Source organism: Hyphomicrobium sulfonivorans, from assembly GCF_013306565.1.
Classification (GTDB): Bacteria; Pseudomonadota; Alphaproteobacteria; order Rhizobiales; family Hyphomicrobiaceae; genus Hyphomicrobium_A; species Hyphomicrobium_A sulfonivorans.
Genome location: NZ_PZPO01000006.1, coordinates 1 through 230,686, shown reverse-complemented (window position 1 = coordinate 230,686; position 230,686 = coordinate 1). Strand labels below are relative to the sequence as shown.

200 protein-coding genes, 1 pseudogene and 1 riboswitch are annotated in these 230,686 nt (G+C 61.1%); of the genes and pseudogenes, 100 read left to right on the top strand and 101 right to left on the bottom strand.

Annotated features, from left to right (window positions below; translation table 11 throughout):
• Window positions 1–34 precede the first annotated feature (34 nt).
• Window positions 35–838, top strand: a complete 804-nt coding sequence (locus C6Y62_RS14465; RefSeq protein ID WP_173954512.1) for a class I SAM-dependent methyltransferase — start codon at window positions 35–37, stop codon at window positions 836–838.
• Window positions 839–862: 24 nt separating this feature from the next.
• Here the strand turns inward: C6Y62_RS14465 and C6Y62_RS14460 are convergent, their stop codons facing one another.
• A complete protein-coding gene (locus tag C6Y62_RS14460) occupies window positions 863–1,612 on the bottom strand; it encodes a class I SAM-dependent methyltransferase (protein WP_173954511.1) in 750 nt (249 codons plus the stop codon).
• 187 nt (window positions 1,613–1,799) lie between these two features.
• On the opposite strand from C6Y62_RS14460, the gene C6Y62_RS14455 reads away from it, so the two are divergent.
• Entirely contained in the window at window positions 1,800–2,027 is a 228-nt protein-coding gene (locus tag C6Y62_RS14455; protein WP_068461722.1) for a hypothetical protein, read from the top strand.
• Between the two features lie 33 nt (window positions 2,028–2,060).
• On the opposite strand, the gene C6Y62_RS14450 is transcribed toward C6Y62_RS14455, so the two are convergent.
• The 12 genes from C6Y62_RS14450 to C6Y62_RS16775 all read right to left on the bottom strand — a co-directional run bounded on the left by C6Y62_RS14450 (window position 2,061) and on the right by C6Y62_RS16775 (window position 15,932).
• Window positions 2,061–4,436, bottom strand: coding sequence for an EAL domain-containing protein (locus C6Y62_RS14450; RefSeq protein ID WP_173954510.1), 2,376 nt, complete (start codon window positions 4,434–4,436; stop codon window positions 2,061–2,063).
• Between the two features lie 318 nt (window positions 4,437–4,754).
• Window positions 4,755–5,327, bottom strand: a complete 573-nt coding sequence (locus C6Y62_RS14445; RefSeq protein ID WP_068461726.1) for a YceI family protein — start codon at window positions 5,325–5,327, stop codon at window positions 4,755–4,757.
• Between the two features lie 39 nt (window positions 5,328–5,366).
• Window positions 5,367–5,948, bottom strand: a complete 582-nt coding sequence (locus tag C6Y62_RS14440; protein WP_246274801.1) for a cytochrome b — start codon at window positions 5,946–5,948, stop codon at window positions 5,367–5,369.
• Between the two features lie 325 nt (window positions 5,949–6,273).
• The gene (locus C6Y62_RS14435; RefSeq protein ID WP_173954509.1) at window positions 6,274–7,041 is read right to left on the bottom strand and encodes an alpha/beta hydrolase; all 768 of its coding nucleotides are present in this window, start codon (window positions 7,039–7,041) and stop codon (window positions 6,274–6,276) included.
• A gap of 85 nt (window positions 7,042–7,126) precedes the next feature.
• A complete protein-coding gene (locus C6Y62_RS14430) occupies window positions 7,127–8,464 on the bottom strand; it encodes an APC family permease (RefSeq protein WP_173954508.1) in 1,338 nt (445 codons plus the stop codon).
• Window positions 8,465–8,664: 200 nt separating this feature from the next.
• Entirely contained in the window at window positions 8,665–10,143 is a 1,479-nt protein-coding gene (gene gatB, locus C6Y62_RS14425) for an Asp-tRNA(Asn)/Glu-tRNA(Gln) amidotransferase subunit GatB (protein ID WP_173954507.1), read from the bottom strand.
• Between the two features lie 25 nt (window positions 10,144–10,168).
• Entirely contained in the window at window positions 10,169–10,609 is a 441-nt protein-coding gene (locus C6Y62_RS14420) for a bactofilin family protein (protein WP_245281887.1), read from the bottom strand.
• A 259-nt stretch (window positions 10,610–10,868) separates the two neighbouring features.
• Complete coding sequence (locus C6Y62_RS14415) at window positions 10,869–11,159, bottom strand: hypothetical protein (RefSeq protein WP_068461730.1); 291 nt, start codon at window positions 11,157–11,159, stop codon at window positions 10,869–10,871.
• Window positions 11,160–11,378: 219 nt separating this feature from the next.
• The gene (locus C6Y62_RS14410; protein WP_068460251.1) at window positions 11,379–11,720 is read right to left on the bottom strand and encodes a chorismate mutase; all 342 of its coding nucleotides are present in this window, start codon (window positions 11,718–11,720) and stop codon (window positions 11,379–11,381) included.
• A 38-nt stretch (window positions 11,721–11,758) separates the two neighbouring features.
• The gene (gene gatA, locus C6Y62_RS14405; protein WP_068460249.1) at window positions 11,759–13,261 is read right to left on the bottom strand and encodes an Asp-tRNA(Asn)/Glu-tRNA(Gln) amidotransferase subunit GatA; all 1,503 of its coding nucleotides are present in this window, start codon (window positions 13,259–13,261) and stop codon (window positions 11,759–11,761) included.
• 8 nt (window positions 13,262–13,269) lie between these two features.
• Window positions 13,270–13,557: an Asp-tRNA(Asn)/Glu-tRNA(Gln) amidotransferase subunit GatC gene (gene gatC / locus C6Y62_RS14400; RefSeq protein WP_068460247.1), complete on the bottom strand. Its 288-nt coding sequence runs from the start codon at window positions 13,555–13,557 to the stop codon at window positions 13,270–13,272.
• 107 nt (window positions 13,558–13,664) lie between these two features.
• Window positions 13,665–15,932 carry a fused MFS/spermidine synthase gene (locus tag C6Y62_RS16775; protein WP_173954506.1) on the bottom strand — a complete coding sequence of 756 codons (2,268 nt, stop codon included), beginning with the start codon at window positions 15,930–15,932 and terminating at the stop codon, window positions 13,665–13,667.
• A 158-nt stretch (window positions 15,933–16,090) separates the two neighbouring features.
• Here C6Y62_RS16775 and ruvX point away from each other — a divergent pair, with 158 nt between their 5' ends.
• Together ruvX and C6Y62_RS14385 are read left to right on the top strand one after the other, a co-directional pair.
• The gene (ruvX, locus tag C6Y62_RS14390) at window positions 16,091–16,594 is read left to right on the top strand and encodes a Holliday junction resolvase RuvX (protein WP_173954505.1); all 504 of its coding nucleotides are present in this window, start codon (window positions 16,091–16,093) and stop codon (window positions 16,592–16,594) included.
• Window positions 16,595–16,784: 190 nt separating this feature from the next.
• The gene (locus tag C6Y62_RS14385; RefSeq protein WP_173954504.1) at window positions 16,785–17,996 is read left to right on the top strand and encodes a PcfJ domain-containing protein; all 1,212 of its coding nucleotides are present in this window, start codon (window positions 16,785–16,787) and stop codon (window positions 17,994–17,996) included.
• A 126-nt stretch (window positions 17,997–18,122) separates the two neighbouring features.
• On the opposite strand, the gene C6Y62_RS14380 is transcribed toward C6Y62_RS14385, so the two are convergent.
• On the bottom strand, window positions 18,123–19,817 hold the full coding sequence (locus C6Y62_RS14380; protein WP_173954503.1) for an isovaleryl-CoA dehydrogenase: 1,695 nt from the start codon (window positions 19,815–19,817) through the stop codon (window positions 18,123–18,125).
• Between the two features lie 128 nt (window positions 19,818–19,945).
• On the opposite strand from C6Y62_RS14380, the gene C6Y62_RS14375 reads away from it, so the two are divergent.
• The 3 genes from C6Y62_RS14375 (at window position 19,946) to asnB (ending at window position 24,293) form a co-directional block, all read left to right on the top strand.
• Window positions 19,946–20,905, top strand: coding sequence for an aspartate carbamoyltransferase catalytic subunit (locus tag C6Y62_RS14375; protein ID WP_068460237.1), 960 nt, complete (start codon window positions 19,946–19,948; stop codon window positions 20,903–20,905).
• Complete coding sequence (locus tag C6Y62_RS14370) at window positions 20,902–22,236, top strand: dihydroorotase (RefSeq protein WP_173954502.1); 1,335 nt, start codon at window positions 20,902–20,904, stop codon at window positions 22,234–22,236. The genes C6Y62_RS14375 and C6Y62_RS14370 overlap by 4 nt, the downstream gene beginning before the upstream one ends.
• A 227-nt stretch (window positions 22,237–22,463) precedes the next feature.
• On the top strand, window positions 22,464–24,293 hold the full coding sequence (gene asnB, locus C6Y62_RS14365) for an asparagine synthase (glutamine-hydrolyzing) (protein WP_173954501.1): 1,830 nt from the start codon (window positions 22,464–22,466) through the stop codon (window positions 24,291–24,293).
• A gap of 76 nt (window positions 24,294–24,369) precedes the next feature.
• On the opposite strand, the gene C6Y62_RS14360 is transcribed toward asnB, so the two are convergent.
• Window positions 24,370–24,945, bottom strand: coding sequence for an N-acetyltransferase (locus tag C6Y62_RS14360; protein WP_173954500.1), 576 nt, complete (start codon window positions 24,943–24,945; stop codon window positions 24,370–24,372).
• Between the two features lie 385 nt (window positions 24,946–25,330).
• On the opposite strand from C6Y62_RS14360, the gene C6Y62_RS14355 reads away from it, so the two are divergent.
• The 3 genes from C6Y62_RS14355 (at window position 25,331) to C6Y62_RS14345 (ending at window position 28,954) form a co-directional block, all read left to right on the top strand.
• On the top strand, window positions 25,331–26,626 hold the full coding sequence (locus C6Y62_RS14355) for a nucleotide sugar dehydrogenase (protein ID WP_173954499.1): 1,296 nt from the start codon (window positions 25,331–25,333) through the stop codon (window positions 26,624–26,626).
• Between the two features lie 23 nt (window positions 26,627–26,649).
• Window positions 26,650–27,699 (top strand): Gfo/Idh/MocA family protein, encoded by a 1,050-nt coding sequence (locus tag C6Y62_RS14350; RefSeq protein WP_173954498.1) that lies wholly within the window; start codon window positions 26,650–26,652, stop codon window positions 27,697–27,699.
• Between the two features lie 103 nt (window positions 27,700–27,802).
• On the top strand, window positions 27,803–28,954 hold the full coding sequence (locus C6Y62_RS14345; protein ID WP_173954497.1) for a DegT/DnrJ/EryC1/StrS family aminotransferase: 1,152 nt from the start codon (window positions 27,803–27,805) through the stop codon (window positions 28,952–28,954).
• A 151-nt stretch (window positions 28,955–29,105) separates the two neighbouring features.
• On the opposite strand, the gene wecB is transcribed toward C6Y62_RS14345, so the two are convergent.
• Complete coding sequence (gene wecB, locus C6Y62_RS14340) at window positions 29,106–30,185, bottom strand: non-hydrolyzing UDP-N-acetylglucosamine 2-epimerase (protein WP_173954496.1); 1,080 nt, start codon at window positions 30,183–30,185, stop codon at window positions 29,106–29,108.
• A gap of 330 nt (window positions 30,186–30,515) precedes the next feature.
• Between wecB and plsY the strand changes: the two genes are divergently transcribed.
• The 6 genes from plsY to rpmG all read left to right on the top strand — a co-directional run bounded on the left by plsY (window position 30,516) and on the right by rpmG (window position 39,091).
• Window positions 30,516–31,142, top strand: coding sequence for a glycerol-3-phosphate 1-O-acyltransferase PlsY (plsY, locus tag C6Y62_RS14335; protein WP_173954495.1), 627 nt, complete (start codon window positions 30,516–30,518; stop codon window positions 31,140–31,142).
• Window positions 31,129–32,466, top strand: a complete 1,338-nt coding sequence (gene dprA / locus C6Y62_RS14330) for a DNA-processing protein DprA (RefSeq protein ID WP_338074350.1) — start codon at window positions 31,129–31,131, stop codon at window positions 32,464–32,466. Before plsY ends, dprA begins: the two co-directional genes overlap by 14 nt.
• 583 nt (window positions 32,467–33,049) lie before the next feature.
• Window positions 33,050–35,851 (top strand): type I DNA topoisomerase, encoded by a 2,802-nt coding sequence (topA, locus tag C6Y62_RS14320; RefSeq protein WP_173954494.1) that lies wholly within the window; start codon window positions 33,050–33,052, stop codon window positions 35,849–35,851.
• Window positions 35,852–35,881: 30 nt separating this feature from the next.
• Complete coding sequence (gene rnr, locus C6Y62_RS14315; RefSeq protein WP_173954493.1) at window positions 35,882–38,209, top strand: ribonuclease R; 2,328 nt, start codon at window positions 35,882–35,884, stop codon at window positions 38,207–38,209.
• Window positions 38,210–38,339: 130 nt separating this feature from the next.
• A complete protein-coding gene (locus tag C6Y62_RS14310) occupies window positions 38,340–38,813 on the top strand; it encodes a DUF983 domain-containing protein (RefSeq protein WP_068460213.1) in 474 nt (157 codons plus the stop codon).
• 110 nt (window positions 38,814–38,923) lie between these two features.
• Window positions 38,924–39,091 carry a 50S ribosomal protein L33 gene (gene rpmG, locus C6Y62_RS14305; protein ID WP_068460210.1) on the top strand — a complete coding sequence of 56 codons (168 nt, stop codon included), beginning with the start codon at window positions 38,924–38,926 and terminating at the stop codon, window positions 39,089–39,091.
• Between the two features lie 631 nt (window positions 39,092–39,722).
• Here the strand turns inward: rpmG and C6Y62_RS14300 are convergent.
• Both C6Y62_RS14300 and C6Y62_RS14295 read right to left on the bottom strand, forming a co-directional pair.
• A complete protein-coding gene (locus C6Y62_RS14300) occupies window positions 39,723–41,093 on the bottom strand; it encodes a PleD family two-component system response regulator (protein ID WP_068460208.1) in 1,371 nt (456 codons plus the stop codon).
• Window positions 41,094–41,151: 58 nt separating this feature from the next.
• Window positions 41,152–41,580 (bottom strand): response regulator, encoded by a 429-nt coding sequence (locus C6Y62_RS14295; protein WP_068460206.1) that lies wholly within the window; start codon window positions 41,578–41,580, stop codon window positions 41,152–41,154.
• A 173-nt stretch (window positions 41,581–41,753) separates the two neighbouring features.
• Here C6Y62_RS14295 and C6Y62_RS14290 point away from each other — a divergent pair, with 173 nt between their 5' ends.
• A complete protein-coding gene (locus C6Y62_RS14290; RefSeq protein WP_173954492.1) occupies window positions 41,754–42,047 on the top strand; it encodes a DUF3572 domain-containing protein in 294 nt (97 codons plus the stop codon).
• Here C6Y62_RS14290 and C6Y62_RS14285 read toward each other — a convergent pair.
• Entirely contained in the window at window positions 42,037–42,927 is an 891-nt protein-coding gene (locus C6Y62_RS14285; protein ID WP_173954491.1) for a cell envelope integrity EipB family protein, read from the bottom strand. The two genes, C6Y62_RS14290 and C6Y62_RS14285, sit on opposite strands and share 11 nt — an antisense overlap.
• Window positions 42,928–43,098: 171 nt before the next feature.
• Here C6Y62_RS14285 and C6Y62_RS14280 point away from each other — a divergent pair, with 171 nt between their 5' ends.
• The 4 genes from C6Y62_RS14280 to C6Y62_RS14265 all read left to right on the top strand — a co-directional run bounded on the left by C6Y62_RS14280 (window position 43,099) and on the right by C6Y62_RS14265 (window position 46,280).
• Entirely contained in the window at window positions 43,099–43,566 is a 468-nt protein-coding gene (locus tag C6Y62_RS14280) for a RidA family protein (protein ID WP_173954490.1), read from the top strand.
• 84 nt (window positions 43,567–43,650) lie between these two features.
• A complete protein-coding gene (locus C6Y62_RS14275; protein ID WP_173954489.1) occupies window positions 43,651–44,406 on the top strand; it encodes a glycerophosphodiester phosphodiesterase family protein in 756 nt (251 codons plus the stop codon).
• Window positions 44,407–44,449: 43 nt separating this feature from the next.
• Window positions 44,450–45,754: a GNAT family N-acetyltransferase gene (locus tag C6Y62_RS14270; protein ID WP_173954488.1), complete on the top strand. Its 1,305-nt coding sequence runs from the start codon at window positions 44,450–44,452 to the stop codon at window positions 45,752–45,754.
• Window positions 45,755–45,857: 103 nt separating this feature from the next.
• Window positions 45,858–46,280: an HIT family protein gene (locus C6Y62_RS14265; protein ID WP_173954487.1), complete on the top strand. Its 423-nt coding sequence runs from the start codon at window positions 45,858–45,860 to the stop codon at window positions 46,278–46,280.
• 85 nt (window positions 46,281–46,365) lie between these two features.
• Here C6Y62_RS14265 and C6Y62_RS14260 read toward each other — a convergent pair whose 3' ends face one another.
• The gene (locus C6Y62_RS14260; RefSeq protein ID WP_173954486.1) at window positions 46,366–46,698 is read right to left on the bottom strand and encodes a hypothetical protein; all 333 of its coding nucleotides are present in this window, start codon (window positions 46,696–46,698) and stop codon (window positions 46,366–46,368) included.
• Between the two features lie 156 nt (window positions 46,699–46,854).
• Entirely contained in the window at window positions 46,855–48,585 is a 1,731-nt protein-coding gene (locus C6Y62_RS14255; RefSeq protein ID WP_173954485.1) for an MFS transporter, read from the bottom strand.
• Between the two features lie 329 nt (window positions 48,586–48,914).
• Between C6Y62_RS14255 and C6Y62_RS14250 the strand changes: the two genes are divergently transcribed.
• Genes C6Y62_RS14250 through C6Y62_RS14235 form a run of 4 tightly spaced genes read left to right on the top strand, consistent with a single transcriptional unit; the run spans window position 48,915 to window position 51,866 of the window.
• Window positions 48,915–49,496: a TetR/AcrR family transcriptional regulator gene (locus tag C6Y62_RS14250; protein WP_173954484.1), complete on the top strand. Its 582-nt coding sequence runs from the start codon at window positions 48,915–48,917 to the stop codon at window positions 49,494–49,496.
• 30 nt (window positions 49,497–49,526) lie between these two features.
• Window positions 49,527–50,564, top strand: coding sequence for a quinoprotein relay system zinc metallohydrolase 2 (locus C6Y62_RS14245; RefSeq protein ID WP_173954483.1), 1,038 nt, complete (start codon window positions 49,527–49,529; stop codon window positions 50,562–50,564).
• A 55-nt stretch (window positions 50,565–50,619) separates the two neighbouring features.
• The gene (locus tag C6Y62_RS14240; protein WP_173954482.1) at window positions 50,620–51,462 is read left to right on the top strand and encodes a quinoprotein dehydrogenase-associated SoxYZ-like carrier; all 843 of its coding nucleotides are present in this window, start codon (window positions 50,620–50,622) and stop codon (window positions 51,460–51,462) included.
• A 50-nt stretch (window positions 51,463–51,512) separates the two neighbouring features.
• The gene (locus C6Y62_RS14235; RefSeq protein WP_173954481.1) at window positions 51,513–51,866 is read left to right on the top strand and encodes a carboxymuconolactone decarboxylase family protein; all 354 of its coding nucleotides are present in this window, start codon (window positions 51,513–51,515) and stop codon (window positions 51,864–51,866) included.
• Window positions 51,867–51,941: 75 nt separating this feature from the next.
• On the opposite strand, the gene C6Y62_RS14230 is transcribed toward C6Y62_RS14235, so the two are convergent.
• From C6Y62_RS14230 to C6Y62_RS14215, 4 genes are all read right to left on the bottom strand, one after another.
• Window positions 51,942–52,790, bottom strand: coding sequence for a DUF7946 domain-containing protein (locus tag C6Y62_RS14230; RefSeq protein ID WP_173954480.1), 849 nt, complete (start codon window positions 52,788–52,790; stop codon window positions 51,942–51,944).
• Between the two features lie 158 nt (window positions 52,791–52,948).
• Window positions 52,949–55,402 (bottom strand): ATP-dependent Clp protease ATP-binding subunit ClpA, encoded by a 2,454-nt coding sequence (gene clpA / locus C6Y62_RS14225; protein ID WP_173954479.1) that lies wholly within the window; start codon window positions 55,400–55,402, stop codon window positions 52,949–52,951.
• Window positions 55,403–55,409: 7 nt separating this feature from the next.
• Window positions 55,410–55,799 carry an ATP-dependent Clp protease adapter ClpS gene (clpS, locus tag C6Y62_RS14220; protein ID WP_083509489.1) on the bottom strand — a complete coding sequence of 130 codons (390 nt, stop codon included), beginning with the start codon at window positions 55,797–55,799 and terminating at the stop codon, window positions 55,410–55,412.
• 301 nt (window positions 55,800–56,100) lie between these two features.
• Window positions 56,101–56,430: a phasin family protein gene (locus tag C6Y62_RS14215; RefSeq protein WP_068460183.1), complete on the bottom strand. Its 330-nt coding sequence runs from the start codon at window positions 56,428–56,430 to the stop codon at window positions 56,101–56,103.
• 487 nt (window positions 56,431–56,917) lie between these two features.
• On the opposite strand from C6Y62_RS14215, the gene C6Y62_RS14210 reads away from it, so the two are divergent.
• Window positions 56,918–58,423, top strand: a complete 1,506-nt coding sequence (locus C6Y62_RS14210; protein WP_173954478.1) for a D-alanyl-D-alanine carboxypeptidase — start codon at window positions 56,918–56,920, stop codon at window positions 58,421–58,423.
• Between the two features lie 13 nt (window positions 58,424–58,436).
• Here the strand turns inward: C6Y62_RS14210 and C6Y62_RS14205 are convergent, their stop codons facing one another.
• From C6Y62_RS14205 to putA, 3 genes are all read right to left on the bottom strand, one after another.
• On the bottom strand, window positions 58,437–59,156 hold the full coding sequence (locus tag C6Y62_RS14205) for a DnaJ domain-containing protein (RefSeq protein WP_198491361.1): 720 nt from the start codon (window positions 59,154–59,156) through the stop codon (window positions 58,437–58,439).
• On the bottom strand, window positions 59,156–59,992 hold the full coding sequence (locus tag C6Y62_RS14200; RefSeq protein WP_198491360.1) for a vWA domain-containing protein: 837 nt from the start codon (window positions 59,990–59,992) through the stop codon (window positions 59,156–59,158). Before C6Y62_RS14200 ends, C6Y62_RS14205 begins: the two co-directional genes overlap by 1 nt.
• Window positions 59,993–60,141: 149 nt before the next feature.
• The gene (gene putA / locus C6Y62_RS14195; protein ID WP_338074479.1) at window positions 60,142–63,348 is read right to left on the bottom strand and encodes a bifunctional proline dehydrogenase/L-glutamate gamma-semialdehyde dehydrogenase PutA; all 3,207 of its coding nucleotides are present in this window, start codon (window positions 63,346–63,348) and stop codon (window positions 60,142–60,144) included.
• 374 nt (window positions 63,349–63,722) lie between these two features.
• Here putA and panC point away from each other — a divergent pair, with 374 nt between their 5' ends.
• Entirely contained in the window at window positions 63,723–64,661 is a 939-nt protein-coding gene (gene panC, locus C6Y62_RS14190) for a pantoate--beta-alanine ligase (RefSeq protein ID WP_338074349.1), read from the top strand.
• 24 nt (window positions 64,662–64,685) lie between these two features.
• On the opposite strand, the gene C6Y62_RS14185 is transcribed toward panC, so the two are convergent.
• A complete protein-coding gene (locus tag C6Y62_RS14185) occupies window positions 64,686–65,630 on the bottom strand; it encodes a DMT family transporter (RefSeq protein ID WP_246274749.1) in 945 nt (314 codons plus the stop codon).
• Between the two features lie 204 nt (window positions 65,631–65,834).
• A complete protein-coding gene (locus C6Y62_RS14180) occupies window positions 65,835–66,473 on the bottom strand; it encodes a hypothetical protein (protein ID WP_068460174.1) in 639 nt (212 codons plus the stop codon).
• Between the two features lie 336 nt (window positions 66,474–66,809).
• Here C6Y62_RS14180 and parE point away from each other — a divergent pair, with 336 nt between their 5' ends.
• Together parE and C6Y62_RS14170 are read left to right on the top strand one after the other, a co-directional pair.
• Window positions 66,810–68,825: a DNA topoisomerase IV subunit B gene (parE, locus tag C6Y62_RS14175; protein ID WP_173954475.1), complete on the top strand. Its 2,016-nt coding sequence runs from the start codon at window positions 66,810–66,812 to the stop codon at window positions 68,823–68,825.
• A gap of 363 nt (window positions 68,826–69,188) precedes the next feature.
• Complete coding sequence (locus C6Y62_RS14170) at window positions 69,189–70,880, top strand: L,D-transpeptidase family protein (protein WP_173954474.1); 1,692 nt, start codon at window positions 69,189–69,191, stop codon at window positions 70,878–70,880.
• A gap of 202 nt (window positions 70,881–71,082) precedes the next feature.
• Here C6Y62_RS14170 and C6Y62_RS14165 read toward each other — a convergent pair whose 3' ends face one another.
• On the bottom strand, window positions 71,083–72,468 hold the full coding sequence (locus tag C6Y62_RS14165) for a fatty acid desaturase family protein (RefSeq protein WP_173954473.1): 1,386 nt from the start codon (window positions 72,466–72,468) through the stop codon (window positions 71,083–71,085).
• 282 nt (window positions 72,469–72,750) lie between these two features.
• On the opposite strand from C6Y62_RS14165, the gene C6Y62_RS14160 reads away from it, so the two are divergent.
• The gene (locus C6Y62_RS14160) at window positions 72,751–73,419 is read left to right on the top strand and encodes an aquaporin (RefSeq protein ID WP_173954472.1); all 669 of its coding nucleotides are present in this window, start codon (window positions 72,751–72,753) and stop codon (window positions 73,417–73,419) included.
• A gap of 283 nt (window positions 73,420–73,702) precedes the next feature.
• Entirely contained in the window at window positions 73,703–75,469 is a 1,767-nt protein-coding gene (locus tag C6Y62_RS14155) for a DEAD/DEAH box helicase (RefSeq protein WP_246274747.1), read from the top strand.
• A 121-nt stretch (window positions 75,470–75,590) separates the two neighbouring features.
• On the opposite strand, the gene C6Y62_RS14150 is transcribed toward C6Y62_RS14155, so the two are convergent.
• Window positions 75,591–76,157 (bottom strand): DUF924 family protein, encoded by a 567-nt coding sequence (locus tag C6Y62_RS14150; protein WP_173954470.1) that lies wholly within the window; start codon window positions 76,155–76,157, stop codon window positions 75,591–75,593.
• Window positions 76,158–76,470: 313 nt separating this feature from the next.
• Here C6Y62_RS14150 and C6Y62_RS14145 point away from each other — a divergent pair, with 313 nt between their 5' ends.
• The gene (locus C6Y62_RS14145; RefSeq protein ID WP_338074348.1) at window positions 76,471–77,487 is read left to right on the top strand and encodes an outer membrane protein; all 1,017 of its coding nucleotides are present in this window, start codon (window positions 76,471–76,473) and stop codon (window positions 77,485–77,487) included.
• Between the two features lie 209 nt (window positions 77,488–77,696).
• Here the strand turns inward: C6Y62_RS14145 and sufA are convergent, their stop codons facing one another.
• From sufA to C6Y62_RS16515, 8 genes are all read right to left on the bottom strand, one after another.
• Window positions 77,697–78,077: a Fe-S cluster assembly scaffold SufA gene (gene sufA / locus C6Y62_RS14140; protein ID WP_068460152.1), complete on the bottom strand. Its 381-nt coding sequence runs from the start codon at window positions 78,075–78,077 to the stop codon at window positions 77,697–77,699.
• Between the two features lie 74 nt (window positions 78,078–78,151).
• Entirely contained in the window at window positions 78,152–78,586 is a 435-nt protein-coding gene (locus C6Y62_RS14135) for an SUF system Fe-S cluster assembly protein (RefSeq protein ID WP_338074354.1), read from the bottom strand.
• Between the two features lie 192 nt (window positions 78,587–78,778).
• Complete coding sequence (locus C6Y62_RS14130; protein WP_198491359.1) at window positions 78,779–80,050, bottom strand: aminotransferase class V-fold PLP-dependent enzyme; 1,272 nt, start codon at window positions 80,048–80,050, stop codon at window positions 78,779–78,781.
• A gap of 196 nt (window positions 80,051–80,246) precedes the next feature.
• Entirely contained in the window at window positions 80,247–81,578 is a 1,332-nt protein-coding gene (gene sufD / locus C6Y62_RS14125; RefSeq protein ID WP_246274745.1) for a Fe-S cluster assembly protein SufD, read from the bottom strand.
• Between the two features lie 16 nt (window positions 81,579–81,594).
• Window positions 81,595–82,350, bottom strand: a complete 756-nt coding sequence (gene sufC / locus C6Y62_RS14120) for a Fe-S cluster assembly ATPase SufC (RefSeq protein ID WP_068460149.1) — start codon at window positions 82,348–82,350, stop codon at window positions 81,595–81,597.
• Between the two features lie 111 nt (window positions 82,351–82,461).
• Entirely contained in the window at window positions 82,462–83,931 is a 1,470-nt protein-coding gene (gene sufB / locus C6Y62_RS14115; RefSeq protein WP_173954467.1) for a Fe-S cluster assembly protein SufB, read from the bottom strand.
• A gap of 33 nt (window positions 83,932–83,964) precedes the next feature.
• Window positions 83,965–85,107, bottom strand: a complete 1,143-nt coding sequence (locus C6Y62_RS14110; protein WP_246274743.1) for a cysteine desulfurase family protein — start codon at window positions 85,105–85,107, stop codon at window positions 83,965–83,967.
• Window positions 85,104–85,601: an Rrf2 family transcriptional regulator gene (locus C6Y62_RS16515; RefSeq protein WP_338074347.1), complete on the bottom strand. Its 498-nt coding sequence runs from the start codon at window positions 85,599–85,601 to the stop codon at window positions 85,104–85,106. Before C6Y62_RS16515 ends, C6Y62_RS14110 begins: the two co-directional genes overlap by 4 nt.
• A gap of 308 nt (window positions 85,602–85,909) precedes the next feature.
• Here C6Y62_RS16515 and C6Y62_RS14105 point away from each other — a divergent pair, with 308 nt between their 5' ends.
• Both C6Y62_RS14105 and C6Y62_RS16680 read left to right on the top strand, forming a co-directional pair.
• Window positions 85,910–86,692: an alpha/beta hydrolase gene (locus C6Y62_RS14105; protein WP_173954466.1), complete on the top strand. Its 783-nt coding sequence runs from the start codon at window positions 85,910–85,912 to the stop codon at window positions 86,690–86,692.
• 19 nt (window positions 86,693–86,711) lie between these two features.
• On the top strand, window positions 86,712–87,713 hold the full coding sequence (locus tag C6Y62_RS16680) for a M28 family peptidase (protein WP_173954465.1): 1,002 nt from the start codon (window positions 86,712–86,714) through the stop codon (window positions 87,711–87,713).
• Window positions 87,714–87,751: 38 nt separating this feature from the next.
• Here the strand turns inward: C6Y62_RS16680 and C6Y62_RS14095 are convergent, their stop codons facing one another.
• Window positions 87,752–88,858, bottom strand: a complete 1,107-nt coding sequence (locus C6Y62_RS14095; protein WP_173954612.1) for an anhydro-N-acetylmuramic acid kinase — start codon at window positions 88,856–88,858, stop codon at window positions 87,752–87,754.
• A gap of 67 nt (window positions 88,859–88,925) precedes the next feature.
• Between C6Y62_RS14095 and tyrS the strand changes: the two genes are divergently transcribed.
• A complete protein-coding gene (gene tyrS / locus C6Y62_RS14090; RefSeq protein ID WP_173954464.1) occupies window positions 88,926–90,179 on the top strand; it encodes a tyrosine--tRNA ligase in 1,254 nt (417 codons plus the stop codon).
• A gap of 112 nt (window positions 90,180–90,291) precedes the next feature.
• Here the strand turns inward: tyrS and C6Y62_RS16770 are convergent, their stop codons facing one another.
• Complete coding sequence (locus C6Y62_RS16770) at window positions 90,292–94,011, bottom strand: YhdP family protein (RefSeq protein WP_198491358.1); 3,720 nt, start codon at window positions 94,009–94,011, stop codon at window positions 90,292–90,294.
• A gap of 367 nt (window positions 94,012–94,378) precedes the next feature.
• On the opposite strand from C6Y62_RS16770, the gene bcp reads away from it, so the two are divergent.
• Both bcp and C6Y62_RS14075 read left to right on the top strand, forming a co-directional pair.
• Complete coding sequence (bcp, locus tag C6Y62_RS14080) at window positions 94,379–94,849, top strand: thioredoxin-dependent thiol peroxidase (protein ID WP_173954462.1); 471 nt, start codon at window positions 94,379–94,381, stop codon at window positions 94,847–94,849.
• Window positions 94,850–95,188: 339 nt separating this feature from the next.
• On the top strand, window positions 95,189–95,614 hold the full coding sequence (locus tag C6Y62_RS14075) for a bactofilin family protein (protein ID WP_246274741.1): 426 nt from the start codon (window positions 95,189–95,191) through the stop codon (window positions 95,612–95,614).
• A gap of 588 nt (window positions 95,615–96,202) precedes the next feature.
• On the opposite strand, the gene C6Y62_RS14070 is transcribed toward C6Y62_RS14075, so the two are convergent.
• Window positions 96,203–96,451: a hypothetical protein gene (locus C6Y62_RS14070; RefSeq protein ID WP_173954460.1), complete on the bottom strand. Its 249-nt coding sequence runs from the start codon at window positions 96,449–96,451 to the stop codon at window positions 96,203–96,205.
• A gap of 153 nt (window positions 96,452–96,604) precedes the next feature.
• Here C6Y62_RS14070 and C6Y62_RS14065 point away from each other — a divergent pair, with 153 nt between their 5' ends.
• The 4 genes from C6Y62_RS14065 to C6Y62_RS14050 all read left to right on the top strand — a co-directional run bounded on the left by C6Y62_RS14065 (window position 96,605) and on the right by C6Y62_RS14050 (window position 101,620).
• On the top strand, window positions 96,605–97,741 hold the full coding sequence (locus C6Y62_RS14065) for an FAD-dependent oxidoreductase (protein ID WP_173954459.1): 1,137 nt from the start codon (window positions 96,605–96,607) through the stop codon (window positions 97,739–97,741).
• Window positions 97,742–97,832: 91 nt separating this feature from the next.
• Entirely contained in the window at window positions 97,833–99,494 is a 1,662-nt protein-coding gene (locus C6Y62_RS14060; RefSeq protein WP_173954458.1) for a zinc metalloprotease HtpX, read from the top strand.
• 159 nt (window positions 99,495–99,653) lie between these two features.
• Window positions 99,654–100,184 (top strand): DUF2147 domain-containing protein, encoded by a 531-nt coding sequence (locus C6Y62_RS14055; protein ID WP_173954457.1) that lies wholly within the window; start codon window positions 99,654–99,656, stop codon window positions 100,182–100,184.
• Window positions 100,185–100,525: 341 nt separating this feature from the next.
• Window positions 100,526–101,620: a DUF2147 domain-containing protein gene (locus tag C6Y62_RS14050; RefSeq protein WP_173954456.1), complete on the top strand. Its 1,095-nt coding sequence runs from the start codon at window positions 100,526–100,528 to the stop codon at window positions 101,618–101,620.
• A gap of 111 nt (window positions 101,621–101,731) precedes the next feature.
• Here C6Y62_RS14050 and C6Y62_RS14045 read toward each other — a convergent pair whose 3' ends face one another.
• The 5 genes from C6Y62_RS14045 to C6Y62_RS14025 form a co-directional block, all read right to left on the bottom strand.
• On the bottom strand, window positions 101,732–102,256 hold the full coding sequence (locus C6Y62_RS14045) for a GNAT family N-acetyltransferase (protein ID WP_173954455.1): 525 nt from the start codon (window positions 102,254–102,256) through the stop codon (window positions 101,732–101,734).
• A gap of 92 nt (window positions 102,257–102,348) precedes the next feature.
• Window positions 102,349–102,648 (bottom strand): hypothetical protein, encoded by a 300-nt coding sequence (locus tag C6Y62_RS16240; RefSeq protein ID WP_198491357.1) that lies wholly within the window; start codon window positions 102,646–102,648, stop codon window positions 102,349–102,351.
• Window positions 102,649–103,055: 407 nt separating this feature from the next.
• Window positions 103,056–103,406, bottom strand: a complete 351-nt coding sequence (locus C6Y62_RS14035) for a hypothetical protein (protein ID WP_173954454.1) — start codon at window positions 103,404–103,406, stop codon at window positions 103,056–103,058.
• Window positions 103,407–103,551: 145 nt separating this feature from the next.
• Complete coding sequence (locus tag C6Y62_RS14030) at window positions 103,552–103,857, bottom strand: hypothetical protein (RefSeq protein WP_173954453.1); 306 nt, start codon at window positions 103,855–103,857, stop codon at window positions 103,552–103,554.
• Window positions 103,858–104,083: 226 nt separating this feature from the next.
• Window positions 104,084–104,722 (bottom strand): MarC family protein, encoded by a 639-nt coding sequence (locus C6Y62_RS14025; RefSeq protein ID WP_068464972.1) that lies wholly within the window; start codon window positions 104,720–104,722, stop codon window positions 104,084–104,086.
• Window positions 104,723–104,908: 186 nt separating this feature from the next.
• Between C6Y62_RS14025 and C6Y62_RS14020 the strand changes: the two genes are divergently transcribed.
• Window positions 104,909–105,178, top strand: a complete 270-nt coding sequence (locus C6Y62_RS14020; RefSeq protein ID WP_068464975.1) for an usg protein — start codon at window positions 104,909–104,911, stop codon at window positions 105,176–105,178.
• 77 nt (window positions 105,179–105,255) lie between these two features.
• On the opposite strand, the gene C6Y62_RS14015 is transcribed toward C6Y62_RS14020, so the two are convergent.
• The gene (locus tag C6Y62_RS14015) at window positions 105,256–105,840 is read right to left on the bottom strand and encodes a DUF1285 domain-containing protein (RefSeq protein WP_420844169.1); all 585 of its coding nucleotides are present in this window, start codon (window positions 105,838–105,840) and stop codon (window positions 105,256–105,258) included.
• Between the two features lie 303 nt (window positions 105,841–106,143).
• Between C6Y62_RS14015 and C6Y62_RS14010 the strand changes: the two genes are divergently transcribed.
• The 4 genes from C6Y62_RS14010 to C6Y62_RS13995 are packed head-to-tail and all read left to right on the top strand — an operon-like array spanning window position 106,144 to window position 113,187.
• Window positions 106,144–107,142, top strand: a complete 999-nt coding sequence (locus C6Y62_RS14010) for an AAA family ATPase (RefSeq protein WP_068464982.1) — start codon at window positions 106,144–106,146, stop codon at window positions 107,140–107,142.
• A 3-nt stretch (window positions 107,143–107,145) separates the two neighbouring features.
• Window positions 107,146–108,135, top strand: coding sequence for a DUF58 domain-containing protein (locus C6Y62_RS14005; RefSeq protein ID WP_173954452.1), 990 nt, complete (start codon window positions 107,146–107,148; stop codon window positions 108,133–108,135).
• On the top strand, window positions 108,132–111,056 hold the full coding sequence (locus C6Y62_RS14000) for a DUF4159 domain-containing protein (RefSeq protein ID WP_173954451.1): 2,925 nt from the start codon (window positions 108,132–108,134) through the stop codon (window positions 111,054–111,056). Before C6Y62_RS14005 ends, C6Y62_RS14000 begins: the two co-directional genes overlap by 4 nt.
• A 7-nt stretch (window positions 111,057–111,063) precedes the next feature.
• Complete coding sequence (locus tag C6Y62_RS13995; RefSeq protein ID WP_173954450.1) at window positions 111,064–113,187, top strand: hypothetical protein; 2,124 nt, start codon at window positions 111,064–111,066, stop codon at window positions 113,185–113,187.
• Window positions 113,188–113,307: 120 nt separating this feature from the next.
• On the opposite strand, the gene C6Y62_RS13990 is transcribed toward C6Y62_RS13995, so the two are convergent.
• Complete coding sequence (locus C6Y62_RS13990; protein ID WP_173954449.1) at window positions 113,308–113,715, bottom strand: DUF3592 domain-containing protein; 408 nt, start codon at window positions 113,713–113,715, stop codon at window positions 113,308–113,310.
• A 165-nt stretch (window positions 113,716–113,880) separates the two neighbouring features.
• Here C6Y62_RS13990 and C6Y62_RS13985 point away from each other — a divergent pair, with 165 nt between their 5' ends.
• From C6Y62_RS13985 to thiC, 3 genes are all read left to right on the top strand, one after another.
• Window positions 113,881–115,794, top strand: a complete 1,914-nt coding sequence (locus tag C6Y62_RS13985; RefSeq protein WP_173954448.1) for a DUF4332 domain-containing protein — start codon at window positions 113,881–113,883, stop codon at window positions 115,792–115,794.
• A 59-nt stretch (window positions 115,795–115,853) separates the two neighbouring features.
• Window positions 115,854–115,964: riboswitch (TPP riboswitch) on the top strand.
• Window positions 115,965–116,001: 37 nt separating this feature from the next.
• Entirely contained in the window at window positions 116,002–116,718 is a 717-nt protein-coding gene (locus C6Y62_RS13980; protein WP_068465000.1) for a phosphodiester glycosidase family protein, read from the top strand.
• A 4-nt stretch (window positions 116,719–116,722) separates the two neighbouring features.
• Window positions 116,723–118,606, top strand: a complete 1,884-nt coding sequence (gene thiC, locus C6Y62_RS13975; protein ID WP_173954446.1) for a phosphomethylpyrimidine synthase ThiC — start codon at window positions 116,723–116,725, stop codon at window positions 118,604–118,606.
• A gap of 109 nt (window positions 118,607–118,715) precedes the next feature.
• Here the strand turns inward: thiC and C6Y62_RS13970 are convergent, their stop codons facing one another.
• From C6Y62_RS13970 to C6Y62_RS13955, 4 genes are all read right to left on the bottom strand, one after another.
• The gene (locus C6Y62_RS13970) at window positions 118,716–119,660 is read right to left on the bottom strand and encodes a VHL beta domain-containing protein (RefSeq protein ID WP_173954445.1); all 945 of its coding nucleotides are present in this window, start codon (window positions 119,658–119,660) and stop codon (window positions 118,716–118,718) included.
• 236 nt (window positions 119,661–119,896) lie between these two features.
• The gene (locus C6Y62_RS13965; protein ID WP_173954444.1) at window positions 119,897–120,391 is read right to left on the bottom strand and encodes a PIN domain-containing protein; all 495 of its coding nucleotides are present in this window, start codon (window positions 120,389–120,391) and stop codon (window positions 119,897–119,899) included.
• A 56-nt stretch (window positions 120,392–120,447) separates the two neighbouring features.
• On the bottom strand, window positions 120,448–120,663 hold the full coding sequence (locus tag C6Y62_RS13960) for a toxin-antitoxin system YwqK family antitoxin (RefSeq protein ID WP_068465011.1): 216 nt from the start codon (window positions 120,661–120,663) through the stop codon (window positions 120,448–120,450).
• Window positions 120,664–120,672: 9 nt separating this feature from the next.
• Window positions 120,673–122,295: an ABC-F family ATP-binding cassette domain-containing protein gene (locus C6Y62_RS13955; RefSeq protein WP_173954443.1), complete on the bottom strand. Its 1,623-nt coding sequence runs from the start codon at window positions 122,293–122,295 to the stop codon at window positions 120,673–120,675.
• Between the two features lie 197 nt (window positions 122,296–122,492).
• Here C6Y62_RS13955 and C6Y62_RS13950 point away from each other — a divergent pair, with 197 nt between their 5' ends.
• The 4 genes from C6Y62_RS13950 to C6Y62_RS13935 all read left to right on the top strand — a co-directional run bounded on the left by C6Y62_RS13950 (window position 122,493) and on the right by C6Y62_RS13935 (window position 126,044).
• Window positions 122,493–122,915, top strand: coding sequence for a hypothetical protein (locus C6Y62_RS13950; RefSeq protein ID WP_173954442.1), 423 nt, complete (start codon window positions 122,493–122,495; stop codon window positions 122,913–122,915).
• Between the two features lie 119 nt (window positions 122,916–123,034).
• Complete coding sequence (locus tag C6Y62_RS13945) at window positions 123,035–123,589, top strand: BPSL1445 family SYLF domain-containing lipoprotein (protein WP_083509882.1); 555 nt, start codon at window positions 123,035–123,037, stop codon at window positions 123,587–123,589.
• A 156-nt stretch (window positions 123,590–123,745) separates the two neighbouring features.
• Complete coding sequence (locus tag C6Y62_RS13940; protein WP_173954441.1) at window positions 123,746–124,339, top strand: mismatch-specific DNA-glycosylase; 594 nt, start codon at window positions 123,746–123,748, stop codon at window positions 124,337–124,339.
• A 589-nt stretch (window positions 124,340–124,928) separates the two neighbouring features.
• The gene (locus tag C6Y62_RS13935) at window positions 124,929–126,044 is read left to right on the top strand and encodes an alkene reductase (RefSeq protein ID WP_173954440.1); all 1,116 of its coding nucleotides are present in this window, start codon (window positions 124,929–124,931) and stop codon (window positions 126,042–126,044) included.
• A gap of 61 nt (window positions 126,045–126,105) precedes the next feature.
• Here C6Y62_RS13935 and C6Y62_RS16765 read toward each other — a convergent pair whose 3' ends face one another.
• The gene (locus C6Y62_RS16765; RefSeq protein ID WP_173954439.1) at window positions 126,106–127,428 is read right to left on the bottom strand and encodes an O-antigen ligase family protein; all 1,323 of its coding nucleotides are present in this window, start codon (window positions 127,426–127,428) and stop codon (window positions 126,106–126,108) included.
• A 236-nt stretch (window positions 127,429–127,664) separates the two neighbouring features.
• Here C6Y62_RS16765 and C6Y62_RS13925 point away from each other — a divergent pair, with 236 nt between their 5' ends.
• From C6Y62_RS13925 to C6Y62_RS13905, 5 genes are all read left to right on the top strand, one after another.
• Window positions 127,665–129,035 (top strand): efflux RND transporter periplasmic adaptor subunit, encoded by a 1,371-nt coding sequence (locus C6Y62_RS13925; protein WP_246274739.1) that lies wholly within the window; start codon window positions 127,665–127,667, stop codon window positions 129,033–129,035.
• Window positions 129,032–132,187, top strand: a complete 3,156-nt coding sequence (locus C6Y62_RS13920) for an efflux RND transporter permease subunit (RefSeq protein ID WP_173954437.1) — start codon at window positions 129,032–129,034, stop codon at window positions 132,185–132,187. Before C6Y62_RS13925 ends, C6Y62_RS13920 begins: the two co-directional genes overlap by 4 nt.
• Window positions 132,188–132,369: 182 nt before the next feature.
• Window positions 132,370–132,678 (top strand): hypothetical protein, encoded by a 309-nt coding sequence (locus C6Y62_RS13915; protein WP_173954436.1) that lies wholly within the window; start codon window positions 132,370–132,372, stop codon window positions 132,676–132,678.
• A gap of 425 nt (window positions 132,679–133,103) precedes the next feature.
• The gene (locus tag C6Y62_RS13910; RefSeq protein ID WP_338074346.1) at window positions 133,104–133,634 is read left to right on the top strand and encodes a GNAT family N-acetyltransferase; all 531 of its coding nucleotides are present in this window, start codon (window positions 133,104–133,106) and stop codon (window positions 133,632–133,634) included.
• Between the two features lie 264 nt (window positions 133,635–133,898).
• Entirely contained in the window at window positions 133,899–134,351 is a 453-nt protein-coding gene (locus C6Y62_RS13905) for a nucleoside deaminase (RefSeq protein ID WP_246274737.1), read from the top strand.
• A gap of 16 nt (window positions 134,352–134,367) precedes the next feature.
• On the opposite strand, the gene C6Y62_RS13900 is transcribed toward C6Y62_RS13905, so the two are convergent.
• On the bottom strand, window positions 134,368–134,529 hold the full coding sequence (locus C6Y62_RS13900; RefSeq protein ID WP_173954435.1) for a hypothetical protein: 162 nt from the start codon (window positions 134,527–134,529) through the stop codon (window positions 134,368–134,370).
• A gap of 286 nt (window positions 134,530–134,815) precedes the next feature.
• Here C6Y62_RS13900 and C6Y62_RS13895 point away from each other — a divergent pair, with 286 nt between their 5' ends.
• A complete protein-coding gene (locus tag C6Y62_RS13895; protein ID WP_173954434.1) occupies window positions 134,816–135,235 on the top strand; it encodes a GFA family protein in 420 nt (139 codons plus the stop codon).
• Window positions 135,236–135,257: 22 nt separating this feature from the next.
• On the opposite strand, the gene C6Y62_RS13890 is transcribed toward C6Y62_RS13895, so the two are convergent.
• The 19 genes from C6Y62_RS13890 to C6Y62_RS13805 form a co-directional block, all read right to left on the bottom strand.
• Window positions 135,258–136,550 carry an adenylosuccinate synthase gene (locus tag C6Y62_RS13890; RefSeq protein WP_173954433.1) on the bottom strand — a complete coding sequence of 431 codons (1,293 nt, stop codon included), beginning with the start codon at window positions 136,548–136,550 and terminating at the stop codon, window positions 135,258–135,260.
• 227 nt (window positions 136,551–136,777) lie between these two features.
• Window positions 136,778–138,496: a mucoidy inhibitor MuiA family protein gene (locus C6Y62_RS13885; RefSeq protein ID WP_246274735.1), complete on the bottom strand. Its 1,719-nt coding sequence runs from the start codon at window positions 138,494–138,496 to the stop codon at window positions 136,778–136,780.
• Between the two features lie 193 nt (window positions 138,497–138,689).
• Window positions 138,690–139,844, bottom strand: coding sequence for a phosphoserine transaminase (locus tag C6Y62_RS13880; protein WP_173954431.1), 1,155 nt, complete (start codon window positions 139,842–139,844; stop codon window positions 138,690–138,692).
• 161 nt (window positions 139,845–140,005) lie between these two features.
• On the bottom strand, window positions 140,006–140,824 hold the full coding sequence (locus C6Y62_RS13875) for an outer membrane protein (RefSeq protein ID WP_173954430.1): 819 nt from the start codon (window positions 140,822–140,824) through the stop codon (window positions 140,006–140,008).
• Between the two features lie 240 nt (window positions 140,825–141,064).
• The gene (locus C6Y62_RS13870; RefSeq protein ID WP_173954429.1) at window positions 141,065–141,889 is read right to left on the bottom strand and encodes an outer membrane protein; all 825 of its coding nucleotides are present in this window, start codon (window positions 141,887–141,889) and stop codon (window positions 141,065–141,067) included.
• 270 nt (window positions 141,890–142,159) lie between these two features.
• Window positions 142,160–143,515 (bottom strand): phosphoglucosamine mutase, encoded by a 1,356-nt coding sequence (gene glmM, locus C6Y62_RS13865; RefSeq protein WP_173954428.1) that lies wholly within the window; start codon window positions 143,513–143,515, stop codon window positions 142,160–142,162.
• Between the two features lie 224 nt (window positions 143,516–143,739).
• Window positions 143,740–144,825: a dihydropteroate synthase gene (gene folP / locus C6Y62_RS13860; protein ID WP_173954427.1), complete on the bottom strand. Its 1,086-nt coding sequence runs from the start codon at window positions 144,823–144,825 to the stop codon at window positions 143,740–143,742.
• Window positions 144,826–144,927: 102 nt separating this feature from the next.
• Window positions 144,928–146,847 carry an ATP-dependent zinc metalloprotease FtsH gene (ftsH, locus tag C6Y62_RS13855; protein WP_068465075.1) on the bottom strand — a complete coding sequence of 640 codons (1,920 nt, stop codon included), beginning with the start codon at window positions 146,845–146,847 and terminating at the stop codon, window positions 144,928–144,930.
• Window positions 146,848–147,190: 343 nt separating this feature from the next.
• Window positions 147,191–148,606: a tRNA lysidine(34) synthetase TilS gene (gene tilS, locus C6Y62_RS13850; protein ID WP_173954426.1), complete on the bottom strand. Its 1,416-nt coding sequence runs from the start codon at window positions 148,604–148,606 to the stop codon at window positions 147,191–147,193.
• On the bottom strand, window positions 148,593–149,723 hold the full coding sequence (gene ybgF, locus C6Y62_RS13845; RefSeq protein ID WP_173954425.1) for a tol-pal system protein YbgF: 1,131 nt from the start codon (window positions 149,721–149,723) through the stop codon (window positions 148,593–148,595). Before ybgF ends, tilS begins: the two co-directional genes overlap by 14 nt.
• A 244-nt stretch (window positions 149,724–149,967) precedes the next feature.
• Window positions 149,968–151,158 (bottom strand): OmpA family protein, encoded by a 1,191-nt coding sequence (locus tag C6Y62_RS13840; protein ID WP_198491356.1) that lies wholly within the window; start codon window positions 151,156–151,158, stop codon window positions 149,968–149,970.
• A 250-nt stretch (window positions 151,159–151,408) separates the two neighbouring features.
• Complete coding sequence (gene pal / locus C6Y62_RS13835; RefSeq protein WP_068465088.1) at window positions 151,409–151,918, bottom strand: peptidoglycan-associated lipoprotein Pal; 510 nt, start codon at window positions 151,916–151,918, stop codon at window positions 151,409–151,411.
• 1,286 nt (window positions 151,919–153,204) lie between these two features.
• A complete protein-coding gene (locus C6Y62_RS16675; RefSeq protein ID WP_272481831.1) occupies window positions 153,205–153,330 on the bottom strand; it encodes a hypothetical protein in 126 nt (41 codons plus the stop codon).
• A gap of 58 nt (window positions 153,331–153,388) precedes the next feature.
• A complete protein-coding gene (locus tag C6Y62_RS16670; RefSeq protein WP_272481832.1) occupies window positions 153,389–153,514 on the bottom strand; it encodes a hypothetical protein in 126 nt (41 codons plus the stop codon).
• Window positions 153,515–153,957: 443 nt separating this feature from the next.
• Window positions 153,958–155,244, bottom strand: a complete 1,287-nt coding sequence (gene tolB / locus C6Y62_RS13825) for a Tol-Pal system beta propeller repeat protein TolB (RefSeq protein ID WP_246274774.1) — start codon at window positions 155,242–155,244, stop codon at window positions 153,958–153,960.
• A 372-nt stretch (window positions 155,245–155,616) separates the two neighbouring features.
• Window positions 155,617–156,696 carry a protein TolA gene (locus C6Y62_RS13820; protein WP_173954423.1) on the bottom strand — a complete coding sequence of 360 codons (1,080 nt, stop codon included), beginning with the start codon at window positions 156,694–156,696 and terminating at the stop codon, window positions 155,617–155,619.
• Between the two features lie 165 nt (window positions 156,697–156,861).
• Complete coding sequence (gene tolR, locus C6Y62_RS13815; RefSeq protein ID WP_173954422.1) at window positions 156,862–157,311, bottom strand: protein TolR; 450 nt, start codon at window positions 157,309–157,311, stop codon at window positions 156,862–156,864.
• Between the two features lie 44 nt (window positions 157,312–157,355).
• Window positions 157,356–158,072: a protein TolQ gene (tolQ, locus tag C6Y62_RS13810; protein WP_068465098.1), complete on the bottom strand. Its 717-nt coding sequence runs from the start codon at window positions 158,070–158,072 to the stop codon at window positions 157,356–157,358.
• Between the two features lie 290 nt (window positions 158,073–158,362).
• Window positions 158,363–158,644 (bottom strand): hypothetical protein, encoded by a 282-nt coding sequence (locus tag C6Y62_RS13805; RefSeq protein WP_173954421.1) that lies wholly within the window; start codon window positions 158,642–158,644, stop codon window positions 158,363–158,365.
• 424 nt (window positions 158,645–159,068) lie between these two features.
• On the opposite strand from C6Y62_RS13805, the gene C6Y62_RS13800 reads away from it, so the two are divergent.
• Window positions 159,069–159,512, top strand: coding sequence for a hypothetical protein (locus tag C6Y62_RS13800; protein WP_173954420.1), 444 nt, complete (start codon window positions 159,069–159,071; stop codon window positions 159,510–159,512).
• Window positions 159,513–159,655: 143 nt separating this feature from the next.
• Here C6Y62_RS13800 and C6Y62_RS13795 read toward each other — a convergent pair whose 3' ends face one another.
• The 3 genes from C6Y62_RS13795 to C6Y62_RS13785 form a co-directional block, all read right to left on the bottom strand.
• Window positions 159,656–160,075 (bottom strand): DUF2147 domain-containing protein, encoded by a 420-nt coding sequence (locus tag C6Y62_RS13795; RefSeq protein ID WP_173954419.1) that lies wholly within the window; start codon window positions 160,073–160,075, stop codon window positions 159,656–159,658.
• A gap of 393 nt (window positions 160,076–160,468) precedes the next feature.
• On the bottom strand, window positions 160,469–160,894 hold the full coding sequence (gene arfB, locus C6Y62_RS13790; RefSeq protein ID WP_173954418.1) for an alternative ribosome rescue aminoacyl-tRNA hydrolase ArfB: 426 nt from the start codon (window positions 160,892–160,894) through the stop codon (window positions 160,469–160,471).
• 3 nt (window positions 160,895–160,897) lie between these two features.
• On the bottom strand, window positions 160,898–162,580 hold the full coding sequence (locus C6Y62_RS13785) for a phytoene desaturase family protein (RefSeq protein ID WP_173954417.1): 1,683 nt from the start codon (window positions 162,578–162,580) through the stop codon (window positions 160,898–160,900).
• A 199-nt stretch (window positions 162,581–162,779) separates the two neighbouring features.
• On the opposite strand from C6Y62_RS13785, the gene C6Y62_RS13780 reads away from it, so the two are divergent.
• A complete protein-coding gene (locus C6Y62_RS13780; protein ID WP_173954416.1) occupies window positions 162,780–163,028 on the top strand; it encodes a hypothetical protein in 249 nt (82 codons plus the stop codon).
• A 161-nt stretch (window positions 163,029–163,189) separates the two neighbouring features.
• Here C6Y62_RS13780 and C6Y62_RS13775 read toward each other — a convergent pair whose 3' ends face one another.
• The gene (locus tag C6Y62_RS13775) at window positions 163,190–164,083 is read right to left on the bottom strand and encodes a branched-chain amino acid aminotransferase (protein ID WP_173954415.1); all 894 of its coding nucleotides are present in this window, start codon (window positions 164,081–164,083) and stop codon (window positions 163,190–163,192) included.
• A 467-nt stretch (window positions 164,084–164,550) separates the two neighbouring features.
• Between C6Y62_RS13775 and C6Y62_RS13770 the strand changes: the two genes are divergently transcribed.
• From C6Y62_RS13770 to C6Y62_RS13760, 3 genes are all read left to right on the top strand, one after another.
• Window positions 164,551–165,042, top strand: a complete 492-nt coding sequence (locus tag C6Y62_RS13770) for a MarR family winged helix-turn-helix transcriptional regulator (protein WP_245281984.1) — start codon at window positions 164,551–164,553, stop codon at window positions 165,040–165,042.
• A gap of 31 nt (window positions 165,043–165,073) precedes the next feature.
• Window positions 165,074–165,790 (top strand): response regulator transcription factor, encoded by a 717-nt coding sequence (locus tag C6Y62_RS13765; protein ID WP_068465124.1) that lies wholly within the window; start codon window positions 165,074–165,076, stop codon window positions 165,788–165,790.
• Window positions 165,791–166,106: 316 nt separating this feature from the next.
• Window positions 166,107–167,441, top strand: coding sequence for an ATP-binding protein (locus tag C6Y62_RS13760; protein ID WP_173954607.1), 1,335 nt, complete (start codon window positions 166,107–166,109; stop codon window positions 167,439–167,441).
• Between the two features lie 236 nt (window positions 167,442–167,677).
• Here C6Y62_RS13760 and C6Y62_RS13755 read toward each other — a convergent pair whose 3' ends face one another.
• The 4 genes from C6Y62_RS13755 to C6Y62_RS13740 all read right to left on the bottom strand — a co-directional run bounded on the left by C6Y62_RS13755 (window position 167,678) and on the right by C6Y62_RS13740 (window position 170,707).
• Complete coding sequence (locus C6Y62_RS13755) at window positions 167,678–168,418, bottom strand: TetR/AcrR family transcriptional regulator (protein WP_173954414.1); 741 nt, start codon at window positions 168,416–168,418, stop codon at window positions 167,678–167,680.
• Window positions 168,419–168,856: 438 nt separating this feature from the next.
• Window positions 168,857–169,687, bottom strand: coding sequence for a pyrroline-5-carboxylate reductase (gene proC, locus C6Y62_RS13750; protein WP_173954413.1), 831 nt, complete (start codon window positions 169,685–169,687; stop codon window positions 168,857–168,859).
• Between the two features lie 42 nt (window positions 169,688–169,729).
• The gene (locus C6Y62_RS13745; protein ID WP_068465134.1) at window positions 169,730–170,227 is read right to left on the bottom strand and encodes a type III secretion system chaperone family protein; all 498 of its coding nucleotides are present in this window, start codon (window positions 170,225–170,227) and stop codon (window positions 169,730–169,732) included.
• A gap of 222 nt (window positions 170,228–170,449) precedes the next feature.
• Window positions 170,450–170,707 carry an accessory factor UbiK family protein gene (locus tag C6Y62_RS13740; RefSeq protein WP_068465137.1) on the bottom strand — a complete coding sequence of 86 codons (258 nt, stop codon included), beginning with the start codon at window positions 170,705–170,707 and terminating at the stop codon, window positions 170,450–170,452.
• A gap of 229 nt (window positions 170,708–170,936) precedes the next feature.
• Between C6Y62_RS13740 and lgt the strand changes: the two genes are divergently transcribed.
• The 5 genes from lgt to C6Y62_RS13715 all read left to right on the top strand — a co-directional run bounded on the left by lgt (window position 170,937) and on the right by C6Y62_RS13715 (window position 176,074).
• A complete protein-coding gene (gene lgt / locus C6Y62_RS13735; protein WP_173954412.1) occupies window positions 170,937–171,791 on the top strand; it encodes a prolipoprotein diacylglyceryl transferase in 855 nt (284 codons plus the stop codon).
• Window positions 171,788–172,933: an SAM-dependent methyltransferase gene (locus C6Y62_RS13730; RefSeq protein WP_173954411.1), complete on the top strand. Its 1,146-nt coding sequence runs from the start codon at window positions 171,788–171,790 to the stop codon at window positions 172,931–172,933. Before lgt ends, C6Y62_RS13730 begins: the two co-directional genes overlap by 4 nt.
• Window positions 172,934–172,943: 10 nt before the next feature.
• Window positions 172,944–173,750, top strand: coding sequence for a peptidoglycan editing factor PgeF (pgeF, locus tag C6Y62_RS13725; protein ID WP_173954410.1), 807 nt, complete (start codon window positions 172,944–172,946; stop codon window positions 173,748–173,750).
• A gap of 386 nt (window positions 173,751–174,136) precedes the next feature.
• Entirely contained in the window at window positions 174,137–174,988 is an 852-nt protein-coding gene (locus C6Y62_RS13720; protein WP_246274733.1) for a hypothetical protein, read from the top strand.
• A 153-nt stretch (window positions 174,989–175,141) separates the two neighbouring features.
• A complete protein-coding gene (locus C6Y62_RS13715; RefSeq protein ID WP_173954606.1) occupies window positions 175,142–176,074 on the top strand; it encodes a ribose-phosphate pyrophosphokinase in 933 nt (310 codons plus the stop codon).
• A 148-nt stretch (window positions 176,075–176,222) separates the two neighbouring features.
• Here the strand turns inward: C6Y62_RS13715 and C6Y62_RS13710 are convergent, their stop codons facing one another.
• Entirely contained in the window at window positions 176,223–178,529 is a 2,307-nt protein-coding gene (locus C6Y62_RS13710; protein WP_338074345.1) for a TonB-dependent receptor, read from the bottom strand.
• A 438-nt stretch (window positions 178,530–178,967) separates the two neighbouring features.
• The gene (locus tag C6Y62_RS13705; RefSeq protein WP_173954407.1) at window positions 178,968–179,381 is read right to left on the bottom strand and encodes a Fur family transcriptional regulator; all 414 of its coding nucleotides are present in this window, start codon (window positions 179,379–179,381) and stop codon (window positions 178,968–178,970) included.
• A gap of 486 nt (window positions 179,382–179,867) precedes the next feature.
• Here C6Y62_RS13705 and C6Y62_RS13700 point away from each other — a divergent pair, with 486 nt between their 5' ends.
• The 6 genes from C6Y62_RS13700 (at window position 179,868) to C6Y62_RS13675 (ending at window position 184,503) form a co-directional block, all read left to right on the top strand.
• Window positions 179,868–180,509: a 50S ribosomal protein L25/general stress protein Ctc gene (locus C6Y62_RS13700; protein WP_068465157.1), complete on the top strand. Its 642-nt coding sequence runs from the start codon at window positions 179,868–179,870 to the stop codon at window positions 180,507–180,509.
• Between the two features lie 68 nt (window positions 180,510–180,577).
• Entirely contained in the window at window positions 180,578–181,318 is a 741-nt protein-coding gene (pth, locus tag C6Y62_RS13695) for an aminoacyl-tRNA hydrolase (protein ID WP_173954406.1), read from the top strand.
• A 48-nt stretch (window positions 181,319–181,366) separates the two neighbouring features.
• The gene (locus C6Y62_RS13690) at window positions 181,367–182,293 is read left to right on the top strand and encodes an ABC transporter ATP-binding protein (RefSeq protein WP_173954405.1); all 927 of its coding nucleotides are present in this window, start codon (window positions 181,367–181,369) and stop codon (window positions 182,291–182,293) included.
• Entirely contained in the window at window positions 182,290–183,051 is a 762-nt protein-coding gene (locus tag C6Y62_RS13685) for an ABC transporter permease (RefSeq protein ID WP_068465166.1), read from the top strand. Before C6Y62_RS13690 ends, C6Y62_RS13685 begins: the two co-directional genes overlap by 4 nt.
• Window positions 183,052–183,154: 103 nt before the next feature.
• Complete coding sequence (locus C6Y62_RS13680) at window positions 183,155–183,502, top strand: hypothetical protein (RefSeq protein ID WP_157066886.1); 348 nt, start codon at window positions 183,155–183,157, stop codon at window positions 183,500–183,502.
• Window positions 183,503–183,573: 71 nt separating this feature from the next.
• Entirely contained in the window at window positions 183,574–184,503 is a 930-nt protein-coding gene (locus tag C6Y62_RS13675; RefSeq protein WP_068465172.1) for a hypothetical protein, read from the top strand.
• Window positions 184,504–184,648: 145 nt separating this feature from the next.
• Here the strand turns inward: C6Y62_RS13675 and C6Y62_RS13670 are convergent, their stop codons facing one another.
• Window positions 184,649–185,101, bottom strand: coding sequence for a MarR family winged helix-turn-helix transcriptional regulator (locus tag C6Y62_RS13670; RefSeq protein WP_173954404.1), 453 nt, complete (start codon window positions 185,099–185,101; stop codon window positions 184,649–184,651).
• 64 nt (window positions 185,102–185,165) lie between these two features.
• Here C6Y62_RS13670 and C6Y62_RS13665 point away from each other — a divergent pair, with 64 nt between their 5' ends.
• The 3 genes from C6Y62_RS13665 to C6Y62_RS13655 all read left to right on the top strand — a co-directional run bounded on the left by C6Y62_RS13665 (window position 185,166) and on the right by C6Y62_RS13655 (window position 186,802).
• Entirely contained in the window at window positions 185,166–185,702 is a 537-nt protein-coding gene (locus tag C6Y62_RS13665; protein WP_173954403.1) for an SRPBCC family protein, read from the top strand.
• 18 nt (window positions 185,703–185,720) lie between these two features.
• The gene (locus tag C6Y62_RS13660; RefSeq protein WP_173954402.1) at window positions 185,721–186,206 is read left to right on the top strand and encodes a VOC family protein; all 486 of its coding nucleotides are present in this window, start codon (window positions 185,721–185,723) and stop codon (window positions 186,204–186,206) included.
• 155 nt (window positions 186,207–186,361) lie between these two features.
• The gene (locus C6Y62_RS13655) at window positions 186,362–186,802 is read left to right on the top strand and encodes a GAF domain-containing protein (RefSeq protein WP_068465189.1); all 441 of its coding nucleotides are present in this window, start codon (window positions 186,362–186,364) and stop codon (window positions 186,800–186,802) included.
• 236 nt (window positions 186,803–187,038) lie between these two features.
• On the opposite strand, the pseudogene C6Y62_RS16850 reads toward C6Y62_RS13655, so the two are convergent.
• Window positions 187,039–187,191 (bottom strand): annotated as a pseudogene (locus tag C6Y62_RS16850) (dicarboxylate/amino acid:cation symporter); the annotation flags it as partial.
• Window positions 187,192–187,194: 3 nt separating this feature from the next.
• On the opposite strand from C6Y62_RS16850, the gene C6Y62_RS16230 reads away from it, so the two are divergent.
• From C6Y62_RS16230 to C6Y62_RS13600, 11 genes are all read left to right on the top strand, one after another.
• Window positions 187,195–187,383: a LuxR C-terminal-related transcriptional regulator gene (locus tag C6Y62_RS16230; RefSeq protein WP_198491354.1), complete on the top strand. Its 189-nt coding sequence runs from the start codon at window positions 187,195–187,197 to the stop codon at window positions 187,381–187,383.
• A gap of 372 nt (window positions 187,384–187,755) precedes the next feature.
• Window positions 187,756–191,007 (top strand): autotransporter family protein, encoded by a 3,252-nt coding sequence (locus C6Y62_RS13645; RefSeq protein ID WP_173954400.1) that lies wholly within the window; start codon window positions 187,756–187,758, stop codon window positions 191,005–191,007.
• A gap of 499 nt (window positions 191,008–191,506) precedes the next feature.
• Complete coding sequence (locus tag C6Y62_RS13640) at window positions 191,507–192,910, top strand: LLM class flavin-dependent oxidoreductase (RefSeq protein WP_173954399.1); 1,404 nt, start codon at window positions 191,507–191,509, stop codon at window positions 192,908–192,910.
• Window positions 192,911–192,914: 4 nt separating this feature from the next.
• Window positions 192,915–193,889 carry a hypothetical protein gene (locus C6Y62_RS13635; RefSeq protein WP_173954398.1) on the top strand — a complete coding sequence of 325 codons (975 nt, stop codon included), beginning with the start codon at window positions 192,915–192,917 and terminating at the stop codon, window positions 193,887–193,889.
• Window positions 193,886–194,683 (top strand): ABC transporter ATP-binding protein, encoded by a 798-nt coding sequence (locus C6Y62_RS13630; RefSeq protein WP_173954397.1) that lies wholly within the window; start codon window positions 193,886–193,888, stop codon window positions 194,681–194,683. Before C6Y62_RS13635 ends, C6Y62_RS13630 begins: the two co-directional genes overlap by 4 nt.
• A gap of 14 nt (window positions 194,684–194,697) precedes the next feature.
• Window positions 194,698–195,579, top strand: coding sequence for an ABC transporter permease subunit (locus tag C6Y62_RS13625; protein ID WP_173954396.1), 882 nt, complete (start codon window positions 194,698–194,700; stop codon window positions 195,577–195,579).
• Window positions 195,580–195,590: 11 nt separating this feature from the next.
• On the top strand, window positions 195,591–196,652 hold the full coding sequence (locus C6Y62_RS13620) for a branched-chain amino acid ABC transporter permease (protein WP_173954395.1): 1,062 nt from the start codon (window positions 195,591–195,593) through the stop codon (window positions 196,650–196,652).
• Window positions 196,653–196,747: 95 nt separating this feature from the next.
• Window positions 196,748–198,034, top strand: coding sequence for an ABC transporter substrate-binding protein (locus tag C6Y62_RS13615; RefSeq protein ID WP_198491374.1), 1,287 nt, complete (start codon window positions 196,748–196,750; stop codon window positions 198,032–198,034).
• Window positions 198,031–199,398, top strand: a complete 1,368-nt coding sequence (locus C6Y62_RS13610) for an ABC transporter substrate-binding protein (RefSeq protein WP_173954393.1) — start codon at window positions 198,031–198,033, stop codon at window positions 199,396–199,398. Before C6Y62_RS13615 ends, C6Y62_RS13610 begins: the two co-directional genes overlap by 4 nt.
• Before the next feature lie 2 nt (window positions 199,399–199,400).
• On the top strand, window positions 199,401–200,204 hold the full coding sequence (locus C6Y62_RS13605) for an ABC transporter ATP-binding protein (protein WP_173954392.1): 804 nt from the start codon (window positions 199,401–199,403) through the stop codon (window positions 200,202–200,204).
• Window positions 200,205–200,223: 19 nt separating this feature from the next.
• On the top strand, window positions 200,224–201,453 hold the full coding sequence (locus C6Y62_RS13600) for an acyl-CoA dehydrogenase family protein (RefSeq protein WP_173954391.1): 1,230 nt from the start codon (window positions 200,224–200,226) through the stop codon (window positions 201,451–201,453).
• Window positions 201,454–201,613: 160 nt separating this feature from the next.
• On the opposite strand, the gene C6Y62_RS13595 is transcribed toward C6Y62_RS13600, so the two are convergent.
• Window positions 201,614–203,563 carry an acyl CoA:acetate/3-ketoacid CoA transferase gene (locus C6Y62_RS13595; RefSeq protein ID WP_173954390.1) on the bottom strand — a complete coding sequence of 650 codons (1,950 nt, stop codon included), beginning with the start codon at window positions 203,561–203,563 and terminating at the stop codon, window positions 201,614–201,616.
• Window positions 203,564–204,195: 632 nt separating this feature from the next.
• On the opposite strand from C6Y62_RS13595, the gene ychF reads away from it, so the two are divergent.
• The 3 genes from ychF to C6Y62_RS13580 all read left to right on the top strand — a co-directional run bounded on the left by ychF (window position 204,196) and on the right by C6Y62_RS13580 (window position 206,189).
• The gene (gene ychF, locus C6Y62_RS13590) at window positions 204,196–205,296 is read left to right on the top strand and encodes a redox-regulated ATPase YchF (protein WP_173954389.1); all 1,101 of its coding nucleotides are present in this window, start codon (window positions 204,196–204,198) and stop codon (window positions 205,294–205,296) included.
• Between the two features lie 137 nt (window positions 205,297–205,433).
• The gene (locus tag C6Y62_RS13585; protein WP_246274729.1) at window positions 205,434–205,631 is read left to right on the top strand and encodes a hypothetical protein; all 198 of its coding nucleotides are present in this window, start codon (window positions 205,434–205,436) and stop codon (window positions 205,629–205,631) included.
• A gap of 252 nt (window positions 205,632–205,883) precedes the next feature.
• Complete coding sequence (locus tag C6Y62_RS13580; RefSeq protein ID WP_173954388.1) at window positions 205,884–206,189, top strand: hypothetical protein; 306 nt, start codon at window positions 205,884–205,886, stop codon at window positions 206,187–206,189.
• Between the two features lie 93 nt (window positions 206,190–206,282).
• Here C6Y62_RS13580 and C6Y62_RS13575 read toward each other — a convergent pair whose 3' ends face one another.
• Window positions 206,283–207,206 carry a C40 family peptidase gene (locus C6Y62_RS13575; protein WP_173954387.1) on the bottom strand — a complete coding sequence of 308 codons (924 nt, stop codon included), beginning with the start codon at window positions 207,204–207,206 and terminating at the stop codon, window positions 206,283–206,285.
• Window positions 207,203–208,663, bottom strand: coding sequence for a leucyl aminopeptidase family protein (locus C6Y62_RS13570; RefSeq protein WP_173954386.1), 1,461 nt, complete (start codon window positions 208,661–208,663; stop codon window positions 207,203–207,205). Before C6Y62_RS13570 ends, C6Y62_RS13575 begins: the two co-directional genes overlap by 4 nt.
• A gap of 109 nt (window positions 208,664–208,772) precedes the next feature.
• Here C6Y62_RS13570 and C6Y62_RS13565 point away from each other — a divergent pair, with 109 nt between their 5' ends.
• Complete coding sequence (locus tag C6Y62_RS13565) at window positions 208,773–209,438, top strand: glutathione S-transferase family protein (RefSeq protein WP_173954385.1); 666 nt, start codon at window positions 208,773–208,775, stop codon at window positions 209,436–209,438.
• Between the two features lie 246 nt (window positions 209,439–209,684).
• Window positions 209,685–210,791: a tetratricopeptide repeat protein gene (locus C6Y62_RS13560; RefSeq protein ID WP_173954384.1), complete on the top strand. Its 1,107-nt coding sequence runs from the start codon at window positions 209,685–209,687 to the stop codon at window positions 210,789–210,791.
• A gap of 227 nt (window positions 210,792–211,018) precedes the next feature.
• On the opposite strand, the gene C6Y62_RS13555 is transcribed toward C6Y62_RS13560, so the two are convergent.
• The 9 genes from C6Y62_RS13555 to C6Y62_RS13515 all read right to left on the bottom strand — a co-directional run bounded on the left by C6Y62_RS13555 (window position 211,019) and on the right by C6Y62_RS13515 (window position 220,179).
• The gene (locus C6Y62_RS13555; protein ID WP_173954383.1) at window positions 211,019–211,990 is read right to left on the bottom strand and encodes a type II secretion system F family protein; all 972 of its coding nucleotides are present in this window, start codon (window positions 211,988–211,990) and stop codon (window positions 211,019–211,021) included.
• 51 nt (window positions 211,991–212,041) lie between these two features.
• Window positions 212,042–213,040: a type II secretion system F family protein gene (locus tag C6Y62_RS13550; protein WP_173954382.1), complete on the bottom strand. Its 999-nt coding sequence runs from the start codon at window positions 213,038–213,040 to the stop codon at window positions 212,042–212,044.
• Complete coding sequence (locus tag C6Y62_RS13545; RefSeq protein WP_173954381.1) at window positions 213,033–214,538, bottom strand: TadA family conjugal transfer-associated ATPase; 1,506 nt, start codon at window positions 214,536–214,538, stop codon at window positions 213,033–213,035. Before C6Y62_RS13545 ends, C6Y62_RS13550 begins: the two co-directional genes overlap by 8 nt.
• Window positions 214,539–214,548: 10 nt before the next feature.
• Window positions 214,549–215,862 carry a CpaE/TadZ family protein gene (locus tag C6Y62_RS13540; RefSeq protein ID WP_173954380.1) on the bottom strand — a complete coding sequence of 438 codons (1,314 nt, stop codon included), beginning with the start codon at window positions 215,860–215,862 and terminating at the stop codon, window positions 214,549–214,551.
• A gap of 34 nt (window positions 215,863–215,896) precedes the next feature.
• Window positions 215,897–216,634 (bottom strand): CpaD family pilus assembly protein, encoded by a 738-nt coding sequence (locus tag C6Y62_RS13535; RefSeq protein ID WP_246274727.1) that lies wholly within the window; start codon window positions 216,632–216,634, stop codon window positions 215,897–215,899.
• 21 nt (window positions 216,635–216,655) lie between these two features.
• Window positions 216,656–218,353 (bottom strand): type II and III secretion system protein family protein, encoded by a 1,698-nt coding sequence (locus C6Y62_RS13530; RefSeq protein ID WP_173954379.1) that lies wholly within the window; start codon window positions 218,351–218,353, stop codon window positions 216,656–216,658.
• 67 nt (window positions 218,354–218,420) lie between these two features.
• Entirely contained in the window at window positions 218,421–219,221 is an 801-nt protein-coding gene (cpaB, locus tag C6Y62_RS13525) for a Flp pilus assembly protein CpaB (RefSeq protein ID WP_068465250.1), read from the bottom strand.
• Window positions 219,222–219,406: 185 nt separating this feature from the next.
• Window positions 219,407–219,907, bottom strand: coding sequence for an A24 family peptidase (locus tag C6Y62_RS13520; protein WP_173954378.1), 501 nt, complete (start codon window positions 219,905–219,907; stop codon window positions 219,407–219,409).
• Window positions 219,908–220,011: 104 nt separating this feature from the next.
• The gene (locus C6Y62_RS13515) at window positions 220,012–220,179 is read right to left on the bottom strand and encodes a Flp family type IVb pilin (protein WP_173954377.1); all 168 of its coding nucleotides are present in this window, start codon (window positions 220,177–220,179) and stop codon (window positions 220,012–220,014) included.
• 481 nt (window positions 220,180–220,660) lie between these two features.
• On the opposite strand from C6Y62_RS13515, the gene C6Y62_RS13510 reads away from it, so the two are divergent.
• From C6Y62_RS13510 to C6Y62_RS13495, 4 genes are all read left to right on the top strand, one after another.
• The gene (locus tag C6Y62_RS13510) at window positions 220,661–221,152 is read left to right on the top strand and encodes a pilus assembly protein N-terminal domain-containing protein (RefSeq protein WP_173954376.1); all 492 of its coding nucleotides are present in this window, start codon (window positions 220,661–220,663) and stop codon (window positions 221,150–221,152) included.
• Window positions 221,153–221,331: 179 nt separating this feature from the next.
• Complete coding sequence (locus tag C6Y62_RS13505; RefSeq protein ID WP_173954375.1) at window positions 221,332–221,904, top strand: TadE/TadG family type IV pilus assembly protein; 573 nt, start codon at window positions 221,332–221,334, stop codon at window positions 221,902–221,904.
• Window positions 221,901–222,560: a TadE/TadG family type IV pilus assembly protein gene (locus C6Y62_RS13500; RefSeq protein WP_338074344.1), complete on the top strand. Its 660-nt coding sequence runs from the start codon at window positions 221,901–221,903 to the stop codon at window positions 222,558–222,560. The genes C6Y62_RS13505 and C6Y62_RS13500 overlap by 4 nt, the downstream gene beginning before the upstream one ends.
• Window positions 222,561–222,685: 125 nt before the next feature.
• Window positions 222,686–223,330, top strand: coding sequence for a TetR/AcrR family transcriptional regulator (locus C6Y62_RS13495; RefSeq protein WP_068465265.1), 645 nt, complete (start codon window positions 222,686–222,688; stop codon window positions 223,328–223,330).
• A 235-nt stretch (window positions 223,331–223,565) separates the two neighbouring features.
• On the opposite strand, the gene C6Y62_RS13490 is transcribed toward C6Y62_RS13495, so the two are convergent.
• Window positions 223,566–224,354 (bottom strand): hypothetical protein, encoded by a 789-nt coding sequence (locus tag C6Y62_RS13490; protein ID WP_173954373.1) that lies wholly within the window; start codon window positions 224,352–224,354, stop codon window positions 223,566–223,568.
• 695 nt (window positions 224,355–225,049) lie between these two features.
• Window positions 225,050–225,463, bottom strand: coding sequence for a hypothetical protein (locus C6Y62_RS13485; RefSeq protein WP_173954372.1), 414 nt, complete (start codon window positions 225,461–225,463; stop codon window positions 225,050–225,052).
• Window positions 225,464–225,466: 3 nt separating this feature from the next.
• Between C6Y62_RS13485 and C6Y62_RS13480 the strand changes: the two genes are divergently transcribed.
• Window positions 225,467–227,503 carry an autotransporter family protein gene (locus C6Y62_RS13480; RefSeq protein ID WP_173954371.1) on the top strand — a complete coding sequence of 679 codons (2,037 nt, stop codon included), beginning with the start codon at window positions 225,467–225,469 and terminating at the stop codon, window positions 227,501–227,503.
• 148 nt (window positions 227,504–227,651) lie between these two features.
• The coding region (locus tag C6Y62_RS13475) for an autotransporter outer membrane beta-barrel domain-containing protein (RefSeq protein WP_173954370.1) at window positions 227,652–230,686 on the top strand (3,035 nt) is incomplete at its 3' end.

The window sequence follows — 230,686 nt, the reverse complement described above, 5'->3', positions numbered from 1 at the left end:
CCTGTTCCTCTCGCTCGCAATCGGGATGCAACGGATGACACGCATTGCCCCATACGATCCTGAGCGTTTCACCTCGGCGATAACGCACTACATCGCCGGACGCCCCCAATATTCGCCACGCCTGCTCGCAAAACTCGCCGCGGAAGCGCACCTTGGGCCGCAATCGCGCGTGCTGGATTTGGGATGCGGCCCCGGAACGCTGGCCATTCCCTTCCGCCGCTACTGCGGCACGCTCATCGCCATGGATATCGATCCTGCGATGATCGCCGCTGCCCGGCGCGCGGCCCACGATAGCGGTGTAACCATCGACCTCCGTGTCGGCTCGTCGTTCGATCTCGACACCTCGCTGGCGCCGCTTGACCTCGTCATCATGGGACGATCGTTTCACTGGATGGATCGTGCGGCAACGCTTGAGCGTTTGAACGAGTTGCTAGCACCCGGTGGCGCAATCGCGCTGCTCGAAACTGCGCTGCACAGCTACGGCGAAAATCACTGGCACACAATCTTCGAAGACATTCGCACACGCTACAGCAGGCTCGATGACTTCAATCGCTGGCGCAAGGGCGAAGCATTCGAGCGGCACACCAGCGTTCTGTTACGCAGCCAGTTCAGCGACGTTGAAAGCATGTCCACGTTTGATGTGCGCACGCCGGACATCGACGCGCTTGTTGCGCGGGCGCTGTCATTCTCGGCCAACTCTCCCGCAATTCTAGGCGATGACGCAGCTGCCTACGCAGCCGAGATGCGCGCCGGTCTGCTGGCGGCGTGTCCGGATGGTGTGTTTCCCGAAATTGTCGAGAGCACCGCGATAATTGCCCGCCGCCCCGCGACACCTTAAAGGGCGATCACAAGTCGGGGCGGCCTAGTGTCGATAGAGGAACAACCGGAACAGATCGTCAGGCGAGCAATAAAGCTCCTCAGCCGATGTAAAGCCCGCTTCCCGTCCCAGCTCCAGCCATTGCGTGGCCGTCTCCTGCAGATCGCAGGTCCGCACATGATGTATCGCCTCGGCGTACTCATGCGCGGTGAGAGCAGTCCATTCCCGCCGGCAAATCTCGTCGAAGCGTTCAAGGTAAGCGGGCCGCGTCTCGCCATCGCGGCAGGTCGGCTCGTAAGCCAGAAACGCACCCTGCGGCGCCAGCGCGCGTTTTACGCCGCGCATGAATTCAAGCTTTCCATCCGTTTCCAGATGGTGCAGCGAAAGACTGATCCAGACGATGTCTGCCGGCTGCTCCAGACCCTGCAGCACCGTTGAGAAGTCCGCCTCCGTCAGCGTCACCGGCGCATTGACCGCTGCAAGATTGTCAGCAGCCAAAGCAAGCGCGGGTGCAGACAGATCAACGCCGAGATAGCTCTCAACCGGCGCATCGCGCATCACTTTGGCAATGCCGCTGGCGTCACCACAGGCGAGATCGATGAAATGAAACGGACGCGCTATGTCGTCGGCAAGGAAGCGTTGCAACACGCTGCATGCAACGCCGTTTGACAGATAATCGTGCTGCAGGAACTTGCGATAAACGTCCCACTGGTTCTGAAAGATCACCAGAGCTTCTTCGTCCGGCACAGCCGTGCCCCGTTGCGCCGCTTCCGCCATCGTCTCCTCACCGATCATTCATTCGCCACGGCCTGACGCGGCCGCACGGCGCATTCCGTTACCGACTGTAAAGCGCTTCGCGATCCAGCGGAACGATACTGTTCGCTATTTGCTTCAACTCGAACATATGGCGCCGAGCCTTCCTTAAGCGCTGACATACACTATGCATCTCGTCCATCCTGGAGATGATCCCCGGAGCTGATCCATGTCTCGCGTCGGCGTATTGGCGCTTATCTTTGTCCCACTTCTGGCCGCCACCTCGCATGGCGAAACCCTCTATCGATCACCACCATCGGATAACAGCGAGCAGCAGACGGTGCGCCCTGTCGGCGATCCTGAAGTGCTGCCGATCGGCATCGACTTCTTCTTTCTGGAACCTGAGGGCGGCTATGAAGAAGCGTGGCCCTGGCCACCGGCGTCGCTCGATCAATAGCCTCGGTCGTCCGCCTGAAGATCAGGCCAAGCCTTATGAAACCATCTTGCGGCCCGGTCGCTCCTTTGCCAGCAAGGCTGCAACCTGCTGCGCCGGCATCGGGCGGCCGACATAGAAGCCCTGCGCCTCTGTGCAGCCTTCGCTCTTCACCATGGCAAGCTGCTCAGCGGTCTCCACACCCTCGACCACAGTCTTGATCTGCAGACTTTGAGAGAGCGCCACGACCGAGCGCAGGATGGCCAGTGCGCTGTCGAGCTCCTGCCCGGCGCCGCTTATGAAGTGCTTGTCGATCTTGATTTTGTCGAAGCGCATACGCGTCAAATAGCTGAGCGACGAATAGCCGGTGCCAAAGTCATCCAGCGCGATGTCGATGCCGATATCCTGCAGCTTGCCCAGCACAGCCGGCACCTCGGTGCCTTCCTGCATCAACACTGATTCAGTGATTTCCAGTTCCAGCCGGTTCGGCGACAGGCCCGATGCACCGAGCGCGGAAATAACCGACTGGCGCACACAGCCCGAACGGAACTGTGCCACGGACAGGTTCACGGCAACGCGTTTGGGCTGCGCCCAGCTTGCGGCCTCTTCACACGCGCGCCGCAACGCCCAATCACCAAGTTGTACAATCAGGCCGCAATCTTCGGCCACGGCAATAAACTCCGATGGCGAGATGAACCCGCGCTCGGGATGCTGCCAGCGCAGCAACGCTTCAAAGCCTGCGATGCTGCCATCGGCCAGATTTATCTGCGGCTGATAATAGAGCTCGAACTGGCCTTCACGCAGGGCAATGCGCATATCCTGCTCAAGCTTATGGCGCGCGCGCATGCGCCCATCCAGCTCGTGCTCGAAGAAGCGGATGTTGCCGAGCCCGTCTTCCTTCGCGCGCCCCAGCGCCAGTTCAGCACGCTTCAGCAGATCATCGGCAGTCTCGCCATCAGACGGCGCCACGGCAACACCGGCGCTCACAGTGATCGTCAGCGAATGCCCTTCGATGTCGAACGAAGTGCCGAGCACTGACTGCGCCTGCGTGGCGATGTTGTCGACTTCATTCGGATCGTCAACGCACTGCAGGATGACAAACTCATCCGCGCCGATACGCGCGACGATCTCTGACGCTTCCATGCGGCGAAGCAGTCGTTGCGCTACACTCTGCAGCAGCACATCGCCGACCGATGGGCCGAGCGTTTCGTTGATCTCCTTGAAGCGGTCGACTTCGACGACAGCCACAACGAGATTGCGTCCGTCGACAACAGGCAGAAGCTGCTCCAGACGTTCCTTCAGCTGTGTACGGTTGGGAAGATCCGTCAGCGCATCGTGACGCGCCATATACGAAAGCTTGGCCTCGATGCGCCGCAGCTGCGTAACGTCATCGTGCGTTGCAAGCCAGCCGCCGCCTTCCATGGGCTGGTGCGTGATGGCGATGATCCGCCCATCCTGCAACTCGTGCAGCTGCGTGTTGCGCACCGGCTCGCGTACCGACGACAGCCGCTCGACGAGATACGCGTCAGCATTTCCGCCCGGGAAATTGCCGGCTTTTATGCGGCTTTCGATGATGTCACGGAAACTGGTGCCGCGACGCGCCAGTCGTTTCGGCAGATCATAAATCTCAAGATAGCGATGATTGCAGACGAGCAGCTTCTGCTCGCTATCAAACATGCAAAGGCCCTGGGACATGTTGTCCAAGGCCGTCGTGAACATCCGGTTCTGTTCGCTGATCTCGACATCCCGCGTCGCCAGCGCGTCGAACGCTGCCTCTGCTTCCTCGCGGGCCTGCACGGATTCACGCAAATGATGGCGCGCAGATTCCAGCGCTTCGCCATAGTCGGTCATATGCGCTGAACGGCCCAACAATCCGCGTGCTGCACAGGCGCCAAGCGCCAGCACGAACGTCAGTGCGGCCAGCGCTACGATACGCTCGACTTCCGCTGCCGGAAGCACTTCGAACGATGTCAGATGATAACGGTAATCGCCGGTGACGGACGGCAATCCGTCGGCCATCACCACGCCAAGCACAAGCGCGCTCCAGCCAACGACCGCCGACGCGCCTGCGACAGCAATCGGGCGCGGATGGAACCGCAGCGCGCGCACACCGATGAGAACCAGCAGCATCACGAAGGTCGGCGCCTTCAAGATTCCGCTGGCCGGGTGATCAAATACAAACTGATAGCTCCAGATCGCCGCCAGCACGATAACGACGTCGATCATGGTGAGAATATCGAGACGGCGTTCGGGCAGGCGTCCGGAGCGAACCAGGTACCAGCGCGCCGCGGATGTGGCGACTAGCGCACCCAACGCCAGCGCAAGCCATCCGTTGAGATCCGGCAGACCGTTACGCAGGCCAAATGTATTCAGCAGAAGGATGAAGACAGCTAGGCCACCCTGCGCACAGGCAATTGCCTTCTCGCTGCGCACGTCCTGCTCAAGCAAACTCTGTGTCAGACGGCGCGAGCTACCGTTGACGCCGTTGGCTATACCAACACCGTCCCCCCACCCGTCTGATTTGGACGTCGGCGCACCTACCAACGTACCCTCCCACAGCAGTACACCTCCGCGCGACGACGCCTGTCCCGCCCTCCTCAGAGGCAAGCGGGGCAGACATCACGCGTTCGGAGGTGCACGCTGCCAGAGGGCGGGTTACCATCCGTTTGTTCGTTGGGCAGTTGATGCACGCATTTGCATCAATGAATGCAAGCGCAGTTAACGACCTATGACATCACTGCCCGTTGTGTCCTATTGGCGGACACCTTCGACCTCAAGACCCAGCTCGACCACTTCCGATGCCGGCCCAAGGTCGAAGTTGATGCCGAAGTCCTTCAGGCGCAGGGTGGTGGTGCCGGTGAAGCCCTCGCGGTGATTGCCCCACGGATCCGGGCCGCCGGCGATACGCGTGGCGTCAATCGTTACTTCCTTGGTAACGCCATGCAGCGTCAGGTTGCCGGTAATTTTCGCCTTGTCGCCATCCAGCTTCACCGAGGTGCTCTCGAACGACGCTTTCGGGAATGCGGATGTATCGAGGAAGTCCTTGCCGCGCAGATGATTGTCGCGCTCGGCGTGGTTGGTGTTGATGCTGCTCGGGTCGATCTCGACCTTCACGCTCGAAGCCTCCGGCTTGGCTTCATCAAAAGTGAACGTGCCGTTAAACTTGTCGAAGCGGCCGGTCAGCCAGCTGAAGCCGAGATGCTTGATGCGGAAGTTGATCGAGGCGTGAGCGCGGGCGGTGTCGATCACGTAGTCGGCGGCCTGCACGGCCGGGGCTGCAAGCACAGCGGCTACCAGCGCCAGGGTGGCGGTCGTCAGTCTCATACTAAGCTCCTCAGGATTTGGATGAATAATGGGTGGGGATCAGCGATTGCTGGATGAACCAGACCACATGCGGCCGAGAACGCCGCTGCGGTCGTAGAACTGGTGTTTCAACGCCGCCAGGGCGTGAACGATAACGAGCAGGATGGTGAGGTGCGCCAGCAGCGCGTGCGCGGCGCCGGCCGGCTTCTCCATACCCTTGTTCTCAATGATGGCCGGAACGCTGAACCAGTCGAACACCTCGATCGCGCGGCCATCGGCAGTCGACATCAGGTAGCCGCTGATCATCAGCGCCAGCAGCAACGGATAAAAGCCCCAGTGCACGACGCGGGCGGCGGTGCGCTCCATCTTCGACAGGTCACTGTCGTCGGGCTTGTCGTTGACGATCCGCCACAGGAAACGTCCGAGCAGCAGTGTCAGCAGAATTATGCCGATGCTGCGGTGGATGTCCGGAGCGAGCTGGTAGTAGGGGCTGTAGTAGGTGAGATCGACCATCCACAGGCCGAGCCAGTACATTCCCAGGATGGCAACCGCCATGCCCCAGTGGAGCACCCGTGTAGGCACGCCGTAGCCTGCGCTCGTATCGCGGATCATCATGCCGTTCGCCTCGCCCCCTGCGGTCATCAGCACGGGTGATGTAGGCATCCTGGCGTGAAGATCAAGCCGGATCAGCTCACGGTGATGGCGTTTCAAAAGGCGAAAAAGATCATACGATAGAACGAGTTGGCAAAACGACGGAAACAGTCCGCGCGTTACGTTTAGTGCCAAGGTTGAGTTTGCCTGTGGGCCTGAAATCGGGCTTGTCCTGACGCTGATCAATACCGATCTCCACCCGCATCAACTGACATGCTTCATGCGGCCGCAGCGCTTGCACAACATGCATGACTGCCCTGCACGCGCGCACCGCCCGCGATTCAACGAAACGCTGAAAGGCTCTAGGCCAACGCCATCACTTGACGGCGGCATCAATCCAGTCGGCGCAGCGGCCTGCCAGCTCAGCAGCGCCATCCTCCATCACCAGGAAGTGTCCCCGGCCCTGCTCCTCGCGGAATGTGGAATTGGCATAAAGACCTGAAACCGCGCGGCATGTTTCCGGCGATATGACCAGATCGTCGGCACCCGCGACCACCAGCACCGGGCACTGCACCTTGTGCGTTTCAACCGTCGTTGCCCGCGCGGCATCGAACATCCAGAAGAACAGTTCGAACAGCGCTTTGCCGGACTCCGGGCTGAACATGTCGAACACGCGGCGCTGCGCTTCCGGCGGCAGGCTGGCAAGCGAGTCGCCCTTCGCAACCTCAAATGAAGGATTGAGCGCCTTGTTCCAGAACGGCGACGCCTGCATCAGCCCCTTGGCCAGCGCCATCTCTCGCGTTGTAGATGGCAGAACGCCCCATGGCGCTGCGGGCGTCAGCAGCACGATGGCTTTGGCCAGCCCCTGCGCTGCAAGCTGCTGGGCGATCAGTCCGCCCATCGAATGACCGAAGATCACCGGCGGTTCCGAGAACTGCTTCACGAAGGCAGCCATGTCGCGCGTGTAGTCAGCGACACTCTGCTCGGCGAGTCTGGGATCGGCTGGCTGAGCGGGACCCGGCACATGATACGGCAGATCAGGCGCGTGGCATTCCCAACCGTGCTGCTGCAGCACCGGCATCATGTCCGCGAAGCACCAGCCGCCGCAAAAAGCGCCGTGAATAAGCACTGCCGTGTTGGTCATACCCAGTTCCCCCTGTGACCGGAGCAGCATGCCAACAGAGGGTTACCATTTTTTGCGCGCGCCTCCACACCGTCGAAAGAAGCAATCAGGGCAGATTGATGCGGCGGCCGGTGAAGTGGCGGTAGATCGCTTCGAAGGCAAAGGCTGCCAGCGCGATGCCCACCAGAGCGATGATGGCGGCCGGCTCCTTCTGATAGGTGTAGACCGCAAGGATGCAGAACATCGCCAGACAGGTGAGCATCGCCAGCCAGACGAAGAAGGGATTGGCACCGGTCTGCTTCAGTATCCGCAGATGGCCGCCATTGACCGCCGCATAGAGCAGCAGGAACGCGGCGCTGCCCATCATCGCGATGCCGGCGAGATCGAACATCAGCATCACCACGATCACCAGAGCCGCCGTCAGCAGAAGTCCGCCAGTCGCCTGCCGCCATTCGATTTGCGACAGCCGCTTCGGCAGTTCGCCATCGCGTGCGATCATGTAGCAGATGTTGGCCGAGCCGAAGAGCGTGGCGTTGATGGCCGATGCGGTCGACAGCAGCGCCGCGATGGCAATCAACCGGAAGCCGGTTTCACCCAGAAACGGCTTGGCGGCTTCGGCCAGCGCATAGTCGCGCGTGCGTTCAATCTCCGCGTTGGTGAGATTGCCTGAAACGGTGAGCGACACCGCCAGATACAGAATGATGACGAGGATCACAGCGGTGTAGAGCGCGCGCGGCAGCATCTTCTTGGGGTCGCGCATATCGGCCGCCGTGTTGGTGATGAGGCCGAAGCCCTCATAGCCGATGAACAGCAGCCCCGCGCCGAACAGCACCGATTCCGGCCCCGGCCATTGCGACGGCGAAAGGTTCTCGCCCTTTACGAAGTAAAGCCCGATGACGGAGAACAGAATGAGGATCGCCAGCTTGATGCCGACGATGATGGTCTCGCCCCGCCCCATCACCTTGGCACCGAACGCATTGAGCAGCGTCACCAGCAACACCGAAGCGATCGCGAGACCTTTGATCAGTACGGGATCGGGCGTTGTTGAGATGAAAGTGGCGGCGTAATTGCCGAACGCCATCGCATAGAGCGCCAACGAGATAATGTATCCGGCCCACATGAACATGTTGAGGCCGCCGACGAACACGCCGTCGCCATATCCGACAACCAGAAAACTGACTGCGCCGCCGGCTGACGGATAACGCGTGCCGAGCTTGGCGTAAGAGTAAGTGGAGAGCAGCGCCACGACGCCGCCGATTGCGAACGCCGCCCACATCGCGTTGCCAGCGGCTTCCGCAACCACGCCGAGAATGGAAAATATGCCGGCACCGACCATGCCGCCGATGCCGATCGAAACAGCGGCGGCCATGCCGATCTGTCCGGTGCCTGAGCGTGTACCGGACGATGAACCGGATGCGACGGACTTTACGGTGCTGTGCTGCATGGCGCCTCGCTCGCGTGAATGGCACGCGCGAACACACCGATGCTGATCCAGTTGATCGGGATGCCCATCAAGCGGCGCGCGCTAGCAAAACGCTACGGCGGCGAGACGTAACAAAACCTTCTATGCAGCAGGAAGAAGCGATGGCATCGGCGTATAAGCCTTGCCATCGCTAATCAGCCTCAACCCTTCAGGGGTGAGATTTATTCAATACCGAGCTTCTGCTTCAGGATCTCGTTGACGGCCTGCGGATTGGCCTTGCCGCCGGAGACCTTCATCACCTGCCCAACAAACCAGCCGATCATCGTCGGCTTGGCCTTGGCTTGCTCCACCTTGTCGGGGTTGGCCGCGATGATTTCATCGACAGCCTTCTCGATCGCGCCGGTGTCCGTCACCTGCTTCATGCCGCGCGCTTCGACGATCTCGGCCGGATCACCGCCCTCTGACCACACGATCTCGAACAGATCCTTGGCGATCTTGCCCGAGATGGTGTTGGACGAAATGAGATCGACGATCGCGCCGAGCTGGGAAGCGGAAACCGGCGAGTCGGCGATGTCCTTGCCTTCCTTATTCAGGCGGCCGAACAACTCGTTGATGACCCAGTTCGCAGCAACCTTGCCATCGCGACCCGAGGCAACGGCTTCGAAGTAGTCAGCCGAAGCGCGCTCGGCGACCAGAACGGTGGCGTCGTAGTCGCTGAGGCCGAACTCCTGCGTGAAGCGCTCTTTCTTTGCGTCCGGCAGTTCCGGCAGCGACGCCTCAAGCTCGCCGACGAAATCCATCGTCAGCTCAAGCGGCAGCAGATCGGGATCGGGGAAGTAACGATAGTCGTGCGCTTCTTCCTTGGAGCGCATCGAACGCGTCTCGCCCTTGCCCGGATCGAACAGGCGCGTTTCCTGATCGATCTTGCCGCCTGCTTCCAGAATATCGATCTGGCGCCGCGCTTCCGTTTCAATCGCCTGACCGATGAAGCGGATCGAGTTGACGTTCTTGATCTCGCAGCGGGTGCCGAGCTGATCGCCGGGCTTGCGCACCGACACGTTCACGTCCGCGCGCAGATTGCCCTTCTCCATGTCGCCGTCGGAGGTGCCGAGGTAACGCAGGATGGTGCGCAGCTTGGTGACGTAAGCCTGCGCCTGCCTGGACGAGCGCATCTCGGGCTTCGACACGATCTCCATCAGCGCAACGCCGGAACGGTTGAGATCGACGTAGGAATAATCCGGGTGCTGATCGTGCACGGACTTGCCGGCGTCCTGCTCAAGGTGCAGGCGCTCGATGCCGATTGTCAGCGTCTCGCCGTCAGCATCGATCTCGATCTCGCCCTCGCCGACGATCGGCTGCTTGAACTGGCTGATCTGATAGCCCTGCGGCAGATCCGGATAGAAATAGTTCTTGCGGTCAAAAACGCTCTTCAGATTGATCTTCGCGTTGAGACCAAGCCCCGTGCGCACCGCCTGTGCGATGCACTCCGCATTGATCACCGGCAGCATGCCCGGCATGGCCGCATCCACCAGCGACACATGGCTGTTGGGCTCGGCGCCGAAGGCGGTTGCTGCACCTGAGAACAGTTTCGATTTCGACGCCACCTGGGCATGCACTTCGAGGCCGATAACGACCTCCCACTTGCCCGTGGCGCCCTCGATCAAATTCTTTGGATTGCTGGCGGTAGCCGATTCCTGCATGGGTAACTCCTTGCCAGCGCCCTCGTTATCCCACCGCGTCGCGCGGGGCAAGCGGCTGCGGGCCGGTCAGAAAGGCGCGATCGTCCTCAACGATCTCCAGCGGCTCGGGCGCCAGCGAGAACGGATCGGGATGGCGACGCGATTTGCCCTCGAAATAGCACCCTTCCTCAAGCACCAGCTTGCGGTGATAGATGTGCCCTTCGACATGACAGCCTGCGCACAGCACCAGTTCGTTAGTGTAGATGGTGCCCGAGCATTCGCCGCGCACAACAACGCGATCGGCCACGACAATGCCGCCGACATCGCCACGCTCGATGATGATGAGTTCCCGGCAGCGCACTTCGCCGTCGACAGTGCCTTCGATTGTGATCTGGCCATCGAGCGTCAGCGACCCGATGATGGTCACAGCCCGCTGAATGAGCAGCGAGCCGGCAGAGCGACCCCGCCCCGCAGTCAGGTTCATCATGACGCAATACCCCGAATGAACACTCGTCCCCAACGCTGCCCAAGCTTTGTCACGCCGGTGCACCGTTTTTAGGCGGCACCTTAAATGGCTTCCGGAAAAGTGGGAACCGCTTTTCCAGCTGCGGCGATCATTCAAGCTAGTCGGAGTGGCGTGGCGCTTTTCGGGCAGCTCCGCAGCTGCGGGCTTAGGCGCTCTGACGAACGTCAGCGCTGGTTAACACCGGCAGATATAGAGGACAGCGGAGCTGCCAGAGGCCACCTTAGGCTTTGCGCCGGGCGATCCAGTAGCCCAGCGCCGCCCAGGCGAGACCGGCCACAAACTGCACCGTCAGCAGCGCCGCTTCACCACCCAGCGCGTGGATGGGCAGCAGGCCCACCGCTGCTGCCAGCCAATAAACCGCGAAACCGGCGATGGCAGCCACAAACCCGGCCAGGATCAGCTTTTGCCACTGGTCACAGCGGCGGCCCATCATCACCGCGACGACAATCACCACCGGATTCAGCAACGCCAGCTTGAGCAAGGTGACCGGATCGAACGCAACGATTTCCATTTTTTATTTCCTGCCGGACTCAAGTGGAAAGAGGCTTAGTACGACCGGCGTGGTGCCGGTGGATGGCCGGCGCTCGCGCCGGGGCGCCTTGCGCCCTGTTAGCACAAATCGGTGCTACCGCCACACGCGGTGAGAGGCTTAGTACGACCGGCGTGGTGCCGATGGATGGCCGGCGCTCGCGCCGGGGCGCCTTGCGCCGGGTACCATCCCGCCCGGACGTCACGCATTACCGGCGTCAGCACTGCCCCCGCCGTTGCCTTCCATCTGCCGTCGCAGCTTCTCTTCTTCGTACTGCACGAACCAGCCGATCATCTGCCGCCACAGCGCCTCAGTCAGCTCCGGCGGCAGCCCCTTGTCGTTGGCGTGCGCGCGCACTTTGTCGATCACCTGCTGAATGCGCCACGGCACATAGGCTTCAGCCGGATTGGCCTTCAACTGCCAAGCGCGATCGACAAAGCCGAACCGCTGCGAGATCAGGTCCACAAGTTCGCGATCGAGGCGGTCGATCTCATCGCGCACCTCGGCCATCGACGTGCATTCCTGCGGCTGACGCCCACCCATGTCACCTGCTCCCGCTGCTGTCGCGTTGTCGTTTGCCGTTAGCGCGCCGTTTCCCACCAGCGCTGCGGCACCTTGAAGTGCCCGGCAGCATCCTCGATCACCTGCGCGGCGCGGAACAGCGTCGCTTCATCGAAAGGTTTACCGATAAGCTGCAGGCCGAGTGGCAGACCATCGACCGAAATACCGGCCGGCACCGAAATGCCAGGCAGGCCAGCCATGTTCACCGTGACGGTGAAGATGTCCTGCGCATACATCGCCATCGGATCATCCAGCTTTTCGCCGATCTTGAAGGCCGGCGTCGGCGTGGTCGGGGTCAGCAGCACGTCTACCGACTGCCACGCGTCGTCGAAGTCGCGCTTGATCAGCGTACGTACTTTCTGTGCCTTGAGGTAATAGGCGTCATAATAGCCGGCCGACAGCACATAGGTGCCGATCAGCACGCGCCGCTGCACTTCCTTGCCGAAGCCCGCAGCGCGCGAGTTCTCATACATGTCGATGAGGTCTTTGCCCTCGACACGCAGGCCATAGCGCACGCCATCGTAACGGGCGAGGTTTGAAGAAGCCTCAGCCGGCGCTACGACATAATAGGTTGGCAGCGCGAATTTCGTATGCGGCAGCGACACCTCATGGATGGTGGCGCCAGCGGCCTTCAGCCACTCGATGCCTTCCTGCCAGAGACGCTCGATATCCGGCGACATGCCTTCAACGCGATATTCCTTCGGCACGCCGACGCGCAGCCCCTTTACGCCCTGCGCAAGCGCAAGCTCATAGTCGGGCACCGGCGTTTCAACCGAGGTGGAATCCTTCGGGTCGTGACTGGCCATCGAGCGCAGCATGATCGCAGCGTCGCGCACCGTCTTGGCCAGCGGTCCGGCCTGATCCAGCGATGACGCAAACGCGACGATGCCCCAGCGCGAGCAACGCCCGTAGGTGGGCTTGATGCCGACAGTGCCGGTCAGCGCTGCAGGCTGGCGGATGGAGCCGCCGGTATCGGTTGCCGTTGCACCAAGGCACAGGTCGGCGGCGACGGCAGCGGACGAACCGCCCGACGAACCACCCGGCACCAGATTTTCCGAGGTCAGCTGGCCATCGGCACCGGCACGACGCCACGGCGAAACCACGGGCCCGTAAGCGCTGGTCTCGTTCGAGGAGCCCATCGCAAACTCATCGCAGTTGAGCTTGCCGAGCATCACCGCGCCTGCGTTCCACAGATTGGAACCGACCGTCGATTCGTATGTCGGAGTGAAGCCCTCAAGAATCTTCGAGCACGCCGTTGTCTCGACATCCTTGGTGCAGAACAGATCCTTGTTGCCGAGCGGCAGCCCTTCAAGCGGGCGCGCATCGCCGGACTTCAACCGCCGGTCGCTTTCCTCAGCCTGCTTCAGCGCCAGCTCGGGCGTGGTCCGCACGTACGCGTTGAGTTGCGGATTCGCGACTTCAATGGCGTCGATGAACGCCTGCGTCAGTTCTGTTGCCGACACTTCTTTTTTGCGCAGCTTGTCGCGCGCTTCGGCGATGGTGAGCTTGGTAAGATCCGTCACGGTTATCGCTACTCCACCACCTTGGGCACCACGAAATAATGGTCTTCGACCATCGGCGCATTCTTCACGATGTCATCGGCGATGTTGCCGTCGGTGATTTCGTCCACGCGCTTTTTCAGCTCGATAGGCACAACGCGCGTCATCGGCTCGACAGTGGTTGTGTCGGCCCCATTCAGTTCTTCGGCCCAATCCAGGATGCCGGAGAGTTCACCCTCCAGAGATTTGGCATCCTCATCGGAAATCTTGATGCGCGCCAGGCGCGCAATGCGCCGGACCGTCGTCTCGTCGACCCGCATGGCTCCTCGCCGGTATGTTGAACGTCGCTCGGGTTGCAAGCGCCCGCACTCTTAGCCCCGCGCGCGGAGACGCGCAACTTAACCGTCACGCCTGCCCCCGATTGCGGTCAGAAACGTTTCCGCTGCGACAGAAACGGCCCCAGGATGTCCGAAGCATCGTCGGTCCAGGCCGAAACGTTGCCGTCGTGGAAATCCTGCGCCCCCGGCAGCGCCCGATAGGGATCAAGTGCCAGCATATCTTTGGCAAAAACGGCAACCGTGGATGAATTTTGCGCATAGGTGCCATCAGCGTCGTCATCCGAAACGATCAGCCCCTTTAATTCGGGCACCAGCGGCAAAGTGGCCCCCAGCACCGCTTCCAGATCAAGATAGCGGTTGGAGATGTGCAGGACGACCACGCCGTTATCGGTCAGCTTGCGGGCATAGAGTTGCAGCGCCTCCGCCGTCATCAGGTGAACCGGCACCGCGTCGGACGTGAATGCATCGATGATCAGAAGATCGAAGCTGTGGTCGGGCTCCTTCTCCAGCGTCAGGCGGGCATCGCCCACCACGCCGTCGAAGTGCGGCTGACAGTTGGACAGAAACGTGAAGTGCCCCGATTTCGACGCGATATCGACCACCAGCGGATCAATTTCGAAGAAGCGCCACTGCTCATGCTTGCGCGAATAGCAGGCCAGTGAACCGGCCCCGAGGCCAACCACGCCGAAGCGGCCGGTCTCTCCCAGCTCATCCATCTTGGCCTGGGCAATCTGAACCGACTTGGCCATGGGGCTGCCCGGATAATAATACGTTCCAGGCGTCACATCGGCGACGGTATTGCCCTTGAAATCGCGGATGCGTTGCGCGCCATGCAGCGTCGTTCCGTGGGTAAACACATTGAACTCTGAATCTGCCGACTGCGCGACGCGGTAGACACCATAATAGCTGCGCTGCGCGTTGCCGCGCTTCACCGCCGACGGTAGAATCGCGACGACTGCAAACAGCAGCAGCACGGTAACGAGCTGGCGTGCCCGATAGCGCCAGAACAGAATCGCGACGGCCGCAAACAGCAGCCCAACCACAGGCGTCACACCCCACTCGCCAAATTCGTATCCGTTCACTACGAGCCACATCGGCACGTTGTTGATGATCAAAGCGCCGACGATGAAGATCCCCAGCAGCCAGATCAGCTCCCGCACCGGTGTCGTGCGCGTCGTGAAAACGCCGGGACGACACGCCAGCGAAAGCGCGATCAGCAACGGATATTCAAGCACCTCGGAAAAAAGCTGCGGCGCTATGAGGGCTGCGAACAGGCCGCCGAGCACGCCACCGAACGACATCCAGAGATAGAACTCGGTGAGGAAGTGCGCTTTCGGACGGTTGAGAAACAGCGTGCGATGCGCGACCAGTGCGGCAAGGAAAAACGCGGCCAGCCCCGCCACGCTCGTCAGGGTCCATGTGTCGTGCTTGGTCTGCGACAGCTCCAGCAGGGCAAAGACAACCACACCGAACTGCAACGGCAGTAGCAGCCACATCGGCAACGGCAGGCGCGTCTGAAACGCGAGCACATAGGTGAGCAGGTAGAGCGACAGCGGCAGCACCCACAGCAGCGGTGCCGATGCGACGTCGGTGGTGATATGCGTGGTGAATGCGGTAAGCAGCGCGGCGGGAATCATCGCCAACCCGCACCACGCCGCTCGCTCCCGCCAGCCCGGCGTAGGTCCCGCATCTTCTGCAGCGAGCTGCTGCTTCACTTCCAGACTACCGGCGCGGCGGCGCACCAGCAGAAAACAGAAGCCAATGGCAACGATCAGAACGCAATATAGGATGGTCCAGTATTCGCTCAGCGCCGTCAGCCCGAAGGTTGGCTCAAGCAGAAACGGATATCCCAGCAGCGCAATCAGGCTGCCGAGATTTGAAGCGCCATAAAGAAAATAGGGATCGGTGGCGTGCGGATGACCGGAGCGCGCAAACCATGCCTGCAGCAACGGCGCATTTGCCGCGACGGCAAAGAACGGCAGTCCGACAGCAACAGTGAACAATCCGAGCTGCCAGAGATATGGATTTCCGGGCGGCGGCTCGTTCCAGCCTTCCGGCAAGCCGATCGGCAGCACCAGCAGTGCCAGCAGCGCGACCGCCAGATGCACGAAGCCGGTTGAGGCCGAAGGCACATTGCGGATCAGCAGGTGCGCATAGAGATAACCCGCGAGCAGCGCCGACTGGAAGAACAGCAGCGCCACCGCCCAAACGGAAGATGATCCGCCCAAAACCGGCAGCACCATTTTCGCGAATACCGGCTGGATGGCAAACAGCAAAAATGCGGAGAGAAAAGTCGTCGCGGCAAAGACTACCAGAGTACTCAGGCCCGCGTTCACGGCTTCGTTATCTTGCTGCACCACCATCCCTCGTTGTGTGGCCCTATCCCTAGCGGCCGCTTTGATCGCATTAGAATCTGAACAAAGCTGCCCTATGCACGTTCGGCGGTAAATACGTTTACCAAGCCCAATGTGGAGTATATGAAGCCCCAATCCGCAACAATCCTCAGGGCGCCTTTATGGAAAATTTATCGGGCGACCCCGATCGCGGCATTACCACCGACGACATCGAAGCTTTCGCAGCGGTCATTCCGGCGCGTGCGCCGCTGATCGGAATAGATGCCGGCACGAAAACGCTCGGCCTTGCCCTGTCCGACATCACACACACGATCGCTTCCGGGCTGACAGTCATCCGGCGCACCAAATTCAAGGAGGATGCCGCCGAGCTGCTTCGCCTCACCTCGCTGCATAAGGTGGGCGGATTGGTGCTGGGCCTGCCGACGAACCTCGATGGCACCTCAGGCCCGCGCGTGCAGGCCACCCGCGCCTTCGCCCGCAACGTGAATGCGCTGACGCCGCTGCCGATATTGCTGTGGGATGAACGGCTTTCAACCGCAGAAGCCGAGCGCATGCTGCTGGAAGCGGACACCAGCCGCAAGCGCCGGGCGCAGGTGATCGACAAACTGGCAGCCACCATCATTCTGCAGGGTGCGCTGGACCGAATGCGCTTCATGCACCGTTAGGCCGCTTTGGCTCGGTTAAGGATTGCGCCGTGCGCATACGTACGGCACGCGCCCCGTTAACTCTCAACATATTTTGGCCCGCGACTTGCCGCGCCGGGGCACGCTTCTGTCCCATGCGCGCCGCAATGGCTTGCAAGGCTTTCAGCCCGCTACCCTGTTGAGGTGGGTCGGTAGCTGAGTGGGTCAGTACATGTCGCAGGCAACACAACTTCTCCGTCGGCGTTCGGACGCCCGCCGCGTTGCTCCGTTGCCGCCGCTTTCCGACGATCACGCAAATTATGCTGCCCGCTTTACCTATCCGGCCCGGCGCGATGTGCGGCGCCTGATGCGCTCCTCTTCGCGCCTTGCCGATCTTGCCATCGTCTTTCCCGGTGCGGCGTATGCCATCGCCAGCCGCCACACACCGCTTGAATTGCGTAAGGCCGCCATCGCCCAGGTTGAAGCGGGCGAAGCGCTGAAGACAGTCGCAGCCACACTCGGCCTGCCGCTCTGGCTGCGCCGTCTTCCCCCGGAAGCGTTTGACCAGCCGATCAGGGCGCTGCCGCATAGCGAAACTTTCACCCGTCGCATCGCCAGCCGGATGCCCGCCGACCCTGCCCACAGCGCTTCGTGGTTGCAGGCGGTGACATTCGGTACACGCGCGTGCAGTGACGACTTCACGCTCTGGCTGGCCGATCAAAGCATTTACGCAGAGCCCGGCGACCCGGAACGGATGTTTGGCGTGCTGGCCAGCTATGCGTGGCACTCCCGTGCGCCGCAGACGCGCGCACACAGCCTCATCGTTGTGCCCTGGCGTCCTGAAATTGCGTTCGACACGGCTCTTTGCGCGGCAAAAAGCTGGTTCAGCCGCATTCGCCTCACGCTTCAGCTCAGCCATGGCGCCGTTTCCGATCCGTGGCTGTCAGGCGGCCTTGTGCGTGGTTACACGTTCGTGCCGCTGCTCGATCAGCACGAGATCCTCACCGAGGCGCGGGCAATGCAGAATTGCGCCGATCAGTATGCCGATCGTCTGGCCAGCGACCGCTGCCGCCTGTTTTCCATCCGCCGCCACGGCGACCACATCGCGACGCTGGAAATCGGCCCGCACGCGCGCGAAGCCGGCATGCTGACAATCACGCAGCTCAAAGGCCGGCATAATCTCGCCGCACCGCTGGAGGTCTGGCAGGCCGCCTATGCGTGGCTGGCTGGCCAAACCAATCTGCGCCGCATGCCGCCGCGCACATTCCCAGATCGCCAGTTCGACAACGCTGCGTGGACCGATATGCTCGCGGATTATCGCGCCGCGACTGAAGGCGCGCCCTGGTTGCCACATGCGGCCAACCCCGTCGTTTTCGATGAACTTGAAAACGAAATGGGCGAGCTTGCACGCCGCGCCGGCGTTTCATCCTGGCTATTCACTTGACGTCAAGCAGCCACGCTCGGCGGCCGGTGCCGCGCAGCGGTGTCGCCGAGCACAGTCGCCAGCGCTAACTTAAAATGCGCTCGGCGGCCGGCGCCGCGCAGCGGTGTCGCCGAGCGCCACAAAGAGCTAGCTCTCGTTGGGTGACGCCCGCGCTATGATGGCACGAACGTCGGCGTGCTCCAGACCCTGCCCGTATGTCTGTCGCGGATCGCCAAACAGGCGTGTGGCAATGAAGGCATCCGCCACTGCGGGTGGCGCATGAACGCGCAGAATGGTAGCGGCAGCCAGAACGGCAAAGCTTTCCACCAGCGTGCGGCCACGTGCATCCAGGAATTTCGGCTCCTGCAACATGCCTTCGATGCGCGCGTGGGCGCGGCGCAGATGCTGATCGTCGCCAGCGCCGGCCAGCAATTCTTCCATCACCGATTCAACCGCCATCGGCTCGCGTTGCAACACCCGCGCGACATCCAGCGCCATGACGTTACCGGAACCTTCCCAGATCGAGTTGACCGGCACCTCGCGATACAGGCGCGCCAGCGGTGCTTCCTCGACGTATCCGTTGCCGCCAAGGCATTCCATCGCCTCGGCCACCATCGGCGGCGCGATCTTGCAAACCCAGTATTTGGTGACAGGCGTCATCAGTCGCCGCCATGCCGAAGCACGTGGATCATTCGAGCGATCGAACGCGCGCGCCAAACGGAACGCCAGCGCTGTCGCCGCTTCCACATCAAGCGCCAGATCGGCCAGCACCTGCTGCATCAGCGGTTGATCGACCAGCGTGCGACCGAAAACGGATCGGTGTTCGGCGTGGTGAATTGCGTTGGCCAGCGCCGAACGCATCAGCCCCGCCGACGAAACCGCGCAATCGAGCCGCGTGTGCGTCACCATCTCGATGATCGTCGCAACACCGCGACCGATCTCACCCACCGCGCGCGCATAGGCGCCGTGAAACTCCACCTCCGACGACGCATTCGAACGGTTGCCCAGCTTGTCCTTCAGGCGCAGGAAGTGCAGCGCGTTGACGGAGCCATCGGGCAGAAAGCGCGGCACCAGAAAGCACGTCAGCCCGCCGTTGCTGCCATCAGATGATTGTGCCTGCGACAGCACCAGAAATGCATCCGACATCGGCGCCGACAAAAACCACTTGTGGCCCGTGAGCCGATATTCGCGCCCCGGACCGCCCTTGCCGCCGATGGGCTCGGCCACGGTGGTCGCGGCCCGAACATCCGTACCGCCCTGCCGCTCTGTCATGCCCATGCCGAGCGTGATGGCCGTCTTGGCGCCCGGCGGAGCAAAACTCGGATCGTATTCAAACGGCAGAACGCGCGGCACCCACTCGGCGGCGATTTCGGGTTGCTGCAGCAGCACGGGCACGGCGGCGCTGGTCATGGTTACGGGGCAGCAGTGCCCTGCCTCCATCTGCGCCGCCATGTAGAAGGCCCCCGCGCGGGCGACATATGCTCCTGTGCGCCGCACGCCGTTTCGATCCGCCAGGTGGCTCCAGACCGAGCTATGCAGGCCCTCGGCGCAGCTTGTGCGCATCAGCGTGTGATAGGCGGGATGGAACGTCACCGTGTCGCGGCGGTTGCCATAGCGATCGTGCGTGGCCAGGCGCGGCACGTGCTCATTCGCCAGCCGCGCGCGTTCCTGAGCCTCGGCGCTCCCCGTGATCACGCCGAAAGCGCCCAGCGCCCGCGCGGCATAGCCTCCGCCCTCCCGGTCAATCGCCTCGGCCAATGCGGCATCGGACGTGAACAGGTTCACGTCCTCGAACGGGGGCGACTGGTTGAATTCGCCGGATTTGTCGGTTGGTGCGACCATTACAGCAGTTTATTGCGCTTCTGGCTGTGGCACGGCTACCCGCCCTTAACGTATTCCCCAGCTCATATGCCCGGGGCGCTTGGGCGCAGTTGCCGAGCCCTATGAGTCTACCTATACAAACGGCTTTGATGACCAATGCTGTAGCCAAAGTCGAGACGCTCCATTTTCCGCACCGCCACCTCCTCACCGTGGAGGGGCTGGGCGTTCAGGAGATCCATTTCCTGCTGGACCTTGCCGATCGCTTCGCCGACGAGAACCGTCAGGCGGGCAAACGGCATGATGTGCTGCGCGGGCGCACCCTCATCAACCTGTTCTTCGAGAACTCGACCCGCACGCAGGCCTCGTTCGAGATGGCCGGCAAGCGCCTTGGCGCCGACGTGATGAACATGAGCGTCGCGACGTCATCAGTGCAGAAGGGCGAGACGCTCATCGATACCGCCGTCACCCTCAACGCCATGCGGCCCGACCTTATCGTCGTGCGCCACCATGCGGCGGGCGCGGTGGAACTGCTGTCGCAGAAGGTCGACTGCTCCGTCATCAACGCCGGCGACGGCTCACACCAGCATCCGACGCAGGCGCTGCTCGACGCGCTCACCATCCGCCGTGCCAAGGGCCGCATTGAGGGGCTGACGGTAGCGATCTGCGGCGACATCCTGCACAGCCGCGTCGCGCGCTCGAACATCATTCTGCTGAACACGCTCGGCGCCCGGGTGCGTCTGGCGGCCCCCTCGACGCTGCTGCCAGCTGCGCCGGAACGGCTGGGCGCGGAAGTTTTCACCGACATGTGGAAGGCCGTTGAAGGCGCCGACGTGGTAATGATGCTGCGCCTGCAGCGCGAGCGCATGGAAGGCTCCTACGTGCCATCGGTGCGTGAATACTTCCACTTCTTTGGCCTCGATCATGAAAAGCTGGCCCGGGCCAAGCCCGACGCCATCGTCATGCACCCCGGCCCGATGAATCGCGGCGTCGAAATCGCCTCCGCAGTCGCCGACCATTCCTCCAGCGTGATCCGGGAGCAGGTTGAAATGGGCGTTGCGGCGCGCATGGCTGTACTCGATGCCCTGGCCCGAAACCTGACGAAGCGATGAACACAACACCAAGTCCGCTCTCCAAACGCCCGCAGCGCGCGCACTCCGACGCGGCTACGGCATTCATCAACGCGCGCATCATCGATCCCGCCACCGACCGGGACGAAGCGGGCGGACTGATCGTGAGGAACGGGCTGATCGAAGATCTGGGCCCTCACCTGCGCCGCAATGCACCGGAAGGCGCGACCGTCGTTGACTGCAAGGGGCATGTTCTGGCGCCGGGCCTCATCGACGCCCAGGTATTCGCTGGCGAACCGGGCTTTGAGCATCGCGAAACACTGAAAACCGCCAGCCACGCCGCCGCCGCCGGTGGCGTCACCACCATGGTCGTGATGCCGGACACCAATCCGGTTATTGATCAGGTTGCGCTGGTCGACTTCATCCAGCGCCGCGCGCGCGACAATGCCATCGTGCACGTTCACACCATGGCGGCGATGACCAAGGGCCTTAACGGCGAAGAGATGACCGAGATCGGCCTGCTGAAACGGGCCGGCGCAATCGCCTTTTCCAACGGCAAGCGCTCGATCGCCAACACGCGCGTGATGCGCAATGTGCTGCTCTACAGCCGCGACTTCGGCGCGCTGATCGTGCACCACACGGAAGACCCTTATCTTTCGGCCACCGGGTCGATGAACTCAGGCGAGGTTGCGGCGCGGCTTGGCCTTTCCGGCATCCCGAGGGCCTCAGAGACGATCATCCTCGAACGCGACGTGCGCCTCGTCGAGATGACGTCCGGCCGTTATCACGCAGCAACAATTTCAACCGCTGACAGCCTTGCGGTTGTACGCGCCGCCAAGGCCAAGAGCCTGCCTGTGACATGCGGCGTCACCATCAATCATCTGACACTGAACGAAAACGACATCGGCCCCTACCGCACCTTCTTCAAGATGCGCCCGCCGCTGCGTGCCGATGCCGATCGCGCCGCGATGGTTGAAGGGCTGGCATCGGGCGACATCGACATCATCGTGTCGAGCCATGATCCGCAGGACGCCGACGACAAGCGTCGCCCGTTCGCCGAAGCGACCGATGGCGCTGTAGGCCTGGAAACGCTGCTGCCCGCAGCGCTACGGCTGCACCATTCCGGCGAGCTGCCGTTGATGACCATTCTGCGCGCGCTCACAATCAATCCGGCCAAGCTGCTTGGCCTGCACTCGGGGCGCCTGGCCAAGGGCAGCATCGCCGACCTCATCATCTTCGATCCGGATGAGCCGTGGGTGCTGAACAAAGACCAGCTCCGTTCGCGCTCGAAGAACTCACCTTTTGATGAAAGCAAGATGCAGGGCCGCGTGATGCGTACAGTGGTCGCCGGCGAAACTGTTTATCAGCGCTAGTCAAAGCACCTCGCAGTCGGCGATCTTTCAATCCCGCGCCGCGTAGTGCAAAATTTGGCATCGTTGACGTTCACGATAGACTTTATAGCCGCTTGCCTGTTACCGGGCAGCTTTAAGCGTTTGATCGGATAGGCGGCCAAACGCCATGCAGCTTTATAATTCAAAATGCGTGCTGGATAACTGAAACGCGCAGCAGCAATTACGGGTCGGCAGGGGGCAGTATTTGCATGTGTGGGATTGCTGGCTTCGTTCGCACTGATGGCGGCCCGGCTGAACGCGCAATCATCGAGCGGATGACGGATGCCGTTCGGCATCGCGGCCCGGATGGCAGCGGACATTTTGTCGATGGCCCGTTGGCGTTAGGGCACCGCCGGCTTTCAATTCTCGATCTGAGCGAGCACGGCGCACAGCCGATGCACGACGCGCGTGACGCGCTTGTGCTGACCTTCAACGGCGAGATCTACAATTACCTAGAAATCCGCGATGAACTGCGCGCCGAGGGATACACGTTCCGTTCCGACACCGATTCCGAAGTTATTCTGGCCGCGTATGACCGCTGGGGCGAAGCATGCGTGAACCGTTTCAACGGCATGTGGGCGTTTGCCATCTTTGATCGGCAGCGGCATCGGCTTTTTCTGTCGCGTGATCGCTTCGGAATAAAGCCGCTCTATTACTGCGAAAACAGCAGCGTTTTTGCGTTTGGCTCTGAGATCCGCCAGCTGCTGCCGTTCTGCGATCGCGTCGGCGCTAACATGGATGTGGTGCAGACGTTCCTTGTCACCAGCTTCAGCGATCTCGACGACCAGACCTTCTTCAAGGACATCCGCTGTCTGCCGGCTGGACACAGCGCAACCTTCGATCTTGAGCGGAATTACTTCACGATCCAGCGCTACTACGAGGTCAGCCGTCGCGAAGAGATCGGCAAGTTGTCGATCTCCGATGCCACCGAACAGTTTCTGGGCCTGTTTGAGGACGCGGTGCGCTTGCGCCTGCGGTCAGATGTCAAGGTTGGAACCTGTCTGAGTGGCGGACTTGACTCCTCATCGGTTGCGGCAACGGCATCTGGCATTTACCGACAGGCTGCCGAGGGCCGCTTCGGCGCCATTACGGCAGTCAGCGAGCAATCCTCAAACAATGAGGAACACTTCGCGGAGATGGTCGTTCGCTCCAGCGATCTCGACTGGCATCGCGCGCAACCGAGCTACGAAGACTTCGTCTCGTCACTGCCCCGCGTCGTGGAGGCTCAGGAGGAGCCGTTTGGCAGTCCTTCGCTGACCATGCAGCACTTCGTCATGAAGACGGCGCGCGACAACGGCATCGTCGTGCTTCTTGACGGTCAGGGCGGCGACGAAACACTGCTCGGTTACGAAAAATATTACGCGGCGTATATCGCCACCGCTTTCCGGCGGGATGGCGTCGGCGCAACGATCTCGGCGCTACGGGCGTCAGCGCGCAACAACGCCAAGATGCATCCCCTCAACATGGCAAAATATGTTGTCGGAGCGCTGGTCGCGCCGGCGCGCTATGCCTTCTACAAGCGCCGTCATCGCCACTTCAGTCAGCATGCCCCGATGCCCACCGCACTGTCGGCATTCTCCAAAAGCTGCCTCGACAGTTTCCGGCTGCAGAAGCTGGAGATCGAATCCACAAATCTTCCTGTGCTGCTGCGCTACGAAGACAAGAACTCGATGGCCCATAGCGTCGAGGCGCGCTTGCCGTTCCTGGATTATCGCCTGCTGGAGATGAGCCTGTCGCTGCCTGACCGCTACAAAATTCGCGACGGCTGGTCCAAATGGATTCTGCGCAAGGCCATGACCGATAGACTTCCTGAAAAAGTCGTATGGCGCAAAAACAAGTTTGGGTTCGAAGCCCCGGAAGATATCTGGCTCAGCAAACATGCTGACGAAATGCACCGGACTGTCATGGCGTCGCCGTTGCTGCGCGAAATGACATCAGCAGCCGCGCTTGAGAAAGCCATGCAGCGGCTGGATAAGCGGAGCCGCTGGCGACTTTACAGCGTTGCAATGTGGGAGCGCCAGTTCAGCGTGACAGCCTGAGCTGTTGAGATCGCCGAAGCGAATTGAAGGCCCATCACTTGTGGCCCTCAATCGGCTTTCGGCAAACGTGCCTTCTCTACGGCTGCGTTTCGACCAGTTGCAGCACGTCGCCGACCATTTCATAGCGCTCGCCAGTGCGCGGGCAGATCAGCTTCTCATCAAGTATCTCACCCGACCGTGACACCCAACCCATCCGACGCGCGGGAACACCGGCCATCAATGCAAACGCCGGCACCGATTTTGTGACAACCGCGCCCGCTGCGATCAGGCAGTATTCGCCCAGTTCATTGCCGCAGACGATGGTCGCGTTGGCACCGATCGTGGCGCCGCGCCGGACGCGGGTGATGCGAAACTCGTCCTTGCGCTCAACCTCAGCGCGCGGATTTATGACATTGGTGAAAACTGAAGATGGGCCGCAGAACACGCCATCCTCCAGCTCCACACCTTTATAAAGCGAGACGTTGTTCTGAATTTTGCAGTTGTCGCCGACAGGAACATTGGGCCCAATCATGACATTCTGCCCGATCGAGCAATTGCGACCGATACGACACCCCGAGAGGATATGGCTGAAATGCCAGACCTTCGACCCCTCGCCCAGTTCGACGCCATCATCTACGTAGGCACTTTCGTGCACAAAGGGTTGGCTGCTCATTCGTCCTTGCTTTCGTATTGGCGTTTGGGCGCACAGATTGCTTGGCTGCCATCGAATGGAAGCCTGTTCCCGCGTGGGTGACAACCGACAATCGGCTCGCCAAGCACAAAATCCTGCGACGGCCAGATCAGTATGCCCCTTACGCCGAATGATCGCAGAGACTAGCGACAGGTACCATTTTGCGCGGGAACAAAACCTCTTATCCCCAGCAAATAAGTTGCAAAACAAGCAGTCCCTGAGCTATCCACTCATGCTGGTGGAAGGGCGTTTTCACGGTGCTACATGACGTCCCTCGGGCTGGTCCTTCGTGACTGCGACACATTTTTCTCCCGGCGGGGGTATCCCAGACCTAATCTCTTCATTGCAGCAATTGCAGGACTTTTCCGTGGACAGAGTTGAAGGAAATATTGCGCTTATCGGACTGGGTTATGTCGGATTGCCGCTGGCCGTAGAGTTCGGAAAAAAGCGCCGCGTGGTCGGGTTCGATATCAATGCCGAACGCGTTGCAGAATTGCGCAAGGGCGTCGACCGCACCCTCGAAGTGGAGCCCGATGAGCTTGCCAGCGCAAAGCATCTCAGCTTCACCAACAATCCCGACGATCTCAAAGACTGCCGCTTTTTCATCATCACCGTTCCCACACCGATCGATAATGCCAACCGGCCGGATTTGAATCCGCTGATCAAGGCCTCCAACACAGTCGGCAGCGTGATGCCGAAGGGCGCGATCGTTATTTACGAATCGACTGTCTATCCCGGCGCAACCGAAGAAGTGTGCGTTCCGGCGCTGGCGGCGGCGTCCGGCATGGTCTTCAACCAAGACTTTTTCTGCGGCTACAGCCCCGAACGCATCAACCCCGCCGACAAGCAGCACAAGCTGCCAACGATCGTGAAGGTGACCAGCGGCTCAACGCCGGAGATCGCCGACATCGTTGATGCGCTTTATGCCTCGATCATCACCGCCGGCACACACAAGGCCAGCAGCATACAGGTGGCCGAAGCATCGAAGGTCATCGAGAACACACAGCGCGATCTCAATATCGCACTCATGAACGAGCTGTCCGTCGTGTTCGCCCGCGCAGGGATCGATACCGCCGAGGTGCTGGCTGCGGCCGGCACGAAATGGAACTTTCTCAATTTCCGGCCCGGTCTCGTTGGCGGTCACTGCATCGGCGTTGATCCCTACTATCTGACGCATAAGGCCGAGCAGATGGGCTATATCCCGCAGGTGATCCTGGCCGGGCGGCGTATCAACGACAACATGGGCCGCTATGTGGCGCGCAACACCGTCAAGCGCATGCTGAAAAGTGGCATCGACGTGCCGCGCAGCCGCATCGGTGTCATGGGCATCACCTTCAAGGAAAACTGCCCTGATGTGCGCAATTCCAAGGTCGTCGACCTCGTGCGCGAACTCAAGGAGCACGGCGCCGAGGTGATCGTCGAAGATCCGCTGGCCGATGCTGCAGAAGTTCGCGAGGAATACGGCATCCAGCTTTCGAAGATATCGGCCGACACTCCCGTCGACGCTCTCGTGGTCGCTGTCGGTCACGACAGTTATCGCAAGATGACATCCGATGAGATCAAGGCGCGCGTACGGGGCGCCGCGCCCATTCTTGTCGATGTCAAATCGCTATACGACCGCCGCGAATTCCAGAACCTGGGGTTCACCGTTTTCCGGCTTTAGCTCTCGCCGCAGGAGTGCCCACCATGACGGGGGTCAAAGACAGGAAAGTCCGTTTCGCGCTGGTCGGGTGCGGACGCATCGCCAAAAATCACTTCGGCGCCATCGCAACCCACAACGACCGTTGTGAGCTTGTCGATGTGTGCGACGTCGTTCCCGATGTCGTGCAGGCTGCGGCCAAGGAAACGGGCGCCAGGCCGCACACGTCGCTGGAAGCGATGCTGGCTTCGACCGATGCCGATTGCGTCGTGCTGACGACGCCGAGCGGTCTGCATCCGCAGCAGGCGATGCAAACGGCCGCTGCTGGCTTCCACGTCATGACCGAAAAGCCTATGGCGACACGCTGGAACGACGGCCTCGCCATGGTTGAGGCCTGCGATCGCGCGGGCGTTAAACTGTTCGTCGTCAAGCAGAACCGCCGCAACGCAACGCTGCAATTGCTGAAGCGCGCCGTTGAGGCCAAGCGTTTCGGGCGCATCTACTCGGTGGCGATCAACGTCTTCTGGACGCGCCCGCAGGAATATTACGACAGCGCGAAGTGGCGCGGCACGTGGGAGTTTGATGGCGGCGCCTATATGAATCAGGCCAGCCATTACATTGATTTGCTGGATTGGCTGATTGGCCCGCTTGAAAGCGTCATGGCCTACACCGCCACGTTGGCGCGCGATATCGAGGTCGAGGATACCGGTGTCGCTGCCCTGCGCTGGCGCAGCGGCGCGCTTGGTACGCTCAACGTTACCATGCTCACGCACCCCAAGAACTTCGAAGGCTCGATTACCATTCTCGGCGAGAACGGAACGGTGCGGATTGGCGGCGTTGCCGTCAACGAAATCCAGCATTGGGAGTTCGCGGAGAAGCTGCCCGAAGATGACGAGATCGCGCAGGCCAACTACGCCACGACCAGCGTTTATGGCTTCGGGCATCCGCTCTACTATGACAACGTCATCAATGTTCTCACCGGCAACGCCGAGCCGGAAACCGACGGGCGTGAGGGCCTCAAGTCACTTGAGCTGCTGATCGCGCTTTACATGTCCGCCCGTGACGGCCGTCGCGTTGCGCTGCCACTCCACTACTGACAAGCCGCGCGCGCACTCTCGCAAACAGTCTAAGTTTTGCGTGGACGGCATTCGTGACGGCCGACGTTCGAGACAGATTGCAAAAGGCTGATTGAGAGACACCATGCAATTCATCGATCTCAAGACGCAGCAAGCCGCGATCAAGGACGAGCTTGATCGGCGTATCGCAACGGTGCTGGCCCACGGCCAATACATCATGGGGCCGGAAGTTGCCGAGCTTGAGGCGGCGCTGGCGACCTATGTCGGCGTCAAGCATTGCATAAGTGTTTCCAGCGGAACCGAGGCGCTGCTCATCGCGCTGATGGCGCTCGGCGTTGGGCACGGCGACGAAGTTATCACCACGCCTTTCACCTTCGTCGCAACGGCTGAAGTGATCGTGTTGCTGGGTGCCAAGCCTGTTTTTGTCGATGTTGATCCGCGCACCGCCAACATCGACCCGACACTGATTGCCGCCAAAATCACGCCGCGCACCAAAGCCATCATCCCAGTCAGCCTTTATGGTCAGGTAGCGGAGATGGATGCCATCAACGCCATCGCCGACGCGCACGGCATTCCCGTCATCGAGGATGGCTGTCAGAGCTTCGGCTCCGACTACTACGGCCGCAAGAGTTGCGGGCTATCGACATTCGGCGCCACGAGCTTCTTTCCGTCCAAGCCGCTGGGATGCTACGGCGACGGCGGCGCTCTGTTCACAAACGATGACGCGCTCGCGCAGGCTGCTCGCGAGATCCGCGTACACGGCCAGAGCAAACGCTACGTGCACACCCGTATCGGCGTCGGTGGCCGGATGGACACGCTACAATGCGCAATCGTGCTCGCAAAGTTGCCCCGGTTCGACTGGGAAGTTGCCGAGCGCATCCGCATTGGCGCGCGTTACGATGTGCTGCTCCGCGAAAGGGTGCCCGGTTTCCGCACCGTCGATGTCGCTGATCCAAGCGCACTACTTACCGGCGCCCGCTCGCTGGCGATGCTGCAGGACCGCACCAGCGTGCACGCGCAATACACGGTTCTCGTTCCCAACCGTGCCGACGTGCAAAACCGCCTGCAAGCGGCCGGCGTGCCGACCGCGGTGCACTATCCGATTCCACTCAATGCTCAGGATGCATATCGTAGCCTTGGCAACAACGATCCCACTCCGGCCAGCGCATGGCTCGGTGCGCATGTGATGTCGTTGCCTATGGGGCCGGACCTGACCGCCGCCGATCAGGATCATGTTGTCGGCGCTCTCGCCAACGCACTGGCTGCCGCCGCGTAACGTAGCGGCCCTGCCATGATCATGATTTTGCTGGCGCGGGCGCTCGCCGACGCAATCTTTTCCGCTGTGGTTGCAGGTGCGTCGCCGACGCATGCAAAGTTTGCGGCATGGCGTGAGGCGCAACAAAATGCGGCACACGCCCGCCTCTGACCTAACCCGCCAATTTTTCAGCGATCAGGCGCGCGGCATCGCCATTGCCGTAGGGAAACGCCTCGGTTCCCTTGCGGCCTACAGCGGAGAGGATCTGCTCCGAAATCGCGGGGCCGTCCGGTGCAGCAAGCTGGTTCCAGCCAAGCTCGATCAGCTCCGTCCATTCCGTTTCGTCGCGCAGCGTGACGCAGGGAACGGCGTAAAAGAATGCTTCTTTCTGCACGCCGCCGGAGTCGGTGGCAATCACCGCCGCATTGGATTCCAGTGCGATCATGTCGAGATAGCCGACCGGATCGATCGTCTTCACACGCTCAAAGCGCAGACCCTGCCGTTCCATAGCTCCACGCGTGCGCGGATGCAGTGGCAGCACCACCGGTATCTGCTGCGCCACCCGATCGAGGGCCGCCACCAACGCGCCGAGACGCTGCGGGCTGTCGGTGTTCTCCGCGCGGTGCAATGTCGAGAGAACATAGCGCCCCGGTTCCAGGCCGAGATCGGCAAGCAGCGTGCGCTCCTTCGCGCGGTCTGCAAACAGCAGCGCAGCGTCGTACATCACGTCACCGACATGATGCACCTTGGCGGCATCGACGCCTTCGTGCAGCAGGTTCGCCACCGCCACATCGGTTGAAGCAAACAGCAGTTCCGAAAGGTGATCGGCAACTACGCGGTTGATCTCCTCCGGCATCGCGCGATTGAACGAGCGCAGACCAGCTTCGATATGGGCCACCGGAATATGCAGCTTGGCCGCCGTCAATGCGCCGGCCAGCGTCGAGTTGGTGTCGCCGTAAATCAGCACAACATCGGGGCGAATGTCCTGCAGCAGCGGCTCAATGCGTTGCAGCATCAGCCCTGTCATCGCACCGTGACCGCCGCCACCGACATCGAGATTATAGTCCGGCCGCGCGATGCCCAGTTCGTCGAAAAACACATCCGACATGTTGGCGTCGAAGTGCTGACCTGTGTGCACGAGGATTTCAGTGATCGAACCGGTGTCGCGCAACGCGCGGCTTACCGGAGCAACCTTGATGAACTGCGGCCTGGCGCCAACGATCGTGACAATGGTCTTCGCCGGTTTGCTCATCGCTATGTCCAGTTCTCAGCTCACAAAATCAGGCTGGGTCACACCTGGGCGCGACCTTCAATTTCCACCCGACATCAGATGACGGCGGAATCAACGTGACGACAGATGGCAAATATCGGGGCCACACTGCAATCTTTTCACGCGCAAATGACGGCATAACGCATCTGATGGCGCGGCCTCCGGAATGGGCACGCTCGCTGGCGGCTGTCGGTCTAATCCCGATCAAACGATGCTGACCAGTTGCAGGGGCTATGTTCAAGAAGTACTTTGCCCAACTGCGGAAGCCGCATATAGGCGACGTTCCGTCGGGACAGGATACGACGCTTCACCATGGACGTTATCACCAGCCCCTTCACGCTCGCGGCCGTGGCGCTTGGCTATCTGCTCGGGTCCATCCCATTTGGCCTGCTGCTGACCCGCGCGGCAGGCCTTGGCGACGTGCGCAAGATTGGCTCCGGCAACATCGGAGCGACCAATGTGCTGCGCACGGGCAACAAGCGCCTGGCCGCCCTCACGCTGGTGCTCGATGCGCTGAAGGGCACCGCTGCGGTGCTGATCGGGCGTTGGCTTGCGGAAAAGAGCGGCAACGCCAACGTCGCTGAAATCGCGCCGCTGCTGGCGGGTCTCGCTGCATTTCTCGGACATATTTTTCCGGTCTGGCTCGGCTTTCGCGGCGGCAAGGGTGTCGCCACTTTTATCGGCGTGCTGCTGGGCGTCGATTGGCGCGCCGCCCTGGCGTTCTGCGCCATCTGGCTGCTGGTCGCGGCTTTGACGCGCTATTCCTCTCTTTCAGCCCTGGTCGCAGCCGTTGCCGTGCCCGTCAGCATGTTCATCATGGGCCAGCACTCGGCGGCAATACTCGCGGGGCTCCTTTCCTTGATGCTGATCGCAAAGCATCACGCCAACATCCGGCGGTTGCTTGCGGGAGAGGAGCCACGGATCGGTGCCCGGGAGTGAGGCAGATCAGGCGCGAGGCTTCGCTGCGGCGCCGTTTGAGGGAGAGCAACGCATCGCGGCCATGCGCCTTGCGCGCTCCGAGAACGTCGGCCCGGCAACGTTCCGCGATCTTATTGCCCACTGCGGAACACCCGGCGCTGCACTGGAACGCCTGCCGGAATTATCCCGCCGCGGCGGACATCGCACCACGATACGCATCGCCGCCGCCAAGGACATCGAAGCTGAGCTGAAGCGCGCCAAACAATTTGGCGCCCGTTTCCTGCTTATTGGCGATGCAGACTATCCAGCCCCGCTCGCCGCGCTGGACGCTCCACCGCCGGTCATCGCCGTCAAGGGCGACACCGATCTGCTCAACCGCCCCAATGTCGGCATCGTTGGTTCGCGCGCCTGCTCGGCAGCGGGCACACGCATTGCCGCACAACTGGCGCGTGGCATAGGCCTCGGCGGCTTTGTCATCGCGTCCGGTCTGGCGCGGGGCATTGATGCCGCGGCGCACACCGCTGCGATGGAAACCGGCACTGTCGCGGTCGTGGCCAACGGGCTTGACGTGGTCTATCCGCCCGAGCACGAAGCTCTGCAACGTACCATCGGCGAACGCGGGTGCCTGGTCACTGAAATGCCGTTCGGCTATGTCGCCCGCGCGCAGTCATTTCCTCGGCGCAACCGCATCATTTCCGGCCTGTCGCTTGGCGTTGTCATCGTCGAAGCCGCCCGCCGCTCCGGCAGCCTCGTGACCGCGCGACTCGCGGCAGAACAGGGCCGCGAAGTCTTTGCGGTTCCTGGCCATCCGCTCGATCCGCGCGCCGAAGGCACCAATGGACTGCTGAAATCTGGTGCCACGCTGGTGACCGAGGCTGACGACGTGATCGTGGCGCTGATGCCGCTGACCGATACCCCGCTGCGCCATTTCCGCGAGGATCATCCGCCGACGTATCCGCACGCGGGCGCATGGCCTGCAGCTGGCTCCGCGGCTCCAGTTGCTGACCGCACAAGCCAGCGTGCCGTCGTCGCTAATCCCGGCCAAGCCAGCAGCCGCACAGCTATCGCCGGCGAAACCTTTGCACCCAGCCACACCAAAGCCGTCCGGATTGCCGCCAATGCTCCCGGCTCAGCATCCGAGGGCCGCGCCGTCGCAAATGATCGCGACACGATAATCAGCGCCCTCGGACCGGCACCGATCGACGTCGACAGCCTGGTTCGGACCACCGGACTGTCGATCCGCGCGGTTCAGGTGGCGTTGATCGAGCTGGCCCTCGCGGGACGGATCGAACGCCACGGCGCCGGCCTCATCTCTCTTGCGATGGGTGCGCCAAGCGATCCGTGACGCGCTGCCACAGTGGGCAACTGCCATCCGCCATCAACATTTGACAGCCAGCCCCGTCCGGAGAGGACGCCGCCGCAGCCGAAATCAAAAATATAACATCTAATTCAATCAATTAGATCGACAGCGCGGCGAGCGAACGCTTAAATATGCGTACTCTCATCCTTCTGAAAGCCGGGCTTCCACAAGTGCGGCCGCAAGAATGGCGGATAGAGTCCGCTGTCCCGAACGGTCTGAAAGCGCCTTGAGCTCAGAAATAATGTCACAAAGATAATCTAGCACGGCCAAATTCTGCGATTTCTTACAAGGGTGATCTAAGCTGCCGTTCCCGTTTTCGGGTTCAACCATATCGTCGTATGCCCCAACATGCTGCAACCAATTATATGCAGCACATATCACTCTCTATCTATGGTTGCAATCGTCTGGAATGCCCCGCTTGGCCCCGAATGTTTGACAGCGCCAAAATCCTCTCCCATGTTCCCGGGCCGAACGGACGCCTAAATTTCGCCCGATGCCGTGTTCATGGGCGTCAGATCCGTTCCCTCCCATTGATTTCGCGGCGCACCGCCAGATTGAAAGCCCTTAGATGAACGTCCTCATCGTAGAATCGGCTGCCAAGGCAAAGACGATCAACAAGTACCTGGGCAGCGGCTATAAGGTCATTGCCTCCTTTGGCCACGTGCGCGACCTGCCGGCCAAGAACGGCTCGGTCGAGCCGGACAATGACTTTGCGATGCACTGGGACGTGGACTCCAAGTCGCAGAGAATCATCAAGGAAATCGCCGACGCGGTCAAAAAGGCCGACAAGCTGATCCTCGCGACCGACCCTGATCGCGAGGGAGAGGCCATCTCGTGGCACATCCTGCAGATTCTTGAGGCGAAGAAAGTCATCAAGAAGGGCATGGAGATTGAGCGCGTCGCGTTCAACGCCGTGACCAAGCAGGCGATTTTGGCCGCGCTGGCCGAACCGCGGAAGATCGACACCCCGCTGGTTTCGGCTTACCTCGCCCGCCGCGCGCTGGATTATCTCGTCGGCTTCACCCTTTCGCCGGTGCTGTGGCGCAAGCTGCCCGGCGCCCGCTCCGCCGGACGCGTTCAGTCGGTGGCGCTGCGCCTGATCTGCGACCGTGAGCGCGAGATCGAGGTGTTCCGCACCGACGAATACTGGACCATCGACGCCACCATGGCGACCGGCAAGGGCGAGGAATTTTCCGCCCGCCTCAACGCCATCAACGGCGAAACGCTGAAGAAGCTGGACATCAAGACCGGTGATGAGGCCCACGCCATCAAGGCGGCCATCGAGAAGGGCGATTTCAAGATCGTTTCGGTCGACAAGAAGGGCGTGAAGCGCAACCCCTACCCGCCGTTCGCCACTTCAACGCTGCAGATGGACGCCTCCCGCAAGCTGGGCTTTTCCGCCAAGCACACCATGCAGGTGGCCCAGCGCCTCTATGAAGGCGTCGACATCGGCGGCGAGACGGTCGGCCTCATCACCTATATGCGAACCGACGGCATCACCATCGTGCCGGAGGCCGTCAACTCGATCCGAGGCATGATCGCCCGCGAATATTCGCAGAAGTACGTTGCGCCGTTCATCCGCGAATACAAAACCAAGGCCAAGAACGCGCAGGAAGCGCACGAAGCTATCCGTCCGACCGAGGTGTCACGCCGCCCGCAGGACGTCGCCAAGTATCTCGATCGCGATCAGGCACGTCTTTATGAACTGGTGTGGAAGCGCGCCGTGGCCAGCCAGATGGCATCGGCCGAAGTCGAGCAGACCACCGCTGACATTGCCGTCAAAGGCCGCGACGGTAAGGCCTACACGCTGCGCGCCACCGGCTCTGTCATCAAGTTCGACGGCTTCCTGAAGGTCTATGAGGAAGGCCGCGACGAGCGCCTGCATGCCGCCAAGGGCAAGGACGATACCGCTGGCGAGGATGATTCCAGCCGCCGCCTGCCGGCGCTGAACTCCGGCGATGCCGTGACCGACCGCGCCATCGAAGCCGAGCAGCACTTCACTCAGCCGCCGCCGCGTTATTCCGAAGCGACGCTGGTCAAAAAGATGGAAGAGCTGGGCATCGGCCGTCCTTCCACCTACGCCTCGACGCTCGCGGTGCTGCAGGATCGCGAATATGTGCGCACCGACAAGAAGCGGCTGATCCCGGAAGACAAAGGCCGGCTTGTGATCGCGTTCCTGGAGGGCTTCTTCCAGCGCTACGTCGAGTATGATTTCACCGCCGCACTCGAAGATCAGCTCGATCAGATTTCCGACGGCAAGCTGGAATGGAAGGATGTTCTGCGCGACTTCTGGCGCGACTTCACCGGCGCCGTCGATGAGATCAAGGATCTGCGCGTCGGCGAAGTGCTGGAAGCGCTGAACGAGATCTTGGGTCCGCACATCTTCCCCGAGCGCGAAGATGGCACCGATCCGCGCATCTGCCCGTCGTGCAATTCCGGCCGCCTCAGCCTCAAGATCTCCGGCAAGTTCGGCGCCTTTATCGGTTGCGGAAATTATCCTGAGTGCCGTTACACGCGGCAGCTCAGCGATGTGTCCGGCACCGGCAGCGCCGATGGCGAAGCCGCCGGCCCCGATGGCAAGCTGCTGGGTCATGATCCGGAATCTGGCCTGGCGGTCACACTGCGCACCGGCCGCTTCGGCCCCTATCTGCAGCTCGGCGAAGCCGGCGAAGATGAAAAGCCCAAGCGCGCCAGCATTCCCAAGGGCGTCGATGCCGGTTCGGTTGATCTGGAATATGCGCTGAAGCTGCTGTCGCTGCCGCGCGAAGTTGGCATGCATCCGGAAACCGGCAAGCCGATCAGCGCCGGTCTCGGCCGCTATGGTCCATTCGTGCTGCACGACGGCATGTACGCCAACGTCGAGAATGTCGAAGAGGTGTTCTCCGTCGGTCTCAACCGCGCGGTCGCGCTGCTGGCTGAGAAGGCCGCAGGTGGCAAGGGTCGCTTTAATCGTCCCAAGGCAACGGTGCTGAAGGAGCTGGGCGAGCATCCCGATGGCGGCGGCAAGATCGAGGTGCTTTCGGGGCGCTATGGCCCGTATGTGAAGCACGGCGACGTCAACGCCACCATCCCCAAGGGCAAGGATCCCGCGACGCTGTCAGTTGCTGATGCCGTTGCACTGATCGCCGAGCGCGCCGCCAAGGGCCCGTCCTCGAAGAAAAAGCCTGTGCGCAAGGCAGCTGCAAAGGCTGAGCCGAAGGCAAAACCCGCCGCCAAGGTCACCAAATCATCTAAACCTGCAAAGGCGGCGGAGCCGAAAGCGGCCGCAAAGAAAGCGGCAAAACCTGCCGCCAAGACCAAAGCGGCGGCCAAGCCAGCCGCCAAGGGCCGTGCCACCAAGAAGGCTTCGGCCGCGCAAGCGGAGAGTTAATCCGCCCCACCACTCGCCGGGCATCCTGACATGGCACGCAAACCAACGCCGCGCACACCCAAGGCCAAACGCAACGGCCCAAAGCAGCGCGGCGGCGGCGCTGCGCTCCGTAGCGGCGGCGGTGCAATGCCCACCCGCGAAGAGGTGATGGAGTTCGTCCGCACTTCGCAGGGCAAGGTGGGCAAGCGCGAGATTGCCCGCGCCTTCGGCATCAAGGGCCCGCAGCGGCTCGACCTCAATCGGCTGCTGGCGGAGATGTCGGACGAAGGCGAGCTTTCCTCCGGCCGCAAGCACCTGCGTCCCAAGGGCGGACTGCCCGCCGTCACCGTGATTGAGATCGTCGGCCGCGATGACGACGGCGACCTGATCGCCAAGCCGGCCGTGTGGGAAGATGAAGGCGAACGGCCGGCAATCCTGCTGGTCGCCGCGCACGCGCGCGGACCGGAAATCGATGTCGAGGCCAGCATCGGCGTCGGCGACCGCGTGCTCTCGCGCATCAGCGAAATCCACGAGCCGGAAGAAGGCGGCTATCGCTTCGAAGCCCACCCGATCAAAAAGCTGCCGCGCGAGAAGCGCCGTCTGGTTGGCGTGTTTCGCGCCAGCAGGAAGGGCGGCGGCAACATCGAACCGATCGATCGCAAGCAGCTCCGTTCCTGGTCGATCGCCCCCGGCGATGAAGGCCCGGCGAAGGACGGCGATCTCGTGCGCTTCGATCTGGCGCGCAAGGGCCGCATGCATGTGCCGCAGGCACGCATTCTGGAAACGCTGGGCAACCCGAACGATCAGCGCCAGATCAGCCTCATCGCCGTACACACCCACGGCATTCCTGATGACTTCCCCGAAGGCGTCATCTCAGAATCGAAGGCGCTGCAAGAAGCGACGCTGGCCGGACGCACCGACCTGCGCGACATTCCGCTGATTACTATCGATCCGCCCGATGCGCGCGATCACGACGACGCCGTTTACGCCGAGCCCGACAGCGATCCAGCAAATCCCGGCGGCTTTATTGTTTATGTGGCGATCGCCGACGTTTCCTATTTCGTGCGCCCCGGATCGCGCCTCGATCGCGAAGCACAACTGCGCGGCAACTCGGTTTACTTCCCGGACCGCGTCGTGCCGATGCTGCCGGAGCGGATCTCGAACGACCTGTGCTCGCTGCGCGAAGGCGAAAACCGCGCCTGTCTGGCCGTACGCATGGTGTTCGACAAGGACGGCGCCAAGCGCAGCCACACGTTCATGCGCGGGCTGATGCGCTCGGCTGCGAAACTCAGCTATCAGGAAGCGCAAGCCGCCATCGACGGCAATCCTTCCGACAAGGCCGGACCGTTGCTCGAAGGCATTCTGCGGCCGCTGTGGGATGCCTATGCGGTGCTGGCTGCAGCGCGCGACAAACGCGGTCCGCTGGATCTCGACCTGCCCGAGCGCAAGATCGTGCTCGACGAAACCGGACACGTTGCCGACGTCGTGACGCCTGAACGGCTCACTGCGCACCGCCTGATCGAAGAATTCATGATTCAGGCCAACGTCGCGGCCGCCGAAATGCTGGAGCAGAAGAAGACGCCGGTCGTCTACCGCATCCACGATCAGCCTTCGAAGGAGAAGCTGGCCAGCCTGCGCGACTTCCTCGACACCATCGGCATGAAGCTGCCGCAGGCATCGAGCCTGCGCGCATCGCACTTCAACGGCATCCTGAAGCACGCGAAGGAAATGCCTGTCGCTGATCTCGTCAACGAGGTGGTGCTGCGCAGCCAGAGCCAGGCTGAATACAACATCGAGAACGTCGGCCATTTCGGCCTCAACCTGCGCCGCTATGCCCATTTCACCTCGCCCATCCGCCGGTATGCGGATCTGCTTGTGCATCGCGCGCTGGTGAAGGCCATCAAGCTGGGCGAAGGCGGGCTAGACGACAGCGAAGTTCCGCGCCTGCGCGAGATTGCGCAGCAAATCTCTGAAGCGGAACGGCGCGCCATGGCGGCGGAGCGCGAGACCATCGACCGTCTGATCGCGGCGCATCTGGCTGATCGCATCGGCGCGAAGTTCGCAGGCCGCATCGCCGGCGTCACGCGCTCGGGGCTGTTCGTGCGTCTCAGCGAGACCGGTGCTGACGGCTTCGTTCCGGTATCGTCGCTGGGCACCGACTTCTTCAATCACGTCGAGGCCGAGCACGCGCTCGTCGGCAAGCGCAGCGGCGAAACCTATCGGCTGGGCGACAATGTCGAAGTGCGGCTGGTGGAAGCTATTCCCTCGGCCGGTGCGCTGCGGTTCGAGATGTTAACCGAGGGCAAGCGTGGGCGAGTTGCCGCGCCCTATGCCGGTCCGCAGCTGAAAATGCGGCGTGGCAAGCCTCGCCGGCGCTGAACGGGTCAATTCGATGCGGCCATTGCGCTATTGACCTCAGTCAATCGGGGGATCACGTTATGTCGCGGCCAACAGTGCAATTCAAACACGCGCAAAATAGCGGCCGGCAAACGAGGCGAGGTAAAGCCCGATGACTGAGACACCGCAAACCTTCTCCGACAAGCCTGCACCACGCGCCGCTGAGCAGCGCGACTGGGGACAGGCCATGAGGCGCGGGACGTTCGGCAAGTGCCCTGCGTGCGGCGAGGGTCAGTTGTTCCGCAAATATCTCAAGGTGGCCGATAGCTGCCCCAAGTGCGGCGAGGAGTTGCACCATCATCGCGCCGATGACGCACCGCCCTATTTCACGATGCTGATCGTCTGTCACTTCATCGTCGCAGGTGTCATGGCGGTGGAGGAGCATTACCAGCCGAGCTACTGGCTCCACATTGCTCTCTGGTTCCCGCTAACCATCGGCATGTGCATGTGGATGCTGCCGCACATCAAGGGCTCGCTGGTCGGCCTGCAGTGGGCGCTGCGTATGCATGGCTTCGATGGACATGATCCGCTAGAGCCTTCTTTGGGTGAACCGGCCAGCGCCTCGAACCCCAAGGCGACACTTTAACCATATGTAGAGCGCGCGGCTTGCTTGACAGGCCGCCCGCGCTGGCTATGTTGCCGGCTCTCCGCAGCCTGTGCGGACGTTGTCAGATTTCGCCCGAAGGTTTCCTTACTATGGCTAAGCCCATCACGCAGAAGATCAAACTGCTCTCGACCGCCGGCACGGGCTTCTTTTACGTCACGAAGAAGAACCCGCGCACCAGCACCGAAAAGCTGGTGTTCAAGAAGTATGACCCGGTCGTGAAGAAGCACGTCGAGTTCAAGGAAACCAAGATCAAGTAAGCCACGCGCGCGCAGCCCAATGCGTGCAGCGGATGCACCACCGTCAGCAGGGGCGTGGCGGTGGATGTTCTTCTATTGTCTAAATTCTGGAAATGGCGACGACTTGGACCTGGGTTGATCAGGCCCGAGCATGACTGCTCGCGAAAATTACCTTGATCAGGGCCCGCAACCAAACCCGGCAGCGGGGTAGTGAAGTCCGAGAAAGCCACGGACCCTGATCTAGTAACCAGATGGATCGTCAAAGAGGGCGTTGACTCACCGCCTGGCGCCGTGGCCGGTCCTATGCAGCTTCAACGAGGAGGCCACTCTAGCTGCTGCGACCGAGACCACGATTTTCCGTTCTATCAGGAAATGCGGCGGACCTGATAGCGCGGAAACCCGGTAAACAAATGGTGGTATGCGGCCGCCTAGACGAGCCTGCCCACACACCGAATTTTAACGAGCCCCTCGATAATTCCTAATCTGACAGAGGACTCTAGTTAACGCAAGTTATGCTTTGACTGTGCTCTATTAACCACGATGAGTCGTCCATGTCGCCACGCTTGACCTGAACCCGGTCAAATCGAGCTTTAGATAAGGACGGCGCAGCTAAAGGCAGCGCCGTTCTTTTTGTTTATTCAGATGATTAGCATTAGGCGGCGTTTGCTTCGACGCGATTTCGACCAGCACGCTTGGCCACAAACAGCGCCTGATCCGCACGCCGGAACACCGTCTCCGGTGTGTCATCGCCGCACTCCAGGGTTGCAAGCCCAACGCTTGCCGTCAGATTGATGCTGCACGCAGGGCTTACCTGAAACACATCTGACGCAATGGAAGCCCGCAGCCGCTCGCCCACCTGGAACGCCCGGCTCATATCCGTATCGGGCATGATCACCAGAAACTCTTCGCCGCCATAACGGCACGCCAGATCGATGCCGCGCGTGTTACGGCGGAAGCGAACCGAGAACTCGCGTAACACCGCATCGCCGATGTCATGGCCGTAGGTGTCATTCACGTGCTTGAAGTGGTCGATGTCTGCCAGCAGCACAGAAAGCGCACGGCCGGTTCTGCGGGCTTCCTCAACCAATGTGGTGAGGTGCGTTTCCATATAGCGGCGGTTATGCAGCCCCGTCAGCGCATCGATCACGGACGCCTCGATGCTCTCCTCCAGGCGATCACGCAGATGATCGGAGTAACGCTTGCGGCGCACCTGCGTTTTCACGCGTGCCAGCAGCTCGTTCTCGTCCACCGGCCGCATGATGTAGTCGTTGACGCCCATGTCGAGAGCACGCAGCAAACGGGCTTCGTAGCCGGGCTCAACAACCAGAATGATCGGCAGATGCCGCGTGCGAGAAACCGAACGGATCTGCGAACACAGACGCAATGCGTCGGCCTGCGCCAGCGAGAGCGAAATGATCGCCAAGTCGTATTCGCCGTCCGAAAGCTCATCCAGAGCAGCTGTGGGCCCGGAAACAACCGTCGGCAGGTGGATCGTCGCCACCCAGTTTGCGATACGGTTGGCGTTGCGCTGATCATCATCGACAATCAAGACGCGGCTTTTCTCATTAGACAGCGCCTTCAACAGCGCCGCATCCTCGTTAATGCCGAGCTGCCGCCCCGTGAGCGCACGCAACAGCATTTCATCGGTCAGCGTCTTCAGACGCGCAAGATTCTTCACGCGTGTAATCAGCGCGATGTCATCAACGGGCTTGGTCAGAAAATCGTCCGCGCCGCTCTGCAAGCCACGCACGCGGTCGGATACCTGATCCAGCGCAGTCACCAGGATGATCGGGATGTGATGCGTCTTGGGATTGGACTTGAGCCGGCGGCAGACTTCAAAGCCATCCATGCCCGGCATCATCACGTCGAGCAGCACAACATCCACACGCTCGCGTTCGCAGACGTCCAGTGCTTCAGGGCCGCTACTAGCCGTGAGGACATCGAAATATTCAGCGGAAAGCCGGGCTTCGAGCAGCTTCACATTGGCTGAAATATCGTCGACTACGAGTACGCGTGCAGTCATCTTCGATTACCACTACTCAACTTGGGCACTCAACTTCGGCGCACAATTTACAACAGTGTCAGGAGCGCGGTTCGCCGACGAAGCGCTGCACGGTCTCAAGGAAGTGTCCGACCGATATCGGCTTGGAAATGTAGGCCTCGCATCCGCCGGAGCGGATTCGCTCTTCATCGCCCTTCATGGCGAATGCGGTGATAGCCACAACAGGAATGTCTCGGAGCACGTCGTCTTCCTTGATCCACTTCGTGACCTCCAGCCCCGAAATTTCCGGAAGCTGAATGTCCATCAGGATGAGTGCGGGATGGTGACGACGGGCGAGATCGAGCGCTTCCAGACCGTTTCGCGTTTGAATGGTCTCATAGCCATGCGCAGCCAGAATATCGTGGAAGAGCTTCATATTTAGCTCGTTGTCTTCCACAATGAGAACCGTTCTCCGTGCCGCCCTAGGCACTGGCGCGTGCGGCCCGGTGTTGGTCTCCTGTATATTCATGGCGTTGCAGCTCGTACTCCTTGGCCCACTTGTGCACCGATTCTCACCATCACAATGATCGTGAGTTTGCGTGCGAAGGCGTAACCAACAGTTAATGAATAGCCGAGCGGACCACGTTCGCGCCGACACGTCATATATTCTGCGATCTTTAGGTGAATTCGAGGTTGAGACCGATGCACACTGAGCGGGCTAATTCTATCGGCGAGTCAGCATTGCTGTTTCTGGCCAGCGATCCGCAGCGCATTTCAGGTTTCTTAACCCTGACTGGCGTCGGCCCGGCGGAGCTGCGCGAGAACGCACATGCCCCCGAAATGCTGGCGGCGGTGCTGGATTATCTGCTTCAGGACGAAAGCCTGCTGCTGGTTTTCTGCGCGTCAGAAACCATCCCGCCGGGCGAGGTTGCACCGGCGCGGCGTGCCTTAGCTAAAATGGCGGGCGAAACCGGCGAGCCGGAAATCAGCGTTTAGACGATCCGCCCACGCTCGGGCTGCCACACTTGGCACTGTCGAGGAAGGTCAGCTCTTTCAGTTCGCCACGGATCGCGAAGTCTCCGTAGTCGATGTAAAGACCGCTCGACACGCCATTTTCGAAGAATCTAAACGAAAGCTCGTAGGTCGGCAGGATGTCCTGCCGGCTCATTCCCGGTTCAAAATATCCGATCGCAATCGGCCAGGACGGGATGGCATTCAGCTCACCGCCGTTTTTCAGGCTTGCCGGCACCGGCTGGCTGCCCGCGGCAAGTTTTGATCCGATCACCGCACTGGTCTCGTAAAACTTCTCGCCCTTGTCCGAGCCGTCGAACAGATTGGCGGTGAACTGGGTCTGGCCTTTGCGGGCCGCCTCCACCAGCGCCAGCGAATGCTGGATCGGAAAATAGACGCTGGTCGGCAGCTTCACTGTCTTTTTCTTGGGCTTGGTCAGCTTCACTTCCGTGAACGTGCCATCGCCCCCGGCGCTCGCCGTTCCCTGCGAAGCCTCAGACTGCTTTTCGTTTTCAAACTGGCTCGATGAAAAACGCAGCACGTGGTTGGGAACGTTTTCGAAGCTGTTGGTGCGCAAATCGTTGACCTGCGAGACGCCGTCCTGATTGGTCATGCGGGTGACGAACCGCATCGACTGGGCGTATTCTCCACAGTCCGACCCCGCCATCTCATAAACCATGCGGCCAACCATATCGGCGACACCTGATCCCGGCGTCGCGTGGTCGAACGTGATGTCGTAGACGGCCCGATGGGGGCGGAATTGCACCGCGCTGCCGGCAACCTGCGCTTGCAGATCACCCAAAGGTGCAGCCATCGCCGCCACGCCCAATGCGCCGGCGACCAGTACCTTGGCTAGGTGGAACATTCTTCCTCGCGGTCGCTTCTTGCCCGACACCCTAACCCGGAGAGGTTAAGCGCCGGAATACCCCCTGTGCCCGCTGCGCAAGCCCTTGCCAAGCCCCCTGCTGCGGGCTCAAAAAGACGCGCGCGAGCGAAAGCGGCCGCTGGCAGGCCGCCCGAACCTGAGGATACCGGAATGGACGACAAGATCGAAGCACGGCTGGCAACGTTGGGCATTGTACTTCCCGAGGCGGCCAGTCCAGTCGCCAATTATGTGCCAACCTTGCTGTCCGGCAATCTTCTCTACGTGTCCGGCCAGGTTTCCAAGGCAGCGGATGGCAGCATCATTCGCGGATGTCTCGGCAACAACATGGCGGTGGCACAGGGGCAGGAAGCCGCACGCCACTGCGCGTTGAATATTCTGGCCCAGGCTCGCGCGGCCCTGGGACGTCTGGACCGCATCCAGCAGATCGTGCGCCTGACCGGCTTCGTCAATTCGGCGCCCGACTTTACCGATCATCCGCAGGTCATCAATGGCGCATCCGACGTGATGGTGGAAATTCTGGGCGATGCCGGCCGCCACACGCGCGCCGCCGTTGGCGTCTCCAGTCTGCCGCTGGGCTGCGCAGTTGAGATCGATGCTATCATCCAGTTTGCCGCCTGATCGAACGATAATGGCGTTGCGGGCAGCCTTCGGCAGGTTGCCCGCCCTTGCTTCTCCGGCCAAAGCTCTGGGTGAGACTACCCCATGCGCGATCGCACAGCCTTTCTGAAGCCGATTGCGCATCGCGGCCTGCACAATGCCGCGCGAGGAATAATCGAGAACACCGTCCCCGCCTTCGAAGCGGCGATCGCGCGCGGCTATGGCATCGAGTGCGATCTGCGCCCTGCCCGCGATGGCACGCCGATGGTGTTCCACGACCTGACTTTGGAACGGCTGATCGATGGTGACGGCGCGGTTGCTGCACGCAGTGCCGACGAACTGAAAGCGCTGCGCTACCGCACCTGTGCGGGCGCAAGCAGCGTGATCACCCTTGCCGACCTGCTGGCACTGGTTGCTGACCGCGTGCCGCTGCTGATCGAAATCAAGAGCGAATGGGATGCGCCGGACGCCGCCTTCCTGCGCGCCATCACCGAACAGGTCAGCGCCTATCGCGGTGCCGCCGCGCTGATGTCGTTTGACCCGGCCGTGATGACCGCTGTGCGCGCGCTGGCGCCTGACATTCCGCGCGGCATCGTTGCCGGACAATTCGTTGGCGAATGCTGGTGGCGTGACAAGCTGGGCGCCGCCCGCGCTCACGACCTGACGCACCTGCTTGAATCGGGCCCCGCCGCCCCCGACTTCTATGCCTACGACGTCAACGCCCTGCCCACCAACGTGACCCGCTACGTGCGCGAGGTTGCAAACATCCCGCTTTTCACGTGGACTGTGCGAACCGAGGAGCAGCGCGCGACGGCGGCGCAATGGGCCGACGCCCCGATATTCGAGGGCTACGAACCCTGAACCGATACGCGGGCATGGGCCGCGACGAAAGCAGGCATCGTCGATGGATAACGAACGGCACGACAACGGTGTTGAGCAGGAAAGCCTGCCAGAAGGCGCGGAGGCGCCCGCTAAGTCTTCCGTCGTCGCCAATATCGTTGCGCGCATCGCTGACGTGGACGCGGAAGCCTGGGATGCCTGCGCCAACCCCGATGCGGCAACGTTCAATCCGTTTGTGTCGCATCGTTTTCTGAAGGCGCTGGAGGAATCCGGCTGCGTCGGGCCGCAGCGCACCGGCTGGCTGCCGCAGCATATTCTGATCGCTGATGGTGCCGGCCGTGATGATAGCGGTGGTGCGGACGGCAGCAATGATCGCGACGGTGATGGTGGCGGCAACATCGTCGCCTGTGCGCCGTGCTATGTGAAGCTGCATAGCGCGGGCGAATATGTGTTCGATCATTCGTGGGCCGCCGCCTATGAACAGGCGGGCGGCAGCTATTATCCCAAGCTGCAAATTGCTGTGCCGTTCACGCCGGTGCCCGGCCCGCGATTGCTGGTGCGCCCCGGCCCCGACGCTGATCGGCATCGCCAGACACTCGCGGCTGCAGCGGCGGAACTTGCCCGGCGCATGGAAGCCTCATCCGTGCACGTGACATTTCTGCCGGAAAATGAATGGCGCACGCTGGGCGAACTGGGACTGCTACAGCGGACCGGTCAGCAATTTCACTGGCGCAACGACGGCTATCGTACCTTCGACGATTTTATGGCCTCGCTCGCGTCGCGCAAACGCAAGGCCTTGCGCAAGGAGCGTAGCGAAGCGCTGGCAAACGGCATCACCGTTGAGCATCTGAGCGGCGCGGACATCACGGAAGAACATTGGGACGCGTTCTTCCGGTTTTACATCGATACCGGCAGCCGTAAATGGGGAACGCCCTATCTCAACCGGCGCTTCTTTTCGCTGCTCGGCGAAGCGATGGCCGAGCATTGCCTGCTGGTGATGGCGAAGCGCGACGGCGAATACATCGCGGGCGCGCTCAACCTCATCGGAGGCGACTGCCTCTATGGTCGCTATTGGGGCGCGATCGAGCATCACCCGTTTTTGCATTTCGAGCTCTGCTATTATCAGGCGATCGACTATGCGATCGCGCATGGTCTCAAACGCGTTGAGGCGGGCGCGCAGGGCGAACACAAGCTGGCGCGCGGCTACATGCCCGTCACCACCTATTCTGCGCATCTCATTGCCGATCCGGGATTGCGGCGTGGCATCGCCCGTTATCTGAAATCAGAGCGCGAAGCGGTGGCGGAGGATTCCGCGCTGCTGGCTGAACTCGGCCCCTATCGCAAAGGCAACGCGCCGCCGGATGAGTAATCCATCGCCGCACCCGTTGCAGCCAACGCTCCCTTGACGGCAACGCCACCGATCCGATTTAACAGCCCCGCGCAGTTGCGCGACTTTCCGTTTTGGAGGCTCTATGTCCTACGATGACAGCAACGTGTTCGCGAAGATCCTGCGCGGCGAAATCCCATCCCATCGCGTATATGAAGATGACGACGCGATTGTATTCATGGACGTGATGCCCCAGGCGCCGGGCCACACGCTGGTGGTGCCGAAAGCTGCCTCGCGCAACCTGCTTGATGCCGACCCCGCAGTGCTGGGCAAGATCGCACCGCTGCTGCAACGGATAGGCAAAGCGGTGACGAAAGCGTTCGACGCTGATGGTGTAACCGTCATGCAGTTCAACGAGCCGGCCGGCGGACAGACGGTGTTCCACCTGCATTTCCACATCATCCCGCGCCATGAGGGCATAGCGTTGCAGGCCCATGGCCGCGACATGGAAAAGCCTGAGGTACTGGCTGCCCACGCAGAGAAAGTTCGCGCTGCACTCGCCGGTTGACGGCAAACCCCAGCAATAAAAAAGCCCGGCCGAACAGCGGCCGGGCTTTTTTGTCTCAAGTTCGCAGCGCGCGGACGATCAGCAATCAGCCGCCGCTGCACGCCTGATAGCGATCCCACCAGACCTGATTGCCGGTGCGCAGTGCGACGCCGCGCAGACACTGACAATCGCCGTAAGTGCAGGGATTGTTGCTGCTGTAATAGCGAATTGGCCCGCGAAAGCCGGGAATGCCGTTCGGGTTATAAAAGCGCTTCACCACGTACGGACGCGAACGATACGCCCGTGGCGCGCTGCTGGCGCGATCGCCATGCCAATAGCCGTCCGCCATCGCAGCGGGGGCGAATGACACTGCCATCGCCGATGCGGCCACGAATGCAACCGCCGCACAGACAAAATACTGAAACCAACGGCTTGTCATAACTGTCTCCTGCCAGGCAGTCGGATCAACGCACGCCAGCTCTCGCACCGACGCGCCAGTGCTCCATTATCTAACCGTTTGGTTAAAAAGATCCGATCGCGGACATTGATTTCTCCACATCCGCCTGAGCGCCACGGGCAATCGAACAAAATGCTGTCACCCCGTGGCATCAGTCCGGCTGCCTGACACATCGTCCAGATTGCGGTCCTTCGTTTCCGGCAGAAACAGCAGACCGATCACGAATGTGACCAGCGCGACGATGACCGGATACCAGAGCCCCGCATAGATGTTGCCGGACCATGCCACGATTGCAGTTGCCAGCAATGGCAGCATGCCGCCGAACCAGCCGTTGCCGATGTGATAGGGCAGCGACATCGAGGTGTAGCGGATCTGCGTCGGGAACAGTTCGACCAGGAACGCCGCGATCGGGCCATAGACCATCGCTACGTAGATCAGGAACAGCGACAAGATCGCCAGCACCGTGCCCCACGCGATCTTGTCCGGATCGGCCGGGATCGGCGTGAACACCATGCGACCTTCAACCTGCTCCGCCTTGAGGTTCGGATAACCTGCCGCGACCAGCGCCGCATTGTAGGTGTCGGCGGTGTAGGGCGTCACTTCGGTGCCGTTGATGTTCAGCACAACCGGCGCACCTGCTCCGCCATCGTGCGTCTCAAATGAAACGCCGAGCTTGCTGATGTGATCCTTGGCGCGATCGCATTCGGTGAACTGCGACCACGGCCCGACAAAGATGTGGAAGTTACATTGTGCGGAGTCGACGCTGAGCGTGAGTTTGGTCCGCTGCTGGAACGCGGCCAGATCAGGATTGGCCGACTGCGCCAGCAAGCCGAACAGCGGGAAGTAGGTCAGCGCCGCGATCAGACATCCGGCAAGGATGATTTTGACGCGGCCGATGCGGTCGCTCAGCCAGCCGAAGAAAATGAAGAACGGCGTGCCGATGATCAGCGAGCCGGCGATCAGCATGTAGGCGTAAAGCGGATCGACCTTAGTGGTGATGGTGAGGAAGAACAGCGCGTAGAACTGCCCCGTGTACCACACCACACCCTGCCCCGCCGTGGCGCCAAGCAGCGCCAGCAGAGCAAACTTGTTATTCGGATAGCGGAAGAAGCTGTCGCGGATCGGCGATTTGGAGCCCTTGCCTTCCGCCTTCATGCGCGCGAACACCGGGCTCTCGTTCAGCTTCAGGCGGATGTAAACCGAGAATCCCAGCAGGGCGATTGAAACGAGGAACGCGACGCGCCAGCCCCATTCGGCAAAAGTCTCAGCGTCGAAGAAATAGAACCGGCACAGACCGATTACGACGAGCGCCAGAAAGAACCCCAGCGTTGCCGTGGTCTGTATCCATGACGTGGCAAAGCCGCGCCGATGGGGGCGCGCATGCTCGGCCACATAGGTTGCCGCACCACCGTATTCGCCACCGAGCGCGAGGCCTTGCAGCAGGCGCAGGATAACAAGCAGCACCGGCGCCGCCCAGCCGATGCCCGGAATCTCATATCCGAGGATTGTGCTGTCGGAGAATGTCGGCAGCAGGCCGACCGCAAAAGTGGAGATGCCCATCACGAGGATGGTGATGAGGAACGTGTGCTTGCGCCCGACGATGTCACCCAGATGGCCGAAGACGATGGCACCGAACGGACGCACCAGAAAGCCGGCGGCATAGGTGGCGAAGGCCGACAGCAGCGCAGCGGTATCGTTGCCCGGCGGAAAGAACAGCGCGGCAAAGAACGGTGCCAGCGTGGCGTAGAGATAAAAATCGTACCACTCGAACACCGTGCCGAGCGACGAAGCGAAAATAACGCGCCGCTCCTCGCCACTGATGCCGCTATCCGGCTCCGCCGTTGCCTTCTGCGCGTCGGCCATAGCCATCGAACTTCCCCCGAACCCGTTTCTTTGCGCGCGACTTTACGCAGGTGCGGCGGCGGAGGAAATCATCACTTTCGGTGAGAAGGCTCAACCACTTGCATTCCACACCTTTGATGCAAGCGGACAACGCTTTCAGCGTTGCCCTGCGCCTTGGATACCGCTCGCGGAGTGCAATTGATTATCGGAACCATCTCGCGACCTCACGCGGCCGCGCAGACATGCTGCAGCGCAACACAAAGACGCCACGCGCCATACACTAGCGTCCAGGATGTTTTGCACACGGACGGTGCAATGCACTTGACGCCCTACCTACTGGTAGGTAGCGTCAAGCCATGAGCAATGCCATCGACACCCGCACAGCCCTGCTTGCCGAAGCTGAAACGCTGGTGCGTACGCTCGGGTATGCCGCCTTCAGCTACGGCGATCTTTCGGAGCGGGTCGGCATTCGCAAGGCCAGCATCCATCATCACTTTTCCACCAAGGAAGTGTTGGGCAACGCGCTGATCGAAAATTATCTCGAACGCTTCCGCGCCCAGCTTGTCGAGCTTTCCGCCTCGGGCGGCGGCGCTACGAAACAGCTCCGCACGTATGGCGATTTCTTTTCAGGCAGTCTCGCCGAAGGGCAGATGCCGCTGTGCGGCGCACTGGCAGCTGATGCCGCCTATCTGCCACCTTCCATGCAAAAGCGCGTGAAAGCGTTTTTCGAGCTACATGTCGATTGGCTTGAAATGGCGCTGCGCAACGGGGCGGCCAGCGGTGAAATCACGTTGCACGCGCCGCCAAAGCGAACCGCCCTGCTGTTGCTCAGCACACTGCAGGGCGCCAGCGTTGTTGCGTGGGCACTGAAAGACCCCGGTGTCATTAAACCGGTATTCCGCCAGCTTCTGGACAGCATCACACGCAAAGACGCCTGATATATCCGATCCGCTTGGGAGGAAGGAACCATGGTGCCACCGGCAAGAACAAGAAACGAAGAAGCCGCATTCGGCACCGGGCCGGACCAGGAAGCATTTTCGCTGTGGCCGCGACATCGGCTGCCCGGTCTGACACGCCGTGAGTTGCTGATCGCGGGCATGGCGATTTCCTCCGTGCCGCTATGGGGGCATTTTCCGGCGCAGGCAGCTGAACCGATGGCATTCAGCGAAATTGCGCCGGGCGTTTATGTCCACACCGGCCGCCACGAGCTGCAGTCGGCCGATAACCGTGGCGACATGTCGAACGCCGGTTTCATCGTTGGGGATGATGCGGTGGCAGTTATCGATACGCTCGGCAGTGCGCAGATCGGCGCGGACATGCGGGCGGCCATCAAGTCCATCACCGACAAACCGATCCGTTATGTGATCAACACGCACATGCATCCCGATCACGTATTCGGCAACGTTGCTTTCCGCGATGACAAGCCTGAGTTTGTGGCGCATCACAAGATGGCGCGGGGGCTTTCGGCGCGCGCGGAAACCTATCTCAACAACACCAAATCAGCGCTTGGCGAGGCAGCGTTCGCGGGCACCGAGATCGTGCTGCCCACGCTTGAGGTGCAAGACAAGCTGACACTGGATCTTGGCGGGCGCGAACTTGTGCTGGAAGCGCAGCCCGCAGCCCACACCGACAACGACCTGATCGTTACCGACGCTAAAACAGGAACGATGTTTCTCGGCGATCTTCTGTTTTCGGAACACATCCCGACGCTTGACGGCTCGCTGCGCGGCTGGCTGACTGTGATCGACAAGCTTGAAAGCAGCCCGCCCGCGCGGGTCGTGCCCGGACATGGGCCAGCCAGCATGGAAATTCCCGCCGCGCTGGCGGACGAGAAACGCTATTGGCAGACGGTGGCGGGCGATGTCCGCAAGCTCATTGCCGAAGGAAAAACCCTTTCCGACGCCACCAAGACAGCCGGACAATCAGAACGCGGCAAGTGGGAAATGTTCGATCAGTACCACGTGCGTAACGTAACCGCCGCGTTCGCCGAACTGGAATGGGAATAAGCGAAAAATCAGGGCGCCAGAAATCAGGCCTCACAAATTAGGGACGGAGACGCACATGCTGAGCAAGATCGCATCATGTTTCACTGTTCGCCGCATCGCGGGCGTCGTCACCGCACTGATGCTTGCCATGCCGGTTGCAGCCATCGCCAGCGATGACGACGATCCGTGGCCGGATTTGCAGAAAAGCGTTTTCGGTGATCGCCAGATTGTCGAAGGCGATGGCGTAGTGACGATTGAAGCACCCGAGCGCGCCGAAGATCCCGCCGTTGTTCCGATCACAATCAGCGTTCCAGCCACCGTGCAGGGGCCGTTGCGCTCAATGGCTCTGATCATCGACAAGAACCCCGCACCGATTGCCGCGAAGTTCGAGTTCGGTCCGGCTGCCGGCAGTGGCGGTGAGCGCCGCATGACAACGCGCGTACGCGTCGACACCTACACCTTCATTCGCGCGATTGTGGAAACGGAAGACGGCAAACTCCACATGGCAAAGGCGTTCGTGAAGGCATCGGGCGGGTGCTCCGCTCCTGCACCGAAGGATGCTGACGGCGCCAACGCCGACATCGGCAAGATGATGGTCAGAAGCTACGAACCGGAACAGGCGCAAACAGCGCTGCGTGACGGCCTGGTGATGATCAAACACCCCAACAACAGCGGCCTGCAGATCGATCAGGTTTCGCGCGGCTATGTGCCGGCATGGTTCATCCGCGACATTGAAGTGAAGCGCGGCGACGATCTCATCTTCAACGCCGATCTGGGCATCTCGATTTCCACCAATCCCAACCTGCGCTTCACCTATGTGAACGATCCGGACGGCAACAACGCTGTGCAGGTGACCGCCATCGATTCAGCCCGGACGACCTTCACCGGTGCATCCGCCAACCGCGCCCTGGCGAACTGATAGCCAGCGACACTCGCAACCAACAACAAAAGCACCCCAAGGAGAAAAACATGGCACTGGTCGATTGGGCCAAATATCGCAACGCATTGATGGGTCGCGTGGGCGAACTCAGCAAGCTTTCACCCGACTCCGTTGGCGGCTACATGATGGCCAGCGGCGCTGGCGCCAAAACCGCGCAACTCGACGAGAAAACCCGGCAGTTGATTTCGCTCGCGGTCGCCGTAACGACGCGCTGCGACGGCTGCATATCAGTGCACGCACAAAAGGCGGTCGAGAACGGCGCCACCAAGGAACAGGTTGCGGAAGCCCTGGGCGTTGCCATCGCCATGAACGCAGGCGCCGCACTGGTCTATTCGGCCCGCGCGCTCGATGCCGTCGACGCTTCCATGGCCGAAGCCAAATAACGGAAAAAAATCTGAAGGAAACCAAGCGCCTTTCGATTATTAAAATCGAAGGGCCAGTCCGCAATCCTGATGCAATTACATAGAGACTATATTACGCGCTTTTATAATTTCCATTTTTTTCACTCTGCCATCGGGAGCGACAATCGTCGTGTAAGTTAATCGCACGCGGGAGACTTGCCCTTCTCCAAAGCGTTTGACACGCGTATATTCGCTAAGACTAGCTAGGATTGCATTCACAGTTTTTGCATCAGCTTGACCAGACAATACAAAAGGTATTGTTCGTTGATCTTGATAATGAAATGCGCGGCCATATCCTGTGTTTGCGTTAAAACTACCTATGCTAAAGTCCATATCGCGAACGTCCGGATCCTCCTCTGCGCTCATAACAAACGCTTTTGTTCTCGCATCCAATTTTACGACATTTCGGTCGCCATTGATGATCAATATATTGGACGCGCCATTTCCGATTGATGCATGGGCCTGCTTAACAGCGGGCTCAACCGCGTCAACAAGCGCATGGACGTCTCCGATTGGAAGTCGTCCATCCCGTTCTAAATCTTCTATATTTTCTGACGCATCATTTCCGACTGAGCGATTAATAATGCTTTTTACAAAATCTACCGCAAAATCTTTAGCAACATCGATTCCTACGTTTGCTAAGAATTCCCAGGCAATCATCGCCCCAGGATTAGAAATCAACTCATAGACGGATTCAAAACTTCCAGGACGAGTAGCTACAAGATCTAGCTCAAAGCCTCTATGGCTTAGTTTTCTATGTCTCACCTTACCTTCAGCAAGGTACATCATCGGAATCAGTATTGATCGCGCGATCCCGCTCAAAGATTGTGTGCCCGCGTAGGCTGGTAGTCGGTGTTGATCCGCTAAGCTACCAGAGAATGAAATCACAAGTCTGTTGTCATACATTTGGCAAGCCCAAAGAACTTTGTTGTCTACAGTTTGAGCCTTTCTACGTTAAAATACAATCTTCGGACGATAGTCTTCCACACTTCAACGCATGCGTAGAAAAAAAGCGCCGGAGTTTTCTCCGGCGCTTTTTATTTTTCGACGTGCGGCGAACGAAATTATTCGTCCTTGCCGCGACGGGGCACGTTAGGCACTGCGCCGGAACCCTTGCCACCGCGCTCCTTTGGCGACGGCAGAGCCTTGCGTGATGGCGCAGCATCGACGAGCTCTGACTGCAACTCGCCCTCGTCCTCGTCTTCTTCCTCGGAGCGCTTGGCCTTGGCCCGCTTGCCCGGCTCGCTCGCCAGGAACTCAAACGCCAGCTTGCGCTCGGCGCCTTCGCCCTCGACGACAACCTTCACCGTACCGCCATGCTCCAGCTTGCCGAACAGAAGCTCATCGGCCAGCGGCCGCTTGATCTTCTCCTGGATGAGACGGGCCAGCGGACGGGCGCCGAACTTCTCGTCGTAACCGTTCTCGGCCAGCCACTGAGTGGCTTCTTCCGACAGTTCGATCATGACGCCGCGATCTGCAAGCTGCGCTTCGAGCTGGAAGACGAACTTGTCGACCACCTTCGAAATCACCTCCGGCGGCAGACCGGCAAACGGCACGACAGCGTCAAGACGGTTGCGGAACTCCGGCGTGAACATGCGATTGATCGCATCGCTGTCCTCACCTTCGCGCCGCACGCGATTGAAGCCCATCGGCGGCTTGGCGAGATCGGAAGCGCCCGCGTTGGTCGTCATGATGAGAATGACGTTGCGGAAATCGACCGACTTGCCGTTGTGGTCCGTCAGCTTGCCGTGGTCCATGACCTGCAACAGAATGTTGTACAGATCCGGATGCGCCTTCTCGATTTCGTCGAGCAGCAGCACGCAGTGCGGATGCTGATCAACGCCATCGGTCAGCAGGCCGCCCTGATCGAAGCCGACGTATCCCGGAGGCGCACCGATGAGACGCGAGACCGTGTGCTTCTCCATGTATTCCGACATGTCGAAGCGCAGCAACTCGATGCCCATCAGATCGGCAAGCTGCTTGGCAACTTCCGTCTTGCCGACGCCGGTGGGGCCGGAGAACAGGTAGCAGCCAATCGGCTTTTCCGGTTCACGCAGGCCAGCGCGCGAAAGTTTGATCGCAGACGAAAGCGCATCGATCGCCGGGTTCTGCCCGAAGACGACCCGCTTCAGATCCTTCTCAAGATTGATGAGAACCTCTGCATCGGACTTCGTAACGGTCTTCGGCGGAATGCGCGCCATCGTGGCGATGGTGGCCTCGATCTCCTTTACGGTGATCTTCTTCTTGCGCTTGTTTTCCGGCAGCAACATCTGCGACGCGCCCGTCTCGTCGATCACATCGATCGCCTTGTCGGGCAGCTTACGGTCGTGGATGTAGCGCGCTGAAAGCTCCACCGCCGTGCGGATGGCATCGTTGGTGTACTTCAGCTTGTGGAAGTCCTCGAAGTAGGGCTTCAAACCCTTCACGATCGCGACGGCATCCTCGATCGAGGGCTCCTTCACGTCGATCTTCTGGAACCGCCGCACCAGCGCGCGATCCTTCTCGAAGTGCTGGCGATATTCCTTGTACGTCGTCGAGCCGATGCAGCGCACGCTGCCCGACTGCAACGCCGGCTTCAGAAGGTTCGATGCATCCATCGCGCCGCCCGAAGTTGCGCCAGCACCAATAACAGTGTGGATCTCGTCGATGAACAGGATCGAGCCCGGATAGTTCTCGATCTCCTTCATCACCGCTTTCAGGCGCTCCTCGAAGTCGCCGCGATAACGGGTGCCGGCCAGCAACGCGCCCATGTCGAGCGCGAAGATGGTGGCGTCCTGCAGCACTTCAGGCACTTCGCCCTTGATGATCTTGCGCGCAAGACCCTCAGCGATCGCCGTCTTGCCGACGCCTGGATCACCCACCAGCAGCGGGTTATTTTTCTGGCGGCGGCACAGCACCTGAATCGTACGCAGCACTTCCTGCTCGCGGCCGATCAGCGGATCGATCTTGCCGTCGCGCGCCTTGCGGTTGAGGTTGACGCAATAGGTATTGAGCGCGTCCTGACCGGGTTTGCGCTCCTCGCCCTCCACGGTCTGGTCCTCGTCCACACCGCGCACGCTGCGCGGCTCGGACATTCCCTGCCGCTTGGCGATGCCGTGCGAAATGTACTGAACCGCATCGAAGCGGGTCATGTCCTGCTCCTGCAGGAAGTACGCGGCATGGCTTTCGCGCTCGGCGAAGATCGCGACCAGCACATTGGCGCCAGTCACTTCCTCACGGCCGGACGATTGCACATGCACAACCGCGCGATGAATGACGCGCTGGAAGCCGGTTGTCGGCTGCGCCTCGGTTGCATCGCGTGAAACCAACGCCGCTAGGTCGTTGTCCAGATAATTGACAAGCCGTGAACGCAGCGTGTCGAGATCGACCGTACACGCTCGCATGACTGCCGCGGCATCGCGATCATCTAGGAGAGCCAGCAGCAAATGTTCGAGCGTAGCGTACTCGTGGCTGCGCTCGTTGGCAGCTTCCAAGGCGCGGTGTAGGGCACTTTCCAGGCTCTTTGAGAACGACGGCAAGGCAGACCTACTCTTTCTCCATGGTGCACTGAAGAGGATGACCGTTCTGTCGTGAAAAATCCATGACTTGCGTCACTTTTGTTTCAGCGACCTCGTATGGATAGACACCACACACGCCCACGCCCTTGTGATGGACATGGAGCATAATACGTGTGGCTTCATCGGGGCCTTTGGCAAAAAACTTCTCAAGAACCAAAACGACAAACTCCATCGGCGTGTAGTCGTCGTTGAGCAAAAGAACCTTGTAGAGGCTTGGCTTTTTGGTCTTGGGGCGCGTTTTCGTGGCCAGCCCAGTGCGGCCGTCCTCGTTTCCCCGTCCACCGTCCGGCGGCTCTGCGCCCGGTGGATCGCTCTTGCCGCCTTTCGATGCCACCGTCAGCCGGCGCAGAGTCAACATCTTCGACATAAAAGGTTACGTCCGTCCCTGATCGGCGCGAATCCGCCAACCCATTGCCAATCCAGCGCATATGCGCCTTGCAAGCGCCGACGATACGCAAGCGCACGCCTGGCTGCAAATGCTCTGTCAGAAGTATTCTCCTGCCTTCCCGGTGCTATCCGCGAAAGTTGGCCATCGTAACGCTCCAACATCTCCGGAAGCTTATGATGGGGTGGCAAGCGGACACAAAAAAGGCCCGGCGAGCGCCGGGCCTTGGAATTCAATGCCGCAGTAAAATTAACTGCTGCGCCGAGGAGAACCCTCAGGCGCCCTTCTGCAGGATCTTTTCGACCGGCTTATAAGCATCCTTGGCCATCGACGCATAAAGGCCGCCGATCTTGGAAACCTGCTGCATGTAGTCGTCATAGGCGCGCTTGGCGTAGCTGGTCTGGATCTCGACGGCCTGCTCGACCGACTTCGAAGACATCAGCTTTTCAAGCGTAGCCGTGCTCTCCTCGAATGAGCGCTTCGTATAGTCGCTCATCTCCGCAGCAATAACCTGCCAGCTCTTGTTCCACTCGCCGAACAGCTTCATGGCCGTATCGACGTTGGTCTGCCCCAGCTTCTGCATGTCTTCAAAATTCTTAATCATGGTGCCATCCGTGTCCTAGAGACTGTCGAAGGAAAAACGCACTATTCGCAGTGCCCCCTGGTCCAATCGGGACCATCACCCTGAAATCATCGTTATACGCACTGCACAAATTTTCAAGTTCTTTTTCGCATTGCAATATAAGGGCCGCCACTGACGACCTGGATATGGTCATCGGGTCATTAACTGAGCCGCAGCATCACTGCGCTATGGTGAGTTTGGGACAGGCGCTCTGGATGAGCGAACTGGGCCTCGATGCCGACGCTTGTGGTTAAAGCGCCGTAAAGAGGCCCAAAAGCGATGCTCCGTTATGCCATCCGTCGGCATATGGCGCTTCGCCTGGGACGTCTGCTTTCCCTTGGTATGAGTAATGCGTTCCATGCGCGGCCAGGCAGCTCAGGCTTCGCAAGGGTGAGTGAGTTTGCGTTTGATGTTCGGCGTATCGAAGTCTGTAGGCACCCCGGGGAATGCCAATCGTTGGCAGCGCACAATGCTTGCCGCTGCGATCGTTGCTTCGGTGCTTCTGTCCGCCACTCACGGCGCTCAGGCCCAGACCCCCCGCTCTGCCGCCATGGTTGTCGATGCCAACACCGGTGAGGTGCTCCACACCGAGCAGGCCGACGCCCATGTCTATCCCGCATCCCTCACCAAGATGATGACGCTCTATATGACATTCGAGCTCATTGAGATGGGCCGGTTGAGCTATGGCTCCAAGATAAGAATGACCGAAGAGGGTGCCGCAGTGCCCCCCTCCAAGCTGGGACTGAAAGCCGGCGAGGAACTGACGGTGCTGGAAGCCATCCGGGCGCTCGTCACCAAATCCGCCAATGACGTCGCCGTGGCCCTGGCGCAGCACATCGGCGGATCGGAGCCGAATTTCGCGCGGCTGATGACGCAAAAGGCCCGCTCGCTCGGCATGCGCCAGACAACATTCCGCAACGCATCAGGTCTGCCCGATAGCGGCCAGGTGACGACAGCGCGCGACATGATCACCCTGGGCCTGCGGCTGCAGGACGATTTCCCCCGCCATTATAAGCTGTTCGCGACGCGCTCGTTCTCGTTCCGCGGCAAGTCCTACCGCAACCACAACACGCTGCTGCACCGCTATCAGGGCACCGACGGCATCAAGACCGGCTATACGCGCGCGTCTGGCTTCAACCTGGTTTCGTCAGTGCGCCGCGATGGCAAGCATATCGTAGCGGCGGTGTTCGGCGGCAAATCCGCCGCCACGCGCAACGCCAAAATGCAGAAGATCATCGGCCGCTCGTTCGCCAAGGCGTCCCGCACGAGAACCCGGGCGCCTGCCAGCGCTCTGGTGGCACGCGCGGCCCCGCCGCCGCAGCCAGCGCAGCGCCCGCAGATGCAGGCCCGCGCCGAGTTGGCTCCACCGCCGCAAGTGCGCCCTGCTCCGCCGCCGCCCCCCGTAGCCTCTGCGGACCGTGGCCGGTCCTCGATCGCAGTGGCAAAAGTTCGGCCGGTGCAGATCGGAAACGCTGCGCAGGAGCAGGCCGAGCCCCAGCGCCGTCAGCAATTCGCCTCAGCAGGCATGACCGCTCCTTTGCGCGCCGCCCCGCGACCACCGGCGCAGGAGTATGTGCCACGTTTCGTGCCGGAAACCGGCGCCTTGAGGCCTTCGACATTCCAGGCCCAGGCAGCCCATCTTGAACGGGTGGACACGCGCCCGATGCAGCCGCCACCGCATGCTCTGCCGCCGCCAGCAACACGAGCCGCTTCGCGCACTGCTCCGAGCGGCCCGTTTGAAATTCAGATCGGCGCATTTGGTAATGCCGCCGAAGCCGAACGGCGCATGATGCAGGCCCGCCAGCGTCTTGGTGGCATGCTTGATGGCTATGCGTCGGTGTCCGTGCCGGTGCAGAGCGGTGGAAGCCAGCTCTATCGGGCGCGCTTCCGCGGTTTCGATGCGACGGCCGCGAACAACACCTGCTCGCAGATGAAAACGGTGCAGATCGACTGCTTCGTCATCAGGGCCCAGTAACGGCCGGGTCGCGTCAGCGGTTCAAGGCTTCGAGCGCGACGTCCTTCGCCTCATTGATCTTCGCCGCCAGATACGTCGATCCACCGCGATCTGGGTGCATCTTGAGCATCAGTTCGCGATGCGCCCGCCGGATGGCAGCGCTGTCTGCACCCGGCGCCAGCCCCAGAATTTCCAACGCCTCCTCGCGGGTCATGCGTCCACCCGGGCCGCCGCTCATCGCCGATTCCCCGCGCGCCATATCCTCCCGCCAAGTGGGGTGGATGCGGTCGAGATAAGCCTCGAGCAGTTGTGCCGACTGTGCATCGGTGTGGCGGCAATCCTGCCAGAGCAGCGCCAGATCTGTCGGGCTGAGCGCCGACAGAGACCGTCCGGCGAACATGCCTTTCAGAACCCGCCCGTGCATCTCGCCGGTGTCGTGATCCAGCTCCATTTCCAGATGTTCGGTGACGATAGCGGATGATTGCCCCGGCGTGCGCCGCGCATTGCCACCGCCGCCAAGCCATGGCGGCGTAGCGCGGCCCCATATCAACCACGAACCCAGCATCGCTAACGGCACGGCGATAGCCCCACCGCCGCGCAGGAAAAGCAGCGCCGCGACACCCAGCGCCGCAATGCCAGCTCCGGTGCGGGTGCGCCTTGCCACAGCTGTCGGATTGGCTTGCGCGAATGAACGCATGACCATCAACCCGATGGCCAGGCCGAACAGGCCCAAGATCAGATAAGCCAACCCCATCAGGCGCCCGCAGCTCCACCGCCAAGCTGCTGCAGCAACAGCCGCGCACCGGCATTTTTCTGTTCAACCAGCGCCAGCAGCGCCTTGCGGCCACCGGCAGCATAGACGGCAACCGCCATCAGCAAATCACGCAACTGACGCGCCGAGCCGCGATCAAAACGGCAGTACGCTCCATTGGTGATACGCGCAATCTCGCGGAACGTACGCGACGCAACCGGATCATCGCCTTCCTGAAACAAAAACACCGGCACGCCAAGCAGCGCCAGTTCGCCAGCACGGGCACACAGGTGATCGATATCTTCTTCCATGCTGTCGCCGACATAGACCAGGGCATTGACTTTGTGGCGCGCGCTTTCATCCAGCGCATGCACCAGCACACGGCCAATCTGCGTCAATCCACCTGCACATGAAACCGAACGCATCAGCCGCGCCAGCGCTTCGGGATCGGACACCCACTTTGATGCCCGGCATTCTGACGTGCCGCGAAAATACATGAGTTGCACATCAAGCCCGCCAACGGACTTCACCGCCGCGAACATCTCGCTCTGCTGCGCCAGCGCCATTTCCCATGTGGCGGCGCGGCTCATGGTGGCATCCATCGCGAACACCAGACGCCCGCGCTCCCCGGTGGCGGCCGGTGTCATGGTTTTCATGCGGGCGATGAAGTCTGCCACATCGGCATCGGAGGAAGTGCCGGCGCGCACAGCGCCGCCCTTTGCCTGCTGCTCGGCAGATGCGGTGCCCTGCCCACGTTCGGCAACCGGCCCAGCGCCGGTTTTGAACGGCGCCTCCGATTGATCCTTCGTCGCGGTCTTGGGTGACTTGCGCCAGAACATGGCTGAACCGGATACCTTCTGCTGATGTCCCGAACTCCATATAGGGAGCCCGGCAGCAAACATCATATTGGCAGCCGGAATAACAGAATGGCGCCCCCCGCGCGCTCCTGCAATCCCCGCCTTTAGCTCGGCTTCAGGCATGGCTGGTCTCACGCGCCAGCATCGCTCTCCGGCGTGAGCAACTCGATGTTGCCACCTGTCGCGGTGAGATCGGTGGAGCGCACGCGCTCGGTGGCGTAGGCCAGCAACGTATGCGGGCCGCCAGCCTTCGGACCGGTGCCGGACAGCCCTTCGCCGCCGAACGGCTGCGTGCCGACCATCGCGCCAATCTGATTGCGATTTACATAAAGATTGCCGATCCGCGCATGGTCGGCAACGTAATCGGCAACCGTCTCAAGGCGACTGTGCAGTCCAAGCGTCAGACCATAACCCGACGCGTTGATGGCATCGATGACCTTCGGCAGCGCGCCACGCTGATAACGCACCACATGCAGGATGGGGCCGAAAACTTCGGCGTCCAGCACATCAAGGCTTTCGATTTCAAACACGGCGGGCGTCACGTAGTTGCCAGCGCGGCAGGCTTCGGGCAACGGCAGATCGATGAGCTGCGTTCCCTGCCGCTGCATGCGCACCTTGTGACCGTCGAGAAAATCCTGCGCGGAGTCGTCGATCACCGGGCCGATGTCGGTGGCGTAGTCGAACGGATCGCCGATAGCGAGCGTTTCTACCGCGCCCACCAGCATTTCAATCGTTTCGTCGGCGACCTCATCCTGCACGAACAACACCCGCGCCGCCGAACAACGCTGACCTGCGCTGTTGAATGCCGAACGCACCGCGTCGCGCACCACCTGCTCCGGCAAGGCGGATGAATCCGCGATCATGGCATTGATGCCGCCGGTCTCGGCGATAAACGGAACAATGGCGCCGCGCCGATCGGCCAACGCGCGCTGGATCGACCACGCGGTTTCGTTTGATCCGGTGAACGCGATGCCCTTGACGCGCTTGTCCTTGACCAACGCTTCGCCCAAACGCCCGCTGCCGGGCAGCAATTGCAGCACGTCGCCGGGCACGCCCGCTTCGTGCAGCAGTTGCGTTGCCAGAAACGCGGTGATGGGCGTTTGCTCAGCGGGCTTGGCCAGCACCGCATTACCCGCCGCCAGCGCCGCTGCGACCTGTCCGGTGAAGATGGCGAGCGGAAAGTTCCATGGCGATATGCAGGCGAATACGCCGCGCCCGTTGAGGCTCAGTGTGTTGCGTTCCCCGGTTGGCCCCGGCAGCGTGACCGGCCCGGCAAACAGACGCCGCGCCTGCGCCGCGTAATACCGCAGATAATCCACCGCCTCGCGCACATCGCCCTGTGCGTCTTCAAGCGTCTTGCCAGCTTCGCGCACGATGACGGCCATCAGTCGGGCATGGTCGCGCTCGAACAGATCCGCAGCTGCGCAAAGAACTTCGGCGCGTTTCTCGCCGCCGATCCGGTTCCAGGCTTGCGATGCACCGGTTGCACGCGCGATCGCCTGGTCGGCCTGATCGAGCGTTGTCACGCGCACAGTACCCAGCCGTTCGCGGCGGTCTTGCGGGCAGGTGACGAGGCTCGCCATGTCGCCGCCGGTGATCGCCTTGCCGCCGATGATTGGCCCTGCCGCGTACACATCATCCAGCGCATTGCCCATCTGCGTAAACAGCGCCTGTCGCACGGTTGGCTCCGTCAGCGCCATCCCCGCCGCAGCCTTGCGCTCGGGCATGTAGATGTCGCGCGGTAGCACAATCGCGGGTGCAGGTTTCCCCCCGGCACTGCGCTCTGCCTCCGCCTGCGCAACAGGATCGCGGATGATGCCGGCGATAGTGGTTTCATCGTCGGCCAGTTGCTTGACGAACGACGTATTGGCGCCATTCTCCAGCAGGCGGCGCACGAGATAGGCAAGCAGATCCTCATGGCTGCCCACCGGAGCATAGATGCGCACCGGACGGCGGATGATCTTGCCTTTGCCGACAACCTCATCATACAGCCCCTCGCCCATGCCATAGAGGCGCTGGAATTCGATGGCCGCCGGCCCTGCCGCAACGTGCGTCGCCGCGATCGAATAGGCGTTGTGGGTTGCGAACTGCGGATAGAACGCCTTGGCATCGCTGATCAGCAACCGCGCGGCGGCGAGATATGAAACATCCGTGTTCTGCTTGCGCGTAAACACCGGATAATTTTCAAGCGCGCGTTCCTGCGCCCACTTGATCTCGCTGTCCCAGTAAGCGCCCTTCACCAACCGCACAGGAATGCGCTTGCCGGCGCGCTCCGCCAGCCGCCGCAACCAGCGCAGCACCGGAATGGCGCGTTTGCCATAGGCCTGCACCGCAATGCCAAGGCCGTTCCAGTTGTCGAGCGCCGGATCGACCAGCGTTGCGGCGAAAATTTCCAGAGTCGGATCGAGCCGATCCTGCTCCTCGGCATCGATGGTGAGCGTCAGACCACGGGCGCGCGCGGCCCGTGCCAGCGTCAGCACACGCGGCAGCAATTCCGACTTCAGCAGCTCGCGCTTGCCGGGTTCAAAGCGCGGATGCAGCGCCGACAGCTTCACCGATATGCCGGGTCGGGCGTAAAGCGCATCTGCGTGCAGCGTTGTCAGCGGTCCCGCCGCCTGCCCCACCGCATCGATAGCAGCGAGATAACGCTCGAAATAGGTATCGGCATCCTTTTGTGTGCGGGCAGCTTCACCCAGCATGTCATAGGAAAGCAGATACCCCTTGGCCTGATAATCCTTCGCGTTGCCGATCGCCTCGCGAATGGTGCGACCAAGCACGAACTGATCGCCCAGCAGTTTCACCGCTTGCCGCACCGCCTGTCGGATCACCGGCTCGCCTGAGCGCGCCACCAGACGCTTGAGCGCGTTGATGGGATTGGAGCCCTGTGCTTCGCGCATTTTCACAACGCGACCCGTGAGCATCAGCGCCCAGGTCGACGCGTTGACGAACATGCTGTCGGAATGGCCGCGATGTTTATCCCATTCGCCGCCCGCGAGCTTTTCGGCAATCAGTTCATCGGCGGTTTCGGAATCGGGAATGCGCAGCAGCGCCTCGGCGATGCACATCAGGATCACGCCCTCCTCGCTGGAAAGGCCATATTCCTGCATGAACGCTTCAACGCCAGCTTGCTTGCCACGACCCGAGCGCGCCGCATGGGCGAGACGCAACGCCAGCTCCGATGCACGGCTGCGCTCGGCCTCGCTGAACACCGCGCGCTCGATCAGGCGGTCGACGAGTTGACGCTCATCGAGCAGATAGCTGGCCGCGATCTCATCCCGCGCCGGGATAAGCTTCAGGCGCGCGGAGATGTCGTCATTGGCCCCAGCCGGCTTTGTCACGACCATCTCGCCCTCATGCTCTGCTGCCAATGCGATTCGGTATCTTCCACCCTAGAGCCTTTCAGCGTTCCGTTGAATCGCGGAAAGACACTAGCCGTTTGTTTTTTCGTGCTTCTTATCGGAAAACCGGTTCCCGCTTTTCCGGAAGCGGTTCTTTCGCTACGTGCTTCTTATCGGAAAACCGGTTCCCACTTTTCCGGAAGCACTCTGCAAATCGACCCTCGCCGCGCTTGCGCTTACCGGACAAGCCGAACCGCATGAATAAGCGGCGCAATGGCGCTCTTGACGGGCGGCTTCCGCACCCGCAGAGCTGTGCGCCCAGAACTTGCATGCCAGAGCTTGCTTCAAGAACCTGCGTCAGCGAGGTGAACACGGTGTCCAATCAGATCCAGATCGTGCGCGGCATTCCGGAACTGCGCGAAACGGTGCGCGACTGGCGCCGTCAGGGCCTTTCGGTCGCGTTGGTGCCGACGATGGGTGCGCTGCATGCCGGGCATATATCGCTGGTGCGCAGGGCCGCGGAGCTGGCCGATCGCACCATCGTTTCCATCTTCGTCAATCCGACGCAGTTTGCACCTAACGAGGATCTGGCGCGCTATCCGCGCACCGAGGCGGCCGATCTCGCCCTGCTCGGGCCGGAGCGCTGCGATCTGGTTTGGACGCCGCAGCCAGCGGATATGTACCCGGAGGGATTCGCCACCCGCGTGCTGCCCGCAGGTGCAGCGGCCGGCCTTGAAAGCGATTTCCGGCCGCACTTCTTCGGCGGTGTCGCCACCGTGTGCAGCAAGCTGTTCGGCGCCACGACGCCCGACATCGCGATTTTCGGCGAGAAGGACTATCAGCAGCTTTGCGTCATCCGCCAGCTTGTGCGCGACCTCAACATTCCGATTGAGATCGTCGGCGCCGAGACCGCGCGTGAACCGGATGATCTGGCGCTGTCATCGCGCAACGTTTACCTGTCGACGGAAGAACGGACGATTGCGCCGGCGCTCGCACGCGTGTTGCGTGATACGGCGCTGAAGGCACAAGCCCTGCTGCAGAACACAGCTGCGGCGCGGCCGGCACCGAAGGCGGTGCCGATGTTTCCCGAGCCGGGGCAGCCCGCCCCTATCCACCAGCTTCCGGCACTTGAACGGCTTTGCGAAGCGGCGAGTGAACAGTTGCGCCAGGCCGGCTTCGCCAAGGTGGATTACGTCGCCGTGCGCGAGGCCGACACGCTGCGGCCTGTCAATGCGCTCGGCGCCCGCCCGTTGCGTGTTCTGGGCGCGGCTTGGCTCGGCACAACCCGGCTGATCGACAACGTGCCCGGCTGAAGAACTGCGGCAGGTTGCGACGCTTCAAGCGGCCCGTCGCGCGGCCAGCGCGATGCCGCCTGCAATCAGCAAAGTGCCCGCCAGCTGATAGAGTTCGGGGTGTTCGCCCAGCAGCAATATCGCGAAGATGGTTCCGAATACCGGCACAAGATAAATCGACAATCCGGCCGTGTTCGCGCCCAGCAATTCCACCGCGCGGTTATACGAACCATAGCCGATCGCCGAAGCGAACAGAGCCACATAGCCAACAGCAAGTAATGCATGCAGCGATAGCGGCACGGGCATCACGTAAGCACTTTCGGCGATATAGAATGGCAGCAGCAGCATCGATCCCATCAGGAAGATCGTGAACAGAAAGCTGAGCCAGTGCACGCGCGGCCGCAGCCGCAACAGCGCCGTGTAAACAGCGTAGACGATACACGCCACCAGCATCCAGATGTCGCCGTTGTTAAACGCAAGATTGGCCAGCACGTTTATGTCGCCGTGCGCGACCAGCACAACCGCGCCCACCAGAGACAGCGCAATGCCGACCGCCTGACGCGCAGAAATACGATCACCGAATATCAGGTACGTCGCCAGCACGATCAGCACCGGCGCTGACGTTTGCAGCATGATGATGTTGATGGCGCCGGTCGTGGCAGCCGCGATGTAAAGCGCAGCGTTGAAAAACGCGATGCCCATGCCAGCCAGCAGAAGCACGATTGGCCAGCTTTTCAGCATCGGGCCAATGTCGCGACGCAGATGCGGCCATGCGAATGGCAGCACAATCAGCGCCGCGATCAGCCAGCGCCAGAACGCCAGCCCCACCGGCGGCAATTCGCCAACCACCGCCCGCGCCACGATGGCGTTGCCGCCCCAGACAATGCCGGGCAGCACCATCAGCAGATACGGCGCTGCAGCCTTGAGCGATGCCATCACATTGCGCTCTTCGCGCGCATCCCGCTGGCGAGGATCAGGCGACGTGCTCATACATGCATCCAGAAAAGAATGATGCCGCCGCGCTAAATGTGCGGCTCCCGTTGCGCAGATGTAGCCCGTTTTACATCGTCAAGCGATAGGGGTGCATGCTTCTGCCACAGTGCGGCAGCGCCCGGCGCAATTGCCTGCCAAATAAGAAAGGGCGAGCCGAACAGCCCGCCCTCAAATTTGACATCAGCCTGACGACCGGGCCGCTCAACCCTTCAGGAACGGATCGGGCTCAGCGTTGTGGAACGGCACGGCATTGACACCGGACGGCAACGTCACGGTGTGCATGCGCAAATCGTCCGCATCGTTCGAGCGCAGAATTTCCAGCGCCTTCACCTCACGCGGCTTGTCGTCAGTGCGGACCCACAGCACCAGACCGCCGTTTTTCAGGTTCTTGTCGATCTGCGCGGCGTGGTGCTTTTCCATCTTGCGCGCAGCATAAAGCCCGAGCGCTCCGGCAATTGCACTGACGCCCAGCGCTGCGCCTGCGGTGGCCACGACGGCTGCGCCTTCCATGGCGGCAATGGCGGCAGCTCCAGCGCCACCGATGTAAACCGGAATGCCGGCCAGCGCGGCAAGACCCTCAGCGCGCGACTCCGGCGCAACATATGTGGCACGCGGCGTGTCAGGATTGTCAGCGAGGGCTTCGGCGTCGGGAATATCGGCGCCGAACTTTTCATGCAGGGCCTTTTCGTTGCCCAACACGCTGAGATCGTCACGGGTGAATCCGGCATCGGAGAGCGCTTCAACGGCCGACTGCAGCGCCTTCACTGAGTGAAATACCGCTGAAGCCTCACGCGTTGTTGCTGCCATTCCATCGTCTAAGGACTGCGCCTCGGTCGCCATCTTGCCTGCTCCTTGCATCTCGCCTGCTGAATCGGCGCAGAACAGCGCCTCAAGAATGATCGCTCTTGCACCCTAAGATTGCTTTGGTTCTTTCATGCAAATTGTCAGGACGTGCATATTTCCAGTGTGGCCGGCGGATTAGCAGCGCCAAGGATTGGCCGAAAAACCACGTACTCCCAAACATTTGCCCCGGATGCGGGCGACGACCATTGGCCATACTTGCCAAGTCCCGGCCGGGCATGCGAGGTCTCAGCAACCACAACTTAGGGATTCGCCGCTCTCGGCCCCGTTCCCGCGTTCCCGTGCCGGCGGCGCGTCGTATCGAGGGAATGATGCATGGCTGGAGCCGCTCGCGATCTCTTCACAACGATCGAAAGCTCCATGACCGAAAAGACGGCCCGCGCTCGCCGTGCCACAGATGCTTCCGATGCCTACACGGCAGCCGATATCGAGGTTCTTGAGGGCCTCGAGCCGGTACGCCGCCGCCCCGGTATGTACATCGGCGGCACCGACGAAAAGGCGCTGCACCATCTGTTCGCCGAGATCATCGACAACTCCATGGACGAGGCCGTCGCCGGTCACGCTACATGGATCGAGGTCGAGCTGGAGAAGGACGGCTATCTGAGCGTCTCTGATAACGGGCGCGGTATTCCCATCGATCCGCATCCGAAGTTCAAGAACAAGAGCGCGCTCGAAGTCATCATGTGCACGCTGCATGCGGGCGGCAAGTTCGAGGGCAAGGCCTACAATACGTCCGGTGGTTTGCACGGCGTCGGCATTTCGGTCGTCAACGCGCTGTCGGACATCTGCGAAGTCGAGGTTGCGCGCAGCCAGCAGCTTTACCGGATGGTGTTCTCGCGCGGCGTTCCGCAGGGCAAGCTTGAGAAGCTGGGCCCGGTGATGAACCGGCGCGGCACCAAGGTGCGCTTCCATCCTGACGAAAAGATCTTCGGCAAGAACACACACTTCAAGCCTGCGCGTCTGTTCAAGATGACGCGCTCGAAGGCGTATCTGTTCGGCGGCGTCAAAATTCGCTGGAAGTGCGATCCCGAACTCATCAGCGACGACACGCCTGCGGAGGCCGAATTCCATTTCCCCGGCGGCCTGAAAGATTATCTCGCTTCCGAGATCACCGGTCGCACGCTGGTCACCAAGGATCTGTTTGCCGGCAACGTTGAGCGTGAAGGCAAGCACGGCTCGGTTGAATGGGCTGTTGCCTGGATCATCGACGCCGACGGCTTCAGCCGCTCATACTGCAACACCATTCCGACCGGCGAAGGCGGCACGCACGAAAACGGCCTCAGATCAGCGCTTTCCAAGGGCCTGCGTGAGTTCGGCGACCGCGTCGGCAATCGCAAGGCATCGCAGATCACCGCCGAAGACGTAGTCGGCACGGCGGCTTCCATGCTGTCGGTGTTTATCCGTGAGCCGGAATTCCAGGGCCAGACAAAGGACAAGCTGGCGACGCAGGAAGCGACGCGCATCGTCGAATCCGCCGTCAAGGATGCCTTCGATCACTGGCTCAACCAAAGCCCGCAGCAGGCAACCAAGCTGCTGGAATGGGCCATCGAACAGGCCGAAGACCGGCTGAAGCGCCGGCGCGAGAAGGAAGTCAGCCGGCAATCGGCCACGCGCAAACTCCGCCTGCCGGGCAAGCTGGCCGACTGCACCATCCAGGCGGCCGCGGGCACCGAGATCTTCATCGTCGAAGGTGACTCGGCCGGTGGCTCGGCCAAGAGCGCACGTCAGCGCGAGACGCAGGCTATTCTGCCGCTGCGGGGCAAGATCCTGAACGTCGCCAACGCGTCTTCAGCCAAGCTTTCGCAGAACCAACTGTTGTCAGATCTCATCCTCGCGCTCGGTGTCGGCACCGGCTCGAAATACAACGACGACGACCTGCGCTATGAGCGCGTGATCATCATGACCGACGCCGACGTCGACGGCGCGCACATCGCATCGCTGCTGATCACGTTCTTCTATCAGCAGATGCCGGAGCTGATCGAGAACGGGCACCTGTTCCTTGCCGTACCGCCGCTGTTCAAGCTGACCCATGGCGCCAAGTCCGTCTATGCGCGGGACGAAGTTCATCGCGCGGAACTCCTGGCCAAGGAGTTCAAGCCCGGCACCAAGGTCGACATCGGCCGCTTCAAAGGTCTGGGCGAGATGAACGCCGCGCAGCTCAAGGAAACGACCATGGACCCGAAGCGGCGCACGCTGCTGCGTGTCGAAATCGGCGATGGTGATCGCAGCGAAGTGGGCGAAGCGGTCAACGCGTTGATGGGATCGAAGCCCGAGGCGCGCTTCCGCTTCATCCAGGAGCATGCAGCCTTCGCCCGCGATCTGGATATCTGACCGCCCGCCCCCGCCTGCTCCGACGCCTGGCTGCGCTATTTCAGCTGGTCCGCGTCGGAGTCTGCTGAAAAAACTTTGCGCGTTGGGAGGCTAAGCCCTCCTAAACCTCACAGAGAACCTAACCCTTTCCCGCAGCGAAAGATTTTTAACCAAAGATTTTCGGCCAGGGCATGGTTAATTGTTCCTTGAGGAACTCGATAAATCTTGACCGATAGACTACATTGTATAGGCAGCAACATCTCACAGGCTTGTGTGCCGCATGATGGTCGCACTGTAGATTTTTAACGGAGCCCAATCCCGATAAGGGGAGTTTAGGGAATCTCACGTTAGATCACGCGTTAGAGCTTTCTAAGGGTTATTGAAATGGCACCTATCCATGCGCAGCGTCGCCGCCTCTCCTTTACATCTCTTGTCGCGCTGACGGCCGTCGCCGGTGCTGCCCTGTGCGCGCCCGCTGCCGCCCAGTCGAGAAAAAGCGCCGAGGCCGAAAACGAAAACCAGAGCAGCACGGAGCAGCGTGGATACGGAACGGCGCGGCTAGCTATCGTTTCGCTCGGCGATCAGCGCGTCACGTTGTATGACACCACCGGCGCGCCGATCATGCACGGGCCGGTATCGAGCGGCGCCAGCCCGAACGATACGCCGCCCGGCATCTATTCGATCCTGCAGAAAAACCGCGAGCACTATTCCAACCGCTACGACGACGCGGCGATGCCGTTCATGCAGCGCATCACATGGACGGGTGTAGCGCTGCACGGTGGCGCGCTGCCCGGTTATCCGGCCTCCCACGGCTGCGTGCGCCTGCGCAACAACTTTGCCGGTGACATGTTCGAGCTGACCAAGCTCGGCATGCGCGTCATCGTTTCCCGCAACAACATGGCGCCGACGCCGATCTCGCACCCCAAGCTGTTCAAGCACACGCCCTATCAGGGCAATGTGGCCGTGCTGACCAAGGCGGCGCACACCATGCCGATGCCGACCGAGGACGGCAGGGACACGCGTTATGAGGGCGGCCCGAACGATCCGCCCGAGCTGGCTGCCCGCATGGCCGCATTCCAGGCCATCGCCGCCTCCAAGCGTGCGGAAGCAGGCGAGCTTGAACGCAAAGCGACGGAAGCCCGGGACAACGCCAAGAAACTGGCGCGCCAGTCGGCAAACTCAAAGAAGGCTGTGACCACGGCTGAGCGCAACGTAAAGCGCGCAGCGGACAGCCTCGCTTATGCCGAGCGCGTGCTTTCAAAGGCAACCAAGCCGAACTCCATCAACAAGGCGGAAGCGGCCAAGACCAAGGCGGAAGAGCGCCTCGCCGCTGCTCAGGCAAAGCTTGAGGCAGTCAACGCCGAAATGGCGCCTGCGCTGGAGGAGAGCAACCGGGCTGAGGAAGCAGCCAAGGCTGCGGAAACAGAGTTGCAGGAAGTGGTTGCAGCTGCCCGCGATGCCGAGCGCAAGCTTTCGCCGGTATCAGTGTTCGTGAGCCGCGCAGCCAAGAAGCTGTACGTGCGTCAGGACATGGAGCCGGTTTTTGAAACCGACGTGACGATCGTCGATGAAGACCGCCAGATCGGCACGCACACTTTTACCGCGCTCGATTTCGAGCCGGGCCGTCACGACCTGCGCTGGAACGTTGTTTCGATCGAAGGCCGGCAGGGCAACGAGCCGCTGAAGGCAAGTGGCATGTATCGCCACAAGCTGAACGCCTCCGTGCCTTCGATCCCGACCGACGCCGATGCAGCGGCTGCTGCTCTCGACCGGATTGAAATCCCGGAAGAAGCCCGCGCGCGCATTTCGGAGCTGGTGCTGCCTGGTTCGTCGCTGATCGTTTCCGATGAACCGCTCCACAAGGAAACCGGCAAGGCGACAGAGTTCGTTGTGCTGCTGAGCGGCGAGCTGCAGGGCGGCATCATTCTGCGTCCGAAGCCGAAGCCCGAAGTTCAGGACGACTACTACGTCTTCAACTGGGGTGGCTTTGGTTATTACAACAACCAGCCGCAGCGCCGTCAGGCCGCCAAGCAGCAGAAGAAAAAGTACAATCAGGGCCCGTTCCCCTGGTGGTAAGGTGAGCTGACACCGGCTCATCGGATTGCAAACAACAAAGGCCGCGAACGTACCGTTCGCGGCCTTTTGTTGTTGGCGCTCGGCGGACTTCGCTACGCGGAGCCGGCCGTGGTTGTTTGTTGCGAAACAAACACGTCCTGCCGACGAAGACGCGTTCGGCGGCCGGCTCCCAGAGGGGGAGTCGCCGAGCGCCAAAAAAAGCCTAGCGCCGCAACGACGCCTCGACCTCGCGTGCAATGCCAGCTGCGTCAGCAATATCGGCGTACTCGATCGCAGCGTTGTCAACGTAAGCAGCCTCGCCCGCTTTCGGCGCATGCGCAGGCCCCAACACACCCATCGCCGTTGGCCGGCCATTGGCGTTGTCCTCATCGCCGAAATAGCCTTCGACGATCACGCCCTTCTCCGCATACTCGGGATCCTGCAGCATAAGCTCGTGCAGGCGCTTCAGATTGTAGTGCGGCACCGATGCCATGAGATGATGCGGCAGGTGATAATCCATGCCCCACGGAAACACCGCATAACGCACCAGCGGGCCGACGAGGAACACGCGCGTGTTGGTGTAACGCCCGCGATCGGCGTTGCCGTGCTGCACCCACTGGCGCAGGATCATGAACAGCGGGAAGGTTGTGAACAGCGGCACGATCCACAACAGACCGAAGTAGCCCCAGGCATCGCCATAACCGGCAAGCGCCACTGCCGACAGAGCACCGTAAAGCACCGCCATGTAGGTCACGCGGCTGATGGTGAGTTGGCGAATGGGTACGACCGGAGCAAGACGCGTGCGCGGAAAGTGATGCGCCGGCAAGCGCAGCAGCGCGATAACCGCTGCCGCCCACATCGTCGGCAGCACAACGGCGGCAGCCTGCCAATGGCCAAGTGCGCTCAGCGGCACCAGCACTGCGGGCGCGCCGAGAATGAACAGCGCACCGATACGCAACGGCCATTTGCTGCCGGGATACTGCGGATCGGCATAGGGGTTCAGCGTCCCGGTGCCCATCGAGCCGTATTTAGCGCGCGTGATCGTGTAGCGGATCAGGTTCGGCGGCCAAAGCTGCTTCACCAGTTTCCAGAGGATCTCGACATGCGTGATCGGGAAGTCGAGCCAGTGGTCGCTCTCGTGCAGCTGGCTGATATCGGGATCGCGCTCGTGATCGTTCACGAACTGATGGTGCGCAAGATGATGCAGTCGATAGTGATACGTGGTTGTGACCAGCGGAAAAGCCGCCAGCCAGTCCGACGCCAGCTCATTCAGTCTGCGGTTGGCGAACAGAATGAAATGCGTGCCTTCGTGGATCACGCCGCCGAACTGATGCTGCGAAGCGCCGATCGCCACGATGGCCGCGAGTGTGACCGGAATGGCGACCAACCATGACATCTCGCCAACCTTTGCCGACTCCAGCGCCCACGCGGTTGCGGCAACGGAGACAGCAATGACGAGATAGATGCGGGCGAGGTATTTCCAGTTGGTGGTGTTGTCGCGCGCCTTGAGCGCCTGCGCCTCGGCGGCGTTCTGGCGATTCGCCCGACCGGGCCGCCGATTGTGTGCTTCCCCTTGCCGGGGAGCCTCAAGCACTCCGGTTGCATGCATGTCGAGCCATCCAGTTTTCTACTGTGCCATCGCGCGCCGAATCCGTTGCAACCCATTCTGGCACAGAATGAAATTGAAAAGCGCATTGAGTCGAATTGCTTTCGACGACGTTGCTGCGCGGTTACGTCAATAGAAACAATGCCCTGTTTCACGTTGCCTTTCACGCCGTCGAAGCAGTAGACATCGCGCACGGTGCCGCTTGTCCGCTTCGACAGGTGTGCCCGGTTGCAGTGTGCGTTCTCAATCAAAAAACGAAGCGATCACAGCAATGGGGATAATACAATGCGGATGAAGGCGCTGGCCGCTGAATTTCTCGGCACATTCATGCTCGTGGCTTCCGTGCTCGGAGCTGCTCTGTTTGCATTTCCGAACGCAGGCATCATTGGCGTCGCACTGTCGCTCGGCTTCACGGTGATGGCGATGATCTACGCCGTTGGCCATATCTCCGGCGGTCATTTCAATCCCGCCGTAACGCTCGGCCTTGTCGCCGGCGGGCGGTTCTCGGCTGCTAACGCTATCGGCTACATCATTGCGCAGTGTGCGGGCGCCGTGGCCGCAGCATTCGTGTTCTATCTGATTGCCGCCGGCAAGAGCGGCTTTGAGGTCGGCAACTTCGCAGCCAACATGTACGGCGGCGATTTCTATCCGCTGTTCTCGGCCTTCCTGATCGAGGTTGTGCTGACGGCAGCGTTCATCTTCATCATCATGGGTGTCACCTCTTCGCGCGCTCCGGCTGGCTTCGCTGCCATCGCGATCGGTCTTGCGCTGGCGGCCACCCAGATCATGGCGATCCCGGTCGATAACGCTTCGATCAACCCGGCCCGCAGCCTTGCCTCGGCAGCTGTTGCCCTTGGCGAACCGCTGCAGCAGCTGTGGCTGTTCTGGGTTGCGCCAATCCTCGGCGGCGTAATCGGTGGCCTGCTTGGCCGCTGCCTCATCGACAACGATTGATTAAACTCGGGCCACGAAACACGCTTCGTGGCCCGAAATTGACTGGAAAACCCGCGGTTCAACGCCACAGACCGCGGTTTTTCTTGCGTTTCAAGCTGGCATGTGCAAGCACACAGACGGCTCGAGCGCAGGGGATGCCTATTTACTTCGTCCCTTTTCGAGATCGCCGATATTTCCGGTTAGGCCCTTTTCGCCACTCCCCCTGCGCTCCGTCACCCGCTGCCGCCTCTCCAACTGGTGTCTGGCGCGGGAACGCATGAACGCAGGACGGAGACGTTTACTTTTGGAAAGCAAAACCTTCGCGGAGCTCGGCTTGAGTTCCAAGGTGCAGGCGGCCATAGATGCCGCCGGATACAAATCCCCCACCCCGATTCAAGCCGCCGCCATTCCCATCGCCGTAACCGGCCGTGATGTTCTTGGCATTGCGCAGACTGGAACCGGCAAAACGGCTTCTTTCGTGCTGCCGATGATTACCCGTCTTGAGACGGGCAGAGCCAGGGCCCGGATGCCCCGCTCGCTGATTTTGGCCCCGACCCGAGAGCTGGCCGCCCAGGTGGCCCAAAGCTTCGAGAAGTACGGCGTCAACAACAAGCTCAACCTCGCATTGCTCATCGGCGGCGTGTCGATGGAAGATCAGGTGAAACGCCTTGATCGCGGTGTCGACGTTCTCATCGCTACCCCCGGACGCCTGATCGACCATTTCCAGCGCGGCCGCGTGATGCTGATGGGCGTGGAAATTCTCGTCATCGACGAAGCCGATCGCATGCTCGACATGGGCTTCATTCCCGACATCGAGAAGATCTGCAAGCTGCTGCCGCCACGCCGACAGACGCTGTTCTTCTCAGCGACGATGCCGCCGGAAATCACGCGCCTGGTCAGCCAGTTCCTGACCAATCCGGAACGCGTCGAGGTTGCTCCGCCGGCCACAACCGCGAAGACGATCACCCAGCGCTTCCAGTATTGCGAAGGCGGCGAGGACTGGGTGAAGCGCGAGATGCTGCGCGACCTGATCCGCGAAACCAACGTCCGCAACGCCATCATCTTCTGCAACCGCAAGGTTGATGTCGCCATCCTGCATAAATCGCTGACGAAGCATGGCTTCTCGGCTGGTGCACTGCACGGCGATCTTGACCAGAAGAGCCGCATGGAAACGCTGGACAAGTTCCGTTCCGGCGAACTGAAACTGCTCGCGGCAAGCGATGTTGCTGCGCGCGGCCTCGACATCCCCGATGTCAGCCACGTGTTCAACTTCGACCTGCCCTGGCAGACAGATGACTACGTGCATCGCATCGGCCGCACCGGGCGCGCCGGCAAAGAGGGCCATTCCACCTCTCTCGTAACCTTCGACGAACTGAAGTCGATGAAGGAAATCGAGAAGATGCTGGGCGAACCGGCCGAGTGGATCGGTGATGCTCCGTCCGAGGAAGACTTCGCGGAAGCCGGCAAGAAGCGCCGTGGACGTGGCGGACGCAACAACGCCAAGCGTGGCCGCAGCGGCAGTGGTAGCGGTCGTTCGCAGTCTGCGGAAGCCGGTTCGCAAGCCCGCAGCTCGGACGACAAATCGCGCCGGTCCGGTTCCGGTTCTGCCAAGCGTGCTGAAGTTCCTGTTGCAGCAAGCGTTGAGGGCGAGCAACCGCAGCTTGCTGCGGAGCGTTCCTCCGATAAGCCGCGCCGCTCGCGCCGTCGCGGTGGACGCGGTAGCGGTGAGGCACGCGCCGCATCGTCAGCGTCCGCACCGGCCACCGAGGCAGCAGCCGCTGCGCCGGTAGCCCGCGCTGCATCCACGTCGGAAAACGCAGCTCCTTCGCGTCAGCCGCGTAACGAAGACCGGGCGCCACGGCAGTCTGCTCCCCGTAACGAGCAGCAGCCGGAACGCGCACAGCAGGCGCGCGCCCCGCGGCCGCAGCAGGAACAGCGTTCCGACAACCGTGATCGCACGCCTCGCGATCGCGATCGGCAGCCGGAGAAGCGTTCGCTGGCATTTGCCGACAACATCCCTGCGTTCCTGCGCAAGCCGGTGCGCCGGCCAGTAAAGGCCGCGAGCGAGTAATCGCTCCACCTGGCCAGCTCCAGAATAAGAAAACGCACGACCGAGAAATCGGCCGTGCGTTTTTTTAATCTCGTCGTGCTGATCAGCCCGCGCGCGGACAACCGTCCCCGACAGCAAGCAGCTAGAATGAACTGCCCGGCTGCTGCAGGAATGCGGTTTCCTCAGCGGTTGAAGGCCGCCCCAGAATGGCGTTGCGATGGGGAAAGCGGCCGAAACGCGCGATGACATCGCGGTGAACTTCGGCATAGCGAGTGAACTCGGCATCGCCCAACGTGGTGATAAGCTCCACCGCGCGCTCCTGATCCGCCAGCGCTTCGCTGTGTTCAAACGGCAGATACAGAAAGACGCGTCGATCCAGAGGAATGCGGTTGTCGATATGCAGCGCGATCGCCAGCCGCGCCACTGCGCGCGCCAGTTCGTCATAAGCGAATGACTGCGGCTCGCCGCGATAGATGTTGCGCGTGAACTGGTCGAGAACGATCACGCTGGCCAGCACGTGGTCCGGACTGGAAATTGCCGTATCGATGGGACGACGGTTGATTTCATCGACAAGAGGCGCAAACCGCTGCCGGATCTCGTCGTCGATCGCCGCATCCTTCACAAACCAGCCTTTGCGGCCGAGCTTGTCGAACCAGAACGTCAGAACATCTGACACCCATGCCGGATCGGTGTTTGAAGCAGCCGTCATGTTTCCTCGCCCTGTGGTTCCAAATTCCGCGCGTCAACCAACATAGAATCCCGATGCACGCGCAGCCGTTCCATCGCCCGAAATAGACTAACGAATAGAAAAGTTTTCACTCTGTTGACCCTCCACCTGCTGGAGGCCCCAGAGATTTTCAGCAGCCCGCTGCACTATCTGGCACACAGGGCGATGAGTGGCAGTGGATCGTCAGCGCGATGAAATTTCAGCGCTGACGGCCATAACAATTGCGACCGTCGCGTTGCGGTTGATGCGGCGGCCGCAATCTGTACCGAGGCCTACACCTCGGGATTTGCTTCTTGTGCGCGCGCTGACGATCAGCCTCCTGCACGCCCGTTCCGATTGTAAATTTGAACGCCGCAGCGGTCGCTCCAGAACGGCGCACAGGATTGCATGCAATGAACAATGTGTATTGCAACAAAACCATGCGCTGGCGACCGAGCAGCAATACCTTCTGCTCAACAGGATCGATTCGATCCTGTCATCAGTGGGGGCAGCCATGAAACTAAAACTGACGTTAGCAGTCGTGGCGAGTTTGGTAACGCTTCACAGTGTGGCGGCCGATGGCTGGAACTCCAGCGGCGGCGCAGCGGCAGTCGCTGCAGCACCGGGGCGCGGCGTGTACGTCGGCCTATTCGGTGGCGGCGGTTTCGGCAGCTCCAACGACATCATCCAACGTGGAACCGCCTATTTCGTCGAAGCCCAGGGCGGTCCGCTGGCGGTCAACGCAACGGGCAGCACCAACAGCGGCGGTGTCGGCTTTATCGGCGCACAGGTTGGTCATGAGTGGTCATATAATTCGCTCATGCTGCCCGCGTTCGAGATCGAAGGTTTCTACCTCGATACCGGCAACAGGCACGCAACGGTGAACGCTCCGAGCGTCCGACTTCCGGTGCATACGTTCGAGAATTCATTCTCATCCAACAGCACCGTCTTCCTGGCGAACATGGTTCTCAGCTTCCCGACGTCGTACAGCATCACACCGTACATCGGCGGCGGCATCGGCGCTGCGCGGCTCTCACTGAGCGGCGCGGATTCCCTGCAAGTCACGCCGATGGAGGCCGGCGTCAATCACTTCAATTCAGGCACCTCGTCCGACGCTTGGACCTTCGCAGCGCAGATCAAGGCCGGTGCCCGGCTCGCAATCAGCAGCAACGCATATCTGTTCGGCGAGTATCGCTATCTGTACGTCGGCTCTGTGGATCAGACGTTCGGATCTACCGTGTACGCCAACCACGCGCCCACCTCGCCCTGGACGGTCCAGTTCGACTCTACGTCCTACCAGTTGGCGACCGCAGGCGTCGGGATCGGCTTCTAGAGCCTTTCAGCGTTTCGTTGAAACGCGACAAGGCTCTAGAGTTTGTTTCGTCGTGCTTTTTATCGGAAAACCGGTCCCCATTTTTCCGGAAGCTCTAAGGTCAGCACCACGATCCGCCGGGCATTGCGTCATCCCGGCGGGCTGGTTGCAGCGGAGTGTTGCCAGAATGAAGGCGTTTGTCACAGCCATCTGTCGACGGCCGAGCGCGCTCAGTCGGCGTGCGGGGCTTTCTCAGCGGCGGGCACGAGATTGACGCTCTCGCCACATCCGCACGCACCGCGCTGGTTGGGATTATTGAAAACGAACTGGCTCGAAAGCTTGTCGGTCTGAAAGTCCATCTCAGTGCCGAGCAGGTACATGATCGCGGTCGGCTCGATCAGCAGAATAGCGCCGTCCTGCTCGATGACCTCATCGTGCGGTGATTTTTCTTCGACCATCGCCATGGTGTATTCCATGCCGGCGCAGCCGCCCTTCTTGATGCCCACGCGCAAACCAAGCGCCTTCGGATTAGCATCCATGAGCGACCGGATGCGGCGCGCGGCGGCGGCGGTCAAAGTTACGATCTTGGGCATCACGCGCAGAGTGGGCATCGCGACCTTCCTGATTTGCGTCAGCACCGAATATAGGCAGTGCCGGGCGCTTTCGAAACACCCGTGTTTTTGAATTAGAACATGTTGAGGGCGAGACGCGCCTCGTCCGACATGCGTCCCATGTCCCACGGCGGATCGAACGTCATCGTCACCGACGTATTAGCGACGCCCGGCACGGCATTGACGGCATTTTCGACCCACTTGGGCATTTCGCCCGCGACCGGGCACCCCGGAGCAGTCAGCGTCATGGTGACCACAACGTTGCGGTCATCGTCGACATCAACCGCATAAATCAGGCCCAGTTCGTAGATGTCTGCCGGGATTTCCGGGTCATAGACAGTTTTGAGCGCGGCGATGATATCGCGCAGGAACGGGTCGTCGCTGTCGGTGGAAAGGATGCCGTCCGGCGTTGTCGCGCCCCGGAAGTCAGATCCGCTGGTCTCAGACATCAGCGCCGGGGCCCGGCGTGGCTTGGATTCCGAGATGTAAGCCGCCGCGGCCGCATCCACTTCTTCCGTAACGTCCGCACCACCAGCATCCGGCGTTTCGGGTGCATGCACTGCAGCCTCGGAGGCGGCTTCGGCGGACTGCTCGGCCGGCGCAGCAACAACGCCCTGCTCCGTCGAAGCCACGCTCAGCTCCTGCTGCTCTGCCTCGATCTTCGACGCACCGGGCTTGCCGTCGTCCATCACGTTTCGTCCTTATACAAACAGCTCGTGCGCGCGTTCCAGCGCGGCTACGAAAGCGTCGACATCCTGTTTCGTGTTGTACATCGCGAACGATGCGCGCGCGACAGCTGTCACGCCAAGGCGTTCCAGCAGCGGCTGCGCGCAATGGTGTCCCGCGCGCACGGCCACACCGGAGCGATCGATGATCGTTGCGATGTCGTGCGCGTGCAGACCGTCCATGGTGAATGAAATGATTGCGCCCTTGCCCGGCGCGTTGCCGTAAATCTTCAGCCACGGCAGATCGGCCAGCCGCGCGTGCGCATAGCTGCGCAGCTCAGCCTCGTGATTAGCGATGTTATCGCGGCCCACCTGCATCATGTAATTGAGCGCCGCGCCCAGCCCGATCGCTTCCACAATTGGCGGCGTGCCAGCTTCAAATCGATGCGGTGGTTTGCCATAGGTAATGCGGTCGACCGACACATGCTCGATCATGCCGCCGCCACCCTCATAGGGCCGCATCTTTTCCAGCAGCGCGCGTTTGCCGAACAGCACGCCGATGCCCGACGGGCCGTAGGTCTTGTGTCCGGTGAACACATAGAAGTCGGCATCCAGAGCACGGACATCGATCGGCATGTGCACCGCCGACTGGCTACCATCGACCAACACCGGAATGCCGCGATCATGCGCGAGGCGGATCACCTCGCGGATCGGCACCAGCGTGCCGGTGACGTTCGACATCTGCGTGATGGCGACAATCTTGGTACGCGGCGTCAGCAGCTTTTCGAACTCGGCCAGCTGAAACTCGCCGTTGTCCGTGATCGGCGCCCACTTCAGCACCGCGCCCTTGCGCTCGCGATGGAAATGCCATGGCACGATATTCGAGTGGTGCTCCATGATCGACAGTACGATCTCGTCGCCCTCGCCGAAATCAGCACCGAAGGAATCGGCCACCAGGTTGATGGCCGACGTTGCGTTGCGGGTGAAGATGATTTCATCGACGCTTTCAGCGTTGAGGAAGCGCCGCACGCTTTCGCGCGCATCCTCAAACCGCTGTGTCGTTGTGTTCGACAGGTAGTGCAGGCCGCGATGCACGTTGGCGTATTCGAAGCGATTGACATGATCCATCGCTTCGATCACCGACCGCGGCTTCTGCGCGCTCGCCGCGTTATCGAGATAGACAAGCGGCTTGCCGTAAACTTCCCGATAGAGAATGGGAAAGTCCGCGCGGATGGCCTCGACATCAAACGGCGCACCGAGGCTACCGGATGCGCCGGCCACCGTTGCCACCGTCTTGTGATCGTCCATCGCGCGCGTTCCTGTCGTCATGCTGGAGACTATCGCCTGTCATCAAATCGCGATGCGGCTCCAGGCTTTTTAAAACCGATGATTCACGCTTCGGACTGATAGGGTCCGAAGCGATCATGGTCTTTCTCGAGACCGATGATTCACGCTTCGGACTGGTGAGGTCCGAAGCGATCATGGTCCGGTCAGGCCAACGGCCTTAAGCCGCCACCTTCTCCGCCGCTGCCCGATGCAGCCATTCGCGAGCAATATCAGCCAGCGCGTCGCGCACGTCTTCGCGCTCGACCTTCTCGATGGCTTCGCCAACGAACGACTCGATCAGCAGCGCCCGTGCCTGTGCCAGCGGAATGCCCCGCGAGCGGCAGTAGAACACGAGGTCTTCATCCAGATCGGCGCTGGTGGAGCCATGGCCGCAGACAACGTCGTCGGCATAGATTTCCAGCTCCGGCTTGGAGTCGAACTCGCAGTCGGGCGACAGCATCAACACCTGAGCCATCTGCTTGCCGTCGGTCTTCTGTGCGTCCTGACGCACGATCACCTTGCCCTGGAACACACCGCGGGCATGGTCATCCAGCACGCCCTTGAACAGCTCGCGGCTGATGCAGCGCGGCACCGCGTGATCGACAACGAGCGTCGTGTCCACGTGCTCGCCATGCCGGGCAATGAACGTGCCGGAAAGATCAATCTCGCTTTCCTCCCCGGCGAACGTGATGAGCAGTTCGTTGCGGGCCAGACCCGTTCCGGCCGTCAGGTGGAAGGCGCGATAGTTGGCCTTGGCATCCAGATCCACCAGCCAGTTGGCAAGATGAATGCCAGCGCCCGCTTCCAGCGTTGCCTTGACGTGGCTCAGCTTTGCGCCCTTGCCAACCGCAACCTTGGTCAGCGTGTTGCAACGATAGTCCGTCGCCGCGCCGGGCAGCTTGACAAACGCTTCCACGACCGTTGCTTCAGACGCTTCACCGATGCGCACGATATTGCGCACCGTTGTGGTGACAGCATCGCCATCCGCACGCAGGTGTACGACCAGCACCGGGCGATCGAGCGCTACTTCCGCAGCGATGTCGATCACGGCGCCATCCGTTGCGTAGGCGGAATTCAGCGCCACAACGGCGTTGCTTTCGCTGCCGGCAGCCGCCAGCAACTCGGCCACGTCGCCACCGTCCTCAAGCGCCGTTGCCAGCGACGAAACGGTCACAGCACCATCGGCGACGAGATCGGAAAGATCCGGCGCGAACCTGCCATCGACAAACACAACGCGGTGCGCCGGGAACGTTGCCAGCGGACCGAGAACGGAAATGACCTCAGCGTTGGAAGGCAGCGATGCCTTGCCCGATGCGGGAGGCAGAGCTTCCTTCATCGCGTTGCGCAGGTCGGTATACTTCCACTCTTCAACGCGCCGATGCGGCAGACCAAGCGCACCGAAATGACCGAGTGCCTCAAGGCGCAGCTTGGCGGCCGCTTCGCCACCTGGCAGCTCGCCAGCACGGCTGGCAAACGCTTCGCTCAGCGCCTGCTCAGCCTTTGTTTTCATGATCGCCACGTTCATCTCACGCCGCCTTCGTCTGGTACTCGGCATAGCCGGACTTTTCGAGTTCCTTCGCGAGCGAAGCATCGCCGGACGTGCGGATACGTCCATCAACCATCACGTGAACACGGTCGGGCACGATGTAGTTCAACAGACGCTGATAGTGCGTGATGACCAGCATCGAGCGATCGGGCGAACGCATCGAGTTGACGCCCTCCGAAACGATGCGCAGCGCGTCGATGTCGAGACCGGAATCCGTTTCGTCGAGCACGCACAGCGTCGGCTCCAGAACTTCCATCTGCAGGATTTCCGAGCGCTTCTTCTCGCCGCCCGAGAAGCCGACGTTCACCGGGCGCTTCAGCATCTCGGTGTCGATGTTGAGCCGGTCCGCCTTCGACTTCACGAACTTCATGAACTCAGGCGTTGTCAGCTCAGCTTCGCCACGCGCCTTGCGCACTGCATTCACCGCCGTGCGCAGGAACGTGAGGCCGGCAACGCCCGGGATCTCCATCGGATACTGGAACGCCAGGAACACGCCCTTTGCCGCGCGCTCTTCCGGGTCCATCTCAAGGATGCTCTCACCGTTCCAGAGAATGTCGCCGCCGGTTACTTCATAATCGTCGCGGCCGGCCAGCACATAGGCGAGCGTGGATTTGCCCGAACCGTTCGGCCCCATGATCGCGTGCACCTCTCCCTTGGGGATAGTCAGCGTCAGCCCCTTCAGGATCTCGCGATCCTCGTCGGCGATTTTCACATGCAGGTCTTTGATCTCAAGCATTCTCGTTACTTTCTTTCAGTGTTCGCCGAGCGCCGACTCGGACCGATTTATTCTCATCTGAGGCGGTGCCGATGCACCGCCATTGCTCACTTGAATTCGCGTGCGCCGCCGTTAGCCGACGCTGCCTTCCAGCGAAATGCCGATCAGCTTCTGCGTTTCCGCCATGAACTCCATCGGCAGCTTCTGCAGCACGTCGCGAACGAACCCGTTCACGACCAGTGCCACAGCCTCTTCCTCGGATAGTCCGCGCTGGCGGCAATAGAACAGGGTGTCGTCGGAAATTTTCGACGTCGTTGCCTCATGCTCGAAGTGCGCGGTCGAGTTCTTGGCCTCGATGTACGGCACCGTATGCGCACCGCAGCGATCGCCAATCAGCAGCGAGTCGCAGTTGGTGAAGTTGCGCGCGCCGGTTGCCTTGCGATGCGCCGAGACGAGACCGCGATAGGTGTTCTGCGAGAAGCCCGCCGCGATGCCCTTCGAGATGATCCGGCTAGTGGTGTTCTTGCCCAGATGGATCATCTTGGTGCCGCTATCCACCTGCTGCCAGCCGTTCGACACCGCGATGGAATAGAATTCACCGCAGGAGTTGTCACCGCGCAGAATGCAGCTCGGATACTTCCAGGTGATGGCGGAGCCGGTCTCAACCTGCGTCCACGAAATCTTCGAGTTGCGGCCACGGCAATCGCCGCGCTTGGTCACGAAGTTATAGATGCCGCCCTTGCCCTGCTTGTCGCCGGGATACCAGTTCTGCACCGTGGAATACTTGATCTCGGCATCGTCCAGCGCGATCAGTTCGACGACAGCAGCATGCAGCTGATGCTCATCGCGCATCGGCGCCGTGCAGCCTTCCAGATACGAAACGTAGGCACCCTTGTCCGCGATGATCAGCGTACGCTCAAACTGGCCGGTCTGCTTCTCATTGATGCGGAAGTAGGTAGACAGTTCCATCGGGCAGCGAACACCTTCCGGCACGTACACGAACGAGCCGTCGGTAAACACGGCCGAGTTCAGCGCCGCATAGAAGTTGTCAGCCTGCGGAACGACCGAGCCGAGATACTTCTGCACCAGCTCGGGATGCTCACGCACCGCTTCGGAGATCGAGCAGAAGATCACGCCAGCCTTCGCCAGCTCGTCCTTGAAGGTCGTGACGACCGACACGCTGTCGAACACCGCATCGACGGCCACCTTCGCGCCCTGCACACCGGCAAGCACTTCTTGCTCGCGCAGCGGAATGCCAAGCTTTGCATAGGTTGCCAGCAACTCGGGATCGACTTCATCCAGGCTCTTCGGACCCTCGGCGTTCTTCGGCGCCGCGTAGTAATACAGATCCTGGAAATCGATCTTGGGATAGTTGACCTTCGCCCACGTCGGCTCGGTCATGTTGACCCAACGCCGATAGGCTTCAAGCCGCCATTCCAGCATCCACTGCGGTTCGCCCTTCTTCTCCGAGATGAAACGCACGATGTCTTCGGAAAGACCTTTAGGCGCCTTCACCGTCTCGATATTGGTTTCGAAGCCATACTTGTACTGGTCGACGTCGATCTTACGGACCTGGTCGATCGTCTCTTGTACCGCTGCCATCAGCTACCCTTTCAACGTCCAATTCCTTAGCAGTCAGGCGGCGAGCGCCGTTCCACCTGCTGCCTTCTTCCATGCCGCCAGAAAGGCGGTAACGTCGTCATCGGTGGTGCCAGCGCCAAGGCTGACACGCACCGCCGAACCTGTGATCGATGCGTCGAGGCCCATCGCGGCCAGCACGGTATTTTCACCGATCTTGCCGGAGGTGCAGGCCGCACCGGAACTGATTGCGATGCCGTCGAGATCCATGCGGATCACCAGCGTCTCGGACGGTTTGCCCGGCATCGCGATGCATGATGTGTTGGCAATGCGCGCAACATTCCGGCCTATGATGACCGCTGCAGGCGTCTCGCGCATGACACCGGCCTCCAGCCTATCGCGCAGCACCTGCAGCCGCTCCGACGAGCGCTCGCATTCCCTCTGCACTTCGGCCGCTGCCGCACCGAACCCAGCAATACCAGCGACGTTTTCAGTGCCGCCACGGCGACGCCGCTCCTGCCCGCCGCCACGCACCAGCGCCGGCAGATTATTGCCGTCGCCAACGATGAGCGCACCAACGCCGCGCGGACCACCCAGTTTGTGGGCTGAAATCGTGAGCGTGTCGGCGCCGATATCGGAAAACTGAAACGGCAACCGTCCAACACCCTGCACAGCGTCAACATGGAACTGGATGCCGAGATCACGCGCCATATTGCCAGCTTTCGCCACCGGCTGAATAACGCCGGTCTCGTTGTTGGCCATCATGACGCTGAGCAGCACCCGCCGCGCATCCTGATGCCGTAACACCGCTTCGGCCAGAGCCTCCCTTGCCGCAGCAAGATCGACAACGCCATCGGTGGAAACCGGCAGCTTCATAATTTCCGCGCCGCTTGCCCCCGCCGGCGCAAGCACGGAATCGTGCTCGATATCGGCAACGCAGATGGCAGCCCAACCGGCCGCCATCACGCAATTGTTGGCTTCTGTCGCGCCGCTGGTGAACACAACCTCGCTGGGCGTGGCGCCTACAAGCGCGGCCACCTGCTCGCGTGCACCCTCGATGATCGTACGCGCGCGCCGCCCTTCAGCATGCACGGATGAAGCATTGCCCGGCGCATCTAGCGCCGCCAGCACTGCTTCGCGCGCGGCAGGCCGCAGCGGCGCCGATGCATTGTAATCGAGGTATGTACGCACCCGCGTCATTGGCCAGCGAACTCCGGTGCGCGTGCTGCGGGTACGGGTTGCTGAACCGGCTGTTCAGCCTTGACGCCGTACGCCAGCTTTTCCTGCGGAATGCCGTGCACCACTTCCGCCAGCGAGACGCCGGAGAGAAACGCCAGAATGTGCCCGCTGAGCGCATGCCACAGGCCGTGGGTCAGGCAGCGCTTGTCGCCAAGGCAGCCCGGCTCTTCGCTGTCATGACAACGGGTCAGCCGCGTTTCTTCTTCCACGGCGCGCAGAATATCGACGACGGGAATATCGGTCGCCGGGCGCGCCAGCGCGTAACCGCCACTGCGGCCGCGCGCGCTTTCCACCAGACCGGCGCGACGCAGGCGCAGGAAGATCTGCTCCAGATACGCAACCGACAGCCCCTGGCGCTCAGCGATGGCGGACAGCGGAATAGCGGATTCCGCGCCATACTTGGCGAGGTCTGCCATTGCCATCACGGCGTATCGGCCCTTGGTGTTCAGTTCCACGGTCGCATTCCTCCATGATCGCACCCAAATTCCGCATTTGGACGACCACTCAAGCCGCGTCATTCCGGCGCTTTCACTTGCAATTGGCACTGGGCCATGTGCTAAGAAGCGCCACCCGTTGCCAAAGCTGGGTTTCGAATAATTCGAGCCCAACTTTTCGAACGGTTCTAAAGTTTCTGGGAATATGAAAATTCCGAGCCCACAAGTCAAGGTTTGGGTTTGCCCGAATCCACGACATGTATTCAAGGGCCCTGCGGCGCGTTTACGCGCAGGCCGCCATCCGAAGCCCCGATAGAACTGGAATTGCGATGCCCGAATTGATCATCAATGGGCCGGCTGGCCGTCTGGAAGCCCGCTACCATCATGAACCGGCCAGCGATAGCCCCATCGCCCTGATTCTGCATCCGCATCCGCAGTTCGGCGGCACGATGAACAATCAGGTCGTCTACACGCTCTATCACACCTTCGTGGAGCGCGGCTTTTCGGTGCTTCGCTTCAACTTCCGGGGCGTGGGCCGCAGCCAGGGCATCTGGGACGGCGGCCCGGGCGAGCTTTCTGACGCCGCTTCTGCGCTCGACTGGCTCCAGATCGTCAAGCCGGACGCCAAGAGCTGCTGGATTGCCGGCGTATCGTTCGGCACCTGGATCGCCATGCAGTTGCTGATGCGCCGCCCCGAAGTTGCGGGCTTCATCTGCGTCGCTCCGCCGTCCAACCTGTATGACTTCTCGTTCCTCGCCCCCTGCCCCTCTTCGGGTTTGATGATCAACGGCGACAAGGACCGCGTCGTGCCGTCGAACTCCGTGGCGGATCTTTCCCAGCGCCTCAAGACCCAGCGCGGCATCAAGATCACCCATCAGGTGGTTCCGGGCGCCAATCACTTCTTCGAGAACAAGACCGACGAACTGAAGGACGCGGTCGGCACCTATCTCGATGAACGTCTGGTGCAGGCTGAGATCGATCGCGCCAACGAGAAAGAGCGCGAGAAGGAGAAGGAGCGCGAGCGTCAGCGCGCCCGTGAAACCGATCGCCAGGAGCCTGTGGCTGAGATCGAAGATATCGACGACGGCGCAGACGACGGCGACGACGATTGATACCTGGCCGGGAGAGCAGATGTTGCGGATCGTTGTAACAACGCTCGTTGCACTGCTTCTGCTGGCTCTTGTCGCGCTCGGCGCCGCCTACTGGTACTCAGTGCATCTACCGGGACAGAGCTTTGCAGGCCCTGTCCCGGCCGCCACGGAACAGGAACGGGCGCTCGCCGCCCGACTGCAACGCCACGTCGAGGCGATCGCGAGCGAACCGCACAATGTGGTTCATTACGGAGCGCTTGAACGGGCTGCTGCGTACATCGAAACCGAGCTTGCTGCGCTCGGATATACGCCGCAAGCGCAGGCGTGGGATGTCGACGGCAAATCCGTGCGCAACATCTCCGTTGAACTCGCCCCGCCGAACGCCAACGCCGATACGCCAACACTCGTGATCGGCGCCCATTACGATTCCTACGGCAACGCACCCGGCGCCAACGACAATGGCACGGGCTCAGCGGCGGTTCTCGAACTTGCGCGGCTGCTGAAGGATGCCCCGCTCGGCGGCAAACGCCTGCGGTTAGTGTTATTCGTGAACGAAGAGCCACCCTACGGCGGCACGCCCGACATGGGCAGTTATCGCTATGCCAAGGCGCTGAAGGAAAACGGCGAGAACGTCATCGGCATGATGTCGCTGGAAACCATCGGGTCATTTTCCGACGAGCCGGGTTCGCAGCAATACCCGTTTCCATTCAATCACGTGTTCGATGACGTCGGTAATTTCGTCGCCTTCGTAGCGCTGCCCGGTGGGCGCACCTTCCTGCATGACGTTGTGCGCAGCTTCCGCGCCGATACCGCGCTGCCATCGATCGGCGGCACGGCACCGGAATCCATCCCCGGCATCGCCTGGTCGGATCACTGGTCGTTTTACACCTTTGGCTATCCGGCGATCATGGTGACGGACACGGCGCCGTTCCGCTATCGGCACTATCACACAACTGAGGACACGCCAGACAAGGTCGATTACGACAAGCTGGCGCGCGTCACGTTTGGAATTGCAGCGGCCGCGCGTGACCAGTTGCGCTGACCACGGGCATTCCGCTCCGTGCTCGGCTCATCCGGCGTTCAAGGGACGTTACGGAACACGCCGCCTGACATCGGCCGCGCGACACCCGTTGTTTCGGGATAGGTTATTGGCAGCCCCAACTCCGCACGCACCGCCAGATAGGCCCACGCCTCCGCCTCAATAAAATCACCATTGAAGCCCAGCGCCTCCGCCGGAACGACGGCGTTCTCGACGTTGCCCGCAATGAGGCTCATCAGCGTCCGGTTCTTCCGGCCGCCGCCACACACGACCCAGATGGTCGGCTCCTCGGGCATGTGCTCGCGCGCACGCCCCACCGCGGCGGCCGTGAATGCAGCCAGCGTTGCAGCGCCATCCGCAACCGAAAGCCGGCTGGCCGGATCGGCCGAGAACGCGTTGCGATCAAGCGATTTTGGCGGCGGCGCGCCGAAGTAATTATGCGTCAGCAGATCACGCAGCACGTCTTCGTCACAGGCACCCTGCGCCGACCATCCGCCATCGGTATCGTGCGCTTCACCGGTGTGTTGCAGCATCCAGTCGTCGATCAGCGCATTGCCGGGCCCGGTGTCGAACGCGAGCAACCTGCCGCCGCGACCTACCCACGTGACGTTCGCCACGCCGCCGACATTGAGAAACGCCGCCGGCAGCTCCGGCACCTTTGCCGCCAGCGCGCGGTGATACACTGGCACCAGCGGCGCACCCTGGCCGCCCGCCGCAATGTCCGCTGCCCTAAGGTCGTATACGACGCTGATGCCCGTGCGCTCCGCCAGCAACCCGCCGTCGCCAAGCTGCACCGACAGCGCCTTCGCCGGATCATGCAGCACCGTCTGGCCGTGATAGCCGATAACGTCGATATGGCCGCTTTCCAGGCCGTTCTGGGCCAGGAACTGCGCCACAGCGGCTGCATTGAGCTCGGTCAGGGCTGTTTCCACCTCGGCCAGCGTGCCCGGCCGCTGAGCGCTGTCCGTCAGCCCCCGCGCCTCCACGATCGCAGCCCGCACCTGAGCCCTGATCTTGTCGGGATAGGGATACCCCGCCGCAGGCCCGTGCCGCAGCTCCCGGTCGCCATCGGTCCAGAGCAAAGCCACGTCGATGCCATCCATCGACGTGCCGCTCATCAGTCCCAATGCGCACCGCACCTTGCCCATGCTGTCCATCCGTTGCATGTTCCGCCCCGCCGCTGCTGCGGAACCCCGTGAAAGTGATAGCGAAGCGATGACCCAACTCAAATCCGACTTTCTGAAGATTCTTACCGAGCGTGGCTATATCCACCAGTGTTCGGATCTGGCCGCCGTTGACGATCTGGCCGCCAAGCGCGCCCTCATTGCCTATGTCGGCTATGACTGCACCGCTGCTTCGCTGCATGTCGGCCACCTATTGTCGATCATGATGCTGCACTGGCTGCAACAGACCGGCAACAAGCCGATTGCGCTGATGGGCGGCGGCACAACGCGCGTCGGCGATCCCTCGGGTCGCGACGAAACCCGCAAGATGCTGACCTACGAGCAGATCGACGCCAACAAGAATTCCATCCGCACCACGTTCGACAAGTTCATCCGCTTCGGCGATGGCCCAGGCGATGCTGTGATGGTCGATAACGCCGACTGGCTCACCAAGCTGAACTACATCGAGATGCTGCGCGACATCGGTCGCCACTTCTCGGTTAATCGCATGATGTCGATGGACTCGGTGCGCATGCGCCTTGAGCGCGAGCAGGAGCTGTCGTTCATCGAATTCAACTACATGATCCTGCAGTCGTACGATTACGTCGAGCTGTCGCGCCGCCTTGGCGCCAACCTGCAGATGGGTGGATCGGACCAGTGGGGCAACATCGTCAACGGCATCGACCTTGGCCGTCGCATGGGTACGCATCAGCTCTATGCGCTCACCTGTCCGCTGTTGACGACGTCGTCCGGCGCCAAGATGGGCAAGACCGCAGCTGGCGCTGTGTGGCTCAACGCCGATCAGCTGTCGCCGTATGACTACTGGCAGTTCTGGCGCAACACTGAGGATGGCGACGTCGAACGCTTCCTGAAGCTGTTCACCACGCTGCCGATGGATGAGATCGCCAAGCTTGCAGCGCTGCAGGGCTCGGAGATCAACGAGGCCAAGAAAACGCTGGCCACCGAAGCAACGGCGCTGATGCATGGTCGCGCGGCCGCTGAAGCCGCCGCTGAAACCGCGCGCCAGACGTTTGAACAGGGCGCATCGGCGGAAGGTCTGCCGACCATCGAAGTGCCGCGCGCCGATCTCAGCGCAGGCATCGGTGTGCTGGGTGCATTCGTGCAGGCAGGTCTCGTTAAATCGAACGGTGAAGCGCGACGCCAGATTCAGGGCGGCGGCCTCAAGGTCAACGACCAGACCGTGGCGGATGAGAAAGCTCTGCTGAACGAAGCCGACGTGACAGCTGACGGCGCGATCAAGCTGTCGCTAGGCAAGAAGAAGCATGTGTTGCTGAAGCCGGTCTGACACGAGCGGCATCGCTGTAATACACCCGAAAAAAGCATAGGGCGCGCTCACGAAGGCGCGCCCTTTTTTTGTTCCGACTGCTTTTGCTTCCAGCGACGTGCGCAACAGACGCTCAGCGTCGGCGCACCGGTGGCGCTACGGTTTGTGACGACCAGCCATCGACCGTTTCCCTGCCAACAACAGTTCCCGGCGCAGCAGTCACATTACCGGTATCCAGGCCGCCGCCAACGGTGCTTGACGCTTTCGCCCCGCCGCCGACATTGCCGCCCATATCGTCGCGACGTTGCACCTTCGGATTGAACGGCGTCATCTGGAAGATGTCGCGGAAGATGCCCGGCGCCAGCATGGAAAGCGGATTGACGATCACCTCCGGCCGATCCATCGATCCCTGGATGGCGAACGTCATGCCGGAAATGCCTTCGCACTTCGGTCCGGTGATGATCTGGCCGACCAGCGGAATTTCGCACAGCGCGCTGTTGAGGCCCTGCAACGGAACATACGTGCCGCCCAGGTTCATGCGCCGCATGGTGAAATCAACCTTGCCGCGCATCGTTGCGCCGAGCAGAGGCCCGCGCAACTGCGCGTCGTTCATAACAAACTGTCCGTAGCCGACTGAAAACAGCACGCGCATCAGCGAGAAGTCGAATACCTCGCGTGTCACGCGTTTGCCCTGGCGCCTGCCGGTGCCTTCGATTGCCGGGCGACCGTCATCGGCGGAACTGCTGAACACCTCGGCAACCACCGGATCGCCCAGAATGCGGAAATTCTCCGTCCACAGCGTGCCGGTTTTTTCAGCCGCGCCGCTGCCATCCAGGTTGACTTCCAACCGCACGCGTCCGCCCTGGATGTTGGGATAAAAGTCGATCAGCTTGAATGCCTGTCCGGCGTCGGTGGAATCGGCCAGCAGCTTGCGTTGTCCGCCCTCGTTGCGCAGCGTCACCGCCAGCGGCTTGCCGCCATCCAGAGTGCCACGCACATCCAGCGCGGTCAGCTTCTCGCCCCGCTTGGACGCCGTCATTTTCACGCTGCGATAACCGACCTCGCGAAAGCCGATGATGTTGTTGATCTCGGCATCGATATCGATGCCTTCCTGCGACTTCTGCTTCTTTGCCGCCTGCTGCTCCGCAAGCTGATCGAGCGAGAACAGCGCCCGGAAAAAGTCGCGGCCGTCCAGCGTTGGCCCCTTCGCCTTTATCTTCCAGACGTCATCGCTGCCGCGCATGCCGCGCACTTCCATCCGCGTGACGACATTGAGCGAGAAGTCCGGGAAGTAGAACTCGCGCAACCGGTTGTCAGCATCGATCGCTGCCCAGCCCTCGATGGCGATATCGTCGCCGGCCACTTTGAAATTCTGCAGTTCGGTTTTGTATTTCGTGCCCTTCGCGATGTCCGACTGCAAACGTGCAGGACGGCCCGCAGGCTTGCGCCAGGCAACGCCGTCGATGGTGAGCTCGGCGCCCGAGAGATCCGCGTGAAGCTGCACAACCGGGTCGGCGTTTTCCAGCAGCTTCACCGTCAACTCGATCGGCACTTCACCCTGCACCATGTCATTGATGTCGAGGCCCAAGTGGATGCGATCCGCATTGTCGAGCACCGCCTTGACGCGCAATGGCGGCTGCTTATCAAGCTCCGCATCGAAAATGCGCTGCCACGCCAGCTTGGCAAGCACGCCATTCACCAGCATCTGACCGTTAGCGCCAGCCGCCTTCTCGGTGATGTCGATGTCGAAGCTTGCGCTCTGCACCTGATAGGCGCCGAGGAACTGCTTGATGCGGCCGTCGCTGATCCGCGCCTTGCCTTCAACCTTCACCGCCGAAGCCGGCAGATCGGCCAGCAACGGCAGACCAATCTTGAACTTTGCGTCAACCTTCCCTTCGATGCCATCCCGGGGCAAACCGGTGTCATCAAGGAACGTGACGGGCGAGCGCTCCAACAGCGTGATGATGTCGGCAAGACCCGACTGCGAAGCAAACGCGATCTCGCCTGTCGGCACCTCGTTCATGATGCCAACCGCAGTGAAGCGTCCCGCTTGCAGCGGCACACCGCGGCCCTCGCCCAGCACGATTGAACCTTCCGGAACGTTGGCTTCGAGCGCGTCGTTTTCTATGCGCAATGTCGCGCGCGGAACCGCAACCGGAGGCAATGCATCCAGCACCCGCATCTCAAGGTCAGCGACGTCCATCGAGAACGAGAGCTGATGCTGCTCGGGCGCCACATCCTGATCGGGCAACATATGCGTGCCACTGAGAAAGCGGAAATTGCCGCCCAGAATGTTGCCGCGGTCAACCTGCTCGCCGACCCACTCGCGCGCTCCGGGCGCGACCGCCTTCGGCCACAACGCTTTCAGCGTGCCTAATGGCATCGCGCCGAATCCGCCCTCAAGGCGCGTGCTGGCTGGCTCGTCGCCAGTAACAAGATTGCCCTTGAGCGTGATCTCAGCGCCGCCGGCCCGCAGGCTGAAGTCGCTTATATCAACCTCACCGCTGTGCGGAATAACGCGTCCACGTGCGGCCCAGCGCTCCAACGCGACCGGCGCAACCTTGAACTCATCGGCCGCCAGCACCCCATCCTTTGCACCGACGTCGAAATCCCAAACCGGATGCTCGGCGTTCTCGTCAACGATCTTCGCACCGCCCTCAACGGTAACGCGGCTGCCGCGCCAACGCAGCGTTGACGGCAGTAGTGAAATCTTTTCGGCTGTGCCGTCATAGCTGAGACGGATCGAGCCGCCGTCGATATCCAACGGCGCTTCCGGCAGTGCCGGCAACCTCAGGCTGCCTGCACCCAGCGTGATCTGCAGCGCTGCTGTGCGCAGATCGCCATCGCTCGTGAGCTCAAGCCGCGCATCACCATCAACGGGCAGGTCCAGCGCGTGCAGCAGGCTGAGCTGAGGCAGTGCACCGGCGATCGTGCGCGGCACCAGATCACTGATCGACGCTTTGATCGCCAGTGTTCTGTTACGCTCCCGCTCATCGGTCTCAAATGTCACCTGCCACGGCAGACCGCCAACAGCGGCGATACTTGCCGTGCCGGAAATCACGCTGCGCATGCGCGCATGCGCCAGCCCGACCGTCAGACTTGGCACGCGCCATTCGGTCGTTTGGCCGCTGGATTCAACCAGCACGGTGGCATTGCGCAGACCAAATTCGCGCAGGAACGATGTTGCATCGAGCCGCTGGCGCGCGCGCGACGACATATCAGTGATGACACGCGCCAGGTCGATACGTTTCAGTGGCCCACTTGTCTCAGGAACTGTCGCCGCTGCGGACGCCTGCAAGCGCTGCGTCGGCTGCGTTGGAACAGCGGCAACCCGATCGTCGCGGCGCGCAGTGGCCTCGGTCAGTGTTGCTGCGTCAGCGCCCGCTTCGCTGCCATCTCCGTCTTGAACTTCCACCTTCGAAAAACTCAGCGCCAGGCCGCCGTCTTCCGAATAGAAAAGAAACAGCCGTGGCTCGATCAGCTCGATGCGTGCCGGCACCACGCGCATTGACCACAAAGCCTGCGTGCTCAGCTCAACCGCAGCGGACGGTGCCGACGCAACAACGTCGCCGTCGGCTTCATGCACGCGGATATTTCGCAGCCGAAACTCAAGCCCTCCGGTCCCGGACAGGCTCACAACAGCGTCGTCGATGCGCACCTTGTTGCCAGCAAGCTCCGCATTGATGCCTTGCTCGATCGGCTCAACGAGAAACTTCAGCGAAATCGGGCCATGGCTCAGGCGCACATAGCCAAGGCCGACAACTAGCAGCACCAGAATCAACACCGGAGCCAGGATGAAAACCACCCGTCCCACGCCATGCAGAACATGGTCGCAGGCCACAGCCGCAGTCACGACGCCGCGCTTCAGGCCCGACTTACGTTCTTCGGTTCGTGCCGGCTCGCCGGATTGATGGTGTGGTCTTCCGGTCGTTTGCAAACCTCGCCCCTCGACGGTTTCGGGATCTGTATCCCGACGCAAACAGCATTCGGCACCCGAAACGGAAACTGATGCGACACTTGCGCCACATCAACCTCAGATCGGCATCCCCAAATGCCGACCGCGTTCCGTCATACGGTTCGTTCTGTCACTGGTTTTGATCGATCGGCCATACCCTTGTGCTGTCCAAGACAGGCGGCTAAGCCTCGGGCCCACCAATCAATGATTTCAATGTACTGAAATCACCGTGCACGGGCAAAAGCGACAAAAGAAAGGCATCCCGATGACCCTCATTGAAGGCTCAAGCGCACCGGATTTTGCCCTGCCCGACAGCGAAGAAAAAACAGTTGCATTGACCCAGTTTCGCGGCCGACCGGTCGTGGTTTATTTCTATCCCAAGGATGATACGTCCGGTTGCACCGCTGAGGCGAAGGATTTCACCTGTCTCGCCACAGATTTCCAGCGTGCCGGTGCCGCAGTTCTCGGGATCTCGCCCGACAGCCCGGCCAAGCACCGCAAATTCATCCTCAAGCACGACCTTGGCGTGCATCTGCTGTCCGACGAAAACCATAGCGTGGCGGAGGCGTTCGGCGTCTGGGTCGAAAAGGCCATGTACGGTCGCAAATACATGGGCATCGAGCGTGCCACATTCCTGATCGATAAGGCCGGTAAGGTGGCGCGCATCTGGCGCAAGGTGCGGGTGCCCAACCATGCGGAAGAGGTGCTAGCCGCCGTGCGCGAGATGAATGGTTAGCCACGCCGTTGGTTACGATGCACACATTTTGTGCGCGCTGCCACACCGTGGCCGGTGATTCGATTCGGGATCTGTGCTTAGATGTTTGCTGGGGGGATCATACGGGGCCTAGCGGCGGCGTAACCCGATTATCCCATAGATAGGCCTCACCAATTTAACCGTGAAGCCGATTTGAAGTCGTGATCGTTGCGTCAAAGCAGAGGTGGTGCGCGTATGTTGCCGAATTTCAAGAGATCCGATTCCGAACCACCCAAGGTCAACCCAGGTTTCACGGCGGCAACGCCACTACCGCCTGTACCATCGCCTGCTCCGGTGCCAAGCGCCGCAGCCAGCCGTCCGATGGGGCTCAATCGGCCCGCTGAGCGCACGGCGCCGTCGGTGATCGGCACCGACCTCACCATCAGCGGCAACCTCGTCACCAAGGGCGAAGTTCAGATCGACGGCGAAGTGCAGGGCGATATTCAGGGCACCTATGTCGTGATCGGGGAAAAGGCACGCATCACCGGCAGCGTCGTTGCTGAGGAAGTTGTTGTGCGCGGCCACGTGATGGGCTCGGTGCGCGGACGCCGCGTGATGTTGCAAGCCTCCAGCCACGTTGAAGGCGACATCTTCCATCACGCGCTGGCAATTGAGCAGGGCGCATTTTTCGAGGGCAAATCCCGCCGCTCCGCCGACCCGACCGGCGATCCGCAGCCAGCCAAGCAGGATGCACCGTCGTCGCTTGCGGGTGCACCGCTCGGCGCTGCCCACGCACCGCTGCTGTAAGTCAACAAAACACGCGCGCCCGCAGGTCGGTACGATGCCTCTGCGGGCGCATGTTACGTTTAATCAAGCCCCGTTTGATTAAGCCCGGTACGAACCGGGATCGGCCAGCACGCGCACCTTTGGGCATCGCGGCCGTCGTTAGACCGCACAAGCCTTCAGGTTTAGCGCGCGTCTTGGATTGCTGCGGAGATCGCTAGCCCGCTCGCTGACAACCAGAGCAGCGACAGCACCCGCGTCCCACCCGACTACAACGGCGTTTCCGAGCTGCTTACGTATGCTGCGCCGAGGTCTGCAAACCACCCGCTCATCGGAATTTAGTCCGCGTGATCGACTTTGCAGTCTAGCGCGCAAGGTTGCAGAACCTCCGAACTAGCGCCCGCCTGCCCGCAGCAGTACCTACTCCGCTTAAAACGCACTCCAATTACGGGCCCGGATGCGAGAGCTGGCCTAGGCTCTATGTTGGCGCCGATGGCAGGAAAGCGCTCCAGACGGCTGCGAACCAACCGCGCCCAAAAAAATCGGCGGCGGGGCGCGCCTTCCAGCGCCGCCCGCCAGCCTTTAACCGTCAATCGAGGATCTGTTGCGCCCTCAATCTTCGTCACTATCGTCGTCGACATCTTCTTCGGCGTCTTCTTCCTCGTCGTCGTCGTCTTCCTCTTCTTCCTCATCATCGTCTTCGTCGATGATGCTTCTCAAGGTTTCGACGATCTGCATTTCGCCTTCTTCCTGCGACTCCACCAACCACTCGATGAGAATCGTATCACCCTGCTTGAACACAACCTTGAACGGCAGCTCTTCGTCGTCGACGGCGACGACATCGCCAGTGACAAATGCCATGGGGAACCTCCAAAACGCCATGCCGGACACGGTAACGACCATGCGCGACGGCGGAAACGTAATTAGGATTCGAAATATTTCGAGCGGTGTACACGTAGCAATTCTCCTGTGGAAAACTGCTTCGGAACACATTGCTGACGTAAGGATGGAAATGTGACGCCCGAGGTTGAAACCGTTGTCGTCGGTGGTGGCGTTATCGGCCTTGCCATAGCCCACGCGTTGGCCGAAGCGGGCCATGACGTTGTGCTGCTTGAACGCCACCCGATTGTGGGCAGCGAAACCAGCTCACGCAACTCTGAGGTCATCCATGCGGGTATTTATTATCCGCCGGGAAGCATGCGCGCGCAGCTGTGCGTCGCGGGCAAGGAAATGCTTTACCGCTTCTGTCTCGACAACGGCGTCACCCATCGCCGCTACGGAAAGCTGCTAGTCGCAACGCAACCGGCGGAACTGGAAAGACTTGAAGCGCTCGCCGCCTATGCGCAGGCCAATGGCGTATCCGATCTGCGACGACTTGCTGCCGACGAAGCACGCGCGCTTGAGCCTGAAGTTGCGTGCATCGCCGCGTATCTTTCGCCCTCCACCGGCGTCATCGACAGCCATGGTCTGATGCTTGCGCTGCAGGGGCATATCGAAACGCAGGGCGGCGCCATCGTTCTCAACACGGCGGTGAAAAGTGTCGAAGCCCGCAACGGTATTTTCACTCTGCAAACCATCAGTAATGGCAGCGAGGCAGGAATGCTGACGGCGCGCAACGTGGTGCTGGCGGCGGGTCTGAGCGGCTCGGAGCTCAGTGCCACGATGGCATGGCGCGACGGCTATAGCGTGCCGCAGACTTTCCCGGCGCGCGGCCACTATTACGCACTGACACGCCAGGCGCCGTTTCAGCACCTCGTCTATCCGATGCCGACCGGCGCCTGGCTCGGTGTACACCTGACGCTGGATGTTGCAGGCCGTGCCCGCTTCGGCCCCGATTGTGAATGGATCGACCGCGTCGACTATGCATTCGATGATCCGCACGGGGAGCGTCTGGCCCGCTTCGAACAGGAAATTCGGCGCTACTGGCCGGGACTGCCCGATGGGGCGCTCGCACCCGATACCATTGGCATCCGGCCCAAGATTTACCGCGAGGGCGAACCGGCGGCCGACTTCACCATTCATGGCCCACGCGATCACGGCGTCGATCGGCTTGTCGCCCTCTACGGCATCGAGAGCCCGGGCCTGACCTCATCATTGGCAATCGGCCAGCACGTTGCAGATCTGCTTTGCGGCGGCCGCGAACAGCCATAGATTATCCCGCTTTTGTCTGAATATTTGCGGACGGCATCACCGGACCTGCGCTGAGCCAGTGCTGGCTGCTGCATTTCTTTTGGGGATCTTGATGGCTCGCTTGTTCTTTGCCTCGCTGGTCACGGTGGGGCTGCTGTTCAGCATGGTCTGCGGCCTCATTCTGGCGCTGCTGGTTTTGACCGATCAGGTCAACCTTGGCTTCGCCATCGCAATCACCATCGTGCTCAACGCTATCATCTGGCTCGTCAGCCCATGGATCAGCGACCTGACGCTGCGTTGGTTCAACAAACTGCAGTTCATTGATGACGCCGAAGTAGCCAGTCGCTATCCGCACATTCATCAGTTGATCCATGACGTCGCCGCAGAATATCGCTTCAAGGCGCCGCGCATCGGCCTGATACCGGACCGCAATCCAACCGCGTTCACCTATGGCATCCTGCGATCCAACGCGCGCATCGTGGTGACCGACGGCATCTTCGAATTTCTCAACACCGATGAGCAACGGGCTGTGGTTGCGCACGAGCTTGGGCACATCGTGCACCGCGACTTCATCGTGATGACAGCCGCCGGAACACTGGTGCAGATCATGTATCAGATCTATGCCGCCGCGATGCGCTCCAGCCGTCAGGGCAGCTCCGGCAACAGCAAGAACAAGGGCGGTCAGGCGCTGGTCGGCATCGGCGCACTGATCGCCTACTATGTCGGCATCTACCTGCTGTATTATCTCAGCCGCACACGCGAATATCTGGCCGATGCATTTTCAGCGGAGCGTGTTGAAGGTCGCCATCTGGCTTCAGCGCTGGTGAAGATCGCCTACGGCATCGTCAAAGCCGAAGATACAGATGCAACGCAGTCACTGCTGCAAAGCACGCGGCACATGGGCGTCGTTGACGTGAAGAACGCGCGTTACTCTGGCCTTGAGGCCGAGAACGATCTTGATGACCCCGAGCGCGCTTCTGAAGCAATGCTGTTTGATGCGCATAACCCCTGGGCGCGGCTGATCGAGCTGAACTCAACCCATCCGCTGACCGGTCTGCGCATCGCGCATCTGGGCGACATAGCGCGCGCCAAAGCGCAGGCGTTCCCCTACTATGACCTGAAGGCTGCTGCGCAACGTGTGGGCCTGAACAAGGGCGCGCTGTGGAGCCGGTTCTGGTATGAGCTGGCCATTCTGCTGTTCCCGCTGGCGCTCGGCATTCTTGCCGCCGCATTGCAGGCGTGGGTCCTGGTCCCGGCCGCCATCGCCATCGGCGTGCTCGCAACATTACGTTTGCGCTATCCGCGCGGTGCGTCCCCCGCCACCACGGTTGCGAACCTGATGACCGATCCGACGGTATCGCCCGTCGTCGGCCGACCCGCGCAACTGACCGGCAAGGCCATCGGACGCGCCAACCCAGGCTTCATCGCCGGCGAGGACGTCATCTATCAGGATCGCACCGGCCTGGTGACCGCCGACTTCCGTTCCATGCTGGGCTTCATCGGCGATCTGTTCGCGGGCTGGAAGCGCGTGCCCAAACACATCGGCCAGGACGGACAGCTGCAGGGCTGGTTCCGCCGAGGCATGGGTGGCTATGTCATCATGCGGGAGATGTCGTCGACGGCGGGGACACTTCGCGCGCGGCCCTATTTCTGGCAGGCATTTCTGAGCGTGGCTGTCATTGTGGCCACCCTGTTCTTCTATTTCGCCAGTACGCAGTACACGCTCGATCCGGAAGCGCTGCGGATCGAGCGCACATTTGGCGAAGGCCGCTGATTAATGCCGCGGCCATGCGGGTCTGGCGGTTGCGGGCGCTCAATCGGCCACAGCCGCTGGCCGCATTGCAGCCCCAGCGCCCGGATAGATTGTCCCTGTCCGCGGATCATGCATAAAGGTGGCAAGGTCGCGGATTGATTTGCGAAGGGAAATCGGCCCATGCGGGCAATTGCACTTTTGGTTTCGGTTCTCGCCACTGTATTTCTCGCTGCTCCGGCGTGGTCCCAGGGGGCGGAACGCCTGAAGGGGTACTGGATCGACTCGCACGGTGAAGTCATCCTGCAATTCGGCGCCTGCGGACGCGAGCTGTGCGGGCGTGTGGCGTGGCTGCAGAAGCCGCGTGGCCCCGATCTCGGCCCCTTGCGCGACTTTCGCAATCCCAACGAGAAACTGCGCAATCGCTTCGTATGCGGCCTCACCGTCGTCACCGGCTTCAAGCGGCAGCCCGACGGCACGTGGGCGGACGGCAATGTCTATGTGCCCGACCATGGCATGAACTTTTCCGGCTATGCGGAAGTGCTTGGCCCGACCAAGGTGAAGGTGACGGGCTATGTGCTGCTGCCGATGTTCGGCACCTCCGAGGTGTGGACGCGTATGCCGCGCACGCCGCCATCATGCGAAGAACAGGCGAAGATGATTGCGGATGGCACGTGGTCAACTGACACATCCGCATGGCCGTCCAGCCGCTGATGATCGTTCGGCACGGCGCAACCGCGCCGTGGGCAGATCAATTGCAACGGAATGTGATCGCTACGATCTGATTACATCTTCGTAAGACAACAGCGGTGCACGCACGGCGCGCTGCGCTGCCTTTCGTCGCGTTCAAAAACGCGCGAGCCCTGATTCCACGCGCAATTTGGCGACGCAGCGTTCCATCCGGCACAGCGCTATGCACGCAATGGTTATAACGAGCGACGCAATGCATGCCGCTGCGTCGACTTGCATACGCCTTTTATTTCCCATACTTGGGACCAATAACGGATAGAGGCGTTCTGCCCGCTGCAAACGCAGGAAGGCTTCAGGAGAACTCTATGCGCAAGCATTCAATGGCAGCTTCGGTTGCATGGGTTGGCGCGGCTTTAGTTGCCGCGACGGCCATGTCGGCACCGGCGCGTGCCGATACCAATCCGGCACTCGGCCTGTGGGTCGATCACACCGGCCGAGGCGCTATCGAAATCACGGAGTGCGGCGGCAAGCTCTGCGGTCATGTCGCGTGGCTGAAGGATCCGCAATTTTCCGATCAGTGCGGCAAGCAGATCATCGGCAACGTGCAGCCGGTGGGCAAGAACAAGTGGGATCGCGGCTGGATCTTCGATCCGGAGCGCGGCAAGAAGTTCGATGTCGAGCTGACGCTGCTGCGTGAAGATCGCATGCGGGTGAAGGGCTATGCGGGCCTCAAATGGTTGAGCGAAAGCCACACCTGGAAGCGTGCGCCGGCGGACATGCAGAAGTGCGGCACGGTGGACAACGGCGAGACGACGGCGGCCGCTCCTGCGGCGGCATCGCCTGGCACCGACGCGAAGTCGGCGGCGGCGGCTCCTGGTCCCGCGCCGGCGAACGGCGCCAGCGATCGCGCAATCGATCAGGCGGACGGTTCGAAATCCGATGCCACGGGCAAGCAGCAGCGTGCGGCCGATGGAGCTAAGGCCAGCAAATCCGCCGAAGCAAAGTCGGCCAACCTCTCGCCGCCGAATGTCGGTCAGAACAACAGCGGCAAGGATGGCGTCACGATCTTGAATGCTCCGGACGCAGCAGCGGAGCAACCGGACCGCGCTTCAAAGCAAGCTGGCACCCAGCGCAACCCGGCTGGCGGATCGCGTGACGGCGATGCCCCGCGCACCGCAAGCCGTGCAGATGAAGCGCGCCCCGACGACGACCAGCGCGACAACACCAAATCAGCGCAGCGCGACCGTGAGCGCGATCAGGACCGCATGGCGCGCTCAGATGAGCTTGACGAATACGGCGATGAATCCGATGAGCCGCCGCGCCGTGGCCGTGTGCTGGCGCGCCTGATGGAAAAGCTGGAAAGCGGCGATGGTCCGGTGAAGTTGCGCCGCTCGGGCCGCAACTGCAGCGTCGAGGTTCCCTATGCAGGTGTGATCTCGTTCCCGTGCGAACGTCAGTAACGCGGCCAACAGATACACACAGCAAAACTTGCACCGATCAAAGCAAAGCCCGCGGAGCAATCTGCGGGCTTTGTTCTTTGTAGCGGAGCAGGTGCGCGGCGCTGGCCGCAACTACAGCGGACGGCCGAGAAACACCAGCTCATGGCCGTTTCTAAGCGTCGTTGCCTGCTGACTGAATCCGGTGCGCTGATAAAAGCGTACATTGCGGGCATCGGATGATGTCACGACATGCATGCCGGGCGCGCCGGCCTGCGCGGCGGCAGCGGCAAACGCTTCAATCAGCAGCGCGCCGACACCACGGCTTCGGAACTGCGGCGCCAGATTGACATGCAGATGGGCGGGAAAGCGCTCGGCCGCCGCGTGGAAATCGTCAAACGATGTCGGCTCGTCTATGGCGCCGACGAGATACCCGGCGATGTCGCCGTCACTGGTGATAGCCAGATAGGTCCACTGCGGATACTCGCGCAGATAGCGCCCGAACCAGCGGTCGCGGAACTGGGCGCGCACCTCGTCATCGGCGAATGACTTGGTGCCGCTCGCCTCGAAGAAGATGGCGTCCAATTCAGCGTGCAGTTGCTCGCGGTGAGGAATCTCAACCCAGCGCACGATGCGCGTTGTCGCGTTCTTGTCGCCCACGTCACTCTCGCGGTGCTGTGCCGGCACCCGCCAGCGGACAGATTGGAAGAGCCGGCGGAATAACCGGCCCTGCCATTGTCGCGGAGCTGGGCTTAATAATCTTCAACGCAGGCGTAATAGCGATCCCACCAGTAGGCGCTGCGCGTCGTCAACGCCCGCTCACGGAACCAGCGGCACTCATCAAACCCGAACCCGCTGCCATAGTAGGAATAATAGCCATAGGGCGCGTAGAAGCCGCCGCCATAGGGCGGACGCGGGCGGAAATGGGGAGGTCTGCCGGGGCGTCCGGGGCCAGCATGTCCGGGCCTGCCGGGTCGGATGCCCGGACCACCGCCATGGCGCGGACCACGGGGACCGGCAAATCCACGGCCGCCGCCGCGAGGACCGGCCATGCCGCGCCCTCCGCCGCCAGGCCCACGTCCCATTGCCCCACCGCCACCACGCGGGCCACCGGGCCCGGCCTGCACCGGCAAAATATTATCGGCTGTGACTACGGATTGCTGCAGTGCTGAAACCGGCAACGCCTGCGCCGGCGCGAACATGAATATCGTCCCGCACAAACCAGCTATCGCCCCGCATGCATACATTGCACGCTTCATCACACGCCTCCCGCCGGCCGCACGTCGGGCCCGCTTCAATTCATAATGGATTTACTATAGGTGGCGACGCGTCGGCAGCTTGCAAGGCCACGCGCAAGATGGTGCGGAGATGTGTGACCGCAAAAGCGTGGGGCCGCACCTGCCCGAAGTCGGCGCACATACCTAGCGCCCAGGCCGCGCCCATAGTTCAAGCGGCCGCCCTACTGCAGACAGGCGCGATAGCGCGTCCACCAGTTGCTGTTCTTGGTTGCGATGGCGCGCTGAGCATAACGCCTGCACGACGATGGCGAGCGATCCCGATCGCTATAGTAGCGGTAGTCGTAGGGTTCGCGTCGCGCGCCGCCGGAGGTATCGGGCCGTTTGATGCCGGGCGTCTGAATGCCAGGGCTGCGTAGCGTCGGCGTGCGCGATTTCATAACGCCATAGCCGCCCGCACCCGGTCGATGCGCATCGCTGGCGTAAGGCTGCTTGGGAGCCGCCAGAATCGCACCGCCATGCAGCGCCGCAGCCGCGGTAAGCAGCGCAACGGCAAGACCTCCAGACACATGCACCGCATCTCTCCTGACAGTTGCACGATCACCGACATCGGATCTGGGAGCCCGCTGCCGGGACCGCCCGTCGCCCTTACGAGCCTATGATCCAACCGTCATATGGGATGTAAACGTGCGCTGTCGAAATGCAACGTAATGCGGGAAATTAGGCCGGTCCGCTGGCGCCATAGTCGTCATGGATGTCGCCGTAATCCTCAGCCGCGGGCTGCAACGGCACTTCGCCATAATTCGGGCTGAACGGCTGGGTGGGGTCATCCTCGCGGGTGAACATGCGCTGACGCGGCGGGCGCTGCGCTTCCAGGCCATCGTCCTCAAGCTCGACCGACGGCCACAGTGGGCGCGGGGGTGGCTGCGCAACAAAGGCGCTGACGAGACCGCTGTTTGCCTGCGGTGCAGGCGCGCTGCTGCATCCACCGAGCACCAATGCGGAGCAGGAAAGCAGGAGCGCCACGCGGGCGCACGACGCTCCTGATTTGGCCTTACTCCGACCAGTACGCATGAATACGGATACAGAACGCCATACTGACTGGTTACGCCACATGGGGACACGCCTTTCAACGAACGCGACTGTCCCTGAGTATGGGCTGGCATAGTTAATGGCGACCTAACCGGCGTGCCATTTTCGAACTTTTATGACGTAAACGGATTTTAACGCTTCAGGTCCGACGTGCGCACTTTCACGCTGCAACGCGCAGCACATTACTGGCGCCCAATCCGTTGAACACTGCCTGCACAGCAATGGCAGCAAGCAGAATGCCGAACACCCGCATCAACACGCGCTGCGCCGTGATGCCGATCATGTGATTGACCTGATGCGATGCCAGTAGCAGCACCAGCGTGATGGCCATCACCAATGCAAGGCCGCCAACTGTTGCGGCGAGCGCGAGCGGATCGTTCTCGGTATTTGCAGCGAGCAGAATGCCAGCACTCATTGCGCCCGGCCCCGCGAGCAGCGGCATCGCCAACGGAAAAACCGCAATGTCGTCCTTGGTGTGCGCCTCTTCATCTTCAGGCTGACTAAGCTTGAAAGCGCTTGTTGGCTTCGCGAAAATCATGTCGAGCGCAATGATGAGCAGTATCACACCACCCGCAGTTTGCAGGGCTGCAATGCTGACGCCCAGCTCATCCAGCAACGTGCGACCGAGCAGCGTGAACACCAGCAGCAGCACGCTTGCGATAGCAGTTGCGCGCAATGCAATCGCCGCGCGTTCCTCGCGCGCCATCTTGGGCGTGAGCGTCGCAAACAGCACGGCGGTTTCAACCGGGCCGACGGTTGCGAAGAATGTCGTGAAACTGGTCAGCAGAAATTCAAACATCGCCCTGCCTCTTGCAACGGCATCTGCCTGCCCGCGCCGTACGGATTTTCAGCGATTGTCAGCAGCCGCCAGCACAGGCTGCTAACATGCTACAATTATGAAACAAATTCGTTGTCAGCGAATTTTGCCCGACTATCCTTTTGAAGGCTGAGTCCAGGAACCTCTGAGCGAACTTTGGGGGACATCATGTACGAGCCTGAAATTTCCCGACTGTTGAAAGGCTATAGCCTGACCACTGCCGAAATCCTCTACCGACTGCCCGATCATCCGGCTTTGCTGCAAAGCTACATCTGGCAGGATTACGATTTGCACCCGCGCTTTCCGAAGCTGAAAGGCTTTCTCGACTTTTGGAGCGCGAAGCTGGAAGGCAAGCTTTTCAAGGTAACGGTATCGCACAGCAAGCTGCTGTCACCGGCAGAGGTGCGTCTCGTCGACGCCGAATACAAGGTGCACTGAATGCCTGAAGCGCACGTGTTATGCCGCACTCGTCAGCATCAACACTCGCTCTAACATCAAGCGCTCTGGCATCAAGCTCAGGGGGTGAAGGGAAAGAATACCCCTTCGCTCCACACGCCGAAGTTTGGTTCGCCAGCATCTGGTTCGCGGGCATCTGTGGTGCCCACTGGCGCCTCAACGGCAAGGGCGGCCAGATCATGTACCAGCGATCGCGTCACCAGCGCCTCCAGGCGGCCGCGCACGAGCAGATACGGTTTTAAGCCACCGCTGCCTTTTTCCTCAACGAAGTGCAAAGGATGTACCGGGCCGCACACGACCCAGTCGTCAAGGTTGGTTCGGAACGACAGCCTTTGGGCCTCCCCCTCACCTTCGACTTGCATATCGACAGCGAGGAACGGCGCGTCCTCAACCTCGATGGCGATCTTCTCAGCCGGGGTAACAAGATAGGTGCGCCCGTCAGTGTCCTTGCGCAGCACGCTCGCGAACAGGTTCACCAGCTCCGGGCGCCGGATCGGGCTGCCTTGATAGAGCCATGTACCATCGCGGAGGATTTTGAGGCCGATGTCGCCGCAATAGGGCGGATTCCAGCTTTCGACCGGCGCGCAACGCTGCCCCTGCGGCAGTGCCTTCAAAACATCTTGAAGTTTGCCAATATCACCCAAGCGCAGATGCCTTCCGGTTGCCTCGATGCCCGGCTCCGCTTATGCCTCGGCCCGATAGATATATGGCTGCGCGATCGTGCTTTGGAGCCTGTGACAGCCTGATCGAAGGGCCTAAAGCCATTCTACTTACCCCCAATCTAACGTAACATTCACTTGACCCACGGCATGGCCGCCTCAATCGTCGTAGCTGGTAAATCCTGTTAAGATCCCACCATCAACAGCTTCGCGTCAGCAGCGATACGGCACGAACCACCGCCATACGCCGAACAGCACAACTCTAGACCGACAAGCGAGCCAATCGCCATGAGCACCGTCACCGACACGCAGGCCGACATTGTTCCACGCCTAGAGGCGGCCTCGGAGCGCGTTCAGCGCGCACACAAGGCGGCCGCATCCGTGATTTTCGGCCAGGATGTCGTCATTGAACGGACGCTGGTTACAATCCTCTCCGGTGGTCATGGCCTGCTGATCGGCGTGCCCGGTCTTGCCAAGACGCTGCTGGTCGAAACGCTGGGCCGCGTGCTCGGGCTGGACGCCAAGCGCGTGCAGTTCACCCCCGACCTGATGCCATCCGACATCATCGGCTCGGAAGTGCTGGAAGACATTCCCGGCAAGGCGCGCTCGTTCCGGCTGGTGAAGGGCCCGATCTTCACGCAGCTGCTGATGGCCGACGAAATCAACCGCGCATCGCCGCGCACGCAGTCGGCACTGCTGCAGGCGATGCAGGAGCATCACGTCACCGTCGCCGGTGTGCGCCATGACATCCCCTCGCCGTTCCACGTGCTGGCGACGCAGAATCCGCTGGAGCACGAAGGCACCTATCCGCTGCCCGAAGCGCAGCTCGACCGCTTCCTGCTGCAGATCGACGTGACCTATCCCGATCTGCTGGCCGAGCGGCGCATGCTGTTCGCCACCACCGGCACCGACGACCGGCAGCTTGAGTCCGTGCTGTCCGGGCCGGAGCTGATGAGCATCCAGCGCCTCGTGCGTCAAATCCCTGTGCCGGACAAGGTCGTCGATGCGATCTTGAAGCTTGTACGTTCGGCGCGTCCCGGTACTGGCGCCAACGAGCAAACCGATCGCTATGTGGCCTGGGGCCCCGGCCCGCGCGCCAGCCAGGCGTTCATGCTTGCCGTGCGCGCCAAGGCGCTGATCGATGGACGCCTTGCACCGTCAGTCGATGACGTCGTCGCGCTGGCCGATCCGATCCTGAAACACCGCATGGCGCTGACGTTCGCGGCACGCGCAGAAGGCAAGGATCTCGGCAGCATCATTGCGCAGCTCGCGGCGGCGGTGGAGTAACGCATGGCGGATGCCACGCAAGCCCGTCAGGCCGCAGCCAATGCCGGTGCTGGGGTGCTTACCCTTGAGCGCGAAGCCCATACGCTGGCCGACCGCCTGCCGGAGATACTGATCAACGCGCAACGCATCGCGCATACGGTTGCGCACGGCCTGCACGGTCGGCGGCGCTCCGGGCCGGGCGAAACGTTCTGGCAGTTCCGGCAGTTTCAATCGAGCGACACGCTGCGCCAGATCGATTGGCGGCGCTCGGCAAGCTCCGATCATCTGTTTGTGCGCGAGCGCGAGTGGGAGGCGGCGCATACCGTGTCGCTGTGGTGCGATCTGTCGCCGTCGATGGATTTCCGCAGCCATCTGGCGCCGGTGACGAAGCGCGACCGGGCTCTGCTGATAACGCTGGCTGCTGCCGAACTGCTGGTGCGCGGCGGCGAGCGGGTTTCGCTGCTGGGCCTGACCCCACCCAGCGCCAGCCGCAAGGCGACGACGCGCATGGCCGAAGCGGTGCTGGCGCATGAAGGCAGCGAAGCGCAACAGGCCACGCAGCCGCCGAAGGTGACACTGGCGCGGTTTTCCGGCGCGGTGATCGTCAGCGATTTTCTCGATCCCATCGAACGCACACGCACTCATATCGAAGCACTGGCCGCCGATGGCGCCGTCGGCCACCTGATCGAGATCGTCGATCCAGCAGAAGAAACACTGCCCTATGACGGGCGCACAGAATTCCTCAGCCCCGATGGCGGCCAACGATGGGTGGCGGACCGCGTCCAGACATTGCGCGCGCGCTATCAGGAGCGTATCGCCGCTCACCGCGCGGAAGTGCGTGAGCTGGCGCAACGGATGGGCTGGTCGTTCCTGGTGCACCACACTGACCATTCGCCCACCGAGCCGTTGCTGTCGCTCATCATGCGTATGCAGGGCAGCGGCGCCGATCATCGCTGGCAGTCGCAGGAAAGCGCGACCGCAGAGCATCTACAGCAGCCGGAGGCAAATCGATGAGCCTTGGCGCGCTGACGTTTCTCAGTCCGTGGTTGCTGGCTTCGCTGGCTGCCCTGCCGATCATCTACTGGCTGCTGCGCACCGTTCCGCCCAGCCCGCGGCAGGTGACATTCCCGCCGACGCGCATTCTTGTCGGACTTGAGAACAAGGACAAAACGCCGGCGGCATCGCCCTGGTGGCTGACGCTTATCCGTCTGCTTGCAGCAGCGCTGTTCATTTTCGCGCTGGCCGATCCGGTGATGAACCCCACGCGTGAAGCGGCGCTGAAGGGCACCGGTCCGATCGCCATTGTGGTTGATAACGGCTGGTCTTCGGCCGCGCACTGGGATCAGCGCAAGCGCATGATCGACCGCCTCATCACCGATGCTGAGGGGCAAAGCCGCGCGGTTGTGATTGTGCCGACAGCTCCGACGTCGAAAGGCGCAACAGCTCAGATTGAAGCACCGTCCGATGCCCGGTCGACCGCAGCCGCGCTGATGCCGCAACCGTTTGCGCCGGATCGTCTGGCGGCTGCAAATACGCTGGCCGCAGCGGTGGAAGGCGCGGCTGGCGGCACCAGCGTTGTATGGCTGAGCGACGACATCGATCACGACGGCAATGCAGCCGCCGCAGCCGCAAAGCTGCGCGAACTGGCCACCGATGGCACGCTGGCAGTTGTTGAGGACGGCGGCAATCGTGAGCCGCTTGGGCTCAACGCTGGCATTGGCATTCAAAGCGGTCGGCTCGAAGCACGCATTCTGCGTCCCAACGGCGACGGCACACGCGATGGCTTTGTGCACGCCATCTCAACGCGCGGGCAAAGTCTGGCCGAAGCAAGCTTCAGATTTTTGCCGGGCCAGACCGAGCTTGTCGTGCCGTTCGATCTGCCGCTTGAACTGCGCAACCAGATTGGCCGCGTGGAAATCGCGGGCGAGCGGGCGGCCGGTGCCGTCAGCCTGATCGACGCGCGCTCGCAATGGCATCGCGTGGCGCTGATTTCCGGCGAGAGCCGCGAACAGGCTCAGCCACTGCTGGCGCCGCTGTATTACATCGAGAAGGCGCTCGCCCCCTCGGCTGAACTGATCCGGCCGAAGGGCTCCAATCTGGTCGCCGGCATCCAGGAAGCACTGTCACAGAACGCCAGCGTGCTGATGCTGGCCGACATCGGTACGCTTTCCGGCGACGCTGCCCATCACGTTGCCGACTGGGTTGAGAAAGGTGGCGTGCTGGTGCGCTTTGCCGGGCCTCGGCTTGAGAACGGCGGCGATGAGCTGCTGCCGGTGCCGCTTCGGCTTGGCGGCCGCACACTCGGCGGCGCGCTGTCATGGTCGACGCCGCAAAAGCTCGGCCCGATTGAAAATCAGAGCCCGTTTGCCGGACTGACCGTGCCGCCGGAAGTTACCGTCAACCGTCAGGTGCTGGCCGACCCTGCGATGCTGGGGCCCGACGTGCAGGTGTGGGCGCGGCTGGAGGATGGCACACCGCTCGTCACCGAGCGCAAGCTTGGACAAGGCCGCATCATTCTGTTCCACGTCACCGCCAACACCGACTGGTCCAACCTGCCGCTGTCGGGGCTGTTCGTTGAAATGCTGCGCCGTATTGCAGCGCTTGGCACCAGCGTTGCTTCAGGCGATGCCGGCGGGTCGGTTGCCGCCGATAACGCTGTCGCCACCGCCGCCGACATGCCGGCCGTGCTGCCGCCACTGCAAACGTTGAACGGCTATGGCGTGCTTGGCCCGCCACCGCCAACCGCGCAGCCTGTGGCTGCCGAAAAGGCGCACGATCTGGTGCCTACTCTGGACCATCCGCCCGGTTACTACGGTGCGGGAAATGCTCCGCGCGCCATCAACGTTCTGCACGCCGACAGTTCGCTTGCACCGTTGCCGCCGCTACCTTCCGGAACCGACCGCTTGAACTATTCCAGTGAAAGTTCACAACCGCTCAAGCCATGGCTGCTGCTTGCGGCTCTGGGCCTGTTGTTTGCCGACATGATCGCCGTGATCCTGTTGCGCGCCGGTGGCTTCGGCGGTTTCCGACGTCGCACGCAACGCCCCGCTGCAGCGGCACTCGCGCTCGCGATTATTGGTGCCGGAGCGATGCTGACGGTCGTGCCGCCGCAGGCGTTCGCGCAAACATCCGGTGCTTCACCGGGTGCCGCGGCGGTGCCGCGACCGCAGAACCCGTCAGTCAATCAGGCAACTGACGAACGCGCGATCGAAGCCACCGCCAAGGTGACGCTCGGCTATGTGCTGACAGGCAACGCTGAAGTTGACGAGATCAGCCGCGTCGGCCTCGACGGTCTCGGGCGTCTGCTTTCCGTGCGCACCGCCATCGAGCCGGGCCGACCGCTGGGCATCAACATTCTCACCGACGAGATCGCATTTTATCCGGTGATCTACTGGCCGGTGCTGCCCGATGCGCAGGCGCTGCCCGAGGACGTGCTGGCCAAGATCGACGCCTACATGAAACAAGGCGGGCTGATCGTTTTCGACACGCGCGATTACGGTCTGGGGCTGACCGGAACGGGTGGCCCGAGTGAAGCGGCGCTGAAGCGCATTACCGGCAAGCTGGATATGCCCAGGCTGGAGCCGGTGCCTGAAAACCACGTGCTGACGAAGGCGTTCTATCTGCTGCGCAACTTCCCGGGTCGCTGGGATGGCGGTCAGCTCTGGGTTGAAGCGCTCGACAACGATGACGGCCCGAGCCGCCGCGCGCGCATTTCCGATGGTGTCACATCCATCATCGTGACGGCCAACGATCTGGCTTCGGCATGGGCACTCGATGAAAGCGGCCGCCCGCTTTATCCCACCGTTGGCGGCGGCGAGAACCAGCGCGAAATGGCTTTCCGCACCGGCGTCAACATCGTGATGCATGCGCTGACCGGCAACTACAAGGCCGATCAGGTGCACGTGCCGGCGCTGCTGGAACGGCTGGGACAGTGAGGCAGCCATGAACTGGTCGATTGATTTTGCTCCGATGCTGCCGACGCCGTTCTTCTGGGCTGCCGGCGTGCTGGCGGCGCTGCTGATCGGATATCTCATCTATCGCGGATCACGCGGCGCGTTGCTGCGTGCTGCTGCAATCGCCGCCGTGCTTGCCGCGCTCGCCAATCCGATCCTGCGCGAAGAGCAGCGCGAGAGCCTCGCCAACATCGCCATTGTTGTTGTCGACGAAAGCGCCAGCCAGACGCTGGGCAAGCGCGCCGAGCAGACAGCGGCTGTGCGCGAAAACCTGGAAGCCAAGCTCGGCAAAATTCCGAACCTTGAAATCAAGTGGGTGGCGGCATCGCGCCCCGATCAGACAACTACGCCGGGCACGCATCTGTTTGGCGATTTGAACAAGGCCCTCGCCGATACGCCGCCGGATCGTCTGGCGGGCGTTATCATGCTGACCGACGGTCAGGTGCATGACGTGCCCAAATCCGCAGAAGCGCTCGGCTTCGATGCGCCCGTGCATGCGCTTGTGACCGGCGCGCCGGATGAATTTGACCGCCGCATACAGATCCTGTCTGCGCCGCGTTACGGCATTGTCGGCCAGTCGCGCGAGATCGAAGTTGTGGTGCGCGAATCGGGCCGCAAGGCCCACGCCGCCGAACCGCTCTCCCTCACCATCCGCCGCGAAGGCCGCGAGGATGAAACCGTTGTGACGACGGTGGACCGGCCGGTGAAGATCGAGATGCCATTCCCGCACGCCGGGCAGAACATCCTCGAAGTTGACCTGCCGACCGCGCCCGGCGAACTGACGCCCGCAAACAACCGCGCCGTGGTGGCCGCCGAGGGCGTACGCGAGAACCTGCGCGTGCTGCTGGTATCGGGCGAACCGCACGCGGGCGAGCGCACATGGCGCAACCTGCTGAAGTCGGATGCCGCCGTCGATCTGGTGCATTTCACCATTCTGCGTCCGCCGGAGAAGCATGACGGTACGCCGATCAACCAGCTGTCGCTGATCGCATTCCCGACGCGTGAGCTGTTCTCGGAGAAGATCAACGATTTCGATCTGATCATCTTCGACCGTTATCAGCATCGCGGGCTGTTGCAGCTGCCGTACTATGACAACATCGCGCGCTATGTGACCGAGCACGGCGGCGCGCTGCTGGTTGCCGCTGGCGATGACTATGCCAGTAACCTGTCGCTGTTCCGCACGCCGCTGTCGCCGGTTCTGCCCGCAGTGCCCACGGGGCGCGTATTGCAGGAACCGTTCAAGGCCAAGCTGACCGAAGACGGCCGCAAGCATCCGGTTACGCAGGGGCTGACCGGAGCCGGGCCGATCAACGGCCAGCCGAGCTGGGGCCGCTGGTTCCGCCAGGTCGAGGTGCAGCCGGATCAGGGCCGCACGCTGATGCATGGCGTACAAAAAGAGCCGCTGCTGATCCTCGATCACAAGGGCAAGGGCCGCGTTGCGCTGCTCACGTCCGATCAGGCGTGGCTGTGGGCGCGCGGCTATGACGGCGGTGGTCCGCACAGCGATCTGCTGCGTCGTCTTTCGCACTGGCTGATGAAAGAGCCCGACCTTGAAGAGGAACGTCTGATCGCCAGCGCGCGCGGCCTGAAGCTGACGCTTGAGCGCCGCTCGATGGAAGAAAAGGTTGAGCCGATCACGCTGTCGGCGCCCGGCGGCGACACATCGCAGGTGACGCTGCAGCCGGAAGGCAACGGCGTGTGGCGCGCAACCATCGATGTGAAAGTCCCCGGCCTCTACAAGGCCCAGACGATGGGTCCGGAGGGTGAGCTGCAGGCTGTTGCGCACGCCGGCATCGACGATCCGATCGAGATGAGCGAAGTGACGGCAACGGACGCCAAGCTGTCGCCCATCAACGAAGCGACCGGCGGCGGCGCATTCTGGACCAGCACGTCGGCCGAGGCGACGCGCGCCGATCCGGCATCGGTTGCAGTGCCGCGCGTATCGATGCTGTCCGGTGCGAAGGTGCTGGCCGGATCGGGCTGGCTGGGCCTGAAGGACCGCGAAGCGTTCGTTACCCGCGGCGTAAAGCTGACGCCGATGTTCACCGGCTTCGGTGCGCTTGCCGCGCTGCTGCTGCTGATCTCGCTGGCCTGGTGGCGCGAGGGGAAATAGATTTTTAGAACTGACAAAGATGTCGAGAGGCTTTGCGTGCGGTGAGGGTGGTGCCGGCTGTGAGCCGGCGCTCGCGCCGGGGGCCGTTGGCCCCTTGCCGCCTTTGGCGACAGAGATGAATTATCGTGTTGCCCGCGCCAACCTGACAATCACCCAGATCCACGCCAATGCCGCTATCGCGGCCAGAATGACCGCCAACTGCTGCACCGCCTGCAAATCGATGGCACTCACTTCGGGACGCGCGCGGCTGTAATATACTGTGAGCCACGCGTCGCCCTGTGACAGCGCTTCAAAGCGGCTGTGGCTGATGGCTTGTCGCGCGGTGTACAGGCGCCCGTCCCCATCCCGGAAGCTGTAGCGCGCGAAATATCGCTCGCGATCGCCGACAATGATCCTGCCGAGTTTGGGCTCACTCTCAGGCGTAACCGATAGCGCTTTCGCCGAGCCCTCATCGGCGACGATCAGCCAGTAGGTGTGGCCATACCAGACGGCCAGCATTGATGCGAACAGCGCAATGGCGACCGGCATTCCGACGCGCCTTTTAGATTCCGCTCGCAAAGTTGCCGTCTCCATCCATGTCGGCGCCATTCATCCACGCCCAAGTTGCAGCAACAGTGCGGCGCACGTTTGCCCAATGGGGCGACTCGCCTAGCGTCGGCGCAAACTCAAAGTTTGTCTGCGGGAGCACAGGGCATGAGCCTTCTTTATCGCATCGTCTATGCGGCCCACGCCAACGGCACACACCACAAGCTGGCGCTCGACGCGCTGCCGCTGTTGCGCGCGCCGGATGCCGACCGCTGGCAAAACCTGTTTCTGAAGCACGCGCCGAAGTTTCTCGAAGGCTCCAAGGCCCCGGACAACACCTTCAAGGATTTCAAGAACCACGTACTGCACGTGCGCGACAAATATTGGGGTGGTGCGCCCGAAAAGGCAGCGGAATGGTATGGCAAGCTGATCGCAGAACTGCGCGCGGAACAGTGGGAACAGGCCGTATATTCCGCTGGCGTGCTGAGCCACTATTACACCGATCCGATCCATCCATTTCATACCGGCCAGACGGAAGCGGAAAACGTCATCCACCGCGCCTGCGAGTGGAGCATCAATCGCTCGTATGACGATCTAGCCAAGCTCGGCCGCCAGCGCAGCGCGGCGCAGCCAGCGGACGTTCCGGTGCCACAAGGCCCGAACTGGCTGAAGGAAATGGTGTGCAACGGCGCGGATCTTTCCAACAAACAGTATGAGCGCCTGATCGGTCACTATGACATTCATCGCGGTAGCGCTGATCCGCGCGCGGGTCTGGATAGCGTTGCGCAGAAGCTCGTCGGCGATCTGATCGTTTATGCGGCCGCCGGATTTGCGCGCATTCTCGACCGCGCATTCGCGGAAAGCGGCGCAACGCCGCCGGATGTTTCGCTGACGGCAGAAACGTTTGTCGCAACGCTGCAGATCCCGGCCAAATGGGTGCAGAAAAAGCTGGCCGATGCAGCGGACCGCGCTGCCGTTCTGGCCATGTACGACGAACTGCAAACCACCGGCCGTGTTGAGGCAACGCTGCCCGAAGATGACCGCGTCGTGCGCGATCTGCACGCTGTCGAGGTTGAAGCGCCGCGCCAGAAGGAGCTGGCGGCCCAGCGCGCGAGCAGAATTGCAGCGGTGGATGTTGGGCCGGCAACATCGGCAACGGTCGCGGCCGTAACAATCGCTAGTACTGGTGCTCGTGCTAGCGCTAGTGCTAGCACTAGTGCGACGCGGTCTGTGCAAGCAGCGCCGCAAAAGTCGGCACCCGCAGCAACAGTTGCGGCTAGCGCGCTTGATGCTCCGCAAGCGGTTGCCGCCTCAGCACCGCCATCCGCGTATCAGAAAGCTGCAACCGCTCCCGCCCCTCAGCCCGCTCCGACAGGCGCGACTTCGGCAGCGGCGCCTGCTCCGATGGCGACGGCAGCTTCGACAACATCACCACCTCAACCGGCACCCATCGCACCGGCACCCACCTCGTCAACGCAATCAAATCCTGTTCCGGCGGTCGCGGCACCTGCGTCGCTCATTGCGCGCATGGCAAACCTTGGCTCCACCGAAGCTCCCGCCAATCCCGACAAGGCGGCGCCTGCGCCCGCCAATGATACGCAGCCGCGTCACACGGGGGAAAACTCCGACAAACCGCGCGAGGCGGCACAGCCGCGTTTTTATCTCAAGCCTTCAGATGATGTCGCTGCCGGTCCTTCAATCGGCCCGAAGACGGCGGATCGCCTCGCCAAGGTGGACATCTTCTTCGTCGCCGATCTGATCGCTGCCGATGCAGAAAAACTGGCGAAAAAGCTGAAGAACATCGGCATTCGCCCTGACACATTTGTGCTTTGGCAGCAGCAGGCGCAGCTGGTGATGGACGTGCCCGGACTGCGCGGCACCCATGCGCAATTGCTGACCGGCGCGGGATATACCTGCGCCGACACAATCGCCGCCGCCAATGATGACGCGGTTTGCGCCGCCGTGCTCAAATATGCGGCCAGCACAGAAGGGCAGCGGTTGCTGCGCCAGGGAGAGCCACCGGCCCGCGAGAAGATCATCGGTTGGGTGAGAGCCGCCGCCGCTACGCGCGACGCGGCTTAAATCCCGTGGAGAGGTGCGCGGGCAAGGGTTGCATCCTCAAGCGAGACATCGCACATTAGAGACGTTCCGAGGGGCGCCGGAGGTAACCGGCTGAGATTGCGCATCGTGCGCGAGCACCCTTAGAACCTGATCCGGTTAGCACCGGCGAAGGGACGGAATATGACAGGCGCACCGCGCGCGAAAGCGCTTTTCCTATATCTATCCGCCATGCTGGGGCTGGTCTCCGGCACTGCATCCGCGCACGCTGCGTGCCAACGCACGCAGATTGAAGGCGCGCGCTATGTCGTGTGCGAATTCAAGGCCAGCGACAGCATCGAGCTTTTTTTGCGCGATGACGCGGGCGCCAACATCGGCCAGTTCGACCGTGTGCGCAAAACACTAGCCGCGCGTGGACGTCAGCTCGTTTTCGCAATGAACGCTGGCATGTATCACGACGACCGCTCACCCGTAGGCCTCTATGTCGAGAACGGGCGCGAGGTGCAGCGCATTTCCACCGCCAACGGCTGGGGCAACTTCAGCCTGAAGCCGAACGGTGTGTTCTTCATCACCGACGACGGCGCGGGTGTGCTGGAAACCGATCAATACATCCGCAGTAAAATCAAACCGCGCTTCGCAACGCAGTCGGGCCCGATGCTGGTCATCGACGGCAAGCTGCACCACCGCTTTCTGAAGGACGCCACATCGCGCTATCGCCGTAACGGCGTCGGTGTCGATGGCGACCGCGTGGTCTTCGCCATCAGCGACGACGCGGTGACGTTTCACCAGTTCGGCCGCGCCTTCCGCGACGTGTTCAAGACGCCGAACGCACTTTATCTCGACGGCTCCATCAGCCGTCTCTTCGCGCCCAACCTCAGACGCTACGACTTCGGCTTCCCGATGGGACCGATCGTAGGCGTATCCATTCCATCGCAAAACGATAGGTGAAGCCATGAACAAGCCGACGCGCCAGTCCGAGCTCACCCTGCCCAACGTAACGACCGGAGCGCTGCCCGCCTCGCGCAAGGTCTATTCCGCGCCGGAAGCGTTCCCGGATCTGCGCGTGCCCTTCCGCGAGATTGCACTGGCGGAAAAGAGCGGCGAAGCGCCGGCGCGGGTTTACGACCCTTCCGGGCCTTACACTGACGAAGCCGCGAATATCGATCTGGAACGCGGACTGCCGCGCCACCGCGAAGCGTGGATTATCGAGCGCGGGGGCGTTGAGCGCTATGTCGGCCGCGAAGTGAAGCCGGAAGACAACGGCCACGTTTCCGGCGCCCGCGCTGCACGCGACTTCCCCAACAAACCAAAGCCTTTTGTTGGTGCGGGCGACTCCCCTGCGGGGAGCCGGCCGCCCGCACTAACGCAGCTTGAGTATGCGCGTGCGGGCATCATCACCAAGGAGATGGCCTACGTTGCGCATCGCGAAAACCTCGGCCGTGCTGCGATGCTGGAGCGCGCCAACGCCGCGCTGAATGACGGCGAAAATTTTGGCGCCGCCATTCCGCCTTTCATCACGCCGGAATTCGTGCGCGATGAGATTGCGCGCGGCCGTGCCATCATTCCGGCTAACATCAATCACGGCGAACTGGAGCCGATGATCATCGGCCGCAACTTCCTGGTGAAGATCAACGCCAACATCGGCAACTCCGCCGTCACCTCATCGGTCGAGGAAGAGGTGGAGAAGATGGTGTGGGCGATCCGCTGGGGCGCCGACACGGTGATGGACCTCTCCACCGGCCGCAACATCCACACCACGCGCGAATGGATTTTGCGCAACTCACCCGTGCCTATCGGCACCGTGCCGATCTATCAGGCGCTGGAGAAGGTCGGCGGCGATCCGGTGAAGCTCGATTGGGAAGTGTACAAAGATACGCTGATCGAGCAGTGCGAACAGGGCGTCGATTATTTCACCATCCATGCGGGCGTGCGCCTGCGCTACATCCCGCTGACCGCAAATCGCGTCACCGGCATCGTTTCGCGCGGCGGCTCCATCATGGCCAAGTGGTGCTTAGCGCATCACCGCGAGAGCTTCCTCTACGAGCGCTTCGACGAGATCTGCGACCTGATGCGCCGCTATGACGTGTCGTTCTCGCTCGGCGACGGCCTCCGCCCCGGCTCCATCGCCGATGCGAACGACCGCGCGCAATTCGCCGAGCTGGAAACGCTGGGTGAGCTGACGAAAATCGCCTGGGACAAGGGCTGTCAGGTGATGATCGAGGGACCCGGTCACGTGCCGATGCACAAGGTACAGGTGAACGTGACCAAGCAGCTCAAGGAATGCGGCGAAGCTCCGTTCTACACGCTGGGGCCGCTCGTCACCGACATCGCGCCAGGCTACGATCACATCACGTCCGGCATCGGCGCAGCGATGATCGGCTGGTTCGGCACCGCAATGCTCTGCTACGTGACGCCGAAGGAGCATCTGGGCCTGCCCAACCGTGACGACGTGAAGGTGGGCGTCATAACCTACAAGATCGCCGCCCATGCTGCTGATCTCGCCAAGGGCCATCCGGCGGCACAGTTGCGCGACGATGCGCTGTCGCGCGCGCGCTTCGATTTCCGCTGGGAAGATCAGTTCAACCTGTCTTTGGATCCCGACACCGCGCGCGCCTATCACGACGAGACGCTGCCGAAGGATGCGCACAAGGTGGCGCACTTCTGCTCCATGTGCGGGCCGAAGTTCTGCTCGATGGAGATCACGCAGCAGGTGCGCGATTACGCGGCCAAGCTGAATGAGCAGCAGGACGGCATGGACGAGATGAGCCAGAAATTTCGTGACATGGGCGCGGAGGTTTATGTCGAGGCCGCATCCGCGACGCCAGACCAAACGTAGCCAACACGCGCGAACTCTGCATCTCAGGTGGAGGAGATGCAGAGAAATTCGCTAGCACCGACGATGATCGGAGCAGCAGGGCACCTTTCTGTGCCCCGCGTTTGCGGCGTTATTTTCGAAGTTCCACCGTCGCGTGTTGAGCCGCCGGAAGGAAAACCTGCATGCAATTCCCGGTGCCTGTCTCAATCACCCACGGGTGCGTGCGGTACGTGTCGATCGTCACCTGATGGCCCGCGCTCAACCGACCGTAGTCTTGCAGTTTGCCGTTGAAATCGATCCACTTCAGGATGCGATCCGAACCGGCAGAGTTGATGAAGGTGATCTTGGTCGCTTCATTGGAATTCTTTGACCGCAACCCCCTGCGCTCGGAACATTTGCGTTCAGCCGCCCGTGCCGATGCGGGAACTGCCTGTGCTACGCGAGCGGCGGCTGGCTGGCCGGGTGCGTTTGCGGTTGTAGCCGCGGGCTGCAAATCAGCGCCAAGCTCAACGGTCGCGCGTTCGTCCCCCGGCAGGAAAATCCGCAGACAGTCCCCTGATGGTGTCGCGATAAGAAAAGGGTGCGTTCGGTAGGTGTCGATCGTCACCTGCTCGCCCACCTTCAGCCGGCCGTTGTCTTGCAGTTTGCCGTCATAGTCGATCCACTTCACCAGGCGGTCAGACCCGGACGCATTTATGAAGGTGATCTTCGTCTTCACCCCGGCGTCTAGCGACCGCATCGCCTTGCGCTCGGTACATTTGAGCCCAACGGCTTGCGCTGACGGAGGGACTGTTTGCGCTGCCTGAACGGTCGCTGCCTGCGGCTGGTCACCCAGTTTCTTCAGGTAGGCCCGCGCCAGATCGGCGTGGAAGCCGCTAGGAAATGAGTTGATGAAGGCATGCCAGGCGTCAACCGTTCCCAACTCTTTGGCTAGCGCGAAGGCTGAGGTTTCTGCGGGATCCGATGCCTGCGCCATGGCTGGCGGCACGCCGAAGGGTGCTATTGAGGAGAGACCGGCAAGCGCCGAAACAGCGAGAAATGGTGCGAACACAAATACAGAAAACCGGACAGTCACTAGCATCCTCCAACTCGCGGCGCGCCATTACGCCGGATTTGGTATAACGAATGCATGGTTTGTTGTCGTCGCTAAACGGTGCCTGCCAGATGGGCAGATCTAGGCATGGTAAGCGGGCGAGAAGTCAGCGACTCGGAGCAGAGCGCGGTCCACCTGCTCCCGAAGGTCAGCGCGGCGGCTTATGTTGAGGCGGGATCGAGAGGTGATCTGAGAGATGAGCGCGCGCTCTGGACCGCTCACAGTCCCCCGCTCTGAAAAGCATCTACTATCTCGAAAAATTCGTTCAGATCCGCGATGGCCAGTGTTGCCGGCAGAACACTCGCCAACTCATCGCGCTTGCGGAGAATGCGTTTGTCGTTCGTTATGAAGTAAGCGCAGCCCGCTTCGGAGGCTTCGGATATGTGCAATGCGTCGGCGGCGTGCCTGCCGGGCGCTGCATTGCCCTGCAATATTACCCGGACTTTGAATCGGCTGTCTTGCTGCGAGAGCGTCAGCCTTGGCCTCAGGTTGAATATCTGCGGGACTATCGCCTCTTGAATTGAAGTTGGTGTGCGCGGATTCTGCACCTCATCTCGCACACCGGCAGCGACGACCAGTCGAAGTCTTCCTTCCGACAAAAGGATGCGAAAACGATCCACCAGCAGATCGGCAACGCCTCCCGTGTAGTCGAGCGCGTTTGCGTCACACGCAATGTTGGCATTGCGCGGGTCGATGGAGTGGCGGGTGTTCATGGGATCAATCGACCAAGGATGCGTCGAGCCGAGTGCTACCGTACTCGTCTCCAACGTCACTTTATATGCGTAACCTTGTAGGGATTGCCGCTGGCGTCGTACGTAATCCACTCGCCGACCTGCGCGCCCATCTGAAAATGGCCGGAACGCAGCTTGGTACCGTCGGTGCGGAACCATTCCCAGTATCCGTCGAGTTCGCCGTCGCGTATTGTGCCACGCGCTTTCACCCTGCCGCTCTTGTGGTAGTCGATGCGCTCCTTGCGTTCCGACATCGTCACTCCTTACCGCGCCAGCCCCGGCGCTTCCTGGCCGGTGCGTTCGACGTATTCGGTGTAGCCGCCGCCGTAGACGTGCGGGCCTTCCGGCGTCAGTTCCAGCACGCGGTTGGTGAGCGCGGCCAGGAAGCGCCGATCATGCGAGACCAGCAGCATCGCGCCTTCATAGTTCGCCAGCGCCTCGATCAGCATTTCCTTGGTTGCCATGTCGAGATGGTTGGTGGGCTCGTCGAGCACGAGGAAATTGGGCGGATCGTACAGCATCTTCGCCATCACCAGACGCGCCTTCTCACCGCCCGACAGCACGCGGCACGGCTTCTCGACATCGTCACCCGAGAAGCCGAAGCAACCGGCAAGCGTGCGCAGCGCGCCCGTGCCTGCCTGCGGGAAGGTGTATTCCAGCTCTTCAAACACTGTGCGTTCGCCGTCGAGCAGGTCCATCGCGTGCTGGGCGAAGTAGCCCATCTTCACGCTGGCGCCGATGTTGACGCTGCCTTTATCGGGTTCCGATGTTCCCGCCACCAGCTTCAGCAGCGTTGATTTACCGGCGCCGTTGACGCCCAGAATGCACCAGCGTTCGCGCCGACGCACATGGAAGTCGAGCCCGTCATAGATCGTGAGCGCACCGTAGCGTTTGTCGACGCCCTTGATGGAAACGACATCTTCGCCCGAGCGTGGCGCCTGCTGGAATTCAAACTTGACCGCCTGACGGCGCTTCGGCGGCTCGACGCGCTCGATCTTCGCGATCTGCTTGACGCGGCTTTGCACCTGCGCGGCGTGCGATGCGCGCGCCTTGAAGCGCTCGATGAACTTCAGCTCCTTGGCCAGCATCGCCTGCTGACGCTCGAACTGCGCCTGCTGCTGCTTCTCGCTGATCGCGCGCTGCTGCTCATAAAATTCGTGATCGCCGGAATAGGATGTCAACGAACCGCCGTCGATCTCGACGATTTTGCTGACGATGCGATTCATGAACTCACGGTCGTGCGAGGTCATCAGCAGCATGCCGTCATAGTTCTGCAGAAACTGCTCCAGCCAGATGAGGCTTTCGAGATCCAAGTGGTTGCTCGGCTCGTCGAGCAGCATTGCATCGGGCCGCATCAGCAGAATGCGCGCCAGCGCTACACGCATCTTCCAGCCGCCGGAAAGCGCGCCGACATCGCCGTCCATCATCTCCTGCGTGAACGACAGGCCGCCCAGAACTTCGCGCGCGCGGCTCTCAAGCGCGTAGCCGCCCAGTTCCTCGAAGTGGCCCTGCACGTCGCCATAGCGCTCGATGATTTGCTCCATCTCATCGGCGCGGTCGGGATCGGCCATTGCGGCCTCAAGCTCTTTCAGCTCCTCCGCCAGCTCGCTGACCGGCCCTGCGCCGTTCATCACCTCAGCGACAGCGCTGCGGCCGGACATTTCGCCCACGTCCTGGCTGAAGTAGCCGATGGTGATGCCGCGGTCGGTGGAGACCTGGCCCTCGTCCGGCTGCTCCTGCCCCGCGATTATGCGGAACAGCGTGGTCTTGCCGGCGCCGTTCGGACCCACCAGACCGATCTTCTCGCCCCGATTGAGCGCCGCCGAAGCCTCGATGAACACGATCTGATGGCCGTTCTGCTTGGTAATGTTGTCGAGACGAATCATGTGCGGCGTGGCCCTTGGGATCAGCGTTTGCGCTTCGCATAATGTTTGGGTTTCGCATAATCCATGCGGCGGCCCGGGGAAAGGGCATGCGGCAATTGCGGGGCGATGAGCCCCCTGCGACGATACTTAACGCCGCCCTCGCGGGGCGCTAAAATGCCGAAGACGCGGCGGCAACTGCCCCGCACTCCGGGGGAACCATGCGCCTTAAAATCCATCAGCTCGGCGAGCTGTTCGGCATCCTGCTGCTGCTGAGCTCAACGGCCATGCAGCTGTTCTATCTCGAACCGATGAAGCGCCAGATCGAGTGGCGGCTGGCGGCATTCACCGCGCAGCAGAATGCCCAGGTGCAGTTGCGCGAGAGCTTTACCAACCAGATCACGTTACTGCAGCAGATGAATGCCGCGCCGGACGTGATCGCCGGGACGGAAGCAAGGCGCGACGAAATCTTCGCCAAGTATCGCAACTCGGACGCCGACATTTCCGACTACATGCTCGAAAATGAGCGGGTCGAAGGCTATCTGGAGATTGTCGTGATTGTGCTGTTCGGGCTGGGATCGCTGCTGGCGGGACTTGGGCGCACATTCGATATGATGGCCGCGCGCAAGGCCGCAGGAGAATAACCTCCGATTGATTGCAACCGCCACTGTGTTTGCGGCGTTTCAGCCGGTGTGGTGCAGCCGACGCAAATTTGGCCATGAAGTGGCGTCACAAAACTCGAAATAAAAAAGGATCAACGCCGATGGTGCGCAATATCATGTGGGCGGTCATAGCCGCCATTCTGCTTGCCTCCCCTGCCCTTGCTCCGCAGGCCAAGGCCGCGTCGGCGCATGAAATCGATGTCGATGTCGACGCCACGCTGGACCGCTTCTTTCACAGCGTGCGGGGCGCGCGGGAACTGGCGCACAAATCCGTTGGTATCCTGGTGTTCCCGTCAGTGGTGAAGGCTGGCTTCGGAATCGGTGGCGAATATGGCGAAGGCGCGCTGCGCATCGGCGGACGTACGGTCGACTACTTCAACACCGTTTCAGCTTCGGTCGGGTTTCAGCTCGGCGTGCAGGAGCGCTCCGTCATCATCATGTTCATGACACCGGAAGCGCTGCAGCAGTTCCGCCGCACCAAGGGCTGGAAGGTTGGCGCGGATGCTTCGGTTGCCGTCATCACCGTCGGCATTGGCGGATCGATTGACACCAACAAAATCACCAGCCCGGTTATCGGCTTCGTGCTCGATCCGAAGGGCCTGATGTACAATCTGACGCTGGAAGGCTCGAAGATCAGCCGCATCCGGCCGCGCTAGGCGGTTCGCCGGACCGGGCGAAGCGCATTTTTACCAATGCGCGGCGCAGCTAAACATAATCATTCAGTGCAAATAGCGTGGTGACCGCTTGCCGGCTGCCGCGCTCCAGCGATCATTAGCCGATGTGGGCCATCCCGATTCGGCGCGTGAAAACGCATGGACCTCAGCACTGATCCCGCCGTGCCGGATCGCGCCACGGCACCGCAGTTCAGCGACAGCGCACCGGGCTCAGCGACGCCTGATATTCTGTGTGCAGGACTCGACCTTGTGTTGGCCTGCCCCTTCAATTCACAGCCGCACGGCGCCGAGACGATGTTCGCCAATGCGGGCAATCGGTTCTGGCCGACAGCGCACGAGGCCGGGCTTATCCCGCGACGTTATTCAGCGAACACGATCAGTCGCCTGCCGGAGATCGGCATGGGCGTTCTGTTTCTTCCAAGCGTCGATCGTGATGCTGGCACCAGCGGCAAAGCCAAAGTCAGCGCCCGGGACATAACGCAATTCAACGACAAGCTGCTGCGATTCCGGCCGCGCGCCTGCGCATTTGTCGGCAAGCACAGCGCCAGCATCTGGCTGCAGCGCAGCCCTGCACGCTTGCAGTACGGCCGGCAGCCACAGCGGCGTGACGGCATCGGCTGCGAAATTTTCGTGCTGCCGCCGACAATGACTTCAGCGCGCCGCTACTGGAATGCCGAGCCGTGGCATCAGCTCGCAAGCTGGATAGCCGACACCCGGCCCTGGCGTTTCTGATGCAAACGTTGCACAGACGCCCGCATGTCCAAAACGTAACTTTGCAGACGGCGAAAAGCGTGGCAGCCTGCAAGCGTGGTTCAACAATTGAAAGGAGGTGATCCGATGTCGAGTGGGATCTTGAGGACGGCGATGTCGTGGTCGCTCGGGTTCAAGCCGGATTTACCTCTGGTGAGCGCCTGAAGCGCAGCGGCCAGGAGCAGCCGATACTGCCCCGCCGCCGAAGTCTCACGGAGGCCGTCCCTCGGGGCGGCCTCTTTGTTTTTTAGCGCCGTAATACGGCGCGGTTTTCACCCCATTGAGCACCTGCTTTGAGAGCAAGGGGGCGCGTGAACCGGCAATCTACCTGCCCGCGATCCGCTGCCCCCCCCCGCGATCCGCTTCGGCGCGCCCCTAAATGCCGTGCATCCGCAAGCCAGCTCAGCCCCTTGCCGCTCTCCATTCGGGCTCCTAAATGGTCGGTCACCCACCTTAGAGCGTGGTCGCCTTTCATCCCAATCGCGACGCGCTCTAACATTTGATGAGACCGATGATGCACGCCTCGGGACTATCAGGCTCCGAAGCGATCATGGCCTAAGGAGCTTCCCAGATGTCTCAGACGCGCGCGGACCAGCGATCCGATCTCTTCGATCCTGTCGAACTGGGGCCGTATCGGCTCGCCAACCGGATTGCGATGGCGCCACTGACCCGCTCTCGCGCCACCGACGACGGCGTACCCGGCGAGCTTCAGGCTATCCACTACGCCCAGCGCGCGTCTGCCGGGCTCATCATCAGCGAGGCCACGAATATTTCGCCGCAAGGCAAGGGCTACATCCGCACGCCGGGCATCTGGTCGCCGGAGCAGGTGGCTGGATGGAAGCTGACCACCAAGGCCGTGCATGACAACGGCTGCCGCATCTTCCTGCAGCTCTGGCATGTGGGGCGTATATCGCATCCCGATCTTCAGCCGGGCGGGCAGCTCCCCGTTGCGCCCAGCGCCGTCGCGCCGGAAAATCAGCAGGCTTACACTGCCGAGGGCTTCAAGCCGATCGGCACCCCGCGCGCGCTGAAAACCGACGAGATTGCCGGCATCGTCGCGGACTATGCCCATGCCGCCAAATGCGCGCTTGAAGCTGGTTTTGACGGAGTCGAGATCCACGCAGCGAACGGCTATCTGCTGCAGCAGTTTCTGTCCGACAAGACCAACAAGCGCACCGATCAATATGGCGGCTCGATAGAAAACCGGACACGCATCGTGCGCGAGGTGGTGGATGCGGTCACAAAGGTATGGGGCGGCGATCGCGTCGGCATCCGCATTTCGCCGCTGACCAAATTCGGCGACATCGGCGATTCAGATCCAGAACCGCTGTATCTGTCGCTCATTGAAGAGCTTAATCCATACAATCTCGCCTATCTGCACGTCATCGAAGGCGATACCGGTGGCGACAGAAACCCGCCGGGTGGCTTTGATCTGCAGAAACTGCGCCGGGCGTTCAACGGCCTCTTCATGGCCAACAATAACTACACATTGGAACTCGCCATCAAGGCACGTGAGGAAGACCTCGCCGACATCATCTGCTTCGGACGGCCGTTCATTTCCAATCCGGATCTGGTCGAGCGTCTGCGGTCCGGCGCGCCGCTGGCGGAGGCAGATCCCAACACGTTCTATGCCGGCGAAGAGCGCGGCTATATCGACTATCCCGCATTGACGCCGACATCCGCGTAACCGCTCGCCGACGACACCGGAGCGGCGCCGACGCGCCGCCCGGTTATTTCAGGTCGTGATCTCAGGTTAGATCAGCAGATGCGGGCGACGACGTTTCAAGCGCGCGCACTCCAATGCACATCGCCACGGCGGCAACGCCGAGCGTTCCGATCAACCACACCTGCCACATGCCATAGCTGGAGGTCAGGACGGCTGCCGTCAGCGAGAAAGTGGCCAGCGCATAGCGCTGCACCCGCCGCTCCAGCCGGGCAATCGCAGACAGGATTGCCAACCCGATCGCCGCCAGCAGCACCGCACCGACAGCACCCAGCTCGAACCACGTCTGCAAGTACATATTGTGCGCGTGGATCGACAGCCTATGCGGCCAGCGGTCGTTGCCCACGATCACTGCGGTCTTTTCCAGCTCAGGGCCGATGACACGCGTCATGTTCGCACCGACGCCGAACCAAGGATTTTCGAATGTTTTTTCCGCTGTGTATTTCCAGATGATCAGACGCGCCTGCACCGACGAGCCAAGAGCATCGATCTGTTGCAGGTTGGCCTTGTAGGCGCCCAGCGCCAGCGGAATAACCGCGAAGCAGGCAATGAGCCATCCTGCCGCCACGCACCGCCGCGCCCATAGCAGCGACCGGGAAGCGATTGCGAACACGATGACACCCGCGATCAAGGCAAGCTGCGAAGCCGCATGGTTAGAAAGCGTGATGGCAGCGGCAGCGATGACGAACAGGGCAACGGCTGCGTAGAAATTCATGGGACGTCGCCAGACGCCCAGAACCGCCGCGATGGCTGGCCAGAGATAGACACCGACACCGGTCAGGTTGCGCACCAGATCGTTGGGCTCGATCTCGATCAGCGCACCTTTGTCCCAGTAAAAATATTCAACCGGTTTGAGTTGCCCCGGCTGAAACCCAAGGGAATTGAATACTGCGATCTTGATCGCCTGTTCGCTGAGATGCTCCTCCAGCAGGAACAGCGTTCCGATCACCACGCCCAGGAAAACGCCCTCGCCCATATGGATGATGTTGGCGCGCGTTTCCTGACGGATCAGGGAGCACATCATCCAGACTGCCGCCACCGTTCCCGCAGCTAGCGCGGCCTTTTCCAATGGCATTGCCGGCACGTCGGCCCATGTGGCGCTGAGAAATACGTAGCTGACAAAAAGCGCCAGTGTTGCCGTGACGGGACCGGGGCGGAATTGTTGCATATAGATGTCGCGGCGCAGAAAGGCCGAGACCAGAAAGCCAAGCGCCACGATCCAGAATGTGACAGCCAACGTCCGCGGACTGATGAGCGCCGCAACTACCGCCACCATGAGGAGCGTGCCGAGCGCAATGCCGCGGCAACGCTGGCCTAGGTCAACACCACCCGTTTCATTCGAAAACACTGAACTTCCCCCAAGGTAACCCCGGCTGGCCCCGGGCTTCCCGCGAGCCGCAGCTTCTTACCACGGAGTGGCGAGGGATAGGCAAGTCTGCGCAGAGCCTGTCCCCATGGCACGTAGGGGGCCGGCAATCGATCAATTGTTAAGCTCAATTGCATTACGGTCGCACCCAAACATCGCAGCGGCGCCCGGACATGGCAGCGGCGCTGGTGGGGCGACGGGTCAACGGAATGCATAATTTGAAAATACGCACAGGCGGATGGCTCGCAGTCGCAATGCTTGGTCTGGCAGCGGCCGGATGCAGTGACAGCAACACCTATCAGCCCCCGCCCCCCGCCGAGGTTACAGTCGCGCAGCCAGAAAAGCGCAACGTAACGCTGTATATGGAATTCACCGGCAACACGGTGGCCTACAATCGCGTCGACCTCGTGGCGCGCGTCCAGGGCTTCCTGGAAAAGGTGGGCTACAAGGACGGCGATCAGGTCAAGAAGGGCGATCTGCTGTTCCAGATCGACAAGACCGATTACGAAATCGCGCTGCAAATTGCGCAGGCGACGGTTGCCCAGCAAGACGCGCTGCTGTTGCAGGCGGAAGCGGATCTGAAGCGCAAGCGCGATCTGGTCAAGACTTCGGCCGTCTCCGTGGCGCAGGTCGACGATTCACTTGCCAAGCGGGATTCCACCGCGGCGGCACTGGCACAGGCCAAGGGCCAGCTGGAGCAGGCAAAGACCAACCTAGCATACACCACCATCGTCGCCCCGTTCGACGGCGCGGTCACCGCGCGTTTCGTCGATCCCGGTGCGATGGTCGGCGCCGGTGAGCCAACCAAATTGGCAACGATCGTCCAGCAGAAGCCGATCTACATCAACTTCAACATCGACGAGCAGCAGGTGCTGAACGTGCGCGAGCAATTGCGCGAGGCTGGTGTGACGCTGGAAGAGCTGGGGCCGATTCCGGTCGGGATCGGCGTGCAGACGGAAACTGGCTATCCGCATACCGGAACACTGAACTACGTGGCGCCGGAAGTGGATGCCTCGACCGGAACGCTGGCGGCGCGCGCTATCTTCAAGAACGACGGCATCATTCTGACGCCCGGCATGTTCGTGCGCGTGCGCATCCCGAAGCAGAAGGACGTGCCCTCACTGCTGATCCCCGATGTGGCGCTCGGCAACAGTCAGGAAGGCCGCTACGTTTTGGTGGTCAACGACAAGAACGTCGTCGAGCAGCGTCTGGTTGAAACCGGCGACACCATAGACGGCGGCCTGCGCATCATCACCGGCGGCCTGAAGCCTGACGACCGGGTTATCGTCGGCGGGCTGATGCGTGCACTGCCCGGCAACACCGTGGTGCCCGTCTCCAGAACCGCAGGCGCCGATGGTTCCGGTCCGGAAATCCCAGTGCCCAAGGAAGCCGTCGGCGGCAGCAAAAGCGGCGCGAACGGCAGCTCTTCATCATCATCGACGAAAAGCACTGAGCCCGCACGCGGCGCAGACAGCAAGACCGTGGAGAGCAACCTTCCGGTGAAGAAGGAGGCCGCGGACGCCGCGGCTGATAGTTCCGACGCTCAGACAAAATCGAAAGCCAAGAGCGCGGGAACGCGGGGCCAATGATCGCCAAATTCTTTATCGACCGGCCCATCCTCGCCAACGTGATCGCGATTTTGATCGTGATCTTAGGCCTCGTTTCACTCGTGCGACTGCCGGTTGCGCAATATCCCGATATCGTTCCGCCGACCGTTGTTGTTACCGCGCGCTATCCCGGCGCAACGGCCGCAACTGTTACGCGCGAAGTGGCCCTGCCGATCGAGCAGAAGGTCAACGGCGTCGAAAACATGATCTACATGTCGTCGCTTTCGACCAGCGATGGCCAGTACACGCTTACCGTCACTTTCAAGATCGGCACCGATGCCGACAAGGCCCAGATCCTGGTGCAGAACCGCGTTTCTGCCGCGCTGCCTTCGCTGCCGGAGGCGGTGCAGAAACAGGGCGTACAGACCAACAAGAAATCGACGTCGATCCTTGAGATCGTGTCGCTGACATCGCCGGACGGGAAGTTCGACAGCCTGTTCCTGTCGAACTTCGCCACCATCAACATCGTCGACGAGTTGGCCCGTCTCGATGGCGTTGGCAGCGTCTCGGTGTTCGGCGCCGGCGAATATGCCATCCGCATCTGGCTCGATCCGCAAAAGCTGCAAGCCCGCGGTCTTGTTCCGCAGGATGTCAGCGAAGCGGTCAATCTGCAAAGTCGATCGACCAGCGCCGGACAGGTGGGCTTGCCACCTGTGCCGATGGGGCAATCGTTCCAGTATTCCATCAATATTCACGGCAAGCTCGACGACGTTTCCGAGTTTGAAAACATCATCGTCAAGACCGACAAGGGCGGCCGCATAACCCGGCTGAAGGATGTCGCGACGGTAGAGCTTGGCGCACAGCTTTACAGCCAGTCGTTCAAGCTCGACGGCAAACCCTCAGCCGGTGTCGCGATCTACCTGCTGCCGGAAGCGAACGCGCTCGATGTTGCCAAACGCGTCGAAGAGCAAATGACAAGGCTTGCCAAGTCGTTCCCGAAGGGAATGGACTGGGTGGTGCCATTCGACACGACGAAGTTCGTTTCGTCCGCCGTCAACGACGTTTATCACACGCTGATCGAAGCGGCGTTGCTGGTGCTGGTTGTCATCCTGGTGTTCCTGCAGGACTGGCGCGCCACGCTGGTGCCCGCAACTACGGTTCCCGTTACCATCATCGGTGCGTTTGCAGCCATGGCGCTGCTCGGATTCTCGGTGAACCTTTCAACGCTGTTCGCCATCATTCTCGCCATCGGTATCGTGGTCGATGACGCGATCATCGTTGTTGAAGGTGCCGCCAAGCATATCGAGCGTGGGCTAACGCCCCACGACGCCGCCGTGAAGGCCATGGACGAGTTGCTGGGCCCGATCATCGGCATCACGCTGGTGCTGATGGCAGTGTTCATTCCCGCCGCGTTCCTGCCCGGTCTTTCCGGCCAGATGTATCGCCAGTTCGCTCTCGTCATTGCCGCTACGGCGATCATCTCCGCCATCAACGCCATGACGCTGAAGCCGACCCAGTGCGCGCTGTGGCTGCGCCCGGCAACGCCGCCGGAGCAGCGCAACGTGCTGGCACGTGGCTTCAACTATGTTTATGGCAAGCTCGAAAATGCATACACGGGCCTGATCGCGCGCATGGTGCGCCATGCAGGCCTTATGACGCTGATCGTTGCGGGCCTTGTCGCGCTGGCAGTGTATAGCCTCAGCCGCGTCCCAACAGGCTTCTTGCCGATTGAAGACCAGGGCTACTTCATCGCCGTGGTGCAGCTTCCCGAAGGCGCTTCGCTGGAACGCACCACGCGCGCGATGGACGATGTCAGCGCCCGTCTGCGAAAGCAGCCCGGCGTTGAGCATGTCGTTTCGATCGGCGGCATCGCTGCGCTGAACGACAGCGCCAGCCTTTCGAGCGCCGGCGTTGCGTACGTTGTTCTGACCGACTGGGACAAGCGCGGCGAGGGTCAGGATCTGCTGAGCCTCTATCATGCGCTCTCCGCGCGGGTGAACGACATCCCCGATGGCACCGCCCTCGTCATTCCGCCTCCGGCCATTCAGGGCATCGGCAACGTCTCCGGTGCAACGATGAAGGTGCAGCTGCGCGATGGCTCGTTCGACTATGCCAAACTGCAACGGCTGGCCGAGGCAATCTCAAGCCGCGCTGGCGATCAGTCGATGATCCAGTCGGCCACCAACACCTTCAAAGCCGACGCACCGCAGATCAACGTCGAGATCGACCGTATAAAGGCCGAGACGCTCGGAGTGCCGCTTGGCAATGCGCTCGACACGCTCTCGACTTACATCGGTTCGAGCTACATCGGGCAGTTCAACAAGTTCGGCCGCGTGTTCCAGATCTATGTGCAGGCCGATGCCGCCGCGCGCATCGACCCGGAAAGCCTGCAATATCTTCAGGTGCGTAATAACGAAGGCAACATGGTGCCGCTGGGCACGATGGCAAAGATCACCACCATTGCCGGGCCGTCTGTCATCAGCCTCTATAATCTTTATCCGGCTGCAACCGTCGTCACCAACACCGCTCAGGGCTATTCATCCGGCCAGGGCATGAACATGCTGGAGCAGATAGCCAACGAAACGCTGCCGACGGATGCAGGCTTCGAATGGACAGCGATGTCCTATCAGGAGCAGGAAGTCGGCAATCAGATCTACATCATCTACGGGCTGAGCCTGTTGCTGGTTTATCTCGTTCTTGCTGGCCAATATGAAAGCTGGTTCGCGCCGGCAACGGTCATCGCATCGGTGCCGCTGGCATTGCTTGGAACAGCCGGCACACTGATCGCACTGGGTGTGCCGAACAACCTCTACACCCAGATCGGTCTCATCCTGCTGATCGCGCTATCGAGCAAAAACGCCATCCTCATCGTCGAGTTTGCGCGCGAATTGCGTCACGAAGGCAAAGGCTTGCTGGAGGCGGCAACGGAAGCTGCACGCTCGCGCTTCCGTCCGATCCTGATGACGTCGTTTGCATTTATCCTTGGCGTCGTGCCGCTGGTACTTGCCGACGGAGCCGGTGCAAACGCGCAGAAGTCGATCGGCATCGCGGTGCTGTCCGGCATGCTTGCATCAACGCTACTCACCGTGACTTTTGTGCCTTCAGTGTTTGTCGTTCTGCAACGCCTGGAAGAATGGTTCAGCAGTCGCAAGCAAACGCGTGATGAAGCTTCCGCACACAGCGCAGTTTCGTGATCGCTATCAACAGCAATCACTCTTGATTTTCCTGACGGAGGGTCCAATCTCCTAGTGCCGCCGCTTTCCAGTGTTGGACTTAAATAAAATTGCTGGCTGTTGGCGGAACCTCCGCGCCCCTATGCGGGTTGCACCGTTGGCTAATAAAATAACGTGCAGCACAAGCCTAAGGAGTGAAAGCGATGCGTCTTGGAACGACAGCGTTCGTTGCAACGGTTCTCGCCGGTTTCTTCTATGTCACAATCCCTAGCGCGTCGGCTCTCCCCTCCGCGTCGCGCGCAGACATCGTCGGAAAAACCGCCACCAGCACCGCCGAAGAAGTGCGCTACCATCGGCGTAAGTATCGCGGCTACCGCGGCTACTATGGTGGCCCGCGTTATCGCCCGTACCGTTACTATGGTGGCCCGCGCTACTATCGCCCGTACCGCTATGGCGGATACGGTCCGCGGTATTACCGCCGCCCGGGTTTTGGAATCTATCTCGGTTTCTGATCCCCAACATTGCAAAGCTTAGCGCGAGGCCTTCGGGCCTCGTTTGCTTTTGTGACAAGTCTTTTACAGCATCAGACTTTTATGGCCGGCATCAAGCAGTGCTGGTATCTGCCGCGCGGTCCTGCGCCTGGCAGGGCGAACTACGCTTCGGATAAAGGGCCCATCAGCCTGCCCCGACCGGTCTAACCTGCCCGTTCCGCTGCCTCAGCCCTGCCGCGCGCGCCAGCCCGCCTGCGGGGCGTTGCCGCTCTGGACCATGACAGGGCACCATGCTACAGGCGCGCAATGACGAGGCTGTTCCGAGGCACAGAATTACGACGAGGTCGCACCTTCCGCGTGCGTTGACCTTGCCTGACCCTTCGCCATCCCAGTAGCCGTTCCGCGCCGTTCCCTACCATCCAGCGCGGATTGCCCGGAATTCCCCAATGCCAGCCAGTGCGTCATCCAACGTCATGACATCCAGCGTCGTCGATCGTCCCATGACTGCCGCCGATTTCCCGCTCGTCTCGCGACTGCACGCGGAAGCATTTGGGCCGGGCCGATTTGCACGCACGGCATACCGCGTACGCGAAGGCACCAACGATCTGTCGCGCTATTGCCGCGTGGCGATGCTGGGCGACCGGACGATTGCGGCGGTCGGCTTCACACCGATCACCATCGGCGGCAAGCCCGGTGCGCTGCTGCTTGGTCCGCTGGTGGTCCATCAGGATTTTACCGACCGTGGCCATGGTACGCGGCTGATCCTGCAGGCGATGGATGCAGCCCGCGCGGATGGGCTGGAGCTGATGCTGCTGGTGGGTGATGAGCCCTACTATGGCCGCTTTGGATTCCGCGCCGTGCCGATGGGTCAGATCCGCCTTCCCGGCCCGGTCAATCCGCAGCGGCTGCTGGCGGCTGAACTGCAGCCCGACGCACTTTCCCGTTTCAGTGGCGCCATCGCCGGCCAACGCAGCTAGAGCGTTTGCGATCCGATAGAACCGGATCGCACGCCGTAGTCTGTTTTATTGGCCGCATTTTTTTGCGACGAACCGGTGTCCACTTCGTCGGAAAATGCTCTGATGACCTGACGCAACGGGCACGGTTAAGCTGTGCCGAACTGTCAGCCGCTGCGGGGATTGAGGACGATGGACAGGCGCGAGCTTTTAACAGGCGCGGGCGCGCTCTTTTCTGCACACGTCATTTCTACAACGGCAGTGGCTGAGGCACGGTCGGGTGCCACCATGACACCGGCCACGGAAGCCGATATCCGGTTCATGCAGCTTGCCGTCGATCAGGCCAAGCTTGGCGACTATCCGTTCGGCGCAGCCATCGTGCGCGACGGCCATGTGCTGGCGCTGGCGCACAACCGCACCCGCAGCAACGGCGATCCAACCGCGCACGCGGAGATGATGGCGATCCGCACCTTTCTGCAGGAACATCGACCGGAGGATCTGCGCGCCACCACGCTTTATGCATCCGGCGAGCCCTGCGTGATGTGCATGGGGGCGATCATCTGGAGCGGCATCAAGCGGCTGGTGTTCGCCGCCTCCATAGCCGAGCTTGCTGCCAGCATCGGGCAGATCGACATCACCGCGCGGCAGATCGCCGACGCAACGCCATTTACATCCATAGAGATTACCGGCGGCGTTCTGGCGGGTGAGGCGATGCGGTTGTTTCAGGCGCCAACGCCCTAGAGCGCGATCGCCGTTTTTACAAAGCGGCGGCACGCAGGTAAATCGCGGGCGCCATTGCAATCGATGATGCGGGAACCCAGCGCTGCAGTTGCGGGTTTAATTCACACATCGCAAATTTGGAGAAACTCATGGGACGCAGCATTTTTCTGTGGCTGCTCGGCGTGCCGATCAGCGTCATCGTTCTGATGCATCTTTTTGGCGTGCTCTAGCGCGATCGTGCCCTTCGCCCTGATCGCTTCGTTTATCGAGCGAGGGAACCAAAGCCTGCAGGCTGCGTTTCATCTGCGGAAACGCGCCTCGCTCCCTCCCCCTCCCCCCGAGGTGCAGATCCACCATTTAGTGGGACACCCACAGCGCGATATGCGCCGTGTGGTGTCCTTTTTTTTTGCACGCCCAATCGGATTGAAACCCCACCGTCGCGCCTTTACGCTCATGTGGATTTTTCAGGTCCGGAGACCAACACCATGGCGGGTGCTTTCGCGAGCGGTGGATGCCTTTGTCGCGCGGTGACATTCACGGTCGCGGCGCCGCCGACTGTCATGTCGCAATGTTGCTGCACCGACTGCCAGCATATTTCCGGCGCCGGGCACCTTTCCATCGCCCGTTTCAAGCGGGGCGACCTGGAAGTGTCGGGACAGCCGAAAACCCATTCGATGACGGCTGACAGCGGCAACGCGATAACACGCTATTTCTGCCCTGACTGCGGCAGCCGGTTGTTCAGCGAAACCACCGGGCGGCCCGGCATCATCGGTATCGTTGCAGGTGCATTCGACGACAACAGCTGGTTCAAACCAGACATGGTCATTTTCAAGGGCTCGCAGCCGGTCTGGGACATCACGAGCTGCGATGTCCCCTGCTACGAAACAATGCCGCCACCAACCTGACCTCTGTGCGTCAGTAGACGCCTCAGTCGGCGAACGGATCTTTCATCAGGATGGTGTCGTCGCGCTCAGGGCTGGTCGAGAGCATCGTCACCGGACGCTCGATCAGTTCCTCGATATAGCGCACGTACTTCACCGCCTGCGCGGGCAGTTCGCTCCACGAGCGTGCACCCTGGGTCGACTGCGTCCAGCCCGGCAGCGTCTCATAGATCGGCTGCACGCGTGCCTGCGCATCGCTCTCGGCCGGCAGCACGTCAATGCGTTCGCCGTCGAGCATGTAGCCGACGCCGACCTTCAGCTCATCGAAGCCATCCAGCACGTCGAGCTTGGTCAGTGCGATGCCATCGACACCAGCGATCTTGAGCGTCTGGCGCACCAGCGCGGCATCGAACCAGCCGCAGCGGCGCTTGCGCCCCGTGACGGTGCCGAACTCGCGGCCACGCTCGCCGATGCGCGTGCCGATCTCGTCGGTCAGTTCGGTCGGGAACGGACCCGAGCCCACACGCGTGGTGTAAGCCTTGGCGATGCCCAGCACGTAACCGATGCTGCGCGGGCCCATGCCCGAGCCAGTGGCCGCCTGCGCCGCAACCGTGTTCGACGAGGTGACGAACGGATAGGTGCCGTGGTCGATATCGAGCAGCGCGCCTTGCGCGCCCTCAAACAGGATGCGCTTACCGGCGCGACGCTCGCGATCCAGCAGCTCCCAGGTGACATCAACAAACGGAAGAATTTTCGGTGCGATCTCCGTCAGCTGAGCCATCAGCTCCGACTTGGAAATCTCCGGCTGCGACAGGCCACGCCGCAGCGCATTGTGGTGCACCAGCAGGCGGTCGATCTTGTCGCTCAGCGTCGTCAGGTTGCGCAGGTCCTGCACGCGAATAGCGCGGCGGCCAACCTTATCTTCATAAGCCGGCCCGATGCCGCGCCCCGTGGTGCCGATCTTGCCAGCGCCAGCAGCTTCCTCGCGCAGCGCATCCAGTTCGCGGTGCAGCGGCAGAATAAGCGTCGCGTTCTCGGCAATGCGCAGGTTGTCGTGATTGACCACCACACCCTGGGCGCCAAGCTTCTCGATCTCGGAGCACAGCGCCCACGGATCAACGACAACACCGTTGCCGATCACGCCCAGCTTGCCCGCGCGCACAACGCCCGAAGGCAGCAGTGACAGCTTGAAGGTCTTGTCGCCTATGACGAGCGTATGGCCAGCGTTATGACCGCCTTGGAACCGCACCACGACATCGGCACGCTCCGAGAGCCAATCAACAACCTTACCCTTGCCTTCATCGCCCCACTGGGCGCCGACAACCGCTACGTTCGCCATTTATAGCCCCACTCGCAACGAAGCCCCGGAAGTTAGCGCCGGGGCCTACCGGGGGCTTATAGCGCAGATTCGCCGTTGCCAACCCCTTCCAGGGTGCAATCGGGGTGATCTGGCGCTTCTGTCGCCCCAATTTCCGCATTTTTGCAGCCGGGAAAGGGCCTGTGCCCCTGGCCACCGGCCGCTCGGGCAAGGCGGAGGCCCTGCCCGCCGCTCAGACCCTGTCGGCGTTAACGGTATATGATCGCGCGGGCGCCCGGCCAGATCACGCGATAGCCAAACTCGATCTGGCGTTCTTCCTCCGGCCCAAGCTTCGACTCGAAGGCGATGACCCCGCGCTTACCGTCGACATCCCGCTTCGTCGGCTGCGCCGGACCCAGCATCTCGACCTTGATGTCATCGTTGCGCGACACCGGCACCTGATCCAGCACGACCAGTTCAACCGCACGCTCATGCATATTCCGGACCGTGATGCGGAAATTGCGGCTGTCGGTGCGCGCCGATGAAATCAGCCCGGTCTCGCCGCGCTTTTCTTCAGCCACCGTATGGCGCACGCGAACCAGATCGTCGGCACCAAAGCCAAGCTCGTGCGGCTCACCCGGCGACAGCACCGGCAGCGAGCCCGTGCCGACAAAGGTGCCATCCCGGAACAGAGACACATCTCCCTGCAGCACCGGTGCACCCTTCGGCAGCGTCAGCTTGGCATAGAGGTAAGCTTTGGCGTCGGCCTTAGGCACCGTGCGCACAGCCAGAACCGGCTCGATGTTGTCCTGTTGCAGCAACACGCGCTTGGACTCGCCCGTTGCCGGCACGGCCAGGCGTCCGGGCACGGAGAATATCGCCTGGAACGGCGCTGCTTCCACAGCTGCCCGTTGCTCAGCGACCTCCAGCATCACCGGCGCAGCTTCCGCCATCACCATATCGTCTGCCGGCCCGGCGCCACCAACACGCTGCCGTTGCTGAACGGCTGCCCGTCGATCATATGACGCAGTTGGCGCAGGCATCGCGGCCGGCCGCGGCGGCAGATCGGGCTCAAAATCGACGAACGTGGAATTGATATCCGGCGCAGCGGCATTTGCTGTCGGACGCGTCGTCGACAGATGCAGCGCAATGTTGCTCCAGTCCTCACCGGTCCGCTGCACGATATCGGCGCGGCGGGTCAATTCCAGCTTGGCCGGATCGGTCTTGGAACCGGTTGAAAGCCGGGCATCGTAACGCGGTGTCCAGCCCGCGTTCTGCACCTGATATTTGATCGTCAGATCAGCTTCCAGCGGTGCTTCAGCCACGACATGCACCGTCACCTCGGTCTGCTCCGTGCGTCCCGGTGCCAGCGCCAGCAGCTTCTTTTCCAGATCCTCAATGCGACGGTCGAGATCGCGGCGCTTCACCTCGACATCCACCGCAAGTTTCTGCGCATCGGTCATGCCCGAGCCAATCAGCGCCAGCACCTGGGTCCAATCGGTAGCGGGCACCGCAGCGCCGCCTGTAGCAGGCGTTTCGGCAGAACCCTGCGGACGCGCGGGAAGCTGTGCCAGATTCTGCAGCAGCGCCTTCTGCGTCTGCGCAGCATCTTCCTGTCCCTGCAGCAGCCCGCGCTCATCGCGCAGTCGCTCGATCTGATCGTCAAGGCTCTTGCGCTCGGCCTGCAGCGCTTCCTGATCAGCGCGCGGAATATATCGGCGACGCGTATCGACCGACTGAATGTCAAGCCCCGCTGTCGCCTTGCCATCGACGCGAATTGAGCTCGCCACCGCTTCGGCCGGCAGATCGTTGAAGACAAGCGTATGCTCGCCCTTGCTCAACGGAAGACGCGCTGTTCTTGTCGCTTCAGCGCCGGACGGAAACACCGTGACCGATTCAATGTGGGAATTGACCTGCGTGTCGGCGAACAGCGGCGCCGGAAAAACGACGGCACTAGACACGGCAACGATGGCGGCGAGCTTGCGCATGGGAACACTATTCCTTGCTTGCATTGCTTGGCTTGCATGCTGGCTTTCGCCTTGCTTGTTTCGAGGCCAGCAATGGCATCGGCAAGACCTGCGCCGGGCAAGACGAGTGGCGGCCGTTCACGTCTGAATTATGACAACCGCGCCTTAGTTTGGATGGCACGCCTCAGTTTGGACGGGCGGCGTGGCGACAGCTTCAGTCCGTACCACGAACCTGCGCATATGCCCACTCCAGCCACGGAATGAGCGCCTCAACGTCACTGCGTTCTACTGTAGCGCCGCACCAGACACGCAGCCCCGCCGGTGCTCCGCGATAGGCACCTATATCGTAGGCGACGCCTTCGCTTTCGAGCAGGCTGACGATCCCATCGGTGATACGCTGCTCCGCGCCGGGCCCTTCCCCTGCATCGGTAAAGCGCATGCAAACCGATGTATTGGAACGCGTTGCCGGATCGACCGCAAGATTGGCGATCCATGGTGTGCGCGCGATCCAGTCAAACAGCACAGCGGCATTGGCGTCGGCGCGTGCACACAGCGCATCGAGACCACCGACGCTGTCTGCCCATGCCAGCGTATCGAGATAATCCTCAACGCACAGCATCGACGGCGTGTTGATTGTGACGCCCGCGAAAATATCGTGCTGCAGCCTGCCGCCCTCTGTCAACCGGAACAGCTTCGGCACCGGCCACGACGGGCGATGATTTTTCAGGCGCTCGATTGCGCGCGGCGACAGCACGATCATGCCGTGCGCAGCTTCTCCGCCTAGAATTTTCTGCCAGGAGAACGTAGCGACATCCACCTTTGCCCAGTCGATACGCTGCGCGAACAGCGCCGATGTTGCATCGACGATGGTGAGGCCCTTGCGATCGGCCGCAATCCACGCACCATCGGGCACTCGCACACCGGCGGCCGTGCCGTTCCATGGCAGGATGACATCGCGATCGAAATCGACGGCAGCGAGGTCGGGCAGATGGCCATAGTCGGCGGCCAGCACACGCGCATCGGCAATCTGCAATTCGGCAATGATGTCACGCACCCAGCGATGGCCGAAATCTTCCCACGCCAGCACATCAACGCCGCGCGCGCCGAGAAGATTCCACAGCGCCATTTCAAAGGCGCCGGTGTCGGAGCCCGGCACTATCGCAACACGATAATCATGCGGAAGTTGCAACAGCGCGTGGGTTTTATCGATGGCCAGCTTCAACCGCTGCTTGCCCACCGGGGAGCGGTGCGAGCGGCCGACAAGCGCACCGCTGAGCGCATCCAGCGACCATCCTGGACGCTTGGAACACGGCCCGCTGGAAAAATGCGGGTTGGCTGGCCGCAGCGTTGGCTTGGATAAGCCGCCCATGGCAGACGCGATCCTCGACTGATCCGGCACGCTTAGGCGCGCACCACGAAGCGATTTCACATCACAACGCTCTATGACCCGCCGCGAGCAACGTCAACTAAGACCAGAAAAGCGAAAGGGCGGCACAGGGCCGCCCTTTCTAACGCAAAACTCAGCGCCGGTTAATTGACATAAAACCTGAGACCAGCGCGGATCTGATGTTCATTGAGGCTGCCGAACTCAACCGTCGATGCATAGTTCGGCGCGGAGCTGACGCTCGGGCCGCCGACATGCAGGAAGCGGTAGTTCACGTCCAGCGCCCAGAACGACGAAAACTCGTAGGTGAAACCAACCATCGCGGTACCGGCAAACTGCACCTGCGTGCTGCGGTCTCCGGTCGAGAACGAGCCTCCGGGCGTTGCCGTTGTGTAGTCGATGTTCCGCGTGCCCTGATTGACCGCAAAGCCAAGACCGCCACCGATGTAAGGCGTCCAGGGTGTGCCGGTGCGAATATCGTAGTAGGCGTTGAGCATGAGGATGGTGGACATCCACTTCGTGCGATCGACGCCGGTTGTCGCGTTGTTAAATGCATCGAGGCCGGACACCGTCTGCTTCGTGCTCATGATCGAATGCATGTCGACCGTGAGATCGGTGCGGAAGTACGGACCCCACACATAGCCCACACCGACGCCGCCGGTGAAAGATGGCTCGAAGCTGTCCGACCGAGTCGATGTGCCCAAAACCTGCTGCGCAAGGTTGGCGCCAAGCACGTTGACCGAGGGCGAGCCGCCGAAGCCAGCCGCGAAATCACCGCGGAAGTACCATTCGGCTTCGTAAACCGGCACCGGAATGGGTGCAGGCACGGGCGTGCGGATGCCCGATGGATTGATGCCGTTGGAATAATATGGGTCGCCGTCTGCCAGCGCCATCGAAGCCATCGGGGCGATCATGCCAACGCCGACGGCCAAGGCGAGCGAAATTCTTTTCAGGGCACGGTTCATGTGCGTCGATCCTTGCTTGACGGCTGGCTGGCTTGAAGCCTCGCTCAACGTCCAACTCTGCTTTTAAAGCTACTGCTCGTCCGACCGGGACGAACGATCACGCGTAAGCAAAACAGGAAATCGAACTGGAGACTTTCAGGCGGCCACAATCGACGCGGGCCGCGCACGCCGGGCTGTCGCGATGAACAGCCCGGCGTCACGCTAGTTTGTGTGCGGCGCTGAGGGATGCGCCGCGCAGTCTTACTTCACAGGAGCGTAAGCAACGGTTTCGCGCTGCAGCTTGTAGCGAACACCGAACAGCAGGTCGTTCGACGTGATGTTCTTAATGTGATGCCCGGCGTAGCTATCGCTTCCGTCATAAGCGACAACCGTTCCGCTCTGCGCTGAGCCGAGGTCCGTGTAGCGGTACGACAGATCGATCGCCATCTGTGGCGTCACGTCGTAGCTCACACCTGCATGGAGAGCCCACGCGAAGTTGGTCGTCGTCTTATCGCCGCCGAACGCGACGCCATTAAAGCGACCGTTGACGTCTTTCAGACCCTCGACACTAATGGTCGCAAAGCCGATACCGGCGCCGATGTAAGGCGTGAAGCCGCACCAGTTGCCCATGTCGATATAGGCGTTGGCGAGGCCGAGCCAGCTCTTGATATCGGCAGTGTATTCGTTCGTGTAATTGAAGCCCGTGTAGTAGTCATGAGCGAAGAACGCTGCGTCGCCGCGGTATTCACCGGTCAGATCGAAGCGCAGCCAGTGGCGCGCCTGCCAGCCGACGCCGATGCCGTACAGCGGGCTCGACTTGATGTCCTTGTGATGCACGCGGACATTATCTGTATCGTAATACTCGTTCCACATGCCACCCACATCCGGATTGGCCTGGCCAACATAGCCCTTGAAGTAGATGCCGCGATCGGACGGCGGCGGCGGCGGCACGTCATAGCCACCCTTCAGACCACCTTCGTATCCGCCATTATAAATGTCCGCGGCAGAGGCCGGAGCGCACAGGGCGAGCACGAGGGCTGAGCCGAGCGCGGCGCCAAGCGCGTAGGAACTGCGATTGGTATTCATGTTACTTCCCCTTCGAAATCGTCATGCCAACCCGTAGGCCGGCGCTCGTCTGGCGAACGCGCAACGTGCTCGGATAGCGACTATGGGGAAGAAGGTTTAAAGGACACTTAATCGCCGTTTCGGTTTGAAACAAAACCGTCGGCCATGGTGTTAACGAAGTGTAAACGGCGGCCCTGCCGTATTATTCAGCGCGCGGACATCGAAACGGAAATGCCCCGCCGAAGCAGGGCATCTCTATAACGTCAGCGCGATATGCTGCAAGCTGATCGATCACGCGACAGTGGCGGCCCGCACAGCTTCAACGATATCACCGACGACATTGTTGACGAGCGTTTCATCGTCGCCTTCCGCCATAACGCGGATGACCGGCTCGGTGCCGGATGGACGAATGACAAGCCGCCCGCACTTGCCGAGCTTCTTCTTGCCGGCATCGATCGCTTCAACCACGCGCGTATCCTCCAGCGGCTTGCCGCTTTCATAGCGCACGTTTTTCAGGATCTGCGGCAGCGGCTCGAAACGCTTCGTAACTTCGCTGACCGGAACGCCGGTGGAAACCACAACCGCCAGCAACTGCAGCGCCGTGACGAGGCCGTCGCCCGTGGTGGCATATTCGGACAGCACGATGTGCCCGGACTGCTCGCCGCCAACGTTGTAGCCATGCTTGCGCATGTGATCGACGACATAGCGATCGCCCACCGGCGTGCGCACCATCTCAAGGCCGATGCCCTTCAGATAACGCTCCAGCCCGAGGTTGCTCATCACCGTTGCAACCACACCGCCAGCCGTAAGCCGGCCGGTGCGGTGCCAGTTTTCGGCGATCACCGCCATGAGCTGATCGCCATCGACGATCTCGCCCTTCTCGTTGACGATCACCACGCGATCAGCGTCGCCATCGAGCGCGATGCCAATGTCGGCGCGCACTTCGCGCACTTTGTTGATCAGCGCATCGGGGGCAGTAGAGCCGCACTTGTCGTTGATGTTGCGCCCGTTGGGTTCCACGCCGATCTTGATGACCTCGGCGCCCAGTTCCCACAGCGCTTCCGGCGCCACCTTGTAGCCAGCGCCGTTGGCGCAATCGATGACGATGCGCATCCCGTCGAGCCGCAAATTCTTCGGCAGCGTGCGCTTGGCGAATTCGATGTAGCGTTCCTGCGCGCTCTCAACCCGCGTAGCGCGGCCGATGCGCCCCGCAGGCGCGAGCAGATCAGCGACGTTGCCGTCGATCAGTTCCTCGATCTCAAGCTCCGTCTCATCAGAAAGCTTGTAGCCATCGGGATCGAACAGCTTGATGCCGTTGTCGTCATAGGGATTGTGGGACGCTGAAATCATCACGCCGAGATCGGCACGCAGCGACCGCGTAAGCATCGCGACAGCCGGCGTCGGCATTGGCCCGAGCAGAAATACGTCCATGCCGACCGCCGTGAAGCCGGACATCAGCGCGGCTTCCAGCATGTAACCGGACAGACGCGTGTCCTTGCCGATCACCACGCGGTGGCGATAATTCGATTGCTGCTTCTGGAAGATCTTGCCTGCGGCCATCCCGACCTTAAGCGCAACCTCGGACGTCATGGGCGGACGATTGGCGAGCCCCCGGATGCCGTCAGTCCCGAAATAACGACGCGACATATGGATCCCCTCGGATTTGCGGTGAGACGCCTGCACCCACCATTTCTACTGAATCAAAATCAAAGACTTGAGACGCTCATTTCGAGCATACGGATGGGCCAGTACAAGCCCTTAAAGGCCGCTATCCAGCGGTCGTGCAATCAAATCAGGTTCTAACAGGTTGCAGTATAAACTCTGTGTATACCGCACGAACCTGATGACACAAATCCCGGCATAACTGCCCGTTAGCGCAGCGCCTCTGCGGTGCCGGCAATCGAAGCACGCCAGACATTCAGCGCCTGATAGGTTGCCGCAACGTCGTGGACGCGCACAATCTGCACGCCCTGCGCGGCGCCCGCCAACGCGGCCGCGATCGAGCCCGGCACCCTGTCGCGCGGATTGGGCACATCGCAGATATGGTCGATCAGCTTCTTGCGCGATGCACCCAGCAGAATGGGTACGCCCAGCGCATGATAAAGCGCCAGCGACGCCATCAACGCAACGTTGTGATGCAGATGCTTGCCAAAGCCGATGCCGGGATCGACGATCAGGCGCGCGCGCGGAATGCCCGCCTCCTCACACGCCGCGACACGTCCCTCCAGATAATCGAAAACATCGAGCACGACGTCGTCATACTGCGGGTTGTCGTTCATGGTGCGCGGATCGCCCTGCGCATGCATCAGGATCACCGGCAGCCCGGTCGCGGCGGCAATGCGCATCGCATCGGGATCGTGCGACAGCGCTGAAACATCGTTCAGGATGTCAGCGCCCGCTGCCGCCGCCTGCCGCATAACTTCAGCCTTGCGGGTGTCGATGGAGATGAGCTTGTCTGTGCGCTTTCTGAGACCTTCGATCACCGGAATAACGCGCGCGAGCTCGTCCTCGACCGGCACGTAAGCCGCGCCGGGGCGGGTCGATTCCCCGCCCACGTCCAGGATGTCGGCGCCCTCTTCGGCAAGCTGCAGCGCGTGGGCGATCGCGGCCTCCGCCTGATCGTGCAGGCCGCCATCGGAGAAGCTGTCCGGTGTGACGTTGACGATGCCCATGATGCGCGGACGGTCGAGCGCAAGGCCGGCAAGGCGCGGACGTGGAGCGGTAATGGCTTCCAGATCCTGCGCTGCCAGCAGCGTTGCGCGGCCCCAGTCGCGTTCGATGGCATCGCCCAGCGTCACGATGCGGCGCGTAATGTGCGTGCCATCGCGTTCCGCCAGTTCAACCGTCGTGAAGGACAGCGCCTGCCCGGCGAGTGGCAGCCCGGCAAAGCCTTCCTCTATGGGATCGGCGGGAGCCGGGAACAATCCGATCGGCTTCAGGTAGGTGGCGCGCTGCATGGGTGAAGGAGCCTCATTCGCAAAAAAACAAAGCGGCCGCGATGTTTGTCTCGCGGCCGCTTCTAGCGTGTTTGTACTGCTGGCGTAAACCTGAGGCTAGCCTCAGGCCGACGGAGCTGGCTCCATGCCGCCGGAAGGACGGAACCGGCCACCGGCGGTCGGCACAGCCGAACCGGCCTGATCCTTCGGCAGGTCGTCGTCATTCTTGCGGACGATCTTCTCGCCGCGCATCACAGCCTGAACTTCTTCGCCGGAGATCGTCTCGTACTCCATCAGCGCCTGCGTGATCGCCTCAAGATCCTGACGGTGCGCCTCGATCACCTCGCGAGCGGTGTTCTCGCCATCGGTGACAATGCGACGGATCTCATGGTCAATCAGGCGTGCCGTGTCTTCCGACATGTTCTGGCGCTGCGTGATCGCATGGCCGAGGAAGACCTCCTGCTGGTTCTCATTGTACAGCAGCGGGCCGAGTTTCTCGCTCATGCCCCATTCGGTGACCATCCGGCGGGCAATGTTGGTCGCCTGCATGATGTCGCTGGAAGCACCGGTATTCAGGTGCTCCTTGCCATAGATCGCCTGCTCGGCAATACGGCCGCCGAACGCCATGGCAACGCGGGCTTCGCACCACTGCTTGGAGTAGCTGAGCTTGTCACGCTCCGGCAGGTTCATCGTCACACCAAGCGCACGGCCGCGCGGAATGATGGTGACCTTGTGCAGCGGATCGCCACCCGGCACGACCAGCGATACCAGCGCGTGGCCGGCCTCGTGATAGGCGGTGGCAAGCTTCTCTTCCTCGGTCATGGCCATGGAGCGACGTTCCGCGCCCATCATCACCTTGTCCTTGGAATCTTCGAACTCCTGCTGCGTGACCAGACGCTTGTTGCGGCGTGCAGCCAGCAGTGCAGCCTCGTTGACGAGGTTGGCAAGATCGGCGCCCGAGAAGCCCGGCGTGCCACGGGCAAGCACCCGCGGATCAACGTTCGGAGCAACCGGAACCTTGCGCATGTGCACGCGCAGGATCTTCTCGCGACCGGCGACGTCGGGATTGGGAACCGTGATCTGACGGTCGAAGCGGCCCGGACGCAGCAGCGCCGGATCGAGCACGTCGGGACGGTTGGTTGCGGCGATAAGGATGATGCCCTCGTTCGCCTCAAAGCCGTCCATCTCAACCAGCAGCTGGTTCAGCGTCTGCTCGCGCTCGTCGTTGCCGCCGCCAAGGCCCGCACCGCGGTGACGGCCGACAGCGTCGATTTCGTCGATGAAGATGATGCACGGTGCATTCTTCTTCGCCTGCTCAAACATGTCGCGCACACGCGAAGCACCGACGCCGACGAACATCTCAACGAAGTCCGAACCGGAGATGGTGAAGAACGGCACGTTGGCTTCGCCGGCAATGGCGCGGGCAAGCAGCGTCTTACCGGTACCCGGAGGACCGACGAGAAGCGCGCCGCGCGGAATGCGGCCACCGAGGCGCTGGAACTTCTGCGGATCGCGCAGAAACTCAACGATCTCCTGCAGGTCGTCCTTGGCTTCGTCAACGCCTGCAACGTCCTCAAACGTGACACGGCCATGACGCTCGGTCAGCAGCTTGGCGCGCGACTTACCGAAGCCCATTGCGCGGCCCGAGCCCGACTGCATCTGGCGCATGAAGAAGATCCACACCGCGATCAGCAGCAGCATGGGGAACCAGTTGAGCAGCACGCCCATGATCGAGGGCACGTCCTCATCTGAAGGACGGGCGCGGAACTTTACGTCCTTCTTCTCCAGACGCTCAACGAGGGTAGGATCCGCCGGAGCATAGGTGGAGAAGGCAGTGCCGCCATCGCGCATGGTGCCGTAGATGCGATTGCCGGCGATGGTGGCATCCGAAACGTTGCCGTTATCGACCGCGGAGATGAATTCCGAATAGGTGATTTCACTGCCGCGACGGCTTTGGGCCGGATTGTTGAACAGATTGAACAGCGCCGCGAGCAGCACCAGAATGGCTACCCAGATGGCAAGCTTTTGAAAGTTTGAGTTCATCTCGTTCCCTGTGGAGCGCACATATGGCTCAGCCCAACCCTAACTTCAGTCCTGCACCGGACGTCCCTGCGGGTCTGCGCATCGCTTCCCGCTAACATAGGAGTGAGCCTCGGCAATGCCAAGTTACCTGTCTTTTTACACCTGCTTCGCTCCCCAGGAGCTTAACGCCGACCAACGAAAAACGCGACGGCCCAGCCGCCGCAGAGTTTGTTGATCCCGCTCAAAGTCGCCTTCCAGGCCAGAATAAATGCCGCGAATGCCTGGACGGGCGAGGCTGTGGCGCTCCAACCGATCGCTGGTCGATGGTTGTATGGATCGCGAAATAACGGTGCTGCCACGATTGCTAGGCCAGAAATTCGGCCGAATAGAGTTCGATCTCGCGCCCGAAATGCCCTTTATCCTTAAGCCAATCGGCAAAAAAGGGCACCGCCACCAACTCCTCGCCCCGCCAGATCGCCGGTAAAGTCGCCGCCGGAGCCGCCGGGATGGTATCCGGCCAGCCCTCGATCCGCCGCAGATTCGCGAACGCCTGCCGGCCCAGCGACCTGACCTCCACCGGTGAAGGACTGGTGATGTCGGCCCGAACGCGGAAGCGGCCGTCCCAGATTGCGGTTTCGCCGGGTTGCAGCGTCAGTACTGGCAGGCCGCGACCGTCCTCGCGCCAGATCCGCAGCTCATCGCCTTGCGGGGTAACGATAGCCCCGGCCAGCGTTGCCCCGTCAAACACTTCGGCGCTGGCCCGGGTGGTCAGATCCTCCAGGCTCGCCAGCGAAACCGGGGCATCCGATCCGCCAAAGCGGCCGATCAGGTCGCCCAGCATCCGCAGCCGCAGTTCCTCCGACGCCTGCCGCCAGGTTGCGATGTCGAAACTTGCATAGGCGCCGCCGTGCAGATCGAGGCTCGCCCGGTCAGCCAGCTCGCCCTGCGCCTCCAGAAGCGCAGCGCGAGCCCGCGCAACCCGCCGCGCACTGACCGCCAGCCGATCGTTACTAAAGCCCATTTCAGCCAGCAGCCGCGCGGCTTTGCGGATTCGCACCCGCTCGAACCGTTCAACAGCGTTGCTCGGGTCTTCGATCCAGCCGATACCCCGCGCCTTCAACGTGGCACGCAGCAATGCGCCCGAGATGCTCAGCAGCGGCCGCACCAGCATGACGCCATCCGCGTCAGCCGCGCTCAACGGCCGTTCCGGGGCCATCCCCGCCAGCCCGTCGATGCCACTGCCGCGAGCCAGCCGCATCAACAGCGTTTCGGCCTGATCATCCGCCGTGTGCGCCGTCACAACGGCCACCCGTCCCCGCTCCGACAGGCTGTTCGCCAGCTCACCTAACAGGCGATAGCGCTCGCGGCGCGCTGCATCCTGAATACCGGTGGCAGGCTTGTCGCCGATCCAGCTCAGCAGATGAGCTTGAAAGCCGAGATCACGCGCCTGCTGCACCACCCACTCAGCTTCGCTGCGCGATTCTGTCCGCAGGCCATGATCGACGGTGGCAACGATGATGCGCGGTGATTGTTGTCCGCGCTGCGTGCGCCAGCGCGCCGTCAGATGCATCAGGGCCATACTGTCGCCGCCGCCGGACACCGCCAGCACAACGGCATCAAAAGCGGCTAGCGGCGCAAACAGCGCCGCCAGTGCATCATCCGCAATCAGGGGTTCAGCCGCGCAGCCAGCGGCGGCGGCGGTACGTCCATCGACATCGTCCGGAGCAGCCGCAGCTTGCCGGGCATCACGCGCTAAGCTGTTCGGATTATCCGCAGCCAATGCGCTGACGCTCCTCCTTGGCTCGCGACTTCACGTTCTCGGCCGCATTGGGAAAGCGCGTCGAAAGCTCGCCAAACGAAGAGCAGGCGGCATCTTTCTGGCCGAGGCGGTCCAGCGACATGGCAAGCTTGAGCAGGCTGTCGGCCGCCCGCGCGTTGCCAGCATAGTTCTGATAGCCCTTCAGGAATGCAGCCGCTGCAGCCTTGTATTCGCCGCGCACGAAGTAAGCCTCACCCAGCCAGTACTGCGCGTTTCCCGCCAGCGAATCCTGCGGATAGCGGCCCAGAAAATCCTCAAACGCGCCCTGCGCCGCCGGATAATCGCGCTGCATCAGATAACCGTAGGCGGTTTCGTAAAGCTGCTTGGCGTTGCCCTGCTCGGCGGCATTCAACGCTGTAGCTGCGCCGAAAGCTGGCGGCAGCGCTGCCATTTCCGGAGCAGGATCGGCCGCCGCAGCGTTGCCACCGGGCATTTGTGCCCCGCGCATCGCCCCGGCCGCACCATCGCTTTCGATCAGGCCACCAATCGAGTCGTTCCCGCTGCCCGCCGTAACGGTCGTGGAGCCAAACCGCGCCGTGTCAGGAACCGTCGCGCCAAAGTCGGCCGGTTGCCCCGCTGCCGGCATCAATTGCGTAGCGAAGCCGCCACCATTGCCGCCCATGTCACCGGCATCGGAGCGGCGCGGATTGCCACCCATCGCGCGGATCTGATCGGTAAGCTGTTGCACCTGGGCCGACAGCGCCCGCATCTGGGTTTCAAGGCCATCGAGGCGCAGACCATCAGCGCCACCGCCGCCACCGGATGCGCCACCACCGCCACCACGTGCGAGCGACTCCAGCGTGCCGATCATCACCTGCATGTCGACAAGCTGTTCCTCAAGCTGCTCAACCCGACGGCGCAAAGCTGCCGCTTCCGAGTTGGCGGAAGAGGCTGTCGATGCTGCCTTGGGTGCGCCTTGCCCCGCCGGAGCTGCCTGCGCAATCCGCAGCGGCTGTTCCGCTGCCGCCTGCGCCGCGTTAGCCGGCAACAGACACGGCGCGACGAGCAACGCTGAAGCCAGCAGGAGCCCTGACTGCCCACGGCGGCGGATCGGGGTGAATGGAGTGTGGCGGAGCATTGGCGTTTGGCTACCTGAATTCTGAAGCGAAACTTGGTGTCTAGAGCCTGTCAGCATTTCGTTGGATCGCTGAAAAGCTCTTTTCCGGGAGCACTCTAGGCGTTCGATGGAAACTATGTGCCGCAAACTTGCGGCCATGCATGCAATCGCACGCTGCTAGCGTTAAGCGCAAACCAGACTAAGCGAGTTTAGCGTCTGTTTTAGCCACCATTTCGCGCCAAGCCACCATTTCACGCCAGGGTTGTCAACGCGACACCCCCACCTGCCTGACCAATGCGGAATTATCGTGTCCGTCGGCCGCAGCTGGCCGCTCATCGCGGTTTTCATAGTGGACCGCCGACGCGTCATCCTCAACAATCCGCGCAGCAGTGGCAATCGGCGGCGGCGTCAGACCAAGACGGGCATGCGTACCGGCGACAAACACCACCGTGATGGCGCGGCGATTCTGCGCCTGACAGCCTGCGTCAGCGCACATTGCAACGCGACCAGAGCGGCCATGCGGCGCGACCGCCAGACGGGAAGGCTCGACGCCTTCATCGATCAGGCGCTGGCGCACAGCCGTGGCACGCTTCACCGACAACGCCACGTTGTCCTCATCGGAGCCCGGCTCATCGGCGTATCCGGAGATAGTTGCTTCAAACTCATGCCAGCGCTTCAGCCAGAGCGCCTGCGCTGCGAGCGCCATACGCGCACGGCTGCCAAGCTCCGCGCTGCCGGCGGAGAAAAACACGCGGTCGCCGGCTTCGAGACGCATCCGCGTTTGGATCGAAGCATTCCGGCGCACTTCCTGATCCCAGGCGGGCGTGGGACGGAAGCCCTGATACAGATTTTTCGGCGCCTGCTGCGCGACGGGCAATGGCAACGAGCCTGTCGTTATCTCGCCGGTTACCGCAACTGCAGCCGCGTCGTAGCGCGCGTGCAAACTATGGGCCTGCGCATCAAACGCGCTCGTTTCCAACGATGCGCCTGCCATTGGCGCAACTGCATCTTCTGGATAGTTCGGCGCCGTGCCTGCACGGGCTATCGCCGGAAATTCTGCAACGGAATGAATCGCGCTATCCACCAGACGTGAAAGCTCGTTCTGTGCCTGCTGCGCCGACCCTGTTTCCGGAAACTGCAGAACAACGGATTCAAACATCCGGCGCGCGACATCGTCATGCCCTGCCTGCAGCTTTTCAATGCCGTCGAGATAGAGCTCGCGTGCACGCTGCTCGTCGCTGAACGATGAATAGCCTGTTCCTGTATGAGAAGGTTCTGCCGACGCTGGAGCAACAGGCGCCAAGGCCGCAACGGCAACACCGAAGCACGCTGCTACAAAACCACACCGACTGTTCGCGAAAGCCAGACGAACCATCATTCCACCCACGGACAAACCGCTGAAATCACGCTGATCATTGCCCAGCGTTTGCGGCGATTCTTTGCCGTATTTGCCCATGCCACACGCTGCTGTGGATGTGCGGCACGCACGCAACAGATTTGCGCATCGGGAGCATCTTGGCCGCGCTGTCATCTTACAAAATCGTTGCAGTCGGCATGATCACGCGAGCGCTCTATGCGCTTCGCGATGCTGGACCGCAGATACAAAAACACCCCGGGTTGCCCCGAGGTGTTTGCATATTTGCTGCCGACAATCTCTTCACGCTGCCGCTGCCGTCATCGCCAAGCTTGGAGCAATGACTGCGGAATCAGTTTCCGGCGGTGCGCGAGTTCAGCACCGTCTGCGCGCGGCGATTCTGCGACCAGCACGAGATGTCGTTACAGACCGCAACCGGGCGTTCCTTACCGTAAGAGATGGTGCGGATACGTGCGCCGTTGATGCCGTTCTGCGCCAGGAAGTTGCGCACCGTAGTGGCACGGCGTGCGCCCAGCGCAATGTTGTATTCACGCGTACCGCGCTCGTCCGCGTGGCCTTCAATCGTCACCGTGTACTGCGGATAATGCTGCAGCCACTGCGCCTGCTTCTGCAAGGTTGCAACAGCCTCCGGCGTAAGATCCGTGCTGTCGGTTGTGAAGTAAACGATATCACCCACATTCACCGAGAAGTCGCGATGCGTGCCCGGCGCGACCGAACCATCACGGCCGGTTAACTGCGAATTGGGCTGGTTCTCATTGTTGGCGCAGCCGGCAGCCAACGCTCCCAAAAGAACGACGGCGAGCAGGCGCGTCCCACGAGCGAACCAAGTTGTCGACGCCATGAAAATCCCTTTCGTCAGCCCGCATAACAACTCCGCAAGCGGGCGACTGTTTCCCTCTGCATGGGCTACCCCATTGGCCGTACCAAATTGTGGCCACCCAGCAATTTCCGAAACCTTGCTCCGATTCGTCCGGCGAAGGTCCGTATGCAACAAAATAATCGGTGGGCAGTCTTCGCGCGCGGCGACCAAAGGCCCCGGTGTGTCCGGTTTGCACACATGGGTTACCACACGCGGGAAATAACGTGGGGCTAACCGGGAAGCGGCGGGCGTTCGGGAGATGTACGTTGCGGGCACATCCGGCGTCGGTTGCGAGCGTATCGAATGGATGGGCATCCCATTCTAAACGTACTGCCGAGGTGTCACCGACACTTGCTAGGCCGACTGAATGGAATCGGTGAGTTTGCTTCCGGACCGGCCGCCGACCGAGAATCAGACAACGGAAGCCAAAAGACCCGCTCGTAGCGCCGTCAGTGACCGCCTCCACGCCGGCAGTGCCTAAAAACAGCAAGTGCTGGCCGAGCCGCTTATCGCAGACTACTGTTCCCCCAACACGGCGTCGGCAATCCGGAAGCTGGCGCACGTCTGGCACCGTTTTTTCGTTGTTCCGATAGGCGCTTGGTGGCACCTCCGACAATCATCGGACCGTCAGCGGTTAGTCCAAAGGCTCGCGCTCAGCGCAAGCCACAGACCACCGGCCATCGATAACCAGACACCGAGTCGTCGCCGAACACGCCACCCATCAAACAGCTATGCTCACCCCAGCCCGATGACATTCCGGACATCCGAGCCGAGAACGCTGCACCAAAGCGCCTGCTCCACGACACCTTCCCACCTCACCGGTGGGATCAAAGCAGATGGAATCAAACGAAGCATCTTAGCCAACTGCTGAGAACATTCCGGGCGGCCCCACAGCCGGAACCAAAAGCGCCGAGGCGATGTTCGCACCGTCCGCAGGTGGAGGCGAAAGCATCGAGGCACTATTCGCGCAGTTTGCAGCTCGAGACGAAAGCACCGGCGACGCGAGCCTATTCACGCAGTCGGCGGCGAGAATCAAAACACCCGCAAATACTTGACCGCCGCACAGGCTTCATCGGCTTGTTGCCAAAGCCAATCATCAGGGCGCACGAACCGACCCGAGAGCCGACTACCACTCTCGCCACCCGTTCACAGACGGCGATGACCCGGACACGACGCCAGAAACGACAAGGCCGAGGCCAGCGTTCTGCACGCTAGCCTCGGCCTTAAAAATCGCCCTCAGGAAACCTGAGAGGAAGTTAGCTCACAAATTAGCGAGCAACTTCGGTCGTGATCAGGTCCGTAGCGCCGAGCTTCAGCGGAACCGGCTCTTCACGGCGGCAAGCGCCCAGAGCAACAGCAGCAGCAACGGCCGCAACAAGGATGGCCCCCTTCATCGTCGTATCTCCTAAAAAGGTAAGTAGGCTAATTGTCCCCACTCACTAAGCGGAATGCTTAGCGAGCAACTTCGGTGGTGATCAGGTCCGTGGCGCCGAGCTTCAGCGGAACAGGCTCTTCACGACGGCAAGCGCCCAGAGCAACAGCAGCAACGACGGCGGCGAGTACGAGTGCACTCTTCATAGCTTTTTCTCCTAATGTTGTCCTGGCCTTGCCCCGGCTCTTAGCGAGCGGGCTGCGTGGCAACAGGTAGTTCGGCGCCCAGCTTCAACGGCACCGGTTCTTCACGGCGGCAAGCACTTAGCGCAATGGCCGCAACCACTGCTGACAAAACGATCAGCCCCTTCACCTGCATGGTAATCTCCTGATGCTTTATCGGCACTAGCCATATATTGGCGTACTGGCGCGGCTCGTCTTGATCAAGAACAGAGGCGATTATCCCTCTGTTTTCCAACCACGTAGATGCGAAAATGCAACTCCATTTCACACCTTTTTAAACGGCACGCGCAGCACTACCCCGACATTCGCAAGTCGTTGTTCTTGCATATGAAAAACGCCAAACGAATCTCGGAGCACTTGTGCATAATACAGCATCTGAAATGGTTAACACCAAGTTAAATGGCGTATCAATTCAGGAGCGGTGACCAGGCCGGATCAGACGCGAAAGATGGCGTACGGATTATTCGCTCGTTATAGCCGGTCAAATCGACCGAGAAGATTCGCGCTCCGCCATTAGCGCCCTGCGATTCTCTGAAGAACATCAGAACTCTGCCATTCGGCGCCCAGGTCGGCCCTTCGTTGTGGTAGCCCTCGGTCAAAACTCGCTCGCCGGTACCATCCGGGCGCATGACGCCGATAAGGAAACGGCCGCCATACTGCTTGGTGAAGGCGATGTAGTCGCCGCGCGGTGACCACACCGGGGTTGAATAGCGCCCCTCACCGCGACTGATCCGGTGGGCACCCGAACCATCAGAATTCATTACATAAATTTGCTGAGTCCCTTCGCGATCGGTCTCGAACACGATCTGCCGGCCATCGGGCGAGTAGCTTGGCCCGGTATCAATCGAGGTGCCGGGCGTGAGCTGACGCCGCTGCCGACTGCGCAGATCCATCTCGAAGATCGCTGAGTTGCCGTCCGACTGCAGACTCATCACGATGCGCTGCCCATCGGGGGAGAATCGCGGCGCAAACGTCATACCCGGGAAGTCGCCAACGACTTCGCGCTGTCCTGTTTCCAGATTCATCAGGAACACCCGCGGCTGTCCGCTCGTGTAGGACATGAAGGTGATTTCCTGATTCGTCGGGCTGAAGCGCGGCGTCAGCACCAGTTCGTTACCCTTGGTCAGCAGGCGCACGTTGTGGCCATCCTGATCCATGATCGCTAGACGCTTCACGCGGCGATCTTTGGGGCCGGTTTCATCGACGTAAACCACGCGCGAATCGAAGTAGCCCGATTCACCGGTGAGTTGCTTGTAAACCTGGTCGGCGATGATGTGGCCGACACGGCGCCAGTTCTGCGGCGCGGTTGCAAATCGCTGTCCAGCCAACTGCTTGCCCGTGGTCACATCCCATAGCCGGAACTGCGCGATGATTCTGCCATCGGGGCCACGCGCGACATCGCCCACAACCAGTGCGTCGGCACGAATGGCGCGCCAATCGCCAAAGCGGGGCGCGGCGTTGACGTCCCGCACCTGCTCCAGGAACGACGCGCGATCGAGCGGATCGAACAGACCGGAACCGCCCAGGTCGGCGGTCACAACCTCGGCGACGTCCGCCGCCAGCTTTGGATCGGGCCCAAGGAAAAACGGAATCGCGATCGGAATCGGTGCGATCGTGCCCTGCGTCTGACGTCCCTGCAGACCGCCTCCGCCGGAAGTACCGCCCGAAAGTCCTCCGCCACCACCGCCACCCATTTGCGGCGGCGGGGCTTGCATCTGCTGGAGCTGGCTGTCGAAACCACCACCGGCCGCAGGGCCCTTGTAGCTATCGTCAGGGCGCTGCGCGAATACCGGCGTCGACAGCACTCCGGCCATCAGAAACGCCAATGCCCCCCATCTTGCCCATACGTGCCGCACGGAATTTCCGCGTCCACCCGCTGCAACCGTCTGCTTCGCGTTTTGCATGTCGTCGAACCCTTTGTCGCTGAGGGTTGCTTAGCATCAAACTAGGGCGTTTTGCGATCCGATAGAATCAGATCCCACGCTCTAGTTTTTTGATTGGTCGCTTTTTCTTTCGACGAACCGATCTCCACTTCGTCGGAAAATGCTCCAGGCCCTCGCGCATTGCTATCGCTGCACAAGACCGAGGATGACCGGCCAATCAAAGGCCCAGGTTACAGTGCTCCAAGCGCCATATTTGTCCGGCGGAAGCTGGAATGGCGCGCATTGTTTGACGGCCCGGACGGACGCATCGGCGGCGATGGCAAACAGCGGCGTGTTCTGCCGCCCCAGCACCACCGGTTCGCCGTTCAACGAACCGTCCTGATTGAGCTGGAAGCGCACGTTGACGATCGGCGTGTCCGGACCGCCACCACCGCCTGGCAGACGCGCGCACGGCTCAAGCTGGCGATTGATCATCGACAGCAGCAAGTCCTGCTCGCGTGCGGACAAAACGGTGTCGTTGCCCTGCCGCTCACCAGCGGTTGGACCGGTATAGTCGGTTGGCTTCGTCGGCGGCGTCGAAGACTGCGGCGCACCGCGTTTGTCCGGCGTCTTGTCCAGCAGCGCGGCAATCTTGTCGGCGTCGAACTTGTTCTTCTCCGCGGCCTTGCGCTTTTCCTCGGCCAGCTTGCGCTTACGCTCGTCCTCTTTCTTCTTCGCCTCGGCCTTTTTCTTGGCTTCAGCTTTCTTTTTGGCTTCGGCCTTACGCTTTTCTTCGGCCTGTTTCTTCGCCTCTTCCGCCTTACGTTCCTGCTCGATCTTTTCCTCGAGCAGCTTCTTTTCGTCCGGCGTTGGCCCCGGTTCAGGCTCAGGCGGCGTGGGCTCAGGCGGCGGTGCAGCCGCCAGCTTCTCGGCGATCGGATCCGACTTCGGCGGCGGCGGTGTTTCGGTTTTCTGCGGAGGCTCGGGCTCCGGCGGAGGCGGCGGCGGTGGCGGTTCGGCAGCCGGCGGCGGCGCCGTCACCGGCTTTGGCTTCTCGGCCTCTTTCTTTGAGATTTGAGGCTCGGGTTCTTCCTTCGCCTTCGCTTCGAGTTGCTTGGACTGCGGATCGCCCTGCTTCAGGCGTGTGATTTCCGATGGCGTGACAATCGTCGCCTCAATCGGAATCACGGTCGGCAGATCAAGCGGCGCCTGTTTGAACGAAAACAGCGCGTATGCCAGCAGCATCGCGTGGCCTGCAAACGAGGTGAAGAGACCGCGGTACACGGCTAGCGTCCCAATACTAAAGCTCGCCAGCGTTTATCGCCGGAAAACGAAGCAAACTCAGATCCCTCAACCGGAGATCCGGGCGTTCGAAAATCGCGCATGTGAGCGTCGCGAAAGACACAATCGGTTTCGACGCAGCGGAGCGCGAGTTTCACGGTCACCGCATCAGCCCCCATCCTCCACTTCGGTTACGAGCGACACCTTGCGGAATCCGCCGGCGCTGATGCGCCCCATCACCCGCATCACGGTGCCGTAGGAAACGCCCTTGTCGCCGCGCACGAAAATCTGCTCGTCGTAGCCGTTCTTGGCGATTGCCTTCAGCTTCGGCGCGATTTCCTCAAGGTCGACTGCGGTCTCGCCGATGTAGACGCTGCCGTCCGCCTTGACGCTGATGGCCAGCGGTTCCTTGTTGGATTCAAGCTGCTTGCCCTTGGCCTGCGGCAGCTCGATAGGCACGCCCACCTGCAGCATCGGTGCAGCGACCATGAAGATGATCAGCAGCACCAGCATCACGTCGACGAACGGCGTGACGTTGATCTCGGCCATCGGAGCATGGCGCCCACGGCGGCGGCGTTTGCCACCGCCTCCGTTGTTCATCCTGACGCTAGCGCCCATGGATCATCGGATCTCCGTCTTGCTGCCGCCGATGGCGCACAGTCTCAACTTCTAACGTCAATCTGGCGCGATACGATGGCAGAGAACTCGTCGGCAAACGACTCGAGCCGCTGACTGATCTGCGCGCTGTCGGCGGAGAACTTGTTGTAGAAAATAACGGCCGGAATAGCTGCCAGCAGGCCCAGCGCGGTGGCGAACAGCGCTTCGGCGATACCCGGCGCAACGACAGCTAGATTGGTATTTTTGGAAACGGCGATGGCCTGGAAGCTGGTCATGATGCCCCAGACGGTACCGAACAGTCCGACGAACGGCGCGATCGCGCCCACGGTGGCAAGGAACAGCAACCTGCGGTCCAGACGCTCCATCTCGCGGCTGATGGTGACGTCCATCACCTTCTCGACGCGCAACTGGATGCCGCCCATGGCGCGGATGTTGCCTTCAACCGAGCGCTTCCACTCGCGCATCGCGGCAACGAACAGCGCCGCGGTGGTGATTGGCTTGGTGCGCGACAGAGCCGAATAGAGCTCATCAAGCGACTGGCCGGACCAGAACATGTGCTCGAACCGATCGGACTCGGCGCGTGCCTTGCGGAACGCGAAGAACTTCTCGATGACGATTGCCCAAGACCAGATCGAGGCGATGACCAGCCCGACCATGACGAGCTGCACGACGATGTGGGCCTGCAGGAACAGTTCCAGGAACGAAAAGCCGTGCGCCGTCGGCGGACCGATGGCTTCCTGGGCAAGATCGGTGGGATTCATCTGTTTATCCGTGGCGAGGATGGCTCTGGGAACATGGCGGCCGAAGGTGGTCCGGAGCCGCCTTTGGCGCGCAACCGTTCCAAGGTTAGACGTGCTTCACCCAAATCCCCAATCGGGCATGTTGCCTCGCAATATGTCCAAACGGGGGCGCGGTTCCGCGACTCAATGCGATGCCCATACTACAAGCACGGCCCCGTTGCCGATGCCCCGGCGCCATCTGAACACACCGCAATCCACGCCTATTCTGCCGCGGCGGCGAAATCCGACGCGGAGATCGGTCTGCACGTAGGTTACTTGGCGGCGCAGGCCGCCAGTGCAGCCTCGCGCTTCTGGGCCGTCGCGCGCGATGTATCGGGGCTGACCGATGCGCACCATGCTGCGTGGGCAGCCTTGTCGCCCGACCATTCCGCACCCGACAGCTCGCATCGCTGCTTCAGATTGCGCTGCTGCTGTTCCAGCGAGGTCTTCACGTACCAGTCGCAGTTGGCGGATGCTGGCAGCGCAGCGGCGGTGAGCCCGAATATCAGCGTGGCGGCCGGCGCAAACCCGAACATCCATAACTTCCGTTGCATGGTCGTCCTCACCGTCACAATCGTTGGCTCTCAAGGCCCGAAATTAACCAACGGGGCCTGAACCGCATCTGAATACGGCTCCCAGCGCTGCTTTGCCATCAGCGAAGCGCCGCGGCGGTACCGTGACTAGAATCTAGGCGATTTCGGTAGCGAGGCGATTCTGGCGTCATATTTGGCACTGTGTGGCCCAACATCGTGGCCATGCGGCCACAGTTTCACAGGTAACAGCCCCACATGGCGCGTGTGGGACATTCTGCCTCCGTAAGCTGACAAAAATCTGCCGCATACGAACACAAGCGTACCGCACATCCGCCAAGGGCCGGGGGCATAACTCCGGCGCTGGCCCATCTGGGGGTGGCGGATCAAAACAGTAACCTACGTCTCCGCAAGCGCGGCGACGCGTACAACCACCGGAGCCGAACCAATGGCGACGACCTTCGATCTCAGCGACGTGCCAGCTTCGAATGCGGCGGATCTCGCCGCAGCGATGCGCTCACTGATCGAATCGGGCCACGGGCTGGTGCTGCTCAACGGCGCCACCGACACTGATCTAGACGCTGCCCGAGCGACCCTGCAACGCCGTCTGCGTGCCGATCCACAGCAGGCGCTGGCCGCATTTCTGCGCTTCCGGCACCTGGTGGCCGTGTTTGGCGCCCGCCGCCTGCACCGTATGATGCTGCAGAACGGCTACACGCTGATGGCGCCGTCGATTGCCATCGCCGCCAACATGCGCCTCAACAGCAAGCGCGGGTTCAACCCGCAGCGGTTTCTGCTGGCGCTGAACGAGGCACTCAACGGCAACATCGTGCCATTCGGCGCGCGGGCGCTGCTGCCTGACGATGCCCACCCCAATCTGGCAGCCGCCTGACGGCTTGGCCCGCACGACCCATCCAGTTCAAAAAATCGGCCGGCCCCGCTCATCGCGGGATCGGCCGAATTTATATTTGGGTGCAAGCCTAGTAATCCCAGGCTGGAACAGACGGCCGTTTGCCGGCGCCAGCGTGCGCGCGCTTATTCAGCGACGCAGAGCGGCAAGTCCGCCGGTGCGGGCTTCCAGATGAAGCTGCGGCTGAAGAACTTGATGCCCTTGTAGCCGATCACCTTCATCGTGCCGTCGCGCAATGGCTGCAATTCCACGTCGAATTTGGCGTCGTTGTCGGGATCGTAGATCCAGCCTTCATCGAAGGTGCCGTCGCTCATCGGCTTCACGTCGCCAATGATATCCAGGCCACAACCCTTAGAGTTGGCCTGATCGGCGACCCACACCACTTTGCCGCACAGCGCCTTGCCGCACTCGGAGATTTTCACGGCGCCGCGTCCGGTGTGATCGATCCAGACCCCAAGCGGTGCGCGATCATTCTGCGCGTGCGCCGCGAGGCCAAACGTTGTCGCAAACGCGGCCACCGCGATGGCAACTTTCGCAAGCTTCATTGTCGTCTTCCCCTGCATCCCTGAGCTGATGATTCCGACGACGGCCCCGCCGCGCGCCATCGCGCCGAATCTACGGCCTGGAGCATGATCGCTTTTCTTTGAATCGCGATCCAGCTCTAGCCCTTTGATCTGGCCCTTTGATGAGACCGATGATTCACGCTCCGAACTGATAGGGTCCGAAGCGATCATGGTCTAACGCCCCACACGCGATTAATGTCTTAGGATCGACCCGCGCAGATGTCACGCTGCAGATTCCGGATAAATCGCCGCCGCCAACACATGGGAAAATATTGCCTTGCATGCAGCGCACGCATTGCGTTTCCGCATTTGCAGGGGCGACCTGGATCAGCCGCCTGATTCGCAGACCTGGCGCGCTAAAGCTCGAAACGAAGATTAGCCTAAGTCCGGTTTGCCGGTGCGCAACCGCTTCACCGTACTGCGGCGCGTCTTGCTATCGAGGCGCCTCTCCTTCGACGCGCGGGTTGGCTTCGTCTTCACACGCCGCTTCGGCACCACGCATGCTTCACGGATCAGCTCGAACAGTCGTTCGCGCGCATCTTCGCGATTGCGCTCCTGCGTGCGGAAACGCTCCGCGCGAATGACGAGCACACCCTCCTCGTTGACGCGCTTACCGGCAATGCGCAGCAGCCGCACGCGGACTTCACCGGGAAGCGCGGGCGAGCCAACATCGAACCGCAGTTCAACCGCCGTCGAAACCTTGTTGACGTTCTGTCCGCCCGGGCCGGAAGAACGCACGAAGCGCTCTTTCAGCTCGTCCTCGTCGAGGGTCACGCTTTCGCAGACATAGACAGTTGCCACGGCCTAACCCTTCTTATGTCGCGAACGGCGCGTCCATGCCCGCAGCGGCCCGGACAGATCCCGCAGTATCTCGCGCGCTGCGTTATGCCCCGGCGCACCGGTGACACCACCACCGGGATGCGCGCCGGACCCGCACAGATATAGCCCCGCGAGCGGCAAACGATAATCGGCAAATCCCAGCCGTGGGCGCGCGGAAAAGAGCTGATCGAGCGACAGCGCGCCGTGGAAGATATCGCCATCGACCATGCCGAAGCGGTTTTCCAGATCGAGCGGCGACAGAACCTGCCGTCCGACAACCGACGCGGCAAAGTTCGGCGCGTGGCGGTTCACGGTGTTGATGACAACGTCAGCGAACGCTGCCTTCTCATGCGCATTTGCCCAACTCCTGCCAGCGGGCAGATGCGGCGCGACGTGCTGCACAAAGAGGCTCGCAACGTGCTGCCCCGGCGGCGCGAGCGTATCGTCGAGCGTTGATGGAATGAGCATCTCCACCACCGGCTCACGCGACCAGCCCTCAAGGCGCGCATCGAGATAGGCCCGCTCGAGATAATCGAGTGTCGGTCCGATAACGATACCGGCGCCGTGATGGTCCTGCTGCTGCGTTCCCGGCCTGCAGATGAAATCCGGCAATTCGGACAGCGCTACATTCATGCGGAACGTGCCGGAACCGGCCTTCATGCCGGTGAACTGCGCGCGCGTTTCTGATGGCACAGCATCCGGCGCAATCAGATCGCGGAACAGCAGCTTTGGCGGCACGTTGGCGACAACCGTGCGCGCGAAAATCTGTTCGCCATCGGCCAGCTCGACACCAACCGCAGCATCATTGCGAGTGATGATGCGCGCGACCTTCGCATCGGTGCGGATGAGGGCGCCGCGCTGCGTGGCGGCAGCGGCAAGCGCAGCGCTGATCGCACCCATGCCGCCAATAGCATGCCCCCACGCACCACGTTTGCCGTTCACCTCACCGAAGCAATGGTGCAGCAGCACGTAGGCGGTGCCCGGCGTCGACGGCGCAGCATAGTTGCCGACAATGCCATCGAATGCGAACGCCGCCTTGACGACATCACTCTCGAACCAGCCATCGAGAAAATCAGAAGCGCTGCGCGTGAACAGATCCAGCAGCACGCGCTTTTCGTCGAGGCCGAGCGCCATCATGCGCCGCCCCAGCCCAGCGCCCTTGATCAGTTCGGTGATGCCACCACCAGCATTGGGAGGCGTTGTGAGCACAAGATCGCGCAATACATCGGCAGCGCGTTCAAGCATCGCGTCATAGGCCGGCAACCGTTCAGCATCGGCCTGCGAGAATTGCGCGACGGCCGCCTGTCGTTCGGCCAGCCCGCCGCGCATCAGCAGATAACGCTTATCGTCCACGGGCCAGAAGTTTGCCGCCGGTCGATGCACGATGCGCAGCCCATGGCGCGCAAGCTCAAGATCGGCGATCACCTTTGGATTGAGCAGGCTGACGGTATAAGCCGCGACCGAGTTGCGGAAGCCGGGATGAAATTCTTCGGTGAAGGCAGCGCCGCCAACAGCCGCATTCTTCTCCAGCACCAGCACCTTGAGACCCGCGCCAGCCAGATAGGCCGCGCACGTCAGGCCGTTATGACCGCCACCGACAATAATCGCATCCAGATGCTGCAAATCCGGTGCAACGCGCCCAGCGCCCGGCTCGGACCGGCTAATCATCGTTCAACCTTCAGCATTGGCACATCAACCGGTTCGACGATTGATTTCTGGGGCTTCTAGACATCGTTGCAGACGGGCCGTGGCTCAATCGAAAATTTGCTTTGAACTTTTCCTATTCCGTTAGCGTACCCTTGAGGGGCCCGATCATACCCTCCCTAGCTCGTTGACCTTTCAAAGTCTAAACGGTGGGAGTTATTGAATGTCAGTTGCCACAGCAAGAGCTGTAACGATTGCCGCCGATCTCCCGTCAACCGACTATCGTTTTGTCGGCCTTCTGGTAATAGCCCTTTTCCCCGCCCTGTTCTGGACCGCGCTGATTGCTGCGGTTGGATCAATGGCCGGTACCGGCATCAGCCAGCTTACGCTGCTCACCATCGGCACGACCATAATGGCGACCTGCGGTCTCATCGGTCAGTTGTTGTTCGCGCGGGTGCAGAACCCATCGTAAGCGGGTCGACCGCGCTGCCTGCCCCGTTTGCAAACGAAAAACGCCCACCAATTCGGCGGGCGTTTTGCTTTTTGAAGCCGTTTGTTTGGTCGCGCTTCTTGCCGGAAATCCGGTTCCCACTTTTCCGGAAGCACTCTAACGCCCGAAAGCGTTGTAGCTGCTTACTCTGCAGCCTTGCGGGAAGGCTGCACGCAGGCAGTGTAGTCGTTCAGCAGGTTCTTGGAGATCTCGGCCGGGGTATAGGTGTGCTCACCGATCTGCGAGACCGGCGTCACTTCGGCGGCGGTGCCGGTGACGAACACCTCCGAGAAGTCTTTCAACTCCTCCGGCATGATTGCGCGCTCGATCACCTGATAGCCACGCTTCTTGGCCAGATCGATCACCGTGCGGCGGGTGATGCCGTTGAGGAAGCAATCCGCCTCCGGCGTGTGAATGACGCCGTCCTTCACGAAGAAGATGTTAGCGCCGGTGCACTCGGCCACGCGGCCGCGCCAGTCCAGCATTAGCGCATCGGCGAAGCCCGCGTTCTCGGCGCGATGCTTTTCGATGGTGCAGATCATGTAAAGGCCGGCAGCCTTGCTGGTGGACGGCGCCGTGGCCGGGTCAGGACGACGATATTTCGCCATCGTGATCTTGATGCCCTTCAGGCGCTGCTCCATCGGGAAGTAGGAACCCCACTCCCACGCTGCCACCGAGAGGTGGATCTTGGTGGCCTGCGCCGCAACGCCGATCTGCTCCGAACCGCGCCAGGCAATGGGACGGATGTAGCAATCGGAAAGATTGTTGGCCGCAACAACATCACGGCAGATCTGGTCGATTTCAGCCGCCGTATAGGGGATGTCGAAATCGAGCGTCTTGGCGCTGTCGATCAGACGCTGGGAATGCTCCGACAGCTTGAAAATCTCGCCGCCATAGGCGCGCAGCCCCTCAAACACGCCGCTGCCATAGTGCAGCGCGTGGGTGAGAACGTGAATGTTGGCCTCGCGCCAGGGCACCATCTTGCCATCAAGCCAGATGAGACCGTCGCGATCGTGGAAGGGGGTTGGCCCTGACATCCTGTGTTCTCTCCGTAGACTTTCGCGCCAGGATTGCTAGTAACCGACTGCGGGTAACCTAGGTAAGGCTGGCTTGGCGATTGTTCTCGTGAATTTTGAAGGTGGTTGGTGTAATCGGCGCAAATTAGAAGCGATCCAGACTGCCCTTCCAGATCACCACAAGGCTTAAGGTGTGCACCGTTCCCCAGTTTATCCAGTGCGCTTCAGCTTCAGATGCAAGGCCAGGAAATTAACCCGGAAACCGCTTGATGCAGCCTGAAAGCGCGGACTTGAGGGACTGGGCGAGCACGCCACCACCTGCGCGAAATCACTTGTCATGACTATCAATCGAGGCCAAATAAGTCAACATGACTGACATAACGTCCGACGCCACATCGGGCCGCCGCAGGGCGCGCGCCCCCAAGGCTGCAGCCGCCCCCTCCCGCAGGGCGCAAGGGGAGAGCTCGGATAACGGAGCAGCCGCAGCAATGGCCGCTCCGGCCGGGGTTGCATCGCCGGATGATCTGGTCGCCTGTGTCGAATTGCTGTTCTTCGCCTATCGCGATTTCACTGGCGGCCCCGATGCGATACTCGAAACCTATGGCTTCGGGCGCGCGCATCACCGGGTGCTGCATTTCGTCTATCGTAATCCCGGCCTGCGGGTCGCCGATCTGCTCGACATTCTGCGCATCACCAAGCAAAGCCTCGCCCGTGTGCTGAAACAGCTCATCGATAAAGGTTTTATTATTCAACGCACCGGCGATGATGACCGGCGTGAGCGGCGTCTGTTTGTCAGCACCAAAGGCGGACGACTGGCGGAAAAGCTCATTACCTTGCAAACGCGGCACATGGCGTCAGCGCTTGCCAATGTTGGCCCCGAAGCGTCGGAGTTTGCACGCCGCTTCCTTTTTGCCATGATTGCAGCCTCCGATCGCGCGCACGTGGAGGCCCTGGTCAAGCAGGCGGCCCCGCGCACGTGATTGCATCCATTCGAACCGGCGAGGGGCACCCATGAGAACGGCAAAGGCTGCGAGCACTCCGCTTCCTGACAACGCGCCCCATGTGCTGATTGTCGATGACGACCAGAAGATCCGCGATCTGCTTGCGCGCTATCTCGCCGAGCAGGGTTTCCGCGTGACGACCGCACAGGACGCTGCAACCGCACGTGCGGGAATGCGCGGCCTTGAGTTTGATGCCGTGCTGCTGGACGTAATGATGCCGGGCGAAAGCGGGCTGGATCTTGCGCGCGAGCTGAAAGCGACGCGACCGGTTCCCATCTGTATGCTGACCGCCCGTTCCGAACCCGAGCACCGCATCGAAGGCCTGGAGGCGGGCGTTGATGATTACATCCCAAAGCCATTCGAGCCGCGCGAGTTGCTGCTGCGCCTGCGCAACATTCTGCGGCGAGCGGCGGGCGGTGGCCCCGGTGCGGCCGGCGATGAAATCCGCATGGGCAATCACATTTTCCATGTGACGCGCGGCGAGCTGAAGCACATGGACGAAACCGTGAAGCTGACCGAGCGCGAGCGCGATTTGCTGCGCATGTTCTCACAGCGCATCGGTATGCCCATTCCGCGCCATGAACTGGCGTCGGAGGATTCCACCGGCAGCGACCGCGCCATTGACGTGCAGATCAACCGTCTGCGCCGGAAAATCGAAACCGACCCCTCCAACCCGGTCTATCTCCAGACAGTTCGGGGCAAAGGGTATATTCTCTATGCAGATTGATCACGGTGATCGTCCGCAGTTTTAAGGTCGGTTGTTGATGCTTGCCAGAGGCGATGAACCCGAGCGACGCTCGCTCCTGCCATGGCATGCGCTCTGGCAATGGCTGCGCCTTGGACGCAAGGATCCCGACACCTCAAGCTCAACTGCAACAGCGGCTGCGCCTGATGCGCCTGCACGCAGCAGTATCATCCCGGCATGGCTGAAGCCGCCCGTCTGGTTGCTGGCGTTTCCCGCCATGCTGTGGAACCGGCTGCCGGCCGCACCGCAATGGCTGCGGTCGTTCGGCACCTGGTTCGGACGCGTTCATCGCCGCAACATGGCCTATATCGGCGGTTGGCTTGGCGACCTGCTGCCGAAGGGCCTCTACGCCCGCGCACTCATCATCATCATCGCGCCGATCGTGGTGCTGGAAGGCGTCATCGCGTTCGTGTTCATGGAGCGCCACTGGCAGGCAGTGACGCGGCGCCTGTCGGAGGCAACCGCGCGCGACATCGCGGCGGTCATCGACATCTACCAGCAGTATCCGAAGAATGATGACAGCCAACTCATCGAGATGGCGCGCAACCGCCTGAACCTTTCCATGCAGGTTCTGCCCAGCGGCGATTTGCCGGCGCCGCGCCCCAAGCCGTTCTTCGCGCTGCTCGATCGCGCGCTGTCCGACGAAATCCGCAAGCAGGTGCAGCGGCCGTTCTGGATCGACACTCTTGGACAGTCCCGACACGTCGAAATTCGCGTCAAGCTGGACGACGCCATTTTGCGTTTCGTCGCCACGCGCTCGCAGACGTACGCCTCCAACTCGCACATCTTCCTGCTGTGGATGATCGGCTCGTCCGTCATTCTGCTGACGGTAGCCATTCTGTTTCTGCGCAATCAGATCCGGCCGATTTTGCGCCTGGCGGAAGCCGCGGACGCATTCGGCAAGGGCCGCAAAGTGCCGGAGGATTTCCGACCACGCGGCGCGCGCGAAGTTCGCCAGGCGGCAACGGCATTTCTCGAGATGCGCGATCGCATCACCACGCACGTCGAACAGCGCACCACCATGCTGGCGGGTGTCAGCCACGACATGCGCACCATTCTGACGCGCTTCAAGCTGGAGCTGGCGCTGCTGGGCGATACGCCCGAAGCGCTGTCGCTGCAGTCGGACGTGCGCGAGATGCAGCACATGCTGGAAGATTATCTGGCGTTCGCCAAGGGCGACGGCGGCGAGGAATCGACGCCGACAAACCTGCGCGAACTGCTGCAGGAAATTTACGACGAGGCCCAGTACTTCGGCACGCCGATTGAACTGAAGCTGCGCAAGCGGCGGCAGGATCTGGTACTGCCGTTGAAGCGGCAGGCGTTCAAGCGCGCGATCACGAACCTAGTTTCCAATGCCGCGCGCTATGGCGATCAGATCATCATTCGCGGTGCGGTCGAGGGGCAGTGGCTGCGGATCGAGGTGGACGACAACGGCCCCGGCATCCCGGAGGAGGAACGCGGGAACGTGTTCCGGCCGTTCTATCGCATCGACCATGCGCGCAATCAGGATGAGGGCAACACCGGCCTCGGCCTTGCGATTGCCCGCGACATCGCCAAGAGCCACGGCGGCGATATCGCGCTTGGTGTCAGTTCGATGGGCGGCCTGCGCGCAATCATTTCCGTGCCGCTTTAGTAGCGCTCGGCGACTAAGCTTCCTCGCACCGGCGACTCCGCTGCGCGGAGCCGGCCTTGGTTGTTAGTTGCGCTCGGCGACTCCGCTGCGCGGAGCCGGCCGCCGAGCGCGAAACGCCCACCTCCTCTCAACGTCTTCCCGACGCAGGTCGGGACCCACACCAGCTTCCGCATCTGTGTCTGGTCCCGTCGAGCAGCACCCTGTGACGGGCCGCCGAGCGCGCGTGAGCGTGCCAATCACGAGAGCGCGCCGGGCGGAATGTTTTCCATATCGTCGGCCGTGGGCTCGTCAGTGCGGTTAGCCGCCGCTTTGTCGCGCGTTGTCGAGCGCCGCTGCACGGCATCCCGGCACGATCTGGCAAAACCGCACAGCTTGCCGAATGCGCTGTCGGCCTGCTTCAGCACGTTTTCACCACGGCGCAACCGGCGATCCAGCACGGCCATTGTTTTACCGAGGCCCGGATCGTCATCGGTGAGCCAGGTGCGATAGACCGAGGCGTAAACTCCGGTCAGACCGCCTGCACGCAAACGGCCCTCGACGCCATCGGCGCCGATGCCGGCCGCACGCAGCATCCAGACTTGCGAACGCGCGACAGCAGCCGCGATCGCGGGATCGACCGTCCAGCTGTCCGCGATTGAACGCAGCGCGGCCTTATACGGACCCAGCGCATCGAAGCGCGCCATGATGACTTCAAACAGCGCATCACGCGGCGATGTCTGCGATGGCGCGCCGTCCTCCGTTGTTTGCGCGCGCCCGCGCTGCGTGAACTGCGTTTGAGCCAAAACCTCATCGTCGATCATGCGCACAAAAGCGGCAATCACCTCGCCTTTGGAGCTGAAGGTGTTGCGCAGGTCAACGAGACTGACGCCCGCTGAATTTGCGATGTCGATCAGCGTTACGTCCCGCCATGGCGACTGCGCGGCGAGGTGCATGGCCGCTGCCACCAGCCGCCCCTTTATCGTCGATTGATCGATCATCGCGCTGTCTCCTCGCCGGAGCTGCTGCCTGTCGCGGCGCTATCTCCGTTGCCCTTAGAGATAGGCAGCCATCGGGGCCGGAAAAAGCCATCGGAGGATTCGTGCCGGAGTTGCCGTTGGACGCTTAAGGCAAACGTTAAACGCCTGCTCCGACAGACGCGAACAGCACTCGGCTGCAAATGAAGCAGAACTTCACTCAGATCACGCACCGACACGATTGCGTGAGACGCCCGCGAGGCGGTTGAACGGCCTGTAACACTATATCATAACTAGATGCATGGTGTGGCGCCCTGGGGCACCGGACGCGCAGAGCTCAGCAGCCTATCCTCCTTGGTTTTCTGAGCCTTGGGTGCCAGACACACCAACTTGCCCGAGCCGCCGGGGTTCATGCCCGCTCAGGCAATGCAAGTGACGTGGTCGCGATCGGCTGATGCGCTTTCAGCGCTTACTGGCTAGGTCGCGGCCGCGTTGCGTTGCAGCCGCCACGGCTTCCGTCATCAGCTTTTGCAGTCCGTCGCCGGGTGCACTCAGCACCTCCAGCGCCGCTGCCGTCGTGCCGCCGGGCGATGTCACATTGCGGCGGAGATCCGCCGCCGACAGATCGGAAGCATCAAGCAATGCGCCAGCGCCGGAAACCGTCGCGCGCGCGAGTTGCTGCGCCAATTCCGGGTCAAGGCCAGCAGCCTCACCCGCCTGCGCCAGACATTCAGCCAGATAGAAAACGTAAGCCGGCCCGGAACCCGAAACTGCGGTGACAGCATCGAGCAGGTCTTCATCGTCGAGCCAGATCACGTCGCCGACGGCTGAAAGCATCGCATCGGCAACGGCGCGCTGCGCATCGCTGACCTTCGCATTCGGCACAGCAACAGTTGTGCCACGCAGAATCGCGGCCGGCGTATTCGGCATCGCGCGCACAACAGCGGCATCCGCAAAATACTGCTCGAAGTTGGCGATCCGCCGTCCAGCCGCGATGGAAACGATAAGCGTCTGCGGCCCGGCAAGCGTGGCAAGCACGGGCAGCACATCGTCCATGATCTGCGGCTTGACCGCGACCAGGATCACCGCCGGCGTGACATCGACAGCGGCAGCATCCGGAACGGTTTTGATGGCGTGTTCGGCCAGCAGATCCATGACGGCCTGCGGCGGTGCCGGATCCTGTACGACGACCGTAGAGGGATCCAGTCCGCGGGCTAGCAATCCCTTCAGGATCGCTCCACCCATCTTGCCGGCCCCGGCAAACAGCAAAGGCCCGTTGAAGGCAACGCTCATATTTTACGCCCCAGTGCTGCGGGGCGCGCGCCGCGCCCGATCTCAGGCCTGGCCTTCGGTCTCAAACATCGCCGAAACCAAAGCCTCACGGCTTTGCTTACCTGCCCAGACGACGAACTGGAAGGCCTGATAATAGCGCTCACATCCCTCCAGCGCGGCCTGCAGCATGGCCTCGCACTGACGGGTAGTTGCAACGGCACCGTTGAGCAGAAGGGCATGGCGGAACATGACCAGCCCGTCCTGTGCCCACAGATCGAAATGACCCAGCCAGAGCTGTTCGTTGATCTGCGCCACCAGCTTGTACATTTCCGGCAACCGGTTTTCCGGCACACGGAAATCGAAAGCACACGCCAGATGCAGCGCTTCCAGATCGTCCCGCCAGTTGAGCGAGACGTGATAGTCGGTCCACGTGCCGGCGATAACCAGCGTCAGCTCGTCATCGTTGGTGCGATCGCATGGCCAGTCGTGCGCGGTGGCGAGCTGCTCAATGAGATCAATTGGGTTCGTCACCCGGCCGTAGCCGACGTATTCAGCCGACATGCTTTGTCGATCCCTCTATGGTCTCGCGTTTCTTGTTTCTCAGTGACACTGATACGCGACATCACAGAGCGGCTGTTCAGCCAACGAGCGCGACGAAAACAGAGGGGGGCGCGAGTCGCAAGTTGGGCTCGGCCTAATCCACGGGCAATGCGGTTACAGCGCGGATAAATCCAACAAACAGCAAGGCTTTCCACTGCCCCTGTGAATTATATCGACCGTCCTTTAGCCTTTCTGGGCCAGCCGCGCTTCGAGATCGGCCAGCCGGGCCTCAAGACGCTCGTTTTCGGTGCGGGCTTTTTCCGCCATCGCCTTGACGGCCTCGAACTCCTCGCGCCGCACCAGATCCATGTCGGACAGGAATCGCTCGCCCTGCGCGCGGAACATCTGCTCAGCCTCGCGCCTGAGGCCATCGGCCGCGCCGGCCGCTCCCGTCATCAACTTGGCAAACTCATCGAAGAAGCGATTGCTGGTCTGGGTCATCGGTGCCTCCGGGGCCTGGTCATTTGTAAGCGCCTCAATAGCGCGCGCCGCTCTGGCGGACTATGGGCACCGGGCGCGCACCGTTCAAGCAACCCGTTCAGCCGGCTGGCGGGCCTTGACAGTGATGCGGGGTGTCTAAATCGTGCGGCGCCAACAGGGCCAATTCGGTTCGCCGCCACGGCGCGCCGCAAATTAGAGCGACAGGGGGAGGCCTGCGGGCCGACGCACCATGAGCATGCTGACGGCCTTTCTGGCCATTCCGTTCCCGAATCTCGATCCCGTAGCGCTGCAGATCGGGCCCGTCGCAATCAAGTGGTATGGCCTCGCCTATCTCGCCGGGCTGGTGCTTGGCTGGATCTATATCCGCCGCCTCATCACCACCAACCGCCTGTGGGCGAACGACACGCCACCGTTCTCGCTCGCGAAGGTGGACGACCTGCTGTTGTATATCACCGCTGGCGTCGTGCTGGGCGGCAGGCTCGGGTTCGTCCTGTTCTATGAGCCCGGATATTACCTCGCCAATCCGCAGGACATCATCGCGGTGTGGAAGGGCGGCATGGCGTTCCACGGCGCGCTGGTCGGCTGCATCGTCGCGATCTGGGTGTTTGCGCGCAACAACGGCGTCAATCCCTGGAGCACCGGCGATCTGGTGACGGCTGCTGTCCCGATCGGGCTGTTCTTTGGACGCGTCGCCAATTTCGTGAACGGCGAGTTGTACGGCCGTCCGACAACGATGCCCTGGGGCATGGTGTTTCCGGAAGCGGCGATCAATCATCCGGCCATTGAGCCGACGACGCGCCATCCCAGCCAGCTTTATGAAGCGCTGCTGGAAGGGCTGGTGCTGTTCATCGTGCTGCGGGTGATGACGCATCACTTCGGCGCGCTGAAGCGGCCCGGTCTGGTCGCCGGCACATTCCTTGCCGGTTATGCATTGGCGCGCTCGACCGCTGAGCTGTTCCGCGAGCCGCACTTCGCGCATGCATTCAACGTCGGCCCGCTGACAGCCGGCATCGCCTACTCCATCCCCATGCTGCTGCTGGGCCTGATGGTGATCTACTGGGCGCGCACGCGTGAGCTGAAGTGAGCGACAGCCCGACAAACGGCGAGCGCGCCCCTGCCGTTGCGACGCCGCTGGTGCAGAAGCTGGCGGCGCGCATCCGCCAGCATGGGCCGCTGCCGATCGATGCTTACGTTGAAGCGTGCCTGCAGGATCCAGAGCACGGCTATTATCGCAAGCAGACGGCCATCGGCGGCGGCGGCGATTTCATCACCGCGCCGGAGATCAGTCAGATCTTTGGCGAGTTGCTGGGGCTTTGGTGCGCGCTGGTGTGGCAAAGCATGGGCGGGCCGGACAGGCTGCGTCTGATTGAGTTGGGCCCCGGCCGCGGCACGCTGATGGCCGATGCACTGCGCGCCAGCCGTGTTGTGCCGGCATTTCACGCCGCGCTGTCGGTCGAACTGGTAGAAAGCAATCGCGTGCTGGTGGAGGCGCAGCGGAAGGCGCTGGCCAGTTGTGGTGTTCCGGTTGAGTGGCACGATACCGTGTCGCCCAGTGCGACACCCACCATCGTGCTCGCGAATGAATTTCTCGACGCGCTGGCGCTGCGCCAATGGATCTGGCGTGAAAGTGGCTGGCACGAACGCGCCGTTGGGCTCGATGATGCGGGCGCGCTTGCGTTTGTCGAAATCCCCGCAGCCGATGATCGCGAGCCCGCAATTCCCGCTTCACTCACTAATCCGCACAATGGTTGCATATTCGAATCGCGCGCCGATGTGTTCGCAGCCCTTGCCGCAGAACTGAAAACGAGCGGCCAACCGTTTGCCGGTCTTTTCATCGACTACGGACACAGCGAACCGGCATTCGGCGACACGCTGCAGGCTCTACACGCGCACGCCTACGCCGATCCGCTGCGTGCGCCCGGTGAAGACGATCTCAGCGCGCTTGTGGATTTTGCTGCGTTTGGCGTCGCCGCACGTGACGCCGGGTTCGCAGTCGACGGCCCGGTGACGCAAGCCGAACTGCTCGGCCGCCTCGGCATCATCGAACGCGCATCGCGGCTGATGTCAGCCAATCCTGCCAAAGCGGCCAGCATCGAAGCGGGTATTGCGCGGCTGCTCGCGCCCGTTGGCATGGGCACGCGCTTTCTTGCGCTCGGGATACGCAGCGTTGACCTTTCTGCGCTACCTGCATTGGAGCCGGTGGAAATGCGTCCGCCCCGCTACTAAGTGCACGGGTATGCTGGAACCAATCGAATCCTCACTCCTCGCCGCCCTGCCGGGCATTCGTCACGGCTTTTTCACCCGCAGGGGTGGTGTCTCGAACGGCATCTACGCGGAGCTGAATTGCGGACCGGGCTCGGCCGATGATCCGGCTGCAGTCGCTGAAAATCGCGCGCGCGTTGCGCAGCACTTGCTCCGGCGCACGGCCGGCTCCCCGGAGGGGAGTCGTGCGCCACTGAAAGACGTCGCGACGCTCTATCAGATCCACAGCGGTGATGCGGTGGCGATCGATTCGTATCCAGCGCCGGACAACCGTCCGAAGGCCGATGGCGTTGTGACCGCAACGCCTGGCCTCGTCATCGGCGTGCTGACTGCCGACTGCGGGCCGGTGCTGTTCGCCGACGCCGAAGCCAAGGTTGTAGGCGCCGCGCATGCGGGATGGCGCGGTGCTGTCGGTGGCGTGCTGGCCGCAACGGTGGCGCAGATGGAGAAGCTCGGCGCCCGGCGCGAGCGCATCATTGCCGCCGTTGGTCCGTGCATTAACCAAGATGCGTACGAAGTAGGACCAGATTTCGAAGCAACCCTACTGAAAAGTTGCGCTGACAACAGCCGTTTTTTGGCGCGCGCTGAACCGAATTCAAAGGCACACTTCGATCTGCCAGGTTTTGTTGTATCGCAACTCGATAAACTTGGGCTCGCACAAATCGAACGCCAAAGCCCATGCACCTACGTCAACGAATCGCAATTTTTCAGCTTTAGGCGTTCTCAGCACCGTTCCGAGGGTGATTACGGCCGTCAAATCTCCGCCATTGTCGTGACCTAATTGCATAATCCACAGTGGCGTTCTCCGTTTCTCCTAGGGTTTGGCGCTTCAATCGACGAATGCTCGGATTCGATCTGGACGCGCCGAAAGTGACTGGTTAGACGAATCTTAGAGGGGTACCGGTCATTAAGGAGTTCAAGGTCGCAAAGTTGGTACGTCGGCCGCCGGAACACACAGCGAGTACTCAACGGGGGAGCGTCACCGTGACGACCTTTGATGCTGCTGCGGCTTGGCATTCAAAAAAGCCAATTACGTATGCGCTGATCGCAGGATGGATGGCCGTTGGCCTGGCCGGCTGTGAAACGGCAAATCCGCTGACTTCGCTTTTCGGATCTTCCGGAGGCGAAGCACCAACAGCTTCGGTCGCGAGCCCGCCGCCGATGGCAATGTCGCGATCTGCACAGTTCGCCGTAGCGCCCGTGATCGGTCCACCCGAGAGCGTGTCCAGCGACTTGCGCAATCAGCTGATCGCCGATCTCGAACGGCGTAACATCCGCGTTGCAAAGGCGCCGGACGAGAAGGCCGAATATACGCTCCGCGGCTATGTTGTTTCTTCAATCGAGAAGGGCAACAAATCCAAGATTTCCTACATCTGGGACGTCACCGACGCGAACAGCAAGGCTGTTCACCGCGTCAGCGGCGAGGAATCCGCGCCGAGCGGCAAGAGCAAGGATCCGTGGAACGCGGTTTCGCCGAACGTCGTGCAGACCATTACCGGCAAGACGGTGAACTCGATCTCCGGCTGGATGCCTGGCGCGATGGTTGCCGGCACGGCTAACAACATGGTGCAGCAGGCTTCGGCGTCCGCCGGTTCCTATGCCCAGCAGACCGCCAACACCGTGACTGGCAGCATTGCCGCGGCTGGGCCGGTTCGGGCCATGGTGCCTGCAGTGACCGGCGCACCGGGTGACGGCAGCACGGCACTGCGCACCGCAATCCAGCGTGAGCTGACCCGCAGCGGCGTGGCCTTGTCCGATTCACGGGTGCCGGGCACCTACACCGTCGAGGGCCGGGTTGTCATGGGTGCTGCCGATAGCGGCAAGCAGCCGATCAGCATCGACTGGACCGTCGTTGACCCGAACGGCAAGAAGCTGGGCACCGTTTCGCAGAAGAATCAGGTTCCGCAGGGCTCGCTCGACGGCGCCTGGGGCCAGACGGCTGATGCGGCGGCTGCGGCAGCAGCGCAGGGTATCGTTAAGCTTCTTCCGCAGCCAAGCCAGCGGACAAGCTCGAACTAACCTGACGCAAACATTTGCCGCGTCAAAATTTCGACACACTAGCGGGCCCTCGCCGTTTACACGCGAGGGCCCTCTTGTTAGAAGCGCCCGCGAACGGCTGTGGAGGCGTATATGCCCTTCGATCCGCGACCTGAGGGCCGCATCACCCCGACGATGAAAATTGTTGCCGGGAACTCGAACCGCCCTCTTGCGGAAGCGATCTGCTCGCACCTGAAGCTCCCTCTCACCAAGGGGCAGGTGAAGCGTTTTGCCGACATGGAGATCTTCGTCGAGGTTCAGGAGAACGTCCGCGGTCAGGACGTGTTCGTGATCCAGTCGACGTCCTTCCCGGCAAACGACAACCTGATGGAGCTTCTGGTGCTCATCGATGCCCTGAAGCGCGCCTCGGCTGCACGCATCACGGCTGTCGTGCCCTATTACGGTTATGCGCGGCAGGACCGGAAGCCCGGCCCACGCACGCCGATCACGGCCAAGCTGGTCGCCAACCTGATCGAGCGCGCAGGCGCCGACCGTGTGATGACGCTCGACCTGCACGCAGGGCAGATTCAGGGCTTCTTCGACATCCCGACCGACAACCTGTTTGCCGCGCCGGTGATCGTGCGCGACATCCAGGAGCACTACAAAGGCGACAACCTGATGGTTGTTTCGCCGGACGTCGGTGGCGTGGTTCGCGCCCGCGCACTGGCCAAGCGCATGGATGTGCCGATCGCCATCTGCGACAAGCGCCGCGATCGCCCGGGCGAGTCCGAAGTGATGCACGTGATCGGCGACGTTGCCGGCAAGCGCTGCATTCTGCTAGACGACATCGTCGATTCCGGTGGCACGCTGGTGAACGCTGCCGAGGCCCTGCTGAAGAACGGCGCTGTTGAAGTGATGGCCTACATCACCCACGGCGTGCTCTCCGGCGGCGCTGTCAGCCGCATTCAGGCTTCGAAGCTGAAGTCTCTGGTCATCACCGATTCAATCCAGCCGACCGCTGCCGTACTGGCCGCCAAGAACATCCGCGTCGTTTCCATCGCGCCGCTGATCGGCGAAGCGATCCTGCGCACCGCGCGCGAGGAAAGCGTGTCGAGCCTGTTCTACTAAGCGACGCATTCGCTGCCGTTACGCGCAGGGTGCAATTGACCAATCAAAGAAGGCCGGTGCAGCGAACTGCACCGGCCTTCTTCTTTGCGCGGGTGGGTAGTCAGGAATAGTTGGCTTTAAAATTCGTGGCTCGGTTGAAACTGATAGGTCAGTTGAAACTGATGACACCGAAGGCGCGCACTGAAGCGCCCGGCAGATAAACCTCTTCGCGCCGCTTGAACGAACTGTGGTTCAGGATGTCCTGATCGGCCAGGTTCTCGCCACGCACACCCAGCGTGAGCTTAGTCGCGCCACGTGCCGACACATCGATCGTCGTGGTGTAGCTGATCTCGGCATTGACCAGCGTATATCCCGGCGTCTCGATCTCGTTCAGGCCGATCTCGTTCTGGTCGAACGCATGCAGCAGGCCGACGCGGGCGAACCAGTTCGCGTCATGATAGTAGACGCCGCCGCCGAGACGATGCGGAGCAATGCGTGGCACGTTCTCACCGCCGGCAAAGCGGGCACGAACGAAATCGTACTGGCCATCGACGCCCCAGATGCCGTTCCAGATCGGCGCAACGTCATACTGGAACGCCAGTTCGGCGCCATAGAACGTAGCATCGCGCTGCTGGAAATAGACGAGGTCGAACATGTGTCCGCCGTGGTCGTGACCGTGATCGTCGTCATTGTGATGATGACCGCCGCCGCCTGCCACGCAGTTGAACTCACCACCGCTCATGACCGGATCGCACTGCAACCCCTGCAACGCGCGATAGATAAAGCCATTGTAACGCGTGTAGTAGGCCGACGCGTCGAAGCGGAATGCGCCTGTTGCCTTCTTCAAACCGATTTCAGCGGTGGTTGCCTTTTCGAGATCGAGAAACGGATTGCCGACCTCGAACGTACCCGTCGCTTCGTGCATGCCCTTTGAGAACAGCTCCGCAGCATCGGGGGCGCGCTCAACGTATGATCCGGTCAGACGCGCAACGGTGTCGAACGGCAACTTGTAGAGCATGCCGACGCTGGCGCTCACCGGCGTATATTCACGCTCACCCGAGAAGGTGTGCGCATGGAAATGTCCGTGGTCACCGTGCAGATGGCCATGGAAATCTTCCCAGCCGGTGCCGTCTACAGTGGTGCGCTCGATGCGTGCAGCGGCCTGCAAGGTAAGCTGTCGCGTAACCGCCAGTTCTTCGAACCAGAACGCGGCCACACTGGTGGTGTGCACCGGCTCCAACAGCGATTCACCTTCAAAGCTGGTGCCGCGCGTGCGCCGGTTGTCGACGTGGATGCCAATTGCGCCCGAGAATTCACCCAGCGCACTGACGAACGGCAGGTGCTGCACCTCGATGCGCCCTTCCTGCTGTCGATTGAGGAAGCGCGAGCCGAGCGAAAACGGCGTAATGCCATCTTCGTCGTGATCGTGGCCATGATCGTCGTCATCATGGTCGTGGTCATCGTCATGCGCGTGGCGGGCGAACTCGGAGTGCTTATAGTCGGACGCACCGAACCAGAAGCGCACCGTATCGATGCCGGAATTGCGCACACGCCATTCGCCCTTCGCCATGAACTTGTTCTGTTCCATGTCGATGCGCGGATCTACGCCCTCATCGGCTTCCCATCCGGGCACACCGTAAACACTGGCGAAGTGCGTATAGGAAACACCGAAGAAGCCATCGGTGCCGATAAGCGAGGCGCCAACTGATGCGCCCTCGCTTTCGACGAAGCTGTTGTGCACACGGCCATGCGGCGAAGAATAATCCTGTGCCGACCGCTTGAAGCCATCGGCATGGATTACGACGCCAGCGGTGCCGGCGGTCACGCTCACCGCGCCATCCGCCCCTTCATCCACGGATGAGACACCCCCGACGATGCGCGTCTTCAGGCCACCCGGCGGCATATATGTTGGAATACGCTCGTTCTCGGCCGCAACAACGCCGCCAATCGCCTGACTGCCATAACGCAGCGTTGCCGGTCCACGCACGACCTCAACGCGATCGACGCCAAGCGGATCAATCGGAACCGCGTGATCTTCGGAGATTGCCGCGACGTCATGCGTGCCGATGCCGTTTTCCTGCGTGCGCACGCGATAGCTGTCGAGGCCGCGAATGATCGGACGGTTGGCGCCGGGCGCGAACGTGCTGCCGGTGACGCCTGGCTTATGCTGAAGCGTGTCGGTGATCGTCGCGCCGCCAACGGCTTCGAATTCGCGCGCTGTCGCAACACTGACCGACGCAAAAGTTTCGGCATCGACGATGGAGCCGGGCAACGGCTGCAATTCCGGCGCCGCTGTTTCTTCGACCGGCGCCTGCACCACACTCGACGGTGCTGATGCGGCGCTCTTACGCTTCGCCTTAGGCTTGGCTTTCACAACCGGACTGGCAGTTGTGACCGTAACAGCGGGCAGGTCGAATGACGCCTCGCCTCCGGCCGTCGACTCTTCGGTGCCCGCTGACTGCGCCAAGGCAGACACAGCTCCGCTTACGAGCATCGCCGCAGCGACACTCCACGCAACGCATACTCTCACAACACAAACGCCCCCAATACGCCCTACTGATGGATGTTATATTATCCGAAATTAACCGTCGTCAAGCACGGCCTGATGGACGCTTCGATCACCGGCGCATCGAAACAAGGAAGCGATGCGCATTTGCATCAGTGCCAATGCGTACGCGGACCGACAGCTTCTGCCGGTCATGTGGATGTTGAGGGATCAGCGTACGGCGATATCGTTGGCCGATCAGCGCGCGGCCCGAAATATATCGTAAGGCGATGCGCCGAAGAAAAGCTAACAGGCGTCGCTTACATTAGCGGCGCCGCGCCGCGCAGCGTTATTTGGCCGGCACACAAATATGCGCAACGCCACGCTTCATTGCTGGCTTATTTATTGGCTGGCCAATGTTGCCATGGCTCAGCTCGGCGCCCGGGCGGTGCACTCACGGCAGCGGCCACGCAGCTCCAGCGTCATGCGCTCGATGGCAAACTTGGCCTTCCGAGCCCATCCGGACAACCGCTCGACGGCAGCCGGTTCGTCGAATTCCGTGACGGTGCCGCAATCGCTGCAGATGGCAAAAACAGCGGTGCCCTCGTGGCTGGCATGGCGGCAGGCGACAAACGCATTGATCGATTCAAGCCGGTGGGCCCGCCCATCCGCGATCAGTCGATCGAGGGCGCGATAGACTGTCTGCGGTGCCAGGCTGGCCTTGTCACGCAGTTCGTCGATCAATTCATAGGCACTGACCGGGCGGCCAACATCGCGCAGCGCATCGGAGATCAGCTTGTCCTGTTCGGTGGCAGAGCGCCGCTTGACGACTTTGCGGGTCATTTAACAATCCCAGTTGCAGAAAGCCGCCCTGAGGCGGATCAGCCGGCGCCCCTTGCGGGGTGCCCAAGGGGCTGACAAAGCAAAAACTCTTACTTTCCATACCACAGGTGGGAGCATTTTGCAGCCGCGGCAAGGCGAATGGCGTCCATGCACATCCTGCGCTGGCTCAGTCCGACCAAACGTGACAGCACCTGCGAAGCGGCCTCGCACCGGCCCCGCAAACCGGCTGGGACCACCTTGGTTAATGATGTTCACGTCCCTACCCGGCGTCCGGTGGCTTTCACCTATAATCGCCGATATGGGTTGTAGCGGCCGCCATCCGGGCCGACCGCCCTGCTCCCGGCGTCCAGTGCATTGCCAATCCGCCCCGCCACAGCTATAAACCGCGCCATCTCAAGCATTACAGCGTGAGACGGCGCCCGGCACCCTTGGAGGCCGCGCCGCGTGATGGGCCGCAAGGCCCTATTCTTATTTGGAGACACGTCCATGGCAGTCATCGAGATGAAAGCCACGGCGCGCCCACGTGCAGGCAAGGGGGCCGCACGTCAAGCTCGTCGTGATGGTAATGTACCGGCAGTAATCTACGGCGCTGGCGAAGCGCCTGAAACCATTTCCCTCGACTTCAACGATCTGTGGAAGCAGGTTCTGAAGGGTCACTTCACTTCGACGGTCCTTGAGATCGATTGCGAAGGCAAGAAGTCGCTCGTCATCCCGCGCGACCTGCAGCTCGATCCGGTCAAGGACATCCCGCTGCACGTCGACCTGCTGCGCATCGGCAAGGATGGCCGCATTCGCGTTGCGGTTCCGGTTCGCTTCATCAATGAAGCTCTGTCTCCGGGTCTGAAGCGCGGCGGCGTTCTCAACATCGTGCGTCACGAGGTTGAGGTTATCTGCCCGTACAATCACATTCCGAGCGTGTTCGAGATCGATCTGGAAGGCGTGGAAATCGGTCGCTCGATCCACATTTCGACGGTTAAGCTTCCGCAGGACGCTGAGCTGACGATCAAGGATCGCGACTTCACGCTCGCCACCGTTGTCGGCACCGGCAAGCAGGAAGAAGCTGAAGCAGCTCCGGCTGCGGCTGCACCCGCCAAGGGCGCTGCTAAGCCCGGCGAGAAGAAGAAGTAAGATCAGGTCGGGCGGACGAACGGGCCTTGCGCTTGTCGTCCGCCCCGCCCGGCTCCTGAAGGATACCCATGAAGCTGTTCGTCGGACTGGGAAACCCCGGGGCGCAATATGCCCGCCATCGCCACAACGTAGGCTTCATGGCGCTCGACCGTATCGCGGAGGCGCACGGCTTCGGCCCCTGGCGCAAGCGGTTCCAGGGCGAAACATCCGAAGGCACATTGCGCGGCGAACGCGTGGTGCTGCTGAAGCCCTCCACATACATGAACGAAAGCGGCCGCGCGGTTGGCGAAGCTGCGCGCTTCCTCAAGATCCCGCTGGAAGACATCAGCGTCTTTCACGATGAGATCGATCTTGCCCCGGCCAAGCTCAAAGTGAAATCCGGCGGCGGAAATGCCGGACACAACGGCCTGCGCTCCATCAGCGCTCACCTCGGCAATGACTACGCGCGTGTACGCATCGGCGTCGGTCATCCCGGCTCGAAGGACGCTGTCGCTCACTACGTGCTGCACGATTTTGCCCGCGTCGAATACGACTGGCTCGATCCGATGCTGGACGCGATAGCCGATGCCGCGCCCTGGCTCGCGAAGGGTGACGCGGCGCGCTTTCTATCGCATTCCGCTCTGAAGATGCAGGACGGCAGCGGCGAAGCGGAAGCGGCTCCGGCCGAAAAGCCCAAGCCCGCGCCCGCACCAAAGCCGCCGCGCAAGGCAAGTGGTGGGCACCCCGCGGGCGAGCGCGCATCCAAGAGTGCAAATGCTCTCGCCGAGAACCTCAAGAAGTGGCTTGCGGGACGCGGCGACAAGGAATGATGCCACGCACGGCTTGAACGCAACCCAGCGAGTGCTTATTCCCCCGCCATGAGCGCCATCATATCAATCAAAAATCTGTCCAAGACATACGCCGGCGGCTTTCAGGCCCTGAAGCATGTTGATCTGGACATCCGCCGCGGCGAAATCTTCGCCCTGCTTGGCCCCAACGGCGCGGGCAAGACAACGCTCATCTCAATCATCTGCGGGCTCGTCAATCCGACGACCGGCTCCGTCACCGTGGACGGCAGCGACATCATCAAGGACTACCGCCGCGTCCGTGCGATGATCGGCCTCGTGCCGCAGGAACTGACGACCGACCACTTCGAAACGGTTTTCAACGCGGTCGCCTTCAGCCGCGGGCTGTTCGGCAAGGCGCCCAACCCTGCCTACATCGAGAAGATCCTGCGCTCGCTCTCGCTGTGGGAGAAAAAAGACAATCGCATCATGACGCTTTCCGGCGGCATGAAACGGCGCCTGATGATTGCGAAGGCGCTGTCACACGAACCGACCGTGCTGTTCCTCGATGAACCATCCGCTGGCGTCGACGTAGAACTGCGCAAAGACATGTGGCAGGTGGTGCGCGACCTGCGCGCAGCCGGCGTCACCATCATTCTGACGACGCACTACCTGGAAGAAGCCGAGGAAATGGCCGATCGCGTCGGCGTTATTACACGCGGCGAACTGATCCTGGTGGAAGACAAGGCCGAGCTGATGCGCAAGCTCGGCAAGAAGCAGCTTATTCTGCAGCTCGACGCGGCGCTGACAGGTTTGCCCGAGCGTCTTTCCGGCTACGACCTCGAGCTTTCGCCCGATGGCAAGCAGCTCACCTTCACCTACGACACACGCGCCGGGCGCACCGGCATCACCGCGCTGCTGAACGACATGCGCGACGCCGGCGTCGGTTTCGTGGACCTCGACACCACGCAATCGTCGCTGGAGGACATCTTCGTCGACCTCGTACGGAGCAACCGATGAACCTCTACGCGGTCAAGGCTATCTACAGCTTTGAAATGTCACGCGCCGTTCGCACGCTGATGCAAAGCATCGTCTCGCCGGTGCTGTCGACGTCGCTTTATTTCATCGTCTTCGGCGCGGCCATCGGCACGCGTATCGCCGAGATCGACGGCATTGCCTATGGCGCGTTCATCGTGCCCGGGCTGATCATGCTGCAGCTTCTCACCCAGTCGATTTCCAATGCCGCGTTCGGCATCTATTTCCCGCGCTTCACCGGTACGATCTACGAGCTGCTGTCAGCACCAGTCTCGCCGCTTGAAATCGTGTTGGGCTTCGTCGGGGCGGCGGCCACCAAGTCTATCGTGCTGGGGCTCATCATTCTGGCCACGGCGGCGCTGTTCGTCGATCTCCACATCGCGCACCCGATCTGGATGCTGACGTTCCTGGTCCTCACCGCAATCACATTCAGCCTGTTTGGCTTCATCATCGGCATCTGGGCTGATGGGTTTGAAAAACTTCAGATAATTCCGCTGCTTATCATCACGCCCCTCACCTTCCTCGGCGGCACGTTCTATTCAATCGATATGCTGCCGCCATTCTGGCAGAAGGTGACGCTGTTCAATCCGGTCGTTTATCTGGTGAGCGGCTTCCGCTGGAGCTTCTTCGGCGTGTCGGACGTCAACATCTACGCCAGCCTGGGGGCGACCCTGGCGTTTCTGCTGCTTTCGCTGCTCATTGTGTGGCGCATTTTCAAGACCGGCTACCGTCTCAAGACCTGATTTGCCGCTCTCGCCTTGCGCCCGCAACGGCGCCGGTTCACTGTGCAGCCGAAACGGGGGGCACATTACGCCCTGACCATCGATCGACCGCATGGAGGGGCACGTGGCCGACCTAGTCAATTCCATCATTGATTTGCTGCAGAAGGGCGTCGCAGCGATCTTCAATTTCCTTGAGATCATCTGGAAGTGGTCGTTCGGCCAGATCTTTTCGGTTTTCTCGTCCGACATTCAGGCGCTGCCGATCTGGAAGATCGTGGTGCTGATCGTCGCCATGGCGGCCATAGCCTACATTCTGTATCAGGCGGCGCAGGTGCTGTGGGCGGGCGTTGTCGCGCTCTATCACGCCTTCGTGGAGCTGCTGGGCAAGTTTGTCACCGTGCTGCCCTACATCGTCATGGCCGGAGCGATCGCGTTCGCGACCGGCTATGTCATCCGCAATGTCAATTTCTGATCGCGCGACCGCCGACTAAATTGCGTGGCCAAACCATATCAAGCGATCTTCCACGGACGGGAAGCTGAGTGATGCAGGAACTGATTGCAAATCTGCCCCTCTATGCTGCGGGCGCCCTCGCCGTTGGTTTCGTCATCGGCTGGATGCTCTGTTACGTGGAACGGCCTGTTGCGGGGGCGGCGGTACTCGCGGCAGCCGGTGCAGCGACAGCCATCGCCACCCAGGATGAAAAGCGCCGCAAGGGCTTCTTCGGCTGGCTCTGGCGCGGCTATCGTACCTATGACCGAGGTGCTGGATGGTTTGACCGCATCGGCTGGCTGCTTGGCCTGCTGAAGACCAATGCGGCGGTTTCGGTGCTGGTGCTGGGAACCGGCGCGGCCGTCACCTACAATATGCGCCACGACATCTTCCAGTGGTGGAACGGCCTTGAGACCGCGTCGCTGCCGGATGTGCGGCAGACCACCAACTCCACGGTGTTCGCGATTGACGGCCATGACAAGGCGGGGCGCCGTGGCTCGTTCGACGTCGTGGTGCTGAACAAGAGCTTCCTGTGGGTCGTCGGCAGTTCCGATGCGCTGGAGAAGGATGGTCAGATCATTCCGCGTCATCAGACGGCAAGTGCCGTTCTCGACGACGAAGTGCGGGCAGCGCTGGCCGACACACGCGAGGTCATCGCCGTCGGCACTGCATCACAGGAAGGCAATGCCGCCGACGAAACCGCCCGGGCCCAGCTCCGGGCCCAGCGCGCCGCGCAGCTCGTGGTCAACGCCGTGCCCAGCAACGTGCCGATCTGGACCCTGAACCTCGGCCAGTATCGCGATCCGTGCACCGACTGCGAAAGCGGCGGCACCAGCTGGCAGCGGCCGTTCATCGTCATCGGTGTGAAGAACGCAGAGCCGGAAACGAACATCGGCGAAGCGCTGGCCGACGCGATGACCGGCAGGGACCGGCTGCCGAGCCCCACCAGCTATTCGACATTCAATCTGCAGCGCTACCGCTGACAGTCAGCGCTGGCGGCCGGCTGACCGGGGGGCAGTCGCCAGCGCTAACTAAAATGCAGCGGTGTCGCCGGTGAGAGAACAGTTATGCACCGGCGGCCGGCTGACCCAGAGGGCAGTCGCCGGCGCCAGAGAAATACGCCGGCGCTCAAGCCTCAGTCAGCCGCACAAGTTCTTCGCGCAGTTGCTCGGGCGATGCGCCCAGCAGCGCGTCGATTTCATCGTGCGTGCGGCGCCACACACCAATGGCTGCGCCCAGCAGTTTGCGCCCCGCATCCGTAATCAGCAGCCGACGACTACGTCGATCCTTTTCATCGACCACGATGAGCAACAGCTTGCGCCGCTCCAGCGGCTTCAGGTTTGCTGTCAGCGTTGTCCGATCCATCGCCAGCAACTGCGCGATCTCACCGATCGTTGGCGGCTGCGGCCGGTTTAACGACATCAGCAGCGAGAACTGACCGTTCGTCAGATCGAACGGGCGCAACACGTCATCGAAGCGGCGCGCCAGTGCACGCGCGGCCCGCTGCACATGCAGACACAGGCAGCGGTCGCGCACCTCCAGTGTGAAATTGAACGGCAAAGCTTCGTCGTTGGTTGACATGCTTCTCGTTATGTTGATATCAACTCATTGTCAATTTTGCTTAGTCAGACATAGGGGCGATGCCATGCCGGAGATACTGATTTATTTGCTCATTGCGGTGTTTTCGTCGGTGGCGACGGCATTGCTTATCGCTGCGCGGCGACCGGATGAGTTTTACGCCGCCCGCTCAATGGCGATCGCAGCACCTGCCAGCCGCCTGCACGGCCTGATCAGCAATCTGCAGCAAATGAACCGCTGGAATCCGTATGCGCTTAGCGAGACGCGCGGCACCGGCCATTACAGTGGCCCTGATGCCGGCCCCGGCGCGACCTACCACTTCGCTGGCAACAACGGCACCGGCGCACTCAGCGTCACCGACAGCGCACCGGACAAGATCGGCATGCGGCTGCGCATGACAAAACCGATGAGCGTCGACAACCGCGTCGAGTTCACGCTCCGTCCGGCCGCCGCCGACAACGTTACTGAGGTCACATGGGCGATGAGCGGCAAGCAATCGCTGGTCGGCAAGATCTTCTCACTGTTCGTCGATTGCGACCGCATGCTGGCGCGCGATTTCGACCGAGGCCTCACTGATCTCAAAGCCATCGCCGAAGCCGCCTGATTGCGAGGACGCAAAACCATGACCATCGCCTTCGTTCCCTGCCTCTGGTACTCCGCCCACGTCGAGGAAGCCGCGCGGTTTTACGCCTCCGTGGTGCCAAACTCGACCATCACGCGCATCTCCACATTGCCGGTGGATACGCCTTCTGGCCCGGCAGGCACGGTGAAGCTCGTTGAGTTCACACTGGCCGGCACACCGGTGACAGGCTTCGCGGGCGGGCCGCATCACGACTTCAACGATGCCATTTCGCTCATGCTGATCTGTGACACGCAGGATGAGATCGACCGCATGTGGAACGGTTTGCTGGCAGACGGCGGCAAACCAGTTGCATGCGGATGGCTGAAGGATCGGTTCGGCGTTTCCTGGCAAATCACACCGAAACGTCTGGGCGACATGATCGCCAAGGGCGGAGCGGGCGCTGCTGCCGCAACACTGGCCATGATGCAGATGGTCAAAATGGATATCGCAACACTGGAAGCTGCGTTTTCAGGCGCAGAGAAGTAATCGCGCTGTCAGTAACGCCTTCACACCCCGATTGGCGTGGACGCGGCAATTTCAAAGCGATCGGTTGATGGGCAATCCACTGCCTGGACGGCTTTGCCGCGCGCCTGTGTGTTGATACAGTCGAGCACGCACAATCGGGCAAGGAGACCACCCCCGTGTCAACCGAAGCAGCCGCAACATCCAATCCCCTCGACAACAATCTGGCCCGTATCATCGGGGAATTCGCGGCCGATTCCGGCACAATCCATTTCATCGCCGACGACGGGTTGCTGCACCTTGCGGCTGCGAGCGCTGGTATGCCGGAGCAGGTGCTGGCAATCATCCGCACCATTCCGGTGGGTAAAGGCATGGCCGGACTCGCGGTCGAACGGGCGCAGCCTGTTGATGCCTGCAACATCCAGACCGACACATCCGGCGACGTTCGACCCGGCGCAAAAGCAACCGGTCTTGCCGGTTCCATTGTCGTGCCAATCTTTAACGGCGAAACGGTTGTAGGCGCGCTTGGCGTCGCCAACCGCAGCGAACGGGTTTTCACGGCCGATGAAATTGCGCGGCTACAGGAAGAGGGCCGCAAACTCGCGGCTTTGCGCGGCTAGATCAAACCTTCCCGCCACAAGCCAATAGATCGCAACACGATGCCTGCAAGCGCATGATTTAAGACGCCGGCAGCTCTCGTCCTGACATGGCGAGAGCTGCTTCAGCGTTGGTGGCCGAGCAAGAGCCGCGCAATATGACGTCCGTGCGGTTGCCCCACGACTGCGCTGCGCGCGTGGTTAGCATCAAGCGTGGCGGCCGACACTCTCCAGCTCGATTGCACCGTCGAGATGACGCCTACAGCCTCTTCAACGTTGTATGTATCGACCCTGCGCTTGAGCCCGTTTGCCAGCGCCTCGCGGTCGAGCTCACCTTCCCACGCTGCAACGACAATGGTCGCCACACCGTTACCGATGAAATTTGTGAGAGCGCGGCACTCGCTCATGAATTTGTGATGCAGCTACTCGTCGAAGGCAAACCCAACAAAGTCATCGCCGACGACCTGGCCATCGCCGTTCGCACTGTCGAGGTGCATCGGGCTCGCATCTTCGAGAAGATGGGCGTGCGCTGTGCGGTCGATCTTGTGAAGCGACTTGCCGCCATGGACGAGATTCCAGGCCTGCCCAACCGGAAAAACAGCTAGCGGCTTTGCTCGCGTGAGCGTGCCGACAATGAATGTCATGCACTACCGGAGAACGCAAAAAACTGCGTCCGTGATCGGATTTTATGATTCTCTACAGGACTCAATCAGGGGGCAAAAATGCAGTGATAAAGCGCCAAATTCATCAATCGTCTAAAGAATACACTGCGCAGAAACACCCAAAAAATAGTGACATCAGAGCATCAGCAAAGCAACGCACCCGCCGCCCGCGGTGATTGTGCGCGGATTTATCGTCCTCAGCGTTGACACCAAGCGCCTGCGTTCCATTCAATCGTTGTTCAGTGATCATCATTCACCGCACCATCTCCGCGCTGAATGTTCTCAAAGTTCTGAGCAACCTGACTGGAGGGCTGTATGCGCGCCATCAAATGTCCGCGCCCGGTGATCTATTGCCTGCTTGGCATCGTGTTTTCTGTGTCGGCGATAGGCTGCTCTGAAGCCGATACATTCACCGTCACCAATCAGTCGGAATTTGACGCCGCGATTGCGATAGCGACCGGCGCGGGGCGCTCAGACACCATCGTTGTTGATGCGCAGGTGATCCATGCTGGACCGGCGCTCATGCTGCCTGCTGCAGCCACTTCGATCGCAATCGAATTCAACGGCAGCTCCAGCGGCAGCGGCGACAACCCAACTTTCAATGTCGGGTTTGGCAACACCGGATCTCTCACCATAGCCGACGGGACGACGCTCAGTTTCTATACCGACAACGGTGTCGCGCGCTTCAATGTCGGCCGCAGCGACGGAGTAAACGCGGGCTCTGGCACCGTGACGATGACCGGCGGTCTGATCGAAGCGCGGCCCGCAGTTGGCGGCAGCTATTTTGCCATCGATGTCGGCCGCGGCGCGGACTCCGTGGGTGTCTTCAATCAGAGCGGTGGCTCATTCATCCTGGCGGGCGGCGCCTTCCAGATCGGCGTCGTCGGAGCAACCGGCACCTACACGATGACCAACGACGCGTTTGTCGATATGGGGCACGGCACCATCTACATCGGCAATGGTGGCGGCGGCGATGGTACGCTGCGCATCAGCGACGACGCCAAATTCGTGATGAATGAAACGCCCCACGCATCAGGCCAGATCTACATCGGCGATAACGGCGGGCATGGAACCATTCTGCAGGACGGTGCGGGATCGGTCGTGGTCCTGAATTCGCCTAACGGCGTGAACCTGGGATACGGCACAACCGGAGGCGGCGTCGGCGAATACTATCTGTCCGCCGGGCAGTTGCAGATCGGCGGCGGTACGGGCGGCAATGTCGGATTGAACCTCGGCCGATCCGCCGATACCACCGGCCGGTTCTTACAGTCAGGCGGCGATTTCACGTTGAACCAGGGCCAGATACGTTTCGGCCCCGGAACCGCGCTGCTTGAGATGACCGGCGGAACAATGCGCATCGGCGTTGCAAATCCTTTTGCCGTCAACAACGCCGGCTCATACCAGTTCAATTGGGGTGGCGGCACAATTCAGGCTCTCACCGGCTTCAACGCTGCAGTCAATATCGACCTGCTCGCCAGATCAGCGCCAGTTCTCGACACCAACGGGTTTGATGTCGCCCTCAACGGCGTGCTGTCCGGAGGCGGCGCACTGAATAAAGTCGGCGATGGCACACTGCTTCTCAATGCGGCCAACACCTTTTCGGGCGGCACGCATATCGCTGACGGCATTCTGCGTCTTGGCCCATCAGGTGCGCTCAACTCTGGTTCCGCCGTGAGCATCGATGCCGGTGCACAGTTCGATCTGAACGGAGCCATGCAGACCGTTGGCGTGCTGTCCGGTGCCGGCGACGTTGTGCTTGGCACGGGTTTGCTGAAAACCGATACCGCCATGAATTCTGAATTTTCCGGCCTAATATCGGGCATAGGTGGATTTGAGAAAGCTGGCGCCGGCCGCTTCACAATGTCTGGAACGGGAACATATATCGGCGACACCCTCGTCACAGGCGGCGAATATGTTCTGGATGGCACTCTGGCTTCAGCCATTGAGATATCGTCTGGCGCGCGACTGTCCGGAACAGGATCGGCAGCCGCACTGATTATTGGCAGCGGCGGAACGATCGGGCCAGGGCATTCCGCAGGTACCATGCGCGTGATGAACAATGCGTTGTTCGCCAGCGGATCAGTTTATGAGGTCGACATAGATCCTTCCGGCGCTTCCGACAACATCGACATCGGCGGAACTGCTACGATACAAGGCGGCGCAGCGCGCATTATCGCAGCGCCCGGCTCGTATTCCGCTCTAATGAGTTATACCATTCTCACCGCCGCGGCCGGTCGCACTGGCGAGTTCGACAGCGTTTCAAGTGACTTCCTGTTCCTGACGCCACACCTCGAATATGATGCCAACAACGTCTACGTGCGCTTCGCACGTAGTTCGGTTGCGTTCGAGGATGTCGCCGAAACGTACAATGAACGCTCGGTCGCGCGCACCATCGACCAATTGCCACCCAGCGATCCGTTATCCCAGCTCATGTCCGGGCAATCGGCCGACAGCGCCAGAGACGCCTTCAACGAGTTGTCCGGCGAGGTTTATGCCTCCACACAAAACGTGCTCTTCAATCAGGCGCAATTCACACGCGGCATAATCGGCAGCCGGATGGTGCAATCATCGTACACCTCATTCAACGTCGGCTCAGACAACATTGCTACGGCTGCGCTTGCTGCGGGCGGCCCGACGACAGTGGCGTTGCGAAGCGGAACATTCTCCAGCCCCATGGCTCTCGGTATGGGCGATGGGGCGTCCTCGCAGCGCGCAGCCGTTATGCCTACTTACAGTGACGATCCCGTCTTCTGGGCTCAGGGCTTCGGCTCCTGGGGACGCTTTAATGGCAATGGCAACGCGGCAGCGCTCGACCGCAACATCGGCGGCTTCATGACAGGTGTCGATGCTGGTTTCGAAGGCAACTGGCGGGCTGGCATCGCCGCTGGCTACAGCAGGTCAAACGTGAGCGTTGCAGCGCGCACGTCGTCGTCGGATGTGGACAGTTACACCCTCGCCGCCTATGCGGGCGGAGACGTCGGCTCATTTGCACTCCGTGCAGCCGGCGCATGGACCTGGAATGACATCGACACCAGCCGCATCGTTGCTTTCCCGGGCTTTCTAGGCACCGAAACAGCCGGATACGATGGCGACACCGTGCAGCTGTTCGGAGAGATTGCGCATCCGTTCGTATTCGCCAGTTCTGCAGTCGAACCGTTTGCCGGCCTCGCATGGGTCCACCTCAGCACCGACGGCTTCAGTGAAAGCGGGAACACGGTTGCATCGCTCCGCGGAAGGCGCAGCAACAGCGATGTCGGCTACTCGACGCTAGGGCTGCGCGCCGCGACCACATTCGCCATCGACGGCGTGCTGCTGACGCCGCGGGCATCGGCGGCATGGCAATACGCATTCGGCGACACAAGACCCGATGCGACGCTGGCATTTGCCAGCTCCGGCGCCAGCTTTGGCATTCTCGGCGTGCCGCTGGCCAGATCAAGCGCACTGCTGGAAGCGGGTGTGGATGTGCAGATCGACGAGGACGTTGCTTTGGGCGTGTCCTATGTCGGCCAACTCGCTGGCGATCTCCAGGACAACGGCGTGCAGGGCAAAGTGCTCTGGAGGTTCTAAACCAACACCATTAGGGCGCTTTGTGCAGCGCGTCTGTGCAAAGCGTATACGCGAATGGCCCTAGCCGCCGAGAGACACTTCGCGCCCGGCGCAGCCATCCGACCGCGCGCCCTCCAGTTGAACGCTACCGTCAGCACAATCGCTGCATCCAACAGCCCCCCCAACAAGTCAATTCGTCGCCGCGCGCTATATCGTTTTGCGATTGTTATCCCATCTCTTCCCGCCCTCGCACCATGCATCGTTCCTATAACGACATGAGATATTCGTATTTAGAGACCGCCGGCCGCGATGCTAACGCTTACATAGTGTGAAGTTTCAATGGCGCAGCGCACCGCCTTACGGCGGGTCAATCGCCCAGCGCCCTTGTTTCCATCACATCAACATTCAGGCGGGGCCTTGCATCATCCTCATTCATTTCATCCCGAGCGCAACGTTTGCACGGGATGAGAGCGGCTGGCTGCGGTTAGAGCCCAGGGCGTGAGGGCATTCAGCAGAACCCATGAGCAAGACAATTCACTTCAACGCCTTCGAGATGAACTGCGTCGCCCACCAGTCCCCCGGCATGTGGCGTCACCCGCGTGATCGCTCGTGGCAGTATAAGGATGTCGAATACTGGACCGACCTTGCGAAAATCCTGGAACGCGGGATCTTTGATGCGGTCTTCATTGCCGACGTCATTGGCTATTACGACGTCTATAAGGGCAACAACGATCACGCGTTTCTTGGCGGTGTGCAGATGCCGGTGAACGACCCGCTGCAGTTGGCAAATCCGATTGCTTCCGTCACCGAACATCTTGGCATCGGCATCACGGCCTCAACGTCGTTCGAGCACCCCTACACGTTTGCGCGCCGCCTATCGACTGCCGATCATCACACCAAAGGCCGCGTCGGCTGGAACATCGTTACATCATATCTTGAGAGCGGCGCGAAGAACATCAGCCAGACCGGGTTGAAGCGGCACGACAACCGCTACGAGGTGGCGGATGAATACATCGAAGTTCTTTACAAGCTTTTTGAAGGCAGCTGGGAGGACGGCGCTGTTGTCCGTGATCGGGAAAAAGGCGTGTTCGCCGATCCCACCAAAATTCGCGAGATAGGTCACAGCGGAAAGTACTTCGACGTTCCCGGCTATCACCTGTGCGAGCCGTCGCCTCAGCGCACGCCTGTGCTGTTCCAGGCCGGGGCATCAAGTGCGGGCAAAGATTTCGCCGCGAACCATGCTGAGTGCGTGTTTATTTCCACGCCGACGCAGGAAACGACACGCGCCTACGTTGCCGACATTCGTCGCCGCGCGGCGATTGCCGGACGCGACCCGAAGAAGCTGCTCATCTACGCGCTTGTCACCATCGTTGTCGACGAGACGGATGCAAAAGCTTACGCCAAGCTGAAGGAATATCAGAGCTATGCCTCATACGACGGCGGGCTGGTGCTGACATCCGGCTGGACCGGCATCGACTTCGGTCGTTACGCACCAACGGACAGCGTGCGCAAGGTTGAAACCAACGCCATCATTTCCGCTGTCGAGCATCTCGCTGAAGGCGGAAAGACCTGGACCATTGAGGAACTGGCGAAGTGGGCCAGCATCGGCGGCCTCGGTCCGCTGTTTGTCGGCTCAGCCGCTACCGTTGCCGATCAGTTGCAGCAGTGGATCGAGGCAACGGACCTTGACGGGTTCAATCTGGCTTACGCCGTCGCTCATGAAACCTTTGAAGACGTCGTCGAACATCTCGTTCCCGAACTGCAGCGGCGCGGCGTTTATCCGCGCGAATACCGCAACGGCACGCTGCGAGAAAAGCTGTTCGGCGATGGTGACCTGCTGCCGGCAAGCCATCCAGCCGCCCGTTATCGCGACATAGAGCGAGTTAAGCGCGAACAGAACCGCCTGCAAGCTTCTAACGGATAGCCCCATGACACACCATGCATTGGCTTATCGCGCCGAACCGGCCGCACGGGCGCACATCTCCGGGCGATCGCTGAACCTTATCGAGACGTGGGCAACGGAAAAGCCGCTGGCCTGGGCGCTGCTGCACAAGCGGTCGGTGTGGCACGCCTACACATGGCAGGCCGTTGCTAAGCGCGTTGCCGATCTGCGTGGTGCACTGGCTCGCAGAGGCGTTGCCGATGGTGCGCGCTTTGCTGTCAGCGGTCAGCTCGACGCGCAACTGCTTCTTGTCGCCATTGCGGCGCATGCCAATGGCGCCACAATCATCCCAATCGATCGCTACGCCGATAGAGCTGCTCTCGAGGAACTTCTGCGAAGCCGAAACATCACTCATGCATATGTTCCCGACCGCAAAACACTTGCGACATGGCTAACAGTACGAAACGCGCATCGCGCTCTCATCGCCCTGTTTTCCCCACACGCTGCGGGCGAACGTCACCCAAGCTGGAATGTCTTACATCTTCCGCATGACCTGGTAGCGCCGGCGGGCGCTGTAAAACATCTGCCTCGCACCGAAATAAAGTTGCGCGCGGCTCTGCCCCAAGCCGGCATATGGGTCGATGAGGGGACCGAATGGAACGACGGGCTAGCAGACGTCATCAGCGCCTGGCTCGAAAGCGGCAATGCGCTGGCTGCTCCCGAGACGTCGCTCTCCGCCAGTCGCGATCGATTTGAGCTGCAGCCTGCGCGCATCGTCACGTCGAGCGCACGTCGTCGGCGCGTTCAGGCCGAATTGAACGCCCGGCTATATCCGCCCGGGACATGGCTGCGCACGATAGCCGACATCAGCTTAGCCCGCTCGGCCAATCCACTCACCGGCTGGCTCGGCAAACGCATAGCGCGTTTGAATGGCCTGCCGCCGAATACAATTCAAACAAGTCATACCGCTCTTTCGCCCACACCGAATGCGTTATCGTCGATCGCGAGCGACCCGACATGACTGGCAGTTCTCAAGGTGTCGGCGATCCGGATGCGATTCTCGAGGTGCGAAATATCTCGCTATCCTTTCAGGGCATCAAGGCGATCACCGATCTGTCGTTTAATGTCCAGCGCCGTGAGATATGCGCTCTGATCGGCCCCAACGGCGCAGGAAAAAGCTCACTGCTCAACGTCGTCAACGGCGTTTACACACCCGACTCCGGCGAAATTCTGTACGGCGACGAGACCTTTCGAAAGCTTAAGCCGCTTGACGCTGCCCGACGTGGCATAGGGCGCACATTCCAGAACAACGCCCTATTCAAGAAAATGAGCGTTCGCGACAACATCATGACCGGGCTGTCGCGACACTCCCGCACCAACTTCATCGAGCACGCGCTGCGCCTGCCACGCGCCCGCCGGGAAGAGATCGACTTTACGCAGCGTAGCGAAGACGTGCTGGAATTTCTGGATCTCAGAGCGCACCGACACACGCCCGTAGGAAGCCTTGCTTACGGCGTGCAGAAACGCGTCGAACTGGGCCGTGCACTCGTTTCGGACCCAACTCTTCTTCTCCTTGACGAGCCAATGGCCGGCATGAACGCTCAGGAGAAGGCCGAGATGGCCGCGTTCATCAAAGACATCAATCAGCATCTGGGCATCACCATCGTTCTCATCGAGCACGATGTCAGCGTCATCATGAATCTTTCGGACCACGTTGTGGTGCTCGACTACGGCCGCAAGGTCGGCGACGGAACGCCCGCTGAGGTTCGCGCAAATCCTGAAGTCATCGCCGCCTACCTCGGCGCAACCCATTAAATCGGATCGCCAACGTGACACTGTTTCTCGAAACATTGATAGGCGGCCTTCTTGCCGGCACCATGTATTCACTGGTCGCGATCGGCTTTGTGCTGATTTACAAGGCCAGCGGCGTTTTCAATTTCGCGCAAGGGTCGATCCTGCTCTTTTCCGCGTTGCTGTTTGTGACGCTGCTTGAGGCCGGCATACCCTTCGCGCTTGCGCTGATACCAACCATCGCCGCCATCGCGATCATGGCGGTTCTGATCGAATGGTGGGTATTGCGCCCGCTCACCAACAGAAGCGCCATGACGCTGTTCATGGCCACGCTGGGCCTTTCCTATGTCGTGGAAGGCGTAGCGCAAGGTGCCATGGGTGCCAATGTTCACGCGCTTGATATCGGCATTCCCGATCTGCCTATATTTGTCGGCGATCTTCTGATCAGCCAGTTCGACCTTGTTGCCGCCATCACCGCTATCGTACTGGTTGCGATCCTGGCGCTGATATTCGACCGAACCCGGATCGGAATTTCTTTACGTGCGGTGGCTGACGACACGCGCGCTGCTCTTTCCGTTGGCATCAATCTCAATCGCATCTGGCAGATCGTGTGGACCGTTGCCGGCATCACCGGTCTCGTTGCCGGCCTGCTGTGGGGTGCACGTCAGGGCGTGCAGTTTTCCCTTTCGCTCGTAGTGCTGAAGGCACTGCCGGTGCTGATTATCGGCGGCTTCACGTCGATCTTCGGTGCCATCATTGGCGGCCTTATCGTCGGCGCGTCGGAAAATTTGGCCGAGGCGTACATCGGACCGTATATCGGTGGCGGCATCACGTCGTGGTTCGCATACTTCCTCGCCCTGCTGTTTCTGTTCATTCGCCCCACCGGAATATTCGGTGAGCGCACAATTCAGCGCGTTTAAAGGGGGCGAAAATGACCGACACCACGCTGACGCTTGACCGGAACACGTCTCAACCGATCCTCATTCGCGAACGCAAGAGCGGACAGCACTGGTTGTGGCTGTTACTTGCCGGCGCATATCTCGCTTTACCGGCAATCGGCAACGAATACTGGCTCAACGCCATTGTTGTACCGTTTCTCATTTTGTCGCTAGCCGGCATCGGCCTGAACATTCTGACCGGGTATGCCGGGCAAACGTCGCTGGGCTCCGGCGGGTTCATGGCGGTCGGAGCATTTGCGACGTACGCCTTCCTGCTGCACCTGCAGCTTACGTTTCCCGTCGCGCTGTTTCTTGGCGGCGTCATCGCAGCACTTGTCGGTTTTCTGTTCGGTCTGCCCAGTGCCAAGATCAAAGGCTTCTACCTGATGGTAACAAGCCTCGCCGCGCAGTTCTTCCTGGAGTGGCTGTTTCTCAAGGTGCCATGGTTTTACAATTACAGTTCCTCCGCCACCATCTCAGCGCCACGCCTTGATGCGTTCGGTATCAACCTGAGCAACTCGCTGGGCAAATACTATCTCGTGCTCACGGTGGTTGCAGTGCTGACCTGGGTTGCGGTCAATCTCGTGCGCAGTCAAACCGGACGCAACTGGATGGCCGTGCGCGACATGGATACCGCTGCCGCCGTCGCCGGTATTCGCATCAATCACAGCAAGATTCTCGCATTCGCGATCAGCTCATTCTATCTCGGCGTTGCCGGTGCGCTCTGGACATTCGCATACCTGGGATCTGCGGGCGTACAGAGCTTCGGTCTCAGCCGCTCATTCCAGATCCTGTTCATCATCATCATCGGTGGCCTCGGCAGTATCAGCGGCTGCTTTATCGGCGCAGCTTTCATCAGCCTGCTTCCGCTTGCCCTCGACGTCATCGCGCAGACGCTGTTTGCCGGCCGTGTCGACGCGGGGCTGCTGCAGAACATTCAGAAAGCCATCTTCGGCGCACTCATCATCTGGTTCCTCATCAAGGAGCCGGACGGCATGGCGCGCCTGATCTCAAATTGGCGCAGCCGGCTATCGATCTGGCCACTGCGTTTCTAGTCATCACGGTTCGATTTTGAGGAGCTCAAATGTCACGTAGATCGTTCGCCTCACGCATATTGCATGGCGCAGTTTTCGCCACCCTCAGCCTCGGCATGGTTGCAGGCGCTGCCGTCTCAACTGCCAGCGCCGCTGAACAGTACGTCCCCTTGCCGACCTATCGTGTCGGTCCGTACGCGTCGAGCGGCGCGCTCTGGTGGGCCGGAACCATCGACTACTTCCGCTACATCAACGAAGTTGAAGGCGGCATCGACGGCGTCAAAATCAACTTCGAGGAATTTGAAACAGAATGGAGCCCGGACCGCACAGTTGAAGTCTACGAGCGCGTTAAAAGCGGCAAGAACGGTTCACCGCTCGCCTTCTTCTTCACCCACGGCACACCCGCAACATACGCGCTGATCGAGAAAGCGGTCGCTGACAAAATTCCGCTGATCGATCCCGCCGGCGGACGCACGGAATCGATTGACGGCACCGTGTTTCCATACGCGTTCCCGCTGCTGTTCAGCTACTACAGCCAGGCCTCGACCGGCATCAACTACATCGCGCAGAAGGAAGATGGCCTCGACAAGCTGAAAGGCAAGAAGATCGTCACCGTCTATCACGACTCTGCCTACGGTCGCGCGACGCAGCCCGCCGTCGAACTGCTGGCCGAGAAGTACGGCTTCGAAAATATCCAGATCCCCGTTGCCGATCCGGGCAACGAGCAGTCACCGCAGTGGCGCCGCGTTCGCGAACTGAAACCCGATTGGATATTCCTGCGCACATGGGGCGTATCGACCGTCGTCGCCATCAAGACAGCGCAGCGCTTCGGCTTCCCTGCCGATCGCATCATTGGCGACGTCTGGGCGGGCTCTGAATCCGACGTCATCCCTGCTGGCGATGCCGCAAAGGGCTATCAGGCGCTGGCACCATATCCGGGCGGCACCGGCTTCGAAATCCATGACCGCCTCAAGAAGCACATCATCGATGCCGGCAAGAGCGACCTGCGCGACACGAAATACTTCGGCGCCGTCAATTACAACATCGGTCTGGTGAACGCAGTGCTTGCAGTTGAAGCGCTGCGTGCCGGCTACAAGAAGTTCGGCGCGCGTCCGCTCAATGGCGAAGAAGGCCGCTGGGCGTTTGAGCATCTCGCCGTCGACGATGCACGCCTGAAGGAAATCGGCTTCCACGGCCTGCTGCAGCCGCTGAACATCACACCTTATGACCACGAAGGCGGCGGCGCTGCCCGCATTCAGCAGTGGGACGGCGAGAAGTGGGTGCTGCAGACCGACTGGATCAAGGCAGATCACGATTTGCTGCGTCCCCTGATCGAAGCCAAATCCGCTGCCTACGCCAAAGAGCATGGCATCACGCCGCGCAATCCCAAGACCGAGGAATGAGACACATGCGTTTGAATTCACTCAAGGCGCTGGCGATTGCGTCTGTCCTCGGCATCGGTGCCACCGTTCTGTCCAGCGCCAACGCGCTGGACACTCGGCCCGGCCCCGACTCTGACAAGCAGTTCCTGCCCATCGCAAGCTATCGTATCGGCGCCTATGCACCTGCCGGTGTGCAGATCTGGGCTGGCCGCATCGACTATTATCGCTATCTCAACGAGGTCGAAGGCGGCATCAACGGCGTCAAGATCGTGTGGCAGGAATGCGAGACGGAATGGACCGCCGAAAAAGGCGTCGAGTGCTATGAGCGCAACAAATTCGGCCTCAACGGCGCACCTGTGCCGTCATATTTTCCGAACGGCGCTCCGGCTGCTTACGCGCTTTCCGACCGCGCACTGCAGGACAAGATCCCTCAGGTGACGCTGGCCTATGGACGCACAGAAGCAGCTGACGGAACGGTGTTCCCTTACATCTTTCCGGTTGTACTGACGTTCTACAGTGAAGCATCCGCGCTCATCAATTACATCGCCCAACAGGAAGGCGGCCACGACAATCTTAAGGGCAAGAAGATCGTCACGCTCTATCACGACTCCGCCTACGGCCGCGAAACCATCGCACCGCTGAAGCTGTTGTCCGAGAAGTACGGCTTCGAAGACATCCAGATTCCGTTCGCTGATCCAGGCAGCGAGCAATCGGCGCAGTGGCGCCAGATCCGGCAGATCAAACCGGACTGGGTATTCATCCGCACCTGGGGTGTTTCAACGCCGGTCGCAATCAAGACCGCGCAGCGCTTCGGTATTCCGGCCAACCGCATCATCGGCGATGTGTGGGCCAGCTCGGAAGAAGACGTGCTACCGGCTGGCGATGCCGCGAAAGGTTATCTGGCTCTGACGCCATATCCCGCCGGTGCCGACTTCGAGATCCACAAGCGCCTCAAGCAGTACATCATCGACACCGGCAAGAGCGACCTGCGCGACACCAAAAACTTCGGCAGCGTCTATTACAACTCCGGCCTGGTCGATGCCGTGATCGGGGTTGAGGCCGTGCGCCAGGCGCAGAAGAAGTTCGGCAACCGGCCTATTACCGGCGAAGAAGGCCAGTGGGGGCTTGAGAACCTCGACCTCGACGATGCGCGACTGAAGGAAAACGGCTTTCACGGCCTGCTGCAAAACCTGAAACTTTCCTGCGCCGACCATGAGGGCGGCGGCGCCGTAAAGGTTCAGCAGTGGGACGGTGCGAAATGGAACCTGGTGAGCGATTGGGTCCACGCCGACCGTGAGCTGCTGTGGCCGCTCATCAAGACCAAGTCCGCTGCCTACGCCAAGGAGAAAGGCATCACTCCGCGCGACTGCAGCAAGGAGCAGTGAGCATGACGGCTGTCAGCGAAGTGCACCGCGCGATTGATTTCCTGTCCGCAGGATCGCACGGTCAACAGGCTCAATTGAGTGTCGATGATATCGAGGTCGTCTACGACGATGCGATCCTCGCTGTCAGTGGCATCTCGCTGGAAGTTGCGCCACGCGGTGTCATCGCACTGCTGGGTGCCAACGGCGCTGGCAAGAGCACAACGCTGAAAGCGATCTCCGGACTGTTGCAGGCTGATCGCGCACGGATAACCCGCGGAAGCATTCGCTTCCGCGGTCAATCCACCGCCGATGTTGCGGCGAACCGCCTGGTGCGAAACGGCATCGTGCATGTGCTGGAAGGCCGCCACGTGTTCTCGCATTTGACGGTCGAAGAGAACCTGCACAGCGGCGCATACGTGCGTCGCATCAGCAGCAAAGAACTGCAGGCCGGGCTGGAACGCGTCTACGAATGGTTTCCTCGTCTCCGCCAGAAACGCAAGGTAAAGGCCGGTTACACGTCCGGCGGCGAACAACAGATGCTGGCTATCGGCCGTGCACTGATGACAGCACCGAAACTGGTCCTGCTGGATGAGCCGTCAATGGGCCTTGCTCCGTTGATCGTGCAGGAGATCTTCGAAATTGTAGATCATCTCAATCGATCCGAAGGCGTGAGCTTTCTCATCGCGGAGCAGAACATTCCAGTTGCACTACAACACGCCCATTACGGCTACGTGCTTGAAAGCGGCCGGCTGGCGCTGCATGGCAGCGCGCACGAGTTGCGCAACAACAGCGCGCTACAGGAAGCCTACCTGGGCAAGAAACAATAAAACACCTCGGAGCTGCACAATGACCTCTCCTTCCGAACAGGCTTGGGGCACGCCTCCCAGTGCCCGTTATGATGCTATCGCCGAGAATTTCCGCCGTCTCTTTCGAGACATCGCCCAGGATGCAGCCCGGCGCGACACCGAACGACGTTTGCCGTTTGATGAAATTTCAGCGCTACGCGCGGCCGGCTTTGCTGGCCTGCGCGTGCCGCAGTCCCACGGTGGCAGCGGCGTATCCCTGCCAGAATATTTCAGCCTGCTGGTCGAGCTGGCGGAAGCAGATTCCAATCTGGTGCAGATCGTTCGCGGCCATGCAGGCTTTGTCGAAAACGTTCTCAACTCGCGCGATCAAGCCTTTCGTGACCGTTGGCTCAATCGCATTGGCCGCGAAGGCGCGTTCGTCGGACCGGCATGGACAGAGCCCGGCGATGCGCCGCAGGCATTGTTCGCCACAACGGTGAGCCGTGAACACGATGCCTATCGCCTGAACGGCACCAAATTCTACACAACCGGCGCGCTGTTCTCAGACTGGATCGACGTTGGATCAACCAACGATGACGGCGTGCTTGTTTCCGCTGTCGTGCGCCGCGACGTATCCGGCGTCGAGATCGATGACGACTGGAACGGGTTTGGCCAGAAGCTGACCGCCAGCGGCACAGCGCGGTTTACCAACGCCGTGGTCGAAGCCGGCGACGTAACGCTTGCCGATGATGGCTTCCGCTACGCCACGGGTTTCTTTCAGCTGTTTCATCTGGCCGCGCTGGCCGGCATCGGACGGCGCCTCACCAATGACATTGCCGGCGCAGTGCGGGATCGGCGGCGCAACTTCAGCAACGCCAACGCGGTTCTCGCCCGTAACGATCCGCAAATCTTGCAGGTGGTGGGCAAGCTGCGTAGTTCCGCTTACGTGTCCTCGATTATCGTCGAGAAAGGCGCTGAGGCTTTGCAGCGCGCCTATGATGTGCGCTTCCAGGATCAGCCGGAGCGGGAAGATGCCATCAACGCGATCGCTGAGCTTGAAATCAGTCAGGCTCTCAGCGTCATCAGTACGCTGATCCTCGATGCGACGACCATTGCATTCGATGCCCTCGGCGCTTCGGCGACGTTCAAGGATCTGGCGCTCGACCGCTTCTGGCGCAATGCGCGCACGCTGACGTCGCACAATCCGCGCGTGTTCAAGGAGCGGGTCATCGGCGATTATGCCGTCAACGATACGCTGCCGCCGTATCAATGGCGCATCGGCGTTGCCTAGGCTGCGGACGATTTCCACGCCGACAGTTTATGGCGCATGGTGTCGGCATGCATGGCGGCCGGCACACAGCACCGATTGGCCGCGCGGCCCACAATGACAAAAGCGGCGGAGCAGGTGCCTGCTCCGCCGCTTTCATATTCATCGCAACACTTTGCCGGTGTTATTCGGCGGCAGCCCGTGCAGCTTCGAGAGCCGCATGTGCTTCCTCAGCGCTTTCGAAGATATGCGGACGCAGACCGCGCTTCGACAGAGCCTCCTGCATCTTCAGGCGCATGAACGAGCTGGTCGAATAACGCGCCGTCGACTGATAGTGATGCTTCATCATGTGCTGGATCATATCGGCGTAGGCCTCGTAGAGGTCTTCAGCGATCCGGCAGCCATCGTGATTGACGACCGAGTTGACCCGGCGCCCGGCCTTTTCGCATGCCTCGACCAGCACCTTCTGCAGGTCGGCAACATCGGCCTTCTTGCGCACGCTCCAGCCCTCAAGATTGAGGAACAGGATGTTGCGCTGCGGGTCATACGAAACGCGCTCGCATAGGTTGAGGTTGGTCAGCTCATCCATCAGACCCATCGGGTCTTCGCGGAAGATGCGCTCGTCCATCAGCATCGGACGACGATTGATGATTGGAGCGAAGTCCATATGCGCAAGGATATCACGATCGATATCGACGCCCGGCGCCACTTCGATCAGCTCCAGACCATCCGGCGTAAGCTGGAATACGCAGCGCTCGGTGACGTAAATCACCGGCTGCGATTTCTTGGCTGCGTAGGTGCCGCTGAAGGTGATCTGCTCGACCGCCTTCACGAACTTACGCGCGCGGCCTTCCTGCACGATCTTGAGCTTGCCGTCCTCAACGGCAATCTTCAGACCGCCGGCCGTGAACGTGCCTGCAAACACAACCGCACGCGAGTTCTGCGAGATGTCGATGAAGCCGCCGCAGCCGTTGAGACGGCCGCCGAAGCGCGAGGTGTTGACGTTGCCCTGCTCGTCAACTTCAGCCACACCGAGGCAGGTCAGATCGAGACCGCCGCCGTGATAGAAGTCGAACATGGTGTTCTGGTCGATGACGCTGTCGGCGTTGGCCGACGAGCCGAAGCTCGAACCACCGGCAAGCACGCCGCCGATGGCGCCAGCTTCCGTCGTCATCGTGAGGTAAGGCGTCACCTGCTCTTCAGCCGCGATGGATGCAACGCCATCGGGCGCACCGACACCAAGGTTGATCGCGCCGTTCAGCGGCAGCTCAAACGCGGCGCGACGCGCGATGATCTTGCGCTCGTCCAGCGCCATACGCGGCATGTGATCGACCGGCACGCGGATCGCACCCGACAGCGCCGGATTGTACATCACGCCGTAGTTCATGCGGTGCATCTCAGGCGGATCGGCCACCACGACGCAATCAACGAGAATGCCCGGCACGCGGACGTCCTTTGGCTTCAGCGAGCCAGGGGCAACAACGCGCTCGACCTGCGCAATGACGATGCCGCCGTTGTTATGCGCGGCCATGGCCTGCGCAAGGCAGTCCAGCGTCAGCGCCTCTTTCTCCATGCTGAGGTTGCCGGAGGGATCGGCGCTGGTAGCGCGGATAAGCGCGACGTTGATCGGCGTGGCCTTATAGAACAGCCATTCCTCGCCATCGATCTCCAGGCGCTTGACGATGTCTTCCGTCGTCACCTCGTTGACCTTGCCGCCGCCCAGACGCGGATCGACATAGGTATGCAGGCCGACCTTGGAGAACAGACCAGGCGAGCCAGCCGCGCACGAACGGTAAAGCTTGGAGATGATGCCCTGGGGCAGATTGTAGCCCTGGATCTTGTTCTTTTGTGCAGCTTCCGCAACCTTCGGCATTCTGCCAAAGTTCGCAGCGATGACGCGCGAGAGCAGCCCCTCATGGTGGAGGCGTCCGGTGCCAAGGCCCTTACTGTCGCCAGCGCCGGCGCACATAATGAGCGTGAGGTTCTTGGGTCCTTGCGTATCGACGTACCGCTGCTCCAGCGCAGCGTGCAGCAGCTCGGGAATACAGCTCTGCACGAAGCCGGTGGTGCAAACGACGTCCCCATCGTTGATGAGCGCGATGGCCTGATCGGCCGTGATGACCTTGTTCTTCATGTCAGAGGTGTGTTCCCCGTGCGCGGCCCCTTGAAGGACGTGCTGGCTGCGGGAGCCACTGCACATCCTTTTCAGGATCTGAATTTTTTAGACCTACAAAACTAGACGCAGCTTTCGACGCCTGCAACGGCGATAGATGTCCCATGCGCGACGCAGCTTTCTTGCAACGCAGCAAATGCGCATCAAACCTGCGATGCACACTCAAACGGATTCAATCCGATCAACGATTTGCTGCGTTTAATCATGCCGCGACGCACAAACAATTCCGCACACGTCCGGTGTGGACGACGCATAAGCCGCACCCGTAAAATCAGTTTGGATGCGTTGTTCCGCCTCGGATGACGATGCGGAAAGCTGATCGAAATCACGACGCCAATTCAGCCCCATCCGCATGGATAGTTTTAAAACTGCCCGATTGTCGTTTTCCGCCCCACCCATTTGAGCGCATGCGGCAACGGCGGGCTTCACATTAGGCCCGCAACCGCTTACGCATGCGGCAAACGGGACCGGTATTCTCCGGCGCCCATCACCCGATAAAACGCTAAAGCCGTTCCGCTTTTGGTGTAATCCCAAAAACGGCTGTAGCCATCCGTTCAATCGTGCTCTCGGCAGCACCCAAGGCAGAGGCATCTATGGGCTTCAAATGCGGCATCGTGGGGCTACCGAACGTCGGCAAGTCCACCCTCTTCAACGCCTTGACGCAGACGGCGGCGGCGGAAGCGGCCAACTATCCGTTTTGCACCATCGAGCCGAACGTCGGTGAAGTCGGCGTGCCGGACGAGCGCCTGGACAAGCTGGCGGCGATCGCAGGTTCAAAGCAGATTCTGCCAACGCGCCTCACCTTCGTTGACATCGCCGGTCTGGTACGCGGCGCATCCAAGGGCGAAGGCCTCGGCAATCAGTTCCTTGGCCACATCCGCGAAGTGGATGCCGTGGCCTATGTGCTGCGCTGCTTTGAGGACGACGACATCACCCACGTCGAGAACCGCATCGATCCACTTGCCGATGCCGAGGTGGTTGAAACCGAGCTTATGCTGGCCGACCTCGAGAGCCTTGAGAAGCGCCGCACCAACATTGAGAAGAAAGCCAAGACCGGCAACGACAAGGAAGCCAAGGCCCAGCTGTCCGTCATCGACAAAGCGCTGGAAGTTCTGCGCGAAGGCAAGCCCGCACGCGTGGCTGCAATCACGCCCGAAGAGCAGCCGATCATGGATGGGTTGCAGCTGCTGACCTCCAAGCCGGTGCTGTATGTCTGCAACGTCGATGAAGGCTCTGCCGCCGACGGCAACAGCTTCTCAGAGGTCGTTGCCAAGCGCGCTGCCGAGGAAGGCGCAGGCTGCGTTGTCATCTCCGCCAAGATCGAGGCCGAATTTTCCAGTCTTTCGCCGGAAGATCGGACCGAATTCCTGAAGGAGCTCGGCCTGCCGGAAGCAGGCCTCAACCGCCTCATCCGCGCGGGTTACAGCCTGCTTGATCTCGTCACCTATTTCACCGTTGGTCCCAAGGAAGCACGCGCCTGGACGATCAATCGCGGTACCAAGGCACCGCAGGCGGCTGGCGTAATCCACACCGACTTCGAGAAGGGCTTCATCCGCGCCGAAACCATCGCCTATGACGACTACGTCACTCTGGGCGGTGAAGTGGGTGCGAAGGAAGCCGGCAAGATGAGGCTGGAAGGCAAGGAATACGTCGTCAAGGATGGCGACGTGATGCACTTCCGTTTCGCGAACTGAGTTCAGCACCACACTTCCATTCACATTTCAGACAGACGCGCGCCAATTGTCAGGAAGCGGACTTCCGGCCATTGGCGGCGCGTCTGTGCGCGCCTATATGACCTCCACGCCCGTCGATCGCGCGGGCAATCGCACACATGGAGGATTTCGACATGCAGGCGATGGATATTCATGAGACAGCACGCAGATTACGCGAAGCCAAAGGCGAGAGCGCCCGCGCATTAGCTGCACAGAAAGCGCGAGCTTATGAGGACGAAGGCAATCTCGCCGAAGCCCGCAACTGGCGCCGGATTGAAGCTACTCTCGACCGGTTGCAGGGCCCCCGCATGACCTAACAGGCATGCCGGGCTGCACGCAGCAACTTCTAGCCAGCGATCTCCCGGCTTGCTCTGCAGAAAACACACGGCTTTCAATCATTTTGTCTGTCGGCGTACGATTGAAGGCCGTTCTACTGGAAAACGACATTATTCCGCCCACAAAGGGATCACAATTTTCCCATGGCCGACCAAACCACCAGATCCGCTTTTAATCAGCACCGGCACCCTCGCCCGCGCAATCGGGCATCGAGTGCTCCCGCAAGGGGCGCATTGCTGCTCGCCGCCACGCTGGCCTTGGCGCCACTTGGTACAGCGGCCTTTGCTGACACGCATATTCCAGCAGCCACGACTCAGTCGGACGCCGCCACGAAGGCGACCGGCAAAGCCAGCGCAGCTGTCGCAGCCGCCGATGCTGCCGGCGAGAGTACATCCGTCACCACCGGCAGCATCAATCAAGAGCCAACCTACGCCCAGCGCATGAACGAGTGCGTCCAGATCTGGGATCGCGGCACGCATATGACCAGGAAGCAGTGGCGCCGTTCGTGTCAGGAAACGCTTCGTAGCCTCAAGTGGTGAGCAGCTCCGCCGACTGACTACAGTGCCGCCCCGTCACCAAGGGCATATCAGATCAGGGACGCCTGCTGTGCAGGCGTCCCTTTTTATTGCGCCTCAGGCGTTAGCGCGCGCCGCTGACAATCCCGGCATGCGTTTAACGGCTGCGATCTGTGCGCCAAGCTTGGCAATGCGCTCAATGGCTTCGGGCAGCGTTTCAGCCGCCACCTGCATGTGATGGGCGTTGGCATGCACCAGCGTGATGCTGTCGGCCATGATGCCCACATGGCCCTTCCAGTAAATGAGATCGCCGCGCTGCAGTCCGTTCAGCACATCAGGGACAGCAACCGCCTCGCCAAGCTCAGCCTGCTGCATATCGGTATCGCGCGGCGCAGTAAAACCGCACGCTTCCAGTGCCACCTGCACCAGTCCGGAGCAGTCGATGCCCATGCGCGTGCGCCCGCCCCACAGGTACGGCGTGCCGATGAAACGCTCCGCCACCTCGACAAAATCGGGCTGGAAACGATTGATCTCCGCGACGTGCCGCGTCACGACAAATCCGCCGCCGCTCAACATCATGAAGCGTTCGTCGCCCTCGGCAATGTTCAGCCCCGCATTCATGCTGAGGTGCATGATGGGCGGCGATTTGATGTCGGGCACCGGATAAACGAACGTGCCGAGCGAGCGCACCTTATGCGTCACCGGTTGCACGTCGGGCGACAGCGCTTCCGTCGGCACATAACCGACATAGCGGTCGCGCGCGAGCTGTATCCACGACCAGCCATCGCGGTTTTCGTAAACGGCGACCTTCTCACCGAACAGCGCCTCAGTCTCGAAGCCATTCGAGGGTGAAGGGCTGATACGCAGCGGCACTGACGAACGCACGATTTGCGCGGGCACCGCCTCGGCGTAACTCGGCGCACTGACCCTGCCATAAAGCGTTTCCGCCGCGAGATCAGGGCGAAACGCGTTGCGACGCGGATCGAGCGGCGCCGCAGATCCTCCGGAACCGGCTTTCTTTTGGTCTGCCCTGCCGCTCATGCGATCAGCTCCAGTTCTTTGGCGATAACGGCGCAGACGGCGCGTGCCGTCTGTGGTTCGCCGCCACGCGGACCCAACGCGTTGGCGGCCGGGCGCCACCCGAACAGGTCGAAATGCGCAAAGCGCTGCGCACGCTTGGCAAAACGCTTCAGGAACAGCGCCGCGGTTATGGAACCGGCAAACGGCGATTCCCAGACATTGTTCATGTCGGCAATCGGGCTTTCAAGCTTGCTGTCGTAGCCAGCCCAAAGCGGCAGCCGCCAGACCGGATCACCGATCGCCGCTGAGGTTGCCACCATCTCGGCCGCGAACGCATCGTCGTCGGTGAACATTGCGGGCAGGTCCGGCCCCAGCGCCACGCGGGCGGCGCCGGTCAGGGTTGCAAACACATAGAGGCCTTGCGGCGCGTCTTCGTCGGCCAGCGCGATGGCGTCAGCCAGCACGAGACGGCCTTCAGCATCGGTGTTGCCGATCTCCACCGTGGTGCCGGCGCGCGATGTCAGCACGTCACCGGGGCGGAACGCATCGCCGGAAATGCTGTTTTCAGCCGTCGGAATGAGCACGCGCAGCCGTACGTCCAGCTTCTGCCCCATGATCATGTGGGCCAGCGTCAGCGCGGCAGCCGAACCGCCCATGTCCTTCTTCATCAGCAGCATGGCGCTGGCGGGCTTCACATCGAGGCCGCCGGTGTCGAATGTGATGCCCTTGCCGACCAGCGTGACGGTGCGCGCGCCCTCGCGGCCCCACGTCAAATCGATCAGACGCGGCGCGCGCGGACTTGCGCGACCGACGGCATGGATCATCGGGAAGTTCTTTTCCAGCAGTTCATCGCCGACGATGACCGAAATGTCGGCGCCATGGCGCGCAGCCATCGCGCGGGCTGCGGCTTCAATCTCGGCCGGACCGAGATCCGATGCCGGAGTGTTGATGAGATCGCGACCAAGCCGCACCGCCTCAATTGTGTTGAGCGCCACGTCGCGATCCGCCCCCTTGGGCAATCGCAGACAGGCCGCACGCGAAGCACCCTCGCCGTTGTTCTTGCGCGCCGACGAGCGATAGCGGTTGAACCGGTAAGCACCAAGCCCCCACGCAATGGCAGCGAGTGTCGGATCGCGCGGTGCGGCGGCAAGGTGATAGCTGCCAGCGGGCAGCGACTGCGCCAGCTTGCCGAACAGCAGTTCCGATGAACCGCTCGGCTCGCCCGCAGCATCATCGCCCATGCCGAACAGCACCGCCGCGATGCGGCCCTCGGCGTCCGGCAGCAGAGCATGCTGCTTCGCGCTGCCCTTGAAACTCATCGCCTCTGCCCATGCGCGTTGCGCGGGCAGGAGCGGAAGCGCATCCAGGCTGGCATCCTTCGCCACCGCCCAGATCGGAATGTCGGTTCCGTCCTGCCCGCCCTCGACCAGAATCTCGTCGATGGCGGACGTGTCGAATTTTATGCTTTCGTCGCTCATGTATATTCGCTCGCTGCTGGCAAGCGGCGTGCCGATCGGGCATGAATAGCGCCGCTCCGGCAGGCTTGCGCGGGGAACAAGACAGGATCACGCAGGGCAAGGCAAGACCATGGCCACAAATCGATATCAGCTGGTGATAGGCAACAAAACATGGTCGAGCTGGAGCTTGCGCCCGTGGCTCGCGATGCAGGCATCCGGTCTGCCGTTCGATGAGATCAGTATTCCATTGCGGCAGCCGGAAACCAAGGCCGCCATCCTGCGCTACAGCCCTTCCGGCTTCGTTCCGCTGCTGATTGATGGGGATACTCTGGTCTGGGACAGCCTGGCCATCCTGGAATATCTCGCCGACGCCCACCCGGAAGCAGGGCTATGGCCCTCCGACCGCAAGGACCGGGCGCTGGCCCGCTGCGCCGCGGCCGAAATGCACTCAGGCTTCAAGGAACTGCGTAGCGTCTGCCCCATGGATGTGCTGGCATCAGCGCCACTCGATCCGGTGCCGGAGGCAGTGGAGAACGACGTCCGCCGCATCGTTGCGCTCTGGCGCCAGTGCCGGGCCACGGATGCCGCAAAGGCCGGGCCATTCCTGTTCGGCTCTTTTACCGCCGCCGACGCGATGTTTGCACCGGTCGCATCGCGTTTTCGCACCTATTTGCCCGACCTAAAGCGGTTCGGCGACGATGGCACAGCGGCGGCCTACGTCGATGCGATCTTCGCCATGCCCGCAACGCAGCGCTGGCTCGATGGCGCCAGAGCCGAAGTTGCAGCAGCTAGCTAATCAGTCCGGCATATCGGCTGAGGACCTCCACGCACTGCCTGCGGCCCCACCACTGCATCGGCTTTAACCCCCGGTTAGCGAGGCTTAATCGTTTATTGAGGAGTGTCTCACAACCTGACGCTCAAGAGGCGGTGATTCGCATGGGGCCCGCTCCCCGGCGCCGCTCGACAGTTCAGGGAGACGACAATGGCGTTCGCTTCGCACAGGCATACGTTGGCAGCGCGCAGGCTCCGGCAGGGTGGCACGATGGCTGCCCTCACCGCCTCCCTCATGCTTGGCGCCTGTGGCCAGACGCTGCAAAACTCCGGCGGCCTGCTCTCAACGGCCAGCACTGACGCGCAGCAGTCCCAGCAGCAGCAGCAACGACCGCAGCGGCCGCAGCAGCAAGCGCAGCAAGGCGGCCCCGCCCAGGGCGGCATCGACGGCGAGCTGCTGAAGGCGACGAACTACTGGGCCAAGGCCTATGCCGAGAACCCGCGCGATCTGAAATCGGCGCTCAGCTACGCGCGCAACCTGAAGGCCATGAACGAAAAGCGCCGCGCCATGGCTGTGCTCCAGCAGGTGTCGCTCTACCACGGACAAGATCGCGATCTGGCCAGTGAATACGGCCGCCTTGCGCTTGAGCTGGACCAGGTAAAAGTGGCCAAGCAGGTTCTGGCCATTGCCGACGACCCATCCAATCCGGACTGGCGTGTGATTTCCGCGCGCGGTGCGGCGCTCGCCAAGGAAGGCGACTACACCGGCGCCATCCCCTATTTCGAGCGCGCCCTGACGTTTGCTCCCGACCAACCTTCGGTCATGAGCAACCTGGCCCTCGCCCATGCCATGAACGGCGATTCCGACCGCGCCGAAGGCATGCTGCGTCAGGCGGCAGCGAGCGATGCAGGCTCACCGAAGATCCGGCAGAACCTTGCGCTCGTGCTTGGCCTGCAGGGCAAGTACGAGGAAGCCCAGGTTGTCGCTGCGCGCGACATGCCAGTGAACAAGGCAGCCGAAAACGCCGAATACCTGCGTCAGGTGGTGATGCTCGAACCCAAGCCCATGCCTGCGGCTCCAGGAGCCGCTCCTGCTAACTCACCCTGGAGCACAGGCACGCAGTTTGCCGCTGCCGCCCCGTCGGCTTCTGCTGCACCGGCAGCACGCGTTACGCAGGTCACACACGCCGCCAATCAACCGTCGCAGGATCTGCACGCCAAGGCTGACACCGGCTGGGTCGTCGATAGCCCAACGCCGCGAGCAGCCAGCGCGCCGTCAGCGCAACTCCGCGAGCAGTCGGTTATGTCAGTCTCTGAGATGGCCTCACAGTTTCGCGTCGAAAATGACAGCGACGGTTGGGCTACCATCGAGCACTGAGTGCACGACGCCGAAATTCGGCGCATGCCGCACAATGACCTGAGCGTCCTGCGACAGCAATCCAGGTCCATTCTGTCACCAGAGTGGACCCGCTCTATTTTGCGACGTCATTGCTGGGGCGGATGGAGCGCTAAGGGACCCGCATACGGCACGGCATAAGCTCGCCCGCCAGTGCGCCAATATCTGCGCGTACTCCGCCCCCGATCTTTATCTACAGGCGGTCGCGATCACGACCACTGATAATAGCCGATGGCCGCCGGAAACAGAATGATCACGAACAGCACCGGCATGAAGAAGATAATCATCGGCACGGTTAGCTTAGGCGGCAGCGCGGCAGCTTTCTTTTCCGCATCGGCCTGCCGGATGTCGCGGTTTTCCTTGGCCATCACGCGCAGCGCCTGCCCCACGGGCGTACCGTAACGTTCCGCCTGGATCAGCGCAGTTGTTACTGCCTTCACGCCCGGAAGTCCTGTTCGCTTGCCGAGATTATCAAATGCCATCCGGCGATCCTGCAAATAGGAAAGCTCCGCCGTCGTCAGGCTCAGTTCCTCTGCAAGCTCCAACGATTGAGACGCAACTTCCTTGGAGACTTTTCCAAACGCGGCTTCCACGGACATGCCCGACTGCACACAGATCAACAGCATGTCGAGCGCATCGGGAAAAGCAACCTTGATGGATTGCATCCGCTTCTGAATAAGGTTTTCAATAAAGACGTTCGGCGCATAGGAGCCCAGAATTCCGGCACCCAGCGCAATCGCAAACTTGATGATCGGCGGATAGCTGAAATCGTTGAGCACGAACAGATAGACCAACGCCACAACGAACACGATCACAGGCGCCACAACACGGAAGAACATAAACGCCACCAACGGCCCCTGACCACGCAGGCCTGCACGCTTGAGGCGCTCACGCAGATCTTCCGTGTCAAAGAGCTTGCGCAGGTTCAGCTTGTTGACGATTTCGTTCATGAACCCGGCGGGCGACCGGCGCAAACGTCCATGCCGCTCGCGCGCCGCGATCTCCGCGAGACGCTCCGCACGCATCTTGTCGCGCTCGATAGCCATCGTACGCATGCGATGGTTCATGCGATCCTGCGCCAGCAGCGGCATGGCGATCGTCAGCACCGTCGCGAAGGCGCAGATCGCCGCCAACATGGTGATGAGAAACGTCGGATCGGTGAACGTGTCGATAAAGTCCATGGCCGAGGCCTCTTATAGTGCTCTTGGCGGCTACAGCGCCGAATGCAACCGCTAGAACTTGAAGTTGATCATCTTGCGCATCATCAAAACGCCCATCAGCATCCAGATGCCACATGCCAGCAACGCAAAATTGCCGGTTCGTGTTGTGAACAGAACAGAAATGTAATCCGTCGAGAGAAGGTACAGCATGAAGGTGACGATGGGCGGCAAAGATGCCAGCACCGCCGCGGAAGCTTTTGCTTCGGCACTCAGCGCCTTCACTTTCAGCTGCAAACGAAAACGATCGCGCAACACTTGCGATAGATTGCCCAGCGCTTCCGACAGATTGCCGCCTGCCTGCTGCTGGATAGCAACAACAATCGTGAGAAACTTGACCTCAGGCAGCGGCATGCGTTGCGCCAGACGTTCCAGCGCTTCGCCAAGCGATACGCCCACGCGCTGCTGCTCGATCACCTCGCGAAACTCGCTCGCAAGCGGCTCTTCGCTTTCGCGCGCGACAATGTTCAGACATTCGTTAAGCGGCAAGCCCGCTTTCATGCCGCGCACGACGATGTCGATGGCGTTCGGCAGTTCGCTGGTAAACTTATACTGGCGGCGCGCCGTTGCCTTGTTCAAGAACCATCGCGGCACACCGACAAATCCGATGATGCCCACAACCGCGACCAGAACGGAGCGCGTGATGCTCGGGCTAAGCAGCAATGTCGTGAGCGCTGCCAGACCCACGCCGGTGGCCGCGCTCGCAAACCAGAACGTACGCGTCGTCGCATTGAAGCCTGCGCGCTGAAGCCTGAGACGCAGCGAAATACGCTCGGCTTTCTTCTGCCTCTCCTCCATTTCCTTCAAGGTGTCGGCAACCGATTTGCGTCGCGTAGCAGCCGACTGCTCAAGCGTGCTTAACGCCTCGCGTCGGCCATCGACGATGCCACGTCGGCGTGTATCCTGCTTGCGATCTCCGAAAAGGTAGGGATACAGAATTGCATAAGCTGCAGCTGCTACCGCAACTGCTACCAGCGCCGCCGCAGCCGTTGATGCCATTCCAGCGTCAGACATTCTTGTCTCCCAGCGGATTGCCGTGCTCGTCGAGCACTTCCGCCGCCGCTAGTGCCGCCGCCAGACGACCTTCCTCGCCATAATATTGCGCGCGTTCCCAGAAGCGCGGGCGCGCGATGCCGGTAGACCTGTGCTGACCGATGATCTTGCCGTGCGCATCCTCCCCCGTGATGTCATAGACGAGCAGATTTTGCAGCGTAACGACGTCACCTTCCATGCCGAGTACTTCAGTGATGTGCGTAACTTTACGCGTGCCATCGCGCAGTCGTGACGTCTGTACGATCACGTCAATCGACCCCGTGATCATCTCGCGGATTGTGTGTACGGGAAGCTGGAAGCCGCCCATCATGATCATCGATTCCAGACGGCTCAAAGCTTCGCGCGGCGAGTTGGCGTGCAGCGTTCCCATCGAGCCGTCATGGCCGGTGTTCATCGCCTGCAGCAGATCGAACGCTTCAGGGCCGCGAACCTCGCCCACGATGATGCGCTCTGGGCGCATACGCAGACAGTTGCGCACGAGATCGCGCATCTTGATCTCGCCCTCACCTTCGAGGTTGGGCGGGCGGGTTTCAAGACGCACGACGTGCGGCTGCTGGAGCTGAAGCTCAGCGGAGTCCTCGCAGGTGATGATGCGTTCATCGTGGTCGATGGAGCCGGTCAGGCAGTTCAAAAGCGTCGTTTTACCTGAACCCGTACCACCCGAGATCAGCACGTTGCAGCGGACGCGCCCAATGATCTCCAGCAGCGTTTTACCCTCGGGCGTTATGGTGCCGAGCTTTGCTAGCTGATCGAGCTTAAGACGGTCGCGCTTGAACTTACGAATTGTCAGCGCCGGACCATCGATCGCAAGCGGCGGCGCGATGACGTTGACACGCGACCCATCAGGAAGTCGCGCGTCGCATATCGGACTTGACTCATCCACCCGTCGCCCGACCTGACTCACGATCCGCTGACAGATGTTCATCAGCTGCATGTTGTCGGCAAAACGTACACCTGTACGCTTCATTTTGCCGTCGACCTCGATGTATGTCGTGTTGGCGCCATTGACCATGATATCGGCGATATCATCGCGCGCCAGCAACGGCTCAAGGGGACCATAGCCGAGCACGTCGTTGCAGATGTCTTCGAGCAGTTCCTCCTGCTCGGCAATCGACATCACGACATTCTTGATCTGAATGATCTCGCTGACGATGTCGCGGATCTCTTCGCGCGCCGATGCGGCATCAAGCTTGGCGAGCTGCGTCAGATCGATGGTGTCGATTAGCGCGTTAAAGACCGTCGTCTTGACGTCGTAATACTCTTCCGAGTGCCGACGTTGTTGTTGCTGCTGTTGTTTTGTTTCAGCCTGTCGCGCTGCAGCTGATGCGCCCGCAGCCGGTACAGGAGACTTGGACGTCGGCAAGGCTTCCGTTGCAGCCGCCGTCTCGGCGACCGGAGCCACCGGAACAGTCTTCGCCGGGCGGTGCGTGGTTGCATCGCCTGTACGCTTGCCGAACATCTACAGCTCCCTACAGCTTCAACTTCAGTTTTTCCAGCAGTGGCGCAAAGCCGGACGTCTTCTTGCTCGCCTGGACGTCTCGCCGATTGCTGATGGCCAGCGCGATGTCGCGGAATGCAACAGCGGCCTTCGATTTCGCGCTCAGCTCTTCGATCATCTGACCGTTGTTCGCGGCCTGCCCGAAGGTTTCGCTATCGAAATCGATCACACTGATAGCCTTCAGGCCAACAGCGGCTTCGAATTCCTTGACGCTGATTTCTGGCCGTTTCGGCATGTTGGTCATATTCATCACCAGCCGCGGCTTGGCATCGTTGCGGCGCGACTGCGAAAGCAGATCGATGATGCCCTTCGCGTTGCGCAGGTTCGCCAGATCCGGAACAGCGGTAATGACCACTTCGTCCGCCTGCAGCAGCACGCTTTTCACCCAGCCCGTCCAGGCATGCGGCAAATCCACAGCGACGTAAGGAACGTTCTGGCGCACGACGTCGATCACCTGATCGCAGCCATCGACTGAAATATCGTACTCGCGATCCAGCAGCACCGGGGCAGCGAAAATCGACAGATGATCCGAGCACTTCGTCAGCAAACGATCCAACAGCACCTCATCGAGGCGCTCAGGGCTCATCAGTGCATCGGCGATGCCCTGCATCGGATCCTGATTGAAATCGAGCGCGGTGGTGCCGAACGCCAGATCCATGTCGGCAATCACGACGTCGGCCTTCAGGGCTTCCGAAAGCGCAAATGCCGTGTTGTGACACACCGTGGATGAACCCACGCCTCCCTTGGCGCCGATGAAGGCATACACGTGCCCGACCGGCTCCGTCTGGGGATTGTTGTAGATGTTGGACACGGCCTCCATGAGATCCAGCGGCGTCACCGGCTCCACCAGATACTCACTCACGCCACGCTTCAGCAGCTCGCGATAAAGCGTGATGTCGTTCACGTGGCCGATCACGATGACCTTAGTGCCGGGATCGCAATTCTCAGCCAGACGATCGAGCTCCGCCAGAATGTGATCACGCGGCAGACTGCTCTCAATGACAATGAGATTTGGCGTCGGGTTCTGCTGGTAATGGATAACGGCGGCTTCGATACCGCCCATGTGAACATTCACATGGGCCTTGGCAAGCCGTCTGTCCTCGGCCGCAATGCGAACGATGTCAGCCGTGGGTCCGTTCTCGCAGAACACCTGAATTGAAATGCGCGGAATAGGCCGCGCACGATCCGATGCCTGCGGAACAAAGCCATCCTCAAGCTCGGCCAGAGACGCGCCGACACCGATATGATCGTCGTCGTGAGAGATGTACTTGGCTGGCTCAGACATGTTCCTGGCGACCCTTAACAAAAATCGTCAGCCATCAATCGATGGCCATATTCACGCGTTCGTCAGCAGACTTGGTGGCGCCGGTCGGCCGTCCGGTAACATACCTGTTCCAGACCTGATCGCGCCGTTCGCCCGAACGCGCCGTTTCACTGCGCGGCCCCAGCAGGTCCGCCGGATTTGCCACCATCACCGCCAGATTGCGCTGCTGAGAGCAGCCCAGATCGGGGTACGGCAAGTTCGTCGGCTCATAGGCAAGGTTCGTCGACCAATCTCCGCACTGCGGCGGCTCGGCGATATAGCGAAGATACGAAACACGGATCGGCGGGCTTCCCGTGCCTTCCGCGTTGTAGGCCTCCACCGAAATCGTGGCTTCGCTGAAACCGTGATCGGTCAACAACGAACGGATCTCTCCAACCGCATGCATGACGCCAACTTCGTTCGCCGCTCCGCTTGGTACGGAAACAACAAGACGGCTATTACCTGCATCGGTCGCACGATAATGGTTTACAAAGCCTATCAATTTGCCACGCTGTGACCGCGATAGTCCGTTCGCGCCGTCACCCACGCGTATCAGATGGGTTGTCGGCTCCTGCGACACAAGAATGGGATGACGCTGCGTAGCATCAACCAGCGTCCAGCCCGCTACGCGCGTCGGGTCATCCAGCGTCTTGCAGCCGGCAGCAGGCAATACAGCAGCTGAGGCGATAAGCAGCTTGGCGATCAGCGAACGGTAGCCTGATCCGCGAGCGCGCATTTCGTTTGTCGTTGTCATGCTACGTCTCCAGACCATCCGTTATTCGACAATAAAGCCGTAATCGCCCTTGAGATCGCCGGCCGGCGCAGGACGGCCACCGCCGTAGACGCGATTGATGTGACCGAGGAAGTTGGCTTTGCGGTCGGTTGGATCGCCGAGACCATCAACCGGGCGTGCCAGCTCCTGGCGAGCGACCGGGCGCACCATGTAAGGCGTGACGATCACGACAAGTTCGGTTTCCTGGCGCTGGTAGTCACGGCTGCGGAACAGCGTGCCCAGGATCGGCACATCCTTCAACCCTGGGAAACCGTCGATGTTCTGGCGCGTATTCTCCGACAGCAGGCCGGCGATCGCGATCGAGCCGCCGGAAGGCAGTTCCACGGTCGAGTTTGCCTGGCGCGTCTTCAGCGCTGGAATCTGCAGACCTGACAGCACGACTGCGCCTTCGTTGCTCAGCTCGCTGACTTCCGTTTCAATCTTAAGACTGATCCTGCCCTCAGAGAGAACGACCGGCGTAAACGCTAGGCCAATACCAAACTTTTTGAAGGTAACGCTCACCTGACCAAAGTTGTCGGCCACCGGGATCGGATATTCACCACCGGCCAGGAACTGCGCCGCTTCGCCCGACACAGCGGTCAGGTTCGGTTCGGCCAGCGTTTTCAGCAGGCCGTCGCGCTCCATGGCGCGCAGGGCACCGTTTACGGCCTGATTGCCTGAGGCCCAACCCATAGCAACGCCCGAGTTACCGAACGGTAGGCTTGCAGCGTTGACCGGTCCGCCGTTGTACAATCCCAGCGTTCCGGCAGCCGCGCCAATGGTCGCGATACCTGGCGTCGGCAACGTTCCAAGGGCTGCGCCGCTCAGTGGCAAACCGTTGGCGCCCAGCAGCGCGGTCGAGAAGTTGCCGGAGTTGACCAGCGCGCCAACGTTGATACCGAACTGCTTCAGGATCGTGCGCTGCACCTCAGCCACGGTGACACGCAGCATCACCTGCTCTTCGCCCTCAACCGAGATCAGGTTGATGATGCGACGCGGCTCATAGGGCTGCTGTCCTCCGCCGGAAGACGAGTTAGACTGGTTATCGCTCAGTCGCTGATAAGCTGAATTCGGATTGTTCCCGCTCAGGCCGGTTACATTCAGACTGGTGTTGGAATTGACCGAAGTCGATTGACCGGAGCCGACGACACTGTCCACGCCCTCGATGCTCGCCGCGAACTGAGAAGCAATTTCAGCCGCACGGTTAGAGTCGATCGGCGAGCGCACGCTGCCCGTCAGCACCAATGCCCGGCCAGCCATTTCGCTGCGGACGTTCGAGCCCGGAATGAGGCGGGACAGCAACTGATCGAGTGACGACAGATCGGCGCCGATCCGCACCTCGAGGGTAAGGATCTGCTGCCCGTACTCGTCAAAGAAGAATGCATTGGTCTGGCCGGTTCCCTTCGCGATCAGGAACACGCGCTCGGAGGATTGCACGACGGCATCAACCACCGCCGGATCGGACACCAGCACGTCTTTCAGCGGAACCGGAAACTGCACCACCAGCGAACGGCCGACGCCAAGCTCAATTTGCTTGGTCAGCGGAAAAGCCGCGTTGCCGGGGATTCGCAGAATGGAATCGTTGCCTGCCTGTCCCTGATTTCTGCCCTGCATGTCAGCAGCACTAAGCTCGCCAAGCGGAGTGGCGAAGCAAAGCACAGCAGCCATGGCGGCGCGCGCCCACTTTAGGGTCGTTCGCATGATCGATAGCCTTCTCGACAGCCGAAAACTGAATGACGCAACTCAGACAGAAACTGAATGACGCAACTCAGTTGACGCCGTACTCGCGCGTCGGAACGCCATAGCGCAGCACACGGACGGTGTTGCCACGCTGATCGTTGACCGCCGCTGTCGGGCCCTTGCCACGGGGATCGCCATCGGCAACGCTACGCAGAGAAAGGCTTATTTCGCCCATAGAATTTGCTCGCGCCAACTGCTCGGCCTGGCCGGGCGTCAGCTCAAGAGTGGCAGTATTGGCGCCACCCTCAGCGGTCTTCGCGCCTTCTTTGCTGGCGAGATCCTGACCGATGGCCAGCACCCGCACATTGTAGAAGAGCGTATCGGACACGTGCTCTTCGCGACCATTCGGCATACGCTCACGGCGTGTGAGGATCACGTCGACACGGTCGTTCGGCAGAATGAGACGACCGACAGCCGTCTCTTCCCGAATCTTGGTGGAGATCGCGCGCATGCCTTGGGGCAGGATTGCCGCCAACACGCCGCCATCGCCCGGCTTGATCACCTTTTGCTTCGTGACCGGTTCGCCTTCGAGAAGCGGTGCGCGGGCGATAGCGCCCTCGACCAGCTTCATGCCTTCGCTATTGTCCTGACTGATGAATGACGGTGTGACAGCATCTGCGGGCCAGGTCTGCCAGCGGAAGTCGGCGCGCTTGGTCACCTCGCCCACTGGAATGTTGCGCGCTGCAACCAGCACTTCGGTTGCATTGACCGGCACTGCGATCTGCGTCGGCTCTGCCGTCGGCGTGTTCACAACCGAACGCATAAGCATGAACGCAAGGAGACCCGCTCCTGCCGCTACTGTAATGCCGATCAATTGTGCGCGTTTCACAGCCAGTGGTCCTTTCGACCGGCCGAATTGGTGACATCCTCAAAGTGCAGGACAAACGTCAACGCAAGGTTAACCGGCGTTACAAATTGGGGCCGGTTCTCTGATCAAAGGGCTGAATTTTTCACGCTGTTCAGGCGCGCAATCGTGCGCGCCGAGAAGAGATATTCGCGCGGGCCGGGCAGGGATCAGTTTGCAAGCGCCATGGCCACTGTGGTCAGCGGGTAAGCAATGAGGGCCCCGGCAGCAATCGCAACGCCATAGGGAATGGCGTACCCAGGCTGATGTAGCCGCAACGCCCACTGCGGCAAAGGCAAAGCAGCGGCTGGAAAGCTGCGATAGAGCACAACGAACAGCGACAAGGCTCCGCCGAACAACGTCATGTAAACAATGAAGGGAAGGATCTGCTCATACCCCATCCAGACCGCCGCTGCGGGGATGAGCTTGGCGTCGCCACCGCCCATCAGCCTGAAGGCGAACAGCGCCATAGTAATAAGCAGGACGGCAGCACCGATGCCGAAATGCATGAGCACCTGCTGCCCCGACAAACCGGCAATCAACGCAATCACCGGAAACGCCGCCGCAATAGCTACCGAGACGTGGTTGCGGATGCGCATCGTGAAGACGTCCATCGCAGCCGCGTAAAGCATCGCGAACGGGAAGAAGAGCGAGAGCACATGGAGCGACATTGGCTTCTCAATCCGCTGCGGCGAACATCTAAACAGGAGCAGAGACAAGTACGGTCGTCCGGCAAAGTCTGCCGGGCGACCGATTTTGTTAGGTAGTCAGAAGATTACATCTTCAGCTTTTCAGAGATGTCGGTCAGCATCTTGTCCAGATTTGTACCGACGGCGGTTGCGCCAACGACGATGGCAACGCCGATCAGAGCGGCCAGCAGGCCGTACTCAATGGCGGTTGCGCCGGATTCGTCCTGAGCGAAACGCGAAACAAAATTCTTCATGACAGCATCTCCCAGTTTCTTTTGATCGCATCATGCGAAGTTCAGAGCCGATGTTCGCACCGTGCGCTGAACTGATGCTGGTATGCGCCCCCAATTCTTAAACCCAAGTAAATCGCACTAATTTGAACGTAAATGTCTCCTAATAAAGAGTTATTTAAACAGATAAAATTTAATAAAAAGCGGCATCACAAGAACACCCAACAAGAACGCTGAAAATCAAGCAAATGCAAGTGACGCATCCATAGATAAACGCAATTAAACACGTCACATTAGGCCCAAAATCGGCACCACCAGCAAACATCTATACTTGAAAAACCATGTTTATACTTTGATCGTATCCGCCCGACGCCCCGCCAGATCGCACTTGTGCATCGGCTAAAATAGCCCTCGAACGGCACCAGCCCATTTTCCAAACGCTGGTTTTCCCTTTCTTCACCATTTCCTGAGGTAATCGCCGACGAAGAACATGGAACTCGTCGCAATGACCCGCTTTTTCCGTCCCGTGCACGCCGCTCGCTATCTGGTTGCAGCCGCCACTGCCATTGGCGCTGGTTGCATAGGCTCGAACAACGCCGCCGCAGCCGACCTTATGGTGCGTTACGACCAGTCACAGCTCTTGCGCCTGCCGCGCCCGGTTTCTGAAGTCATCATCGGCAATCCATCGATCGCGGACGTTAGCGTTCAGGGTGGCAACCTGCTGGTGGTGACAGGCAAGGCGTTTGGCATCACGAACATCATCGCGCTCGATGCCGATCGGAATGTGATTCAGGATCAGCGCGTGGTCGTCGATCAGGACGATCGGCGCACAGTCGTTGTTTATCGCGGAGAGAAGCGCCAGACCTATACTTGCGCGCCAAACTGCTCGCCTGCCATCATTGTTGGCGATGACATCACGAGCTTCGATGCCCTGAACAAAGCCGTTCAGGCAAAAAGAACCACTTCCAATCCCAACACCCCCACGCAGAACGAATAGCCGCCATCCGCGACTGAGGCGCTCGTCCTTCACACCCACGGAACCGCAGTCGAGCCTGCCGGAACCGGTTAACGATGCGCTTACCGGTTTGCTTCAAATTAGCCGAGAAGTAATACATCCTTCACGGACGCATCCCTACGTTCACGCGCTAAATTTCATACGCGAGAACACCCATAGTCATGCGGATGCGTTTCCGGACAAACTCCCCACACGCCGCCAGCGCGCTGAGCGACTTTCATCGCAACGAACGTGGCTCTACAGCCATTGAGTTCGCCGTGATCGGTGGGGCGCTCATCTTTTTTATTCTCGGCATCGTAGGCCTGGGCATTTTCTTCCTGGTCAACTCATCGCTTCAGAGCGGCGTCGAGAACGCGGCGCGCATCATTCGCACCGGCCAATCCAACGAAGCCAAGATGAATGTCACCAGCTTCCGCCAAGCCGTTTGCGACAGCATGAACGCTGCAATCGACTGCAACAAGCTTTCAATCCTGGTCCAAACCGCCCCCGATTGGGCCAACCTGAATCTCGCCCCATGCGTCGTCAACGGCAAGATGAGTGCGTCCACCGGCAACGGCGACGACCTACTCAGCAAGCATGCCGGCGACGCGGAGGAAGTAGCTGTCGTCACCGTTTGCTACCAATGGGACATGGCCAAAAGCTTCCCGTTCCTGAAGCTGGGCAACCAATCTGACGGCTCCGGCGCTGCAATCATGCAGGCGGCTACTGCGTTCCGCAGCGAGCCTTACAAATGAAACACCTGCTGTACCGAGGCCAGACGATGCATTCTTGGAATGTTGCGCGCACATGGATTGCAGGCTTCACCCGTGCTTTGCGGCGCGATGATCGGGGCGTTGCCGGTATCGAATTTGCGTTGATCCTGCCCATTCTGATGCTGCTGTTGCTCGGCGTCGTCGAAGCCTCGCGCGCCATCGATATGGACCGCCATTTTTCAACAGCTGTATCGAGTGTCGGTGATGCCATTGCACGCCAGGAATCGATCGGAGCCACTGAAAGCGCCGCCAAGCCAAATCTCGACGGCGCAATGAAAGCCATGGCTCACATCATGGCGCCCTATGACGCAAACGAAAAAGAACTGCAGGTTGTCATCGCCTCCGTACAGGCATCACCTAATAACGCAGCCGACGCAAAGGTGACCTGGAGCTATTCCTACGGCGAAGGCGGGATCAGCGTACCGGCCAAATGCTCAAGCTATACTTTGCCAACAGGACTCGTACCGAAGGGCGGCAGCGTTATCGTTGTGCAGGCAGAGTACAAGTTCAAACCTCTGTTCGGCGATTTCGTCCCAGGCTTTGGTTCACTGGTCAAATTCACAGAAAAGTCGTTCTACAATCCGCGCAACAGCTGCGTCGATTATGTGAAAGGCGAAAACTGCATCAGCCCCTGCTAGCGTCACCGGCTTTTAGTTCTAGCGTCACCGGCTTTTAGTTATTGAGAGACACTTAAGCCCCTACCGCCATCTCAATTAGTCTGCTACTTAGTCAGTAAACGAATGACTTTATTTGTGAAGCGATCATGGGCCGCCGTTCAATACATACTCAGGAAGAGCTGCGCGAGCTGATCATTGCTGCGACCACATCCATCATCGATGAGGCCGGCATTGATGGCCTTTCCGCCCGTGAGATTGCCAAGCACATCGGATACTCGCCTGGCACGCTATATAATATGTTCGAAAACCTCGATGATCTGCTGCTCATCATTGAGGCTCGGCTGCTTGATGATCTGCGCCAGCAGTTGATAGAAGCGGCTCAAAACGCCCCCGCCCACGAACGACTGCCCCGGCTGGCGGCAACCTATTTCGAATTTACTCAGAACCATCCAAAGCGCTGGAGCCTGCTGATTGAGCACCGGATTCCGGGCAATCACCCGGTGCCGGACTGGTACGAGGACAAGATCAGCAGTCTGCTGCAGCCGTTTGAGGACGTGCTCGACCCGATACTTGACGCAGACACCTCGCCGGAGACCAGACGGCAGCATGCCCGCACCATCTGGGCCGGCATTCATGGACTGACGTCACTGTCCACCGCCAACAAGCTGGCGACAATTACAAATCATTCCGGACAGGTTCTGATTGATGATCTCGTCATGACCTATCTGGCCGGTTTGCAGCGGTCGACATCACACGGCGTCAGCACCGCACCCCAAAAGGAAAAGCGCTGATCAGCGCGCAACCACTGCCAATACGACTTGGCGCTACGAGCATGTCGCCCTGCGATTGATGACTGAAATTCCGTCATCGCCAATCTCAACCGGCAGAACTGCAGCGCATCACTCCGTCACAAGGCGGAGAGGCTCTAAAGTCGCAAGCGCTTCTCCTGGAGCCACCCGAGCAACAGCTATTTGACGCAGCCCGTGGTTCGCGCTTCAGGTGGATCGCGACCAAATCGATTAAAGTCTAGCGCTGGACAACGCTCCAGCCATCGTCCCACCGATAAATCACTTCGTGCCCTTCCCGCGGGGCCTGCGCGTCCGTGCTCTCAATCCGGTAGGTGCACGCAAAGTCAGCGCCCCGGACATACCGGCACTTGAAGTCACGCACTGCGGGGTCCAAACCTTGCTCGCCCAGAGCAAGCTGCATTTCGTTTTCATACCACAGACATCTCGCACGCTCGCGGGCATCGGCGAGGTCGGCACTTCGCCCAATGATACCTTGAATATCGGGCGTAATGTTCCCCGAGCCCGCACGCAGCCGTATGCCATCGTTATGGGTACGCAGATAGGTGATCTCAGGACGGGTGACGTGCTTGTACAGAACTTTGCCGTAACAGACCTGTGCCTTGCGATAGAGATCGGGGGCAACGTCGGGCGGCACTCCACGTCCTATGATCAGATCAGCGTTTCGCTTGGCGGATTCCGCCGACTGAGCGGCCAGATAAACATCGACGAAATAGTCTTCATCGGAGACTGCGGCAGCCCGATCGGAAACCAGTGACAGCACGGCGACCGCAGAAACAAGTGTCAGCAGGAGCCGACGGACCGGAGGGTTGCAGCTGAACATTCGCCAGCCGGCAGAAAAGAAATCAAGTGGTGGAGAAGGAGGCATCATAGTCATTTCCGTGGAAGGTTCGCGCTTAGTCCGCATTGCCAGAAGCATCGCAGCGTCGATTACTTCGAACCCCGCAACTGGTGTTGGGTTCGAGCCGATCCCAGTTTCACTGCAACGTATAGGATTTGCAATATGCACTACTACTCATCCTAGGAGCGTGCCATTTAGCCATGCGCCAAAATCGTTGTCACCACGAGCCGCATGCGACGATGCCTGCACAGACATCCATCAGACAGACAATGTCGGCTAGTGATCGAACATTTATCGTTCAGCACACTGCGCTTATTTAGCAACGACCCTCGCTGAACATATTCCGCACTCTATGAACCTCTGGCTTCACATCTCGCGAATCATCAATGTTGCTCCGTATTCGGAGTAGTTGGGTTCGCTCCATATCGATCGATATCGTCTGATTTTTTGCCCCCCCTTCATCAGGCGTAAGCTAGTGGGACTCGGCGTATTGCCGCGACGCATCAAGCGATTTCCATCATCTCAGCTGATCCGACAGATACTCTTGTGGGGCTGCTATGCTAGAAATTTTGAAAGCACATTTAATTTTTCTACGGTCCATTAGCGTCTGGCACATTGCGGCTTCATCAAATCATTTTTCTGGCATTTGCGTCGGCTGCAATCGCCGTCTCGTCGGCCTGACAGCTGCAATCGCCGGCATGCTGTTGGCTACCGCAAAAGTAGCCGTTGCTGCCTGCCCGCCGCCCGGCGTGCCTATAGTTTCTACCGGAAGTACCGTCACAGAAAGCGGATGCGCCGTAAGCCGTTCAACCGGCATCAACGTCGGCGCGGTTGATGCTTCCGGTGGCGGAACAATTAATTTCTCAGACGGTTCGGTGACATATTTCAACAACCAAATAAACGGCGCTCAGGCGACCACCGGCGGCACGATAAACCTTGATGGCATAACATTCGACAACGCTGGAAACACCGCACAAACTGGCACCGCGATGTTTAGCAATGGAGGCTTCATCAATGGAACAAACGTCTTCGTAAATACCACAGGAAATAATGCTAGCGCCGTTCAACTTCTCAATGCTGCAACGGCGACATTCACTAATAGCAATTTCAATATCCAGGGAACGTCGGCTTCCGGCATCTACATTATCGAGGGATCCAATCTGTCTTTTGTTGACGGAACGATCACAGTACAGAACAGCAATGCGACTGAAGCGCGGGGAAATAGCATACTGACGCTCGAACGTAGCACCATAACGACCTATTATATTTATGGACATGGCATGTCCATTCATGAGGGGTCTAGTGCCAGTGCTACATCCGTTGATATTGTCACGAACGGCTATTACGGCGTCGGCCTGATAGCGGGATGGAACGCCAGCATTGCGTTCGATGTCGGAACCATTGTCACCAATGGTCAGATTGCTTCAGGCGTACTGTTGACCAGCAATAATTCGGGCAACAGTGTCGTTACCGTATCCGACAGCCAGATTACCACGAACGGAAGTGACGCACCTGTTGTCGCGACGACAAGCACCGGCTCGACGAGCCAGATTTTTCAAGCCACCAATTCAACACTTAGGGCAGCCGGTGGCGGCGTTGTGTTCGATATTGACAGCGCAAATGGCGTCGTGCAGCTAACCGATGTAACTGCTAGTTCAGCGGCGGCGCGCTTGCTGAGTGTCGGCGCGACATCAACCACAAACCTGTCTCTTACGGCTTCCGGTTCAACACTCTCGGGCGACAGTGTAATTCAGAATGGAAGCACGGCCGCGCTTGCATTTGGCAATGGAACGACGCTCACAGGCGCATTCTCTACGGGGGCTGGCTCTTCGGCTTCCGTCGAAATCGATAGCAGTTCCAGCTGGTACGTTACAGATGATTCAAACCTGACCAACTTGACGAACGCCGGGCTTGTTCAGTTCACGCCGCCAGCTTCAAGTGTGGGGCCGTTCAAGACGCTGACGACGGTGAACTACGTCGGTCAGGGTGGTACGCTGGGCATCAACACCTATCTCGGTGGCGATGGCTCGCCATCCGATAAACTTGTGATCGATGGCGGAACGGGCACCGGCACGTCACTCCTGAGCGTCAACAACCTCGGCGCAGGTGATCTCACGCAGCTCAACGGCATTCTCGTCGTCGATGCGATCAACGGCGGCACGACGGTGCCGGGCCTGTTTGCACTTGCCGGCCCCGTGGTTGCTGGTCCGTACGAATACTCGCTATATCGCGGCAGCGTGGACGCATCCAATCCCGACGCCTGGTTTCTGCGCTCGGTGCTTGACTGTGCGCTTGATCCCTCTGCGCCAATCTGCGCCCCCGACACCCCCGATTACCGCCAGGAAACTTCGCTCTACGCCGCCGTGCCGGCGATGACGCTACTGTATGGCCGCCTGATGCTCGATACGTTGCATGAGCGGCGCGGCACTGCCGTCAGCGCTTACGCAGAAGGCGCACCGAACGCAGCCTGGGCCCGTGTCATCGGTCAGCATGGCGACCGCGACGGTGGCAAGGGTGGCATCTACGGCGCTGGTCCGAAGTACGATTACGACTTCTGGGCCTTCCAGGGCGGTATCGACCTTTACCGCGATGGCGATGTCGGCACGTCGCGCAATCACGCCGGTGCGTTCTTCGCCATCGGTCACGGCTCCGGCGATGTGCAGCACATCGGCAGCGGCAAGGCCGGCGAGAATTCTTTCATGGCGTACTCATGGGGCGCCTACTGGACGCACTACACGCCAGAAAACGCCTACGTCGACGCGCTGCTGATGGGCTCGTGGTACGATATTGACGCCAAGTCGAACCGTATTCCAAAGATGAAGACAGATGGCGGCGCGTTCGGCGCTTCGCTTGAGGGCGGTTATCCGGTTTACACCGGTCCCGGCGGGTTCAGCATCGAACCCCAAGCCCAGCTTGCCTACCAGACCGTCAACCTCAACAACGGATCGGATGTCGCCGCACAGGTGCACTTCGATAACGTCAACTCGCTGGTGGGCCGTGTCGGCGTAAGCTTCGCACAGGACTTCGGTACACCGACCTGGCTGACTGGAGCCCCGTCCACCTTCACCGCGTGGATACGGCCGAACTTCTGGTACGAGTTCCTCGGCGATCCGAAGACGAAGTTCTCATCCGCCACCGGCTTCATCCCGTTCGCTGCCGACATGGGCGGCACCACGTTCGAGATCAACACCGGCTTCTCAACCGACATCGGCGATGGCGCGGCGATCTACGCCAACGCATCCTATCTCGTCGGTATCGGCGAACACGCGGACGGCAACGCCTACGATGGCAAGCTTGGCGTCAAGGTTGCTTGGTGATCGCGAAAGATCCTCTGCAGCACATCATGTAGTGGCCGTGTTTCGTTCGCAACGATCACAGGCGCAACTTAGGCTAATTCCAACTGCTTAGGCCGTAAACGGATCGAATCACTGCTGTTAATGTGTGAAGACAGAACGGAGCGGTGCGATGAAGTTAGACAGCCTATCTAAATTACAACACACCATCGCCGCCGCTCTAACCATCTCGGTGTACGCTGCAGCTGCAGCGCCAGCGACGGCGCAAACCATCATCAACATTCCTGACGGACAAAATCTCGCGCCGGTTTCGATTGGCAGCAATACAGTCTGGGAGTTCGATGGCGATGCGTTTCTGACCGGCAACAAAAACATTGGCAGCGGGCTGGTGATGAGCGGTGTGCCGTCGGACAGTGTGATCACGCTCAACAACGGTGCCGGCGTCTACGGAAAATTTACAGCCAGTCAGTTCACCGCTGACAACATTGTCATAGCAAACGGCAACGGCAATGGCAGTGAAGGCGGTGCAATGGGTGGGAGCAGTTTGTCGATCGACGGCACGCGCCTAATTTTCAGAAACAATTTCAGTACCGGCCGGGGCGGTGCGATTTTCATATCCGGCAATTTTACGTCATCAGTCGATCACTTTGAACTCAGGGACAACTACGGCCAAGATTTTGGCGGCGGCCTGCATACCATCAACGGCAACATCTCATTCACTAACACCAATGGCACGCTGATTGTAAGTGGCAACAGAACCGACACAAGCGGTGGCGGTCTTTGGTCCAACAACGGCAGTCGAATTATCATAGATAGCCGGATAGTCACTTTCGAAGATAACATCGGCGGAAGTGGCTACGGCTATGGTGGCGGCGTCAGGTCGGGCGGAACCGTGAGTGCGTCTGGGGAAGGCTTCCAGGCGCTCAACCCCGAAGCCATCGTAACATTCACGAACAATCAGGCCTGGTTCGGCGGCGGCGGCGTCAACGTTGAGTACGGGATTCTCATTGCGGGCACTGCCGTGTTCACAAACAACCGCGCGCTGTACGAGAACGGCGGCGGCTTTCGCACCGGGTATGGAATATCAAGGCTTACAATCGGCAACAATGGCGGCACGACAACCTCCACAGTCAGCGACAACTATGCTGGCGTTAAAGGCGGCGGCGCATATGTCGGCACCGTGTCAGTGGATGGTAGCCTGACGCTGACCGGCAACATTGCTGGCGGCAGCGGCTCGTTTGACGGCGGTGGCGGATTCTATCTGGACGAAGCGGCCAGTAGCGATATCGGCGGCGTCGGAGCGGTGCTTGTTCTCGACAATAACCTGGCCGGTTTCAACCAATCCGGCACCGCAACCGCGTTCGGGTCTGGCGGCGCGATTTACAGCGACAGCTCTCTGTCGCTTGCTGGCAGCCAAATATCCATATCGGGAAATAAATCTACGAATTTCGGCGGCGGACTATATCTCTCTGCAAGCGCAACCAGCACTATCGGCGGCGCGGCTACCACTTTGGTGATCGAGGGGAACACAGCCGGCTACAACGAGACAGGCGGCGTTTACAATGCGTTTGCAAGCGGCGGCGCCATTTACTCCTTAGCGCCGTTGATCCTGACCGGATCGACCATATCGCTAGCCAACAACATGGCGACGTTGGACGGTGGCGCGATCCGCGCTGGCGGCCTGCTTTCTATCCAAGGTCCGATGATAGCCCAGGGCAATAGTTCCGGCGGCAACGGCGGCGCGATATGGGGCGGCTCGGACGTCACGTTATCAGTGCAATCGGGTAGCACTGTATTTTCCGGCAACACGCACAATGGCGCCTCCGCAGCGGCCGCCAACGCCATATATCTGGCAACGGGCGGGACAACGCTAAGCCTGGATGCTGCATCCGGCAGCAGCATAGAGTTCTTTGATCCGATTGCGAGCAACCTTGCGAACAGCGCGGTCGCGGTCGAAATCAATCAATCAGGCGGCTCGGGGCGTGTACTTTTCTCCGGTGAAGACCACGCAAGCCTGCAGAACCGAACCTCTGAAATCCTGGCTAACACCACGGTGCATGCCGGAACGTTGGAACTGCGCGATGGAGCTGTCTATGGCGTCAATGCCCCCGGCAGTTCATTCAATTTGATGGCAGGCGCCGAATTCGAAAGTGTCGTCACTGAAGCCAACAGTGGCAACAGCATTGGCGCCAACGATATAACACTTTCAGGCCGCACCAGCCTGCACGGAAGTTACGTACAAACGCTGATTTTTGACGGCAATGTCCTTCACAGCGGAGACATTATTGCCGCCAATGGCGATTTGGTAGGCAGCGAAGTCGTTGCAAGAGGCAACTACACCGGTGCTGGTGGTACGCTGGCCATAAATACATATCTCGGCGGTGATGGATCGCCATCCGATAAACTTGTGATCGATGGCGGAGCAGGCACCGGCACGTCGCAGCTTGCCGTGAACAACGTCGGCGGCGGTGGCGCTCTCACACAGCTCAACGGTATTCTTGTCGTCGATGCGATCAACGGCGGCACGACCGTGCCGGGACTGTTTGCGCTCGCCTCTCCGGTTGTCGCTGGCCCTTATGAATACTCGCTCTATCGTGGCAGCGTTGACGCATCCAATCCCAACGCCTGGTATCTGCGTTCGGAGCTCGATTGCGCGATCGATCCAACCGCGCCGGTCTGCGGCGACGACATTCCCGACTGGCGCCAGGAAACCTCGCTCTACGCCGCCGTGCCGGCGATGACGCTGCTGTACGGCCGCCTGATGCTCGATACGTTGCACGAGCGGCGCGGCACTGCCGTCAGCGCTTACGCAGAAGGCGCACCGAACGCAGCCTGGGCCCGTGTCATCGGTCAGCATGGCGACCGCGACGGTGGCAAGGGTGGCATCTACGGCGCTGGTCCGAAGTACGATTACGACTTCTGGGCCTTCCAGGGCGGTATCGACCTTTACCGCGATGGCGATGTCGGCACGTCGCGCAATCACGCCGGTGCGTTCTTCGCCATCGGTCACGGCTCCGGCGATGTGCAGCACATCGGCAGCGGCAAGGCCGGCGAGAATTCTTTCATGGCGTACTCATGGGGCGCCTACTGGACGCACTACACGCCAGAAAACGCCTACGTCGACGCGCTGCTGATGGGCTCGTGGTACGATATTGACGCCAAGTCGAACCGTATTCCAAAGATGAAGACAGATGGCGGCGCGTTCGG

Excerpts from the sequence above, each read along its gene's own strand:
- C6Y62_RS14465 (WP_173954512.1), top strand. The coding sequence starts at position 35 with ATGACACGCATTGCCCCATACGATCCTGAGCGTTTCACCTCGGCGATA.
- C6Y62_RS14460 (WP_173954511.1), bottom strand. The coding sequence starts at position 1,612 with ATGATCGGTGAGGAGACGATGGCGGAAGCGGCGCAACGGGGCACGGCT.
- C6Y62_RS14455 (WP_068461722.1), top strand. The coding sequence starts at position 1,800 with ATGTCTCGCGTCGGCGTATTGGCGCTTATCTTTGTCCCACTTCTGGCC.
- C6Y62_RS14445 (WP_068461726.1), bottom strand. The coding sequence starts at position 5,327 with ATGAGACTGACGACCGCCACCCTGGCGCTGGTAGCCGCTGTGCTTGCA.
- C6Y62_RS14440 (WP_246274801.1), bottom strand. The coding sequence starts at position 5,948 with ATGACCGCAGGGGGCGAGGCGAACGGCATGATGATCCGCGATACGAGC.
- C6Y62_RS14435 (WP_173954509.1), bottom strand. The coding sequence starts at position 7,041 with ATGACCAACACGGCAGTGCTTATTCACGGCGCTTTTTGCGGCGGCTGG.
- C6Y62_RS14430 (WP_173954508.1), bottom strand. The coding sequence starts at position 8,464 with ATGCAGCACAGCACCGTAAAGTCCGTCGCATCCGGTTCATCGTCCGGT.
- gatB (WP_173954507.1), bottom strand. The coding sequence starts at position 10,143 with ATGCAGGAATCGGCTACCGCCAGCAATCCAAAGAATTTGATCGAGGGC.
- C6Y62_RS14420 (WP_245281887.1), bottom strand. The coding sequence starts at position 10,609 with ATGATGAACCTGACTGCGGGGCGGGGTCGCTCTGCCGGCTCGCTGCTC.
- C6Y62_RS14415 (WP_068461730.1), bottom strand. The coding sequence starts at position 11,159 with ATGGAAATCGTTGCGTTCGATCCGGTCACCTTGCTCAAGCTGGCGTTG.
- C6Y62_RS14410 (WP_068460251.1), bottom strand. The coding sequence starts at position 11,720 with ATGGGTGGGCGTCAGCCGCAGGAATGCACGTCGATGGCCGAGGTGCGC.
- gatC (WP_068460247.1), bottom strand. The coding sequence starts at position 13,557 with ATGCGGGTCGACGAGACGACGGTCCGGCGCATTGCGCGCCTGGCGCGC.
- ruvX (WP_173954505.1), top strand. The coding sequence starts at position 16,091 with ATGGAAAATTTATCGGGCGACCCCGATCGCGGCATTACCACCGACGAC.
- C6Y62_RS14385 (WP_173954504.1), top strand. The coding sequence starts at position 16,785 with ATGTCGCAGGCAACACAACTTCTCCGTCGGCGTTCGGACGCCCGCCGC.
- C6Y62_RS14380 (WP_173954503.1), bottom strand. The coding sequence starts at position 19,817 with ATGGTCGCACCAACCGACAAATCCGGCGAATTCAACCAGTCGCCCCCG.
- C6Y62_RS14375 (WP_068460237.1), top strand. The coding sequence starts at position 19,946 with ATGACCAATGCTGTAGCCAAAGTCGAGACGCTCCATTTTCCGCACCGC.
- C6Y62_RS14370 (WP_173954502.1), top strand. The coding sequence starts at position 20,902 with ATGAACACAACACCAAGTCCGCTCTCCAAACGCCCGCAGCGCGCGCAC.
- asnB (WP_173954501.1), top strand. The coding sequence starts at position 22,464 with ATGTGTGGGATTGCTGGCTTCGTTCGCACTGATGGCGGCCCGGCTGAA.
- C6Y62_RS14360 (WP_173954500.1), bottom strand. The coding sequence starts at position 24,945 with ATGAGCAGCCAACCCTTTGTGCACGAAAGTGCCTACGTAGATGATGGC.
- C6Y62_RS14350 (WP_173954498.1), top strand. The coding sequence starts at position 26,650 with ATGACGGGGGTCAAAGACAGGAAAGTCCGTTTCGCGCTGGTCGGGTGC.
- C6Y62_RS14345 (WP_173954497.1), top strand. The coding sequence starts at position 27,803 with ATGCAATTCATCGATCTCAAGACGCAGCAAGCCGCGATCAAGGACGAG.
- wecB (WP_173954496.1), bottom strand. The coding sequence starts at position 30,185 with ATGAGCAAACCGGCGAAGACCATTGTCACGATCGTTGGCGCCAGGCCG.
- plsY (WP_173954495.1), top strand. The coding sequence starts at position 30,516 with ATGGACGTTATCACCAGCCCCTTCACGCTCGCGGCCGTGGCGCTTGGC.
- topA (WP_173954494.1), top strand. The coding sequence starts at position 33,050 with ATGAACGTCCTCATCGTAGAATCGGCTGCCAAGGCAAAGACGATCAAC.
- rnr (WP_173954493.1), top strand. The coding sequence starts at position 35,882 with ATGGCACGCAAACCAACGCCGCGCACACCCAAGGCCAAACGCAACGGC.
- C6Y62_RS14310 (WP_068460213.1), top strand. The coding sequence starts at position 38,340 with ATGACTGAGACACCGCAAACCTTCTCCGACAAGCCTGCACCACGCGCC.
- rpmG (WP_068460210.1), top strand. The coding sequence starts at position 38,924 with ATGGCTAAGCCCATCACGCAGAAGATCAAACTGCTCTCGACCGCCGGC.
- C6Y62_RS14300 (WP_068460208.1), bottom strand. The coding sequence starts at position 41,093 with ATGACTGCACGCGTACTCGTAGTCGACGATATTTCAGCCAATGTGAAG.
- C6Y62_RS14295 (WP_068460206.1), bottom strand. The coding sequence starts at position 41,580 with ATGAATATACAGGAGACCAACACCGGGCCGCACGCGCCAGTGCCTAGG.
- C6Y62_RS14290 (WP_173954492.1), top strand. The coding sequence starts at position 41,754 with ATGCACACTGAGCGGGCTAATTCTATCGGCGAGTCAGCATTGCTGTTT.
- C6Y62_RS14285 (WP_173954491.1), bottom strand. The coding sequence starts at position 42,927 with ATGTTCCACCTAGCCAAGGTACTGGTCGCCGGCGCATTGGGCGTGGCG.
- C6Y62_RS14280 (WP_173954490.1), top strand. The coding sequence starts at position 43,099 with ATGGACGACAAGATCGAAGCACGGCTGGCAACGTTGGGCATTGTACTT.
- C6Y62_RS14275 (WP_173954489.1), top strand. The coding sequence starts at position 43,651 with ATGCGCGATCGCACAGCCTTTCTGAAGCCGATTGCGCATCGCGGCCTG.
- C6Y62_RS14270 (WP_173954488.1), top strand. The coding sequence starts at position 44,450 with ATGGATAACGAACGGCACGACAACGGTGTTGAGCAGGAAAGCCTGCCA.
- C6Y62_RS14265 (WP_173954487.1), top strand. The coding sequence starts at position 45,858 with ATGTCCTACGATGACAGCAACGTGTTCGCGAAGATCCTGCGCGGCGAA.
- C6Y62_RS14260 (WP_173954486.1), bottom strand. The coding sequence starts at position 46,698 with ATGACAAGCCGTTGGTTTCAGTATTTTGTCTGTGCGGCGGTTGCATTC.
- C6Y62_RS14255 (WP_173954485.1), bottom strand. The coding sequence starts at position 48,585 with ATGGCTATGGCCGACGCGCAGAAGGCAACGGCGGAGCCGGATAGCGGC.
- C6Y62_RS14250 (WP_173954484.1), top strand. The coding sequence starts at position 48,915 with ATGAGCAATGCCATCGACACCCGCACAGCCCTGCTTGCCGAAGCTGAA.
- C6Y62_RS14245 (WP_173954483.1), top strand. The coding sequence starts at position 49,527 with ATGGTGCCACCGGCAAGAACAAGAAACGAAGAAGCCGCATTCGGCACC.
- C6Y62_RS14240 (WP_173954482.1), top strand. The coding sequence starts at position 50,620 with ATGCTGAGCAAGATCGCATCATGTTTCACTGTTCGCCGCATCGCGGGC.
- C6Y62_RS14235 (WP_173954481.1), top strand. The coding sequence starts at position 51,513 with ATGGCACTGGTCGATTGGGCCAAATATCGCAACGCATTGATGGGTCGC.
- C6Y62_RS14230 (WP_173954480.1), bottom strand. The coding sequence starts at position 52,790 with ATGTATGACAACAGACTTGTGATTTCATTCTCTGGTAGCTTAGCGGAT.
- clpS (WP_083509489.1), bottom strand. The coding sequence starts at position 55,799 with ATGTTGACTCTGCGCCGGCTGACGGTGGCATCGAAAGGCGGCAAGAGC.
- C6Y62_RS14215 (WP_068460183.1), bottom strand. The coding sequence starts at position 56,430 with ATGATTAAGAATTTTGAAGACATGCAGAAGCTGGGGCAGACCAACGTC.
- C6Y62_RS14210 (WP_173954478.1), top strand. The coding sequence starts at position 56,918 with ATGCTTGCCGCTGCGATCGTTGCTTCGGTGCTTCTGTCCGCCACTCAC.
- C6Y62_RS14205 (WP_198491361.1), bottom strand. The coding sequence starts at position 59,156 with ATGGGGTTGGCTTATCTGATCTTGGGCCTGTTCGGCCTGGCCATCGGG.
- C6Y62_RS14200 (WP_198491360.1), bottom strand. The coding sequence starts at position 59,992 with ATGTTCTGGCGCAAGTCACCCAAGACCGCGACGAAGGATCAATCGGAG.
- C6Y62_RS14185 (WP_246274749.1), bottom strand. The coding sequence starts at position 65,630 with ATGAGCACGTCGCCTGATCCTCGCCAGCGGGATGCGCGCGAAGAGCGC.
- C6Y62_RS14180 (WP_068460174.1), bottom strand. The coding sequence starts at position 66,473 with ATGGCGACCGAGGCGCAGTCCTTAGACGATGGAATGGCAGCAACAACG.
- parE (WP_173954475.1), top strand. The coding sequence starts at position 66,810 with ATGGCTGGAGCCGCTCGCGATCTCTTCACAACGATCGAAAGCTCCATG.
- C6Y62_RS14170 (WP_173954474.1), top strand. The coding sequence starts at position 69,189 with ATGGCACCTATCCATGCGCAGCGTCGCCGCCTCTCCTTTACATCTCTT.
- C6Y62_RS14165 (WP_173954473.1), bottom strand. The coding sequence starts at position 72,468 with ATGCATGCAACCGGAGTGCTTGAGGCTCCCCGGCAAGGGGAAGCACAC.
- C6Y62_RS14160 (WP_173954472.1), top strand. The coding sequence starts at position 72,751 with ATGCGGATGAAGGCGCTGGCCGCTGAATTTCTCGGCACATTCATGCTC.
- C6Y62_RS14150 (WP_173954470.1), bottom strand. The coding sequence starts at position 76,157 with ATGACGGCTGCTTCAAACACCGATCCGGCATGGGTGTCAGATGTTCTG.
- sufA (WP_068460152.1), bottom strand. The coding sequence starts at position 78,077 with ATGCCCACTCTGCGCGTGATGCCCAAGATCGTAACTTTGACCGCCGCC.
- C6Y62_RS14130 (WP_198491359.1), bottom strand. The coding sequence starts at position 80,050 with ATGGACGATCACAAGACGGTGGCAACGGTGGCCGGCGCATCCGGTAGC.
- sufD (WP_246274745.1), bottom strand. The coding sequence starts at position 81,578 with ATGAAAACAAAGGCTGAGCAGGCGCTGAGCGAAGCGTTTGCCAGCCGT.
- sufC (WP_068460149.1), bottom strand. The coding sequence starts at position 82,350 with ATGCTTGAGATCAAAGACCTGCATGTGAAAATCGCCGACGAGGATCGC.
- sufB (WP_173954467.1), bottom strand. The coding sequence starts at position 83,931 with ATGGCAGCGGTACAAGAGACGATCGACCAGGTCCGTAAGATCGACGTC.
- C6Y62_RS14110 (WP_246274743.1), bottom strand. The coding sequence starts at position 85,107 with ATGACGCGGGTGCGTACATACCTCGATTACAATGCATCGGCGCCGCTG.
- C6Y62_RS14105 (WP_173954466.1), top strand. The coding sequence starts at position 85,910 with ATGCCCGAATTGATCATCAATGGGCCGGCTGGCCGTCTGGAAGCCCGC.
- C6Y62_RS16680 (WP_173954465.1), top strand. The coding sequence starts at position 86,712 with ATGTTGCGGATCGTTGTAACAACGCTCGTTGCACTGCTTCTGCTGGCT.
- C6Y62_RS14095 (WP_173954612.1), bottom strand. The coding sequence starts at position 88,858 with ATGGGCAAGGTGCGGTGCGCATTGGGACTGATGAGCGGCACGTCGATG.
- tyrS (WP_173954464.1), top strand. The coding sequence starts at position 88,926 with ATGACCCAACTCAAATCCGACTTTCTGAAGATTCTTACCGAGCGTGGC.
- bcp (WP_173954462.1), top strand. The coding sequence starts at position 94,379 with ATGACCCTCATTGAAGGCTCAAGCGCACCGGATTTTGCCCTGCCCGAC.
- C6Y62_RS14075 (WP_246274741.1), top strand. The coding sequence starts at position 95,189 with ATGGGGCTCAATCGGCCCGCTGAGCGCACGGCGCCGTCGGTGATCGGC.
- C6Y62_RS14070 (WP_173954460.1), bottom strand. The coding sequence starts at position 96,451 with ATGGCATTTGTCACTGGCGATGTCGTCGCCGTCGACGACGAAGAGCTG.
- C6Y62_RS14060 (WP_173954458.1), top strand. The coding sequence starts at position 97,833 with ATGGCTCGCTTGTTCTTTGCCTCGCTGGTCACGGTGGGGCTGCTGTTC.
- C6Y62_RS14055 (WP_173954457.1), top strand. The coding sequence starts at position 99,654 with ATGCGGGCAATTGCACTTTTGGTTTCGGTTCTCGCCACTGTATTTCTC.
- C6Y62_RS14050 (WP_173954456.1), top strand. The coding sequence starts at position 100,526 with ATGCGCAAGCATTCAATGGCAGCTTCGGTTGCATGGGTTGGCGCGGCT.
- C6Y62_RS16240 (WP_198491357.1), bottom strand. The coding sequence starts at position 102,648 with ATGGCCGGTCCTCGCGGCGGCGGCCGTGGATTTGCCGGTCCCCGTGGT.
- C6Y62_RS14025 (WP_068464972.1), bottom strand. The coding sequence starts at position 104,722 with ATGTTTGAATTTCTGCTGACCAGTTTCACGACATTCTTCGCAACCGTC.
- C6Y62_RS14020 (WP_068464975.1), top strand. The coding sequence starts at position 104,909 with ATGTACGAGCCTGAAATTTCCCGACTGTTGAAAGGCTATAGCCTGACC.
- C6Y62_RS14010 (WP_068464982.1), top strand. The coding sequence starts at position 106,144 with ATGAGCACCGTCACCGACACGCAGGCCGACATTGTTCCACGCCTAGAG.
- C6Y62_RS14005 (WP_173954452.1), top strand. The coding sequence starts at position 107,146 with ATGGCGGATGCCACGCAAGCCCGTCAGGCCGCAGCCAATGCCGGTGCT.
- C6Y62_RS14000 (WP_173954451.1), top strand. The coding sequence starts at position 108,132 with ATGAGCCTTGGCGCGCTGACGTTTCTCAGTCCGTGGTTGCTGGCTTCG.
- C6Y62_RS13995 (WP_173954450.1), top strand. The coding sequence starts at position 111,064 with ATGAACTGGTCGATTGATTTTGCTCCGATGCTGCCGACGCCGTTCTTC.
- C6Y62_RS13990 (WP_173954449.1), bottom strand. The coding sequence starts at position 113,715 with ATGCCGGTCGCCATTGCGCTGTTCGCATCAATGCTGGCCGTCTGGTAT.
- C6Y62_RS13985 (WP_173954448.1), top strand. The coding sequence starts at position 113,881 with ATGAGCCTTCTTTATCGCATCGTCTATGCGGCCCACGCCAACGGCACA.
- C6Y62_RS13980 (WP_068465000.1), top strand. The coding sequence starts at position 116,002 with ATGCTGGGGCTGGTCTCCGGCACTGCATCCGCGCACGCTGCGTGCCAA.
- thiC (WP_173954446.1), top strand. The coding sequence starts at position 116,723 with ATGAACAAGCCGACGCGCCAGTCCGAGCTCACCCTGCCCAACGTAACG.
- C6Y62_RS13965 (WP_173954444.1), bottom strand. The coding sequence starts at position 120,391 with ATGAACACCCGCCACTCCATCGACCCGCGCAATGCCAACATTGCGTGT.
- C6Y62_RS13960 (WP_068465011.1), bottom strand. The coding sequence starts at position 120,663 with ATGTCGGAACGCAAGGAGCGCATCGACTACCACAAGAGCGGCAGGGTG.
- C6Y62_RS13955 (WP_173954443.1), bottom strand. The coding sequence starts at position 122,295 with ATGATTCGTCTCGACAACATTACCAAGCAGAACGGCCATCAGATCGTG.
- C6Y62_RS13950 (WP_173954442.1), top strand. The coding sequence starts at position 122,493 with ATGCGCCTTAAAATCCATCAGCTCGGCGAGCTGTTCGGCATCCTGCTG.
- C6Y62_RS13945 (WP_083509882.1), top strand. The coding sequence starts at position 123,035 with ATGGTGCGCAATATCATGTGGGCGGTCATAGCCGCCATTCTGCTTGCC.
- C6Y62_RS13940 (WP_173954441.1), top strand. The coding sequence starts at position 123,746 with ATGGACCTCAGCACTGATCCCGCCGTGCCGGATCGCGCCACGGCACCG.
- C6Y62_RS13935 (WP_173954440.1), top strand. The coding sequence starts at position 124,929 with ATGTCTCAGACGCGCGCGGACCAGCGATCCGATCTCTTCGATCCTGTC.
- C6Y62_RS13920 (WP_173954437.1), top strand. The coding sequence starts at position 129,032 with ATGATCGCCAAATTCTTTATCGACCGGCCCATCCTCGCCAACGTGATC.
- C6Y62_RS13915 (WP_173954436.1), top strand. The coding sequence starts at position 132,370 with ATGCGTCTTGGAACGACAGCGTTCGTTGCAACGGTTCTCGCCGGTTTC.
- C6Y62_RS13910 (WP_338074346.1), top strand. The coding sequence starts at position 133,104 with ATGCCAGCCAGTGCGTCATCCAACGTCATGACATCCAGCGTCGTCGAT.
- C6Y62_RS13905 (WP_246274737.1), top strand. The coding sequence starts at position 133,899 with ATGACACCGGCCACGGAAGCCGATATCCGGTTCATGCAGCTTGCCGTC.
- C6Y62_RS13900 (WP_173954435.1), bottom strand. The coding sequence starts at position 134,529 with ATGACGCTGATCGGCACGCCGAGCAGCCACAGAAAAATGCTGCGTCCC.
- C6Y62_RS13895 (WP_173954434.1), top strand. The coding sequence starts at position 134,816 with ATGGCGGGTGCTTTCGCGAGCGGTGGATGCCTTTGTCGCGCGGTGACA.
- C6Y62_RS13890 (WP_173954433.1), bottom strand. The coding sequence starts at position 136,550 with ATGGCGAACGTAGCGGTTGTCGGCGCCCAGTGGGGCGATGAAGGCAAG.
- C6Y62_RS13885 (WP_246274735.1), bottom strand. The coding sequence starts at position 138,496 with ATGCGCAAGCTCGCCGCCATCGTTGCCGTGTCTAGTGCCGTCGTTTTT.
- C6Y62_RS13880 (WP_173954431.1), bottom strand. The coding sequence starts at position 139,844 with ATGGGCGGCTTATCCAAGCCAACGCTGCGGCCAGCCAACCCGCATTTT.
- C6Y62_RS13875 (WP_173954430.1), bottom strand. The coding sequence starts at position 140,824 with ATGAACCGTGCCCTGAAAAGAATTTCGCTCGCCTTGGCCGTCGGCGTT.
- C6Y62_RS13870 (WP_173954429.1), bottom strand. The coding sequence starts at position 141,889 with ATGAATACCAATCGCAGTTCCTACGCGCTTGGCGCCGCGCTCGGCTCA.
- glmM (WP_173954428.1), bottom strand. The coding sequence starts at position 143,515 with ATGTCGCGTCGTTATTTCGGGACTGACGGCATCCGGGGGCTCGCCAAT.
- folP (WP_173954427.1), bottom strand. The coding sequence starts at position 144,825 with ATGCAGCGCGCCACCTACCTGAAGCCGATCGGATTGTTCCCGGCTCCC.
- ftsH (WP_068465075.1), bottom strand. The coding sequence starts at position 146,847 with ATGAACTCAAACTTTCAAAAGCTTGCCATCTGGGTAGCCATTCTGGTG.
- ybgF (WP_173954425.1), bottom strand. The coding sequence starts at position 149,723 with ATGCTCCGCCACACTCCATTCACCCCGATCCGCCGCCGTGGGCAGTCA.
- C6Y62_RS13840 (WP_198491356.1), bottom strand. The coding sequence starts at position 151,158 with ATGGGCAAATACGGCAAAGAATCGCCGCAAACGCTGGGCAATGATCAG.
- pal (WP_068465088.1), bottom strand. The coding sequence starts at position 151,918 with ATGGCGTCGACAACTTGGTTCGCTCGTGGGACGCGCCTGCTCGCCGTC.
- C6Y62_RS16675 (WP_272481831.1), bottom strand. The coding sequence starts at position 153,330 with ATGAAGGGGGCCATCCTTGTTGCGGCCGTTGCTGCTGCTGTTGCTCTG.
- C6Y62_RS16670 (WP_272481832.1), bottom strand. The coding sequence starts at position 153,514 with ATGAAGAGTGCACTCGTACTCGCCGCCGTCGTTGCTGCTGTTGCTCTG.
- tolB (WP_246274774.1), bottom strand. The coding sequence starts at position 155,244 with ATGGGTGGCGGTGGTGGCGGAGGACTTTCGGGCGGTACTTCCGGCGGA.
- tolR (WP_173954422.1), bottom strand. The coding sequence starts at position 157,311 with ATGGGCGCTAGCGTCAGGATGAACAACGGAGGCGGTGGCAAACGCCGC.
- tolQ (WP_068465098.1), bottom strand. The coding sequence starts at position 158,072 with ATGAATCCCACCGATCTTGCCCAGGAAGCCATCGGTCCGCCGACGGCG.
- C6Y62_RS13805 (WP_173954421.1), bottom strand. The coding sequence starts at position 158,644 with ATGCAACGGAAGTTATGGATGTTCGGGTTTGCGCCGGCCGCCACGCTG.
- C6Y62_RS13800 (WP_173954420.1), top strand. The coding sequence starts at position 159,069 with ATGGCGACGACCTTCGATCTCAGCGACGTGCCAGCTTCGAATGCGGCG.
- C6Y62_RS13795 (WP_173954419.1), bottom strand. The coding sequence starts at position 160,075 with ATGAAGCTTGCGAAAGTTGCCATCGCGGTGGCCGCGTTTGCGACAACG.
- C6Y62_RS13785 (WP_173954417.1), bottom strand. The coding sequence starts at position 162,580 with ATGATTAGCCGGTCCGAGCCGGGCGCTGGGCGCGTTGCACCGGATTTG.
- C6Y62_RS13780 (WP_173954416.1), top strand. The coding sequence starts at position 162,780 with ATGTCAGTTGCCACAGCAAGAGCTGTAACGATTGCCGCCGATCTCCCG.
- C6Y62_RS13775 (WP_173954415.1), bottom strand. The coding sequence starts at position 164,083 with ATGTCAGGGCCAACCCCCTTCCACGATCGCGACGGTCTCATCTGGCTT.
- C6Y62_RS13770 (WP_245281984.1), top strand. The coding sequence starts at position 164,551 with ATGGCCGCTCCGGCCGGGGTTGCATCGCCGGATGATCTGGTCGCCTGT.
- C6Y62_RS13765 (WP_068465124.1), top strand. The coding sequence starts at position 165,074 with ATGAGAACGGCAAAGGCTGCGAGCACTCCGCTTCCTGACAACGCGCCC.
- C6Y62_RS13760 (WP_173954607.1), top strand. The coding sequence starts at position 166,107 with ATGGCCTATATCGGCGGTTGGCTTGGCGACCTGCTGCCGAAGGGCCTC.
- C6Y62_RS13755 (WP_173954414.1), bottom strand. The coding sequence starts at position 168,418 with ATGATCGATCAATCGACGATAAAGGGGCGGCTGGTGGCAGCGGCCATG.
- proC (WP_173954413.1), bottom strand. The coding sequence starts at position 169,687 with ATGAGCGTTGCCTTCAACGGGCCTTTGCTGTTTGCCGGGGCCGGCAAG.
- C6Y62_RS13745 (WP_068465134.1), bottom strand. The coding sequence starts at position 170,227 with ATGTCGGCTGAATACGTCGGCTACGGCCGGGTGACGAACCCAATTGAT.
- C6Y62_RS13740 (WP_068465137.1), bottom strand. The coding sequence starts at position 170,707 with ATGACCCAGACCAGCAATCGCTTCTTCGATGAGTTTGCCAAGTTGATG.
- lgt (WP_173954412.1), top strand. The coding sequence starts at position 170,937 with ATGAGCATGCTGACGGCCTTTCTGGCCATTCCGTTCCCGAATCTCGAT.
- pgeF (WP_173954410.1), top strand. The coding sequence starts at position 172,944 with ATGCTGGAACCAATCGAATCCTCACTCCTCGCCGCCCTGCCGGGCATT.
- C6Y62_RS13720 (WP_246274733.1), top strand. The coding sequence starts at position 174,137 with ATGTCGCGATCTGCACAGTTCGCCGTAGCGCCCGTGATCGGTCCACCC.
- C6Y62_RS13715 (WP_173954606.1), top strand. The coding sequence starts at position 175,142 with ATGAAAATTGTTGCCGGGAACTCGAACCGCCCTCTTGCGGAAGCGATC.
- C6Y62_RS13705 (WP_173954407.1), bottom strand. The coding sequence starts at position 179,381 with ATGACCCGCAAAGTCGTCAAGCGGCGCTCTGCCACCGAACAGGACAAG.
- C6Y62_RS13700 (WP_068465157.1), top strand. The coding sequence starts at position 179,868 with ATGGCAGTCATCGAGATGAAAGCCACGGCGCGCCCACGTGCAGGCAAG.
- pth (WP_173954406.1), top strand. The coding sequence starts at position 180,578 with ATGAAGCTGTTCGTCGGACTGGGAAACCCCGGGGCGCAATATGCCCGC.
- C6Y62_RS13690 (WP_173954405.1), top strand. The coding sequence starts at position 181,367 with ATGAGCGCCATCATATCAATCAAAAATCTGTCCAAGACATACGCCGGC.
- C6Y62_RS13685 (WP_068465166.1), top strand. The coding sequence starts at position 182,290 with ATGAACCTCTACGCGGTCAAGGCTATCTACAGCTTTGAAATGTCACGC.
- C6Y62_RS13675 (WP_068465172.1), top strand. The coding sequence starts at position 183,574 with ATGCAGGAACTGATTGCAAATCTGCCCCTCTATGCTGCGGGCGCCCTC.
- C6Y62_RS13670 (WP_173954404.1), bottom strand. The coding sequence starts at position 185,101 with ATGTCAACCAACGACGAAGCTTTGCCGTTCAATTTCACACTGGAGGTG.
- C6Y62_RS13665 (WP_173954403.1), top strand. The coding sequence starts at position 185,166 with ATGCCGGAGATACTGATTTATTTGCTCATTGCGGTGTTTTCGTCGGTG.
- C6Y62_RS13660 (WP_173954402.1), top strand. The coding sequence starts at position 185,721 with ATGACCATCGCCTTCGTTCCCTGCCTCTGGTACTCCGCCCACGTCGAG.
- C6Y62_RS16230 (WP_198491354.1), top strand. The coding sequence starts at position 187,195 with ATGCAGCTACTCGTCGAAGGCAAACCCAACAAAGTCATCGCCGACGAC.
- C6Y62_RS13645 (WP_173954400.1), top strand. The coding sequence starts at position 187,756 with ATGCGCGCCATCAAATGTCCGCGCCCGGTGATCTATTGCCTGCTTGGC.
- C6Y62_RS13640 (WP_173954399.1), top strand. The coding sequence starts at position 191,507 with ATGAGCAAGACAATTCACTTCAACGCCTTCGAGATGAACTGCGTCGCC.
- C6Y62_RS13635 (WP_173954398.1), top strand. The coding sequence starts at position 192,915 with ATGACACACCATGCATTGGCTTATCGCGCCGAACCGGCCGCACGGGCG.
- C6Y62_RS13630 (WP_173954397.1), top strand. The coding sequence starts at position 193,886 with ATGACTGGCAGTTCTCAAGGTGTCGGCGATCCGGATGCGATTCTCGAG.
- C6Y62_RS13620 (WP_173954395.1), top strand. The coding sequence starts at position 195,591 with ATGACCGACACCACGCTGACGCTTGACCGGAACACGTCTCAACCGATC.
- C6Y62_RS13615 (WP_198491374.1), top strand. The coding sequence starts at position 196,748 with ATGGTTGCAGGCGCTGCCGTCTCAACTGCCAGCGCCGCTGAACAGTAC.
- C6Y62_RS13610 (WP_173954393.1), top strand. The coding sequence starts at position 198,031 with ATGAGACACATGCGTTTGAATTCACTCAAGGCGCTGGCGATTGCGTCT.
- C6Y62_RS13605 (WP_173954392.1), top strand. The coding sequence starts at position 199,401 with ATGACGGCTGTCAGCGAAGTGCACCGCGCGATTGATTTCCTGTCCGCA.
- C6Y62_RS13600 (WP_173954391.1), top strand. The coding sequence starts at position 200,224 with ATGACCTCTCCTTCCGAACAGGCTTGGGGCACGCCTCCCAGTGCCCGT.
- C6Y62_RS13595 (WP_173954390.1), bottom strand. The coding sequence starts at position 203,563 with ATGAAGAACAAGGTCATCACGGCCGATCAGGCCATCGCGCTCATCAAC.
- ychF (WP_173954389.1), top strand. The coding sequence starts at position 204,196 with ATGGGCTTCAAATGCGGCATCGTGGGGCTACCGAACGTCGGCAAGTCC.
- C6Y62_RS13585 (WP_246274729.1), top strand. The coding sequence starts at position 205,434 with ATGGAGGATTTCGACATGCAGGCGATGGATATTCATGAGACAGCACGC.
- C6Y62_RS13575 (WP_173954387.1), bottom strand. The coding sequence starts at position 207,206 with ATGAGCGGCAGGGCAGACCAAAAGAAAGCCGGTTCCGGAGGATCTGCG.
- C6Y62_RS13570 (WP_173954386.1), bottom strand. The coding sequence starts at position 208,663 with ATGAGCGACGAAAGCATAAAATTCGACACGTCCGCCATCGACGAGATT.
- C6Y62_RS13565 (WP_173954385.1), top strand. The coding sequence starts at position 208,773 with ATGGCCACAAATCGATATCAGCTGGTGATAGGCAACAAAACATGGTCG.
- C6Y62_RS13560 (WP_173954384.1), top strand. The coding sequence starts at position 209,685 with ATGGCTGCCCTCACCGCCTCCCTCATGCTTGGCGCCTGTGGCCAGACG.
- C6Y62_RS13555 (WP_173954383.1), bottom strand. The coding sequence starts at position 211,990 with ATGGACTTTATCGACACGTTCACCGATCCGACGTTTCTCATCACCATG.
- C6Y62_RS13550 (WP_173954382.1), bottom strand. The coding sequence starts at position 213,040 with ATGTCTGACGCTGGAATGGCATCAACGGCTGCGGCGGCGCTGGTAGCA.
- C6Y62_RS13545 (WP_173954381.1), bottom strand. The coding sequence starts at position 214,538 with ATGTTCGGCAAGCGTACAGGCGATGCAACCACGCACCGCCCGGCGAAG.
- C6Y62_RS13540 (WP_173954380.1), bottom strand. The coding sequence starts at position 215,862 with ATGTCTGAGCCAGCCAAGTACATCTCTCACGACGACGATCATATCGGT.
- C6Y62_RS13535 (WP_246274727.1), bottom strand. The coding sequence starts at position 216,634 with ATGACAACGACAAACGAAATGCGCGCTCGCGGATCAGGCTACCGTTCG.
- C6Y62_RS13530 (WP_173954379.1), bottom strand. The coding sequence starts at position 218,353 with ATGCGAACGACCCTAAAGTGGGCGCGCGCCGCCATGGCTGCTGTGCTT.
- C6Y62_RS13520 (WP_173954378.1), bottom strand. The coding sequence starts at position 219,907 with ATGTCGCTCCATGTGCTCTCGCTCTTCTTCCCGTTCGCGATGCTTTAC.
- C6Y62_RS13515 (WP_173954377.1), bottom strand. The coding sequence starts at position 220,179 with ATGAAGAATTTTGTTTCGCGTTTCGCTCAGGACGAATCCGGCGCAACC.
- C6Y62_RS13510 (WP_173954376.1), top strand. The coding sequence starts at position 220,661 with ATGACCCGCTTTTTCCGTCCCGTGCACGCCGCTCGCTATCTGGTTGCA.
- C6Y62_RS13505 (WP_173954375.1), top strand. The coding sequence starts at position 221,332 with ATGCGGATGCGTTTCCGGACAAACTCCCCACACGCCGCCAGCGCGCTG.
- C6Y62_RS13500 (WP_338074344.1), top strand. The coding sequence starts at position 221,901 with ATGAAACACCTGCTGTACCGAGGCCAGACGATGCATTCTTGGAATGTT.
- C6Y62_RS13495 (WP_068465265.1), top strand. The coding sequence starts at position 222,686 with ATGGGCCGCCGTTCAATACATACTCAGGAAGAGCTGCGCGAGCTGATC.
- C6Y62_RS13485 (WP_173954372.1), bottom strand. The coding sequence starts at position 225,463 with ATGTCCATAAATATAATAGGTCGTTATGGTGCTACGTTCGAGCGTCAG.
- C6Y62_RS13480 (WP_173954371.1), top strand. The coding sequence starts at position 225,467 with ATGTCCATTCATGAGGGGTCTAGTGCCAGTGCTACATCCGTTGATATT.